The sequence below is a fragment of the Sneathiella sp. D3-11 genome (genome assembly GCF_055809395.1).
This window is the reverse complement of record NZ_CM147911.1, coordinates 1,959,260-2,189,945: the sequence shown is the minus strand read 5'-3', so window position 1 is coordinate 2,189,945 and position 230,686 is coordinate 1,959,260. Positions and strand designations below refer to the sequence as shown.

General features: G+C 51.4%; 211 protein-coding genes, 4 tRNA genes and 10 pseudogenes (2 of these 225 cut by a window edge). 126 read left to right on the top strand and 99 right to left on the bottom strand.

Annotated elements, in window-relative coordinates; translation table 11 throughout:
• Nucleotides 1-290, top strand: partial view of an alpha/beta hydrolase family protein gene (locus AC0L73_RS11185; RefSeq protein ID WP_473653773.1) — the final stretch only. It extends 1,021 nt beyond the left edge of the window; 290 of the gene's 1,311 nt are visible here — the last part of the coding sequence; its start codon lies beyond the left edge, outside the window; the stop codon is at nt 288-290.
• A gap of 82 nt (nt 291-372) precedes the next feature.
• Here the strand turns inward: AC0L73_RS11185 and AC0L73_RS11180 are convergent, their stop codons facing one another.
• Complete coding sequence (locus AC0L73_RS11180) at nt 373-579, bottom strand: cold-shock protein (protein ID WP_227948142.1); 207 nt, start codon at nt 577-579, stop codon at nt 373-375.
• Between the two features lie 373 nt (nt 580-952).
• Here AC0L73_RS11180 and AC0L73_RS11175 point away from each other — a divergent pair, with 373 nt between their 5' ends.
• Nucleotides 953-1,396 (top strand): hypothetical protein, encoded by a 444-nt coding sequence (locus tag AC0L73_RS11175; protein WP_473653772.1) that lies wholly within the window; start codon nt 953-955, stop codon nt 1,394-1,396.
• Here AC0L73_RS11175 and arfB read toward each other — a convergent pair.
• On the bottom strand, nt 1,393-1,812 hold the full coding sequence (arfB, locus tag AC0L73_RS11170; RefSeq protein ID WP_473653771.1) for an alternative ribosome rescue aminoacyl-tRNA hydrolase ArfB: 420 nt from the start codon (nt 1,810-1,812) through the stop codon (nt 1,393-1,395). The genes AC0L73_RS11175 and arfB overlap by 4 nt on opposite strands.
• A gap of 133 nt (nt 1,813-1,945) precedes the next feature.
• On the opposite strand from arfB, the gene AC0L73_RS11165 reads away from it, so the two are divergent.
• Nucleotides 1,946-2,749 (top strand): formate/nitrite transporter family protein, encoded by an 804-nt coding sequence (locus tag AC0L73_RS11165; RefSeq protein ID WP_473653770.1) that lies wholly within the window; start codon nt 1,946-1,948, stop codon nt 2,747-2,749.
• A gap of 12 nt (nt 2,750-2,761) precedes the next feature.
• Here AC0L73_RS11165 and AC0L73_RS11160 read toward each other — a convergent pair whose 3' ends face one another.
• The gene (locus tag AC0L73_RS11160; RefSeq protein WP_227948146.1) at nt 2,762-2,995 is read right to left on the bottom strand and encodes an HP1242/YdcH family protein; all 234 of its coding nucleotides are present in this window, start codon (nt 2,993-2,995) and stop codon (nt 2,762-2,764) included.
• A 226-nt stretch (nt 2,996-3,221) separates the two neighbouring features.
• Here AC0L73_RS11160 and AC0L73_RS11155 point away from each other — a divergent pair, with 226 nt between their 5' ends.
• Complete coding sequence (locus AC0L73_RS11155; protein ID WP_227948147.1) at nt 3,222-3,674, top strand: hypothetical protein; 453 nt, start codon at nt 3,222-3,224, stop codon at nt 3,672-3,674.
• Here AC0L73_RS11155 and AC0L73_RS11150 read toward each other — a convergent pair.
• Nucleotides 3,667-4,641 carry an NADPH:quinone oxidoreductase family protein gene (locus AC0L73_RS11150; protein WP_227948148.1) on the bottom strand — a complete coding sequence of 325 codons (975 nt, stop codon included), beginning with the start codon at nt 4,639-4,641 and terminating at the stop codon, nt 3,667-3,669. The genes AC0L73_RS11155 and AC0L73_RS11150 overlap by 8 nt on opposite strands.
• A 108-nt stretch (nt 4,642-4,749) precedes the next feature.
• On the opposite strand from AC0L73_RS11150, the gene AC0L73_RS11145 reads away from it, so the two are divergent.
• Complete coding sequence (locus tag AC0L73_RS11145; RefSeq protein ID WP_473653769.1) at nt 4,750-5,685, top strand: winged helix-turn-helix transcriptional regulator; 936 nt, start codon at nt 4,750-4,752, stop codon at nt 5,683-5,685.
• Here AC0L73_RS11145 and AC0L73_RS11140 read toward each other — a convergent pair.
• The 4 genes from AC0L73_RS11140 to AC0L73_RS11125 are packed head-to-tail and all read right to left on the bottom strand — an operon-like array spanning nt 5,648 to nt 8,164.
• Complete coding sequence (locus tag AC0L73_RS11140) at nt 5,648-6,382, bottom strand: AMP-binding enzyme (protein WP_473653768.1); 735 nt, start codon at nt 6,380-6,382, stop codon at nt 5,648-5,650. The genes AC0L73_RS11145 and AC0L73_RS11140 overlap by 38 nt on opposite strands.
• Entirely contained in the window at nt 6,379-6,780 is a 402-nt protein-coding gene (locus AC0L73_RS11135; protein WP_473655444.1) for an AMP-binding protein, read from the bottom strand. Before AC0L73_RS11135 ends, AC0L73_RS11140 begins: the two co-directional genes overlap by 4 nt.
• 56 nt (nt 6,781-6,836) lie before the next feature.
• Nucleotides 6,837-7,313: an AMP-binding protein gene (locus tag AC0L73_RS11130; RefSeq protein WP_473653767.1), complete on the bottom strand. Its 477-nt coding sequence runs from the start codon at nt 7,311-7,313 to the stop codon at nt 6,837-6,839.
• 56 nt (nt 7,314-7,369) lie between these two features.
• A complete protein-coding gene (locus tag AC0L73_RS11125) occupies nt 7,370-8,164 on the bottom strand; it encodes an enoyl-CoA hydratase/isomerase family protein (RefSeq protein ID WP_227948151.1) in 795 nt (264 codons plus the stop codon).
• Between the two features lie 120 nt (nt 8,165-8,284).
• On the opposite strand from AC0L73_RS11125, the gene AC0L73_RS11120 reads away from it, so the two are divergent.
• Nucleotides 8,285-8,710, top strand: a complete 426-nt coding sequence (locus AC0L73_RS11120) for a PaaI family thioesterase (protein WP_227948152.1) — start codon at nt 8,285-8,287, stop codon at nt 8,708-8,710.
• Between the two features lie 255 nt (nt 8,711-8,965).
• Nucleotides 8,966-9,844, top strand: coding sequence for an amidohydrolase family protein (locus AC0L73_RS11115; RefSeq protein ID WP_473653766.1), 879 nt, complete (start codon nt 8,966-8,968; stop codon nt 9,842-9,844).
• 95 nt (nt 9,845-9,939) lie between these two features.
• On the opposite strand, the gene AC0L73_RS11110 is transcribed toward AC0L73_RS11115, so the two are convergent.
• Nucleotides 9,940-10,014: transfer RNA gene (locus AC0L73_RS11110), tRNA-Gly, on the bottom strand.
• A gap of 158 nt (nt 10,015-10,172) precedes the next feature.
• Between AC0L73_RS11110 and AC0L73_RS11105 the strand changes: the two genes are divergently transcribed.
• The 5 genes from AC0L73_RS11105 (at nt 10,173) to AC0L73_RS11085 (ending at nt 12,996) form a co-directional block, all read left to right on the top strand.
• Nucleotides 10,173-10,673 carry a prolyl-tRNA synthetase associated domain-containing protein gene (locus AC0L73_RS11105; RefSeq protein ID WP_473653765.1) on the top strand — a complete coding sequence of 167 codons (501 nt, stop codon included), beginning with the start codon at nt 10,173-10,175 and terminating at the stop codon, nt 10,671-10,673.
• A 156-nt stretch (nt 10,674-10,829) separates the two neighbouring features.
• Nucleotides 10,830-11,735, top strand: coding sequence for a thioredoxin (gene trxA, locus AC0L73_RS11100; protein WP_473653764.1), 906 nt, complete (start codon nt 10,830-10,832; stop codon nt 11,733-11,735).
• Entirely contained in the window at nt 11,732-12,391 is a 660-nt protein-coding gene (locus AC0L73_RS11095) for an LON peptidase substrate-binding domain-containing protein (protein WP_473653763.1), read from the top strand. The genes trxA (AC0L73_RS11100) and AC0L73_RS11095 overlap by 4 nt, the downstream gene beginning before the upstream one ends.
• Before the next feature lie 21 nt (nt 12,392-12,412).
• A complete protein-coding gene (locus AC0L73_RS11090; RefSeq protein WP_473653762.1) occupies nt 12,413-12,613 on the top strand; it encodes a Trm112 family protein in 201 nt (66 codons plus the stop codon).
• Complete coding sequence (locus AC0L73_RS11085; protein WP_473653761.1) at nt 12,613-12,996, top strand: gamma-butyrobetaine hydroxylase family protein; 384 nt, start codon at nt 12,613-12,615, stop codon at nt 12,994-12,996. Before AC0L73_RS11090 ends, AC0L73_RS11085 begins: the two co-directional genes overlap by 1 nt.
• 7 nt (nt 12,997-13,003) lie before the next feature.
• Here the strand turns inward: AC0L73_RS11085 and AC0L73_RS11080 are convergent, their stop codons facing one another.
• Complete coding sequence (locus AC0L73_RS11080; protein ID WP_473653760.1) at nt 13,004-14,221, bottom strand: UbiH/UbiF/VisC/COQ6 family ubiquinone biosynthesis hydroxylase; 1,218 nt, start codon at nt 14,219-14,221, stop codon at nt 13,004-13,006.
• Nucleotides 14,222-14,312: 91 nt separating this feature from the next.
• Between AC0L73_RS11080 and AC0L73_RS11075 the strand changes: the two genes are divergently transcribed.
• The 12 genes from AC0L73_RS11075 (at nt 14,313) to AC0L73_RS11020 (ending at nt 27,059) form a co-directional block, all read left to right on the top strand.
• Nucleotides 14,313-15,659, top strand: a complete 1,347-nt coding sequence (locus AC0L73_RS11075; protein WP_473653759.1) for an amidase — start codon at nt 14,313-14,315, stop codon at nt 15,657-15,659.
• Nucleotides 15,660-15,862: 203 nt separating this feature from the next.
• Complete coding sequence (locus tag AC0L73_RS11070) at nt 15,863-16,201, top strand: P-II family nitrogen regulator (RefSeq protein ID WP_207041894.1); 339 nt, start codon at nt 15,863-15,865, stop codon at nt 16,199-16,201.
• 10 nt (nt 16,202-16,211) lie between these two features.
• Nucleotides 16,212-17,537: an ammonium transporter gene (locus AC0L73_RS11065; protein ID WP_473653758.1), complete on the top strand. Its 1,326-nt coding sequence runs from the start codon at nt 16,212-16,214 to the stop codon at nt 17,535-17,537.
• A gap of 213 nt (nt 17,538-17,750) precedes the next feature.
• The gene (locus tag AC0L73_RS11060) at nt 17,751-18,980 is read left to right on the top strand and encodes an ammonium transporter (RefSeq protein WP_473653757.1); all 1,230 of its coding nucleotides are present in this window, start codon (nt 17,751-17,753) and stop codon (nt 18,978-18,980) included.
• A 147-nt stretch (nt 18,981-19,127) separates the two neighbouring features.
• Nucleotides 19,128-20,024 carry an aminotransferase class I/II-fold pyridoxal phosphate-dependent enzyme gene (locus AC0L73_RS11055; RefSeq protein WP_473653756.1) on the top strand — a complete coding sequence of 299 codons (897 nt, stop codon included), beginning with the start codon at nt 19,128-19,130 and terminating at the stop codon, nt 20,022-20,024.
• On the top strand, nt 20,024-20,320 hold the full coding sequence (locus tag AC0L73_RS11050; RefSeq protein ID WP_473653755.1) for a hypothetical protein: 297 nt from the start codon (nt 20,024-20,026) through the stop codon (nt 20,318-20,320). Before AC0L73_RS11055 ends, AC0L73_RS11050 begins: the two co-directional genes overlap by 1 nt.
• A gap of 12 nt (nt 20,321-20,332) precedes the next feature.
• On the top strand, nt 20,333-22,705 hold the full coding sequence (locus tag AC0L73_RS11045; protein ID WP_415776491.1) for a DNA translocase FtsK: 2,373 nt from the start codon (nt 20,333-20,335) through the stop codon (nt 22,703-22,705).
• A 91-nt stretch (nt 22,706-22,796) separates the two neighbouring features.
• Nucleotides 22,797-23,414 carry a LolA family protein gene (locus tag AC0L73_RS11040; protein WP_227948169.1) on the top strand — a complete coding sequence of 206 codons (618 nt, stop codon included), beginning with the start codon at nt 22,797-22,799 and terminating at the stop codon, nt 23,412-23,414.
• A gap of 63 nt (nt 23,415-23,477) precedes the next feature.
• Nucleotides 23,478-24,020, top strand: a complete 543-nt coding sequence (locus AC0L73_RS11035; RefSeq protein WP_473653754.1) for a hypothetical protein — start codon at nt 23,478-23,480, stop codon at nt 24,018-24,020.
• 74 nt (nt 24,021-24,094) lie between these two features.
• Complete coding sequence (gene xth / locus AC0L73_RS11030; RefSeq protein ID WP_227948171.1) at nt 24,095-24,907, top strand: exodeoxyribonuclease III; 813 nt, start codon at nt 24,095-24,097, stop codon at nt 24,905-24,907.
• A gap of 53 nt (nt 24,908-24,960) precedes the next feature.
• Nucleotides 24,961-26,199 (top strand): adenylate/guanylate cyclase domain-containing protein, encoded by a 1,239-nt coding sequence (locus tag AC0L73_RS11025; protein ID WP_227948172.1) that lies wholly within the window; start codon nt 24,961-24,963, stop codon nt 26,197-26,199.
• Nucleotides 26,200-26,261: 62 nt separating this feature from the next.
• A complete protein-coding gene (locus tag AC0L73_RS11020) occupies nt 26,262-27,059 on the top strand; it encodes an SDR family NAD(P)-dependent oxidoreductase (protein ID WP_473653753.1) in 798 nt (265 codons plus the stop codon).
• Nucleotides 27,060-27,065: 6 nt separating this feature from the next.
• Here the strand turns inward: AC0L73_RS11020 and AC0L73_RS11015 are convergent, their stop codons facing one another.
• The 7 genes from AC0L73_RS11015 to AC0L73_RS10985 form a co-directional block, all read right to left on the bottom strand.
• Nucleotides 27,066-27,554 carry a class I SAM-dependent methyltransferase gene (locus tag AC0L73_RS11015; protein WP_227948174.1) on the bottom strand — a complete coding sequence of 163 codons (489 nt, stop codon included), beginning with the start codon at nt 27,552-27,554 and terminating at the stop codon, nt 27,066-27,068.
• Nucleotides 27,541-28,707, bottom strand: a complete 1,167-nt coding sequence (queG, locus tag AC0L73_RS11010; RefSeq protein ID WP_473653752.1) for a tRNA epoxyqueuosine(34) reductase QueG — start codon at nt 28,705-28,707, stop codon at nt 27,541-27,543. The genes AC0L73_RS11015 and queG overlap by 14 nt, the downstream gene beginning before the upstream one ends.
• Complete coding sequence (gene fzlA / locus AC0L73_RS11005) at nt 28,688-29,356, bottom strand: FtsZ-binding protein FzlA (RefSeq protein WP_473653751.1); 669 nt, start codon at nt 29,354-29,356, stop codon at nt 28,688-28,690. The genes queG and fzlA overlap by 20 nt, the downstream gene beginning before the upstream one ends.
• An 85-nt stretch (nt 29,357-29,441) precedes the next feature.
• Nucleotides 29,442-29,714, bottom strand: coding sequence for a hypothetical protein (locus tag AC0L73_RS11000; RefSeq protein WP_473653750.1), 273 nt, complete (start codon nt 29,712-29,714; stop codon nt 29,442-29,444).
• Between the two features lie 207 nt (nt 29,715-29,921).
• Nucleotides 29,922-34,484, bottom strand: a complete 4,563-nt coding sequence (gltB, locus tag AC0L73_RS10995; protein WP_473653749.1) for a glutamate synthase large subunit — start codon at nt 34,482-34,484, stop codon at nt 29,922-29,924.
• A 16-nt stretch (nt 34,485-34,500) separates the two neighbouring features.
• Entirely contained in the window at nt 34,501-35,943 is a 1,443-nt protein-coding gene (locus AC0L73_RS10990) for an NAD(P)-dependent oxidoreductase (protein WP_227948179.1), read from the bottom strand.
• 300 nt (nt 35,944-36,243) lie between these two features.
• Nucleotides 36,244-37,197 carry a complex I NDUFA9 subunit family protein gene (locus tag AC0L73_RS10985; RefSeq protein WP_473653748.1) on the bottom strand — a complete coding sequence of 318 codons (954 nt, stop codon included), beginning with the start codon at nt 37,195-37,197 and terminating at the stop codon, nt 36,244-36,246.
• 177 nt (nt 37,198-37,374) lie between these two features.
• On the opposite strand from AC0L73_RS10985, the gene AC0L73_RS10980 reads away from it, so the two are divergent.
• The 10 genes from AC0L73_RS10980 to ptsN all read left to right on the top strand — a co-directional run bounded on the left by AC0L73_RS10980 (nt 37,375) and on the right by ptsN (nt 44,166).
• A tRNA-Leu gene (locus tag AC0L73_RS10980) sits at nt 37,375-37,461 on the top strand.
• 68 nt (nt 37,462-37,529) lie between these two features.
• A complete protein-coding gene (locus tag AC0L73_RS10975) occupies nt 37,530-38,144 on the top strand; it encodes a ribonuclease D (protein ID WP_473653747.1) in 615 nt (204 codons plus the stop codon).
• A 116-nt stretch (nt 38,145-38,260) separates the two neighbouring features.
• Nucleotides 38,261-39,277, top strand: coding sequence for a KpsF/GutQ family sugar-phosphate isomerase (locus tag AC0L73_RS10970; RefSeq protein WP_473653746.1), 1,017 nt, complete (start codon nt 38,261-38,263; stop codon nt 39,275-39,277).
• A gap of 3 nt (nt 39,278-39,280) precedes the next feature.
• Complete coding sequence (lptC, locus tag AC0L73_RS10965; RefSeq protein WP_473653745.1) at nt 39,281-39,958, top strand: LPS export ABC transporter periplasmic protein LptC; 678 nt, start codon at nt 39,281-39,283, stop codon at nt 39,956-39,958.
• Between the two features lie 23 nt (nt 39,959-39,981).
• On the top strand, nt 39,982-40,539 hold the full coding sequence (gene lptA / locus AC0L73_RS10960; protein ID WP_227948184.1) for a lipopolysaccharide transport periplasmic protein LptA: 558 nt from the start codon (nt 39,982-39,984) through the stop codon (nt 40,537-40,539).
• A 14-nt stretch (nt 40,540-40,553) separates the two neighbouring features.
• Entirely contained in the window at nt 40,554-41,327 is a 774-nt protein-coding gene (gene lptB, locus AC0L73_RS10955) for an LPS export ABC transporter ATP-binding protein (protein WP_227948185.1), read from the top strand.
• A gap of 33 nt (nt 41,328-41,360) precedes the next feature.
• The gene (locus AC0L73_RS10950; RefSeq protein ID WP_473653744.1) at nt 41,361-41,714 is read left to right on the top strand and encodes a hypothetical protein; all 354 of its coding nucleotides are present in this window, start codon (nt 41,361-41,363) and stop codon (nt 41,712-41,714) included.
• Nucleotides 41,651-42,907: an RNA polymerase factor sigma-54 gene (gene rpoN / locus AC0L73_RS10945; RefSeq protein WP_473655443.1), complete on the top strand. Its 1,257-nt coding sequence runs from the start codon at nt 41,651-41,653 to the stop codon at nt 42,905-42,907. Before AC0L73_RS10950 ends, rpoN begins: the two co-directional genes overlap by 64 nt.
• Before the next feature lie 159 nt (nt 42,908-43,066).
• Nucleotides 43,067-43,660, top strand: coding sequence for a ribosome hibernation-promoting factor, HPF/YfiA family (gene hpf, locus AC0L73_RS10940; RefSeq protein ID WP_473653743.1), 594 nt, complete (start codon nt 43,067-43,069; stop codon nt 43,658-43,660).
• Nucleotides 43,661-43,701: 41 nt separating this feature from the next.
• Nucleotides 43,702-44,166, top strand: coding sequence for a PTS IIA-like nitrogen regulatory protein PtsN (gene ptsN, locus AC0L73_RS10935; RefSeq protein WP_227948188.1), 465 nt, complete (start codon nt 43,702-43,704; stop codon nt 44,164-44,166).
• A 30-nt stretch (nt 44,167-44,196) separates the two neighbouring features.
• On the opposite strand, the gene AC0L73_RS10930 is transcribed toward ptsN, so the two are convergent.
• Both AC0L73_RS10930 and AC0L73_RS10925 read right to left on the bottom strand, forming a co-directional pair.
• Nucleotides 44,197-44,415 (bottom strand): DUF1150 domain-containing protein, encoded by a 219-nt coding sequence (locus AC0L73_RS10930; RefSeq protein ID WP_227948189.1) that lies wholly within the window; start codon nt 44,413-44,415, stop codon nt 44,197-44,199.
• A 33-nt stretch (nt 44,416-44,448) separates the two neighbouring features.
• Nucleotides 44,449-44,907, bottom strand: a complete 459-nt coding sequence (locus AC0L73_RS10925) for an Hsp20 family protein (RefSeq protein ID WP_227948190.1) — start codon at nt 44,905-44,907, stop codon at nt 44,449-44,451.
• Nucleotides 44,908-45,099: 192 nt separating this feature from the next.
• Between AC0L73_RS10925 and AC0L73_RS10920 the strand changes: the two genes are divergently transcribed.
• On the top strand, nt 45,100-46,611 hold the full coding sequence (locus tag AC0L73_RS10920) for a 3-hydroxyacyl-CoA dehydrogenase (protein ID WP_227948191.1): 1,512 nt from the start codon (nt 45,100-45,102) through the stop codon (nt 46,609-46,611).
• A 15-nt stretch (nt 46,612-46,626) separates the two neighbouring features.
• Here AC0L73_RS10920 and AC0L73_RS10915 read toward each other — a convergent pair whose 3' ends face one another.
• The 4 genes from AC0L73_RS10915 to nthA form a co-directional block, all read right to left on the bottom strand.
• On the bottom strand, nt 46,627-46,890 hold the full coding sequence (locus AC0L73_RS10915; RefSeq protein ID WP_227948192.1) for a hypothetical protein: 264 nt from the start codon (nt 46,888-46,890) through the stop codon (nt 46,627-46,629).
• Between the two features lie 65 nt (nt 46,891-46,955).
• Complete coding sequence (locus AC0L73_RS10910) at nt 46,956-47,318, bottom strand: nitrile hydratase accessory protein (RefSeq protein ID WP_227948193.1); 363 nt, start codon at nt 47,316-47,318, stop codon at nt 46,956-46,958.
• A complete protein-coding gene (gene nthB / locus AC0L73_RS10905; RefSeq protein WP_227948194.1) occupies nt 47,308-47,976 on the bottom strand; it encodes a nitrile hydratase subunit beta in 669 nt (222 codons plus the stop codon). Before nthB ends, AC0L73_RS10910 begins: the two co-directional genes overlap by 11 nt.
• A 1-nt stretch (nt 47,977) precedes the next feature.
• Nucleotides 47,978-48,598: a nitrile hydratase subunit alpha gene (gene nthA, locus AC0L73_RS10900; protein WP_227948195.1), complete on the bottom strand. Its 621-nt coding sequence runs from the start codon at nt 48,596-48,598 to the stop codon at nt 47,978-47,980.
• Between the two features lie 171 nt (nt 48,599-48,769).
• Between nthA and AC0L73_RS10895 the strand changes: the two genes are divergently transcribed.
• The 3 genes from AC0L73_RS10895 to AC0L73_RS10885 all read left to right on the top strand — a co-directional run bounded on the left by AC0L73_RS10895 (nt 48,770) and on the right by AC0L73_RS10885 (nt 51,133).
• On the top strand, nt 48,770-49,348 hold the full coding sequence (locus tag AC0L73_RS10895; protein ID WP_473653742.1) for a carboxymuconolactone decarboxylase family protein: 579 nt from the start codon (nt 48,770-48,772) through the stop codon (nt 49,346-49,348).
• A gap of 100 nt (nt 49,349-49,448) precedes the next feature.
• On the top strand, nt 49,449-50,351 hold the full coding sequence (locus AC0L73_RS10890; protein ID WP_227948197.1) for an ABC transporter ATP-binding protein: 903 nt from the start codon (nt 49,449-49,451) through the stop codon (nt 50,349-50,351).
• A 5-nt stretch (nt 50,352-50,356) separates the two neighbouring features.
• Entirely contained in the window at nt 50,357-51,133 is a 777-nt protein-coding gene (locus AC0L73_RS10885) for an ABC transporter permease (RefSeq protein ID WP_227948198.1), read from the top strand.
• Nucleotides 51,134-51,148: 15 nt separating this feature from the next.
• On the opposite strand, the pseudogene AC0L73_RS10880 reads toward AC0L73_RS10885, so the two are convergent.
• A pseudogene (locus tag AC0L73_RS10880) lies at nt 51,149-53,417 on the bottom strand (NADP-dependent malic enzyme).
• Nucleotides 53,418-53,564: 147 nt separating this feature from the next.
• Here AC0L73_RS10880 and mutS point away from each other — a divergent pair.
• Together mutS and AC0L73_RS10870 are read left to right on the top strand one after the other, a co-directional pair.
• Nucleotides 53,565-56,181 (top strand): annotated as a pseudogene (gene mutS, locus AC0L73_RS10875) (DNA mismatch repair protein MutS).
• An 86-nt stretch (nt 56,182-56,267) separates the two neighbouring features.
• Nucleotides 56,268-57,038: an SDR family NAD(P)-dependent oxidoreductase gene (locus AC0L73_RS10870; protein ID WP_227948200.1), complete on the top strand. Its 771-nt coding sequence runs from the start codon at nt 56,268-56,270 to the stop codon at nt 57,036-57,038.
• A gap of 8 nt (nt 57,039-57,046) precedes the next feature.
• Here AC0L73_RS10870 and AC0L73_RS10865 read toward each other — a convergent pair whose 3' ends face one another.
• Both AC0L73_RS10865 and AC0L73_RS10860 read right to left on the bottom strand, forming a co-directional pair.
• Nucleotides 57,047-57,676, bottom strand: a complete 630-nt coding sequence (locus tag AC0L73_RS10865; RefSeq protein ID WP_227948201.1) for a LysE/ArgO family amino acid transporter — start codon at nt 57,674-57,676, stop codon at nt 57,047-57,049.
• A gap of 98 nt (nt 57,677-57,774) precedes the next feature.
• Complete coding sequence (locus tag AC0L73_RS10860) at nt 57,775-58,101, bottom strand: hypothetical protein (protein ID WP_473653741.1); 327 nt, start codon at nt 58,099-58,101, stop codon at nt 57,775-57,777.
• Nucleotides 58,102-58,253: 152 nt separating this feature from the next.
• On the opposite strand from AC0L73_RS10860, the gene AC0L73_RS10855 reads away from it, so the two are divergent.
• From AC0L73_RS10855 to AC0L73_RS10815, 9 genes and pseudogenes are all read left to right on the top strand, one after another.
• Entirely contained in the window at nt 58,254-61,046 is a 2,793-nt protein-coding gene (locus tag AC0L73_RS10855) for a [protein-PII] uridylyltransferase (RefSeq protein ID WP_227948203.1), read from the top strand.
• Nucleotides 61,047-61,082: 36 nt separating this feature from the next.
• Nucleotides 61,083-62,639 carry a murein biosynthesis integral membrane protein MurJ gene (gene murJ / locus AC0L73_RS10850; RefSeq protein WP_473653740.1) on the top strand — a complete coding sequence of 519 codons (1,557 nt, stop codon included), beginning with the start codon at nt 61,083-61,085 and terminating at the stop codon, nt 62,637-62,639.
• 137 nt (nt 62,640-62,776) lie between these two features.
• A pseudogene (gene trpS / locus AC0L73_RS10845) lies at nt 62,777-63,774 on the top strand (tryptophan--tRNA ligase).
• Nucleotides 63,775-63,861: 87 nt separating this feature from the next.
• On the top strand, nt 63,862-64,851 hold the full coding sequence (locus AC0L73_RS10840) for a DUF2333 family protein (protein WP_473653739.1): 990 nt from the start codon (nt 63,862-63,864) through the stop codon (nt 64,849-64,851).
• Between the two features lie 52 nt (nt 64,852-64,903).
• On the top strand, nt 64,904-65,389 hold the full coding sequence (locus AC0L73_RS10835) for a universal stress protein (RefSeq protein WP_473653738.1): 486 nt from the start codon (nt 64,904-64,906) through the stop codon (nt 65,387-65,389).
• 305 nt (nt 65,390-65,694) lie between these two features.
• The gene (locus AC0L73_RS10830; RefSeq protein ID WP_473653737.1) at nt 65,695-66,675 is read left to right on the top strand and encodes a glucosaminidase domain-containing protein; all 981 of its coding nucleotides are present in this window, start codon (nt 65,695-65,697) and stop codon (nt 66,673-66,675) included.
• Nucleotides 66,676-66,818: 143 nt separating this feature from the next.
• Entirely contained in the window at nt 66,819-67,589 is a 771-nt protein-coding gene (locus AC0L73_RS10825) for a glucose 1-dehydrogenase (RefSeq protein ID WP_227948209.1), read from the top strand.
• A 30-nt stretch (nt 67,590-67,619) separates the two neighbouring features.
• On the top strand, nt 67,620-68,153 hold the full coding sequence (locus tag AC0L73_RS10820; protein WP_473653736.1) for an Ldh family oxidoreductase: 534 nt from the start codon (nt 67,620-67,622) through the stop codon (nt 68,151-68,153).
• Entirely contained in the window at nt 68,080-68,664 is a 585-nt protein-coding gene (locus AC0L73_RS10815; RefSeq protein ID WP_473653735.1) for an Ldh family oxidoreductase, read from the top strand. Before AC0L73_RS10820 ends, AC0L73_RS10815 begins: the two co-directional genes overlap by 74 nt.
• A gap of 44 nt (nt 68,665-68,708) precedes the next feature.
• Here the strand turns inward: AC0L73_RS10815 and AC0L73_RS10810 are convergent, their stop codons facing one another.
• The 3 genes from AC0L73_RS10810 to ddpX are packed head-to-tail and all read right to left on the bottom strand — an operon-like array spanning nt 68,709 to nt 71,143.
• Complete coding sequence (locus AC0L73_RS10810; RefSeq protein ID WP_473653734.1) at nt 68,709-69,479, bottom strand: HpcH/HpaI aldolase family protein; 771 nt, start codon at nt 69,477-69,479, stop codon at nt 68,709-68,711.
• A gap of 24 nt (nt 69,480-69,503) precedes the next feature.
• A complete protein-coding gene (locus AC0L73_RS10805) occupies nt 69,504-70,544 on the bottom strand; it encodes a polysaccharide deacetylase family protein (RefSeq protein WP_227948212.1) in 1,041 nt (346 codons plus the stop codon).
• An 8-nt stretch (nt 70,545-70,552) separates the two neighbouring features.
• Nucleotides 70,553-71,143, bottom strand: coding sequence for a D-alanyl-D-alanine dipeptidase (gene ddpX, locus AC0L73_RS10800; RefSeq protein ID WP_227948213.1), 591 nt, complete (start codon nt 71,141-71,143; stop codon nt 70,553-70,555).
• A gap of 92 nt (nt 71,144-71,235) precedes the next feature.
• Between ddpX and tsaB the strand changes: the two genes are divergently transcribed.
• The 27 genes and pseudogenes from tsaB to AC0L73_RS10665 all read left to right on the top strand — a co-directional run bounded on the left by tsaB (nt 71,236) and on the right by AC0L73_RS10665 (nt 96,712).
• A complete protein-coding gene (tsaB, locus tag AC0L73_RS10795; RefSeq protein ID WP_227948214.1) occupies nt 71,236-71,940 on the top strand; it encodes a tRNA (adenosine(37)-N6)-threonylcarbamoyltransferase complex dimerization subunit type 1 TsaB in 705 nt (234 codons plus the stop codon).
• Nucleotides 71,941-71,952: 12 nt separating this feature from the next.
• Nucleotides 71,953-72,411 (top strand): ribosomal protein S18-alanine N-acetyltransferase, encoded by a 459-nt coding sequence (gene rimI / locus AC0L73_RS10790; protein ID WP_227948215.1) that lies wholly within the window; start codon nt 71,953-71,955, stop codon nt 72,409-72,411.
• A gap of 141 nt (nt 72,412-72,552) precedes the next feature.
• Complete coding sequence (locus tag AC0L73_RS10785; protein ID WP_227948216.1) at nt 72,553-72,969, top strand: Ros/MucR family transcriptional regulator; 417 nt, start codon at nt 72,553-72,555, stop codon at nt 72,967-72,969.
• A 92-nt stretch (nt 72,970-73,061) separates the two neighbouring features.
• Entirely contained in the window at nt 73,062-73,547 is a 486-nt protein-coding gene (locus AC0L73_RS10780) for a Fur family transcriptional regulator (protein WP_227948217.1), read from the top strand.
• A gap of 21 nt (nt 73,548-73,568) precedes the next feature.
• Nucleotides 73,569-74,351, top strand: coding sequence for a lysophospholipid acyltransferase family protein (locus AC0L73_RS10775; protein ID WP_473653733.1), 783 nt, complete (start codon nt 73,569-73,571; stop codon nt 74,349-74,351).
• 162 nt (nt 74,352-74,513) lie between these two features.
• Nucleotides 74,514-75,875: a tRNA (N6-isopentenyl adenosine(37)-C2)-methylthiotransferase MiaB gene (gene miaB, locus AC0L73_RS10770; protein ID WP_473653732.1), complete on the top strand. Its 1,362-nt coding sequence runs from the start codon at nt 74,514-74,516 to the stop codon at nt 75,873-75,875.
• A gap of 8 nt (nt 75,876-75,883) precedes the next feature.
• On the top strand, nt 75,884-76,924 hold the full coding sequence (locus AC0L73_RS10765) for a PhoH family protein (RefSeq protein ID WP_227948220.1): 1,041 nt from the start codon (nt 75,884-75,886) through the stop codon (nt 76,922-76,924).
• Nucleotides 76,925-76,931: 7 nt separating this feature from the next.
• Complete coding sequence (gene ybeY, locus AC0L73_RS10760) at nt 76,932-77,480, top strand: rRNA maturation RNase YbeY (RefSeq protein WP_473653731.1); 549 nt, start codon at nt 76,932-76,934, stop codon at nt 77,478-77,480.
• A 26-nt stretch (nt 77,481-77,506) separates the two neighbouring features.
• Nucleotides 77,507-78,427, top strand: a complete 921-nt coding sequence (locus AC0L73_RS10755) for a hemolysin family protein (protein WP_227948222.1) — start codon at nt 77,507-77,509, stop codon at nt 78,425-78,427.
• Nucleotides 78,424-80,004 carry an apolipoprotein N-acyltransferase gene (lnt, locus tag AC0L73_RS10750; RefSeq protein ID WP_227948223.1) on the top strand — a complete coding sequence of 527 codons (1,581 nt, stop codon included), beginning with the start codon at nt 78,424-78,426 and terminating at the stop codon, nt 80,002-80,004. The genes AC0L73_RS10755 and lnt overlap by 4 nt, the downstream gene beginning before the upstream one ends.
• Nucleotides 80,005-80,113: 109 nt before the next feature.
• On the top strand, nt 80,114-80,536 hold the full coding sequence (locus AC0L73_RS10745) for a helix-turn-helix domain-containing protein (RefSeq protein WP_227948224.1): 423 nt from the start codon (nt 80,114-80,116) through the stop codon (nt 80,534-80,536).
• Between the two features lie 130 nt (nt 80,537-80,666).
• The gene (metK, locus tag AC0L73_RS10740; protein WP_227948225.1) at nt 80,667-81,836 is read left to right on the top strand and encodes a methionine adenosyltransferase; all 1,170 of its coding nucleotides are present in this window, start codon (nt 80,667-80,669) and stop codon (nt 81,834-81,836) included.
• 10 nt (nt 81,837-81,846) lie between these two features.
• Nucleotides 81,847-82,542 (top strand): tRNA (guanine(46)-N(7))-methyltransferase TrmB, encoded by a 696-nt coding sequence (trmB, locus tag AC0L73_RS10735; protein ID WP_227948226.1) that lies wholly within the window; start codon nt 81,847-81,849, stop codon nt 82,540-82,542.
• Between the two features lie 109 nt (nt 82,543-82,651).
• Nucleotides 82,652-83,191, top strand: coding sequence for a ribosome maturation factor RimP (gene rimP / locus AC0L73_RS10730; RefSeq protein WP_227948227.1), 540 nt, complete (start codon nt 82,652-82,654; stop codon nt 83,189-83,191).
• Between the two features lie 34 nt (nt 83,192-83,225).
• Entirely contained in the window at nt 83,226-84,791 is a 1,566-nt protein-coding gene (gene nusA / locus AC0L73_RS10725) for a transcription termination factor NusA (RefSeq protein WP_227948228.1), read from the top strand.
• Nucleotides 84,745-85,407: an RNA-binding protein gene (locus AC0L73_RS10720; RefSeq protein WP_473653730.1), complete on the top strand. Its 663-nt coding sequence runs from the start codon at nt 84,745-84,747 to the stop codon at nt 85,405-85,407. Before nusA ends, AC0L73_RS10720 begins: the two co-directional genes overlap by 47 nt.
• A 2-nt stretch (nt 85,408-85,409) precedes the next feature.
• On the top strand, nt 85,410-88,094 hold the full coding sequence (gene infB / locus AC0L73_RS10715) for a translation initiation factor IF-2 (RefSeq protein WP_473653729.1): 2,685 nt from the start codon (nt 85,410-85,412) through the stop codon (nt 88,092-88,094).
• Nucleotides 88,095-88,137: 43 nt separating this feature from the next.
• Entirely contained in the window at nt 88,138-88,527 is a 390-nt protein-coding gene (rbfA, locus tag AC0L73_RS10710; RefSeq protein ID WP_227948230.1) for a 30S ribosome-binding factor RbfA, read from the top strand.
• Nucleotides 88,528-88,533: 6 nt separating this feature from the next.
• A pseudogene (gene truB, locus AC0L73_RS10705) lies at nt 88,534-89,012 on the top strand (tRNA pseudouridine(55) synthase TruB); the annotation flags it as partial.
• Nucleotides 89,013-89,045: 33 nt separating this feature from the next.
• A complete protein-coding gene (locus AC0L73_RS10700) occupies nt 89,046-89,429 on the top strand; it encodes a tRNA pseudouridine(55) synthase TruB (protein WP_473655442.1) in 384 nt (127 codons plus the stop codon).
• Between the two features lie 15 nt (nt 89,430-89,444).
• Entirely contained in the window at nt 89,445-89,714 is a 270-nt protein-coding gene (gene rpsO, locus AC0L73_RS10695) for a 30S ribosomal protein S15 (RefSeq protein ID WP_473653728.1), read from the top strand.
• Nucleotides 89,715-89,934: 220 nt separating this feature from the next.
• Nucleotides 89,935-92,037, top strand: coding sequence for a polyribonucleotide nucleotidyltransferase (gene pnp, locus AC0L73_RS10690; RefSeq protein ID WP_227948233.1), 2,103 nt, complete (start codon nt 89,935-89,937; stop codon nt 92,035-92,037).
• 148 nt (nt 92,038-92,185) lie between these two features.
• On the top strand, nt 92,186-93,586 hold the full coding sequence (locus AC0L73_RS10685) for an NAD(P)H-dependent flavin oxidoreductase (RefSeq protein ID WP_473653727.1): 1,401 nt from the start codon (nt 92,186-92,188) through the stop codon (nt 93,584-93,586).
• A 111-nt stretch (nt 93,587-93,697) separates the two neighbouring features.
• Nucleotides 93,698-94,117 carry an iron response transcriptional regulator IrrA gene (irrA, locus tag AC0L73_RS10680; protein ID WP_227948235.1) on the top strand — a complete coding sequence of 140 codons (420 nt, stop codon included), beginning with the start codon at nt 93,698-93,700 and terminating at the stop codon, nt 94,115-94,117.
• A gap of 141 nt (nt 94,118-94,258) precedes the next feature.
• Complete coding sequence (locus tag AC0L73_RS10675; protein WP_227948236.1) at nt 94,259-94,678, top strand: rubrerythrin family protein; 420 nt, start codon at nt 94,259-94,261, stop codon at nt 94,676-94,678.
• 82 nt (nt 94,679-94,760) lie between these two features.
• Complete coding sequence (locus tag AC0L73_RS10670; RefSeq protein WP_227948237.1) at nt 94,761-96,098, top strand: heterodisulfide reductase-related iron-sulfur binding cluster; 1,338 nt, start codon at nt 94,761-94,763, stop codon at nt 96,096-96,098.
• 14 nt (nt 96,099-96,112) lie between these two features.
• Nucleotides 96,113-96,712: a DUF3501 family protein gene (locus AC0L73_RS10665; RefSeq protein WP_227948238.1), complete on the top strand. Its 600-nt coding sequence runs from the start codon at nt 96,113-96,115 to the stop codon at nt 96,710-96,712.
• Nucleotides 96,713-96,718: 6 nt separating this feature from the next.
• Here the strand turns inward: AC0L73_RS10665 and AC0L73_RS10660 are convergent, their stop codons facing one another.
• Nucleotides 96,719-97,216, bottom strand: a complete 498-nt coding sequence (locus tag AC0L73_RS10660) for an SH3 domain-containing protein (RefSeq protein ID WP_227948239.1) — start codon at nt 97,214-97,216, stop codon at nt 96,719-96,721.
• A 181-nt stretch (nt 97,217-97,397) separates the two neighbouring features.
• On the opposite strand from AC0L73_RS10660, the gene AC0L73_RS10655 reads away from it, so the two are divergent.
• A complete protein-coding gene (locus tag AC0L73_RS10655) occupies nt 97,398-98,384 on the top strand; it encodes a 2-hydroxyacid dehydrogenase (RefSeq protein WP_227948240.1) in 987 nt (328 codons plus the stop codon).
• A 64-nt stretch (nt 98,385-98,448) separates the two neighbouring features.
• Complete coding sequence (locus AC0L73_RS10650) at nt 98,449-99,081, top strand: trimeric intracellular cation channel family protein (protein ID WP_227948241.1); 633 nt, start codon at nt 98,449-98,451, stop codon at nt 99,079-99,081.
• A gap of 62 nt (nt 99,082-99,143) precedes the next feature.
• Here AC0L73_RS10650 and AC0L73_RS10645 read toward each other — a convergent pair whose 3' ends face one another.
• The 4 genes from AC0L73_RS10645 to AC0L73_RS10630 form a co-directional block, all read right to left on the bottom strand.
• Nucleotides 99,144-99,755 carry a VPLPA-CTERM sorting domain-containing protein gene (locus tag AC0L73_RS10645; protein ID WP_227948242.1) on the bottom strand — a complete coding sequence of 204 codons (612 nt, stop codon included), beginning with the start codon at nt 99,753-99,755 and terminating at the stop codon, nt 99,144-99,146.
• Nucleotides 99,756-100,113: 358 nt separating this feature from the next.
• Nucleotides 100,114-100,743 (bottom strand): MarC family protein, encoded by a 630-nt coding sequence (locus AC0L73_RS10640; RefSeq protein WP_473653726.1) that lies wholly within the window; start codon nt 100,741-100,743, stop codon nt 100,114-100,116.
• Nucleotides 100,744-100,819: 76 nt separating this feature from the next.
• Nucleotides 100,820-103,681, bottom strand: coding sequence for a DNA polymerase I (polA, locus tag AC0L73_RS10635; RefSeq protein ID WP_473653725.1), 2,862 nt, complete (start codon nt 103,679-103,681; stop codon nt 100,820-100,822).
• Between the two features lie 37 nt (nt 103,682-103,718).
• The gene (locus tag AC0L73_RS10630) at nt 103,719-103,898 is read right to left on the bottom strand and encodes a zinc-finger domain-containing protein (RefSeq protein ID WP_227948245.1); all 180 of its coding nucleotides are present in this window, start codon (nt 103,896-103,898) and stop codon (nt 103,719-103,721) included.
• 247 nt (nt 103,899-104,145) lie between these two features.
• On the opposite strand from AC0L73_RS10630, the gene AC0L73_RS10625 reads away from it, so the two are divergent.
• The 5 genes and pseudogenes from AC0L73_RS10625 to AC0L73_RS10605 all read left to right on the top strand — a co-directional run bounded on the left by AC0L73_RS10625 (nt 104,146) and on the right by AC0L73_RS10605 (nt 107,805).
• Nucleotides 104,146-105,033, top strand: coding sequence for an AEC family transporter (locus AC0L73_RS10625; RefSeq protein WP_473653724.1), 888 nt, complete (start codon nt 104,146-104,148; stop codon nt 105,031-105,033).
• Between the two features lie 49 nt (nt 105,034-105,082).
• The gene (locus AC0L73_RS10620; RefSeq protein WP_473653723.1) at nt 105,083-106,030 is read left to right on the top strand and encodes an ABC transporter ATP-binding protein; all 948 of its coding nucleotides are present in this window, start codon (nt 105,083-105,085) and stop codon (nt 106,028-106,030) included.
• Nucleotides 106,031-106,156: 126 nt separating this feature from the next.
• Nucleotides 106,157-107,346 (top strand): annotated as a pseudogene (locus AC0L73_RS10615) (metal-dependent hydrolase family protein).
• A 107-nt stretch (nt 107,347-107,453) separates the two neighbouring features.
• Nucleotides 107,454-107,648 (top strand): hypothetical protein, encoded by a 195-nt coding sequence (locus tag AC0L73_RS10610; RefSeq protein WP_227948249.1) that lies wholly within the window; start codon nt 107,454-107,456, stop codon nt 107,646-107,648.
• An 80-nt stretch (nt 107,649-107,728) separates the two neighbouring features.
• Nucleotides 107,729-107,805, top strand: a tRNA-Arg gene (locus AC0L73_RS10605).
• 476 nt (nt 107,806-108,281) lie between these two features.
• Here AC0L73_RS10605 and AC0L73_RS10600 read toward each other — a convergent pair.
• The 9 genes from AC0L73_RS10600 to AC0L73_RS10560 all read right to left on the bottom strand — a co-directional run bounded on the left by AC0L73_RS10600 (nt 108,282) and on the right by AC0L73_RS10560 (nt 117,713).
• Nucleotides 108,282-109,235 carry a hypothetical protein gene (locus AC0L73_RS10600; RefSeq protein WP_473653722.1) on the bottom strand — a complete coding sequence of 318 codons (954 nt, stop codon included), beginning with the start codon at nt 109,233-109,235 and terminating at the stop codon, nt 108,282-108,284.
• A 111-nt stretch (nt 109,236-109,346) separates the two neighbouring features.
• A complete protein-coding gene (locus AC0L73_RS10595) occupies nt 109,347-109,772 on the bottom strand; it encodes a hypothetical protein (RefSeq protein WP_473653721.1) in 426 nt (141 codons plus the stop codon).
• Between the two features lie 651 nt (nt 109,773-110,423).
• Nucleotides 110,424-111,245, bottom strand: a complete 822-nt coding sequence (locus tag AC0L73_RS10590) for a DUF3800 domain-containing protein (protein WP_473653720.1) — start codon at nt 111,243-111,245, stop codon at nt 110,424-110,426.
• A complete protein-coding gene (locus AC0L73_RS10585) occupies nt 111,229-111,534 on the bottom strand; it encodes a hypothetical protein (RefSeq protein WP_473653719.1) in 306 nt (101 codons plus the stop codon). The genes AC0L73_RS10590 and AC0L73_RS10585 overlap by 17 nt, the downstream gene beginning before the upstream one ends.
• Nucleotides 111,495-114,482 (bottom strand): Eco57I restriction-modification methylase domain-containing protein, encoded by a 2,988-nt coding sequence (locus tag AC0L73_RS10580; RefSeq protein ID WP_473653718.1) that lies wholly within the window; start codon nt 114,480-114,482, stop codon nt 111,495-111,497. Before AC0L73_RS10580 ends, AC0L73_RS10585 begins: the two co-directional genes overlap by 40 nt.
• 85 nt (nt 114,483-114,567) lie before the next feature.
• Nucleotides 114,568-115,104 carry a hypothetical protein gene (locus tag AC0L73_RS10575; RefSeq protein ID WP_473653717.1) on the bottom strand — a complete coding sequence of 179 codons (537 nt, stop codon included), beginning with the start codon at nt 115,102-115,104 and terminating at the stop codon, nt 114,568-114,570.
• A gap of 178 nt (nt 115,105-115,282) precedes the next feature.
• Complete coding sequence (locus AC0L73_RS10570; RefSeq protein ID WP_473653716.1) at nt 115,283-115,456, bottom strand: helix-turn-helix transcriptional regulator; 174 nt, start codon at nt 115,454-115,456, stop codon at nt 115,283-115,285.
• Nucleotides 115,457-115,744: 288 nt separating this feature from the next.
• Nucleotides 115,745-116,341, bottom strand: coding sequence for a hypothetical protein (locus AC0L73_RS10565; protein ID WP_473653715.1), 597 nt, complete (start codon nt 116,339-116,341; stop codon nt 115,745-115,747).
• 13 nt (nt 116,342-116,354) lie between these two features.
• Complete coding sequence (locus tag AC0L73_RS10560) at nt 116,355-117,713, bottom strand: tyrosine-type recombinase/integrase (RefSeq protein WP_473653714.1); 1,359 nt, start codon at nt 117,711-117,713, stop codon at nt 116,355-116,357.
• A gap of 357 nt (nt 117,714-118,070) precedes the next feature.
• On the opposite strand from AC0L73_RS10560, the gene AC0L73_RS10555 reads away from it, so the two are divergent.
• The 12 genes and pseudogenes from AC0L73_RS10555 (at nt 118,071) to AC0L73_RS10500 (ending at nt 127,248) form a co-directional block, all read left to right on the top strand.
• On the top strand, nt 118,071-118,307 hold the full coding sequence (locus tag AC0L73_RS10555; protein WP_473653713.1) for a hypothetical protein: 237 nt from the start codon (nt 118,071-118,073) through the stop codon (nt 118,305-118,307).
• A gap of 95 nt (nt 118,308-118,402) precedes the next feature.
• A complete protein-coding gene (locus AC0L73_RS10550; protein ID WP_473653712.1) occupies nt 118,403-119,497 on the top strand; it encodes a hypothetical protein in 1,095 nt (364 codons plus the stop codon).
• A gap of 43 nt (nt 119,498-119,540) precedes the next feature.
• Complete coding sequence (locus tag AC0L73_RS10545; protein WP_227948265.1) at nt 119,541-119,855, top strand: hypothetical protein; 315 nt, start codon at nt 119,541-119,543, stop codon at nt 119,853-119,855.
• A 13-nt stretch (nt 119,856-119,868) separates the two neighbouring features.
• Nucleotides 119,869-120,441: a helix-turn-helix domain-containing protein gene (locus AC0L73_RS10540; RefSeq protein ID WP_227948266.1), complete on the top strand. Its 573-nt coding sequence runs from the start codon at nt 119,869-119,871 to the stop codon at nt 120,439-120,441.
• A 335-nt stretch (nt 120,442-120,776) separates the two neighbouring features.
• On the top strand, nt 120,777-121,850 hold the full coding sequence (locus AC0L73_RS10535; RefSeq protein WP_227948267.1) for a hypothetical protein: 1,074 nt from the start codon (nt 120,777-120,779) through the stop codon (nt 121,848-121,850).
• Between the two features lie 52 nt (nt 121,851-121,902).
• On the top strand, nt 121,903-122,856 hold the full coding sequence (locus AC0L73_RS10530) for a DUF4062 domain-containing protein (RefSeq protein WP_473653711.1): 954 nt from the start codon (nt 121,903-121,905) through the stop codon (nt 122,854-122,856).
• Between the two features lie 142 nt (nt 122,857-122,998).
• On the top strand, nt 122,999-123,526 hold the full coding sequence (locus AC0L73_RS10525; protein WP_473653710.1) for a hypothetical protein: 528 nt from the start codon (nt 122,999-123,001) through the stop codon (nt 123,524-123,526).
• 89 nt (nt 123,527-123,615) lie between these two features.
• A complete protein-coding gene (locus AC0L73_RS10520; RefSeq protein WP_473653709.1) occupies nt 123,616-124,140 on the top strand; it encodes a helix-turn-helix transcriptional regulator in 525 nt (174 codons plus the stop codon).
• Nucleotides 124,141-124,300: 160 nt separating this feature from the next.
• A pseudogene (locus tag AC0L73_RS10515) lies at nt 124,301-124,459 on the top strand (helix-turn-helix domain-containing protein); the annotation flags it as partial.
• A 23-nt stretch (nt 124,460-124,482) separates the two neighbouring features.
• A complete protein-coding gene (locus AC0L73_RS10510) occupies nt 124,483-125,127 on the top strand; it encodes a hypothetical protein (RefSeq protein WP_473655472.1) in 645 nt (214 codons plus the stop codon).
• A gap of 9 nt (nt 125,128-125,136) precedes the next feature.
• On the top strand, nt 125,137-125,505 hold the full coding sequence (locus AC0L73_RS10505; RefSeq protein ID WP_321576132.1) for a tyrosine-type recombinase/integrase: 369 nt from the start codon (nt 125,137-125,139) through the stop codon (nt 125,503-125,505).
• A 582-nt stretch (nt 125,506-126,087) separates the two neighbouring features.
• Nucleotides 126,088-127,248, top strand: coding sequence for a hypothetical protein (locus AC0L73_RS10500; RefSeq protein ID WP_473653708.1), 1,161 nt, complete (start codon nt 126,088-126,090; stop codon nt 127,246-127,248).
• Between the two features lie 70 nt (nt 127,249-127,318).
• On the opposite strand, the gene AC0L73_RS10495 is transcribed toward AC0L73_RS10500, so the two are convergent.
• Nucleotides 127,319-128,062 (bottom strand): YoaK family protein, encoded by a 744-nt coding sequence (locus AC0L73_RS10495; protein WP_473653707.1) that lies wholly within the window; start codon nt 128,060-128,062, stop codon nt 127,319-127,321.
• A 263-nt stretch (nt 128,063-128,325) separates the two neighbouring features.
• Here AC0L73_RS10495 and AC0L73_RS10490 point away from each other — a divergent pair.
• The 5 genes and pseudogenes from AC0L73_RS10490 (at nt 128,326) to purU (ending at nt 134,305) form a co-directional block, all read left to right on the top strand.
• Nucleotides 128,326-129,577 (top strand): annotated as a pseudogene (locus AC0L73_RS10490) (sarcosine oxidase subunit beta family protein).
• A 7-nt stretch (nt 129,578-129,584) separates the two neighbouring features.
• Nucleotides 129,585-129,872 (top strand): sarcosine oxidase subunit delta, encoded by a 288-nt coding sequence (locus AC0L73_RS10485; RefSeq protein WP_415776492.1) that lies wholly within the window; start codon nt 129,585-129,587, stop codon nt 129,870-129,872.
• Entirely contained in the window at nt 129,869-132,826 is a 2,958-nt protein-coding gene (locus AC0L73_RS10480; protein WP_227948277.1) for a sarcosine oxidase subunit alpha family protein, read from the top strand. The genes AC0L73_RS10485 and AC0L73_RS10480 overlap by 4 nt, the downstream gene beginning before the upstream one ends.
• Nucleotides 132,819-133,391: a sarcosine oxidase subunit gamma gene (locus AC0L73_RS10475; protein WP_473653706.1), complete on the top strand. Its 573-nt coding sequence runs from the start codon at nt 132,819-132,821 to the stop codon at nt 133,389-133,391. Before AC0L73_RS10480 ends, AC0L73_RS10475 begins: the two co-directional genes overlap by 8 nt.
• A 29-nt stretch (nt 133,392-133,420) precedes the next feature.
• Nucleotides 133,421-134,305: a formyltetrahydrofolate deformylase gene (gene purU / locus AC0L73_RS10470; protein WP_227948279.1), complete on the top strand. Its 885-nt coding sequence runs from the start codon at nt 133,421-133,423 to the stop codon at nt 134,303-134,305.
• 37 nt (nt 134,306-134,342) lie between these two features.
• Here purU and AC0L73_RS10465 read toward each other — a convergent pair whose 3' ends face one another.
• Both AC0L73_RS10465 and AC0L73_RS10460 read right to left on the bottom strand, forming a co-directional pair.
• A complete protein-coding gene (locus AC0L73_RS10465; RefSeq protein ID WP_473653705.1) occupies nt 134,343-134,738 on the bottom strand; it encodes a LysR substrate-binding domain-containing protein in 396 nt (131 codons plus the stop codon).
• Nucleotides 134,738-135,244 carry a LysR family transcriptional regulator gene (locus AC0L73_RS10460; protein WP_473653704.1) on the bottom strand — a complete coding sequence of 169 codons (507 nt, stop codon included), beginning with the start codon at nt 135,242-135,244 and terminating at the stop codon, nt 134,738-134,740. The genes AC0L73_RS10465 and AC0L73_RS10460 overlap by 1 nt, the downstream gene beginning before the upstream one ends.
• Nucleotides 135,245-135,387: 143 nt before the next feature.
• On the opposite strand from AC0L73_RS10460, the gene AC0L73_RS10455 reads away from it, so the two are divergent.
• The 5 genes from AC0L73_RS10455 to atzF are packed head-to-tail and all read left to right on the top strand — an operon-like array spanning nt 135,388 to nt 142,356.
• Nucleotides 135,388-137,001, top strand: a complete 1,614-nt coding sequence (locus AC0L73_RS10455) for an ABC transporter substrate-binding protein (RefSeq protein WP_227948281.1) — start codon at nt 135,388-135,390, stop codon at nt 136,999-137,001.
• A gap of 3 nt (nt 137,002-137,004) precedes the next feature.
• Nucleotides 137,005-138,030: an ABC transporter permease gene (locus tag AC0L73_RS10450; protein WP_473653703.1), complete on the top strand. Its 1,026-nt coding sequence runs from the start codon at nt 137,005-137,007 to the stop codon at nt 138,028-138,030.
• Entirely contained in the window at nt 138,027-138,914 is an 888-nt protein-coding gene (locus AC0L73_RS10445) for an ABC transporter permease (protein WP_473653702.1), read from the top strand. The genes AC0L73_RS10450 and AC0L73_RS10445 overlap by 4 nt, the downstream gene beginning before the upstream one ends.
• A gap of 2 nt (nt 138,915-138,916) precedes the next feature.
• A complete protein-coding gene (locus tag AC0L73_RS10440; RefSeq protein ID WP_473653701.1) occupies nt 138,917-140,548 on the top strand; it encodes a dipeptide ABC transporter ATP-binding protein in 1,632 nt (543 codons plus the stop codon).
• 17 nt (nt 140,549-140,565) lie between these two features.
• Nucleotides 140,566-142,356 (top strand): allophanate hydrolase, encoded by a 1,791-nt coding sequence (atzF, locus tag AC0L73_RS10435; RefSeq protein WP_473653700.1) that lies wholly within the window; start codon nt 140,566-140,568, stop codon nt 142,354-142,356.
• Between the two features lie 61 nt (nt 142,357-142,417).
• Here atzF and AC0L73_RS10430 read toward each other — a convergent pair.
• From AC0L73_RS10430 to hemC, 4 genes are all read right to left on the bottom strand, one after another.
• A tRNA-Thr gene (locus tag AC0L73_RS10430) sits at nt 142,418-142,493 on the bottom strand.
• An 82-nt stretch (nt 142,494-142,575) separates the two neighbouring features.
• Nucleotides 142,576-143,928 (bottom strand): heme biosynthesis HemY N-terminal domain-containing protein, encoded by a 1,353-nt coding sequence (locus AC0L73_RS10425; RefSeq protein ID WP_473653699.1) that lies wholly within the window; start codon nt 143,926-143,928, stop codon nt 142,576-142,578.
• 10 nt (nt 143,929-143,938) lie between these two features.
• The gene (locus AC0L73_RS10420; protein ID WP_473653698.1) at nt 143,939-146,020 is read right to left on the bottom strand and encodes a uroporphyrinogen-III synthase; all 2,082 of its coding nucleotides are present in this window, start codon (nt 146,018-146,020) and stop codon (nt 143,939-143,941) included.
• 11 nt (nt 146,021-146,031) lie between these two features.
• Entirely contained in the window at nt 146,032-146,973 is a 942-nt protein-coding gene (gene hemC / locus AC0L73_RS10415) for a hydroxymethylbilane synthase (protein ID WP_227948288.1), read from the bottom strand.
• A gap of 81 nt (nt 146,974-147,054) precedes the next feature.
• Between hemC and tsaD the strand changes: the two genes are divergently transcribed.
• From tsaD to AC0L73_RS10375, 8 genes and pseudogenes are all read left to right on the top strand, one after another.
• Entirely contained in the window at nt 147,055-148,110 is a 1,056-nt protein-coding gene (tsaD, locus tag AC0L73_RS10410; RefSeq protein ID WP_415776493.1) for a tRNA (adenosine(37)-N6)-threonylcarbamoyltransferase complex transferase subunit TsaD, read from the top strand.
• Between the two features lie 22 nt (nt 148,111-148,132).
• The gene (gene rpiA, locus AC0L73_RS10405) at nt 148,133-148,828 is read left to right on the top strand and encodes a ribose-5-phosphate isomerase RpiA (RefSeq protein WP_227948290.1); all 696 of its coding nucleotides are present in this window, start codon (nt 148,133-148,135) and stop codon (nt 148,826-148,828) included.
• Between the two features lie 108 nt (nt 148,829-148,936).
• Nucleotides 148,937-149,938 (top strand): NAD(P)H-dependent glycerol-3-phosphate dehydrogenase, encoded by a 1,002-nt coding sequence (locus AC0L73_RS10400; RefSeq protein ID WP_227948291.1) that lies wholly within the window; start codon nt 148,937-148,939, stop codon nt 149,936-149,938.
• 23 nt (nt 149,939-149,961) lie between these two features.
• Nucleotides 149,962-150,249, top strand: coding sequence for a YciI family protein (locus AC0L73_RS10395; protein WP_473653697.1), 288 nt, complete (start codon nt 149,962-149,964; stop codon nt 150,247-150,249).
• 85 nt (nt 150,250-150,334) lie between these two features.
• Complete coding sequence (locus AC0L73_RS10390; RefSeq protein ID WP_227948293.1) at nt 150,335-151,498, top strand: acyl-CoA dehydrogenase family protein; 1,164 nt, start codon at nt 150,335-150,337, stop codon at nt 151,496-151,498.
• Nucleotides 151,499-151,506: 8 nt separating this feature from the next.
• Nucleotides 151,507-151,921: pseudogene (locus AC0L73_RS10385) on the top strand (EVE domain-containing protein).
• Between the two features lie 83 nt (nt 151,922-152,004).
• Nucleotides 152,005-153,753, top strand: coding sequence for a tryptophan halogenase family protein (locus AC0L73_RS10380; protein WP_473653696.1), 1,749 nt, complete (start codon nt 152,005-152,007; stop codon nt 153,751-153,753).
• 82 nt (nt 153,754-153,835) lie between these two features.
• Nucleotides 153,836-154,750, top strand: coding sequence for a DMT family transporter (locus AC0L73_RS10375; RefSeq protein WP_227948296.1), 915 nt, complete (start codon nt 153,836-153,838; stop codon nt 154,748-154,750).
• 12 nt (nt 154,751-154,762) lie between these two features.
• Here the strand turns inward: AC0L73_RS10375 and AC0L73_RS10370 are convergent, their stop codons facing one another.
• A complete protein-coding gene (locus tag AC0L73_RS10370) occupies nt 154,763-154,921 on the bottom strand; it encodes a succinate dehydrogenase assembly factor 4 (RefSeq protein ID WP_227948297.1) in 159 nt (52 codons plus the stop codon).
• A 109-nt stretch (nt 154,922-155,030) separates the two neighbouring features.
• Between AC0L73_RS10370 and rsmB the strand changes: the two genes are divergently transcribed.
• From rsmB to AC0L73_RS10355, 3 genes are all read left to right on the top strand, one after another.
• Complete coding sequence (rsmB, locus tag AC0L73_RS10365; protein ID WP_473653695.1) at nt 155,031-156,317, top strand: 16S rRNA (cytosine(967)-C(5))-methyltransferase RsmB; 1,287 nt, start codon at nt 155,031-155,033, stop codon at nt 156,315-156,317.
• A 75-nt stretch (nt 156,318-156,392) separates the two neighbouring features.
• Entirely contained in the window at nt 156,393-157,058 is a 666-nt protein-coding gene (rpe, locus tag AC0L73_RS10360; RefSeq protein WP_227948299.1) for a ribulose-phosphate 3-epimerase, read from the top strand.
• Nucleotides 157,055-158,707 (top strand): heparinase II/III family protein, encoded by a 1,653-nt coding sequence (locus AC0L73_RS10355; protein ID WP_473653694.1) that lies wholly within the window; start codon nt 157,055-157,057, stop codon nt 158,705-158,707. The genes rpe and AC0L73_RS10355 overlap by 4 nt, the downstream gene beginning before the upstream one ends.
• A gap of 3 nt (nt 158,708-158,710) precedes the next feature.
• On the opposite strand, the gene AC0L73_RS10350 is transcribed toward AC0L73_RS10355, so the two are convergent.
• A complete protein-coding gene (locus AC0L73_RS10350; RefSeq protein ID WP_227948301.1) occupies nt 158,711-160,021 on the bottom strand; it encodes a nucleotide sugar dehydrogenase in 1,311 nt (436 codons plus the stop codon).
• A gap of 158 nt (nt 160,022-160,179) precedes the next feature.
• On the opposite strand from AC0L73_RS10350, the pseudogene purH reads away from it, so the two are divergent.
• A pseudogene (purH, locus tag AC0L73_RS10345) lies at nt 160,180-161,779 on the top strand (bifunctional phosphoribosylaminoimidazolecarboxamide formyltransferase/IMP cyclohydrolase).
• Between the two features lie 25 nt (nt 161,780-161,804).
• Nucleotides 161,805-162,119 (top strand): YbjQ family protein, encoded by a 315-nt coding sequence (locus tag AC0L73_RS10340; protein WP_227948303.1) that lies wholly within the window; start codon nt 161,805-161,807, stop codon nt 162,117-162,119.
• Between the two features lie 3 nt (nt 162,120-162,122).
• On the opposite strand, the gene AC0L73_RS10335 is transcribed toward AC0L73_RS10340, so the two are convergent.
• The 5 genes from AC0L73_RS10335 to AC0L73_RS10315 all read right to left on the bottom strand — a co-directional run bounded on the left by AC0L73_RS10335 (nt 162,123) and on the right by AC0L73_RS10315 (nt 171,366).
• Entirely contained in the window at nt 162,123-163,481 is a 1,359-nt protein-coding gene (locus AC0L73_RS10335) for an MFS transporter (RefSeq protein ID WP_473653693.1), read from the bottom strand.
• A gap of 65 nt (nt 163,482-163,546) precedes the next feature.
• Nucleotides 163,547-168,382: an NAD-glutamate dehydrogenase gene (locus AC0L73_RS10330; RefSeq protein WP_227948305.1), complete on the bottom strand. Its 4,836-nt coding sequence runs from the start codon at nt 168,380-168,382 to the stop codon at nt 163,547-163,549.
• A 397-nt stretch (nt 168,383-168,779) separates the two neighbouring features.
• Nucleotides 168,780-169,970 carry a hypothetical protein gene (locus tag AC0L73_RS10325; RefSeq protein WP_473653692.1) on the bottom strand — a complete coding sequence of 397 codons (1,191 nt, stop codon included), beginning with the start codon at nt 169,968-169,970 and terminating at the stop codon, nt 168,780-168,782.
• A 2-nt stretch (nt 169,971-169,972) separates the two neighbouring features.
• On the bottom strand, nt 169,973-170,770 hold the full coding sequence (locus AC0L73_RS10320; RefSeq protein WP_227948307.1) for a metallophosphoesterase family protein: 798 nt from the start codon (nt 170,768-170,770) through the stop codon (nt 169,973-169,975).
• Nucleotides 170,771-171,009: 239 nt separating this feature from the next.
• Nucleotides 171,010-171,366, bottom strand: coding sequence for a hypothetical protein (locus tag AC0L73_RS10315; RefSeq protein WP_227948308.1), 357 nt, complete (start codon nt 171,364-171,366; stop codon nt 171,010-171,012).
• Nucleotides 171,367-172,198: 832 nt separating this feature from the next.
• Between AC0L73_RS10315 and AC0L73_RS10310 the strand changes: the two genes are divergently transcribed.
• On the top strand, nt 172,199-174,910 hold the full coding sequence (locus AC0L73_RS10310) for a LamG-like jellyroll fold domain-containing protein (RefSeq protein ID WP_473653691.1): 2,712 nt from the start codon (nt 172,199-172,201) through the stop codon (nt 174,908-174,910).
• Between the two features lie 114 nt (nt 174,911-175,024).
• Here AC0L73_RS10310 and AC0L73_RS10305 read toward each other — a convergent pair whose 3' ends face one another.
• From AC0L73_RS10305 to AC0L73_RS10275, 7 genes are all read right to left on the bottom strand, one after another.
• A complete protein-coding gene (locus AC0L73_RS10305) occupies nt 175,025-175,645 on the bottom strand; it encodes a hypothetical protein (RefSeq protein WP_473653690.1) in 621 nt (206 codons plus the stop codon).
• 14 nt (nt 175,646-175,659) lie between these two features.
• Nucleotides 175,660-175,977 (bottom strand): glycosyltransferase family 2 protein, encoded by a 318-nt coding sequence (locus AC0L73_RS10300; protein ID WP_473653689.1) that lies wholly within the window; start codon nt 175,975-175,977, stop codon nt 175,660-175,662.
• 9 nt (nt 175,978-175,986) lie between these two features.
• Nucleotides 175,987-176,946 (bottom strand): glycosyltransferase family 2 protein, encoded by a 960-nt coding sequence (locus tag AC0L73_RS10295; protein WP_227948311.1) that lies wholly within the window; start codon nt 176,944-176,946, stop codon nt 175,987-175,989.
• 62 nt (nt 176,947-177,008) lie between these two features.
• Nucleotides 177,009-177,485: a glycosyltransferase family 4 protein gene (locus AC0L73_RS10290; RefSeq protein ID WP_473653688.1), complete on the bottom strand. Its 477-nt coding sequence runs from the start codon at nt 177,483-177,485 to the stop codon at nt 177,009-177,011.
• Entirely contained in the window at nt 177,422-178,177 is a 756-nt protein-coding gene (locus tag AC0L73_RS10285) for a glycosyltransferase family protein (protein ID WP_473653687.1), read from the bottom strand. The genes AC0L73_RS10290 and AC0L73_RS10285 overlap by 64 nt, the downstream gene beginning before the upstream one ends.
• Nucleotides 178,178-178,404: 227 nt before the next feature.
• The gene (locus tag AC0L73_RS10280) at nt 178,405-179,688 is read right to left on the bottom strand and encodes an HlyD family type I secretion periplasmic adaptor subunit (protein ID WP_227948313.1); all 1,284 of its coding nucleotides are present in this window, start codon (nt 179,686-179,688) and stop codon (nt 178,405-178,407) included.
• Entirely contained in the window at nt 179,685-181,754 is a 2,070-nt protein-coding gene (locus AC0L73_RS10275) for a type I secretion system permease/ATPase (RefSeq protein WP_227948314.1), read from the bottom strand. Before AC0L73_RS10275 ends, AC0L73_RS10280 begins: the two co-directional genes overlap by 4 nt.
• A 338-nt stretch (nt 181,755-182,092) precedes the next feature.
• On the opposite strand from AC0L73_RS10275, the gene AC0L73_RS10270 reads away from it, so the two are divergent.
• Both AC0L73_RS10270 and AC0L73_RS10265 read left to right on the top strand, forming a co-directional pair.
• Nucleotides 182,093-182,725: an XrtA/PEP-CTERM system exopolysaccharide export protein gene (locus AC0L73_RS10270; RefSeq protein ID WP_227948315.1), complete on the top strand. Its 633-nt coding sequence runs from the start codon at nt 182,093-182,095 to the stop codon at nt 182,723-182,725.
• Between the two features lie 62 nt (nt 182,726-182,787).
• Nucleotides 182,788-184,254, top strand: a complete 1,467-nt coding sequence (locus AC0L73_RS10265) for a TIGR03016 family PEP-CTERM system-associated outer membrane protein (protein ID WP_227948316.1) — start codon at nt 182,788-182,790, stop codon at nt 184,252-184,254.
• A 69-nt stretch (nt 184,255-184,323) separates the two neighbouring features.
• On the opposite strand, the gene AC0L73_RS10260 is transcribed toward AC0L73_RS10265, so the two are convergent.
• From AC0L73_RS10260 to AC0L73_RS10235, 6 genes are all read right to left on the bottom strand, one after another.
• The gene (locus AC0L73_RS10260) at nt 184,324-185,274 is read right to left on the bottom strand and encodes an ExeA family protein (protein WP_227948317.1); all 951 of its coding nucleotides are present in this window, start codon (nt 185,272-185,274) and stop codon (nt 184,324-184,326) included.
• A gap of 53 nt (nt 185,275-185,327) precedes the next feature.
• Nucleotides 185,328-186,230 carry a tetratricopeptide repeat protein gene (locus tag AC0L73_RS10255; RefSeq protein ID WP_473653686.1) on the bottom strand — a complete coding sequence of 301 codons (903 nt, stop codon included), beginning with the start codon at nt 186,228-186,230 and terminating at the stop codon, nt 185,328-185,330.
• The gene (locus AC0L73_RS10250; protein WP_473653685.1) at nt 186,145-187,764 is read right to left on the bottom strand and encodes a tetratricopeptide repeat protein; all 1,620 of its coding nucleotides are present in this window, start codon (nt 187,762-187,764) and stop codon (nt 186,145-186,147) included. Before AC0L73_RS10250 ends, AC0L73_RS10255 begins: the two co-directional genes overlap by 86 nt.
• A 227-nt stretch (nt 187,765-187,991) precedes the next feature.
• Nucleotides 187,992-188,507: a glycosyltransferase gene (locus AC0L73_RS10245; RefSeq protein WP_473653684.1), complete on the bottom strand. Its 516-nt coding sequence runs from the start codon at nt 188,505-188,507 to the stop codon at nt 187,992-187,994.
• Nucleotides 188,504-188,998, bottom strand: coding sequence for a glycosyltransferase family protein (locus tag AC0L73_RS10240; protein WP_227948320.1), 495 nt, complete (start codon nt 188,996-188,998; stop codon nt 188,504-188,506). The genes AC0L73_RS10245 and AC0L73_RS10240 overlap by 4 nt, the downstream gene beginning before the upstream one ends.
• Nucleotides 188,999-189,031: 33 nt before the next feature.
• Nucleotides 189,032-189,736: a polysaccharide deacetylase family protein gene (locus AC0L73_RS10235; RefSeq protein ID WP_473653683.1), complete on the bottom strand. Its 705-nt coding sequence runs from the start codon at nt 189,734-189,736 to the stop codon at nt 189,032-189,034.
• 249 nt (nt 189,737-189,985) lie between these two features.
• On the opposite strand from AC0L73_RS10235, the gene AC0L73_RS10230 reads away from it, so the two are divergent.
• Nucleotides 189,986-190,963 (top strand): glycosyltransferase family 2 protein, encoded by a 978-nt coding sequence (locus AC0L73_RS10230; RefSeq protein ID WP_227948322.1) that lies wholly within the window; start codon nt 189,986-189,988, stop codon nt 190,961-190,963.
• Between the two features lie 96 nt (nt 190,964-191,059).
• Nucleotides 191,060-192,937: a right-handed parallel beta-helix repeat-containing protein gene (locus tag AC0L73_RS10225; protein WP_227948323.1), complete on the top strand. Its 1,878-nt coding sequence runs from the start codon at nt 191,060-191,062 to the stop codon at nt 192,935-192,937.
• A 9-nt stretch (nt 192,938-192,946) separates the two neighbouring features.
• Here the strand turns inward: AC0L73_RS10225 and asnB are convergent, their stop codons facing one another.
• The 11 genes from asnB to AC0L73_RS10170 form a co-directional block, all read right to left on the bottom strand.
• The gene (asnB, locus tag AC0L73_RS10220) at nt 192,947-194,839 is read right to left on the bottom strand and encodes an asparagine synthase (glutamine-hydrolyzing) (protein ID WP_227948324.1); all 1,893 of its coding nucleotides are present in this window, start codon (nt 194,837-194,839) and stop codon (nt 192,947-192,949) included.
• Nucleotides 194,840-194,876: 37 nt separating this feature from the next.
• On the bottom strand, nt 194,877-195,785 hold the full coding sequence (locus AC0L73_RS10215) for a glycosyltransferase family 2 protein (protein WP_473653682.1): 909 nt from the start codon (nt 195,783-195,785) through the stop codon (nt 194,877-194,879).
• 92 nt (nt 195,786-195,877) lie between these two features.
• Nucleotides 195,878-197,245 (bottom strand): hypothetical protein, encoded by a 1,368-nt coding sequence (locus AC0L73_RS10210; protein WP_227948326.1) that lies wholly within the window; start codon nt 197,243-197,245, stop codon nt 195,878-195,880.
• Nucleotides 197,245-198,528, bottom strand: coding sequence for a Coenzyme F420 hydrogenase/dehydrogenase, beta subunit C-terminal domain (locus AC0L73_RS10205; protein ID WP_473653681.1), 1,284 nt, complete (start codon nt 198,526-198,528; stop codon nt 197,245-197,247). The genes AC0L73_RS10210 and AC0L73_RS10205 overlap by 1 nt, the downstream gene beginning before the upstream one ends.
• A gap of 3 nt (nt 198,529-198,531) precedes the next feature.
• Nucleotides 198,532-199,317 carry a CatB-related O-acetyltransferase gene (locus AC0L73_RS10200; RefSeq protein WP_227948328.1) on the bottom strand — a complete coding sequence of 262 codons (786 nt, stop codon included), beginning with the start codon at nt 199,315-199,317 and terminating at the stop codon, nt 198,532-198,534.
• Nucleotides 199,318-199,544: 227 nt separating this feature from the next.
• Nucleotides 199,545-200,792, bottom strand: coding sequence for an oligosaccharide flippase family protein (locus AC0L73_RS10195; protein WP_473653680.1), 1,248 nt, complete (start codon nt 200,790-200,792; stop codon nt 199,545-199,547).
• Between the two features lie 18 nt (nt 200,793-200,810).
• Nucleotides 200,811-202,133, bottom strand: a complete 1,323-nt coding sequence (locus AC0L73_RS10190; protein WP_473653679.1) for a polysaccharide pyruvyl transferase family protein — start codon at nt 202,131-202,133, stop codon at nt 200,811-200,813.
• A 36-nt stretch (nt 202,134-202,169) separates the two neighbouring features.
• Nucleotides 202,170-203,711 (bottom strand): VPLPA-CTERM-specific exosortase XrtD, encoded by a 1,542-nt coding sequence (gene xrtD / locus AC0L73_RS10185; RefSeq protein ID WP_473653678.1) that lies wholly within the window; start codon nt 203,709-203,711, stop codon nt 202,170-202,172.
• Between the two features lie 87 nt (nt 203,712-203,798).
• Entirely contained in the window at nt 203,799-204,614 is an 816-nt protein-coding gene (locus AC0L73_RS10180) for a CpsD/CapB family tyrosine-protein kinase (RefSeq protein WP_227948332.1), read from the bottom strand.
• 12 nt (nt 204,615-204,626) lie between these two features.
• Complete coding sequence (locus tag AC0L73_RS10175) at nt 204,627-206,267, bottom strand: GumC family protein (RefSeq protein ID WP_473653677.1); 1,641 nt, start codon at nt 206,265-206,267, stop codon at nt 204,627-204,629.
• A 314-nt stretch (nt 206,268-206,581) separates the two neighbouring features.
• The gene (locus AC0L73_RS10170; RefSeq protein ID WP_227948334.1) at nt 206,582-208,054 is read right to left on the bottom strand and encodes an undecaprenyl-phosphate glucose phosphotransferase; all 1,473 of its coding nucleotides are present in this window, start codon (nt 208,052-208,054) and stop codon (nt 206,582-206,584) included.
• Between the two features lie 179 nt (nt 208,055-208,233).
• On the opposite strand from AC0L73_RS10170, the gene AC0L73_RS10165 reads away from it, so the two are divergent.
• Nucleotides 208,234-208,620 carry a VanZ family protein gene (locus tag AC0L73_RS10165; RefSeq protein WP_227948335.1) on the top strand — a complete coding sequence of 129 codons (387 nt, stop codon included), beginning with the start codon at nt 208,234-208,236 and terminating at the stop codon, nt 208,618-208,620.
• Here AC0L73_RS10165 and AC0L73_RS10160 read toward each other — a convergent pair.
• Both AC0L73_RS10160 and AC0L73_RS10155 read right to left on the bottom strand, forming a co-directional pair.
• Nucleotides 208,617-209,162 carry a hypothetical protein gene (locus AC0L73_RS10160; protein WP_473653676.1) on the bottom strand — a complete coding sequence of 182 codons (546 nt, stop codon included), beginning with the start codon at nt 209,160-209,162 and terminating at the stop codon, nt 208,617-208,619. The two genes, AC0L73_RS10165 and AC0L73_RS10160, sit on opposite strands and share 4 nt — an antisense overlap.
• An 8-nt stretch (nt 209,163-209,170) precedes the next feature.
• The gene (locus tag AC0L73_RS10155) at nt 209,171-210,121 is read right to left on the bottom strand and encodes a tRNA dihydrouridine synthase (protein ID WP_473655441.1); all 951 of its coding nucleotides are present in this window, start codon (nt 210,119-210,121) and stop codon (nt 209,171-209,173) included.
• Between the two features lie 138 nt (nt 210,122-210,259).
• Here AC0L73_RS10155 and AC0L73_RS10150 point away from each other — a divergent pair, with 138 nt between their 5' ends.
• Nucleotides 210,260-211,753 (top strand): AMP nucleosidase, encoded by a 1,494-nt coding sequence (locus AC0L73_RS10150; RefSeq protein WP_227948338.1) that lies wholly within the window; start codon nt 210,260-210,262, stop codon nt 211,751-211,753.
• Between the two features lie 3 nt (nt 211,754-211,756).
• On the opposite strand, the gene AC0L73_RS10145 is transcribed toward AC0L73_RS10150, so the two are convergent.
• The 16 genes and pseudogenes from AC0L73_RS10145 to AC0L73_RS10070 all read right to left on the bottom strand — a co-directional run bounded on the left by AC0L73_RS10145 (nt 211,757) and on the right by AC0L73_RS10070 (nt 229,903).
• Nucleotides 211,757-212,644, bottom strand: a complete 888-nt coding sequence (locus AC0L73_RS10145; RefSeq protein ID WP_227948339.1) for an alpha/beta fold hydrolase — start codon at nt 212,642-212,644, stop codon at nt 211,757-211,759.
• A 70-nt stretch (nt 212,645-212,714) separates the two neighbouring features.
• On the bottom strand, nt 212,715-213,035 hold the full coding sequence (trxA, locus tag AC0L73_RS10140) for a thioredoxin TrxA (protein ID WP_227948340.1): 321 nt from the start codon (nt 213,033-213,035) through the stop codon (nt 212,715-212,717).
• Between the two features lie 105 nt (nt 213,036-213,140).
• A complete protein-coding gene (locus AC0L73_RS10135; RefSeq protein ID WP_473653675.1) occupies nt 213,141-213,872 on the bottom strand; it encodes a PD-(D/E)XK nuclease family protein in 732 nt (243 codons plus the stop codon).
• Nucleotides 213,869-216,528 (bottom strand): annotated as a pseudogene (addA, locus tag AC0L73_RS10130) (double-strand break repair helicase AddA). Before addA ends, AC0L73_RS10135 begins: the two are co-directional and overlap by 4 nt.
• Nucleotides 216,525-219,509 (bottom strand): double-strand break repair protein AddB, encoded by a 2,985-nt coding sequence (addB, locus tag AC0L73_RS10125; RefSeq protein WP_227948342.1) that lies wholly within the window; start codon nt 219,507-219,509, stop codon nt 216,525-216,527. The pseudogene addA and the gene addB overlap by 4 nt, the downstream one beginning before the upstream one ends.
• Nucleotides 219,506-220,237 carry a nucleotidyltransferase family protein gene (locus AC0L73_RS10120; RefSeq protein WP_473653674.1) on the bottom strand — a complete coding sequence of 244 codons (732 nt, stop codon included), beginning with the start codon at nt 220,235-220,237 and terminating at the stop codon, nt 219,506-219,508. The genes addB and AC0L73_RS10120 overlap by 4 nt, the downstream gene beginning before the upstream one ends.
• Nucleotides 220,234-221,196 carry an aminoglycoside phosphotransferase family protein gene (locus AC0L73_RS10115; protein ID WP_227948344.1) on the bottom strand — a complete coding sequence of 321 codons (963 nt, stop codon included), beginning with the start codon at nt 221,194-221,196 and terminating at the stop codon, nt 220,234-220,236. The genes AC0L73_RS10120 and AC0L73_RS10115 overlap by 4 nt, the downstream gene beginning before the upstream one ends.
• Nucleotides 221,189-221,680: a tRNA (adenosine(37)-N6)-threonylcarbamoyltransferase complex ATPase subunit type 1 TsaE gene (gene tsaE, locus AC0L73_RS10110; protein ID WP_227948345.1), complete on the bottom strand. Its 492-nt coding sequence runs from the start codon at nt 221,678-221,680 to the stop codon at nt 221,189-221,191. Before tsaE ends, AC0L73_RS10115 begins: the two co-directional genes overlap by 8 nt.
• A gap of 8 nt (nt 221,681-221,688) precedes the next feature.
• A complete protein-coding gene (locus AC0L73_RS10105) occupies nt 221,689-223,791 on the bottom strand; it encodes a sensor histidine kinase (protein WP_473653673.1) in 2,103 nt (700 codons plus the stop codon).
• 171 nt (nt 223,792-223,962) lie between these two features.
• Complete coding sequence (ahcY, locus tag AC0L73_RS10100) at nt 223,963-225,258, bottom strand: adenosylhomocysteinase (RefSeq protein WP_227948347.1); 1,296 nt, start codon at nt 225,256-225,258, stop codon at nt 223,963-223,965.
• A gap of 154 nt (nt 225,259-225,412) precedes the next feature.
• Nucleotides 225,413-225,676 (bottom strand): HPr family phosphocarrier protein, encoded by a 264-nt coding sequence (locus tag AC0L73_RS10095; protein WP_227948348.1) that lies wholly within the window; start codon nt 225,674-225,676, stop codon nt 225,413-225,415.
• A 42-nt stretch (nt 225,677-225,718) separates the two neighbouring features.
• Nucleotides 225,719-226,123: a PTS sugar transporter subunit IIA gene (locus AC0L73_RS10090; protein ID WP_207042374.1), complete on the bottom strand. Its 405-nt coding sequence runs from the start codon at nt 226,121-226,123 to the stop codon at nt 225,719-225,721.
• A 37-nt stretch (nt 226,124-226,160) separates the two neighbouring features.
• On the bottom strand, nt 226,161-227,054 hold the full coding sequence (gene rapZ / locus AC0L73_RS10085) for an RNase adapter RapZ (protein WP_227948349.1): 894 nt from the start codon (nt 227,052-227,054) through the stop codon (nt 226,161-226,163).
• 1 nt (nt 227,055) lies between these two features.
• Nucleotides 227,056-227,487, bottom strand: coding sequence for an HPr kinase/phosphorylase (locus tag AC0L73_RS10080; RefSeq protein WP_227948350.1), 432 nt, complete (start codon nt 227,485-227,487; stop codon nt 227,056-227,058).
• 25 nt (nt 227,488-227,512) lie between these two features.
• A complete protein-coding gene (locus tag AC0L73_RS10075; RefSeq protein WP_227948351.1) occupies nt 227,513-229,183 on the bottom strand; it encodes a stimulus-sensing domain-containing protein in 1,671 nt (556 codons plus the stop codon).
• A gap of 21 nt (nt 229,184-229,204) precedes the next feature.
• Entirely contained in the window at nt 229,205-229,903 is a 699-nt protein-coding gene (locus AC0L73_RS10070) for a response regulator transcription factor (RefSeq protein ID WP_227948863.1), read from the bottom strand.
• A 203-nt stretch (nt 229,904-230,106) separates the two neighbouring features.
• Between AC0L73_RS10070 and AC0L73_RS10065 the strand changes: the two genes are divergently transcribed.
• Nucleotides 230,107-230,686 carry the 5' portion of a HugZ family pyridoxamine 5'-phosphate oxidase gene (locus AC0L73_RS10065; protein ID WP_473653672.1) on the top strand. 143 nt of this gene lie beyond the right edge of the window, so only the first 580 of its 723 coding nucleotides appear in the window; it begins with the start codon at nt 230,107-230,109; its stop codon lies off the right edge, out of view.

Genomic DNA, 230,686 nt, shown 5'->3' with positions numbered 1-230,686 from the left:
ATCCGGTCGAAAATCTGGATTTTATTCCCTTTGATCATTATGCAGATGCTGTTTGGGATACGCTCCGCATGAATAATATTACGCAGCATTTTGTCACAGCCTATTTCGATTCTCACTTAAAAGGGGATGACGCGAAACAGAGTTATCTCGATATTATCGAGACGGCTAACGATGGCGTCTTCGCTATTGAAAAGGATGGCACGCCAAAGCCCGAGCATACTTACTGGAAAGGTTTCCAGAACCGAACGGCAAAAGGTCTGAAGCTGGAACATATACAAAAGGCGAAATAACGTTAGCTACGACTTGAAAGACGTTCAGACATAAAAAAGCCGCCGTCAGTATTAGCTGACGGCGGCTTTCAATTAACGCAAACTAGAGTAGAGTGATGTTTTCTGCAGAAGATTTGCCGTTCTTGCCAGCTTCGAGGTCATAAGAAACCTTCTGACCTTCGTTTAGGCTCTGAAGCCCGGCGCGTTCAACCGCCGAAATATGGACAAATGCATCATTTGAACCATCTTCAGGCTCAATAAAGCCAAAACCTTTTGTCGGGTTGAACCATTTTACAGTACCTGTAGCCATAGTATTATTCCTTTATAGCAACATGAAACGCGCGGCCCGCACCTTGCAGACCTACGGTTTTCGTAACGATCACATTGTCAGGGATAACTAAGGTAACCAGCGTACCGATTATTTAGGCAAGTCAAAACGAATGTAACACGTGATGCCTACATATAGATTATTATCAACAAGTCAATGATTTGTGAGATATATTAAGATGACGGCAGCAACTATTCCAACTTCTTGAAGAAAATCCATAAGAAGACATTGGGCCGATTGCCTCGAAGAGCGGCGAACGAATCAGAATGGAATGTGGACTTGAGCAACACCGTATTTCTTATTTGTAGAAGCGATAGAGGTTAGGGCATAAGATTTTCAAAAAAGGAGTTATGACTTGGAGACCGCTAGAGCCATAATCGGATCCGGAACAATTTCCAATTTTGAGTATATAACATACGAAATTGGATACGAACGTCTGCATCAAATACAGATTATCGGGAAAGTTGGAAGATGCGAACGAATCGGCTTATACAACGAACTTTTATCCTTAAATAAATCAAACTCTTTCTTTTGCATACTTGACAACAGAGGAAATTTTGAAAACATCCTGTCCTTTGATGACATTAAGTATCTGGATAGCATACTGATCGACGCCGGGATAAAATATTTCTATGGCGCCACTGTCACGAACGATACGGCATATCCATTAGTCGTTAAAATGGCGGAGGGGAATGCTGTGTTGAATAATCTGGACGGAGAAATAGTCGCCACAGACAGCATAAGTGAAGCAGAAGAATTTATTGCTGAAAAAATTGCAATGGTGGATTCCCATCGCTAGTCCAAGCCAACTTTCCCCCGAGTCCTTTTAAGCCCGGCGCGCCTCTGTTTCTTCTCAAGACGTCGCTGCTTGGACGCGTAAGTCGGTTTGGTCGGTCGCCGATATTTGGGAACGATAGCGGCCTCCTGTATCAAGCCAATAAGCCGTTCCAGAGCGGCCTTCCGATTGCGATCTTGGGACCGGTATTCACTAGCGCTGAGGACGAGAACCCCGTCTTTCGTCATCCGCTGCCCGGCCTGCTCCTTTAACCGCGCAAAAATGTACGGCGGAAGGTTTGGACTGTTTTTTGCATCGAAACGCAGCTGTACTGCGGTCTCGACCTTGTTGACATTCTGCCCGCCAGGGCCAGACGCCCGGATAAAGCTCTCGATGATTTCCGAGTCATCCAGCGTGATATTGTCATTAATCCTGATCATAATGCTTCGGTTAAACAGAAAAATGGTTATAAAGGCAAGACCTGCTGCATACCGCGCCTACCGAAGCCGCCATTGTATAACTGAATGTATTGCGTACAATTTCTATGAATTCCTTCAATCGGAGTCATAAATTATGCCAGCCAATCCCGTGGATCTGGGCATCGATGCTTTTAGCCCGAATGAAGTAGCGCAAAGAGTCCAAGCGAGCGGTATTGCAAAAGCCCGGCTTGGCTTTTTGCAAGTTCTAATGCTTGCCGTCTTAGCAGGCGCATTTATTGCGCTGGGCGGAGCGTTTTACACACTGACTGTAACTGGAAGCGAACTTGGTTTCGGCATAACCCGGTTTTTGGGCGGCATCGCCTTTTCACTTAGCCTCATTTTAGTCGTGATTGGCGGTGCCGAGCTTTTCACCGGCAACAATCTCATCGTCATGGCCTGGGCGAGCCGCGAAGTGACCCATCGTGAACTTCTCCGCAATTGGCTCATCGTCTATATCGGTAACTTTATCGGTGCTATCGGCACGGCGGTCATGATAAGCCTCTCAGGCGTGCTTTCGATGGGTGACGGAGCTGTCGCCGAAACAGCGATTAATATTGCAAATGCCAAGCTCTCCCTTTCCTGGCAGACAGCCTTCTTTCGGGCTATTCTATGCAATACGCTTGTTTGCCTCGCGGTCTGGATAAGCTCTGCCGCACATAGTGTCAGCGGAAAAATCCTAGCAATTATTTTTCCGATTTCTGCCTTCGTCGCACTCGGATTTGAACATTCCGTCGCCAATATGTACCTGATACCAGTTGCTTTTTTCGAGGGATCCGCAACCGTTACGATCGGTGGATTTTTAGCTAACCTGCTCGTCGTAACTATCGGGAATATCCTGGGCGGTAGTGCCCTCGTCGCATTGGTTTATTGGCTTATATACCTCCGAAAAAGCTCATAAGCATTCCCAAGCCTAACTCAGATATGCACTTATCTGATCTTTGAGCGCAAGGCGCTGGCGTCGAAGTTGCTTTTCAAACCCTTCATCCGCTGGCTCCACATTTGTCTCAATCCTGTGAATTTCCCGATTGATCGAATGATACTCTTCCGCAAGCTTTGCGAAATGGGCATCCGACTGCGTCAGTGAATGGATCTGGTCTTTTGATTCAGGAAACTCTTCGGCAAGTTCATGCGGGACATGTGACATAGTCATACTCTCCAAACGGATTTAAGGTTTTATTATACTTATAAGAACTAGGTCATTTAGGAACAGGCGCAAGATGTCGGCATTGATTTGACGCAATTAGGGTTTGGGTACCCGACCTAATTTACCGATTCCGTCACTCACGTAATAGTGAGACATCGTGTGCCCGACACGCGCCGGATTCTGTTATCACCAACGGAATAGTTCTTCAAATTGAGGGAGAGTAACGGTGATAAAAAACCCTGATACGCGCGACGCGGTTGCCCTGTTGATCTTGCGTCTTGGCCTTGCCTGGTTTCTTTTTGTCTGGGCCGTGAACAAGATTATCGAACCCGGTCAATATACGCGCATCTGGGGTTATTTTCATGGCGTAGATATCGGTGCCACCACGCCCTATGTTATGGGTGCAGCACAGATCGTGATATGTGTGATGGCCGCTATGGGGCTTTGGCGCGTCCTATCCTATGGCCTTCTATTCCTGATGCATCTCGTCACCGTGGTCGTGATTTTTCCAAGTCTGATCGCCCCGTTCGTTATTGAGGATGGCTTTCCTGTAAACCGCAACAACGCCATTGCTCTCGCGGCGCTTGCCGGTTTTGCATCACTTTGGCTGCTGCGACACCGGGATCACTTTTCACTTGATGTCTGGCTACAGCAACGCAAACGGGAAAATCTCAGCTAACCTGAATAAGGGTTTTGCCGATGGCCTGTTGATTTTCAAGGCGTGCCAGCGCCGTTTTTGCCTGCTTGAGCGGAAATGTCCGGTCGATGGCGGGCTTCACATGCCCTTGCACGCAGAGATCAAAAAGATCAGTCATCACTTTGTTTGAAATTTCCGGCTCATGCCAAGCCGTTGTTGACCAGTTCGCACCCATCACCGAATATGATTTGATCAGCGGCATATTCACCCCAAGCTCCGGGATGCGACCCGAGGCAAAACCAACGATGAGCATCCGCCCACCCCGCGCCATACGCCGCGAACAAATTCCGAAAAGATCGCCGCCGACAGGGTCATAGACAACATCAACCCCATTGTTATCGGTTAGTTCCTTCAGCCGCTCATTCAAATCTTCTTCGGTATAGTTGACCACTTCATCGGCCCCAGCAACCGTCGCCGAATGCATTTTTTCTTTGCTGGAACAAACGGCGATAACACGCGCCCCAAGCGCCTTACCAATTTGTACAGCATAATTACCTGTGCCACCGGCCGCGCCGAGAACAACCAGCGTTTCGCCTTCCTTCAATTGCCCGCAATATTTCAAACCATACATCGCCGTTCCACCAGCGAGCGGAATGGCCGCGCCGGTATCAAACGGTATGCTGTCGGGTAATTTAAAGCACATCTGCTCCCGAACGGAAGCAAACTGTCCAAGTGCGCCTTGCCCCATACCGACGATCCGATCACCGGCTTTTAGTCTTTGGCAACCCTCTCCCGTTTCGCGCACGATGCCGGAAAATTCAAGGCCCAGTACAAAGGGAAGCTCCGGTTGATCCTGATACAGACCTCTCGGTTGCAGGACATCGGGAAAATTCAGCGCCGCCGTATTGACTTCGACAATCAGTCCGCGTCGGCGCACAGTTGGTTTTGGAAATTCGCTTAATTTCAGGCCATCGAGGCCCGTTATCTCACTAACAACAATCGCTTTCATTTTTATTGTTCCGTCTTGTTGTTCTATTAAGGGAAGATACTCTTAAAAGTCTCATATTGCAAGTATAAAAGTCTCGTACTGAAAGCATATAAATGATATATAATCTATATGTTAAAGCATGAAATCCTTCCGGACAGCCGTTGTTCCGTTGAACGATCCTTCGAAATTCTGGGTGGCGCCTGGACCTTCTTGGTACTGAGGGAGGCCCTGTTTGAAAATGTCGCTCAATTCGATAGTTTCCAGATCAATCTCGGAATTGCCCGCGAATCCTTGAAACGTGTGCTCAACCGTCTCGTGCGCAATGGGGTGATGGATCATCGACCTCTTGTACCGGGTGGCTTGCGAAAAGGATATTTTCTGACGGAACAGGGACGGGACCTGTTGCCTGTCCTGGTGGCCGCGCTTAACTGGGGCGAAGCTTGGGCCAGTAATGGCCCCACACCCGAGCGCCTGATCCACAAAAACTGCGGATGCCCTCTTAAGCAGGCGGTTGTATGCTCTCATTGTCATACGACAGTTGACCCGCGGGACGTCAGCTTCACAAGCCGAATAAGAAACCGGAGTAAAGGCCGGGAAAAGTTTGCAAAAATGCGCTATGTGGAGCAGGAACTGCTGGAACGACAAAAGCCAAGCTCCATCGCGCGCACTATGGCGACAATCGGCGACCCTTGGAGTTTTTTGATCATTCGGGAATGTTTTTACGGCGTCCGGCGATTTGACGCCTTTCAACAACGGCTTTCGATTGCCAGCAATATCCTGACGGCTCGCTTGAAAAGAATGGTCACCGCAGGTGTTCTGCGGACCCAGCCGATCATCGATCAACCCCATCTTTCAGAATACCGTTTAACTGAGAAGGGGATGGCGCTATATACCCTCCCGCTTACCATCATCGCCTGGGGCGACAAATGGCTTGCCGGGGCGAATGGCCCTCCGCTGATACTGACGCATAAACGCTGCGACCATGTTTTCTCAGCAGAGCTGCGTTGCCTTAGTTGCGACATAACCGTCACCCTTGAAGATGTAGAGTATCAGGCGCTGACTTGACGCTTCCCGCCGCGACAATTCTTTCTGCCCATTTATAATCCGGCTTACCGTTAGCATGCCGCATTACTTCTTCGACGATAAAGAACGCCTTAGGTAATTTATAGCGGGCGATATGTTGCGCGCCCTCGCCGACCAATTCGTCATTAGTGACCATCATACCGGCATGAAAAGAGACAACGGCTGTGACTTCCCGTCCCCATCGTTCACTGTCCCGACCCACGACCAAAACATCCTTTACTGCAGCGTGATTTTTGATCGCCTCTTCCACTTCCTCGGTAAAGATTTTCTCACCGCCACTATTGATGACAAGGGAATCACGACCAAGTAGCCTGACGACATTTCCCGGAAGCAGTTCCGCCCTATCACCGGCGATTGCAAAACGTTCCCCATCCATCTCAAGGAAAGTTTTCTTCGTTGCAGCTTCATCATTGAGATAGCCAATGGGCACATAACTCTTTCGGGCCCACCAGCCCGTTCCCTCATGTCCAGGCTCAAGAAGCGCGGTTCGGCTATCGTTCAAGACAGCGTTTCCCGGTGACATCCGGAAAGTACCGGGCTGATTGTCATCAATATCCTCCACATGCTGGCCTTGATTTCCCCCTTCAGAGGAGCCCAGAAAATCGAGGATGCGGGTCTTGGGAAGCAGTTCAGTTAATGCACGCTTGGACTTGGCCGACAGATGAGCACCGCTGTTCAAAAAAAGCGCAGTGAGCCTAACTCATGCCCGCCCTTCTTTATTTCTTCGATCAACGGTAAAGCAAACGCATCACCGACAATCGAGATCATGACAACATTTTCACGATCAATTATGTTCAGGACATCCACAGGATCCAACAGGTCAACGCGATCCTGAATAACCACCGTGTTCCCGGCAAAAAGACCCATGATCGCGTTCCACTGTCCCGCCGCATGCATGAACGGTGGCGCTGGAAGGACCGGCATTGTCCCCTCTGATGCAATGGCGGCGACTTCGTCAAGGCTATTAATAATGCCTTTGTCGGAAAGTCGCCGCCCGCCCAGAACCGAGATCCAAATATCCCCCTGCCGCCAGAGCACGCCCTTCGGCCGACCGGTGGTGCCTCCGGTGTACAGGATATAAAGATCGTCCAGGCTGTAGGATAGATCCGGCGAGATTGGCGAAGCCGCCGCGATCAGACTTTCATAGTCAATCGCCTCCTTGATAAAACGAGGCCCCCGTCATCAATTTCAATGAAGCAAGTCAAGCTCGGCACTTGATCGCGTATGGCTGCGAGCTTTTTGCCGAAGCTCCGCTGATACACAATCACGCGCGCCTCAGCATTATTGAGAAGATAGACAAGCTCCTCCTCGACATATCGGTAATTTACATTAAACGGGGCGAGCCGCGCCTTGAACGCACCGAACATGGCTTCAAGATATTCATTGCCGTTATGGAGATAAACTGCGAGACGGTCTTGACCAGACTCCCAGTCCTGCAAATCTTTGCGTTCTTTATGACACCCGAACCCAAGCTCAAGAAATGCATTGGCAAGACGATTGGAGCGCCCCGCGAATTCCGCAAATGTCCATTGCTTGCCCCGACAAACAATTGCCGTTCTTTCGGGGACGGCGGCAGCGACGCAATCAAGGACCTGTGGTAAGTGAAACATAATGTTTATATGCTTTCGGGCCGCGATTGTCACTGCGGCCCGAAAATCAACCCCTTCTAGTCAGCCCAGAAATCCTTCGAAAGTTCCCGACGCTTCTTTCGGCTGTCCGCACTCTTGAAATCCTTGAGGCCCGATGATCCTCTTGCATAAGGCATAATCGGCACTTCGAAGGCTAACGCACCTTGAACCGGCAGATCCGCACTCTTGTTCAGGGCAAATTTGGTTCGGCGCACTGTAATGGGATGTTTCTGCAGCATGATATGTGTCAACTGCGCAACCTGATCATCCAGCTCTTCCGGCGCGACAACGCGATTGACGAGATCATAGCGCTCCGCTTTTTCCGCGGTAAACATCATACCAATAAGGTTCCATTCCTTTGCTTTACGGCGGCCGGCAAATTTTGGAATACGCGACAGACCACCCCAACCCGGCGTGATATCCCAGTCAATCTCGGGCATGCCCCAACGCGAACGGTCCGTCGCGACAACAAAATCGCAGACGAGCGTAAGCTCCAGTCCGCCGCCCGTGCAAACACCATCAACGGCGGCAATGGTGATCGGCGTCAGATCCTCAATCAGCTGTACCGTTTCCTGATAGAGACGAACCTGCCAATAGGATTCATCTCCCTTCCATTCGTTGAATTCCTTGATATCGTCACCAGCGCAGAAAGTATCCCCGGCACCGCGCAGGATCATGACCCGGCATTCCCGATCCGCGCGCACGGCAAGGATGGCGGCTTTCAGCTCTGCGGAAAGCTCCCGATCCAACGCGTTATGCACTTCCGGCCGGTTCAATGTTATGGTCGTCACTGTGTCCTGGCGGTCAAAGATCAGTTTTTTATAGTCGCTCATTATTGTTTTCCTTCCCGTTAGGTAATTCTTGTTTAGCGATACTACTTTCGTTATAAGATTTATAGAAAGTCTAATAACGAAAGTCAATGCACAAATTTGGCGAAAGAAAAAGGCGTAAAAATGGCGCAAAATAGCGAGATGAAACCACCGCCGGAAGGCTTCGTTCAAAGCCGCACCCGCGGCCCCTTCTCATCCCATAACGGACCGTTTTTCCATAAGGTAGACGGCGACAAGTTCTGGCATGGCCTCTATGTTACCGCGTTGCATTGCAACTCGCGCGGACGCCTGCATGGCGGCATGATGACGACCTTTGCCGACGGCCTCCTTGCGACCGCCGTGGCCCGCGCCAACAAAATCCCCGCCGTTACAATCAACCTGAACTGCGACATATGCTCAGGCGCCGATATAGGCGACTGGCTGGAAGGAACCGCACGTCAAACCGGCCTCAATGACGGCTTCGCTTTTGTTGAGGCCAGAGCCTGGGTCGACGAAAAAATTGTCTTCAGCGCAAGCGGGGTGTTTCGATTGCTAGAAAGGAAGGGTTGAGCGAAAAAGCAATTAGGTCACAAAAAAGCCCCGCATTCCTGCAGGGTCTTTTTTGACAATGGACGATTTAATGCCTTGGCGCTAATCTGCCAAAGTGGCGAAACTGTGGGCCGCAATGCCCAAATGGTGGAGTTGGCCGAATGTTTCCGGAGGACACTCGATCTAAGATATTCTGGTTGGCCTAGAGACATTGTCAGGCTTCATGACGATTGAACTGTGTTGCGCCGCATAGCAAAAAGCGAAGAGAGAGTGAAAATGCGGCGAATCGACACTCACCTGCACCTATGGGACACAACGCAGCTTGACTACCCTTTGTTTCAGAACGGTGCATTTCCCGAACTACCGGATACTTACCTGCTAGATGACGCGATTGCCGAGGCTGAGGGAACCGAAACCGATTTCATCGTTATCCAAGCCGAAGTCGATCATGCGAATGACCCGGTCGAAGAGACTGCATGGCTCCAGAGAACCGCTGACGAGCACCCGAACGGCGACCGGATCACGGGCTTTATTGCGTACGCGGATCTTTCTCAGCCAGACGTCAAGGCACTTCTTGAACGGCACGCCCAGAACCCGATTTTTCGCGGTATTCGGCAGGAGATTTGGTGGCAAAAACCCTCCCCGCGCCCGGATATCCTGGAGGAGGATCTGCTGGCAAACCCTGATTGGCGCCGGGGTTTCACCGCGCTGGCCGATGTCAACGCAAGCTTCGATCTGACCTGCTGGCACTCTCAACTCGGCGCATTTGCAGCGTTCCTATTTGAACATCCCACCATACCAGTCATCGTCGACCATTTGGGCTCACCTATTGCAAATGACGATGGCGCACAGGACGTATGGCTTAATGGTATCAACGCGCTTGCCGCCTTGCCCAATACATTCATGAAGATCTCCGGCTTGTCTCAAGCGGATCCACGCTGGAGCATCGATAGCATAAGGCCTTTGGTTGATCAGGTCTTAGAAGCCTTCGGTCCGGAACGATGTATGCTCGGCAGTAATTTTCCAATCGAGAAGCTAACGTCGACATATGAAATTGTTTGGGACACATATCGGGAAATTTTTTCTGAATTGACTTCTGAAGAAAAGGAAAACCTGCACTTTGCAACGGCAAAGAGAGCTTATCGACTGGGATAGGGTTAGTTCGTTAACCAGATTTAGGAGATTCTATATAGAAAAAGCAAATAGCCCACAAAAAAGCCCCGCATTCCTGCAGGGCCTTTTTTGAAAATTGGAGCGGGCGATGAGATTCGAACTCACGACCCTAACCTTGGCAAGGTTATGCTCTACCCCTGAGCTACGCCCGCTCGAGCGTGCAACATCCGTTGCGAGGCGGGATAATACGTAAATAGCCCCTGAATGCAAGCGCGTTTTGTCAAAAAATGCGGCTTTTGTAAATTCTTTATTTCCTCTGGCGGACGGAGCCGCTAATTTTCTCGCATCCAAACCGGAGAGAGGAGAGATAATGCCCGCAACACCCGAGGAATTATTCGAGACGCTAGATGCGCTGGGAATCACCTATGAAACCCACCACCATGCGCCGGTTTTCACGGTCGATGAAGCGCAGGCGCATACGGATCATATCCCCGGCGGGCATTGCAAGAACCTGTTCCTGAAAGACAAGACCGGAGATTTATACCTGATCGTCTGTCTTCAGGAGACGGCAATAGACTTAAAAGAATTTCGCAAATTGGTCGGAGCGAAAAACCTGAGTTTCGGAAAGCCGGAACTCCTGTGGGAAACACTCGGTGTGGAACCGGGCTCGGTGACGCCATTCTCCCTCATCAATGATACGAACCAATGCGTTTCAGTGATACTTGAAAAACGGATGATGGCGCATGATCTGCTCAACTATCATCCGCTTCGCAATACAATGACAACGCAAATAACCTCACCGGATTTGGAGAAATTCATCCTTGGATGCGGACATCAACTCCGCATTCTTGAGCTACCGAAACGCGGATAAGATTTCACAGGCATCTTGATTGTCTTTATCCATGGCCTAAATCATCCACAGGACTCTTAACAAAGCTAACGTATGGTGCTATCCCATGGACCGAGCAATGGCTGCTCTGATGGCTCGCTCTTCTTTGAAAACAAAAAACATTGGTAAACCGGACTTATGGAAACTCTGATTGGCGACGGTGCCGTTACAAGCGATGACTTGATCAAGGATGGCTCTACAGAGGGCTTTATGCAGGATGTGGTCGAGGCGAGCAAGGAGACCCTGATCCTTGTTGATCTCTGGGCACCTTGGTGTGGTCCCTGCAAACAGCTTGGCCCAATGATTGAAAAGGTAGTCACCGACGCGAAAGGCACCGTGAAGCTCGTCAAGATCGATATTGACCAGCACCCACAGATCGCCCAAAGCCTCCAGGTACAATCCATCCCGGCGGTATTCGCCTTTAAAGATGGTCAGCCTGTAGACGGCTTCATGGGTGCACTGCCGGAAAGCAAGATCAAGGAATTTGTCGAGAAGCACGCGGGTCCAATCGGGCCGTCCCCAATCGACGAAGCATACGGCTCCGGCACGGAAGCATTAGAGGCAGGGGACACGGAAGTCGCACTCACCGCCTTCGCAAAAATACTGGAACTGGACCCGGACCATATTGATGCAAAGGCGCAGCTTGCCCGGGTATATGTCAAGCTCGGGGAACTTGACGCCGCCAAGAGCCTGATGGCAACACTACCGGAAGGCGCCAAGCAAACCCCCGCCGTTACCGCCGCGCTCGCCGCTATCTCAATCGCTGAAAATGCCGCAGATGCCGGCGAACTGGAACCGCTCCGCCAAAAGGTTGAGGAGAACCCCGATGACCTTGCAGCCCGACTTGAATACGGAATTGCGCTCGCGGGCAGTGCCGACTATGAAGCCGGCGGGGCAGAGTTTCTGGAAATTATTCGCCGGGACCGGGACTGGAATGAGGCCGCAGGACGGCAGGAACTCCTCAAAATGCTGGAAGTGATGGGGCCGGCTGACCCGCTTACCAAAAGCCTTCGTCGGCAACTGTCATCGATCCTGTTCGCATGACGGACACGGGCGCAAATACAGGACTGGAAGAACTTCCGACTGCCCTGCCGATCTTTCCATTGACCGGCGCCCTTCTGTTGACGAATGGACATTTGCCGCTGAATATTTTCGAGCCGCGCTACCTTGCCATGGTGCAGGACGCCATGGCAACGCACCGCCTGATCGGCATGATCCAGCCGCGCGACCCAGAAACCAACGATATGACTCCGGAGACCTACCAAATTGGCTGCGCCGGTAAGATCTGCGAATATGGCGAACTACCGAATGGAATGCTACGCATTACGCTGGAAGGCATTTGCAGATTCGAAGTTATTGAAGAACTCAATGTGGCCACGCCCTACCGACAAGTTAAAGCGGCGTACCGCAAATTCATTCATGATATGGAACCGCTACAACAAAATTGCGTGGATCGCTTGGCCCTGCACGAAGCGTTGCATCATTTTCTGGAATTTGAAGAAGAGGCTAGCGACTGGCAAACTCTCGACCATCTGGACGACGATAGCCTGGTAAATTCACTTTCCATGATCTGCCCCTTTTCCCCTGTCGAAAAACAGGCTCTGCTTGAAGCTGTAGATATTTCAGCCAGATCAGATTTGTTGATCAGCCTGCTGCAAATGATGCTCCAACAGGTAGAAACACACCGCACCGTGCAATAACCTCTACTTAAAGAGACACCCATGTCCGACAACAAGACGTTAGCCGTTGATCCAAAACTTCTGGAGATCCTTGTCTGCCCCCTCACCAAGGGACCATTGATTTTTGATCGGGAGAATAATGAGCTAGTCAGTAAGAGTGCAAATCTCGCCTACCCGATACGAAACGGCATTCCCATCATGCTCGTGGATGAAGCACGCGAGATTGACGAGACGACGGACTAATGAGCGGTGAAATTTATGATGAGGCAGGTCGCCCGAAACCGACCGAAGTCCGCCTGAAAAAAGCTGAGAAAACGTTGGCTGTTTCGTTCGAGGATGGCCATTCATTCCAATTCCCGGCGGAGCTTTTACGCGTGGAAAGCCCCTCCGCGGAGGTTCAGGGCCACGGGGCAAGCCAAAAGCAGACAGTCGCCGGACGGCGACATGTCGGGATTATGGGCCTGGAACCGGTTGGCAACTACGCGGTGCGCATCAGTTTCGATGACTTGCATGATACGGGCCTGTTTTCCTGGGCCTATCTTTATGAACTCGGCCTCAATCAGGAAACTATCTGGGAGACATATCTCGACAATCTTGCGAAAGCCGGTCTCAGCCGCGACCCATAAGTCCGCCTCAAAGTGTCTCACCCCGCAACAGACGTGGCATTTTTCCGACCGTACCGCGTGCATGTTGCATAAAAAACCCTTTGAGCTTGGGCATCCGGTTTACCGCAGCAAGCCCCACATCACGGGCTATCCGGATCGGCACAACATCATTTGTAAAGAGGCGGTTTAATCCATCAGTAATTGCCAGCAGGACAACACTGTCGAACCGGCGCCAGCGCTGATAGTCCTCCAGTACCGTCGCTCCGCCGATATCCTGCCCAAGCCGAGCCGCATCAATTACCACCTCCGCCAGCGCCGCTACATCCCTGAGGCCGAGATTAAGTCCCTGCCCCGCAATCGGGTGCATACCATGCGCGGCATCCCCGATCAACGCGAGCCGGAGATCAGCATAACGTTCCGCCTGATGTAGATTGAGAGGGTAGCTCCAGCGCGGACCAACCACTTTAAGATCACCCAGATAATCGCCGAAGCGTCTAATCATCTCCCGGTGAAATTCAGCCTCTGGCAGCGCCATAATGACTTGCGCGCGCTCCGTTTGTTCCGTCCAGACAAGAGAGGACCGGTTCCCCGTCATTGGCAAAATTGCAAAGGGTCCGGGCTTCAAAAACCGCTCCTGCGCTACACCGTGATGCGGTTTCTCGTGCGCGATGGTGCAGACAATACCCATTTGATCATAGGACCAGCCAACGGATTTAATTCCGGCCTGTTTCCTGATCGGTGAATTGCGGCCATCCGCAGCAACGATAAGACGCGCGGTTACCGCCTCACCTGAAACAAGATGCGCCGTAACACCTGAACTATCTCGAACAATCTCGCTATATTCCGCAGGAGCCTTAATGGTAAGCGTGGGGATTTCCGCTGCCCGCGCATACAACGCTTGGCGAAGATGCCGGTTTTCCACCATATGGCCAAAGGGCTCATCACCAAGTTGGCGATGATCGTAATGAAGGAAGAATTTTGAGGGGCCGTCTGTAATCCGAATATCCAGCATCGGCTCTGCTGCTTTAACGTGATCCCAGATACCGCAAGCACGGAAAAGATTTCGCGATGCATGAGCAATTGCCGAAACTCGACCATCGAATTCCGCATCCACAAGATGTGTCGGCTCCTCTCTCTCCAGAACCAATACGTCCAGCCCAGCAGACGCGACAGCAATAGCGAATGGCAGCCCGTTCAGGCCACCACCCACCACTAGCACATCCACTTTATTTAATTTTCCCGTCATCATTTCCGCCATGTGAACAAATTCACCAGATTACTTGCCACTAATTGAGATATATGTCTAATTTGCTGTCATGGCAAAGCATTGGCACGAAATGACAGCCCTGGAACTTGGGCACCTTATAGGCGAAGGGACGATTGATCCAATCGAACTTGCGCAATATTTTCTCGAACGGATTAAAAAACTCGATCCGGAACATAAAATATATGTCCGCCTAACTGAAGAACGCGCTTTAAGCGAAGCAAAAGCCGCTGCAATCCGGGCGGCGATTGGAAGACGGCTCAGCCCGCTGGATGGTGTGCCGATTTCTTGGAAAGACCTGTTCGATACGGCAGGCGTCGAGACGGAAGCCGGTACGCGGCTTTATGAAGGGCGTATACCGGCGACGGACGCAGAATGCCTGACACGGGCAAGCCGCGCCGGGCTTGTCTGTCTTGGCAAAACGAATATGCCAGACATTGCCTTTTCTGGTATCGGCGTCAACCCGTGGACAGGAACCGGAGCTAATCCCTTTGATCGAGAAATTGATCGGGTTCCAGGCGGATCGTCGGCAGGTGCCGCTCTCTCCATTGCAGAAGGGCTGGCGCCGGCGGCTATCGGATCAGACACAGCTGGCTCCGTCCGGATCCCGGCGGCATGGTGCGGTGTCACTGGCCTCAAAACAACATATGGACAGATTTCGCTGGAAGGAGCCGTCCCGCTCTCCTATTCTCAGGACACCATCGGCCCTCTCACCAAGGACATAGCCGATGCGAATATTCTCTACAGCATTCTTTCCGGCAGGCCAGCCGCCGACCTTTCTGGCTCTTCATTAGAAGGTGTACGGATCCTACGCGCGACAAGCCAGTTCGATGAACTGTCCGATCCCGCCATTACGGAACAGGTGAAAAAGGGCCTCTCCCTTTTAGCAGCCGCCGGCGCAATCGTGACAGAAGGGCCGGTACCGGCATTCGATGACGTTGTCGCATTAACGGCCAAGCATGGCAGCCCGGCTGCCATAGAGGCCTGCATGATGTATGGCGATCAAATTCGCGCCAATCGCGGCTGCATGTATGAACCGATTGAAGAACGAATCCTGGCTGCGGACAAACTCACAGCGGTCGACGCCGCCGCACTCTACCACGGGCTGGAAACATTAACCGCGGATTATATTGATCAAACCGCTGGCTATGATCTGGTGGTCGGCCCTACACAGCCCGAGCATCCTCCCGCGATAGCGCCGCTCCTTCAAAGTGTCGATGCTTACTTAAGAGCGACCATGATGTCGATCAGCCTCACGCGTCTGGCAAATTTACTTCGGTTGTGCGCAACAACTCTCCCTTGCGGCCTTGAAAGCGGCTTTCCCGTCGGGTTGATGCTGATGGCGCCAGGTGATACCGAAGGAAAGCTGCTGCGTCTGTCCACCGCAGCGGAAGTTGCCCTCAGACCTCTAAATGCCTAAAAATTAGGCTTTTTATCCTATTTGATTAAATTTTGTGCATTTTTTTAGGCTATCGGCGCTCAATTTTTTGGCACCATATGCTTAATACATTGATAACACTATAAATTTCAAATCGAACCTCAGTTGGCACGGGTCTTGAAAAAAGAAGGCCGAAACCGGAGTTTTTTGCCCCGGTCAAACGACAAGTCAATGAGGTGACCATCATGAAGCTGGTAATGGCTGTAATAAAGCCCTTCAAACTGGACGAAGTGCGCGATGCCTTGACATCCATCGGTGTCGACGGGCTGACTGCAACAGAAGTCAAGGGGTATGGCCGACAAAAAGGGCATACAGAAATATACCGCGGCGCGGAGTATGCAATCTCTTTTCTCCCCAAAATTAAAATTGAGGTTGCCGTCAAAGAGGATCTTGCCGAACAGGTGGTCGAAGCAATTGCTGGCGCTGCGAAAACCGGACAGATCGGCGATGGCAAAATTTTTGTGTTCGATTTGATGAATGTCGTCCGTATTCGCACGGGCGAAACTGACGCAGACGCGCTCTAGGAGATTAATGATGCGTAATTTGAAATATATAAAAACTGCCGCCGCATCCTTTGCGGCATTCGCTCTTATTGGCGCGGCTCCCGCTTTTGCCGCAGTTGATAGCGAAACGGCCTATGTTCTCAACACATTCTCATTCCTTGTAAACGGCGCGCTCGTTATGTGGATGGCTGCTGGTTTTGCCATGCTCGAAAGCGGACTTGTTCGTTCCAAGAATACGGCGACCATTTGCCTTAAGAATATCGCCCTTTACTCGGTTGCCGGACTGACCTTCTATCTCGTCGGCTATAACCTCATGTATATGGATGTGACCGGCTATATTGGAAGCTTCAGCCCATTCTGGGCTCCAGATGATGCGGAAGCATTGTCCGGCACCTTCGCAGATGGCGGTTATTCCGCATCTTCCGATTGGTTCTTCCAGATGGTTTTTGTTGCAACGGCAGCTTCCATCGTATCAGGTACATTGGCTGAGCGGATCAAGCTCTGGTCATTCCTCGCCTTCGTCGTCCTGTTGACCGCTATTATCTATCCGATCCAGGGTTCTTGGGTATGGGGCGGCGGCTGGCTCGCAGAAATGGGCTTCTCCGACTATGCCGGCTCAACGCTTGTGCATTCCGTTGGTGGCTGGGCTGCTTTGACTGGTGCGATCATCCTTGGTGCCCGTAAAGGCAAATATTCTGCCGAAGGCAAAGTTCACCCGATCCCCGGGGCAAACCTGCCGCTTGCAACACTTGGTACTTTCGTCCTATGGCTTGGTTGGTTCGGCTTTAACGGCGGTTCCGTACTCGCGCTCGGATCTGCTGCCAGCGCCATCGAGATGGCAAATGTCTTTGCCAATACCAACATGGCGGCAGCCGGTGGTGTTCTCGCAGCCATGATCGTTACGCAGATCATGTACAAGAAAGTCGACCTAACGCTGGCCTTGAACGGCGCGATCGGCGGTCTTGTATCAATCACTGCTGAACCTGCTGATCCAACAATCGGAATGGCCATTATCATTGGCGCCATTGGTGGTGCAATTGTGGTCTTTGCGGTTCCACTGCTCGACAAGTTGAAAATCGACGATGTTGTCGGTGCCATCCCGGCCCATCTCTTCTGTGGTATCTGGGGTACGATTGCGGTTGTCATTTCCGATCCGGATGCGACACTCGTTACACAGCTGACCGGCATTGTCTCAATCGGTATCTTCGTACTTGTCCTTAGCAGCATCTTCTGGCTGATCCTGAAATATACGATGGGTATCCGGGCGAGCGAAGAGGACGAAGTCGAAGGCCTCGACAAGGCGGAACTTGGGCTTGAAGCTTATCCTGAATTTGGACAAGGCTCACAGTCCTTCTAAACGACACTGGGCGGCAATGCCGCCCAGTACTTACGCAAATGCCCAATTTTTAATCCTGAATATGGTTAAAATTTGGGCATTTTTAGTTTGTGGTTACTCAAGCTTTGCCCAAAAGCACCAAAAATGGGCAAAATCAAACTTGGCACGCTCCTTGATTAACAAAGACTAATCCGCGCCCCAACGCGGCAAAAGAATATGAGGGAGCTAAGTTGAATGTCTGAGGGAATTACAGGCACGGACGTCCTGTTCGTGCTAATAGGTGCTATTCTTGTTTTTGCCATGCATGCCGGTTTTGCTTTTTTAGAGGTTGGTACGGTCCGGCGAAAAAATCAGGTAAATGCCCTGGTCAAAATCATTACCGATTTCGGCATTTCAACAATCAGCTACTTCTTTGTCGGCTATGCAGTTGCCTATGGCGTTGATTTTCTGGTGGACGCCGCCGTTCTTTCCGGCGAGTCAGAAGCAGATGGATATGCCTTTTCCGGCAACGGATATGATCTGGTCAAATTTTTTTTCCTGCTGACATTTGCCGCTGCCATCCCGGCCATTATATCGGGCGGTATCGCTGAACGTGCGAAATTCTGGCCGCAGCTTATGGCCACCGCGGTCCTGACCGCCTTGATATACCCCTTCTTGGAGGGGATCATCTGGAATGGCAATTTTGGTATCCAAGGATATATCGAAGATATGTTCGGGATGGGTTTTCACGATTTCGCCGGATCGATTGTCGTTCATGCTGTTGGCGGATGGATCGCCCTTGGCGCCGTTTTGCTCCTTGGGGCCCGGCAAGGCCGCTATACAAAAGACGGTCGCGTAAATGGTATCCCGCCATCAAATATCCCGTTTCTCGCCCTTGGCTCCTGGATCCTGTGCATCGGGTGGTTTGGCTTTAACGTCGTGAGCGCGCAAACAGTTGGCGGGATTTCCGGCCTCGTTGCCATGAACTCCCTCATGGCCATGGTCGGCGGGATCGTCGCCGCGCTTTTCGCCGGACGCAATGACCCGGGATTTGTGCATAACGGTGCGCTTGCCGGCCTTGTCGCTGTCTGCGCCGGTTCGGATATCATGCATCCCATCGGGGCACTCCTGACAGGTGGGATCGCGGGTGGATTGTTCGTATTTGCCTTTACCTATTGTCAGAACAAGCTGAAAATTGATGACGTGCTGGGCGTTTGGCCGTTGCACGGACTCTGCGGGCTGTGGGGCGGCATCGTTGCCGGCATCTTCGGGCTGGAGGCACTTGGCGGTCTCGGCGGTGTCAGCTTTATGGCTCAACTTTTGGTCAGTCTTCTCGCGAGTAGTTACGCGCTGATCGCAGGCTTCCTCGTCTATGGTCTGCTAAAAAAGGTCAGCGGCATACGATTATCAGAAGAGGATGAATTTATCGGCGCTGATCTCAGCATCCATAAAATCGGTGCCTATCCGGAACAAGACTTGAGCTGATAGGCATCATGACGCCCGAAAGGCGTGGTATAAAAGCAAGAAGTCGCGAATTATACCTCCTTTCGGCGTGTTGCCGCTTGTATACCCGGGGTGATTTAACTAAGTTCGGAGGCCGTTTATCCCCTTCGACATCGGTATCCTGGGTATATGATTAACTCCGAACTATCCCATTTACGCGGATCTCCCTTCGATGCTCTGCGCTCGCTTCTTGATCCTCTGAATCCGGCTCAAGGTTTTGAGCCTACCCTTCTAACGATTGGCGAGCCGCAACATAAGCCGCCGCAGTTGATGATTGATGCGTTGCGCGCCAATGAACATCTTTACGGAAAATATCCCCCTGTTGGCGGTACCCCCGGCTTACGAAGCGCAATCACGGGATGGCTTACCCGCCGATACGCGCTAACTGATGGAATGATCGAGGCCGATCAGAATATTGCGCCGGTGAATGGAACCAAAGAAGCTCTCTATATGATCGCATCCGTGATTACGGAGCGAGCGGGCCATAATCAGCCAAAGCCAGTTATTCTCCTGCCGACGCCCTATTACCATGTCTATCATGCCGCCGCCGTCATGGCCGGGGCGGAACCTGTTTTTCTGCCCGCAGGACCGGACACTCATTTCTTTCCGGATCTGGACGCGCTCACACCGGAACTTCTCGATCGCGCAACCGCCTTTTATTTATGCAATCCTTCAAATCCACAAGGAACCGTTGCAAGCGCGGAATATCTGACGGCTGCCCTCGCCCTCGCTCGCAAGCATGATTTCATGCTGATCGTCGATGAATGCTATTCAGAGATTTATGATAAAACACCGCCGACTGGTATTCTTGAAATCTGCGCGAAGGCTGGCGGCGCACTTGACCATGTGCTTGCATTTCATTCTCTCTCAAAGCGCTCTAGCGCCGCAGGGCTGAGATCCGGCTTTTGCGTTGGCGAAAGCGATATTATCAAGACTTTTCTCAATTTACGGAATTTTGCTGGCGCAGCGTCCCCCTCCCCGTTTGTGCAGCGGCAGCGGCACTCTGGAATGACGATACTCATGTAGTGGAAAATCGTGCTCTGTACCGCCAGAAATTTGATATTGCTGAAAAAATATTCGGATCAAAGTTTGGCTTTTACCGTCCTGAAGGGGGATTTTTTCTCTGGTTGGATGTCGGCGACGGTGTCGAGGCCGCAATACGTCTCTGGACGAAGGCCGCAATCCGGGTCCTGCCAGGAAAGTTTTTGAGTGTTGCCGATTCAGATGGCATCAATCCCGGTGATCCATATATTCGAATTGCTCTGGTCTCGGCGCCAGAGGACAGTAAAGAGGCTTTAACTAGACTCGCCAATAGCTTATAGAATGTCCGTATGATGTTTAGATCAAAAGGTTCCAAATCGATTTCCCTATTGCCGAGTGGAAGTGTAGATTTTCTCCACCGTCGGCTCGTTGAACTGTGCGGACTGGCGTTATTGCTGCTGGCATTCATTTGCGTACTGGCACTTGTTTCCTATTCTCCGGATGATCCCAATTTCAATCACGCGACATCAAACCCAGCGAGTAATTTTCTCGGGCTTGGCGGCGCTCATCTTGCGGATTTATTGCTGCAAACCATCGGGTTTGGTTCCATTGCCCTGGTCCTCGGCCTTGTCGCTTGGTCATGGCGGGTGATGTCACATCGGGGATTGCGGTGGGGCTGGGTGCATCTTGCCGTGCTTCCCTTTGGCGTGTCATTCACTTCCGCTGCGCTTGCCGCACTTCCTGTTGCAGAAAGCTGGCCGCTGAACTCCGGCTATGGTGGCATCGTTGGCGAAGTTATTTTCAATTCGATCATCGTTGGCGGTCAACAGATCGGCCTTGATATTCATGCGGCAATCCTCGGCCCTATTTTGGCAATCATCGCAATTGCCCTCCTTTTAATATCCTTTGGCGTCTCGAAGCAGGAATGGCGTGTTATCGGCCTGTCGCTTAAAGCCGTCGTGCAAACGCTTCTGCTTGCGCCGGGATATCTTCGTGATTTCCGCTTCCGCCGCGAGATAGAAGACGAAGATGATAATGAGCCACTGGGTACAAGCGCTCCCGCCAAGAAGAAGAAAGTCCGGATTAAAAAAGAAAAGGCCCCTGTTGTCCGCAAGGCGGTAGAACCACAAATCGAACAACGAAAAACCGGAACCACTGTCGGCAAGCGCGTTGCGGCAGAAAAACAGCCCGCGCTCGATTTGGGTCCGGCCGGGGAATATCAGCTTCCGCCGCTTGATCTGCTTGCGCTTCCTGATGCGAAACTTGTCTCCAAACCAGTTAGCGAGGAGGCTCTTTCTAAGAATGCACGACTGTTGGAATCTGTGCTGGATGATTATGGAATTAAGGGGGATATCAGCCGGGTCCGTCCGGGACCGGTTGTCACGCTTTATGAGTTGGAACCGGCACCGGGCCTTAAAAGTTCCCGTGTAATCGGCCTCGCGGATGACATCGCCCGATCCATGAGCGCCATATCAACCCGTATTGCCGTCATTCCCGGTCGCAACGCCATCGGTATCGAGCTTCCCAATCAGCGCCGAGAAACCGTCTTCTTGCGCGAACTGCTCTCCGCTGCAGCCTATGAGAGTACGAATTCCAAACTGACCCTCGCCCTTGGCAAGGACATTGGTGGCGACTTGGTCGTCGCTGATCTGGCCCGAATGCCGCATCTTCTGATCGCCGGTACGACCGGTTCGGGTAAGTCTGTCGCCGTCAACACAATGATCCTGTCGCTGCTTTATCGACTGTCACCGAATGAGTGCCGTTTCATCATGATTGATCCAAAAATGCTGGAACTCTCGGTTTATGACGGCATTCCGCATTTGTTGGCGCCGGTGGTAACGGAACCTGGCAAAGCCGTTGTCGCACTTAAATGGGCGGTTAAGGAGATGGAGGACCGCTATCGCAAGATGGCCGAACTGGGTGTGCGAAACGTCGATGGTTATAACCAGCGCATCCGTGAAGCACAGAAAAAGGGTGAAGTGCTGAAGCGTACTGTGCAGACAGGCTTTGATGCCGCCAGCGGCGAACCTGTATTTGAGGAACGCGCGCTAGATACAGAGCCATTGCCGATGATCGTGATCATCGTCGATGAGATGGCGGACCTAATGATGGTGGCCGGCAAGGATATCGAGGTGGCAGTGCAACGCCTCGCCCAGATGGCCCGTGCTGCCGGACTTCATGTGGTTATGGCAACGCAGCGACCTTCGGTTGATGTCATCACTGGTACGATCAAGGCCAACTTCCCGACCCGTATCAGCTTTCAGGTAACGTCCAAGATCGACAGCCGGACCGTGCTGGGCGAACAGGGTGCTGAACAGCTCCTCGGACAGGGTGACATGCTTTATATGCCAGGTGCCGGTCGCGTACAGCGCGTCCACGGACCGTTCGTTTCCGATGAGGAAGTCGAGCAAGTCGTAAATTTCCTGAAAGCGCAAGGCGAACCGGATTATAAACAGGAAGTCACCGAAGAGAGCCAAGGTGAATTCGACGGAATGTCCGGCGGCGGCGGCGGTAATTCGGGCGATGAGCTCTATGATCGCGCCGTCGAACTGGTCTGTCGGGAGCGCAAGGCCTCCACCAGCTTCGTGCAACGTCATTTGCAAATCGGATATAACCGCGCCGCGCGCATCATCGATCAGATGGAGAAAGAGGGGGTGATCGGCTCCGCCAACCATGTCGGGAAACGCGAAGTGCTGGCCCGCGACATCGATGATCGCGAACGGTAAGTCGACGTCAATTTGCTGGCATTTTTCTGCACCTCTCCCATATCAGAAAGAGCAGTCCCAGCTAATAAGATTTAACCTGAAGTGAGACGTTATGCGTTTTATACGAAATACGGCCCAGATACTTTTTGCGGTACTTATCGCGACAGCGGTGTCCTCCCCTGCCCTTTCCGCACCGACGACAGAGGATCAGGCCCAGATTGCGCGCGTCGAAGCCTATCTAGATACTATTAAAACCATGCAGGCGGATTTCCTGCAGATTGACTCTGCTGGCGGTATCGCGGAAGGCGCGGTGTTTATGCGAAAGCCCGGCCGGATGCGCTTTGAATATAAGCCACCCGCGCAAATTCTCGTCGTTGCGGATGGCCTTTGGCTTGTTTTTCACGATAAAGAACTGAAAGAGACAACCCGTTTGCCGCTTTCCGCCACTCCGGTTAGCATTCTACTCGAAGAAGACGTCGAGTTGAGCGGCGATGTAACCGTGACAAAGGTAGAGCATGATGCCAATACCCTGCGCTTAACTATCGTCGATACGGATAACCCTGATGAGGGGAATATTGTCCTGATCTTCAGCGATAATCCGTTGCAGTTGCGTCAATGGTTGGTGACCGACGCCCAAGGTCAGGTTACGAGCATTAGTCTCGGTAAGGTCGAAAAAAACATCAAGCTAAAGCCAGAACTCTTCACCTTCTTCGATAGCGATTACGAATAAACATGAAGCGACATGTAAATCCATGGTACATAGTTCGGCATGCTGATTAACCGAGAGACCAACATGGATTATGACGACGATTTCGATGAAGACCTGCCCGATATCGAAGACTATCCGACCCTGATATCCGTTGTTCGCTTTAACAAGCTCATCCCGTCAATTCCATGGTTTGAAGATGTCGGTGAGCCTTTGCCTCAAGAGGCGCTGACAACGGCCCGCGATTATATGGACATGCTCGGCTTTCCAGATGCCTTTGTAGCCGAAGTGGAAAACTGGGAAGATGCGGCGTTCGCCGCGAGCAATCCGGAATTTAACAGCGACTGGTGGGAAGCTGAAGAACAGCTTCGCATGGGCCTGACAACCATGGCGCTCGAACTCATGAGTGAGGAAGATTTAAACCTCGCCCTCACTCAAGTCTCTGCAACGGCATCCGATATTGTTTCCAAGGCAGTGGACGCAATGGCGGAAGAGGCTGGCATCGAAGATCAGGAACTTATCCGCGCCGCGACTGGCTCCGCATTGCAAAGCTGCCACCATGGCCGCGCTTGTTCTTGCCGCAGGAGAGGAAGATGCGCACCCGTTTGCGCTAAAATACAAGCTGTTTGAACAGGGGCACTGGCCAATCGCCATTACAGGCAGTAGCTTTAATATATTCTGAGAAATTCCGAGAAAGATCCGTAATGAACGATTTGCGCCTTGTCACATGGAACGTCAATTCCGTACGCGCCCGCCTTGCCCATGTGGAAAAATTCGTGGCGGAACACCAACCCGATGTTCTCTGCCTTCAGGAAACCAAGGTGACCGATAACGAGTTTCCTCTCAAAGCCTTTGCAAAAATGGGGTTTGCGCATCATGCTATCGCTGGACAAAAAAGCTATAACGGCGTGGCGATCTTTTCCAAATTGCCATTTGTTCCCACTGATAGCAGACTCTGGTGCGGTAAGGATGACAAGCGGCACCTCGCCGTTACGTTAGAAAACGGTGTCGAGATACATAATTTCTATGTGCCGGCCGGCGGCGATGTCGCGGATGTAACGCAAAATGAAAAGTTTGCACATAAGCTGGATTTCATGACAGAAATGGCCAACTGTTTCACAGAGCGGCGGTCGGACAGCAACAAGCTGATTCTGGTTGGGGATCTTAACGTCGCCCCGTTTGAAACTGACGTCTGGAACCATAAGCAGCTTTTAAAAGTCGTCAGCCATACACCAATAGAGGTGGAGCATATGGCACGTATTTATCAGTCCCATGACTGGGTCGATGCGATGCGCCATTTCGTGCCGGAGCCAGAGCCACTTTATTCCTGGTGGAGCTATCGCGCCCGGGACTGGCGCGCGTCAAACCGGGGGCGCCGTCTGGATCATGTCTGGGTAACACCTGCTCTCAAATCGCATTTAAAAGCAATGGACATCACTCTGAATGCACGCGACTGGGAAAAGCCCTCGGATCATGCACCCGTCGTTGTCGATTTTGATTTTTCTAACCTGCAATAGATTACGCATCATCTGGACTTGTCAATGTTGCTGTTTGACAGGATAGTTATTTGATGAGCCAGAAAGAAAAAACCAAAGATATTCCTCGGTTGAGCATAGGCGAAGCAAGCAAAAGAGATACGGAACTCTCACACCAGCTTCTGGTACTCTGCGCCGTCATGATGGCGATACCCGCGTTTTTCTGGGGCGGCATCTATGCCTATTTCGGGGAGTACAGGGCCGCTGTCATCGCCTGGGCCTTTACCGTCATTTCCATTTGCACACTGGTTTTATTCCGAAAGGAAAGAGGCTTCCAGCTTCTCCGGGAAAGTCAGCTATTTCTCACCCTGATGCTGCCCTTTCTGGTAATGCTTGAACTCGGCGGATTTATCAATTCTTCAACTGTCATTGTCTGGTCGCTGATCAGCCCGATGGGCGCACTGGTATTCGCCAATCGTAAAATTGCCACATACTGGTTTGTTGCCTTTATCCTCTTGCTCCTGATTGGTGCCACCCACAATTTCTTAACCCCATCCTCCGAAAACGGTCTTCCGCCGGAGCTGGTTAATATTCTTTTCGTGATGAACTTAAGCGGCGTTTCGATCGTTGCTTTTGTGCTGCTTGTTTATTTTGTCAGCCAGAAAGAGAAAACTTTCTCGCTTCTGGCAGAAGAACGGCAGCGCAGCGAAAATCTGATCCGCAATATGCTGCCCGAAGCGATTGGCGAGCGCCTAAAAAAGGATCAACAACCAATTGCCGACAGGCTGGATAACATTACGATCCTGTTTGCAGATATCTCCGGCTTTACCAGCTATGCGATGAACCGTCCACCGGAGGAAGTAGTCACCCTGCTGGATACGATCTTTTCTCATTTCGACAACCTCCTCAGCAGGCGCGGCTTGGAAAAAATCAAAACCATCGGTGATGCTTATATGGTATGCGGTGGCATGGATGGAGATGCAGAAACTGGCGCCAAAGAAGCGGCGGAGTTTGCCCTGGAAACTATGGCCTATGTAAATGAACTATCCGGGCCGTCAACAGGATCTCTGGGATTAAGAACCGGAATTAATACAGGATCGGTCGTTGCCGGTGTCATCGGCCACAGCAAATATTCCTATGACATCTGGGGTGATGCCGTGAATATTGCCGCGCGTCTTCAACAAACGGCCCGGACGGGCGACATTCTCATTTCCGAAACGACGGCGAAATTATTAAATGGCGAATTCAGATTGAAACCGCAAGGAGAAGCTGAACTGAAAGGCCATACACCCGTCGTGACCTACACCTTATTGCCGAAATCTTCCGGCGGTTAGGGCTTGCCGAAGACGAAGGCTTACGGCAAAGTTAGGGAAAAATAATAAAAAGGGAGGGGAACATGCTGCAAGGATCACCAAACAATGGCCGCCTTGAGGGGAAAATCGCGCTGATCACAGGCGCGGCGTCTGGCATCGGCAAAGCGACCGCGGAACGGTTCGCTCGCGAAGGCGCAAAAGTTGCCCTTACCGATATCGACCCGGATAAAGGCGAGACGCTGGCGGAAGAATTAATAAAGTCAGGGCATGAAGCCTATTATCAGAATCTTGATGTAGTGAACCCGGAGGAATGGCGCACTGTTGTCGAGTCAGTCATCAACCGCTGGGATCGGCTTGATATTCTGGTCAATTCCGCCGGGATCGGACGGGCAAAAGGCCTTCTCGAGATGAGCTATGATTTCTGGCGCCAGACAATATCCATTAATCTGGATGGGACATTCCTCGGCACACAGGCCGCCGTTGACAGCATGAAGGATACGGGTGGTGGTGCCATCGTCAATATTTCTTCCGTTCTCGGCTTTGTCGGCATGTCCAATATTTCGGCCTATGCCGCAAGCAAGGGTGGCGTTCGGCTATTCACAAAGGCTGCTGCCATTGAATGCGCAAACAAGAGATATAATGTGCGCGTAAACTCAGTGCATCCGGGATATATCGAAACGCCAATGGTTATGCGTCGGTTCGATAAAATCGCAGAGGCCGAGCGAGAGGCTGAAGAAACTAGATTAAAGGAATCCCACCCTCTCGGGCGTCTCGGCAAACCAGAGGAGATTGCGTCAATGATCCTTTATCTTGCCTCCGACGAAGCGGCGTTTGTGACTGGCGCAGAGTTTGTTGCCGATGGCGGCTATCTCGCCCAATAGCACCAATTACATCTGGCGATATATGTGATAGCGGCCTTCGGCAACACCTTCAGGAAGCCGAAGGGATTGCCAGCTTGGCACCTCAAATGGCTGGTCACTGACAATTATCGCGCCCGTGACCAGCAGCTTTGGAAGACTTTCACCAAGCATTCTGGCAAGCGCGACACTGGCCGCCTTGTCGCCGGAACCAATATCGCAATGGGCAAGGACAGCCTTGTCCGTCATCTTCTCTAGCGCGGTCGGAACGGTTTCAAGAAAATTACCGACGATCATATGATCGGAATCCGGAATGCAATCAGGGTGCGCCTTTACATGACGGTCGAACACATAGATATCCCGCTCCGGCATCAGACTGCGGAGATGATCAAATGTTCGGCCGTTGCCCAGGCCGAGTTCTAACACACTTCCCGGTTTATCCTCGATAATGGCAGCGGCATGGTTCAGGCAATCACGCTGTGCACTAATGCGCCGGATAAAACTTTCAAGCCTGCTCATTCTCATTCCCTTTACTTAAAAACCATTCCGTTCGCACCGCGTCGTCCGTTTCCTGTCCTACCAGAATATCAAAATGCTGGCCATAAATCTCAGGTGTGGCCAGCTGCCCCAGAGCCCAAACTGCAGCAACCCGTATAATTGCCGATCTATCGCTCAAAAGCGGTGTTACTACTTCCAGAAAAGCCAAATGGCCGCTGTTTCCTATCGCAATCAGGACATTGCGCAAGAACCGGTTCCTCCCCAGTCTCTTAACGGGCGAACCCGAAAATAGAGCCCGAAATGCCGCGTCATCGAGTGTTGCGAGTTCTGCAAGCGATGGCGCAATGAGTTCCGGGCGAGCCCGGAGCTTCAGTTCACGTGCTGTTTTCGCATACTTGTTCCAGGGACAGACAGCCAGGCAATCATCGCAACCGTAGATCCGGTTACCGATTAACGGCCTCATATGCCGATCAATATGTGCCTTTGTCTCAATCGTGAGATAGGAGATGCAGCGCCTCGCATCAAGCTGATACGGCTCAGGAAAGGCATTCGTCGGGCAGATATCAAGACATTCCGTACATGAGCCGCAACTCCCCTCCGTCGCCAGGTCAGGCGTGATTTCATGCGTGGTGAAGATACATCCAAGGAACAGCCATGAGCCAAAATCCCTGCTTAAGAGATTGGTATGCTTTCCCTGCCAGCCAAGACCTGCTTTAGCCGCCAATGGTTTTTCCATCACCGGTGCCGTATCAACGAAGACTTTTACGTCTCCGCCATAATCCCGGACGATTCCGCGGGCGATGCGTTTGAGCTTCTTCTTGACGACATCATGATAATCCCGGCCTTGCGCATAGACGGAAATGACCCCGTGTTCGCTCTCTTCTGTATAGGCAAGCGGGTCAATCTCCGGGCCGTAATTGAGTCCAAGCATGATAACCGATTTAGCTTCCGGCCAAAGAGCCTGTGGATGATGACGGCGTGCAGCTTTCTCGACAATCCAGTCCATGTCGCCATGACGTCCGGCCGAGATAAACTCTTTCAGATGTTTTCCGGGGATATCTCCGATATCAGCAGACACAAACCCAATCGCGTCAAATCCTTCGGCACGCGCAGCCGTGCGAAGTGCTGCTTTGTCCACGGACACTGGAAAGGAACTAGAAATCGAGATCGGCATAATGTGAGGGCGCTGGCATTCCCGGCAGGTTATCCGCGAGGATCGCACGGAAACTCGGGCGCGATTTTGCCCGCGCATACCATATCTTGGCTGAGGGATGCTGCTCCCATGGGACATCGCCGAGATAATCCACACTAGAGAGCTGCGCCGTTGCCGCGATGTCAGCTAGGCTGAATTGATCGCCCGCCAGCCAAGACCGCCGCTCCACTAAATAGGAAATATATTCTAGATGGTAGTGAATATTATGATGGCCTGCGCGGATGGCGGCCGTATTTGGTGTTCCCGATTTCGTTAACCGCTTCATGATCTTTTCTTCGACGAGATTATCGGTCACCTCACTAAAGAATTTCCGATCAAACCAGCCAATAAGGCGCCTTGTTTCTGCGCGATCAAGTCGGTCTTCGGGTAGCAACCGGATATCTTCATAGGTTTCTTCTAGATACTCGCAAATTGCTTGGCTGTCGGCCAATGTGATCTCATTCTCATCGATTAGCACCGGAACTTCCCCTGCGGGGTTTCTGGCCAGCAAGCCCGGGCGCCGTTCCCAAGGCTTTTCGATTTTCAGCTCAAACCTTAGCTCTTTTTCGGCAAGGGCGAGACGCACCTTGCGGCAAGCAGGAGATATCCAGAAATGATAGAGTGTACGCATGGGGCGACATTACCCCATGCGGAAGGAATGTAGAATAGGCTGAATGGACGATTTTGCGAAAAATTTGTATTAATCGGCATGCTGGTTAGTTGACAGGATAAATCCTGAGATTTTCACTCTGTTTCAAGAGCCGCGCACATTCACGTCGAACGCGGTCAAACATTTCTGCAATACGAATTTTCCCAAGTCCGTCAAGACGCGTGACCTGTTTTAGGGCCATTTCCGGCGCCTCTTCCCCATAGATCAGAATGAAACGTCGTGCCGCCCATTTTACATATTCTGTGCTGATTATCGGATCCGCAAGTTTAGGCGGTAAAGTTCCCATATCATTCGTATCAAAGGCAGCTATATTTTCCATTCCTGTTTCTCCTGTGTGAACTTGCAACATTTTACTACCTGAAACAAAGCAAACACCGTGCCAGAACATCGCCGTTATCAACCGCCATCAATTAGCGTAAATCTATAATTACGGCGGCAATTTCGCCTCTTTGCAGGGAAAATTCTACCCATTAAAAAAGCCGAGATAGCAGTATCTCGGCTTTTCTATCACACGTAAATAACGCTTCTAGGCTCGCTGCTGAGCAACTTCATCAGAAATCGGATGCTCAAGCTTGTTCAGCATCTCCTTAGGGCAAACCTGGTAAAAGCGATCCCGCTCCCACCCCCAATCGGCAAGCAGCGCCTGAGCAAACTTGGAGTGAGTATTTTCGGCATGTTCCGCTATCATCTCTTTCAGAACTCCTTCCCAATAGCTGGACGCGAGTCGCTGATAGACAACGGATTCATCGTTAATATGAACAGGCAGGACATCCTCGACATCATAAACAAACGCCATACCGCCGGTCATACCGGCGCCGAAGTTATCACCGACAGCGCCCAGAATTGCCACCATGCCACCCGTCATATACTCGCAGCCATTAGTGCCGCATCCTTCAACGACTGAAGTAGCGCCAGAATTTCGAACCGCAAACCGCTCTCCTGCTTGACCGGCAGCATAAAGCTCGCCCGATGTTGCCCCATATAGAACCGTATTGCCGATGATGGCGTTCTCGTTCCACTTGAGAGGGCTGGATGTAACGGGCCGAACCACAATTGTCCCGCCAGATAACCCCTTACCGCAGTAATCATTGGCATCCCCGAGTACTTCCAGCTTCAGGCCCTGAACCGCGAAGGCACCAAGAGACTGACCAGCTGAGCCGCGCAAGCGCACCGTAATATGACCGGGCTCAAGGCCGGTCATTCCGAATTTTCGAACAATCCGGGACGACAGCTTGGTACCAATGGCCCGATGCGTATTGCGAATGCTGTAGGCAAGCTGCTTTTTCTCGCCGCCCTTGTTAAAGACACTCGCCGCGTCCATGATCATCTGCGCATCCAATGTTTCAGGAACAGGAACCGGTCCCTCATTGACGCAATATCTGGGGTTATTTCCTGCATCGGCTTCCGCCAATAACGGGTTCAGATCGAGATCATCAAGATGCGCCGAACCACGACTGACCTGAGAAAGCAGACCGCTCTGCCCGATAATCTCTTGCAGGGATCGATAGCCAAGCTGGGCCAGAATCTCCCGCACCTCTTCCGCGAGGAAACTGAAGAGATTGACGACCTTATCCGCATTCCCTTCATATTTTTTACGCAATTCCTCATCCTGCGTGCAGATACCGACTGGGCAGGTATTGGAATGACATTGCCGCACGAGAATACAGCCAAGCGCAACCAGCGCGCCTGTCCCAAGGCCATACTCTTCGCCCCCCATCATGGCGCTGATAACGATATCACGGCCGGTCTTCATCCCGCCATCGACCCGGAGCAACACCCCATGGCGAAGCTTATTCAGGGTCAACACCTGATTGACTTCGGGCAGGCCCATTTCCCAAGGGACACCCGCATATTTAAGTGATGTCTGCGGGCTCGCCCCGGTCCCGCCAGAGTTTCCGGAAATCATGATGACATCAGCTTTCGCCTTGGCGACGCCCGCAGCAACCGTTCCGATACCAGCTTCCGCCACCAGCTTGACGCAAACCCGCGCCTCAGGATTGATCTGTTTCAGGTCGTAAATAAGCTGCGCCAGATCCTCAATAGAATAGATATCATGATGTGGCGGCGGCGAAATCAGGGTCACTCCCGGCGTTGAGTTCCGCAGTTTCGCAATCATTTCCGACACCTTGAAGCCGGGAAGTTGCCCGCCTTCACCCGGCTTGGCGCCCTGTGCAATCTTAATCTCAATCTCTTCACAGTTATTGAGATATTCCGCCGTTACGCCGAACCGGCCCGAAGCAATCTGCTTGATTGCAGAGCTGGGGTTGTCACCATTGGGGCGCGGCTTAAACCGGCTCACATCTTCGCCTCCCTCGCCACTATCGGACTTGCCCCCAATCCGGTTCATGGCGATGGCCAAAGTCTCATGCGCCTCCTTACTGAGCGCGCCAAGGCTCATCGCGCCGGTTACGAACCGCTTGCGAATTTCCGTAATGCTTTCAACTTCGTCAATCGGGATCGGCTGACGCGGTGACTTGAAATCCAGCAAATCACGCAGGTTCACCGGCGCCATCTTGCTCATTCCCTCGCTATACTTCTTATAGAGAGAATAGCTGTCCTTTTCGACGGCCGATTGCAACAGATGGACCAATTCTCCATCGAAAGAATGCACCTCACCGGAAGCTCTGTAGCGGTACAATCCCCCAACAGGCAGGCTAATTACATCCTCGCGATAGGCTTTTTCATGCTGCTCAAGCACCTTATGCTGGATACCAGGAAGACCGATGCCAGAAATCCGCGAGGGCATGCCCGGGAAAAATTCTGCGACCAGCGCACGCGACAGACCAACGGCCTCGAAATTATAACCACCACGATAGGAACTGATCACCGAAATGCCCATTTTGGACATAACTTTCAACAAGCCCTGATCGACCGCCTCTTTCGCGCGCTGAAGGCAGGACTTGATATCAAGTCCCGGAAACAAACCTCGTTCATGGCGATCCATGATCGTTTCTTGCAACAGATAGGCGTTTACCGTTGTTGCGCCAACTCCAATGAGAACGGCGAAATACTGAACATCCAGACATTCGCCTGAACGAATATTAATTGAGGTAAAAGTACGCAGCCCTTCGCTCACCAAATGGGTGTGAACCCCTGCCGCCGCCAAAATTGACGGAATAGGCGCACGTGTCGGCCCCGTATTCATATCGCTCAAGATCAAATGGGCGCAGCCGCCACGTACCGCGTTTTCCGCCTCAGCACGGATATAGCGGAGCGCTTTGGTAAGGGCTTCCGGACCGTCCGTGACATCAAAGGTGCAGTCAATTTCCTGCGCGGTATCGCCCATATATTTTTGCATGGCGTCGAACTCACCATTCGTCAGAACCGGCGACTCAAGCGACAGGATTTCCGCCTGACTCTTGTCCTCATCCAGAATGTTATTCAGATTGCCCAGCCGGGTCTTCAAGGTCATAACACGGCGTTCGCGCAGGCTGTCAATCGGCGGGTTTGTCACCTGACTGAAACGCTGCCGGAAATAATGATGCAAGCCCCGGTAATGCTTGGAGAGGACAGCAAGCGGCGTGTCATCCCCCATAGAGCCGATAGCCTCTTTTCCATCTTCGGCCATGGGCTGTACGATCAATTCCAGATCTTCCAGTGACCAGCCGGAGCAAAGCTGCCGTTTACGGAGATCTTTACGGTCAAAATGATGTGGTTCGTCGGCGCCTTCAAGCCGGCTGCCAAGATCAACCGTATTTTCGATCCATTTTTCGAAGGGCTGGGCGTTAGCCATCTTGTCCTTCAATTCGCGATCAAAAAAGAACCGGCCTTTCTTCAAATCCACGCCGATCATTTCGCCCGGGCCAACCCGGCCCTTGCGCACGATTTTGGATTCATTGACAGGCACCATGCCCGTCTCCGACCCCACCAGCAATAGATTGTCGCCGGTAATTGTATAGCGAAGCGGGCGCAGGCCATTCCGATCCAATCCGGCGATGACCCAACGACCGTCAGTCGCACAGACGGCGGCAGGACCATCCCATGGTTCCATAACCGAATTACAATAGGCATAAAGGGCTTTATGCTTTGCTGGCATATTTTCCTTGTTACCCCAGCTTTCCGGGATCAGGAGTGTTTTCGCCATTGGCGCGCTACGTCCGGCGCGGACAAGCACTTCAAACACGGCATCAAGGGCCGAGCTGTCTGAACTACCCGCCTGTACAATGGGTTTTACGTCATCTGATTTATCGCCGAAGGTGTCAGACACCATCCGGATCTCATGGCTTTTCATCCAGTTGACATTGCCCCGTATGGTGTTGATTTCACCATTGTGGGCAAGCATCCGGAAAGGCTGCGCCAGGTTCCAGGTTGGGAAGGTGTTAGTCGAATAACGCTGATGATAGATCGCGAAGGTCGAAACGAACCGCTCGTCAAGCAGGTCAGGGTAAAAGCTCGACAACTGTTCGGCTAGAAACATTCCCTTATAGATAATCGACCGGCAGGACAGTGTGCAAATATAAAAGCCACTGATATGCGCCGCCAGTACTTTCTTTTCGATCCTGCGACGGATGATATAAAGGTCGCGTTCGAACTCGTCATCATCGACGCCACGCGTATTGGCGATCATGATCTGCTCGATCTCGGGGCGTGTCGCATTGGCCTTTTCACCAATAATGCTCGCGTCCACCGGCACCTGCCGCCAGCCATAGATATAATAGCCAAATGCAAGAATTTCACTCTCAACGATTGTCCGGCATGTCTCCTGCGCCTCGAAATTCGTTTTAGGCAGGAACACCATCCCAACAGCCAGCTTTCCGTCGATCGGCTCATGACCGGTCCGCATAATATGCTCTTTGAAGAAATCCTGCGGAATTTGAACGTGAATGCCACAGCCGTCGCCGGTCTTCCCATCGGCATCAACTGCCCCTCGGTGCCAGACAGCTTTCAGGGCATCGATCCCGGCCACAACGACAGCGCGCGAAGCCTTGCCATCAATCGCCGCGACGAGACCCACGCCGCAATTGTCTTTTTCCTCAGCCGGGTCGTAGAGTCCGTTAGCCTGTAAATGCGTTGCGTTTTCCGTCCAAGATTTAACGAATTCTTCGCCTGAGGAGAGATTGGCTTGTTGATTTTCAATTTGCTTTTTCATTTTTCATCCCACTCCGCTACGAAGCCAGCACTGTTTGTTCATTCATCTGTTTATGGGTCAGGAACCGATGGACAGACTGCGCGGCATCGCGCCCGTCACGAATAGCCCAGACCACCAGGGACGCCCCGCGGACAATATCACCTACGGCAAATACCCCTTCCAGATTGGTCATTCCCGTTTTGAAGTTGACCGAAACAGTGCCCCAGTTGGAAACTTCAAGACCCGGCTCGTCAAACAGTTGAGGAATATCCTCTGCATCAAAGCCAAGCGCCTTGATCGCCAGATCGCACGGAATGTCATATTCCGATCCCTCAATTTCGACCGGCACCTGTCGGCCAGTGGAATCGGCAATGCCCAAATGCATCTCGATTGCCTTGACACCGTTTACTTGCCCATCGCCAAGAAAGGCCTTCGGCGCGGAGAGCCAGACAAATTCAACACCCTCCTCTTCCGCGTTCAAAACCTCACGGAGTGAGCCCGGCATATTCTTGCGGTCCCGGCGATAAAGGCATTTAACAGATTTCGCTCCCTGCCGGATAGCTGTCCGGACGCAGTCCATCGCCGTATCACCACCGCCAATAACAACAACATTCTTACCCGAAGCATTCAGTGTTCCATCCTCAAAAGCCGGGACGTCATCGCCGAGGCCTTTCCGGTTCGACGCCGTCAGATATTCCAGCGCCGGCACAATTCCGCCAAGACCACTTCCTGGTACCGCTATGTCCCGAGATTTATAAACACCGGTCGCAATAACGATCGAGTCATGTTTCGCCCGAAGATCGGCAAGCGTTGCATCGCGACCTATTTCGAAATTCAGATGGAAGGTTACTCCGCTGTCGCTCAGCAACTTGGCTCGCTTCTCAACCACATCCTTTTCCAGCTTAAAGCTTGGGATACCATAGATCATGAGGCCGCCGACGCGATCATAACGATCATAGACATGAACCTGATAGCCTCTCTTGCGCAGTTCGTCCGCTGCTGCTAAGCCACCCGGACCTGCGCCGATAACACCAACGGACTGTTCGCGCTCGACACTTGGAACAGTCGGCTTGACCCAACCTTTTTCCCAGGCAGTGTCCGTAATATACTTTTCAACGGCTCCGATTGTGACCGATTCAAAGCCCTTCTCAATGACACAGGAACCTTCGCAAAGCCTGTCCTGCGGGCAGATGCGACCACAGATTTCCGGGAAATTGTTTGTGGACTGGCTAACTTCATACGCCTCTTCCAGGCGACCTGCCGCCGTCATCATCAACCAGTCCGGAATATTATTCTGGACGGGACAATGAACCTGACAATAGGGGATACCGCATTGCGAACAACGGCTTGACTGCTCCGTGGCCCGGTCACTATCAAACTCGTCATAAATTTCGTCGAAATCCTGGCGGCGCGTCTCTGCGGTGCGCTTGGATGGCATTTTCTTATCCAGAGAGACAAACTTTAGCATTTTTTCAGTCATCAGGCATTCCCATCCCGAACCTCAATATAAAGGCTCGGGTAAAAACAGTCACATTGATCAAATTACAAATTAAGACATAGCAGCGAGCGGGCGGGTCATTCTTGAATGTCCCCTCAAGAAGCGCGAAGCCGCGAAAATCTCTCAGTTATTGATTTGAATAACCTAATTGCTCGCAAAATACCAGCAAAAAAATCATTATATGTCAGCACTACTGACGTATAATTCGTTCATTTTTGCAGCTTACCGTTTTAGGGTCGCAATTTTTCCATAATTTCCCAAATACATAAGTCCGATACGGACCTATTGTGCGGCAATGGAATTCAGGCCGCCGCCCCGACGATAGCGTCGCAGATATTCCGGCACCACTGCATCAATCGTGTTTGGTTGAATCCCGATATCCTCAAGATTCGGGAAATTGCCACTCGCCACATTATCTTCCTGCAGCATCTTGACCTGATCCGAAGTCAATTGCGGCCGCCCTAGTGCAAGGGCCATAAAACCCGCCATAACTGACATAATGGCTGAGGGTACCGGCAACAGTACACATTTACGCCCCGTAAATTCGAGAACCTTCTCCATAAGTTCCTTGAAGCTATAAACATCCGGACCTGTCAGTTCCCAGATTTTTCCCTGCTGCGACGGCGTTTCAATGATCCTGACGATTGCATCCGCGAGATCCTCCACCCAGATCGGCTGCATCTTCGTCTTACCGCCATCCGCCAACGGAAAGACCGGTGCCAAAGACAAAATAGTTGCAAAGCGGTTAAAAAAATCGTCATCACAACCAAACACGACCGACGGACGGAGAATGGTCGCGCCCGGAAATTCCTTGGCTGCCAGTTCTTCCCCAACGGCCTTACTACGCGCATAGGCCGCCTCATGATCTTTTCGGGCGCCAAGCGCAGACATATGAATAAGCTGCGTCGCACCTGCCGCCTTTGCCGCAGCAGCAATGCGCTCTGCCGCATCGACGTGAAGTCGCCCAAAATTCTGCGCGCCCTTCTCATAAAGTACGCCAACAAGATTAATCACGATGTCCGCGCCCGCGACCGCCCGATCGACAGACCGCTGATCCCGGACATTCGTTTTGACTCCGGCGATCTGGCCAACGACGCCCTGCGTCATCAATTGGGACGCGCTTTCCGGGTCACGCACAGCGAGGCGGACTTGATACCCCTTTGCTGCCAGACGACCAACCAGATGCCGGCCGATAAAGCCGGACCCGCCGAAAATGGTAATCAAATGACCCGACATTCCCTAGTTCCTCTACTTACGGCGAGGTCTTGCACCCACCCGAAATACCTCAGTTAATGCCAATATCTACCCGTTTAGCTCTGCAACGCCAAGGGCAAACCGTAAATTTCTTCAATTCTTTTGACGAAGTTTGTTGACATACGGCCATGCGCTTTATATCAGAGGCGACGATAAGTTGCCCAGGTGGCGGAATTGGTAGACGCGCTAGCTTCAGGTGCTAGTTTCTGTATGGAAGTGGAAGTTCGAGTCTTCTCCTGGGCACCAATGCTTTAGCATATATTTACGGTTATGCCCCATCCTTCTCGCTGCACTAGCCGTTACCGGAGGATGAAATGGCAATTTTTCTACATCATGGCGACCTTCCTGACGATGTCGATCTCGGACCGTCCATTGCAGTGGACAGTGAGACAATGGGACTTCTCCCGCATCGTGACAGGCTTTGTCTTGTTCAGCTTTCGTCCGGCGATGGGAACGCACATCTCGTCAAGTTCAATGGGCAAAGCTATGATGCACCAAATCTCGTCCGGCAGCTTAGTGATCCGGAACGGCTCAAAATTTTCCATTTCGGCCGGTTCGATATTGCCGTGATGGAACATTATCTCAATGTGACCTGCGCGCCAGTTTACTGCACAAAAATCGCCTCCCGCCTGATCAGGACCTACACCGATCGGCATGGGCTGAAGAACCTCTGTCAGGAGGTTCTTGGCATTGATATCTCAAAGCAACAGCAATCTTCCGACTGGGGCGCGGATGAGCTTAGCGATGCGCAAATGGAATATGCCGCATCCGATGTTCTCTATCTGCATCAGCTGAAAGAACGCCTTGATGAAATGCTAATACGCGAAGGGCGAGCGGAGATTGCAGCGCAATGTTTCAAATTTTTGCCAACGCGTGCACAACTCGATCTTGCAGGATGGCCAGACACAGACATCTTCGCACATAGTTAGCGTATAGTGGCAAAGCGCTATTAACCTTGTTAAGAAGGCACAATTTTCTTATATATTGATGAAGTTCAGCGATGGCGCGTCGGCCCGATTTTTTTGGCGCCGGGAAACGCAAACAGATGACGGATCGGCTAATGGCAATTTCAAAGGGCGCGGCAACGATGGGAGTTGACGAAACGAACGACCTTGTTGCCGCCCGAAAAGTCCTGAGAACAGAGGCCGATGCGATTTTGCAGCTGCTGGAAGATCTCAACGATGAATTTATCAAAGCCTTAGATTTTATCTTTAAGGCACGTGGCCGGGTCATTGTCAGCGGCATGGGCAAAAGCGGGCATATCGGCAATAAGATTGCCGCGACACTTGCGTCCACGGGCACACCTGCGCAATTCGTTCATCCAGCAGAGGCAAGCCACGGCGATCTTGGCATGATCACCAAGGACGATGTCGTGATATGTCTGTCGAATTCCGGTGGCACGAAAGAGCTAAGCGATATCATTGCCTATACCCGGCGGTTCCATATCCCGCTTATCGCGATCGTTGGCAAGGCGGATAGTACACTTGGCCGACGCGCCGATGCGCTGTTGCTCCTGCCGGATGTTCCGGAGGCCTGCCCGATGGGTCTGGCGCCGACAACCTCGACAACGGCTGCCTTGGCGATGGGGGATGCGTTGGCAGTTGCTCTGCTTTCCCGCCGTGGTTTCGATGCAGAACAGTTCCGCGTCTTTCACCCGGGCGGGAAGCTTGGCGGCTCCCTGATCAAGGTTGCCGACCTGATGCATACCGGAGAGGCCATGCCACTTGTCGGTGAAAACACATTGATGAGCGAAGCGCTGATAGAAATATCAACGAAAAGCTTCGGCTGCGTTGGCATTCTAAATGCGAACGAAGCGCTTATCGGAATCATTACGGATGGTGACTTGCGGCGCCATATGGGCGCAGACCTTCTTGGCAAACCCGTTAGTGAAGTCATGACACGCGACCCGCAGACGATTACGTCCAGAGCGCTTGCAGGTGAAGCCCTCGCCCAGATGAATTCCACCGGCTTTAACGGCATTACTTGTCTTTTCGTGGTCGATGACGGCCAGACGATTGGCATCATCAGCGTACATGACTGCCTGCGCAGCGGGGTCATGTAAAACATGAAGCGCGTAGATGCCCTACCAACAAAAGATGAAATCTCCAACGAGACACTTGCCGGCACAGCGGACTTCGTTGGCACACCGGGTCTGGCTGAATTGAAGTTCAACGCCCGATACAGCCATTTTGTTTCCGTTATCAAATTCATACTGTTGGGACTGGCAATCCTTCTGGTCGGCCTGGCATTTATCCTCCCCAATCTTGATAAGCCCGAAGGCTTCAAGCTCGACTATGCGGATGTCACGGTATCCGATGACGGGCTGACGATGAAAAATCCGCAGTATGTCGCAAGTGATATTAACGAGCGGCAATATGTCGTGACGGCGGATACAGCGACGCAGAAGACAGCAACGGCCTCTCTTGTCTCACTTACGAATATTCAGGCAGATATCACACTTCCCAGTAAAGACTGGATTTCAATCTCTGCGCCTGCGGGTGAACTGGACACGGAAACCGGCGTGCTCGATCTCTATGGCGTGATTGACATTTTCAGCGACAGTGGCAACCAGTTCTCTGCCAATTCAGCTCAGGTCAACCTGAAGAAACGGACAATCACAAGCGACAATCGACTGAAAGGTCACGGGCCGCTCGGTGCCATTGAAGCGGATGGTATTGCCGCGAACCAGATTACTGGTAACATACGATTTGACGGTAATGTCAAAATGACTATCAATCCTTAATAAAGAATCTTGGACATCCCCAAATGCGCAGGCTGACAAAAAAAGTGAATATACTGACCCTTGCCATTGGCCTGCTTTTAATCGGCCTGCCACAAAGCACATTGGCGCAATCTGCACTCACGGGGGGTAGCATTGACACCAACCAGCCGATTGAGATCACGGCAGACTCGTTAGAAGTGCAGCAAGCCAACCAGCTTGCCATTTTTGAGGGGAATGTTCAGGTTGTTCAGGGCGAGATCAGGATGCGGGCCGCCAAGCTGATGGTGCATTATTCCGACAAAAACCAGTCAACAAATGGAGAGCCCGCCAACATTCGCCAGATCGACGCCTTAGGGGATGTTTTTCTCTCCAGCCCGCGCGAAACAGCGCAGGGCGACAAAGGCGTCTACGATGTTACAAATAAGCAAATTGATTTGCAGGGAAATGTGGTATTAACGCAGGGAAAGAATGTTCTGCGTGGCAACAAGCTGACCCTGGATCTGATCACCGGCAAAAGCCGCGTTGAAGGCGGCGGCGCGACAGATGGCAGCACAGGCCGTGTAAAAGGGATTTTTGTTCCTGAAAAGAAAGCCGGCGAGTAGAGTTAGAGACGGATATGACAACAGGAACAGAGGAATTGGATCGGGGCCCGCGACTGGTAGCAGAAAATTCCGGCCTGAGAGCGCAAAACATCGGGAAGTCTTTTAAAAAGAGACCGATCCTTCGTGGCGTTGACATAACCGTCAACCGCGGTGAGGCCGTTGGCCTTTTGGGTCCAAACGGTGCCGGCAAGACAACCAGCTTCTATATCATTTCAGGATTACTGCGCCCAGACTACGGGACGATTTATCTTGACGGCCGCGATGTTACGGACCTCCCCATGTATCGTCGCGCCCGACTTGGTATCGGTTATCTGCCGCAGGAAGCATCGATTTTCCGTGGCATGAATGTAGAGCAGAATATTCGATCCGTTCTTGAACTTATTGAGCCAGTCCGCGAAAAGCGCGAGAACCAGTTAGAGAGCCTGCTGGCAGAGTTTTCCATCTCACACCTTCGTCGCACGCCGTCGATTGCCCTGTCGGGTGGGGAGCGTCGCCGGGTTGAAATTGCACGCGCACTGGCGGGCCAGCCGAACTACATCATGCTGGACGAGCCCTTGGCGGGCATCGATCCAATCGCAGTCGGCGACATTCGCGATCTGGTTTCTCATCTCAAAGACAGGGGAATAGGTGTTCTGATTACGGAACATAACGTGCGTGAAACGCTTGATATCATTGACCGTGCATATATTCTTAACGAAGGACGTGTCATAAAGGAAGGAAATCCGTCGGAAATCGTATCCGATGAAGGAGTGAGACGCGTATATTTGGGGGATCGCTTCAATCTCTAGACAGCTTGAGATTGACGGGGATCAGGAGAGACAATGGCGCTAACGCCCAGACTTGATCTAAGGCAAAGCCAGCAACTTGTGATGACACCACAGTTGCAGCAAGCAATTAAGCTGTTGCAATTGTCCAATCTCGACCTTGCCGCCTATGTGGAGCAAGAACTGGAGAAAAACCCCCTCCTTGAACGCGATGAGACGCACCCCGATGAGGAAGAGTATCTTACTGCGGATAACGATAGAGACATCGAAAATGACAGGGATCCTACACCGCTTGAAGAAATAACCATTTCTGACGAAGCCCCCTTTCAGCCGCTGAAAATACCGCCATCGACACAGATTACGACAATATCTATACAAGTGACGCCGCTCTCGATGCCCCGTCGGATGTGATTGGCGCGGATGCCGCCAATACCGGCGTTCTGGCGGCAAGTTCAGGGGGAAGCAGTTCCTTTTCCGGAACTGACCTCAATCTTGAGAATACATTGAGTGAGGAACTGTCACTTCACGACCATCTCAGTCAGCAGCTAAATCTCCTGTCTCTGTCGCCAGCAGACAAACTGATTGCGTCATACTTAATCGATATGGTGAGTGATGCGGGATACCTTGTTGGCGATCTAGGCAACGCGGCAGAGAATCTAGGCTGCACGGCAGAAAGACTTCAATCAGTTTTAGAAACGTTGCGCAGCTTGGAGCCAACCGGCGTTTTCGCTACTGATCTTACGGAATGCCTTGCTTTACAGCTAAAGGAAAAAAACCGCTACGATCCGGCCATTGCAGCACTTCTTCAAAACCTGCCGATGCTGGCCGAGGGAAACCTCAAAGGTTTGCTGGAGGTTTGCGGCGTCGATCAGGAAGATCTCGCCGAAATGATTGCGGAAATCAAGGCCCTCGATCCAAAGCCCGGACTGCAATTCGGCGGTGAGGTGGCCCAGACTGTAGTGCCCGATGTTTTCGTTCACAGGCGGCCGGACGGTGGCTGGCAGATAGAGCTAAACAGCGAAACTCTGCCCAAGGTACTGGTTAACAATCGCTATTATTCGGTTATCAACAACAAATCGCGGCGTAAGGAAGAGAAGGAATATCTGTCCGAATGCCTGAACTCCGCCAACTGGCTGGTAAAGTCCCTCGACCAGCGGGCGCATACTATTCTAAAGGTTGCCACCGCGCTTGTCGAAGAGCAGGAAATGTTCTTCACTCAAGGCATTGAATTCCTCCGCCCGCTTAACCTTAAAACAATTGCCGAGGCGATCTCGATGCATGAGAGCACCGTCAGTCGCGTCACGTCCAATAAGTATCTGGCTACGTCCCGCGGGGTATTTGAGTTGAAATACTTCTTCACTTCCGCCATCAACTCGACATCCGGTGGCGATTCCCATTCAGCCGCGTCCGTCCGGCATAAATTAAAACAGCTTGTGAATGATGAAGCCCCAAATCGTATTCTTTCCGACGACAAAATCGTTGAATTGATGAAGCTTCAGGGGATAGATATTGCACGGCGGACCGTTGCAAAGTATCGTGATGCTATGAATATTCCGTCGTCCGTGGAAAGACGGAGAATGAAGAAGCAGTTGATTGCTTCATAAATGGGATGCAACAAAGGATGCCTCTGGCACGGCGTTTTTCCGTTTCAAATAGCGTGTGTTGACATTGCCACGCGCAAAAACTATGGTCCCGCCCTCAAATGGAATTTAGCGCTATTTTTGGCGGGTATTGGCCTCACTTCTTAAGATTGGATCATTGAGATGCATGTGATTGTAAAAGGTAAGCAGATTGATGTCGGCGATGCCCTTCGCGAGCATATCGAAGGGAGTCTGGAAAACGGCGTTTCCAAATATTTCGATAATGCTATCGACGCTCAAGTAACACTGAGCAAGAACAGCCATAACTTTCACACAGAATGTAATGTTCATATCGGTTCTGGCATTGACGTTGCGGCCTCGGCCGATCATACGGATGCCTATAGCAGTTTCGACGCTGCTTTAGAGCGCGTTGAGAAACAGCTCCGCCGGTATAAACGCCGACTTAAAAGCCATCACGGTAAAGAACGGTATCAGGCAAAAATGGCCTTTGCCGCCCAAAGCTATGTTCTGGCACCAGAGCCAGAAGAAGACCCATCCGAAACGGACGCCCATGACGATTGGCAACCCATGATCATTGCAGAAAGTAGCGCAAATATTCCCGACTGCTCGGTTGGCGAAGCCGTAATGCGGATGGATCTTGCAAATCTGCCCGCCATGATGTTTCAGAACTCCTCCACGCGGGAACTGAATGTGGTGTATCGGCGACCCGACGGCAATATCGGCTGGATCGACCCCAAAGTCGAAAAGTCCGCATAAATTTTATTTGCCGTCTTAATTCAGCAACCAGATCAGGTATCATGGAAATCAGTGATCTTATTCAGCCGCAGACTGTCTTTGCGGATCTGAAAGCAACCAGCAAAAAGCAGGCATTGCAGGAGTTGGCTCGCCGCGCCGCTGTTGTAACCGGCTGCGCCGAGCGGGACATTCTGGACGTTCTGATTGAACGCGAGCGTCTAGGCACCACAGGTATCGGCAAGGGCATTGCAATCCCTCACGGCAAACTTCCCGGAATTGACAAGGTGTATGGCATATTCGCGAAGCTGAGCACTAGCGTCGATTTCGATTCGATGGACAACCTGCCGGTCGATCTCATGTTTTTGCTGCTGGCTCCTGAATCATCCGGCGCCGATCATCTCAAGGCTCTCGCCCGCGTATCCCGCACGCTACGGGACAAGGGGCGATGTGAAAAACTGAGGGGCAGCCAGGATGCGGACGCTTTATACGCAATTCTGACCGAAGAAGGCGCACAGTCCGCCGCCTAATCCTATTGAGAGAAAATTTCGTTGCCGCGCCTAGTTAACCAGAAACGCCTCAAAATCATTCTGGCGAGCGACAACCATTGCGGCATCGGCTGATTTTTCTTCTCCGAGTTGCTGGCCATTGGCGGCGAAAATGCGAAACACAACGGCATCGTTTTCTCCAACGGCACGGATATAAGCCATATCCATAGATCCCAGCATACCAAAGGCAGCGGGACTTAGCTGGCGGAGAGTAGCTTCCTGATATTGCATTTATAATACTCCTTAACGCGACCCAATAAATTATTATTCAATAAATTCCGACGAATTGACGGGCTTCATTTCTTTTTTTGAACTTTTCTTTCTGATCTTGATTTGATGGCTTTCAGTTTTCGGCGTGGGCAACTGCAATTCAATATGTAGAAGGCCGTTTTCCATATCGGCGCCGGTAACTTTCAACCCTTCCGCAAGAACAAATTTACGCTGGAACTGGCGGGCCGCGATTCCACGGTGAAGAAACACACGCTCCGACTCGTCCTTCTGCTTACCATGAATGATAAGTTGGTTTTGTTCCAGTGTTATCTGAAGGTCGTCCTCGGTGAAACCGGCAACAGCAAGCGTGATGCGCAACTCTCTATCGCCCATCTGCTCAATATTATAGGGCGGATAACCTTCCTTCGAAGATTTCGACAACTGGTCGAGAATCTGGTCAAACCGGTCAAACCCGAGCATCAGCGGGTGATTAAATGATGATGCACGCGGCATACATATTCTCCTCCAAATGAGCGAGCCTGCTGCCGATCAGTTATTAACCGCAGCTTTGAATAGCCCAATAAGGCACTATCATTAAGTCATGTAAGGATTCCCTGCCCTAGCATCAAGGTAGGGTTTTACAAATTTCATGCGCACGGTATAAGTCGGTCATAACTTTCTACAAGAACAATAATGGAAAATAGAATGAGTATCGACCCGCAAAAGCAGGATTTAAAGATTGGTATCGTCGGCGCCGGCGCAATGGGCCGGGGCATCGCACAGGTATCCGCAACCGGCGGCATGCTGGTTTATATTTTCGACGCCGCTGAAGGTGCCGCGGCAACAGCGAAAGATTTTATCACTTCCATGATAAGTCGTTCCGTTGAAAAAGGCCGCATGGAGAAAAGTGAAGGCGACGCAGCGATTGGGCGCCTTCATGTTGCTGAGGGCATCGACGGACTTTCGGAGTGCGATCTGGTCGTCGAGGCCATTGTCGAGAATATCGACATCAAACAGAAGGTGTTCCAGCAACTCGAAAATATTGTCAGCCCAGACACCATTATCGCCTCCAACACATCAAGTATCCGAATTTCCTCCATAGCCTCGGCCTGCACCCATCGCGGTCGGATCGCGGGCCTGCATTTCTTCAACCCGGTCCCGCTGATGAAGCTGGTCGAGGTCATTAATGGCACAGACACAAGCGAAGATGTAACCAAGGCGCTTGAAGTCATCGGAAAGCGGATGGGCCGCGTTCCCGTCGTGGTCAAGGACGCACCCGGCTTCCTGGTTAATCTTGGTGGCCGTGCCTATACGACGGAAGCACTGAGGATCGTCTCTGAAGGCGTTGCAACACCGTTCCAGGTGGACGCCATCATGCGAGAAGCCTGCGGTTTCCGCATGGGCCCGTTCGAGCTTATTGACCTAACGGGGATTGACGTTAATTTTCCGGTCAGCCAGATTATTTACAACGGCTATTTTCAGGATAAGCGCCTGTCTACCTATCCTCTGCATGAAAGCATGATGGAGGCGGGTCGCCTTGGTAAAAAAACCAAGGCCGGTTTTTACGAATATACCGAGGACAGCACAATCATCCGCCCGGACGTAGAAGAGAAAATCTCCGCGAGCCCTGCGCGTCGTGTTGTGCTCGCGGAGCCTTCTGCCGCGCTGGATGGTTTGCTGCGGGATCTGGGCGTGAGTGTTCTTTCTGAGGACGATGGCACATCGCCTATTCTCGCTGATCCAATTGGAGAAGACTGCACGGCACTATGTGTCCGCCTCGGTCTTGATCCGAAACGTCTTGTCGCCATCGATACCCATACAGGCGTTTTCTCCCGCGCGACTGTTATGGCCGCCCCCGGTGCCAACGAAGAAATCGTTCAATCCGTTATGGCAATGTTGAGCGAGGTTTCCGGCGGCGTGACGCGTATCAAGGATAACCCGGGTTTCGTTGCCCAGCGTATCCGCGCGATGATCGCAAATCTTGGCTGTGAAATGGCCCAGATCGGCGTTGCCACTCCGGAAGATATCGATAAAGGCATGAAGCTGGGGCTCAATTACCCATTAGGTTCAGTTGAGCTTGCAGATAATATGGGTACCCGGAATTGCTTGACGATTATGGAAAAGCTGCAGGAAATTACCGGGGAAGATCGTTACCGACCAAGCCAATGGCTCCGCCGTCGCGCACTTCTGGACCTACCAATCCACACATTGGATTAACGCTGAAGCGCCCGTCTACTGGACGGGCGTTTCGTCTTCACGTTCCGACGCCATCTGCGCCATTTCCTGAAGAGCGCCTGCAGCATTGCCGCCGAGGCTGGTTTCTACCGCCTGCATCATAGTCGCAATCACGGCCGCCGTGAAATGTTCACGCTCAAGCCCGGCGGATACACAATCCTGCAAAGCTTTGTCGAGATGACCCGTGATTATCTCGGCAGCTTTATCCAGCTTGTCTTTAATTTCGGGATCAGGCGATGGCGGTGAAAAATTATCAGACACATGCTTTCCAGTTTTCTAGTTTCATTTGACCAGAGACATAAGACTTTGGAACACTATACGCAAATCTATTTCGATGATTTACGGATTTCAATTGGCTGACCATGCGGCGTATGTTCCGACGCTTCTCGCCACTCTGCCTTTCGCGCAGAAAGCTGTTCAGGCGTGAGTAATGCTTTTTGATCGACGATTTTTTCTAGTGCCGAAAGCCAGCATTGGTAATAGGCAGCATTCCCGACACCTTGCCCCGACACTGTATCCGCTGCGATTTCAGCACCGAATACTTCCGCCCATTCACTCCAGCTAAATTGGCCCCCTTCATTCAGTTTGACTGTCATGGCAAACGCCTGAGCTTGCCATGGCTCATCAAACACAGGTCCCTCTTCATCCTGCGGGATATTGATGGATTGCAGAACTGGATCAAGCGCCATCGCCAGTCGCCTCCAGATAATCATCCCACAGATCGATATAAACATAGTCGCCTTCGGTGCCATCCGGCCCCCAAAGTTCCGTAGAGGCAAACTTCACACTGTAGAGAGGTTGCGGATTGCTTTTGCCATGTGCGCTTGCATCCGGAAAGATATGCGGACCATAGTCGGCAAAGATCTCGCCAACATGCCCTCGTGCATACCGTGGTAGGCGCGTATGCCCAATTGGGTGGAAATTTTTTGCCCGCACTTTGTCCCCTACCTTGAAACGGCTCGGCTTTCCATCCTCAGTAATATAGGTTCCGCCTTTGTCCATAACTGTATCGACGTCCCGGCCTTTCAGGGCCGGACGTGGCGTCGTTACCGGCGCCGGCGGAATATCGCCTGAGAGCTCCTCTTCCGAAATCATGCCTTTTTCACTCAGTATTCGGATAAGGCCATCCAGCCAGATTTCATAGTAGCTACTGGCAAGATATGTCGCCGGATCCATGCGTTCCCGGGCATGGCGTGATTCATCAAGATTGCGAACGCCCACAGCAGAAATCGCATTGTTCATGGCAAACATCCGCTTTTCCCAGTCTGCATGGAAAACCGGTTCATTCTCCTCAAGTTCTATCGGACCCATGCCATGCATACCGCCCATATCATGAATACCATCCATATCAGACACCCTCCACCGTAGCCGGGCTATCCGCTTCGCGCGTGCCGATCATGCTGTCACGATTGACAAGCTCCGCAAGTGCCCCTTCATCTAAGCCTTCCGTGCCTTCAGGTCTTTTTGGGATAACAAGATAACGGGTTTCCGCCGTACTATCCCACACCCGCACCTCCTGACTCTGCGGAAGCTGGGTTCCAAACTCCTCCAGTACTTTTCGGGGTTCACGAACAACGCGCGCGCGATAGGGCGCGGATTTATACCAGACCGGCGGCAGGCCCAGTACTGGCCAAGGGTAGCAAGAGCATAATGTGCAGACTACGACATTGTGGATATTGTCCGTATTCTCGACCGCCACCAATTCTTCCCCTTGCGCACCTGTAAACCCAAACTCAGCGACTGCCGAAGTCGCATCTTTCAAAAGCCGCTCGCGATACGCCGCGTCCACCCAGGCTCGTGCGACGACTTTTGCGCCATTCCTAGGCCCCACCTTGTTTTCATATCTGTCAATCAAAGCATCGAGTGCCTCTGCCTCAACAAGCCCTTTTTCAATAAGCAGGGATTCAAGGCTCTTCACCCGAAGAACTGTCTCCGGTAGTGGATCGCCATGCTTGTGTTTAGCTGCCATTTCACCTCTCCCGACTGAATGAGTTTTCTTAAGACTTCGTTAAGGTTCTATCAGCGAATATAGGCTGCAATTTTATGGAGCACAAAAGCATTTGCGAAAAATATGCCGGATCCTTGCCGCGCGTCTTTGTGCTGTGCCGTCTGCCTGGTACGCATTTGCGAGGGAAACGAAATGACCTGGATCAGAACTATCCCGATGGAACATGCGGACGGTCCTCTTAAAAGCCTTTATGAGCGCATCAGAGGTGAGGACGGGGAACTCGATACTGTTATGGTCGCCCATTCCCTACGCCCGCATATGATGGAAGGGCATATGATCCTATCCCAACATGTACTGAACAACAGTGCCAACGCGCTCGCGAAATGGAAAATTGATGCGATCGGGGTCTATGTCAGCCTATTAAATGGTTGTGACTACTGCGCAGATTTTTACTTCAAGGGCCTCTCCGATCTTTTAGATGATGAAGATTATTCAAACAGATTCTGGACCGCATTTGAAGCAGACCAGCCGGATCATATTCTCGCCGGTCCGGATCTCGCAATGATGCTCTATGCCAATCTGTTAACGACACGACCAAACCAGATTTCCGTGAATATGATTGATGAACTTCGAAATTCGGGGCTCTCAGATGGCGAAATCCTCGAGATAAATCAGGCGGTTTCCTATTTCTCGTATGTCAACCGCACCGTACTTGGCCTTGGTGTGTATGAACAGAATGACCCGGACAACACCGAGCCGACTTACACCTAATTCCTCAGTAAACAACCAAAACTCAATATTGAAGACCAAAGTCTTGCGCTTTGAGGTCAAACTCCATACCCTCCCGCTCTGATAGCGCAAGAGGGACCCCATGGAGAGCACAGCCGTCATCACCGCAACTAATCTTGTCAAACGTTACGGCAAGCTTGAAGTGGTCAAGGGAATCGATTTTTCCGTACCGGCAGGACAGTGTTTCGGCCTGCTTGGACCCAACGGCGCGGGCAAGTCCACGACCATGCGTATGATCATGGGCCTATCTGAAGTTACCTCTGGGGAACTGAAAGTTTTCGGCGAGCCCGCCAGCCGAATGAGACGGGAGATAAAGGCGAAAATCGGCCTTGTACCGCAGGAAAGTAATCTCGACCCGGACATCACGGTTCAGGAAAATCTTGTCGCGTTTGGCCGATATTTTGCGCTTTCCAAATCTGCTATTGATCAGCGAACGGCTGAACTGCTCGATTTCATGCAACTCAATGACAAGAAATTTGCGCCGGTAAATGCTCTTTCCGGCGGGATGAAGCGGCGGCTAACGATTGCACGAGCCCTTATTGGCAGCCCTGAAATGGTGATCCTTGATGAGCCGACAACCGGGCTCGATCCGCAGGCCCGCGTGCTCATCTGGAAACAGCTGACGGAACTCAAAAAGGAGGGGCGCACCCTTTTGCTAACCACGCATTATATGGATGAAGCGCAGCGGCTTTGTGACCAGATTGTCGTTATTGATAACGGCACAATCCTAGATCAGGGCACGCCAAAGGAATTGATCGCACGCCATGTGAAAGGTTTTGTGTTCGAAGTGCAAAAACCCAACCTCGCCGCCTCTTCCGAAAATCGGTGGGATCAGGAGGACATTGGCGATTCCGTGCTCTATTTTGTCGATGACACTGCAGAATTTATTGCTGATCTGCCCGAAGAGGCGATCTATCTGCATCGACCCGCCAATCTTGAGGATGTTTTCCTACGCCTGACCGGGCGAAAACTGAGGGAGAATTGAGCCCGATGAAAATGCCGGAATCTGTTTATGTATTGGCGGTCTATGATCGCCAGTATCGAGTGTTCAGAAAGCTTCTGGGCTCTTCTCTCGTGTCGAACGTCGCCAACCCTATTCTGTTCCTGTTCGCCTTTGGATTTGGCATGGGATCCTTCATCGACACAATGTCGGGGATGAGTTACCTGACGTTCGTTGTCGCAGGTATGATCGGATATTCGGCTGCCTTCGCGGCAAGTTTCGAGACATCAATTGGCGCTTTCACTCGCTATTTCCTACAGAAAAACTGGGATGCTATTCTCTCGACTCCAGTTACATTAGCAGAATTAATGATGGGAGAAATCCTCTGGGCGTCGGTGAAGGCCCTATTCTCGGCCATTTGTGTCCTGGTTGTTGGCTGGCTATGGGGCGGCGTCCCGACTTCTTTTGAACCGCTCCTGACCCTGCCAATCGTGTTTCTGGGTTCAATCTGTTTTGCCTGTGCGGGACTGGTCGCGACCGCCTACGCCAAGGGATATGAATTCTTCGCCTATTTCTTCACTTTCTGGGTGACACCCATGTTCGTGTTCTGTGGCGTCTTCTTCGACATTGGCCGCTTCCCAGAATTCGTCCAGTATTTTGCCTGGTTTTTCCCCATGACGCATCTCGTAGCAGCCATCCGTCCACTCACCGCCGGCACGGAGTTGGATGTCGCCACCATCATGCTACATATCATCTACATCGTTGTGTTCAGCGCCGCAGCATTCTGGATTGCTCACAGAAAGCTACACCAGAGGCTATATGATTAAGACATAGGCTATTCGTTACTGACTAGCCTCATGCGCGGCAAGCGCCGCCATGTTGACCAGATCGGAAACGGTTGCACCGATGGGAACAATCTGTACCGGCTTTGACAACCCGACAAGCAACGGGCCAATCACTTTGCTCTCTCCCAACACCGGTAACAGTTTCGCTGCGATATTGGCGGAATGCAGGCCGGGCATAACCAGAACATTGGCCGGTCCGGACAAGCGGCAGAATGGATAGAAGCTCGCCATCAAGTCGGGGTCCAGCGCGACATCTGCGGAAATATCGCCCTCATATTCGAAATCAAGCTCTTCGCGATCCATCATCTCAACGGCGTCGCGAATGCTGTCGGCCGTGTAATGCTTCGGATTGCCAAAATTGGAATAGGACAGAAGCGCAACACGCGGCTCATGGCCTAAGCGTCTCGCTACCTCAGCTGTTTCCTTGGAAATGGCGACAAGCTCTTCCGCCGTTGGCAAGGTAGTAACAGTCGTGTCGGCCATGAAGACAGTACGATCACGACCAACAATAACGGAAACGCCAATCACAAGCTGATCCGGTTTTGGATCGATCACTTTCTGGATTTCCTTGAACGCGACAGAGAAGCGCCTTGGTAACACCCGTGAGAACCGCGTCGGCATCTCCCATGGCGACCATGCAGGCAGCAAAAATATTTCGATCCCGATTTACAAGGCGAGCACAATCCCGAAGCAAATAGCCTTTCCGCTGCAGCCGCTCATAGAGAAATTTATAATATTTCTCGCGATTCTCCATCTCCCGCGCATTATAAATCTCTATGTTTTCAGAGCCTTCAATGCCGATCTCGGCCATGATTTTACGAATTTCATCCTCGCGTCCGATCAGGACCGGAATGCCATATCCTGCTTTTTGGAATTCGACGGCGGCGCGGATAACCTTTTCTTCCTCACCTTCGGCGAAGACAACACGGCGCGGCGCGGCGCGCACTTCATCGAGGATAAGCTGCAAGGAGCCTGCCGTCGGATCGAGACGCGCCCGAAGCTCGTTACGATAGGCCAGTTCGTCGATGATGGGACGACGAGCAACGCCGCTATCCATGGCCGCTTTTGCGACCGCCGTCGGCACATGGCTGATAAGCCGCGGATCGAATGGCACGGGGATAATATAATCCGGGCCATAGATCGGCCGCTTACCTTTGTAGGCGGCGGCGACTTCATCGGGGACATCCTCCCGCGCGAGCTCGGCCAATGCCTCCGCAGCGGCGATCTTCATTTCCTCATTGATCGTTGTCGCCCGCACATCTAGTGCCCCGCGGAAGATATACGGAAATCCGAGAACATTGTTCACCTGATTCGGATAGTCAGAGCGTCCCGTCGCAACGATCGCATCTTTACGAACTTCAGCAATTTCCTCCGGGCGGATCTCTGGGTCCGGGTTGGCCATGGCGAAAATAATTGGCTTATCTGCCATAGTCCCGACCATTTCCTTGCTAACGGCATCTTTTACGGATAGTCCGAGGAATATATCCGCGCCCTCCATCGCCTCTTCCAGTGTGCGGGTTTCTGTTTCAACCGCATGGGCCGATTTCCACTGGTTCATCCCGTCTTCACGGCCCTGATAGATCACACCCTTGGTATCGCAAAGGATGGCGTTGTTATGCGGCAAACCCATCGCCTTGATCAGTTCAAGACAGGCGATTGCCGCAGCGCCCGCACCGTTGACCACGACTTTGCAGTTCTTGAGTGACCGCCCCGTCAAGTCCAGCGCATTAATAATCCCCGCCGCGCAGATAATTGCTGTGCCATGCTGGTCATCATGAAAGACAGGAATATCCATAAGCTCGCGCAGGCGTTGCTCGATAATAAAACACTCGGGCGCCTTGATATCTTCCAAATTGATACCGCCAAAACTAGGTCCCATCAGGCGAACGCAATTGACAATCTCATCAACGTTTTCGGTATCAAGCTCTAAATCAAAGCAGTCGATATCGGCAAAGCGCTTAAACAGGACTGCCTTTCCCTCCATCACAGGCTTGGACCCAAGTGCACCAAGGTTGCCAAGGCCAAGCACGGCAGTACCATTGGATATGACGGCAACGCGATTGCCCTTCGTCGTGTAGTCATACACTCGCTCCGGATCGTCCGCGATGGCAAGGCACGGTCCGGCGACACCCGGTGAATAAGCAAGAGAGAGATCCTGCTGGGTCGCAACGGCCTTGGTCGCGACAATTTCAAGTTTTCCGGGTTTGCCCTGCGCGTGATAGCGCAACGCCTCTTCATATTGGCTGAAATCCGGTTTATCGCTCATCGACCCGTGTCCTCACAAAACTTTTGTCATTTATTTCTAGGTTAAAAATTACGATTAAGCAGTTGGCAAAATGGCCTGCTATGGTAGTTTTCCTTCATGCCTACCTTAGTCAAAACCAAGTCGCAACCGAATAAATCAGTAACCCCCATGATGGAACAGTATCTCGCCATCAAGGAGGCGCATCCTGGCAGCTTGCTGTTTTATCGGATGGGTGATTTTTACGAGTTGTTTTTTGACGACGCCGAAATCGCCTCAAAAGCACTTGATATAGCGTTGACGAAACGAGGAAAGCACGAAGGCGATGACATTCCCATGTGTGGTGTTCCCGTTCATGCGGCGGATAACTATCTGCAAAAGCTGATCCGTAAAGGACATCGGGTCGCGGTTGCTGAACAAACGGAAAGTCCGGCGGAGGCGAAGAAGCGCGGCTATAAAGCCGTGGTTGCGCGAGAGGTTGTGCGACTGGTTACGCCGGGCACCATTACCGAAGACAGCCTTCTTGATGCCAGAAGCCATAATTTTCTGCTCGCGCTCGCACGGGCTGGAAAAGATTATGCCATGGCCTGGCTTGATATATCTACCGGTGAGTTTTTTACGGTTGGGACCGAACTGGATGATCTGCCTACCCAGATTGCACGCCTCCAGCCCGGTGAAATTCTGGTTTCGGATAAGTGGTTGGATGAAGAGAATTTTTCGGAGCTTATGAACGACTGGGGAAAAGCGCTGACTCCACTGCCGTCTGTCCGTTTTGATAGCCAAAATGGCGAAAAACGCCTCAAAGTGCTGTTCGATGTGGCAACCCTTGATGCTTTCGGTGCCTTCAATCGAGCAGAGCTGGCTGCAGCGGGCGCACTGGTTGACTATGTAGAGCTGACGCAGAAGGGTAAGTTCCCCCTGATCAAAGCACCGGTGAAGCTCGCCGCCTCAGATGTTATGTCCATCGATGCCGCAACCCGCCGCAATCTTGAGCTAACCCGCACAATGACTGGAGAGAAAAGCGGAAGTCTGCTCGCCACAATCGACCGGACGGTCACTGGCGGTGGAGGTCGTCGCCTCGCCGCAGATTTATCAAGCCCTCTTACTGATCCTGCAAAAATCACCGAACGGCTCGATATGGTGAGCTTCTTTACCAGCGACCATGGCCGGCGGGAGCGGCTTCGCGAGATCCTGCGGCGCTGCCCGGATACTGAGCGGGCGCTTTCTCGCCTGACACTGGGGCGGGGTGGGCCACGTGACCTCGCTGTAATTCGCGATGGCCTTGCGGAGACAGCGAATATTCGGGAATGTATGGCCACAAGCGGTCTTGATTCCCTGCCCGCTGGTCTGACAGAGGCAAGTGAACGGCTTGGATATCACGCGGAAATTGTTGAACTCTTGCGCGCGGCCCTCTCGCCGGATGTCCCTTTACTGGCGCGAGATGGCGGCTTTATCGCTCGCGGTTTTCGTGCCGATTTGGAGGAATTCCGCACGCTCCGCGATGAAAGCCGTCGGCATATTGCTAATCTGCAAGCGGCATACGCGAAGGAAGTTGATGTCCCCTCTCTCAAGATCAAGCATAACAATGTGCTTGGCTATTTTATCGAGATCACACCGCGATTCTGCCGACAAAATGACGGAACATTTCATCCACCGTCAGACCATGGCAAATGCAGTGCGCTATTCGACAGTTGAACTTGGCGAGCTGGAGGACAAAATCTCACGCGCGGCGGATCGGGCGCTGGCGATGGAAATTTCCTTATTCGATGAGCTGGTCGAAAAAGTGAAAAAGGCCGGACCGGCAATCCTCGCCGCGGCCGAAGCCATTGCCCGTATTGACGTCGCCGCAAGCAATGCAGAATTGGCGACAGAACAATCCTACTGTCGCCCTGTCGTGGATAATAGCCTTTGCTTTGATATCGCCGGAGGTCGACATTCGGTCGTCGAAGCCGCACTTAAAGCCAGCGCCGAAGCCGATTTTGTTGCCAACGACTGTTGCCTCAACGAAGCGCAGCGGCTCTGGCTTCTGACTGGCCCGAATATGGCCGGTAAGAGCACATTTTTACGGCAGAACGCACTGATTACAATATTGGCGCAGATGGGCGCTTTCGTGCCCGCAAATGCCGCCCATATTGGCATAGTTGATCGGCTTTTTAGCCGCGTTGGCGCCGCCGATGATCTCGCCCGTGGTCGTTCAACCTTTATGGTCGAAATGGTGGAGACTGCCTCAATCCTCAATCAGGCGGGCCCGCGCGCCCTTGTCATCCTTGATGAGATTGGTCGGGGAACCGCTACATATGACGGTCTGTCCATTGCATGGGCGACGGTTGAAAACCTGCATGACATCAATCAGTGCCGGGCTCTGTTCGCAACCCATTATCACGAATTAACGGCGCTCGCCGCCAAGCTTGATGCGCTTCAGAACCACAGCATGCGTGTACGGGAGTGGAAAGGTGATGTCATCTTCCTGCATGAAGTTGGAGACGGATCGGCAGATAGGTCCTATGGCATTCAGGTTGCGAAATTAGCTGGCCTTCCCAAAACCGTCATAAAGCGGGCGGAGGCCGTTCTGGCTGCGTTAGAAGAAAAGGATCAGGGCTCGGCGGCAACGCGGCTCGCCAACGACCTCCCGCTTTTTTCTACGGTGATTGCGGAAACGGCGGCGCAGGAAAAGACAAAAACGCCATCCAAGCTTGAAGAGCGCGTCAAGACCATCAATGTTGACGACCTTTCACCTCGCGAGGCGCTCAACCTGCTTTATGAACTCAAGAAACTGAGCCGTGACTGACCAACTAATTAATGACAACGCAGTCACAACTCATTAGGTTTCAACTCAGAATAAACCACTAAAAATAACAATAAGGGAGACATAATATGTTTGATCTGACCGGCAAAAATATTGTCATTACCGGCTCCAGCAAGGGCATCGGCAAGGCAATTGCCCATCAAATGGCACTGGCAGGGGCAAAGGTTACGATTTCAAGCCGGAAGGCAGAAGTTTGCGAAGAAGTGGCGAAGGAAATCAATGATAGCCTGCCAGAGGGAAGCAGCGGTCAGGCAATTGTCATCCCCTGCAACATCAATTCTAAGGAGTCACTGCAAAACCTTGTGGATGAAGCTCATAAACAGATGGGCGAAATCCATGTACTGGTTTGCAATGCAGCCCTCAACCCCTTCTTTGGCCCGTCCACAGACATCCCCGATGATGCGTTTGACAAAATTATGGCCGCCAATATCAAGTCAAACCACTGGCTCTGCAATATGGTTCTGCCTGAAATGAAGGCCCGCAAGGATGGCGCCATCATCATTGTCTCCTCAATTGGCGGCATTCGAGGTTCGGCTGTTCTGGGGGCCTACAGCATTTCCAAGGCAGCAGATATGCAGCTCGTCCGCAACCTTGCCGTTGAACATGGCGCAGACAATATTCGCATCAATGCGATCGCTCCAGGTTTGATCCAGACAAATTTTGCGCGGGCACTTTGGGAAGACCCGGAAATTCTGAAACGTGCAACATCACGTGCGCCGCTGCAACGGATCGGGCAGCCAGAAGAGATTGCTGGCGCCGCCATATTGATGGCCTCTGATGCCGGGACGTTCCTGACAGGCCAAACAATCGTGATTGATGGCGGCCAGACGATCACCTGATCCAGCCTTTAATCTATTGCGGCCAGCTGATCATAAATAAGGCTGGCCGCAATAAAAAACATCATCGTGGCGACAATCAACTCGAGGCAGCGGGCACCCGTCCGGTTCTGCATTACTGGCGCAAATAGTCGCGCGCCATATCCAATAGCGAAAAACCAGACGAAAGATGCAACGACCGCTCCGATCACAAAGTAAATCCGCGCATTTATTGCATATCCCGAGGCGATACTACCCAGCAAAATCACCGTATCCAGATAGACATGCGGATTTAAGAATCCAAACGCGAGCGTCAATAGAATTGCTTTTCGGGTTGAGGTAATAAACGGTATTTCATCAATTGCCTGAATGGGCTCCGGCCAGATTGCCCGCCGACAGGAAAGAAAACCGAATAGGATCAGGAAAAGCGCGCCGCCCCAGCTCGCCCATGGCACCAGCGCGGGAAAAGCCGCAATGAAAGAGCCAAGTCCCATCGCCCCTAACAGGATTAACGATGCGTCAATCAAGGATGATAACAGGCAGATGATGAATATCTGGTCGCGCCGTGCACCCTGACGCAGGACAAACAGGTTCTGCGCGCCGATGGCAATGATAAGTGCGGCACCCATTACCGCGCCATCTACTAAGGCCCAAAAATCCATAAGGTCAAGCCTTGAATACGTTGGATTTGCGCCGGTGATACGTCAACGCCGCGGTGATAAATTCCCGAAGCTCCGGAGTTGCAAGGGTACTATCAGACTCAAAAAAATAGCGCGCGTCCCGCTATAATGAAAAGTATCCGGATACCGATCTCTGAATTCATTAATAAGGCTGGTCTGACAATGCACGAATAGACCACACATATTCTTTTCCTTGGACGGCGCAAGCCGGATTGGCGTGCCCGCCTTGCCACTTGCATTATAGCTTGGCTCCCCCATTTCAACGTTTCACTCAATTTCATATCGCCGATTGTTTCGGCAGTCTCGAATATAAGCTGCCTTAGCGCCAAAAGTTTATTTCTTTGTTCTTTGGGATAGGATTTATATGCTGCGGCAACCGACAAATCGTCAATATCGAACTGTTTCATAACAGGGGACCTGTTGGTAAGATTCCGTACTTCAAAATATCAATGATCATATAATTCGGGCTTTTGGTCCCAATATTTGCTAAATAGCGTTTCAATAAAGTTTAAAAGGCAGCCAGTCATATAGCAAGGTCGGCAGGCCAATTGGATTGCAAATGGAAAAAATTCCAAATCAGAAAGAAATTATCGACCGTCGCGCATTAGTCCAGTCGATCGCCGAGACAGCTGATAAGTTCGATACGAGTAGCGTTGAATTCCGACAGGAAATTTTACGCCAGCTTAAGGTGCGCCTCGACCATGGCAGCGACGTTGTAAAACAGCGCTTCCAGCAATCCAATAAAGGCCGGGCAATGATGTATGCCCAGTGCTTCCTGGTCGATCAGCTAATTCGTGCTATTTTCGATGTTGCGGCCCAATATGTCTATCAATTGAGCAACCCGACTCCAGAAGAAAAGCTGTCGCTCGTTGCGGTTGGGGGATATGGCCGGGGGGAGCTGGCACCCTTCTCCGATGTCGATCTGCTCTTTCTCTTTCCCTACAAACAGACCTCCTGGTGTGAGCAGGTAATCGAGTTTGTGCTCTATATGCTTTGGGATCTCGGCCTGAAAGTCGGGCATTCCACCCGTACCGTTGATGAATGCGTCCGCCTCGCTAAAAAAGACACAACAATCCAGACCGCCCTGCTAGAGGCACGCTATGTCTGGGGCGATCAGGAAATGTTCACGGAGATGTATCGCAAATATATGAAGGAGGTTGTTTCCGGACACAGCCGCGAGTTTATCGAAGCAAAGCTGAAGGAAAGAAAAGAGCGTCATGATCGTTTTGGCAATTCCCGCTATGTCGTTGAACCCAACATCAAGGAGGGAAAAGGCGGTCTCCGTGATATGCAAACCCTGTTCTGGATCGCGAAATTTCTGCATGGGACGACGGATATATCAAAGCTTGTGAAACTCGGTGTTTTTACCGAGAAGGAGCGCCGCAGATTTACCAAGGCATCAAATTTCCTTCGTACCGTGCGGTGTCATCTTCACTATCTGACAGGGCGTCCGGAAGAACGGATCACCTTTGACGTTCAAACGGAACTCGCTAAACGGTTGCTCTATAAAGATCATGCCGGGTCCAGCGGCGTGGAACGGTTCATGAAGCATTACTTCCTCGTCGCGAAGGATGTTGGGGACCTGACGCGTATTTTCTGCGCCAATCTTGAGGCAGAGCAACAGAAGAAAAGCCGTCTGCCGATCCCTCGTTTCGGGCTTGCCAGACGGAAGTTAAAAGGCTACGTCGTCGAAAGCGGACGCATTGACGTGGCCCACGAAGATGATTTTAAAAAAGATCCGATACGGATGCTGGAACTGTTCCATCTGGCTCAGGAAAAGGGCCTGGATGTCCATCCAAATGCACTCCGTCTAATCCGACAGGATCTCAAGCTGATCAATCGCAGTGTTCGCAATGATGAGCGGGCAAACCAACTCTTCCTTGAGATGATGACCAGTCGCAAAGATCCGGAAACAACCCTCCGACGCCTGAACGAGGCCGGTGTCTTCGGCCGGTTTATTCCCGATTTCGGCCGTGTCGTTGCCCAAATGCAGCATGATATGTATCATGTCTATACCGTGGATGAGCACACCATTCGGGCAATCGGCATCATTTCGCAGATTGAAGATGGTGCCTTGCAAAGTGAACACCCTCTTTCTCACAATATTATGCCCAAGATCGTGTCACGAAATGTCCTCTACTGCGCCGTATTGATCCATGATATCGCGAAGGGACGCGGCGGAGATCACTCAATCCTCGGGGCCGAGGTAGCAGAAAAACTCTGTCCCCGGCTCGGGCTGTCGCCGTCAGAGACGGAAACGGTGGCATGGCTCGTGCGATATCATCTGGCGTTCAGCGCCTTTGCCTTCAAACGGGATATCTCAGACCCAAAAACTATTGAGGATTTTGTCAAAATCGTTCAAAGCCCTGAGCGGTTACGGCTTCTGCTGGTCCTGACAGTCGCGGATATCCGAGCGGTTGGGCCAAATGTCTGGAACGGCTGGAAAGGTCAGCTTCTGCGTGAACTTTACTACGCCTCGGAAAATGCCTTGACCGGCGGTCATATTTCAGAAGGCCGGGCGGAGCGGGCCAAGCATTACCAGGAAGAATTACGCGAACTTCTAAGGTCATGGCAAAAAGGCGATATTGATGCCCATATCCGGCGTTTCTATCAATCCTACTGGATCGGCACCAGCAGTGAAGACCGCGTCACCCATGCGGAGCTAATGCGAAAAGCGGACAAGGAGAAAGCGCTTTTCACCATCGAGTCAAAAAGCGACCCCTTCCGTTCAATAACGGAAGTTATTGTTTATACTGCCGATCATCCAGGTCTCTTTTCCCGGATCACTGGCGCCATGTCGATAAGCGGCGCGAATATCGTGGATGCGAAAATTCATACTACGACGGACGGTATGGCGCTCGATACATTTTTTATTCAGGATTCTGAAGGCAAGGTTTACGATCAACGGGGACGCATGAAAAAATTGCACCAGGCGATCGAGGACACGCTTCAGGGCTCCCGAAAACCTCACTTGGAAATAGTGGAGCTGCGGGAATCAAGCCTACCGAGCAGAACGGAAGTCTTTACCGTACAGCCCGCAATAATTCTGGATAACAAGGCATCGAACACCCATACCGTGATTGAGGTGCGGGGACGCGATCGACCCGGCTTGCTTGCCAAGCTGACCCGAACATTATTCACGCTTTCCCTGTCCATCTCGTCGGCTCATATTGCGACCTATGGTGAACGAGCGGTTGACGTTTTCTATGTAAAAGACAGTTTCGGCCTGAAAATTACCAACAAAGTCAAGCTTGCAAATATAGAGAAGAAACTGCTTCTTGCTCTTACCGAAGATATGAAACCAAAAAGAAAAGCAACCCGTACAAAAAAAGCAGCGAGTAGCGGAAGCTGATGGGCAGCTCTAGCGCGCCTGTGCTATAGGGGGTTCATGAGTTTGATTAAGTCCGTGGCCACAGTCGGTGGCTTTACCATGATCAGTCGCGTCCTCGGATTTTTACGCGATATTTTGATGGCGTCTGTGTTAGGTGCCGGGCCGGTGGCGGACGCTTTCTTTGTTGCCTTTCGCATTCCGAACATGTTTCGCCGCCTGGTGGCGGAAGGCGCGTTTTCTGCCGCCTTCATCCCTCTGTTTGCGCGCAAACTAGAAGCGGAGGGTAAAGACCCAGCACTCGAATTTGCGGGCCATGCGCTCAGCATTCTTGTCGGTTTTCTTCTTATCTTTTCAGCCCTTTTCATGATCTTCATGCCGGTTATGATGCTGATGCTGGCACCCGGCTTTGCCCCGGACGGATCACGGTTTGAGCTGGCCGTCGAATTTACCCGCGTCACATTTCCCTACCTGATTGCAATGGCCATCGTTGCTCTTCTGGGAGGCATATTAAATGCCTTTTATAAATTTGCGGCGATGGCCGCAGCGCCAATCCTGCTCAATATTATTCTTATTGCCTGCCTGCTGATTGGAATAGGCCGTACAGAAGCCGATGTCGGCATGCTGCTCGCTATCGGCGTTGCGATTGCTGGTGTGGCTCAGGTAATATTTCTTGCCATCGCGTGCAAACGGGCGGAGATCGGTATCAAACTCCGTTGGCCCGCCTTCAATTCCGACATCAAACGCCTCTTCCGCCTGATGCTTCCCGGTGCGCTTGGTGCCGGCGTGATGCAGATCAATATCCTGGTTGGAACGATTATTGCGTCCTTCCTGGCGACGGGATCTATTTCCTATCTGTACTACGCTGATCGGGTGTATCAACTTCCACTGGGCGTGATCGGTATTGCGGTCGGCACCGCACTGTTGCCGATGCTTTCGCGGCAACTTCGGTCAGGCGAAGAAAAAACAGCGATGAACAGCATGAACCGCGCGATGGAACTTTCCATGCTCCTCACCTTGCCAGCGGCAGCCGCGTTAATTGTTATCCCGGAGGAAATTACGTCCGTCCTGTTTCAGCATGGAGAATTTACCTTAGAAGCAAGCCGTGCAACAGCGGCGGCCCTGCTTGCCTTCGCAACCGGGCTTCCCGCCTATGTGCTTGTTAAAATTCTTGCACCGGGATTTTTTGCGCGGGAGGATACCACAACGCCGGTGGTTGTCGGCGTTCTCGCCATGATACTGAATGTAGTTTTGAGCCTCATACTGATCCGCTATCTGGAGCATGTGGGGATCGCACTCGCCACCTCTCTCTCCTCCTGGTTTAATGTAGTGTTACTATTCTTAATTCTGCGACGGCGCGGCCATTATGCCGCGGATTCACGTCTCCTCCGACGGTTCGCGGGTATGATTGTTGCTTCCGCTATCATGGCCGCCGGACTCTATTTCGCCCGTGAATATCTGGCCAATGCTTTTTCCGGTGACATGACAGAGAGAGTTGGCGCCCTCATCTCACTGGTGATTGGCGGCGGCGTATTATATGCCGTCAGCAGCCTTCTCACCGGCACTGCGCGCCTGCAAGAAATAAAATCCATGCTGAAACGCCGCCCGAACGCGTAAATCTGTTGACGATACCGAAGGCGCCTGCAATAAGGCCGAGATCAATTCCCGGGCAGCAGCCCATCCCGGTCCCGATGGCCTGATGATCAGTCCGTCAATTTTGGGGCCCGTGTCCAAAGCGTGAGGAGCTTTTAGTCATGTCTCGTATTTTCTCCGGCGTTCAGCCAAGCGGAAATCTTCATCTCGGTAACTATCTCGGCGCGATCCGCAATTTTGTGGGATTGCAGGAAGATTATGAATGTATTTACTGCGCTGTTGATATGCACGCCATCACGGTCTGGCAGGATCCGGCAGACTTACGCAGTAATACGCGGGAAGTGGCGGCGGCATACATTGCTGCCGGAGTGGATCCAAAGCGATCGATTATTTTCGCGCAAAGCACTGTCGCGGCCCACGCAGAACTTGCCTGGATATTCAATTGCGTTGCGCGCCTCGGCTGGTTAAATCGCATGACCCAGTTCAAGGAGAAGGCTGGTAAAAATCGCGAAAATGCGTCCGTCGGCCTTTATGCCTATCCCTCCCTGATGGCGGCAGATATCCTCGCCTACAAGGCAACTCATGTTCCGGTTGGCGAAGATCAGAAGCAGCATCTTGAACTGACCCGTGATATTGCGCAGAAGTTCAACAATGATTACGGGACCGAAACCTTTCCGCTCGTAGAACCTTTGATCTTTGGCGCGGCAACGCGGGTCATGTCCCTGCGGGACGGATCCAAGAAAATGTCAAAGTCTGATCCGAGTGATTATTCGCGCATCACCTTTACGGATGATCGCGACAGTATCGCAAAAAACTCCGCAAGGCGCGAACGGATGCCGATCCGCTACCTGAAATGGAAGAGGGTCTGAAAGGTCGGCCGGAGGCCGCCAATCTCGTTGGCATCTATGCGGCGCTTGCCGATCTTAGCAAGCAGGCGGTTCTCGATAAGTTCGCCGGAGCAGCGTTTTCTACCTTCAAGCCAGCGCTTACCGAACTGGCCGTTGAGAAATTCGGCCCCATCGGAGAAGAAATGAAAAGACTCATGGCGGATCCTGCGCATGTGGATACTATCCTTAAAGAAGGAGCGGAACGCGCTGCCGCCCTCGCCGCGCCGGTCATGGCAGAGGTCAAAGAAGTAGTCGGATTTATTCGCCCTTAAGGAAGGCAACTTGTAAGTCTGACCGAAACAACATACATCTTTGAATGAAGCCAGATGAACGGATCACTCGGTTACGGGACAAGATAGATGAGCGAAATCGGCAGTAGCGGTAAGGAGACGAAACGGATCGGTCGGCGGGCCGCGGCGGTTCGGGAAAGCGCGAAGCGGAGCTGGAAAGTGTTCGCGTTGCTTATTCTGCTTTTCTTGGTTCTTTATTATCCCGTCGGCATGATCATGATCAATAACATTGAGGACGACACCGATTTTGTGCCGACCGGTACCAATGTTGTTGCCGGGGGCAGCCATGCGGTGGATATGATGGCCGGTCTTATTGACAGGGAAATCAATGTCAATCGTTGGACAGCGAACGATCCTTTCTTCATGCCCTCTGCCGCCCTCGACAATATGCCGAATTACCAGCAGGGAATAATTTCCGCGCTTGCCCGGTTCGGGTTTGAATTGACTGATCAGATTGGCCGGACACGCGGCTCCAGCCAGACGGACCCCGACTTACAGGAAGCGGCAGGTTTGCTGCAATATTCAGGCACAAAATGGGCTTGGGATCCGTCCGTCTCTCTGCTGCCTACTGCGGCTTCTGAGGAGCAGTATGAAAAGGCCCGGACCTCTTTGATCAGCTATAACAAGCGGCTCGCTGAAGGCAAAGCCGTATTCGAGAAACGCGCCGATAATCTGTTGGCAACGCTTGACCGGATTGCCCTTGATATCGGATCGTCGACCGCCACAATCGACAAGCATATCGATGAAAATTCAGGCGATCTCATTGATTTTCAGGCGGATAATATTTTCTATGGCGTTAAAGGGCAGGCGTATGGCTACTACTTACTGCTAAAGGCGCTGTCGCAAGACTATGAGAGCCTGATCAAGGAGCGTGGACTTACCAACGCCTGGGCGCAAATGCTTGCAAGTCTTAAATCGGTAATTGACCTTGATCCATTTATTGTCGTCAATGCTACGCCGGATTCCCAGTTTCTACCTAATCATCTGACGGCTCAAGGCTTCTATGTCTTGCGCGCCCGGACACAGCTGCAAGAGATCAGCAACATTCTCTTGAAATAACTGTGCCGATAGTGGCAGGATAATTTTCCCGAAAACAACTGACGGAGTCTTTATGTCAGAGGAGACCCAGAGCGGCGTGCGCAACAAGTTTCTTGTCGTCGTCGACGAAACGCCGGAATGCAAATCGGCTATCCGCTTCGCCAGCCGTCGGGCATGGCACGTTGGCGGCGGCGTGATTCTGCTCTATGTCATTGAACCGCCTGAGTTCCAACACTGGATGGGGGTGGAGCAAGCAATGCGAGAAGAAGCCCGTGAGGGCGCCGAAGAGCTCTTGCAAAACCTCGCGGAGGAAATTCAGAAGGAAACGACCATCGTGCCGGAATTCGTCATCCGCGACGGACATAAAAAGGAAGAAGTCTTGGCACTGATTGAGGAAGACTCCGATATCCGCGTCCTTGTGCTTGCGGCGTCCCCAGATACTGTCGGGCCCGGCCCCTTGATCAAAAGCCTTGTTGGCGAAATGTCCGGTACATTTGCAATCCCGATTACCGTTGTACCAGGCAATCTGACAACTCGGCAGCTGGATGCGGTGACATGATCTCGGTATTCCTGTTTTCGCTTATACCAACTTCTTGATTCGCTATTTAGCCCATTTTAATTTGGCCCAAATTCGCGCTAAATAGATGGAAATTTTATAACCAGTTGAATCAATTACTAAAATTACACAAGATAAATCTTCTCTTGATATCGTAGATAGAGACTCACATATTCCATTTTCGGCTCAAAGTGCATTAAAATGCATTTTGAGCCTATATATTGTGTAAAAGAACGGCAGCACATCTACATATTGTATTCTCGGCAGTTGGCTCATTTCGATGGCTAGGACACTACGCAAATTTAATTATGCAGCTTTTTAGATCTGGTATTAAATCAAACAAGATCGTGACATTGGCAGGCGTAGTTCTGGCGACGGCGTATCTGGTGCCTGAGCTTATTGACAGTGCACATAATGTCAGCTTTTCTTCCTACGGCGAGAGCAGGGCATTGTTCGCAAAACGCACCCCCGCGAGCTCTCAAACGCGGGAGCAATCCGATCAATTCGACATGGCTTCTCTTGATACGGCTCTGAGTCAGGTAGACTACCAGTTGCAGGATATTCGCAACGGACAGCCTGTTCCGCGCTTTTACGTCGAGCAGGTTCCGGTTGATATTGCTGACGTTACAGATGTAGACCAGCGCAAAAAGGCGTTTATCAAGATCGTTTTACCCCTCATCCTGAGCACCAATGAGAAAATCTTGGATCGGCGGGAGCGCCTTTCAACCCTCCTTCAAGATAATACAGGGGTTGATAACCTCCGCGCCACCGACAGGAAATGGCTTGATGAAATGGCCATTCGTTACCGGGAAGAAACGACTGATCTTGAACAGCTTTTGCTAAAAGTCGATGAAGTCCCTGTACCACTGGCGCTTGCTCAGGCTGTGGAAGAATCCGGTTGGGGAACGTCGCGTTTCGCTCGCGAAGGAAACGCCCTTTTCGGACAGCGAGTCTGGTCTGCAGGTAAGGGAATTGTCCCGGACGATAGGGCCGATGATGAAACCCATGAAGTTAAGGCATTCAACTCTATCGCCGACTCGATTGCCGCCTATGTTCATAATCTGAATTCCCATGCGGCCTATGCCGAGTTCCGGGAAATTCGTGCCCGCCGTCATACAGGCCCGAAACTCACCTATGATACTGCCCCTCTCGTTGATACGCTGCATGTATATTCCGAGAAAGGGCAGGAATATGTGGATAATCTGCGATCATTGATTAAAGTAAACCAGTTCGACGATTTCGAAGATGCTAACCTTGCTCCCGAGCGATTGGCCGCGAACCGCCCGTAAATTCACCCTGACCTGTTCAATTTCTATTCCTGCGACTTTCCATCTCGCAAATTACGGTGCTATGTGGAAAGATAACAGCATAACAAATCTGAACAAGGACGCCGCTTCATCCAGAGCGCCATAAGAATAATAAAGGGGAGATCATGGGTAGATTAGCAAACAAGGTCGCGCTGATAACAGGGGCTGCAACCGGTATCGGACTTGCAACCACCCGAAGGTTTGTCGAGGAAGGGGCTTATGTCCTGATGACCGACAAAAACACAGAGGTAGGGGAAGCCGCTGTGAAGGAGTTTGGCGAAAATGCCCGTTTCATTGCTCAGGACGTCACAAAAGAAGAAGACTGGCAGCAGGTAATGGCGACGATCACCTCTGATACCAAGGGGCTCGATATTCTCGTAAACAATGCTGGTATTCTCTCCATCGGGGACCATCAAACAATTGAAGATACGGATCTGGCCCATTGGCAGGCTATCCAGAAGGTGAATGTCGAAGGTGTCTTCCTGGGTTGTCAGTCCGCGATCAAAGCCATGAAAGACCGAGGCGGCGCCATCGTCAATATTTCCTCTGTTGCGGCGATAATCGGCACACCTACACTCGCGGCCTATGGCGCCTCAAAAGCAGCTGTTCGGCAGCTCACCAAAACGGTCGCCATTCATTGCGCCAATAAGGAATATGGCATTCGCTGCAATTCCGTGCATCCCGACCCGGTCCGCACTAATATGGGCGATGAGCTGATGGAGATGTATGGCGGGAATATCGAAAAAGGCTGGGACGCTATTCCCGGGCGTGTTCCCCTAAAAGCTGCCGCAGAGCCCGTCGACATTGCAAATTGCATTCTGTTCCTTGCCTCCGACGAGGCACGCCACGTCACAGGGTCCGAACTTGTGGTCGATGGCGGAATGACAGCGATATAAATAAAAACCAATAGCGGGAGAAACCGATCTATGCGTATTGAGCATGACGTCTTGCAGGACTTCGTTGAGAAAATATTCAAGGCGGCAGGAAGTGAACCGATTGAGGCCGCGATCGTTGCCGATCACCTCGTCCTTGCCAACCTTTCCGGTCATGATAGCCATGGTGTCGGGATGATCCCCCGCTATATCGACAACATCAAGGCTGGCGCCCTCCATCCCAATGAGCATGTGGAGCAGATCAAGAAGGATGGTTCAATTCTGGTTTTTGACGGCAGAGCCGGATTTGGGCAGGTCATCGCCCGCGAAGCAATGGCGCAGGCCATCTCCGTCGCGAAGGAAACTGGCCTCGCGCTCTCTGCCCTGCGAAATGCCCACCATATCGGCCGTGTTGGAACCTATGGGGAACAATGCGCTGATGCGGGCCTTGTCTCAATTCATTTTGTCAATGTCACGGGGCATAGAGGCCTCGTCGCGCCACATCGTGGTGCGGATGCCCGCTACGGTACGAGATCCGATCTGTGTTTCCCTCCCCGATACCGCGGAAGAGCCGCGCATCATCCTTGATTTCGCAACGAGCAAGGTCGCACTAGGGAAAATTCGGGTCGCCCATAACAGTGGCAAAAAGTTGGAGGAAGGACTGCTTATCGATAAAGACGGTAACGCGACAACAGATCCGGGCGTTATGTTCTCTGACGAGGTTGGCTCTCTTCTCCCATTGGCAGAGCATAAGGGATATGGTCTGGCATTGATGTGTGAGTTATTGACCGGCGCGATCGGCGGCGGTGGCACGATCCAGCCGAAGAATGTCCGCGACACCCGCATTATTAATAATATGCTCTCCATCATCATAGATCCAACTCGTCTGACGGATACGGACTATATCGCGAGCGAGATGAAGGCGATGTGCGATTACGTGCGCGATTCTCCGCCGCGTGCAGGTTATGACAACGTGATCGTTCCGGGCGATCCGGAACGAGAGCAGCGGGAGCAACGCCGTGCCGAGGGCATCGACATTGACGAGGAAACCTGGCGTCAGATCACCGAAGCCGCCGCTAGCCATAACGTGACACTTTAACCGGATCCAACTGCCTGCAGAGGAATTACGTCGGACGGATGTCGCTATTTCTTGATATTTTTCAGGAGTTCGTCTGCAGCGCTTGAAACCAGCCCTGTATCCCCGGTGCAAAGAAGAAAATCAAACCCTTGCGAGAAAAGGTCGCTGGTTTGTGTCGCCCCCTTCGATATGCAACCGAGATAGGCTGGGCTCGCCTTAATGCGATCCCGCGCCTCCTCAAATAGAGCCTTGACTTCAGGGTCATCAAATTCGCCGAGCTTGTTGATGCTGCCGGATAGATCGTTGGGCCCAATAAACAGCATATCAACACCGTCGACAGCTGCGATTTCCTCAATATTTCCAACGGCTTCCTTGGTTTCAATCTGGCATATGATCATCAAGTCATTGTCGAGATTGTCTCGATATGATCGCGCCGTCCGGCCATATCCTCCCGCCCGTGCCGCGCCAAACCCTGCACTTCGTATACCCGTCGGGGGGTAGCGGCAGGCTGCAACGGCGGCCTTTGCTTCCTCTGCGGTGTTAACGGATGGCACCATAATTCCGTCCATTCCGCTATCCAGCGCACGTTTAATCAGAACAGTATCGTTCCAGGGAACCCGCATCAGAACAGTCACGTCACTGACGGATCGCACTGCCCGGTGCTGATCAATCGCAGTCTCTAAACTGCCTGAACCATGCTCATGATCAATCATAAGCGCATCGAAACCTGCCCCTGCTACAATCTCCGCCATGTCCGAGGAATTTGAGAATATCCAGCAGGCCGCGGCCTTTTCCCCCGCCTTCAGGTGCTCTTTTAGTTTGTTCGGGCGATACATCGGCATTCCCCTTTCTGATTGCTATTATTTCGGGATGTAGAATAGTGAGCCAAACCAGCGCCAGCGCCGGTCCGGACCAAGAAGAGTACAGTTTATGCGGCCGCGTCCCGGTTTGAAGGCCGAGGCGAGCCGTATCTCAATCCGTGCGTCGCCGATTTTCTCAATTGGCACTGCACCTCCGGTCTGATTAGATGAAAAACAGGAAAGACCATTGAGGTTGCCGTAATCTTCGGCAATGGTAAATCCAAAATTGGGCGGATTACGTTTCAGGACGTTATCAGACGGTGTCACGTCCGTGACCCGAAGCGGCAACGCATTCGCCGCCAAACGAAAGCGTCCAATGCCGCCATAATTCTCACTCATTGCAAAGCGCGGAAGTTCAAGACGGTCGTGACCGGAATAAGAAACACCCGATTGCTGACCGAACGCGGCCTTGAAGCCAAGTTTGCGAATAATTGTTTTTACGTCGTTGCCATATTCACCATAGGGATAGGCAAATATTGCGGGAACAAAGCCCAGTTCCGCTTCATACCGTTCACTTGCGAGGTTAATGTCAGCTTCAATTTCATCCTGACTCAGAAGCGGCAAATGAGTATGCGAATAGGTGTGATGACCGATATGGACGCCCGCATCGCGGAGTTCCCGGACCTGATCCCAGTTCATATAACCTGGAAGATTCTTGTCCACACCTTCGACAGCAACAAATATCGTAAACGGAAGTTTTGCTTCCCGCAGTATTGGCCAGGCAACATTATAGACCGAGGCATAGGCATCATCGATGGTCAGCGCAACGGTGCGATCGGGAAGGTCCTCACCTTTTTCAAGGCGGTCGACAATCTCGTTAAGCGGTAAAACGGTATACTCTCCATTTTGCAGTTCCAGAATATGTTCCTTGAACTGTTCAACGCGGATGTTGGTCGACGTATATTGATCTTCCCCGAAACGGTGATACATGATCACACTGGCCCAGTCAGCGGCTTGTGCAAGACTGCTCATGCCCAGAAAGGCGATGGCCATTAAGATGGCCCTTAAGGTGCGTGTTGTTGCTTTTTCTGTCTGTCTCATAACTCTCTCTAGCCCGCCTCTGAATGGCTGGCGCTGTCCATCATCCGGGTGCCGGCTGCCTTGTCTGAGAGGGTAGGGTATCGGCGGGGTCTAAACAATTGGTAATGCCACCATTCATTTCGATAAAAATCCCAGCCCGCAGCCGACATAATACCCAGCAATATGGCCCGGTTCCGCTGCGCCTCTGCTGAAATGTCGCGTGCGCCATGATAGGAGGTGGGCGTCATCGCATCAAACCCCGTTCCCATCTCAAGTTCCTGCCCGGCGCCGTCAATCAGGGTGAGATCAATTGCCGCCCCTCTCGAATGCGGAGAACCACTGCTCGGGGCGGAAAGAAAATTCGGGTTCGGTGTATGGTCCCAGAGCGCTTGTACCGCCTCTGTCGGGCGAAAACCGTCAAAGAGCTTAAAACGCAAGCCGATATCCGCCGCCAGATCCACCGCGCGGCGCAAATTCTCTCCCGCCTCTAAGTTCAGGAAACAGGCTCCTCTGCTATATATCGCCCTGCCGGTGAAATTATTCGTTGAAGCATAGCGCAGATCCAGATCAACATTGAAGTCTTCGGCGGTTATTTCAACTAAACTCTCATTTAAGGGCATCTTGAACCTGCTGGCTTGAAATCACGCGGCATTGAGCGTAACACTCTCGCCTCACGGTGACCCTACATGGCTAGATTACGGAAGGCAATATAATGAAGATACTGGCATTTGATACAGCCCTGAATGCCTGTTCTGTTGCCGTAGCCGACGGAAACAATATCCTTGCCCATGATCATGAGAACCGCCGGCGCGGACATGCGGAAGCCCTGCTACCGATGATAGAGGCCCAAATGAAGTCAGCAGCAATGATATATAAAGACCTTGATCTGATTGCTGTCACTGTCGGTCCCGGTACTTTTACAGGGCTGCGGATCGGCCTCGCCGCCGCGCGCGGAATAGCTGTTGCCGCGAAAAAGCCGGTTATCGGTATTACCACACTTGAAGCACTTGCCGCCGCTGTACCCGTTTTAGCAACAAAGGGCCGCGCGATAATCGCCACCGCCGATGCCCGACGCGGAGAAGTTTATATTCAGGCATTCAATCGTCTGCAAAAGGATGAGGAAATTTCTCCGATAGATGCGCCCGCCGCAATCAAGACAGAACAGGCGTTGGCATCTCTTGATATAGAGACCGCTGTGCTTGTTGGTTCGGGCGCGCGCCTTCTGGAAAACATGCCGGGATTTGATGCTGAAGCATACAAAATCCTGAACTTACCCGACGACCCGGACGCTGTTGATCTTGTCCGTCTTGCCGCCGTGCGCGGATTACCGGCCCCATATGCGCCGCCTCCTGCCCCGCTCTATCTTCGGGCACCGGACGCAAAGTTACCGGGCGGCAAAGACCCGGTAGCGAACTGATCGAGACGGGCCATGCAAAAAGACAGAATATCCAACAACTTCTTCACCGACGCATCTGCCGTACCCCTCGTAACGGCAATGCATGCCCGTTGCTTCATGGCAAGCTGGAGTGAAGTCGAGTTTACCTCCGCGCTTAGCATTCCGGGCACTCTACTGCAGATATTAAGTAGCGACCAAGAACCTGTGGGCCTTTCACTTTACCGGATTGTCTCGGATGAAGCGGAGATACTGACTCTTGGTACCTTACCGGAATTTCGCGGGAAGGGATTTGCCGCACAACTTCTTGCCGCAGGTATTGAGAAATTAAAAGACACGGGTGTTAGGTTTGTGTTTCTCGAAGTAGGTTCACAAAATTTCACAGCCATACGTCTTTATACTACGGGAAGATTTGAAGAAATCGGCCGTCGAAAAAATTATTACAACCGAAACGGGAATCCGGAAGATGCCATTATAATGAAAAGAATTATTTAACCCACTAATCGCAACAAACAGAAAATCGGAATAAATGTTAGCTTAAAATATTTTTTTCTTTATTCTATTTAATATTTCGTTCTTTCACTTATATTGATTATACACTTTAAGTCATCCGATATTGAGGGAGGGATACTATTAATGTCCGAAAAAATAGAAAAGCTGGAGCTTCTTGCTCTGACGACGGATATCGTTACCTCGCATTTGTCTCGCAATCCTGTCAGTACTGGAGAAATTTCTTCACTGATTAGTGATGTATATAAGACTCTTTCAACCATTGGTGAAGCAGCTGAAGAAGAAGACAAACCAGAGCCGGTTGTCGCCATCCGTAAATCCGTTAATCCGGATTACATCATTTGCCTGGAAGACGGTAAAAAGCTGAAAATGCTCAAACGGCACCTCAAAACGTCTTACGACATGACCCCGGATGAATATCGGGAGCGTTGGGGCCTACCGTCCGACTACCCAATGGTTGCCCCCAATTATGCCGAGCAGCGCCGTAATCTTGCGAAAAAAATTGGTCTTGGAACCCGCCGCAAGAAAGCAAAGAGCAAGTAATATCCACTTTCGCTGGCCCTAAAAAATAAATTGTATAAAATCAGGACTGCTGACAGCAAGTCAGTGGTCGTTGAATGTTAACAGAGGTTCATATGCCAACTCGTTTGGAACAAGTCTGCCTTGAAAAAGGCCTGCGCATGACGGAACAACGCCGCGTAATTGCGCGTGTTCTTTCGGAATCACAAGACCATCCTGATGTTGAGTTGGTTTATAAACGGGCCTCGGAGCTTGATGACACCATCAGCATATCCACTGTTTATCGCACGGTTCGTATGTTTGAGGAAAACGGGATTCTTGAGCGTCACGACTTCGGCGACGGTCGGGCTCGCTATGAGGAAGTCTCCGAAGATCATCATGATCATCTGATCAATGTACAAACAGGACAGGTGATTGAATTTACGAGTGAACAGATTGAAGAACTGCAGAAGAAAATTGCAAAGGAGCTTGGTTTCGAGTTGATAGATCATCGGCTCGAGCTTTACGGAAAGCCTCTGTTAAAATCGAAGATGACAAAGGTCTCGCCCGAAGAATCAGTCGTCAACATCAAGCAGACAATCCATAGCAAGAAATTCAATTAATGGTACCATGCATCCACGCATATGAGTAACATCCGCCCAATTCTTACTGTGCTGGCCGTTCTTCTATGGGCGGCGGTTCTGGTCCCCGCCCAGATAATGGTTCTGCTGTTCTTCAAACAATACCGATACCGTATTCCGCAAATTTTCCATGCGGGGATTTGCTGGCTGCTGCGAGTGAAGGTTGTAGTCTCAGGCAAGATTGAGCATGGAGACCCGACATTGTTCGTGCTCAACCACATCTCATGGCTCGATATTCCGGTGGTCGGGAAGGTTCTCCCGGGCAGCTTTGTCGCCAAGAAAGAGGTGGAAAAATATCCGCTTGTCGGGGCGATCTCCAAATTACAGCAGACAATCTTTATCGAACGTACTCGCCCTGCGATCAAGGGCCATAAGGGTGAAATGCAGGAACATCTTGAAAATGGTGACAACCTGTTCCTGTTCCCGGAAGGCACATCGTCAAACGGGATCATTATCCAGAATTTCAAAAGTGCGTATTTCGGCCTAGCGGAACGGGAGATTAACGGCGGCCATCTTCTCGTGCAGCCTGTCACCGTTGCCTACAGCCGGTTAAATGACATTCCGCTGACACGGGGCACGATGAGGATTGTTGCCTGGGTCGGGGATGAAGAACTGCTCAGCCATGTATGGGAGTTTCTTAAGCGGGGCACTATTACGGCGGAGCTGCGGTTTCATCCGCCGGTGACAATTGATGACTATGATTCTCGGAAAACAATGGCAAGTGATTGTCAATTGACCATCGCGAAAAGCCTTAGCCGTGCATTAACCGGAAGAGAAGAGCCTTAATGTTCCGTAATTTCAGGAAAAATGCGCATTTGGCGATTTTTCCCGTGAATTACAGGCCCCGCTTCTCTATTTGTCATATAATTGCTAATTTACCCATGATAAAGAACGGTTTTACAGATTGATGGATAAGACCTTCTGTACCGGTGAGGTTGACTAGGACGCGTGAATAAAAAACTTTATATCTCGACATATGGCTGCCAGATGAATGTCTATGATTCAGCCCGCATGGCAGACTTGATGGGCCCCCTTGGCTACTCCCTGACAGACAAACCCGCAGATGCGGATATGGCAATTCTCAATACCTGTCACATTCGCGAAAAGGCATCGGAGAAGACATTTTCCGAGCTGGGGCGCCTGCGCAATATGCGCGCCGATAAAAAATCCCGCGAGGAAGGCGACATGATTATCGCCGTTGCCGGATGCGTCGCGCAGGCCGAAGGAGCGGAGATCATGAAACGGGCGCCCTATGTGGATATGGTGTTCGGGCCACAGTCCTATCATCAGCTTCCGGAAATGGTGGCTCAGGCAACCCGTGGCGTCGGCCATATATTGGAGACGGAGTTTCCCGTTGAACCCAAATTTGATTACCTACCCGATGAGGCAATCGACAAGAACCTGAGCGCTTTTCTCACCGTTCAGGAAGGCTGCGATAAATTCTGCGCCTTTTGTGTCGTTCCCTATACACGTGGTGCCGAATTTTCTCGCCCGGTCGCCGCCATTCTTGACGAAGCAAAGCGCATGGTCGCCGGAGGAACTAGGGAAATTACCCTGCTCGGACAGAATGTAAACGCTTATCACGGTGACGGAGCAGATGGAAAACCGGCCAGTCTCGCGCGTCTGATTTATGAACTGGCGGAAATTGATGGGCTTGACCGATTGCGCTATACGACGTCGCACCCACTGGAGATGACCGAGGATCTCTGTCAGGCCCACCGGGATGTAGATATCCTGATGCCGTATCTTCACCTGCCTGTTCAGGCAGGATCTGATCGAATTCTCGCGGCTATGAACCGGCGCCATACGGCGGATGAATACCGGCGTATTATTGACAAGCTCCGACACTATAAGCCGGACCTCGCTCTGTCAGGCGACTTCATCGTCGGTTTTCCGGGTGAGACGGATCAAGAATTTGAAGATACCCTCCAGCTAGTGCGTGACGTCAAATACGCGCAGGCCTATAGTTTCAAATACAGCCCGCGCCCCGGAACTCCCGCAGCCGCACTGGATGGCGACATGATTGATGAGGCGGTAAAATCCGAACGACTTGCGCAGCTACAAACTCTTTTGAATGAACAACAGCTTGCCTATAACCAGACTTTTGTCGGCAAGGAAATTGATGTCCTGCTGGAGCGGGAAGGAAAACGTGAAGGGCAGCTAGTTGGCCGCAGCCCCTATATGCAGTCCGTCTTCATTCCCTCGCCCCCTCATCGAATAGGGCGCATTGCAACTGTCATTGTACAAGAGGGAAATGCAAACTCTCTACGTGGCGAATTGAAACCCGGTAGTGTCGCAGACGCGGCATAGGAACAAACGTGGCAAAAAATCAATCCAGCTCCAAAACCTCGAAATCCAATCCGGATAAGAACACCGCGACTATTCTTGAATTTGACGACAATCACCTACTCGCCCAACTCGTCGGAGAGCATGACCGCTATCTCGCACGGATCGAACAAGGGCTTGATGTTTCTGTTGTTTCTCGTGGCAATAAGATGGCCGTTTCTGGTAGCAACACGGCAAAGGCCGCAGCTAAAACCGTTCTGCAGGATCTTTATGAGCGCCTGAAAAAAGGGATGGATGTCACCGAAGGCGAGGTCGACGGCGCTATTCGCATGGCAAGCGATGCGCCAGCAGAAGACGGGAGCCGCGGATCTGTTTCCGGAGAGAATGGTTTGATCGTTACCAAACGTCGGCGGATCACGCCCCGCTCGACCAATCAGGGCGTTTATGTAAATTCCTTGCGCACCCATGAACTGGTTTTCGGCCTCGGGCCCGCCGGTACGGGTAAAACCTATCTTGCCGTTGCAAATGCTGTTGCCATGCTGATTGAGAATAAGGTCGATCGGCTTATTCTGGCCCGGCCGGCAGTGGAAGCTGGCGAAAAGCTCGGTTTCCTCCCCGGCGATATGCGCGACAAGATCGACCCCTATCTACGACCACTTTACGACGCGCTCTATGACATGCTGCCCGCGGAGGAAGTTGTCAAACGCCTTGAAAATGGGGAAATCGAGGTAGCCGCGCTCGCCTTTATGCGCGGTCGGACACTTTCCAATGCGGCAATTATCCTTGATGAAGCACAGAATACAACGCCGGTGCAGATGAAAATGCTACTCACCCGCATGGGCGAAAATTCCCGCATGGCAGTCACCGGAGACTTGAGCCAAGTTGACCTACCACTCGGGATGCGTTCTGGATTGCATGAAGCGGTTGATATTTTAAAGGGCGTTAAAGGGGTCGATTTCATTAATTTTGGTGAATCTGACGTTGTCCGACATCCGCTAGTCACCCGTATCGTTCGCGCCTATGGGGAACATGACCGGGAAAAGCAACTGGCATTGAAGGCCCGAAAATCATGATGCTCTGATGGATAATCTTCCCTTTACCATCGATCTTGCCATATCCATTAACGACTCCGCTTGGCAAGAAAATGTTGCGGATATCAACAGCCTGACGACAGAAGCCGTCCGAGCGACTCTTGGCGTTGTCAGCAAGGAGTTTAAACTCACACCCCTTACCGATGCCCCAAAGCCAGCGGTAGAGATCAGCCTTGTTTTCACAGATGACGCAGAAGTTCATACCTTGAATCGGAATCACCGTGATAAGAATAAACCAACAAATGTTCTTTCCTTTCCGGATGCCCCGCTTGACCAGTCAGAACTTGCAAGTGCCGCGCAGATGAAAGAGCCGCTATTGCTCGGTGATATTGTCATGGCGCGGGAAACATTGATCCGCGAAGCAACCGAGCAGAACAAAAGCGTCCGCGATCATTTGACACATTTGCTGGTACATGGCGTTTTACATCTTGCCGGTTTTGATCATATGGAAGAAAATGAAGCCGAGAAGATGGAAAATCTTGAAATCATGATCTTGCAAACTTTAAATATTGCCAACCCCTACGAGCTTTCAGATTAACCGCGACAGGAGACCCCTGACCGAAAATGACCGAAAATGTGTCGAGCGAGAGCCTTCCCGAAACGCCGGAAGATCCGACAATACCAAAATCCTCGAATGGTGTCCTACATATGCTAAAGCGGGTTCTCGGAATCGGGCAGCAATCGGATCGAAGCGTCCGCTCAACGCTTGAGGAATTGATCGAAGAGCATAACGATCCGGAACAATCCATTAACGCCACCGAGAAATTGATGCTGACCAATATCCTGAGTTTCAGTGAACTCAGCATAAGTGATGTGTTGGTCCCACGCGCCGACATAGAGGCGATCGATGCTAATTCGACACTGCATGAGGTGGTAGAGCGGTTCAAGGAAACAAGCCATTCGCGCATGCCCGTTTACAGCGAGACACTGGATAATGTGACCGGCATGTTCCACATCAAGGACCTGATCAACTTCTGGAGCAAGAAAGACGGGGGTGATTGGTTGAACTTCCGACGCGAAATTCTATTCGTGCCGCCATCAATGACTGTTCCTGACCTCCTGCTTAAAATGCGCGCGACACATATTCACATGGCGGCCGTCGTCGATGAATATGGTGGTATTGACGGGCTGGTTACGATCGAGGATCTGGTCGAGGAAATTGTCGGTGACATCGAGGACGAGCATGACGAGCAGGAAGGTCCACTGATCGTCGTCGGCGCGAATGGCATGCTTGAAGCCGATGCGCGGGCATCCATTGAGGAACTTGAAGCGCTCGTGGAAATGGACCTACTTCCCGAAGAGGAAGACGATGAAGTAGATACGGTTGGCGGCCTGGTCTTTCAGCTTGCCGGTCAGATTCCAGCGCGCGGGGAAATCATCTCCCATTCCGGCGGCTTGGATTTTGAAATCATCGATGCGGACCCCAGAAAAGTCAAAAAGGTTAGAATTCGGCGACGCGCACCGGATTCGGAACTTGCTGAATGACGGCCCTGAATACTTGGGTTTCAAACTTGTCCCAGATTAAGAAGTATCTTCTTGCCTTTATACTGGGTGCCCTTATTGCCGCGGCGTTGCCGCCACTTAATCTTGTCTTCTTGCTCCCGGTCAGCTTTACCGGCCTTCTCTGGATACTCAGTACTGCAACTACGCGGCGGCAGGCTTTCCTTGCGGGGTGGTGGTTTGGTTGGGGGCAGTTCATTGCCGGGCTATATTGGATCGGCGTCGCCTTCACAGTGGACGCAAAGACACATGCATTGTTGATGCCTTTGCCCGTTCTGGTGCTTCCCGCAATTCTTGCCATTTTCTCTGGCTGCGCCACGCTTGTAACCCATATGTCCGGGGCAAGATCGCTTGCGAGGGTTTTTATTCTCAGCGCAGCCTGGATCGCGTTTGAGTATGTCCGCGGGGTAATTTTCACCGGCTTCGCCTGGAACACGATTGGCTATAGCTGGAGCGGTATTCTCCCGGTTCTGCAAACAACTGCATTTATGGGGGTGTACGGCCTGACCCTGCTGACGGTTTTTCTGAGCTCCCTGCCCGCGCTTTTTGGAGAAGCCGAAACATCGCGAAGGACGGCTTCTCTTTCACTCGCTATCACCGCCGGGCTTTTTGCAATTTTCTACGGTATCGGTATAGCCCGCATCCCGGCCACAGCCGTGAAAACTTTCGAGAATGCAACTTTGCGCATCGTCCAGCCAAATATTCCACAAAAGGATAAATGGAAGCATAATCTTCTTCTGGAGCATTTGCGCAAGATTGTAGCGCTCAGCCTGACCGATGATGGAACCAGTCTACCCCGTTACTTTATCTGGCCAGAAACGGCGGTGCCGTATTATCTAACGACGACGAAGCCGTTACAAAAAGAACTGGCGCAAATTATCCCGCCGGGCGGCGCCATTGCAACCGGTGCCCCACGTCGTGACCCCGTTGTTCGACAATACTGGAACAGCCTGCAGGTTCTCGGCGAGACTGGCGAGATACTGGATATTTATGACAAGCAGCATCTGGTACCTTATGGTGAATACATGCCGCTCCGCTCACTTATGGCGGCGACTGGCCTTTCTGAAATCATTCCCGCACTCGATCAGATGTCTGATTTTGCCACGCCGGATAGTTCCGCAAAAAAAGTGATCAATATTCCCGGCCTACCGCCTGCGCGGGCTCTGATATGTTACGAAATTGTCTTCCCGTGGGAGGTAGATCCCGACACCCCCTTTTCCTGGATCCTCAATATTACTAATGATGGATGGTTTGGCACGACATCGGGCCCTTACCAGCATTTTGCCATGACCCGGACCCGCGCGGTTGAGCAGGGTGTCGCAGTAGTGCGAGCCGCAAATACGGGCATTTCGGCAATCATTGATCCGTATGGCCGTGTACCAGAAGAACTCGCCCTCAATGAAACAGGTTTTATTGACGGAGATTTGCCTCTACCGATACCGGAACGGACATTGTATGCGCACTACGGTGAGGCAATCCCGGTTGCACTGGTGATCGCCTTTACTGGAATTGGGATCGGTCTTCGCCGCCGACCTTCGAAAAACGCACGCTTGTCTTCTTGACTAGAAATTTCTTTGGCGATACTGATTAAAAACAACTTGAAGGTTTAGAAGTGCGAACTGTTAGCACGTATGGTTATTTTCAAACCGCCAGATAGTATGAGGGATATAGATGTCAAATCATCCGGTGGATGCGCATGTAGGTAGCCGACTCCGAATGCGTCGGACATTACTTGGTCTTAGCCAACAAAAGCTGGGAGAAAAGCTGGGCTTGACGTTCCAACAAATACAAAAATACGAACGCGGCGCCAATCGTATCGGCGCAAGCCGTCTGTTTGAGCTCAGTCGTATTCTTGATGTAAAGCCCGCCTTCTTTTTTGAGGAAATGCCGTCAGGAAGCACCCTACAAACCTCAGGCATACAGGAACCAACAGACGAGTTCGAACATGATTTTCTCGGAAAACGCGAGACTTTGGAACTTGTCCGTGCCTACTACAAAATTAATAATCTGGACGTTCGCAAACGGGTCTTTGATGTCGTCAAGGCATTGGCCGCTGATGAGGCAGATAAAGACACTTCTGTGTCGACGAATTAGACCGGAACGCAGATTTTCTTGACCGCAACTTCGATTTTGTTAGAGTGCGGCAGACTTTCAAATTGGGTGGTCGGCGCCGTTCCCTTTGGCTTCCATAAAGCGCCATTGACTAAAACAAAAGGATGTTCGCGTGCCTAGCAAAAATTTTCTTTTCACAAGTGAATCGGTATCGGAAGGGCACCCTGACAAGGTTTGTGACCGGATTTCGGACAGTATTGTCGATTTATATCTGTCACAGGACCCCTTTTCCCGCGTCGCCTGCGAAACACTGACGACAACAAACAAGATTGTGCTTGCCGGTGAGGTTCGCGGCCCAGCTGAAATCACGAAATCCCTTATTGAAGAAACTGCTCGCGCCGCCGTAAAGGACATCGGTTATGAACAGGATGGCTTTCATTGGAAGAATGCGTCCGTCGATGTGTATCTGCATGCTCAGTCAGTGGACATCGCTCAAGGTGTGGATGCCGCTGGCAATAAGGATGAAGGCGCCGGCGATCAGGGGATTATGTTCGGTTATGCGGTGAACGAGACAGATGTCCTGATGCCCGCGCCTATTTATTATTCCCACAATATTCTGAAAGCACTTGCGGATGCACGTCACAGCGGCACGGAAATAGGCTTGGGACCGGATTCAAAAAGTCAGGTCACTCTCGCCTATGAAGATGGAAAACCCGTCCGCGCAACGTCGGTTGTTGTCTCCACCCAACATGATGAAGGCCTCGACACGGATGCCGTGCGGGAAATTGTTCGCAAATACGTCGTCGACGTACTACCCGATGGCTGGATGTGTCCGGAAGATGAATTCTACGTCAACCCAACCGGAAAATTCGTCATCGGTGGCCCGGACGGGGACGCCGGTTTGACAGGCCGTAAGATCATTGTTGATACATATGGCGGTGCCGCGCCTCATGGCGGCGGTGCTTTTTCAGGTAAGGATCCAACAAAAGTCGACCGCTCCGCCGCCTATGCGTCTCGTTATCTCGCCAAAAACGTCGTAGCCGCTGGCCTTGCTGATCGCTGCTGCATCCAGGTATCTTACGCCATTGGCGTATCCAAGCCGCTGTCACTCTATGTTGATCTTTACGGAACAGGTCAGGTTGACGAAAATAAAGTCGCCAAGGCTCTGATGGAAGTTATGGATCTGACGCCGCGCGGCATTCGGGAGCATCTTGGCCTGAACAAACCGATCTATGCCCGGACTGCCGCCTATGGCCATTTTGGCAGAGCGCCCGAAGCAGATGGTGGCTTCTCTTGGGAAAAGACCGATCTGGTGGACAGTTTGAAATCTGCGCTTTCCTAACGCTGTGACAATGTCGGACATGCAGACGAAGGACGGCGCGCGCATCCTGTATGGCCGTCGCCGGGGAAAGCCTCTTCGCAAGGGGCAGCAACGTCTGATCGAATCATGGTTTCCAAAACTGGCTATTTCGCTTGAGCCATGCCAGATTGACCTCCCTTGCCTGTTCGACGATTCCTGCCGCGCCTTTTGGCTGGAGATTGGCTTTGGCAGTGGGGAACATCTGGCATGGCAGGCGAAGGAAAATCCCGATGTCGGCTTTATCGGTTGCGAACCGTATATCAATGGCGTCGCAACCCTTCTAGGCAAGCTGGAAGAAAATGACGCGAAGAATGTCCGGCTCCATAACGACGCGGCAGAACTGGTAATCGGAAAACTGCCCGATGCAAGCATTGATCGTGCGTTTATTCTTTTCCCTGACCCCTGGCCAAAAAGCGGGCATAAAAAACGGCGATTCGTCTCTAATGAAAACATTGAATCCCTCGCCCGGGTTATTAAACCCGGTGGGGAGCTTCGAATCGGTACTGATCATGAGGATTACGGCGCATGGATCCTTTGGCACATGCTGCGATCCGAAAAATTCACATGGATAGCTGAAAAACCTGAGGATTGGCGTGAGCGCGGGAGCGACTGGCCACCAACGCGCTATGAGATGAAGGCCGTCGAAAAAGGGCTGCGGCCCGTCTACTATCGATTCCACCGCCAATAGGCCAGTTCCTGCGGGGCCAACGCAAATAAAAAGCTTGGCTTTGCCAGCATCTCAGCTATTATAGGCGTATACATACTGTTCGCTCACCGTCAGGATGAGCATTTGAGCGGTGGGCCTCTGGTCCGCTGTTTTTTTATGTTTTGTCACAACTGCGAGAAGTACCCTGAACCCGATCGAGAAAATTGAAGATCTGATCACGCCGCCTTTAAATGATATGGGCTACGAAGTGGTGCGGGTACGCCTGACGGGAAGCGAAAGTAAAGTGCTTCAGATTATGGCGGAAAAACCAGACGGGACAATGACCATTGAGGGTTGCACGGAAGTCAGCCAGATGGTATCGGCGCTGTTAGATGTGGAAGATCCCATTTCGGGTGCCTATAATCTTGAAGTTTCCTCTCCTGGAATTGATCGGCCGCTGACGCGCCTCAAGGATTTTCAGCGCTGGTCCGGGTTTGAGGCAAAAGTGGAATTGGAGCAGGCTGTTGACGGCCAGCGCCGATATCGTGGGAAGCTGTTGGGCCTAGAGAATGATATGGTCATACTGCAGCTGGACGACTCCAGTCGACTGGAGCTGCCTTTTTCTGACGTGAGGAAGGCAAAATTGATTTTGACAGACGAACTGATCGCGGCGAGCACAAGTCGTGATTAAATCGTAAACATGTTTTTTGGACGGACATTTGGTCATGGAAAACGCAGCTAGTTTAAACCGCCTGGAATTATTGCAAGTCGCCGATGCGGTTGCCCGAGAAAAGGTTATCGATCGGGATATCGTTTTGGAAGCAATGGAAGAGGCTATCCAGAAAGCGGCGCGCGCTAAATACGGGCATGAAAATGACATTCGCGCCAATATTGATCGGGGAACAGGTGAAATTCGTCTTGCCCGCATCCGTGAAGTCGCCGAGGAAGTCGAGAATGAGGCGACGCAGATTTCTGTTGCCGACGCCCAGCCGGAAAAAGAAGGCGCCGTCGTTGGCGATCTGCTGGTCGACCCGCTGCCACCCATCGATTTTGGTCGCATCGCTGCCCAGACGGCAAAGCAGGTGATCGTTCAAAAGGTCCGTGAAGCGGAGCGTGAACGCCAGTATCATGAGTATAAGGATCGCGTCGGCGAGGTTGTCAACGGCATCGTCAAACGTGTTGAATATGGCAATGTAACGGTTGATCTAGGCAAAGCTGACGCCGTGGTCCGCCGCGATGAAATGTTGCCGCGAGAAACATTCCGTCAGGGCGACCGTATTCGTGCCTATATCTATGACGTGCGGCAAGAGCCTCGCGGACCGCAGATTTTTCTCTCCCGCAGTCATCCACAGTTTATGTCGAAACTGTTCGGTCAGGAAGTGCCTGAAATTTATGACGGCATTATCGAAGTGAAGGCCGTTGCCCGCGATCCGGGAAGCCGGGCGAAAATTGCCGTTCTTTCCAGCGACCCGAGCATTGACCCAGTTGGTGCCTGTGTAGGTATGCGCGGGTCTCGCGTGCAAGCAGTAGTCAACGAGTTGCAGGGCGAGAAGATTGATATCATTCAGTGGTCGCCCGATCAGGCAAGCTTCATTGTCAATGCATTGGCGCCTGCAGAAGTCGCCAAAGTCGTGCTTGATGAAGATGCAAACCGTATCGAGGTTGTTGTTCCTGATGACCAGCTCTCCCTCGCCATTGGTCGGCGCGGACAGAATGTCCGGCTTGCCTCACAACTGTCCGGCTGGGATATCGATATCCTGACGGAGGAAGAGGAAAGCAACCGACGTCAGGCTGAATTCACTGAGCGTACACAAAACTTCATGGCCGCCCTTGATGTGGACGAGACGATTGCCCAACTATTGGCCTCGGAAGGGTTTACCTCTGTTGAAGACGTCATGTATGTGGATGTCAACGAAATTGCCGAAATCGAAGGCTTCGATGAAGAAATCGCAGTTGAGTTGAGCAATCGTGCGCGAGAATATGTCGAGCAAACTAATTCCGAGCTGGAAGAAAAGCGGCAGGAAATGGGTGTCAGTGATGACATCGTGAATTTGCAGCTCCTGACCCCTGCCATGATTGTCGCTCTGGGTGAAGCTGGCGTTAAGGAACTTGACGATCTCGCGGATCTGTCTGGCGACGAACTTATCAGCCCGGAAGACGGAATTTTACGTGAATTCGGCCTGACGGCAGATGAAGCCAATCAGGTTGTAATGGCGGCACGCGCGCATTGGTTCGAAGATGAAGATGCCGCGACGGAAGAAGAAACAGAGGAAGAAAATTCAGCCGATTGAGGCAGCTGGCGGAGAAGTAGACTTGAGTGATCCGCAACGCCGGTGTATAGCCACTGGACAAATACAGGAAAAGGACGCACTACTTCGCTTTGCGGTCTCACCTGATGGTCAGTTGGTTCATGATATTGGCTTTAACTTGCCTGGACGCGGAATCTGGGTAAGCTGCGATGCGAAAGCAGTTGAGCTGGCAGTTAAGAAACGACTGTTTGGCAAAGCGGCGAAGCGAACAGTAACTGTGTCGGAAGACCTGGTAGCGATAATTGACCAGTCTTTGGCACAACGAAGTTTGTCCCTGATAGGGCTTGGGCGTAAAGGCGGTTTGGTGACAGTCGGCTTTGCCAAGGTTGAGAGGGCGCTGAAATCGGGGAAGGCAACCTTATTGATTGCCGCCGCCGATGGAGCCGAAGACGGACGGCAGAAGCTCAAGCGGATCGCTGGACCGCTGCCAGTGATAGAAATATTCAGCGGCGCCGAATTAAGTCAGGCGTTGGGTTTGGAAAATGCAATCCATGCCTGCCTGACAAATAGCGCCCTGACGAAAAAGATTTTGACGGCGGCCTCCCGGCTGAAAATGTTCAGGGGTCAACGCAACCTAAATACCGAAGTGTCGGAGTAAGAATGACTGAGACAAATGACAAGGATGGGCGTAAGTCGCTTAGCCTGAATAAACCGTTAGAAGCGAAAAAACCCGCTGGCGGCAATAGTCAGGTCCGTCAGAGCTTTACCCATGGGCGCTCCAAGACGGTACAGGTGGAAGTGCGCAAAAAGCGTAGCACTCTGGGTCTTGGCGGCCAGAAGCCAGCTACAGCTAGCCCTGCTGCACCGGCGGCAAAGAAGACTCTCCATGTCGCGAAGCCTGCGGCAAGCAAGAAAAAGCCAGCTGAAACGTCAAAATCCAGTGGCTCCAAAGATGGAACCGTCATTCTGACTAATGACGAGAAGGCAGCACGCGCAGCGGCGCTAGGTCTCGCTCGTGAGCAATCCTTGCGTGATGCCGCGGAGCAAAAAGCCCGCGAAGAAGCGCAAGCCGCAGAGGACGCACGCAAAGCAGCAGAAGAACCAAAAGCTGCCGATGACGCCACAAAAGAGGCAGAATCTCCAGCTGAGCCTGTAAAACAGAAACGCCGCTCTCCTGAAGAAAGACGCCGTGCAGAAGAGGAAGAGGCGCGCCGTCTGTCAGAAGAAGCAAACGCGACAAAGAATGCGCAAGTTGCCGTCCATCGTGAGAAGGTCAAGTCAACTGCGAAAGACGAAGAACTTCGGCGCGAGGCGAAAGCACCGCCGCCGCGCAATCAACGGACCGTTGAAGGTGACTCCACTCCAGGCAATGATCTCGCAGGTGGTCGCAAGAAAACAACGAAAAATATACGCGGTGCTGAAGAACGTCCCACACCTACTCGCAAACCGAATGAGCAGCGCCGTCGCTCGGGCCGCCTGACAATTGGGGAAGCGCTTGATGATCGTGGGCCGAAACAACGGTCCCTCGCCTCTATCCGGCGCGCCCGCAAAAAGCAGCAGCAAGATGCAGAGCCACCACAGAAAATTTTCCGTGAAGTTACCATCCCGGAAGTCATCTCCGTGCAGGAACTTGCCAACCGTATGACCGAACGTTCTGTCGATGTTATCAAGGCATTGATGAAACTTGGCATCATGGCGACGGCCAATCAGACCATCGATGCGGATACGGCGGAGCTGGTCGTTGAAGAACTCGGCCATAAAGCACGCCGAATTGCCGCGTCCGACGTGGAAATCGGCCTGGGCGGTGAAGAGGAGGACACTGCTGAAAGCCTCCAGCCACGTGCGCCAGTTGTTGCCGTCATGGGCCATGTCGATCATGGTAAAACCTCCCTTCTGGACGCCCTTCGCAAGTCAGACGTTGTCTCCGGCGAAGCGGGCGGTATTACACAGCACATTGGTGCGTATCAGGTAAAGCTCGCCTCCGGTGAGATCATCACCTTCCTCGATACACCATGCCATGAAGCTTTTACAGCAATGCGCATGCGTGGCGCGCAGGTCACTGATATCGTTATTCTGGTCGTTGCCGCAGATGACAGCGTAATGCCCCAGACAATTGAGGCGATCAAACATGCGAAGGCGGCGGAAGTTCCGATTATCGTCGCTATCAACAAATGCGACAAGCCGGCCGCAGACCCGAACAAAGTGCGGCAGGAACTGCTCCAGCATGAAATCTTCGTCGAAGATATGGGTGGTGACGTTCTGGACGTGGAAGTTTCCGCCAAAACGGGCGCCGGGCTTGATAAGCTGCAGGAAGCAATCCTCCTGCAGGCCGAAGTACTGGAACTTAAAGCCAACCCCAACCGGTCCGCACATGGTACGGTTGTCGAGGCAAAACTCGAGACGGGACGCGGCATGGTCGGTACCGTTCTTGTAAACCGGGGAACTCTCCATGTCGGTGACTACTTTGTGATGGGTCCGGCAATGGGCAAAGTTCGCGCTCTTCTTGATCATCGCGGTCAAAACGTTGAAGAAGCGGGACCGTCCGTTCCGGTCGAAGTTCTGGGTATTCAGGGTACGCCGACAGCGGGCGATGATTTCGTTGTGACAGAGTCGGAAAGTAAGGCGAAGGAAATTGCCACCTACCGTCAGCAACTGGACAAGGACAAGAAGGTTACAGCAAGCGCCCGTGGCACGATTGAGCAGATGTTCAGCGCCATTCAGGAAGGCACAGCGGATGAACTGCCGGTCGTGATCAAGGCGGACGTTCAAGGTTCGGCGGAAGCAATTACCACGGCCCTTGAAAACCTTGGCACCGATGAAGTTGCGGTAAAAGTCCTTCTCTCCGGCGTTGGTGGTATCACTGAATCCGATGTTGCCCTAGCGGCCGCGTCACGGGCAATTATTATCGCCTTTAACACCCGTGCCAACAAGCAGGCGAGAGATGAAGCTGAAAGTCAGGGCATCGATATTCAGTATTACTCAGTCATCTACAACGTGATCGACGATATGCGAGCGATGCTGTCCGGCATGCTGGCCCCGACCCTGCGGGAAAACTTCCTCGGCTATGCGGAAATTCGCGAAGTCTTCAATATTTCGAAGATCGGAAAAATCGGCGGCTGTATGGTTACCGAAGGCAACGTCAAGCGCGGCGCGAAGGTACGATTGCTGCGTGATGATGTAGTTATTCATGAAGGAACACTGTCAACTCTCAAGCGCTTCAAGGATGAAGTCAAAGAGGTGAAATCCGGCATGGAATGCGGTATGGCGTTCGAGAATTACCATGACCTGAAAGTCGGTGACTTCATCGAATGCTTTGAGGTCGAAGAGGTGGCACGGGAGCTTTAGGGCTCCCCTGCTCAACATCGCGTAGATTCGCGGGAGAAATCTCATGGCACATACAAAACGAGGCCCAAGGACTGCGAGCAAGCGGCAGTTACGTGTGGGCGAAGAGCTCCGCCATGTCATTGCCGATATTCTCTCACGGGACTTGATTCATGATCCGGATGTTGCGGGGTCGTCTGTCACGATCTCGGAAGTGAAACCGAGTCCTGACATGCGAAATGCTACCGTCTATGTCACCTCTCTTGGCGGTGTCAACGAGGAAGCAGTCATCGCCGGCCTTAATCGGACGTCAGGCGTCATTCAGGGAGAGATGGGAAAACATCTTACCATGAAGTTCACCCCACGGCTGGTTTTCAAGAAGGACGATTCCTTTGCCTACGGCAGCCATATAGACGATCTCATTCGCAAAAACCGGCTACCGGAAGATTCCAAATAGCATCCTATGGCACGAAAGCGGCGCGGTATCCCCATCCATGGATGGCTCAACATTGACAAGGATGCTGGCCTGAGCTCTGCGCAGGTGGTGGGCCGTGTCAAGCGGATCATGAATGCGGCAAAGGCGGGCCATGCGGGCACGCTCGACCCCTTTGCAACCGGAATTCTCCCCATCGCACTTGGCGAGGCGACGAAAACGGTCAGCTATATCACTGATGACAGCAAGGAATATCGTTTCACCGCCCGTTGGGGGGAAAAGCGCAATACGGATGATATTGAAGGGGAAATCGAGGCCACGTCCGATATCCGCCCAACCCGAGAGGATATTCTGAATATCCTGCCTTCTTTTACCGGCACGATCCGACAGTACCCCCTGCTTTTTCCGCCATTAAAATAAATGGCGAGCGAGCCTACAAACTGGCCCGTGCCGGACAAGACATTGATATGCCGGAACGCGAAGTCCGTATCGAAAGCTTAAGCCTGATCGAGATCGTTGACACCGAGCACGCCATCTTTGAGGTGACCTGCGGAAAAGGCACATATATCCGCTCTCTCGCTCGCGACATAGCGGTGAAGCTGGGAACTGTTGCCCATTTGTCAGCCCTTCGCCGTATCCGGGTCGGTCCTTTTTTAGAGATGGATGCGATTTCACTGGATAAGTTGGCAAAGCTGTGGCAGTGTCCCGCAGAATTTGAGGGCTTGCTCCCAATTACGACCGCGCTGGACGACATCCCGGCTCTGGCCGTAACGGAACCGCAGGCGATACGTTTGCGGCACGGTAATGACGTGGCGGCCCCAAATCAAGCAGACGGTTTTGTCTGTGCCATGGACGGAAACATCCCGATCGGTATCGCGAAAATCGAGGCTGACCGGATGTACCCTGTCCGGATTTTTAATTTATAAACCTAGGAGAACCCGATGTCGATCACTGCAGAACGTAAAGCAGAACTGATCACGGAATATGCGACAAAAGAAGGGGACACCGGCTCCCCTGAAGTACAGATTGCCATTTTGACTGAACGGATTGGCAACCTTACAGATCATTTCAAAGAACATAAAGGCGATGTGCATTCACGCCGCGGACTGTTAAAAATGGTCAGCCGCCGTCGTCGTCTGCTCGACTACCTACGGAAAGTCGAAGAAACACGTTACCATGAAACTATTAAGCGCCTTGGTATTCGTAAGTAAAGTTAAGATGCGTGGATCTGTCATACAGACCGCACTCCCAACAAACGCCGGTGTCTGCCTTGGGCTCGCCCATTGCACATCGGCGTTTGCCGCATTTAGGAAGGCTTGATCTTCATAAATGCAACGTTTGAAGTTAAGTAAAATAGAAATAAGGACTGAGGCATAGGGTCTCAGATTTGGCAGGACGGCATGGGGCTGTTCCTGCGTTGGAAGGAAAAAAATGTTTGAAGTACATCGCAAGGAAGTGATGTGGGGCGGACGTCCGCTCGTATTGGAAACAGGTAAAGTTGCCCGTCAGGCTGACGGTGCAGTTATGATCACATATGGTGGCACGCAGGTACTCTGTACGGCAGTTGCCCAAAGGACACGGAAGCCGGGACTGGATTTCTTCCCGCTCACTGTCAACTATCAGGAAAAAGCATTCGCCGCCGGTAAGATTCCGGGCGGCTTTTTCAAACGCGAAGGTCGTCCGAGTGAAAAAGAAACTCTCACCTCTCGCTTGATCGACCGGCCGCTGCGCCCGTCTTTCGTAACTGGTTTCAAGAATGAAACACAGGTTATTTGCACAGTTCTCGCGCATGACATGGAAAATGACCCGGATGTCGTTGCCCTCGTTGGCGCATCCGCTGCATTGACAATCTCCGGTATTCCATTCCTCGGTCCGGTTGGCGCTGCACGCGTTGGCTTTATTGACGGAGAGTATGTACTGAACCCGGTCGCCGCACAAATGGACGATACCAAGCTAGACCTTGTGATCGCTGGCACAGAAGAAGCCGTACTGATGATCGAATCAGAAGCGCACGAACTCAGCGAAGAAGAAATGCTGGGCGCAGTGATGTATGGCCATCGCGAAATGCAGACGGTTCTAGATGCAATTATCGAGCTTGCAGAAGCTTGTGCGAAAGAACCCTGGGATTTCACACCCGAGGAAACAGACAAGGATCTGGAAGCAAAAGTAACGGCCGCTGCTGAATCCGCGCTCGCCGATGCTTACAAAGAGCAGGTCAAGCAAACTCGGACAGATAAAGTGTCAGCTGCGAAGGAAGCTGCGATTGCCTCACTTGATGAAGATGAGCGTGAAGATGCTGGCGGTATCCTGAAAAAGATCGAGAAGAAAATTGTCCGTGGCAACATCATTGCAACGGGTAGCCGCATTGATGGACGGGATACCAAAACGGTTCGCCCGATTATCGCTGAAATCGGCTCCCTGCCGCGTAGTCATGGCTCTGCTCTTTTCACACGCGGAGAAACACAGGCTCTGGTCGTTGCCACCCTCGGCACCGGACAGGACGAGCAGATCGTGGATGCGCTTGCGGGCGAGTATCGCGAAAACTTCATGCTTCACTATAACTTCCCACCCTATTCGGTCGGTGAAGTCGGTCGTATCGGTTTTACCGGTCGCCGGGAAGTCGGGCATGGCAAGTTGGCATGGCGGGCAATCCATCCACTATTGCCTGCAAAAGACAAATTCCCATACACATTGCGAGTTGTCTCGGAAGTGACCGAATCTAACGGTTCTTCCTCTATGGCAACTGTATGCGGTACATCTCTTGCGTTGATGGATGCGGGCGTTCCGCTCGAACGCCCCGTGGCCGGTATTGCCATGGGCCTTATTCTGGAAGAAGACGGCCAATTTGCCGTTCTTTCTGATATTCTGGGTGATGAAGACCATCTCGGTGATATGGACTTCAAGGTTGCGGGTACCGATAAAGGGATTACCTCGCTCCAGATGGATATCAAGATTTCCGGCATTACAGAGGAAATCATGCGCATCGCGCTTGCACAGGCCACCGAAGGCCGACTGCATATCCTGAAAGAGATGGGCAAGGCAATCGACAGCGCCCGTGACGGCGTTCGTGATGGCGCCCCTCGTATTACTCAGCTGCAGGTCCATAAAGACAAAATCCGCGATATTATCGGAACAGGTGGCAAGGTTATTCGCGAAATCTGCGAAGTGACCGGCGCCAAAATCGATATCGAGGATGATGGCACCGTCAAGGTTGCCGCAACCACAACTGAAAGTGCGGATGCGGCCATCAACTGGATTAAATCCATCGTTGATGATCCTGAAGTTGGTGTGACCTACACAGGTAAAGTCGTGAAAGTCGTTGATTTCGGTGCTTTCGTGAATTTCTTCGGAAACCGCGATGGCCTCGTTCATATTTCCGAACTGGCGCCGCAGCGCGTCGGCAAGGTTACCGACGTTGTCAACGAAGGCGATGAAGTTCGCGTGAAAGTTCTAGAGATTGACGGTCGCGGCAAAGTACGGCTTTCCATGAAGGCCGTTCTGGCAGACGACGAAAAGGCTGCAGCGGAGGAATAAGGCTCCAACGCCAGCTATATTCGAGATCGAGGGCGGTGTGGACGTAGTTGTCCTGCCGCCCTCGTTTTTTATATGTCTCTTGATGCTTGGGCTACCATGCTCTAAGTGTTAAGTTAATGCTTAGGTATGTAGCCATAGGAATTATCTCGTGAAGCCGTTGAATTCGATTATGTTGTCAGGCAAGGAAGCCCTGCCCCTGATTGAGGGTGGCAAAGGCATTGCTGTATCTTCTGGGCAAAGCTCAGGCGCTTGGGTTGCCGCGGGCGGTGTTGCGACTTTCTCAGGCGTCAATGCCGACAGCTTCGACGATGAGGGAAATATTATTCCGCAAATTTACCATGGTCGTACACGGCGGGACCGTCATGACGAACTGGTTGCCTATGGCATTAAAGGCGGTATTGCCCATGCCCAGATAGCTCACGAGCTTGCAAGTGGAAACGGTCGCATTCACATGAATGTTCTTTGGGAAATGGGTGGCGCGGAACGTATCCTCCACGGCGTTCTTGAGGGAACCAAAGGCCTGATTCACGGAATAACCTGCGGCGCTGGCATGCCCTATCGCATTGCGCAGATCGCCGCCGACTATAAGGTTCACTACTATCCGATAATTTCCTCCGCGCGGGCCTTTCGTGCGTTGTGGAAGCGCGCGTATCACAAATTTTCCGAATGGCTTGGTGGCGTCGTATATGAAGACCCTTGGCTTGCGGGCGGACATAACGGCCTTAGCAATGTTGAAGATCCGCTGAAGCCTGAGGATCCCTACCCACGGGTCGCAGAATTACGCAAGCTCATGAATGAGATGGGCCTTAACAACGTACCGATCATCATGGCAGGAGGTGTTTGGCATATTGACGAATGGGAGCATTGGCTCGACAATCCGGAAATCGGCCCGATTGCGTTCCAGTTTGGCACCCGACCGCTTCTCACGGAAGAGAGCCCTATTTCCGATGCCTGGAAGAAAAAACTTGGCACACTGAAAAAGGGCGACGTCTTTCTCAATAAATTCAGCCCAACTGGTTTCTGGTCTTCTGCCGTGCGCAACGAATTCCTGGACGAGCTGAAAGCTCGCTCTGAACGGCAGGTTGCGTTTTCAAACGAACCTATCGGAGCGCATGATACGTCTTTCGGTATCGGCGCCCGCAAGCGAGAAGTTTACCTGACGGCAGAAGATAAAGGTCGGGCGGAAGGCTGGATCGCGGAAGGGTACACCGAGACCATGAAGACTCCGGACTCAACGCTCATTTTCGTATCGCCTGAGAAAATGGCGGAAATACGTAAAGACCAGATTGATTGTATGGGATGCCTCTCCCAATGCTCTTTCTCCAACTGGGCGGAAGGCGAAAAGGGCAACACAGGCCGGAAAGCTGATCCGAGAAGCTTCTGCATCCAGAAAACCCTGCAGGACGTGATCCATTCCGATGCAAATATTGAGAATAATCTTATGTTTGCCGGGCATGGCGCATATCGTTTCGCGACTGATCCATTCTATGCAGATGGCTTCATTCCGACCGTCAAGCAGCTGATCGAGCGAATAATGACAGGAAAATAGCCCGAAAAGTGGGAAACTTACTGTTGCAGATTTGAATTATTAAAATAAATCCTATATACTTATAATAATGTTCCTCACTGGAGAGGAGCTTAGACATATAGAGTGTAGCCAATGGTGCAATCTGAGTTAATGGATTTAGAGAAAAAACTGAGGGATGCTCAGTTACGGCCAACCAAGCAACGCTTGGTATTGGCACAGTTGTTATTCTCTGATGGCAATCGTCACATCACGGCGGAGCGCTTGCATAATGACGCCATGGGCGCAAATGTTGCGATATCACTCGCCACTATCTACAACAATTTACATCAATTTACCGCCGCTGGTCTCCTGAGGGAAGTTGTTGTGGATTCAAGCCGTTCTTATTTCGATACGAATGTAACGCCGCATCACCATTTCTTTCATGAACAATCCGGCACTTTGGAAGATATCGCGAAGAACGACCTTAAGGTCGACAATATCCCTCCGCTCCCCGATGGTACGGAAATCAGCAGTGTCGATGTAATTGTGCGCGTAAGTTCGACCCAAAAATAGTATCTTCCGCCCATTCCTAAGATTTATTGTTTAGAAGAATTCTAATTTATTGACAGTGGTTTTTCCGGGACCTATATTATTTGGGTAATCCTGTTCTGTCTTGAACAGACCTAATCCAAATTTTCATTCTAGGAGGACTTCATGTCTCTAGCGGGAAGCAAAACCGAACAAAATCTGAAAGATGCCTTTGCAGGTGAATCACAGGCGAACCGCCGTTACCTTTACTTCGCTCAGAAAGCGGATGTCGAAGGATACAACGATGTTGCAACGGTTTTCCGCTCAACGGCGGAAGGTGAAACCGGCCATGCACACGGCCACCTGGAATACCTTGAAGAAGTAGGCGATCCGGCAACCGGCCTGCCCATCGGCGGCACTTCCGATAACCTCAAAGCAGCTGTTGCTGGCGAAACTCACGAATATACTGATATGTATCCGGGCATGGCCAAAACCGCGCGCGAAGAAGGCCATGACGAGATTGCCGACTGGTTCGAAACCCTTGCAAAGGCAGAAAAAAGCCATGCGGGCCGTTTCCAGAAAGCACTCAACACACTGGACGACTAATCCGGCTTTCGGATTCAATTTCCGGGATAGCGAGTTTTAGATTCGCTATCCCTTCGCTCCCAGTTACATTCAGAGGAATATTATGCGCGAAGGAAGTTTGGACGCGCCGACACGGCACATTATTGACTGGAATAATCCAGAATTCTATGACGAGCAGAAACTGGACGACGAGTTGCGCCGTGTGTTTGACATTTGCCACGGCTGCCGACGTTGCTTTAATTTATGCGATTCCTTCCCTCGCCTGTTCGATCTTATCGACGCCTCTGAAACCGAAGAACTCGATTCTGTCTCCTCGGAGGATTTTAAACCGGTCGTCGATGCCTGTACGCTCTGTGACATGTGCTTTATGACCAAATGCCCATATGTACCACCGCATGAGTTCAATCTGGATTTTCCGCATTTGATGCTGCGTTATCGCGCTGTGGAAAAGAAAAACGGCAAAGATTCGTTTGTAAGCCGGGAGCTTTCCAAGACTGATCGCAACGGTAAACTCGCCGCCCCCGTTGCACCACTTGCAAACTGGGCTACAAAAACTTCCAATGGAATGACCCGCGGTATTATGGAAGCGACGCTCGGCATTGATAAGCATGCCGCTCTTCCCAAATACCAGTCCAAGACCCTTGAGGTCCGCGCCAAAGAAAACCCGCTGGAAATCAACAAAGATGCCCCGGCCTATGGTCGCAAGGCGGTCATCTATGCCACTTGCTTTGGTAATTACAACAATCCCGCCACCGGGGAAGCCACCCGTAAAGTGCTGGCCAAGAATGGTATTGAGACAGAAGTTGTCTATCCCGGATGTTGCGGCATGCCGCTGATGGAACAGGGGGACCTTAAGGGCGTCGTTGAAAATGCCAAAAAGGTTTCTGCAGACCTCGGTAGCTGGATTGACAAAGGCTACGATGTCATTGCGCTTGTCTCTTCCTGCGCGTTGATGCTGAAGTTCGAATGGCCATTGCTGGCACCAGACGATGCGTCCATAGCGAAACTCTCGAAGGCGACCTTTGATGTCGCGGAATATGTAATGGAATTCGCCAAGAAGGAAGGTATCGCAGACGGCATGCAACCCATTGGTGATAGCATGGCCATGCATCTCGCGTGCCACGCACGGGCCCAGAATATGGGCGCGAAGGGAGCGGAAGTGCTCCGCCTCATCCCCGATGCCAAAGTCGCGGTAATTGAGCGGTGTTCCGGCCACGGCGGCTCTTGGGGGATCATGAAAGGCAATTATGAGACCGCACTCAAGGTTGGCAAGCCGGCAGCGCGCACAGCTCTCAAATCCAATGCAAAATATATTGCATCCGAATGCCCGCTGGCGGCAGAGCATTTGTTGCAGGGAATTGAAAATCTCGGAACCGATGGAGCCGAAGAAAAAACGGCCTTACATCCGATTGAACTTTTGGCCAAAGCCTATGGTCTGTAAAAGGAATAATTGTTATGACTGCCGCTCAAAAACGTGAAATTACGCCGGAAGATATTCTGCCCCTCGCCGAATATCAGAAAATTCGGAAAGAACATAAACAGAAGCTCATCCCTATAAAAAAGAACCGCCGGGTAGAAATCGGCCCTTTTGCGACATTCTACTTTGAGAATTACGACACCATGTGGTCGCAAATTCAGGAAATGCTGTATATCGAACAAGGGGGCGATGAGCAGTTAAAAGACGAACTTGAAGCCTATAATCCGCTCATTCCAAACGGGTCGGAACTCGTGGCAACACTGATGATCGAAATCGATGATCCGGTTCGCCGTGACTTTATGCTGCGCCAGCTCGGACATATCGAGAGGACGATTTATCTCTCCATTGGCGGCGAGAAAATCTACGCCGTGCCGGAAGAGGAAGTGGAACGCACTACGGATGACGGCAAAGCCTCCTCCATCCATTTTCTCCATTTTCCCCTGACCGAAACGCAGAAGGCTGCGTTCAAAGACCCCGCAACGGAAATTCAGCTCGGTATCGAGCATGAAAACTATGGACATATTGCACTGATCAAGAGCGACACGCGCACTTCGTTGGCCGAAGACCTGAGCGCCTAAGTCGGACTAGCGAATTTTCTCGTTCTCATATACCCCATAGAACTGGTTGGCCATGAGCCAGCCAGTGAGGCCGGCAATCTCGATTTCGCACCAGCGCCCGTCGCATTCTTCCAACTTGCCAACTACTCCCGGCTCAGCAAGCAGGACGACGGGGCTGCTTTCGTCAGGATCTTCATAGACCGCCCGAACCTCACCCGTAATGATCAAGGTTCTGCGACTACTGATAAGATTACGGTGCACCCAGCCGATTGAACCATCGGTATCACGGATTTGCCGCCAAAGCTCATACTCCTCAACCACTTCAACCGGCCAGCCGCGGCGGACATAGACCCATTTGATAGGATAGCGGGTCCCCGGCCCGGCGCGGACATTAACCTTATCTGACGACAGGGAGACAAAACGCGGCAACGGCAAGCCGGTCTCCGATCCCGTTGGGCCCGCATTGGACAGGGGAGCGATCAGGATCAGGGTTAAAAAGCCAAGAATAGCAAGACTGCGTTTCAATATGCCAGTACCTTTGTATATTACAGGCGGACGTCATCTTATGCCGCGTGACAGGGCGTCCGGTCAAGGGTTCAAAAAAACTGGTGCCCCTAACCCAAGGTCGCAATTGTAACCGCCCACATGATCTGCTAGATAAAGTCTATTGGTCTTGCCAAAAATCCAGGAACAAGAGAGTCATCAAATGCCGCAGAAGAAACCCATCGTTGTTGTTACAAGAAGGCTTCCGGACGTTATCGAAACCCGTATGATGGAGCTGTTCGATACGCGGCTGAACCATGACGATACGCCGATGACCCAAAGCCAGTTGATCGAGGCGGTAAAGACGGCGGATGTTCTTGTGCCAACCGTGACAGATAAAATCGATCTTGGCGTACTCAGCCAGACGAACCCCAACCTCAAACTAATTGCGAGCTTCGGCACGGGTGTTGATCATATTGATCTGGCCACAGCTCGCCAACGTAACATTACTGTGACGAACACACCCGGTGTCCTGACCGAGGACACCGCCGATATGACCATGGCGCTGATCATGGCGGTACCGCGCCGCCTGACAGAGGGTGAACGTATGATGCGGTCCGGCAACTGGACAGGCTGGTCCCCGACCAGCATGCTCGGCCACCGGATCTGGGGCAAGCGCCTCGGCATCATTGGTATGGGCCGGATCGGCCAGGCAGTCGCCCGCCGCGCACGTGCCTTCGGTCTTTCCATCCATTACCATAACCGCAATCGACTGCCGGAATATGTCGAAAATGAGCTAGAGGCGACCTATTGGGAGAGCCTCGATCAGATGCTGGCGCGGATGGATATCGTGTCCGTCAATTGCCCGCATACGCCGGCAACGTTTCATCTGCTCAATGCTCGGCGCTTGGCACTCTTGCAGCCAAGCTGTTACGTGGTCAATACATCGCGTGGAGAAGTCGTTGATGAAAACGCCCTGACACGCCTACTCCGGAATGGCAAGGTCGCGGGTGCGGGCCTTGACGTGTTCGAACATGAACCCGCCGTCAATCCTCGCCTGATGGAACTTGATAATGTTATTCTTCTGCCGCATATGGGCTCAGCGACGATCGAAGGACGCATTGATATGGGCGAGAAGGTCCTGATCAATATCAAGACCTTTATCGACGGACACACCCCGCCCGACCGGGTTTTGCAGGCGATGTTGTAACAGCGGAACTCTTGCGCTTTCCATCAATCTGGCGGATCATTCGCCATTCACTGAGGGAGGCGTGATGTTTTTGGATTTCGTAACCATTCTTGATCTTATTGGTGTTGCTGTCTTCGCCGCGACAGGCGGACTTGTGGCCAGCCGTAAGGAAATGGACCTGATCGGTTTCGGCATGATGGCCACTTTTACCGGCATTGGCGGTGGTACCATGCGAGATGTCATTCTTGACCAGCCCGTTTTCTGGATCGAGGACCCCCGGTATTTGCTGGTATGTCTGGGCATGGCCACCCTGCTGTATTTTTTCGCCTCCCATGTTCAAAGACGCTACATCGTCCTGCTCTGGAGCGATGCCATCGGGCTGGCCGCATTTGCAGTTCTTGGTGCCGAAATTGCCAGAGGGAGCGATGTTGGCCCCCTCATTGCTGTTGTACTTGGTATAATTACGGCAACTTTCGGCGGACTCGTACGGGATCTTGTTGCGGGCGAAACACCTCTCCTCCTAAAGCAGGAAGTATATGCCACAGCGGCACTTATCAGTGCGGCTGTCTATGTCATTGCAATTGAATTGGGCGGTATAACGCCCCTTATCGCTGCTTGCGGTGCTATTGTGACAGGCTTTTCTGTGCGCGCCGGTGCCATCCTGTTTGGCTGGTCGCTCCCCCGCTATAAACAACGTGCAGGTCGGATCTATAAATAGAAAATAAAAAGCGGTGACCCAAAGGCCGCCGCTTCAAATAGGAGTATCTTTATTAAGGGGGTTTAAGCTACCAATGCTGCGGATTTACGACGCTTGCGCCATCCAAAAAACCCGAGGACAGCAAGACCTGCACCATAAAGTGGCAACGCAGCCGGGAGCGGTACTGCAGATACCGTCATATTTGCATATTCAAATGCGTTGCTTCCCGAGGTAAAGCGAACTTCGTCAAAAACGCCCGTTGCCATGATCGAGGCGACAATGAAGCCCAGACCATTGCTGACACTGCTAAGCTGTGCGTCATCGCCATGTAGGGCGTCTACCCAATTGCCCTGATAGTAAAATTCAAGGCCATTGTAACCATCAACGGATCCCCACATAAAATCGATCGCATAAAAACCCGTGTCAAACATATAGGACGCGTATGACCCTTTCTGTACCGAGGTGTAGGTACCAACGCCATCAAGTGCAGTTCCTTGCCAAGGCGAACGATATTGGTTGGCCACTGATGTGGTCAGGTTCTCATAAACCGTACCAACGGACGTTGTCGGGGATGGAACACCGGTATCCGCAGCAGGTAGATCTGTTGTCCAGGAAACGACGGCTGATTGTGCCGGAAGAGCAAAGAAGCCAGAAAGAGCCGCGACGGCCAAAAATGTCTTAAATAATTTAATCATAGTTTGGTACTCCTACTACTGTTCTTAAATCACGCTACTTACGAAAACCTTTAAATATTACGCCTAACCCTAAAAAAATATTCTTAACGAAGGCCATTTTCGTACGCGCCAGTTAATTGCAAAGCAAAAATCGCAAAATTAATCGCTCATAAATGACGATAACTTGCCTTATTGTCAACACAATTTACCCAATATTTGCGTAAAATCTAATGTAAAATACTGATGTTCCTTAGCAAATCACTCATGCAATTTCGCCACGGCATGTTCACCTTAACTATCTGATATGGTTAATTTTTTCAAATTCATGGTTAATATGCGGGCGATTCGATCTACTCTATAGCGAGCCAAGGAACAAGTGCTATCCCAAAAGCCCGCTATCACGAATGCCATTAAAAATAAACTGCACCGCCAGAGCGGCCAATAACACGCCAACCACACGCGAAATCACGTGAAGCCCAGTCACACCGAGAAGCTTATGCACCTGCGTTGCCAACAGCATCAACAGGAATGTCAGCAGCACCATGCCAAGAAGAACAGCAATCACCAGTGCCGTCTCGACTGTATCCCCTTTCGTCTCGGCGACGAGCAGGACCGCAGCGCCAATCGCGCCATGACCAGCGATTAAGGGCGTGGCCAGCGGAAAAACCGAGACATCCTTCTTGCCTTGCGCCTCGACCTTTTCTTCATCTGTGGCGGTGGTACTGCCAGAGTCACGTGCAAACACCATATCAATCGCGATCAGCAATAGCAAAATACCACCGGAGGCCTGTAGCGCGGGCAAGGTGATACCAAAACTCGTCAAAACCGCTTTTCCAAAAAGCGCAAAGAAGAGAAGTATCCCGCCGCCAATCAGCGAACCTTTCAGCGCCATCTGCCGCCGTTCTTTTGGGGTTGCTCCAACCGTAAGCGCCGCGAACAAAGCTGCCACATCCAGCGGCCCGATTGTCGCGAAAAAAGTTGTAAAGGCAACCAGCGCGGTTTCCAGCATTGAATTCCTTACCATCAAGGTGGAACTGATATGACCCTAACTTGCTCCGGCATATGTCGCAAGGGATGCGTTCCGATTAGTGGGCTTCGCCCCAATTGTCCCCGATCCCGGCATCGACAATCAACGGAACGGAAAGCTCAACCGCTGGCTGGGCGGCGCTCTCCATCACCGATTTGACAATCTCGGATGTTTTCTCTACTTCACCCTCCGGCATTTCGAAGATTAGCTCGTCATGCACCTGAAGCAGCATACGTGCAGAGAGCTTTTCGGTCGCCAAGACATCCGGCAATCGAACCATCGCCCGCTTGATAATATCGGCGGCGGAACCTTGAATAGGAGCATTGATAGCTGCCCGTTCGGAAAAACTCCGCCGAGCCCCGTTTTTATCGTTAATCCCCGGAAGATAAACCCTGCGGCCAAAGAGCGTTTCCACGTAACCATTATCGTGACAGAAACTCTTTGTGTTGCTCATATAGTCCTTGATGCCCGGATACTGGACAAAATACTGGTCGATATAGCCTTGAGCCTCGGTTCTGGAGACACCGAGCTGGCGCGCCAGCCCAAAGGCGCTAATCCCATAAATAATACCGAAATTGATCGCCTTCGCAGAACGGCGCATCATTGGGTCCATGCCCTCAATCGACACACCGAAAACCTGCGATGCCGTTTTCGCATGAATGTCGAGGCCTTCTGCGAATGCCTCTTTCAGGGATTGGATATCGGCGATATGGGCAAGCAGACGCAGCTCAATTTGCGAATAGTCTGCGCTGATCAGTTTATTCCCCTCTTCCGCAATAAATGCCTGACGCAGCTTGCGCCCCTCTTCTGTGCGGATAGGAATGTTCTGGACATTGGGCTCACTGGAAGCCAGCCGCCCGGTGGATGCCGCGGCGAGCGAGAATGAGGTGTGAATGCGTCCCGTCTTGGGATTTATCTGTCCTTGAAGCGCATCCGTATAGGTACTTTTCAGCTTGGAAAGCTGGCGCCAATCGAGAACTTTCTGCGCGAGTTCCACGCCATCCGCAGCCAGCCCCTCCAACACATTAACATCCGTAGTATAGGCACCGGTCTTGCCTTTCTTGCCGCCAGACAGCCCCATTTTATCAAACAGGATTTGCCCAAGCTGCTTCGGCGATCCGACGTTAAATTCTTCGCCCGCGAGATCGTGAATTTCCGCAACCAGCCCGTCCATCCGTGCCCCGAAATCAGCGGAAAGGTTACTTAAGAGCTTGGCGTCCACCTTGACGCCCTCCTGCTCCATCTTTGCGATGACGGGCACTAAGGGTCGCTCAATCGTTTCATAAAGAGTGACGGCTTTCACTTTCACAAGTTGCCGTTTCAGGAGTTGATACAGGCGGAGCGTAATGTCCGCATCTTCCGCCGCATACTCCGTCGCCTTGTCGATGGGCACCTCGGCAAAGGTAATCTGGGATTTGCCGGTTCCGGCCACTTCCTTAAATGGAATCGGGGTTATGCCAAAATGAAGCTTCGACAGTTCATCCATGCCGTGCCCATGCAAACCCGCCTCCTGACAATAGGAGAGAAGCATCGTATCGTCGATCGGCGTGACCTGCACCCCTTCCTGCGAGAGGATGACTTGGTCGTACTTGATATTCTGGCCAATCTTCATCACGCCCGGATCTTCGAGGAGCGGTTTCAGCGCCGCTAGAACCTCCGCTTTCGGAAGCTGAGGCGGGACATCGTCCGCCCCTTTTTCCGCCGCGCCATCAAAATCAAACCCGCCCTGCGACTTGGGATTTACATGCCCAACCGGAATGTAACAGGCATTCCCCGGATGAATAGAAAGGGAAATGCCGACAAGTGACGCCTGCATGGCATTCAAACTGGTGGTTTCCGTATCAACCGCAACATGTCCAATGCGATACGCCTCCTTTATCCAGGCCCGAAGCGCGTCCATTTCAAGGATAGTAGTATATGTGACATTTTCAACTTTCGGCGCGCCGCTCTCTGCCTCGACCGGATCATCCTCAGGCAATGCCGCCGCGTCCTCGCGAAACCCTTTCCCGAAAAACTCCATCACCCGACTGGTGAGTTGCTTGAATTCATTTTCTTTGAGAAAGGCAATCAGGTCTTCGGCGGTTGGCATCTGCACGGTTAGGTCCATGACATCGATATCAAGCTCGACATCATTTTTGAGCGTCACCAGATCGCGGCTGACCCTTGCCATTTCGGCATTCTCGATAAGTTTTTCACGGCGCCCCTTCTGCGGAATTTCCGCTGCCCGCTCAAGCAGGGTATCTAGGTCGCCAAACTCATTGATCAGCAGCGCGGCCGTCTTGATACCAATGCCAGGGACACCCGGAACATTGTCGACGCTGTCCCCTGCCAATGACTGAACATCGATCACCCGCTCCGGTCCGACGCCAAATTTTTCCTGCACGCCCTCTTCGCCAATCATCTTGTTTTTCATTGGATCGAGCATGGTCACGTCACCACCGACGAGTTGCATCAAATCCTTATCAGAGGAGACAATCACGCATTCCATGCCGTTCGCGCGAGCCTGAGCTGCATAAGTCGCGATGATATCATCAGCCTCGAAGCCTTCCTTCTCGATCGCCGGGACATTGAACGCGCGTGTTGCCTCTCGCACTAACGGAAATTGTGGAATCAGATCTTCCGGAGGGGCATCCCGGTTGGCCTTATATTCTGGATAAATTTCAGACCGGAAAGTCTTACGGCTGGTATCGAAAATAACCGCAAGATGGCTCACCCGACCGTCTGCCTGGGTATCCTGAATAAGCTTGAACAGCATATTGGAAAAGCCGAGAACTGCGCCCGTAGGCGTCCCGTCCGAGCGGGTCATAGGTTGCCGCCCTCGAATCATCGCGAAATATGCACGGAAGATGTAGCCCGATCCGTCGACCAGATAAATCCTGTGTTTTTGATTTGGATCGCCCGTGACGTCCGGTTCGGTCATGCCGCATTCCCGTCTTTTACTTCGAAATTCGCAAAAATCAGTGGCCGCCGCTGACCTTCGCGCCCGCCTTCAAAACATATACTCGGCTGCAGTAAGGGCATTCAACCTGCCCCTTGTCCCCCATATTGAGATAGACGCGCGGATGGCCGAGGGAGCCCTTCCCGCCATCACAGGCAACTTTCGGGCTGTCAACTTCAATTGTCTCAATAGCTTGCATAAAGCCGTCTCACTTCTTCTGCTGATAAACGCTGATCGCCAGAGGCTTCATCGAATTCTCGATCTGCTGGCACTGCATGGATGATATCGATTGGGCACAGGGACGCAACCGGGAAATGATGCAATTTACTATTTGTGCGGTGTTATCATAGTCCTGCCGAAAGAAAAATTTGCCTTGCACTGTCAACATGACTAATTTCGGGCTCCGTCAGCGCGCAGGCAGATATATCCATAGACAGGGGGAGCTCGTGGAGGCGCTATTCATTCATGTTACCAATGTTCTTCTCCCAGTGCTGCTATGTGTGGCGGTCGGATACGGGCTTGCGCTATTCAAAACTAATTTCGACACCAAGACCATCGGCAGCATTGTGGGCAATGTTGGCTATCCGACGCTTATCCTATCGCACCTCACCGCCAAGCATATCTCTTTCGGCGCTTTTCTTGGTGTCATGGCAGCGGCAGCAGTCATGATACTCTGCTTCGCTATTATTGCTTTTGCCTTCCTGAAAATCATCCGCAAGCCTGTCCGGGCCTTTCTCTCGCCAATGATATTGAACAACGCTGGTAATATCGGCCTACCGATCAGCCTGCTGGCGTTTGGAAACGAAGGCATGGCAGTCGGCCTTGCTGTTGTAGCGGTCGTTATCGCCGGCATCTTCACCATCGGCATGTGGATCCCTATCGGAAAAGTCTCGTTCCTCGATCTCATTCGACAGCCAGCTGTCTATAGCGTTGTTCTCGCGCTCATCCTGATGGGCACGGGCACCAGCTTGCCCGCACCGATCGCTTCTTGCTTCAGCATTCTCGGCGGACTCGCAATCCCGCTTATGCTGCTCACCCTTGGCTTTACTTTGGCAACGTTGCGGTTGGACGGAATTATTACCGGGGCCTATCTTGCGCTCTTCCATATTGCCATAGCAGCCACCGTCGCCTATATGATCACTTGGTTGTTCGGGTTTACCGGGACCACCCGCGGCGTTTTTATATTGATGTGCCTGATGCCAGCGTCCGTCGCGACATATCTTTGGGTAGAGCGTTACCAAAGTGAATATGCATCCGATGTAGCCAGCTATATCATGATTTCGACATTGCTGACGATTGCTGTAGTTCCGCTCGCATTGACCTTGTGGATATGATGTCGCGATTGTCCAGTTCATTAATAAACTAAGAATTGAAAATAATAGTATGACCGACATAACGTCCACCACACCGGCTTTAAGGGTCCGGGACCTTACAAAAATATACAGAATTAAGGGTCCTGCACCAGATAAGACAGCGTTAAAAAGCATCAATCTGGAGGTAAAGCATGGTTCCTTCTTTGGGTTACTGGGGCCTAATGGCGCGGGCAAATCAACCCTGATCAATATCATTGCCGGACTTGTCAATAAAACAAGCGGAGAGGTTCAGATTTGCGGCTTCGATACAGTAAAAGACATGCGTGCAGCACGAAGTGCCGTTGGCGTTGTTCCACAGGAACTCAATCTCGACGCGTTTTTCACACCGCGTGAGGTGATGGAGTTTCAGGCCGGGCTTTACGGCGTTCCCAAATCAGAGCGGCGTACTGATGAAATCCTCGCCGCCATGGGCTTGAGCGACAAGGCCGATGTTTATGCGCGCACCCTATCGGGCGGCATGCGACGGCGGCTGCTCGTCGCCAAGGCCATGGTGCATCGCCCTGAAGTTCTGATCCTCGATGAACCGACGGCCGGCGTGGATATCGAACTCCGTCAGCAACTCTGGAACTATGTAAAGAAGCTCAATGAGGAGGGAACGACAATTATCCTCACCACTCATTATCTAGAAGAAGCGGAAGAGCTCTGCGACACAATCGCGATCATAAATCACGGTGAAGTTGTTGCTTGTGAGCCGACCGAAGCCTTGCTTGGAAAGATCGACATTAAAAATGTCTGCTTACTTCTTGGTCATGATATCACGGAAGTGCCGGAGCACTTAAAGCAATTCAACGCGACACTTTCTCATGGCCGGCGGATCAATATTTCATATCGTCCGAGCGAGACGAAAATGGCAAAAATTCTCACAGCTGCCGCAGATGACGGCCTCGACATCGTCGACCTCACAACGGAGGAGCCTGACCTTGAAGACGCTTTCCTTCAGATGACGTCCTCAGGTTAGCGCGCCTCAATCGCAACGGCTGGCAACTACTGAATGAGGTAGATTGCATGCTCGATTTTTTATTGGATATGTAACCGTCAATCATGCGATATTGATGGAAACCAAACAAATTAACGGGCAATAGACATGACAGAAATTCTCTATATCGGCGGCGACGTTTTCGACGGCGCAGGCAAGCTTCTCAAAAACCATGCCGTGCTTACAGACGGCGATACGATCAAGGAAGTCGCGCCCTCAGAAAAATTTGCGGACTATAAGGGAGACCGTGTCGATACCAGCGGCGGCACCTTGATGCCCGGGATCGCCGATTGCCATGTCCACCTCGTCTATAAGGGAGAGGCCGATCCTCGCGGCAGCATAGAGGGCGTCAATCCCGGCGAAATAACACTCCGGGTTCTCGAGAATGCACAACTTTCGCTCAAATCCGGCATCACAGCTGTGCGCGATTGCGGCGGACGCGACTATCTGGAATTCCCGGTTCGCGATGCCTGCAACAGCGGACGGTTTTTTGGCCCGAATATTATGGCTTCTGGCAAGATGATCTGTATGACCGGTGGACATGGTAACAAGAATGGCCGTGTCGCAGATGGCTGTGACGAGGTGGTGAAAGCCGTACGGGAGCAGATCCACGCGGGTAGTGATCTGGTAAAAATCATGGCCACCGGCGGTGTCATGACGCCGGGTGTCAACCCGGAAGATGCGCATTATTCCGCAGATGAAATGCGCGTTGGTGTCGCCGAAGCTGCCCGTTTTCACAAGACTTCCGCGAGCCACGCCCAGGAGCAGAAGGAATTATGAATGCGGTGAACGCTGGCATCACTTCCATTGAACATGGTATCTTCATGGACCAAGAATGCCTCGATGCGATGATGGAGCGAGGAACCTATCTCGTCCCGACACTCGCGGCAGTTCAAAATATTCTCAATAACGCAGATCAGGGCATCGCGGATTATGTTGTTGAAAAATCCAGACGCGTGTTCGAGAAGCACAAAGAAAGCTTCAAAATGTTCTACAAAGCTGGCGGCAAGATCGCAATGGGGACTGATGCCGGCACGCCCTTCAACCTGCATGGCGAGAACGCAATGGAAATGGCCTATATGGTCGATTGCGGTATGACACCAATCGACGCATTGAACAGCGCAACCTCGGTCGCTCATAGCCTGATGGAACTCGATAACCGGGGACAAATCAAAACCGGCTTCAAGGCTGACCTGCTCATTGTGAACGGCAATCCGGCAAAAGACATCCTGATGGCGGCTGCGAAGAAAAACCACCGCATGGTCGTTAAGAACGGCCGAAAAGTTGACTTCCCATAACCGATTGGCCCGGCAATGCTGAATTTATCCGAGAATTGATTGGCATCAAATCCAAACCGAACTACATTATGTATAAGGCTACGTTAATGTTGGGAAAGGAGAGATTCATGTCAATGCAAGCAGATATTGAACGTCTTCAAAAGCAAAGCCTGCGTCGACGCCATAGGCTCCAAGGGGAAGCGACCCTCCGGAGAAATTTAACGGATCCCCATGACGCCGATTTGACGGCAACGGTAACAGCCAACCGCCGGAAAGCTGCGAATAAGGACAAGATTGACCGACTGAGGCGCAATAACAGCTGACAGGCGCGGTTATCTTAGAACAGCGCCCTAAAACCATTGCAAGAGCGGATCGCTTGGGCTATAGCAAGGTTCTCATCTCAGCACCCGTAGCTCAGCTGGATAGAGCGCTGCCCTCCGAAGGCAGAGGTCACACGTTCGAATCGTGTCGGGTGCGCCAATCTTTTCAATAAGTTAGAACGCTTGTCGACATTATGAATATATCGCCAGCAATCAAATAGCAATCAATGGGGATGAACTTCGAATAGATTGGCTTTTATCTAGTTCGATGTATTTCATTTGAACAGATATTCTGCGAACTAACGGTTTCCTTAGTATGCCGCAAATGTTATTTCTTTATAAAAAACAATAGTGTAAGCATGGAAATATGTTAAAATAGACTCACAAGTATCTGTTTATGTTTTCCTGAATTGTTGATATTTATATCAATTGCCAGACGAAATCGTATAGTTTGGGCCAAGGAATTAATAGTTTTTGAACCAAATTTCTTGAAAATAGGCCTTGAAGAGCAATGTTCGTAGTGTTTATATTCACTACAAAGTGGAAAGGAGTTCGATATGCTATTCAACAATACTACTATGGTTCTCCATCCCGGCGGCGGCGGCGGCGGCGGCGGATGAACGGCTAATTTTTATTTTACTCTCTAGAAAATCTGAAGTTGAATTGTTTTCCGTCTAGTGTCTCATTGGTATTTTTATACTGCCAACAGTTCTGACCATTGTCAGTCGCGGAAAATGTAAGATGTGATTGGTTAATGGCTACACCTTGGTTTTGGCATTTTATTTGCCCAAGACTACTAGTGAAGTAGATGCAAAAATTTGCATCTGTTGTTGAATCAGCGTCAGACGTTTTAAACTCCCAATTAAAGTCTGCGACCTTTCTTTTAATAAGCTTCGCCATAAATTTTGGCCAACTGTAACTGATCTCAATGTTTCGTGTTTCTCCGGGATTTATCTCTGGTAAAAAGAATATGGCAAACCGCTTGCGCTTTAATTCATTTTCCAAAACGAGTACGGCAATATCTTTGTCTTTATCATTGCAAGAACAACTAATTTTTAGGTCTTTGATAGATTGAAGTGGGGCAGATTCTTCATCTGCCGAAATCCAAAAACTCCAAAAATGGGCGGTTTGAGTTGAAGTTGATATAAGCAGCTTCTGCTCGATACGCGTATCACCATTTTTCTCTACGTAACAAAAGTATTCTAACTTATCAAAGTTTACTCTTGGCTTAGGCTTACCATCATAAAGTTGGCTTACAATCTTTTTACTGTTATATGCAAAAAAACTAAGGTCATCTTCTGACTTTTGGAGCTTGAAGAACAATCGGGCGAAGCCGCCTGTAAGCCCCACAATTATTGCTCCAACCCCCAGAATAAATAAAAATAGAGCTAAAAAAACCGCAATATATGAAAAAACATACTCGCCAGCCTCAAGCGCAATGCCTTTTTCAGACACTTTTTCAACTAAGAGAACAGGGTAGGGAACTAAAAAATTTGCAATGGTCCCAATTGTTAAAACTAGCGCTAGGAGACCTCCAATTCCTCCAATTAGAATTTTCCAATAGCGGATAAAAAAATTAGCTTTTTCCATCTCCCCCCTTGGCCGCATGTAAAACGCGCAATCTATCATATACAATACTCTACATCTTATAGGGTTTTTGTATACTACCTTTAACCCTCACGCCGCCAAAGCGAACTTAGGTCAAACCCCAAATCCAAACCGATGCGCTGCCATCGCGTTGCAACGCTGCTCATATCTCAAACCCTTCTCCCTCAGTTTCTCGTAAGTTTTCCGGTGCATACCTTTAGGCTTGTCAGGGAACCAATCATCAATGCAGGTACTCCCGCCAAGCCGATGCCGGATAGCTTGCGCCTGTGATAGATAGCGAAACATCGGGCTTTCCTGCTGGCTTTCATATCCGAGCCTGTAAGCCGTCCTACTGGCGAAAAGGTCACCGCCTGGGGGAGAATGTAGCTTTGCCACCCTGGAGCCATTTGCCGGGCAAATAAACCACCATCGCAGCCCGCCGTAATGGGGGCGGGTGGCTGTCAAACGAACCTTGTAATCCATCGGCTTGCCATCGCTGGTATAGTGCAACCGCATCCAGGCAGCATTCTGGTCAAACATGTTTGCCTCATAGCCAATGCTCGCCCTTTTTTCGCCCGTTCTCTCACTTCGCCAGGTGAGGGAACCTGAAACCTGTCTGCCTGGAACGATTGCTTTTTCCCGGATCAATTTAAAAAGGTTTAAGGTTAAACCATCTTCCACAACTGTCTTTTTGTTCCACCTATACCAGGATCCGGAACCAATACCGCCCATAACCGCCCCAATTATTTTTGTCGAAATCAATAGGGAATTATACCATAAACGGGAGATTTCTGCATAAATTTACGTGCAAAATCGGGCGTTTTCCACGACGCAAGAGTATCTATTTTAGTCTACTTTAGACAACGTCGGGCGGAGGTCTCTTTCAATCACAAAGCATCGTTACCAAATAATCGTTATGTGGTTCATGAACTACTTCATCATTCTGCCGGTTGTAGCGATTGTCGCCATTATGGAGTGGTCGTCATGCACTCTGTTTTACATCTTGTAAGCTTTGGACCATTTGTTTAGGTCTACTAAAATCCTACATCAGTAGTATAACTACCTCTAATATTTTCTATTTCTTATTGACGGACCGGTCATTATGATATAGGTTCCTCCCTAGGCTTAGCCTACGAGATCGCCTTTTGCGGTCGAAAAAAAAGTTCCTGTGGAAACATTTGGAGCTTTTTTTTATGGCTTTTGATTAACATTTTCAAAACAACTATATTTTGTCGCTAATGCCCCCCAATCCGCTTGATCTATAACGCATTCAATAAGCTTTCCTTCGTCAAACAGCCTTTTGTACGGACGGTTGCTTTTATGGTATCCGCCCATACACATTGGCCAAAGGTAAAGGTCTGCAAATTGCACCATAGGTGACGTTTTTTTCTTGACCTTAAAATCATACAAAGTTTCTTGGAACTCAACAGAAGTCAACGGCTGGTATTTCTCCGACGTACCTGACGCGAATGGCGAACCATTTTGTTTGAGTGAATCAAGATAGCTTTTCAACGCATTGTCTTCTAGCCGATTACAACGTTCAGGAAAAATTGACAATCTGGCACTCTTAGATCGTGCATATTTAATGGCCCGTTCTACAACAATCGTAAATGCTGTTTTACAAAGCATCCAAGGTTCTTGGTTATATTGTTCCAGATAGCGCGCGTTATAGCCCCCACGATCAATGACACAGGCAATCCCAAGGACCGGAGCATTTTTCATAAGCATGAAAAGGTCTTCGTAGAACTCTTCTTGCTCTGCCTTTGATAGGCCTCGTAGCCATAAAAAACCATTATTTTGCGATCTGATTTCGGAAGAATGTAAAGGGGCCTCAATTTTCCATTTTTCAAGAAAAGCCCGATGTTGCTGTCTCGCTTCGGGCTCTCGTTCATCATCGATCAAGATGCCTCCCAAAGCAAACCAATCATAACCATGCTCAGGTTTTCTACCGGGGTTTCTTGTTGGATGGCGAGTGCCTGAATCGTCCAAATACAGACTATAGGTCTTGACCAAAAATTTTCCCCTCAATGTTTTCTTCGATCAAATTGATCTCCTCTGCTGTCAAATCAAACAATCCGTAAACTAGAGCATCAATTTTATCTTGGTTACATTGTATTGCAGCACTTATTCTCTGAATTTCTCGCTTTTCTTCAGCTATCCAATCCTCCCAATCTGATCGCTCAAGAAGTGGGATATCCGCTTTGAATACTTTTTTGATTTCCTTTTGAAAGTCCGTAAAATTATCAAACTCCCACCAACTTTTCAGCTTTTTGGAAATCTTATTTTTTCCCCATCGTGGCACAGGTCAGGGATCCGCCGAATTATAGATTGTTGCCTATTGTAGCGCTCCTTCGCCGCCTTTTGACAAGAAACAGCTAAAGTAGAGATTTCAGCTTTTGTCTTCTCCGATGCGTCGGGAATTGGTAGTGCCTCCATGTACTGTATTCTAAGTTCATAGAATCCTCCACGTACCGCTGGACACATTGCTGTAATCAAAAACCACGCTGTAGAGCTGTTCAAATAACCTAACAAAAAAAAGTCAGCCGTTGGGATAATGTAACTTTTATCGTTGGAATAAGAATTATTTCTATCAATCTGAAAAAGTCGCTCAGAACAAAAATGCGGATAAACTAGTTTAGTTCGTTCAAATTTTTGGAAATAATCAACCGTGTCTTGTATTTCGTACCATTTATATGTTCCTGGTTTTCTTCCTTTCCATATTTCTCCTAATGAGGAAGGAATCCAATTACTAGGTCGAGGTATCAACACCTCTTTAAACCTTTCCAGATGCATTTTTATTGCCGGATACCTATTAATATCAACGCCTCGACGCGTAAAAATTAAATATAGCTCGCGACTTTCCGCTCTCCATCGCTTCAAGTCTTTACCTTCCAAAAATGGCTTTATAAGTTTTTCAGAAGCAATATCTTGCGCAATCAACCGATCTCTCGTTTCTCGATTGATAATAAAGGCTTCGTTTCTGCCAGTAAGAACGCCTCGATACGGGGAACTGTATACTTCCTTGAGTGTCTTTCCTACATTCTTAACTTTTTGACGAAGGCGAATGAGAACTTCCGTTTCCAATTCCCATCCATCTTGCTCTAATTCCGATTGATTAATAGAGGCTTTAGATACTTCGAACGCACGATCAAAACTGCCGTCAGGCAGCTGCCGTAAATTCCAAAAATCTATCCTATGGTCAGGTGAAGGCTCTTCCGCCGTCATTACCAAAATTGCAGGGTACGTAGTCACTCCTTCAAACACCTGTGTATCACCGAAATTTACTATGATTTCCAGGTTTGAATTTGCCGCCAAATAACTACGCAACTGGTTTCCTGACGATGTTTTAAAGAAAGTGGCACTTGAAATGTAACCAAGCTTACCCCCTTTTTTTAGTAACGTAAGCCCTCGCTCAAAGAAGTAACAATAAAGATCTGAAACTCCATGATAGACTTCAAACCTCCGCTCTAAATAGGGTTTCATTGAGGAGATCAATTCTTGACGTACATACGGAGGATTGCCGAGTACAACGTCAAACCCACCGTCTTTAAAAACTTGAGGAAAAGCATCCTTCCAACTAAAACCATGATCCAGATAAGCAAAACTGGAGTCTTCAATCAGGCTGTCGCCAACCCGGATATGACTATCCAGACTATCTAGAACTTTGCCGCGACGCGCTGTTTTGAGCCAAAGAGATAACTTAGTAATTTCAACACTTTCTGCGTTTACATCAACTCCAAAAAGGTTTTTAGATAAAATTTCACTGTCGGGATCAAACAGGTCTGGTTGAGCGCCAGATAAATCTGCTACCTTGGCATTCACTCGATGATATTCGTCTTTCAAATAATCAAACGCTGTAACAAGAAAAACACCGGAGCCACAGGCCGGGTCAACAATCCGAACGTTACCAAGTCTTGTTTGGTAATCTGACCAGGCTTTTAACTCAGAATTCTTTCCTCGCCATTTTAGCTCTCCATAAGGCTTCCCAAAACTAGCCTTATTAACGTGTTTTTTTAGACAGGTTTGAAATAGCTCTTCGAGATATGCCCGAAGTGTTTTGTCAACAATGAACCTCGCAATATAGTCAGGGGTATAGACGACACCATCGCGCTTACGTTTACCAGTTGTTCCGGTTCTCTTCTTCTCCTCAACTATTTCGCCACGCGCTATCGCCTGCAGTCGTTCTAGGTCAGTTATAGATTGTTCGAATATATGACCCAGAATTGTAACACTTACTTCCGAAGCAAAATCATATTCTCCGAGCCGCTTAAATCCTTCACAGACTTCATCAGTCAAGCTCAGTTTTTCGATAACTGGGTATTTCTTAAATAAGCCCCCGTTGTAACGAGGAATATCTAGCTCCCCACTGCCTTTATCAATCGCTTTGAAAAGTCCCTTAAAGTTTTCCCATACCGGTTGCGGACTATATGGGTTTCGATGTTCAAATGCGTTTCTAAGGCTATTTTTGGGTAGAAGACCTGTATCTTCTGCAAATGCTATAAATAAGACGCGATCAAGAATCGTTTGTGCGTAAGAAATTTGAGTTTCATCATCCTCGCCAGTCACCGACAGATGAATATGGTCAATCAACCTATCTCTGATTTCTTTATAATCCGCGTAGAGCTTGTTCGTTATATCTTTATTTTCTAAAACGCTCGCGGCCAGGTGGCGTTCTGTGCGACCACAAAGTAAGTTTTCCGCGCCAAGCAAAAGCTGAAACCTTGCGTATTCATTTGGGTCTATCAGGCGTGAGAGGAAGAATTGCTCGTAATCTTGATTTCCAGAACCGAATGAATAGAGGCGTATTTCTACATAATTCGACACTAGGACCCAACGACATCCTGGCACGCCTATGGCATATTCCCACGCTTGTTGGACAGGGCTTTTATGCCTTCCTGACATAATTGCGTCCAGATCCTTTGTTTTTGCCCCCTTCAGTTCAAACGGGGCAAGTATTTTCGAACTGTCTTTTGAGAACGTGCCAAGGGCAAGGTCAACGCCCCCTCGACCAATAGTTTCTTCACTAGCAACCGACCATTCACCATTTCCAGGGAACGGTTTGTATCCCAACACTTCTTCAACGATTTGGTTTTTAAAGGTGCTATGTAAGGCAAGCTCTTTTTGACTTTCAATGGATTTATCACGAATGCTTTTTGCCCAGCTCTCCAATATCAATAGATGCTTTTCAGGTACTGGAGCTGAGTGCTCGCCTAGCTGTTTTTTTATATACTTCTTATTAAACAGAGGCATTTTGACATTACCCGTAATTGAAACAATAGATTCTCAATGCCACGCATTGCTAAATAGGGCAAGAGGAACAACAAACGGTTCAATTCTAAATTTTCTCTCTTCCCATGACACCAATCCTTTTCCCATAAATAACCCCTTGTGATTTCGCGTTGATATTTAACAATCCCGCGACTTCCGGGCGGATACCCTTCAAAAGATAATTCTCAAGATTGCCGCAACTCTGCTCATAGCTTTGAAACCATGTCCGGAATTTACAGGAGCGGATGGCGCGGGGCGGAGGCTTCGGTTGATTGAAGGCTTTCAGGACCAGCACCCGAAACGCTCGCCAGTCACTCATCAGGGACAAGTTACGATGGATCAGGATATGAGCATGAACGCCGTTACTGTCGCTATTCTCCAGCACCCAGGCAACGCACCAGGGGCAGTCTCGCCGTTCAAGCAGCTTTCTAAGCTTCTGCAGCGAATTTCGAAGGTAGTTTGAACATTCCATCGGAGGAATGCCTAATTGCTCTAGGTTGACAGTCGTTAGTGTATTGACCGGTTTCCCCAGCTTTTTACTTTCCCTCGCTGCTTTCAGAAAGCGGCTGGCTTCCGGGTAATGGATGTAGTGGGATACCTTCATTTCAAAGCTTTTATCCTAATCACAACTATATAAAGTGAAAGCCTCGTTGGCCTATTGATAACCAATTGAATTTCCTATATTTTTGGCAATCGATAAAATAGGAATTGACCTAATTTGTGACGGTCTATGGCGGAAACAGCCGGAAAGATAAAGAGTGGTTTCCAAATAGCCTCAACCATCAAACGGTTTTGTTTTCTTCACACCAGCGATTGAGCTCCGCAACGCTATAGAGCACCCGCCTGCCCAGCCGGAGAAAGACCGGACCGGTCTTGTTCTGGCGATGGCGCTCTAATGTTCTGACTGAGATTCCGAGTCTTCTGGCGGCTTCATAAGTTGATATTAGCCGCGACACTTCCAAGGATCAAAACGATGTTGAATACTCTGAGGTTGAGCGATGCTTTTTGCTATCAAGCCATGCATCGAGATCGTCGACATCGTAGACAACGACCCGGCCAATTTTAGCATAGGTCGGACCGTCGCCGATTAGTCTCAATTTTTCGAAAGTGGATTTGGTAGAACCGCAATATGATGCGGCATCACGGGTTCTTAGACGACGGGAGTACGATACTGTTTTCTGCAAATGCTGTTCCTTTAGTTGTTCACGAAAGCCTCTATGGCTTACGGCAAACTATGGAACATTCTACTCGTGTTGCGCTAATGATTTCTCTCGCAACACCTGATACCATATGGGATGAAAGTCTTCGACATTGGTTAGTTTTCTTATACGGCGATATTCTTCACCGTATTCTTCGCCTTCGGGTTCACGGGAAAAGGTCGTATTTTCCTGCCAACGCAAGATCGTACTGGGATTTACGTCAAGACGCCTAGCGGCTTCGCGAATACCAATTCTAGGGCTACGCTCTAAAAGCTTTGAGTAAGCTTGCTTGGCTTCAGGCTTACCCCGTTTTGGCGTTAGATGGCTACAGCCCATTAGAAAGTATATTGCTTCACAAAGTTCATATGGAGGAACTATTCGAAGCTGGTGACAGTCTTCTAACACGTTAAACGTCCAAGCCTTAATTATCGACATTGGAGCGACAAGGCCGTGTCTTTCAATGGCATGCGCTCCGCTATTCTTCACTTCCTGATACCGATTAATTTCACTTAAGAGAAACTGCCCATATAGCTTTGCACCTATATAATGACGCCTATCGTTCCCACCCTGACCCGTTGTTAAATCCCATAGTCCAAAAAAGATCCGATCATATATCTCTAAATAAGGATTGTTCGTTTCCATAACCATTCCCGTTTTAACGACTATTCATGTCAACAACCTTTGGCGTTACTTTCTGATTTGCATTCATTGCATCCGCAAGCCGTCCTGCTGTTCGATCTGCCGCCGCTTTTATCGGATCGCTTGCAATATGTGCATACCGCCCTGTGGTTTTAGGATCCGAGTGCCCTAGCAGTTTTCCCAGTACCTGCAACCCTATACCGCTTCCTGCTCCAGCGCTGGCAAAAGTATGCCGTAAATCGTGGAGACGAACATCGTGCAGTTCGGCACGTTCCCGAATTCTGATCCAGGCTTTCGGTAATCCGACATAATGTCCTTCCCCTCGCAACGCCGGAAAAACGTAGGGAGATTTTTCGCCTCGCGACAGTCCCGCCAATAACTGCAGTGCGGGGGCTCCAAGCATAATAGTTTTTTGCCCTGTCTTGGAGTCATCGAGACGCAAGCACCCGAATTCGAAATCAACTTCATGCCATTTCAACGATAGAATTTCTGTCTTGCGGCAGCCCGTCAGGATCAGCATCCGAATGGCCGCAATCGCCATTTCATTTTCGCCTTCCTTCGCCAACATACTTATCCGGTCGCGAAGTGCCGCTCTTTCCGTTTCCAGCTTAGTGCTGCTTAACGTGCGCTCTAAATTGACGCGTTCCTTTTCCGCTTCATCAGCAGTCCGAAGAATTTCCCCAAGGCGAGCTAATTCATGTGAATTGAGAAAGCGTTCATTTTTTCGATCAGGAAATCTTTTCACACCGCGCGCCGGGTTTACACTCAGAACACCTTCCGCAACCGCAAAGGAGAGGATGCCGCCTAGCAAACCAACCGTTCGGGTCGCCGTTCCTTTCCCTCCAACCACACGGGCCCGCCCGTGGGGTCCAGTCCGTTCATCGGCAACGGTTTTCCCCTTGGCGATATCCGCCATGAAACGCTTAATGTCATTTACGGTAAGATCCTTGACCCGTTGTCTGCCCAACAATGGCTTGATATGGCGTTCTATCCGCCCCTTATCTGTCGCAATTGTTGATGGTTTTTTGGTCGCACAGCCTTCTTCAAGATATCGCTCGCAAAGCTCGGATACTGTCATCGCCGCTTTGTCCGTCATTTTGACTTGCTGTGGATCTTGGCCGTCGGCGATGTCTCCCAACACACGTTTTGCCTCATCTCGTGCTTTCTCCGGTGTCCAGGGAGATCCATGCTTTCCGATCGTCAGCCGCCGCGTAGGTACACCGCGCCCACTCATACGATATTGCACGATGTAGATACGATTTCCCGAACGGGTAACTTTAAGACCAAACCCTTTCAGCTCCGTATCCCACATAAACCAGTCGCGCTCTTTTGGGCGCGCTGCATCGACGTTCCGCTTGATGATTTTTGCCTGCATTTCCAATCTCTCGAAATTTACGATCCAGCAATCATATAGCAATCACCAGCAATCACAATACAGGAAACGAACGGAAAGATACGGAAACTAATTCATTGAAATATAATAGTTATGGAGATATTAGAATGTATAGAGAAACATATACCACCGCCCTCCGAAGGCAGAGGTTACACGTTCGAATCGTGTCGGGTGCGCCAATCTTTACAATGACTTAGCGAGATTTCAAAGACCTGAAAAATGGTCTCTGTCCGCGTTATGTCCGCGCAACCTCCAAAAAGCCTCTCTTTTTCGACGTAAAATTGCTACGGCAATCCTAGCCGTAACCGGCCATTTGCACGCCCTGATCGGGGGTGCCGTATGAGCAGGTATTCCCCGATCAAAGCCGCCATCTGGCTCGCCGCATCATGCGAGTTGCGGCAATTCCTGAACCAGCAAGGCCTCACCCGCGAAGCCGACGCCATTGAAAAGCTGACAGATCAGGTTTTCGCATTCTGCCTTGACCATTTCGATGAAGAGTTTGCCGAAGCTCTCGAGCTTGTAAATGACACGCTTGAGGGAAATTCAAACTCAGCGGGCGAGGAAATCGTCCACTGATGGCGCTCTCTCCTCCGCATACTGGGCCTGCGTTCCTCTCGCGCACTGACGTCCGGGTCAAGGGGCTGCACGGTCCTGAGCCCCGCTCAGGAGTGGTGCGGCAGCCCCTTGATGCGGCGGCGACACCCGATGCTCCCCCGCAGGGGTGCAGACACAACGTGCCTGCACCCTTGCCCAGCGGCGAGCGTGGGGAGCGCGAGGGGGCACCCCCTCGCAGCAATCTCACAGCCTCCCTCTGCCTTACGGCATCTCGCGAGCTATATGACGGAGAATCGGGCGAGATTAAGCTTTCCGGCACAGCTCTCCCAGAGACTACCGGGGTGCTGTCCTCAGCCGATCTATGGGAGAAAACCATTGGTAAAGCCGTGGACCGCGACAAGTTTATCGAAGCCAAAAGCAGAGAACGGATCCTAAAGAAACAATCCCATGACATTGCGGCTCGTTTGGAGGCGGAGGGCATCAACGCCTATCAGGAAGAAAACGGCACCACCATCATAGGCCTCTGCACCGGACAAGCGGAGAAAGCCAACAATTTCCGTAATTCCAACCTGATCCCCGTCATGCAGGCCAAGAACATCCACGATATGTTCAAGCATGTCCGCTATTACATGGACGGTGCGAATAAAAAGCACCTCCGTATGCTGGTCATAAGTAACGGTTGGGTGCCCTTGTCAGAATACCGGGAAGCCCATAAAGCCTTCACCCGGAAAATATCAAAACTAAACAGCGATCCGCTGCTCAAAGAGCGCGGTCTTTCATTCGTCTATTACAACGTCGAAAACACCATAAAGCGGGTTGACGGGGCTCCACACCTTAATATGCATTCACACGTCCTGATGCGCTCTGGCAAGCGGCTGGGGCCAAATAAATGGATGGAAACCATGGACTACATCAAATCGCGATTTGAAAAAGGCTACGCCCATGATGAACGTATCCAGAACCCCGCAGAATGTGTGAAATATGTTTTCAAACCATCGGAATTTGATCAGCTTGCGGGACCCGAACTCAAAGAACTATTCGAGCAAACGCACAGGCTCAAATTTTTCCACCCTCTTGGACCAATACGAGAGTTCCGAAAGCAGCTCCAGGAAGACGGCCTGAAGCTCGTCAAAGCGCCAGACGCGCGCGGTAGATGGCTCTGGAACATCATGCCTAAGGCTAAAAGCCAAAGCCGCTCAGGAACGCAATGACAGCGGCGATACGCGCGATATCGTGGTAGGCATTACCAATCCAATGCCGAAATTTACGGATCGATACGAGCCTTGTCTGATAGTTCGTAACTTCTCCGGCAATTTCGAAGACTTGCTGAAGAAACGACAGTTGGAAGAAACGCAATTGCAGGCGCTTCGCCTTTGGCGGGCGAATGCTTCTATGAAGCACACAACAACGACAAGTGTCCGGACACTTGTCGTCGGAAAAAACAATTCCGGAAATAATTTGACGGACGGCACCCCCTACCCGGATTACCTCGTCCCAGACTATCCCGGGGACCTCCCCGAGACACCCGGGGAACCTTCCCCATCCCAATATTTTCAAATACTTAACTGAAAGGATCAGAAAAATGACTTCTGAAATCATAATCAATGCAATCAAAGAAAACGATACCCCTGCCGATCGGCTGAAGGCCGCAAGAAATACCAAGAACCTGACGCGGAAACAATTGGCAGAGCTCACCGGCATCCCTGTCAAAACGATTGAGAAATACGAATACGGCGGAATGGAGCCCAATATTTCCCGACTTCACTCCCTATGTGAAATATTGGGAATTACACCTGAGGCCGTTATTGGGATTGAAATGGAAACATCTGGCCCGCATGAAACGCCAGAGGAAATTTCAGCCAGTGGCATCCACACTTCGAAATTTATGGAAGACTGTCTTCTGCATCTTCGAGAACTCGATATGCTCAGACAAGGTCGCTTCCGTGCCTATCCCGTCAAAGCCCGTGCACATTTTGAAGCATTGCAAAATGCCCTCCGGCTTTTGGACGGCGAAGAGTTAGGAGAGATTGCAGAACTTCGAGGAATAGTTATCGATGAAGAGCAAATCGATGAAGTAGAGGAAGCGGCACGCCGAATTTTGGATACTGCGGTGTTTGGTATCGATATTTTCTCAATCGAACTTAAAGCACTTTAAAGAATAGCCGATGAGCATGATCTTAGTCCATCGGGCCGTCTATTCTGGCAAGACTGGCAAGATCACAACGAGATTGCGAAAGAAATCAGGGCAGCTTTTTATGAGAGGGTTTTCGCGGGTGAAGAGTATCCGGATTTTGAGGACAACGAGCAATTCCCATCATCGACATAAGAGCTAGTAAGATTCTTGGGGAATTTACTCTTCCTTCGATACGTTACGTAGAAAAGGAAGTATACACTTCGGATATGAATAACTGTTTGAGTTGTTCAACGAATTATATTTCTATAACCTACAAATAGCTAATTCAAATTATGCCAACGCGTATAGGGGGAATAATGCTTTTTTCTGAAGATAAGGCAATTTTTGCTATTCAAGGCCTCATGCGTAAATTTGATAGCCATAAAACTAGTGACGAGGTGATAAAGCTTGAAAGAAATTTTATCTCGACAGTGCTCTTACAAATACTCGACGAACCAGCAGAGTGGGATGAGAACTGCGCCTTCAATCTAGGGGTGATTGGAGGTCGATTTTTCACGCTGATCGACGAATTTGACACGTCAAACCGACTTCATTTCGATAAACTTTTTGTTTGGGCATATCGTTTCTTACTAGAGTTTGAAATGTCACCAATTGAAGAAAAAGCAACCCCAATTCCGATCACTAAAGTAAAGGATGAAGTTGAATCAAATTTTAATTTATTTGACCAAAATACCCGACACAGTTTGCGTTATGCATCGACCTTAATGCCCGCCGATATAATTAAGAAGATGCTCAAAAGTGAGGGCATTCAAAACTTCAAAACATTTTCTGAAAACATGGAAACCGCTAAAAATCTAATTTCAGATTGGAAGAAAGAGCTTTCAAATCAAAAAAGTCAGGTTGATGCGCTTGCTGACATACTTAAGCATCAAAAATCTGAGTTTAACTTTGTAGGACTTAACCAAGGTTTTGAAGATTTAAAGAAGAGAATTTCAGTCCGCCAATGGTGGCAATTTTCCGGTTTAATATTCATGGCCGTGTTGATTATTGCTCCACTCGTTGCAGAAATTGTGACCGTAATATATCGACTATATAATGATCTTAGTATTGACAATAATTATCTATATATTTTGCCGCCGTTGATAGCGATTGAGGTTCTCTTCATTTATTTTTTTAGAATTATCTTGCATAGCCACAAAGGTTCGAAAACGCAAAAGATGCAGATAGAGCTTCGGCAAGCTCTATGTCAGTTCATTGAAAGTTATGCGGAAAGCTCCAAGCATTTAATTGAGAAAAACTCTGGAGCTCTTGAAAAATTTGAAAGCCTTATTTTTAGCGGAATAACAGCTGACCCAGAGAAACTCCCTACCACATACGACGGAATTGAACAGTTAGCCTACCTAGTTAGATCGATAAAAGGGTCTCAATGATTCAATTTGGAACGCTATGTTGTTTTACTAGCAGTTGGAGAAATGCTCAACAATGACGTTAGATAAGCGATATCAGGTTTTTATCTCCTCTACCTTCCGCGATTTAATTGACGAGCGCCAGGCCGTCTTGAAGGCTGTTCTAGAGCTTGATCACATGCCTGCCGGAATGGAACTATTTCCGGCCTCCGACGAAACCGCATGGGACTTAATAAAAGACGTAATCGATGCATCGGACTATTACCTCCTGATCATTGGGGGGCGGTATGGTTCCCTCGATAGTGAAGGGATAGGATACACTGAGAAAGAGTATGATTACGCCGTAAAGTCAAAAAAAGCCGTAATTCCTTTCCTCATAAAAGATCCAGATAAATTACCAAGAGGGAACACTGAAACTGACGAGCAAGCATGGGAGAAGTTAGTTAATTTTAGAAAGAAGGTCGAAGATGCTCATACATGCGTATATTGGACCTCTGTCCATGACCTGAAATCTTCCGTTATTGTCGGGCTTACCTCGGTTGTTAAAAAGAGGCCCGCTGTCGGCTGGATACGCGCCGATAAAGTTCCCTCAGAAGCAACTATTTCCGAAATTCTCTCACTTCGAAATCGTGTAGCAGAGCTTGAAGTCGAATTGCAGGGTTCACGCTCTGGACCTCCCGCAGGGGCTGAATACCTTGCTCAAGGGGATGATAAAGCAAAGTTTGAAGCTACAGTTCGCCCCTATGATGATTTCCTTGGCGTCGAATATCGGGTGACAATCGAGCCAACATGGAACGAAGTCTTTTCCTTAGTATCTGGCAGCTTAATCAGTGAAGTACGGGAAACCCGTTTGCGCCGTTCAATACAAGAAATTATTGGAGCTTTAGCCTATCAAGAAGCAGAAAAAACTGAGAAGTTAAAGGGGCAATCTTTCCGCCACGGCAAAATAAGCGAACATGACGTAGATACAATTATCATCCAATTGCGAGCATTAGGCTTGATTCAAGAGAGCGCCAAAAAAGGAGCGTAACCGATACAGCCACATATTGGATACTTACGCCTTACGGTGACAATTTGATGGTTAAAATGAGAGCCATCCGTAAATCCGACAAGTGAGCTAATCGAGCCATTCTTTGCGTAGCATTAGTTCGTAATGAGAGGACCAAGTTCCATTGCTTGATAACCTATTTAAAATCACCTTCAATAAGCTTGATAGGCAATCTTTTTATGCCCTTGCCGACTATCTGGAAGTGCAGGCGTCCATACTTCGACGGCGTGCCGAAGACAAGGAAGCTGAAGCTAATGGGCGGAGAGATCGGATAAGAGAGATTAATAAAGCCGGACGGGATGCTTTAGAATATTTCTTTATGGGCGTTGATAAAGAACTGGCTATCCAAATGGCAGCGTCCGAAAATGACGTTCCGTCTATCAACGTTGCAGCAAATATGAAGCGTCAGCTACAAGCGGAACAGGCGGCAATTCGCAAAAAACAATCAGAAGAAGTAATCAGGCTTCGAGGGAAGAATGTTACGGTAAGAAAAATCGCTAAAGCCCTTGGTATATCACCATCTCGCGTTTCACAGATATACCGCGAAAAAGCCGACGCTGCTAAATCCCTCAAATCTAAAGGTAACACGACAAAAGAAATCGCAGATACCTTAGACCTTTCCATTCCATGTGTTTCAGAAATTTTGCGCTAAGAATAGCCTCACTGGGCATTAAGACTTTCAGATAAATATACTCCCTAAAGCATTATCGACGATTTTTCCTACCATAAGGGGAAAAATGATTGGCATCAAAATATGCATTTTGGTATATATTTTTTTGTACTATTTTCACACTAAAGAGAATTATGAACAGTCCAACAAGCCAGAGACCTGCCGCAAGCCCGTACGCGCCTTTGGGTCAAATCATAGAACAGAAGCGCAAAGATAAAGGCATGACACGTGCCGCCTTGGCAAAATTTGCCGGGATTAGCCCAAACTCAATGGTGAAATACGAAAAAGCCGGCGAAGCGGATGGAAAATATCCATCCATGGTGAATATGGCAAAAATTGCTGAAATTTTGGAGTTTGATCCAAGAAAAATTTTCGAGTGTATCGCCAACACAGAAGCTATCCGAAGAAATCCCGACTTCAGTTTCATGTACACTTTCAAAGACCTAGAAAATGAATGGACCGGCGAACATAACGCTATGGAACTTCAAGGCATTGGCTATGAAATGGAAAAAGTCTTTGAGGCGCTAACAGAATTAAGAAAAGAAATTGCTCAATTGAAAGGCAATAAAAACGAAAAAGAGCCCGGCAAGGTTTGACGGCCGCCGAGCTCTTTTGATCATAAAAACGATGAAACTTAACCGTAAGATGGAAGCTAAATTTTGAGATCGTTTTCTGATATTCATCCTAATCATCTCACGCAATCTCTTCAACAGGAGATTTCAAATTCGCCTTACGAACTGAATAGGGTGAAGCGTGATGACTGGTAATCTCCCCCGGCTACTCACCGCTGAAATGTTTGCCAAGGAATTAGGCATTCCCGCTCGATCCGTCCGGACGCTCAGAGAGCAAAATAAAATTTCCGCCATTATGGTTTCTGGAACGTGGATGTATCCACGTGAAACAATTGATGAATTCATTGAACAGAATGTGAGGAAGTCATGCCAAGGCCAAACAGAGGCGCATATCTCAAATACCTCAAAAAGCGAGGAAAATATTATATCTGCTGGTCCGAAAAGGGTCGGACGCGGGAACGAAGCACGGGGACAACGAATTATCAAGAAGCTGAAGAACAGCTCGCAGAATTCATTAAATCCAAGCAGCAACGTTTCGGACCTCTCCCTCCGGAGAAATATATGATTTTGGATGCTCTGGAAAATTATACGGATGAGCATGCGGTGAACACAGCGGCACCGGAACGTATCGGTTTTGCAATTTCTCCACTATTAAGATTTTGGGGAGCTAATGTTGTTGGGGATATTTCTCGTCCAACTTGCTTAGCGTATTCAGCTAGCCGTAACCGCTCTGACAGCACGATTAGGCGAGAACTAGGCGTTTTGAGAGCTGCTATCAAGCACGATCATAAAATGGGCCGGTTAACCCGCGTTCCACATGTATGGCTTCCAAAAAAGCCCGAAGGTAAAAGTGTTTGGTTGACACGCAGTGAAGCCGCTTCACTTCTATGGGCCGCCAAATCAGAACCTAGAGTCCGGTTGTACCTGCCGCTTTTTATTCTGCTTGGCCTTTATACCGGAGCCCGCAAAGAGGCAATATTGTCGCTCCGCTGGCCACAGGTAAGCTTCTAAAATCAGCGTATCGATTTCAATCCGCCCGGACGTAATCGAACAAATAAACAACGCCCAATCATTCCAATACCACGGCGGCTCATGTATTTCCTGAAACAGGCCAAGGGTAGGAGCTACGAAACCGGTTTCGTGATCCATAACAATGGGGAACGGATAAAGGATATTAAAAAGTCATTCGCAACTGCTGTTCGAAAAGCTGGTTTATCAGACGTTACGCCGCACACCTTGCGGCACACTTCCGGAACGTGGATGGCGCAAAGGGGTGTGCCCTTGTTCGACATTGCGGGATGGCTAGGCCATAGCCATGAACGTACCTCGGAGCTCTATAGTCACCATCATTCCGATTATCTTGAAAAGGCAAGAAAGGCTTTCGATTAATGTCCGTGCATTGTCCGCGTTACACCCGTCAAAGTGCGCCAAATATAGCCACTATCGGCTTCACGCGTCTGCAGAAAACCTATGCTCGCCGCATCAGTAACAAAACTCCGAAGGCAGAGGTCACACGTTCAGATCGTGTCGGGTGCGCCAATGATGGAGTGCAAGCACTGTTAGGATTCTAACGAAGCGAGCAAGGGCAAGGATCTCACTAAATATAATAGGAAATTACGCCCTTTAAGGGCACCTGCTGAGAAAGCTGTTAGCACATAACAGTAATGCCAAAACTGCCCTTGGCTTTTGTAGGCCAGATCTCCGCCTTTCTCTTCAATCGTTCCTTACGAACCAAAGCTATTAATCAAATAGATCGCGAAGCGCAGGAAATCTCCGACCAGTGATGAGAAAGTTACTTTGGGTGGCTAGCGTAAAGCTATTCATTAATGCACCTGTCCGTCTTCTTTTTATTCAGCACAAGCGTTAAACGAGTTTCCATCACAACCTGTTGCAGAGCAAATTACCTTTCACTTCGGATCGCCCTTGACAGGTCCTTTCTTTTGATATTGTTATGTTATAACATTACTGAAAATGGAGGCGCCGACGAATGAAACTGAAAACCATACTTCCATCCCTGACTTTTTCCTGCTTCCCGCTGTCACAATGGCAGAAGACCATAGTCACGATCACGGTCAAGACCATGGGACGAGCGGGTTTTACGGCCATCTGCATGTCAAAATCCTTTATGACCATGTCTATAAAGCGGGAGAGGCGGACGAGGAAATAGACGAGGCCTATACCCACTCACATCTTGAAATGGGATACGGGTTCGGCAATGGTTTTTCGGTAAATACGAATGTTGAACTGGAGGGCGAGCCTGCAGGCCATGATCATGGCGGTGGTGGCGCAACGCTGGATGGCAGTAACCGGTACTTTGAGGATGAACCTCTGTTCATTCGTGCGCTTACGGTGAATTATGACGAGGACAATTTCGGAGCTTATGCAGGTAAGTTCGATCCTGTTATCAGCTTCGATCAACATGTTATGCCGGGCATGTATGGGTATCAGATTATTGATGAATATACCGTACGGGAAAAGATCGGCGTTGGCGGCTATGCCAAGCTGAACGCCGGTGATTTCGGCACCCACCGGCTCGATGTGAGCACCTTCTTCGCAGATACGACTTTTCTCAGCAATTCCATACTATATGAACGCGGCGTCACCCACAAAAGCGATGGCGGCGTTTCCAATACGGATAATTTCTCATCCGTCGCGGTTTCTCTGGGCGGCTCTAACTTCTACTCCCTGAAAAGCAATCTCCCGGAGGGACTTTCCTATCGCCTCGGCTACGCTCATCAAGCCGCCGGAGAAGGAGACGAGACGAGCGAGGATCGCTACACATTCTCGGGCCAATATGAGCATATCTTCACGTCTGATTTGAGAGGTCGGATTCTGGGTGAAATCGTGCATATCAATCACCTAAGCGGCGAGGAACCACACGATCGGACCTATAACACCATCGGCGCGGAACTGAGTTACCAGCAATGGGTCTTGGGATCGACATATACCTATATCAACAATAAAAATCCGGATGACGCAGATGAGGCACAGAACGGTGAAGTCTTTCAAGCCTCATTGGGATACCTCTTTGAAAATGGCATAACAGTTGGTGCAGGCTATAAATATCAAGAGGAAGAAGGAGAGAAAAACTACCGGATAGGCGCAATGGTTGGTTATTCCTTGGAATTCTAGTTTTCCGGAATTACACGGCGCAAAGGCGTTCTCCAAAGTTAAGTTTCTTTGCTCTATCCGAAGGCAGAGATCATGTGTTTGAATCGTATCGGATGCGCCATTGATGGATTGCGAGCGCTATTAATATTGTGATAGGGCAGGCAAGCGCAAGAAATCCGCCAACATTATAGGAAACTGCGCCTGCGAGAGCGCCTGCAGAGAAAGCTGTTAGCACATAACAATAATGCCGTAACTGCCTTCTGGTTTTGTAGGCAGCATCCTCGTCCCTGTCCACACTCGCGCGTTCGGGACCGAATATATCGATCACACTGATTGCGAAGCGCGCGAAATTACCGGTCATTACGGTCGTTGGAACATGCTGGTGGAAAACCTTTGCCATCACAGCATTCTGAAGCGTCATAGCAAAAACGGCAATGAGCGCAACAAGGATCGTTTCAGGCGTGTCCGCGCCGAGCAGCGGTGAGAAAAACATTCCCGATATCATAAAGGCCCCCAGCAAAACAGCCTCTACCGCCAGCACCGCTGCACGTATATATTTCCAATCCTTCAATTTTTGCAGAAGAATAAGCCACAAGAATAGTCCCACGACAAATGTGAGCACCACCAAAGCCTTCATTATCCAAACTCCGTCCGGATGAATGACTTCCGATGCCAGAATAATCAGAGTGCCTGTTATAAAGGCGGTAAAGGTTCTGAAAAGCGCGAGGTAACATATCACATCGACAAAGGCCGCAATGAAGGACAGCAGGATCGGGATGTAATGCTCTTTCGAGTAGAGCCCGGTTTTTTCAGATTTACTCTTTTCAACCATCATTCTGGATTAAAGCCCTACTATAAATTGTGAAATACACTTGTTACGAAGTTGATGGTCTCATGACTAAGGGTATTCAGTGAAGAGTATATCTGTCAACGACGCAGGAAACTTGCAAGGCGTTTTTCCCCAAAGAATTGTATTCCCTGTTTCATGCCAGTAATCATGCCGCGCATGTCTTTTTTGACGTCAATCATGACCCTATCAGAACAATCGGATTTACGGCATTATGCGATTGTTCAAGCATTCATAAAAAGGAGCCAACTTTGCGCTATTCCGCTCTTAGAGTGTTATTGGAAGGGTTGAGGAGGAACACCGGGTGGAAACCCGTGTGGCGGGATCCCGCTCCACAGCCCGAGTACGATTACGTCATCGTCGGTGGCGGCGGTCATGGTCTAGCGACGGCACACTATCTTGCGAAGGTCTATAAGAAGGCGTGGATCGCCGTGCTGGAAAAAGGCTGGATCGGGGGTGGCAATGTCGGCCGAAATACAACAATTATCCGGTCCAACTATTTGCTCGATGGCAACGAGCCTTTATACGAATTCGCGCTGAAACTCTGGGAGGGACTGGAGCAGGACCTTAACTATAACGCCATGGTCAGTCAGCGTGGCATACTCAACCTCTGCCACAGCGATGCTCAGCGCGATGCCTTTCGGCGACGCGGGAATGCGATGATCCTGAATGATGCAGATGCGGAACTGCTGGATCAGGAACAGGTGCGCGACATGGTCCCCTTTCTTGATTTCGAAAATGCGCGATTCCCCATCAAAGGCGGACTTTTGCAGCGACGCGGAGGTACCGTGCGCCATGACGCCGTCGCCTGGGGCTACGCCCGCTCCGCCGATAGTCATGGGGTGGACATCATTCAGAATTGCGAAGTGACCGGATTCAAGATCGAGAAGGGAACAATTAAAGGTGTGGAAACCAACAGGGGATATATCGGCGCGAATAAGGTCGGCGTTTCGGTCGCGGGCAGTTCTTCCCGTGTAATGGCGATGGCGGGCCTGCGCCTTCCGATCGGAGAGTCATGTTTTGCAGGCCTTCGTTTCCGAAGGGCTGAAACCAATAATTCCAGGCGTTATTACCTTCGGCGCAGGACATTTCTATATCAGCCAGTCGGACAAGGGTGGGCTTGTCTTCGGCGGCGATATTGACGGCTATAACAGCTATGCCCAGCGCGGAAATCTACCTGTTGTCGAAGATGTGCTCGAAGGCGGCATGGCCCTGATGCCGATGATTGGGCGCGCTCGGCTCTTGCGGATGTGGGGCGGACTGATGGATATGTCGATGGATGGTTCTCCCTTCATTGACAAAACCCCGATCGAGGGCCTCTATTTCAATGGCGGCTGGTGTTATGGTGGGTTCAAGGCAACCCCAGCCTCGGGCTATGTGTTCGCGCATTTACTGGCGACCGATACGCCGCATGAAACGGCGACCCAGCTCCGGCTGGACCGGTTCCTGACCGGTGCCATGATTGATGAAAAGGGCGCGGGCGCCCAGCCGAACCTGCATTGAGGCGCGCATGATTATCAACCATCCCTTACTCGGCCCGCGCGATGCACAGGAATTTGTCTATCTTGGTGACGCCAGCCTGATCGATCGCCCGGATGCAATGGCGGAAACAGCACTCAATGACTTTCATGATTATCTCTATCTTCGGGATAATCCAGCGGGCAGCCATCAAGAACTCTGGTTCCATGAACAAGGGGATCGATCATGGCTGGTGGTGACGCGCGATACGGCATCCCATGAAATTACTCATGTCGAGCTGGCGGTCGACTATGCTAAGCGGCGGGGGCGGGACAGATGAGCCAGAAAAACCGTCTCGACGGTGGCCAGATCGACCGGAATCACCGCCTCTCCTTCTCCTTCGATGGGAAGAATTATTCCGGCTATGCTGGCGATACCCTTGCGTCTGCGCTTCTTGCGAATGATGTTCGGCTGATGGGCCGGAGTTTCAAGTATCATCGCCCGCGCGGTGTTTTCTCCGCTGGATCAGAGGAACCGAATGCCCTTGTCGAACTTCGAAGCGGCGCTCGGCGTGAGCCAAACACCCGCGCCACTGTTGCAGAACTTTACGATGGGTTGGAGGCGCAAAGCCAGAACCGCTTTCCATCCCTTCGCTTTGATGTCATGGCGATAAATGACAGGCTCTCTTCTTTCTTGTCAGCAGGTTTTTACTACAAAACCTTCATGTGGCCTGCCGCTTTCTGGGAAAAAATATACGAACCCTTTATCCGCCGCGCTGCCGGCCTTGGCCATCTCTCAGGGGAGGAGGATCCAGACGATTATGACAAGGGCTTCCTGCACTGCGACCTACTTGTAATTGGCGCAGGCCCGAGCGGGCTTGTCGCGGCGCAGACTGCCGGCCGAGCGGGAGCCGAGGTTATTCTGGCCGAGGAAGATTTCACATTTGGTGGCCGCTTACTCGCTGACACCGGGCTTCTCACAGATCAGCATGCAAATGACTGGATTGCGGAGGTTGTCGGGGAGTTGTCAAACCTGCCAAATGTTCGTCTAATGACGCGGACAACCGTTTTTGGCCAATATGATCATGGTATCTTTGGCGCAGTCGAGCGAGTAACAGATCATCTTCCGGAACCACCATCTCAGAAGCCTCGCCAAATACTCTGGCGGATTTATGCAAAGCGAACACTACTCACTGCCGGAGCGACGGAACGGCCCATCACCTTTGACAATAACGACAGACCGGGCGTGATGCTGGCGGGCGCCATGCGCGCCTACGCCAACCGATGGGCAGTAGCGCCGGCAAAAGAAGTTGCTATTTTTACCAACAATGATGACGGTCACCGCACCGCACGTGATCTGAATGCGAAAGGGGTTAAGATCGCCGCGCTAGTCGATAGCCGTGCCGATGCCCCTACTTCGCCGGAATTTGAAGTCCTTTCTGGAGCGAAAATTATCGACAGCCGCGGTCGACTGGGCCTCAAATCCGTAAAAGTCCGACTTCAGGACGGATCGGTGAAGGATTTAACCTGCGGCGCGCTCGGTATCGCGGGGGGATGGAATCCCAATGTCCACCTGACCTGTCATAAACGAGGGCGCCCGGTCTGGAATGATCACATCTCCGCGTTTGTGCCCGTGCCGGATAGCGATCCCCTACTCCGCGTTGCCGGAGCCGCGGCGGGGCTTTTCTCGACTCATGAGGCTCTTCAATCCGGCGCAGATAAAACAATCGAAGCGCTAAAGGATTTGGATATCTCAGCCCATCTACCGGATCTGCCTCAAGCGGAGGGTGCACCCGTCAATATCGCCCCCTTCTGGTATGTAAAGGGTGGAAAGGGCCGCGCCTGGCTGGATTTGCAGAATGATGTCACAGTTAAGGACATCAAACTCGCCCATCAGGAAGGGTTCAAGTCTGTCGAGCATGTCAAGCGTTATACCACCCTTGGAATGGCGACAGATCAGGGAAAGACTGCTAACCTCGGCGCGCTTGCCATCCTTGCTGATCTTGAAGGGAAAACCATCCCCGATGTTGGCACTACCATCTTTCGCCCGCCTTATACGCCGGTCTCCATAGGAGCATTCGCCGGACGGTCCCGGGGTAAAAACTTTCGCCCCTACCGCCTCACGCCCAGTCACAAATGGGCCGAGGAGCAGGGTGCTATCTTCGTTGAGGCGGGCAACTGGCTGCGGGCGCAATGGTTTCCGATAGAAGGGGAAACCCATTGGCGGCAATCCGTCGACCGGGAGGTGCTGGCGGTGCGAAAATCCGTCGGCATCTGCGATGTGACGACGTTGGGCAAGATCGACGTGCAGGGGGCGGATGCGGCAAAATTCCTCAACCATGTATATTGCAATGGTTTCGCCAAGCTGCCCGTTGGCAAGACACGTTATGGCCTGATGTTGCGCGAGGACGGCATGGCCATGGATGACGGGACCGCAGCGCGGCTCGCAGAGGATCATTTTGTTGTCACGACGACAACCGCTAATGCAGTTTCCGTCTTCCGTCATATGGAATTTTGCCGCCAATGCCTCTGGCCGGGGCTCGACGTCCAGCTGATCTCGACAACCGAGGCCTGGGCGCAATTTGCCGTTGCCGGACCGAATTCCCGCCAGCTCCTTCAGAAAATAGTCGACCCGGAGCATGACATTTCGAACGAGGCCTTTACCTATATGGCCTGCGGGGAGATCACTATATGCAGCGGTTTGCGCGCAAGGCTATTCCGGATTTCCTTCTCCGGCGAGCTTGCCTATGAGATTGCCGTGCCGGCGCGCTATGGAGACGCGCTCATCCGCCGGCTGATGGACGTGGGCGAGGAGTTTGATATTGTCCCCTATGGCACAGAAGCTCTTGGTGTGTTGCGGATCGAGAAGGGGCATGCCGCGGGGAATGAGCTGAACGGCCAGAGCACCGCCGCCATGCTCGGCTTGGGGCGCATGGTTTCGCAAAAGAAAGACAGCATTGGTCGGGTTCTCGCAGGACGCCCGCATCTTATGCGGGAGGATGATTATCGGCTGGTCGGGCTGAGACCAGTATACGCCGAAGATACAATCCTATCCGGCGCGCATCTCATGAGCGTCGGAGATCCCGCCAATGCGAAGAATGATCAAGGTTGGGTCACCTCTGCCGCCTATTCGCCGCATATCGGCTCTTCCATTGCTCTCGCCTTTCTTAAAAAAGGGGAGAACCGCCATGGCGAGGTGCTCCGGATCGTGAGTCCGCTCGACAACATGGATATTCAGATAACCGTCACTATTCCTCATTTCATCGACCCGGAAGGAGTGCGACTCCGTGTCTGAAAATTTGCTTGCTCCATTGACTGCGCTTGGAAAAACCGTCCCTGTGATTAAGAAAATCGGCGGGATTACCATCAGCGAAAACCCCGATCTTGCCATCGTTTCTCTGTCTGCCCGTATGGGTACGGAGCAGGACTTACAAAACCTTCTCAAGCCATTACTGGGAGCCGGCCTGCCGGGTCATGGCCAAGCCCAATTCGCTGAAGATATAACGGCCATATGGGTGGGGGTGCATCAGTGGTTCCTGATGGCATCGCTGTCAGACCATCCTGATTATGCCGACGAGATAAATAATTTCGTCACCGACGCCGCAAGCGTCACAGAGCAGTCCGATGGCTGGGCCGTTTTCGACATTACAGGCGATAACCTTGTTCCGCTTCTGGAACGGATTTGCAACCTAAATAGCAAAGCAATGTCGTCGGGCGATGCCACGCGATGCCTAATCGAGCATTTGGGCTGCTTGATTATTTGCCGTGAATCAGTTAGGAATTTCACAATTCTTGGACCACGTTCCTCAGCGGCTTCACTTCATCATACCTTCGTCACAGCGGCGCATAGTGTTGCCTGACGACCGATCTCTCAGGAAAGTAAATACCCATGCAATCATTTGCGCTCACCGTAAAATGCAAATCTACGCGCGGAATTGTTGCTGCTATTTCCGAATTTCTCGCCGCAAACGGCTGCAATATCACGGACAGCGCCCAATTCGATGATCAGGAAACCGGTAACTTTTTCATGCGGATCAGCTTCCAGAGCGAAGAGGGAAAGGGCTTGGCTGAACTGACTGGTGAATTTGCAGAGATTGGCGAACGCCTGAGTATGGAATTTAGCTTCCATGATGAATCGGAGAAGATGAAAGTCGTAATCATGGTGTCCCGTTTCGGGCACTGCCTCAACGATCTATTATATCGCTGGCGGATCGGCGCGCTACCGATCGAGATTGTCGCGGTCATTTCCAATCATTTCGAGTATCAAAAAGTCGTCGTTAATCACGATATCCCCTTCCATCATATCAAGGTGACGAAGGAGAATAAGAAAGAAGCCGAAGCTCGGCAAATGGCAATAGTCGAGGAAACGGGCGCCGAGCTTATTGTCCTTGCTCGTTACATGCAGGTTCTGTCCGATGAGATGTGCAAGAAGATGTCCGGTCGGATCATAAATATCCACCATTCCTTCCTGCCAAGCTTCAAGGGCGCCAACCCCTATAAGCAGGCGTTCGAGCGAGGGGTCAAACTGATCGGGGCAACGTCCCATTATGTGACAGCTGATCTCGACGAAGGTCCAATTATCGAACAGGACACTGTTCGTGTCAGCCATGCGCAAAGTCCGGCAGATTACGTCAGCCTTGGTCGCGATGTGGAAAGCCAAGTCCTCTCCCGAGCCATTCATGCGCATATTCATCGGCGAGTTTTTATAAACGGCAGCAAGACGGTCGTCTTTCCAGCAAGCCCGGGAAGCTATGCATCCGAGAGGATGGGATAAGACAGCTCACTTCTGCGCCAAGACATTAGGCCATCAGTCAGACATCATAGCGTTCTTCAAGAATTGCTGCGATTCGCAGAGCAAATCGAGCAGAAGCAACCGGGAGTGTACGCCCTTTTAACTGGCCCAGGAAAAGATTACCGACAGGAATATCCTTACTTGAAATTTCTTTCGTAACATAAGGCCGTGCAGGATCGTCTTTCAAGCCGATCGGAATCTGAAAACCAATACATTTTTCCCGCAACACATAATGTCGCATAAACTCGAAGGAATCCGTTTCAACAATTGGCGCGGTTGTTCTGGAAAGGCGGTGTGCCGATGCCTCTATCAAATGTCGAATTGCGATATGAGTTGTGGGCAAGACATGTGGGTAGTCTAAACAATCTCGCAATCGGATCTCATCCGCTCTCGCTAAGGGGTGGTCCGGCGACATTAAAACGGTAACCGGCTGGGAATCGCACAAATCACCTCAAAGTCCACAAGGTGAACAGGCTCGAACACCAAAGCCAAATCACTGGCGAATGTGCTTAGCTCCTCTTCCGCTTGTGCTCTATCCCTTACATTTACTGAAAAACTGACCCGAGGATGTTCAGTGCGATACCTCGCTATTTCAGCGGGCAGGAAATACGGAAGAAGTGCTTGTGAGCAAGCAATTGAAATATGTCCCCGGCGCTCCCCTGAAAGATCGGCCACCTGATTCTGGACTCTAGTCAAATCCGAAATTTGACTCCGAATATGCTGTAACACCAGCTCACCGGCCGGATTCAAGCGGACGCCACGGGGGAGTCGCTCGAATATTTGCGAACCAAATTCTGACTCAAACCGCTGTATCCGCCGATTCAGGGCGGACGCCGTAATATTCATATCTTCAGCCGCTTTCCGAATAGAACCTGCTCGGCTCACGGCTTCGATCAAATGAAACGTCTGTAAGTGCTTCACAATCGCCCCTCATTTTTAACCGGTGCAAAAAATGCACCGCTTTTGTGAATTTATAGCATTGGAAATACCACGAAGAAAGAGGCACGGTTTAATCCAATACGCAAGAATCCCCATTCGAGTTTTATGCGCTGAAAGGAATTACGATGACTCTATCAACGTCCAGAAGGAATTTTCTTAAAATGTCAGGTGGGGCGCTGGGTGTGGCCAGCTTACCTTTCCTGAAGGTATTGCCCGCACAGGCGGCCAGTGGCGATGTCATTGTCGCTGTGACAGGCCAAACAATAAATAGTCTTGATCTGCACCGCAAAGGAACTAACAGAGCCAGCTATCAGGTCGCCGTTAATTGCTATGACCGCTTGGTATCCTTTGGAACGAAAGAAGCCCCTGGCGGTGGACTTTCTTACGATTACACTAAAATCGAACCAGAACTGGCGGAGAGCTGGAGTGTCTCTGACGACGGATTAAAGCTCACCTTCAAGATTAAGCCGGACGCAACATTCTGGGACGGAACAAAAGTAACCGCAGCGGATGTCAAATGGTCCTTTGACCGGGCTGTTTCTGTTGGCGGATTTCCGAGTGTACAAATGAAGGCCGGCGGTCTGGTCAAGCCAGAGCAGTTTGAGGCAATTGATGATGAAACCTTCGTCATTACATTAGAAAAAGCCTCGAAACTCACTTTGCCGGACTTAGCTGTGCCTGTGCCTATTGTAATTAACTCAAAGGTCGCGAAAGCTCATGCAACGGAGAAAGATCCCTGGGCTACCGAGTATCTTCACAAAACAGCCGCCGGATCTGGTGCCTTTAAGGTTCTGAAGTGGAACCCCGGAGAACAGCTTGTATACGAACGCAATGACAATTGGGTAGGCGGGCCACTTCCTGCGATTAAACGCGTCATTGTCAGGGAAGTACCTAACCCTTCCACGCGTCGTGCTCTGATCGAAAAAGGGGACGTCCAGCTATCATTCAACATTCCAAATAAAGATGCAAAGGAGTTAGCGGAAAAACTAGACGTCTATTCAACGCCGATAGAAAACTGCATGCATTGTGTTGGTCTGAATAATACATTCGAGCCGTTCCAGGACTCCAATGTTCGAAAAGCGGTCGCTTACTCCATTCCATATGAAGAAATCTTCCAGACAGCCGCTTATGGTAGAGGGGCCCGCTTATGGGGAGGTCCGGACACGATCGACTCAATCGAGTGGCCGCGCAAATCTCCATATTTTACGGATTTGGATAAAGCGAAAGAACTTATGGCCCAATCCGGTTTTGCCGACGGGTTTTCCGTTCCGTTCTCCATCAGCCTTGGGCTGGCGGACTGGATGGAGCCAACAGCATTGCTAATTCAGGAAAACTTGGAAAAGATTGGTATTTCAACAGAAATTGAGAAGATACCTGGCGCCAACTGGAGAACCGCCGCGTTGGTTGAGAAGAAGCTCCCGCTTCATCTCGAAAACTTCGGTGGATGGCTTAATACACCCGATTACTATTTCTTCTGGGCGTATAAAAAAGGACATCTATTCAATTCCTCAAACTACATGAACCCGGAAATTGAAAGCCTTGTCGACACCACTCTGCATATGCCGATGGATGACCCACAATACGCACCAAAAATTATGCGTATGTTCGAGATTGCCTTCGAGGACCTTCCGCGTATTCCGCTTTGGCAGCCCGCGCTCAATGTCGCAGCTAATGGTGCCAAGGATTACGAATTCTGGTTCCATCGCCAACTGGATATTCGTCCGTTGAAAGGGGCTTGATTTATGTCTCCTCGTTTGCGCGCCATTCTCCTTCGGCTCGTTCAGGCTATTCCCGTTGTCATTGGAGTGGTTGTCATCAGCTTTGTGTTGACGCGCGCACTTCCCGGGGATCCTGCAGTCTATTTCGCAGGAGCGGCCGCAGACGAGGAGTCAATTGCCCAAATCAGAACATCAATGGGTCTGGATAAACCCCTGCCTATTCAGTTCCTACAATATGTCGCAGATTTGTTGCAGGGTGACTTCGGTCAATCCGTATACAGTGGACAGCCGGTCGCAGAAGACCTGGCGAACCGGCTTCCAGCTTCATTGGAACTTACCCTGACCGCGTTGATCCTCTCTTGCGCCATCGCCATTCCAATCGGCGTACTTGCCGCCAAGAACCCTGGATCATTTGTCGATCAATTGTGCCGAATATTGGTAACCGCCGGTGTATCCCTGCCCACATTTTTTACAGGGATACTACTCATCTATGTTTTCTATTACCTCCTTGGATTGGCCCCGTCTCCTCTTGGGCGGTTGGATTTCTTATATATCGAACCAGACAACGTGACGGGATTCTATTTAATTGACGCGTTGATTGCCGGGGACTGGGAAACCTGGTTTGCCTCCCTCAAGCAACTTATCCTTCCCGCAATCACACTGGCTCTTTTCACTCTGGCACCAATTGCACGAATGACACGTGCCGCCATGCTGAGTGCCCTGTCATCAGATTTCATTCGGACAGCAAGAGCCGCCGGTTTAGGTGACCACAAAGTTACATACGGATATGCCTTCCGGAATGCGCTTCTTCCGATCATTACCACGTTAGGGATGGTCTTCTCATTCTCCCTCGGTGCGAATGTATTGGTAGAAAAAGTCTTTGCATGGCCCGGCATTGGATCTTACGCCGTTGAGGCTCTCGTCGTTTCGGATTACGCCGCCGTTCAAGGATTTGTTCTTGCCATGGCGCTCCTTTTTGTAACTCTCAATCTCGTGATCGATTTGACATACAGCGTTATCGATCCCCGTATAGGATTCGACACGAAATGACAGTATTCAGCGAAAATACGGATCCAGGAGCTGATAATACTTCAAACAGCATTACCCATATCCTTTATATAATGAAGGAAAACCCTGTTACGCTGATCGCCTTTGCCCTGTTCGGCTTCTATGTTCTTTCCGCTCTCTTCGGACAGCAACTGGTTCCCTATGATCCGCTTGCATCAGATTCAGAAAATGTCCTGCAACCACCCAGCTTACAGCATTGGTTTGGAACCGACCCGCTAGGCAGGGATGTCTTTAGCCGGGTAATTTCCGCGACAAGGCTGGATCTTCTTATCGCTGTCTCGGCCGTTGCCATTTCATTTGTTGTTGGATCTTTCCTTGGTAGCGTTGCTGGTTACTGGGGCGGTAAATTAGACATTATCCTGAGTCGCACACTCGATACCATTATGGCCTTCCCCATCTTTGTGCTGGCCATGGGGATTGTTGCCGCACTCGGAAATACTGTCGAAAATATCGTGTATGCGACCGCCATCATTAATGTCCCTTTCTATGCCCGGCTGGTGCGGGCAGAAGTTAACATCCGGCGCAATGCAGGCTTTGTCCAATCAGCAAAACTCTCCGGAAATTCAGATATTCGAATATTGGCACTTCATATTTTCCCCAACACGCTCCCGCCCATGATGGTCCAGATTTCACTTAATCTGGGATGGGCTATCCTGAATGCTGCCGGGCTGAGCTTTATTGGGTTGGGCGTGCGACCCCCGACCCCCGAATGGGGCATCATGGTCGCCGAAGGCGCTAATTTCATCGTTTCTGGGGAATGGTGGCTTGCCGTTTTTCCAGGTCTTTGGCTCATGCTGGCAGTCTTCACCTTTAATCTACTCGGCGATGGCCTGCGCGATATGGTTGATCCGCGGCAAAGGACCTGATCATGCTGTCAATCAAAGATCTAAATGTATCTTTCAATACCCGGCGGGGCAGAGTCGATGCTGTCTGCGGTGTCTCTTTGGAAGTTGCAAAAGGACAGATCCTGGGGATTGTCGGTGAATCCGGTTCGGGTAAATCAGTTACGTCATATGCCCTGATGCGTATTCTCGACAGAGGCGGGATCATCCGTCAGGGCGAGATTATCTATAGCGGCATTGATTTACGCAATGCCTCCGAGCAACAAATGACGGAAATCCGCGGCCGAGAAATATCGATGATATTTCAAAACCCTAGGGCGGCGCTAAACCCCATAAGAAAGATCGGACACCAATTAGAAGATGTCCTACGCCAACATGCCCAAGCCACGCGATACACTGCAAAAGAAAAAGCAATTGAAGCGCTTGAGGCCGTAAAAATCAGAGATGCGGCGGAACGCTACGATGCCTACCCCTTTGAGCTTTCCGGCGGCATGTGTCAACGTGTCGTTATAGCCATTGCGCTCGCCTGCAACCCTCGCCTTTTGATAGCCGATGAACCGACGACCGGGCTGGATATCACCACTCAAAAAGCGGTGATGGACCTGGTTCTGGAATTAATCCGCGATCGTGAAATGAGCGCGATCCTGATCACTCATGATCTGGGCTTGGCTACAGAATATTGCGACCAAATCTCTGTTATGAAAAACGGGGAAGTTGTTGAAAAAGGGACCCCTCAAAAAATATTTTCGTCGCCAGAGCATCCCTATACCCAAAAGCTCGTGAAGGCGACACCCTCGAAAGGCAGCTCTATTCGAGATTTGTTACCGGACGGTGGGAATTTACCTTTAGCACCGCGTCAAATCAGTGAATTTCCTTTACTTGAGGTTCAGGATCTCAAAAAAACCTATAAAGGTAAATCAGGACCGATCGACGCAGTTAAAGGGGTCTCCTTCAAAATTTTTGAAGGCCAAACCGTTGGTCTAGTCGGAGAATCCGGCTGCGGAAAATCGACGACCTCATCCATGCTGGTGCGACTTCTGGATAGCAGTTCGGGCAGGATATTATTTAATGGCGACGATCTGACCGAAATTTCTGCCAAAGCTTTCGCGAAGGACCCACGACGCACCGATATCCAGATGGTCTTTCAGGACGCCACCGATAGTCTTAACCCCCGATTTACCGCACGCCAATCCATAGCAGACCCTCTCAAGCAATTAGTGAAGCTGCGAGGCTCGGCTTTAAATAGTCGAATTGAGGAACTCGCTGACCTTGTTGGTCTGCCCATCCATCTCCTCGACCGCTTTCCTCACCAACTCTCCGGAGGGCAGAAAGCGCGTGTGGGCATCGCAAAAGCGATTTCAGTCAATCCGAAATTCCTAATCCTCGATGAACCAACAGCCGCCCTCGATGTCTCCATTCAGGCTATCGTTCTCAATCTCCTCGCAGATTTGAGAGCAAAGCTTGGAATGAGTTTCCTGTTTGTCAGTCATGACCTGCAGGTGGTTCGGCTCTTGAGTGACTATGTCATTGTCATGCGGGATGGTGAAATTGTTGAACAGGGTCCTACTGAAATTGTCATGGGCCAGCCCTCTTCGGATTATACCCGCACTCTTTTATCCACAGTACCAAAGCCGCCCAGCGGTTTGACAGCAGCCTAATTCCCACAGGTATTTTCATGAATAGTATTCCCTTTACAATTTCGGCACTACACGACTCCTATCGAAAGGGCATGAAGGCCACGGAAATCGTTGAGCAGGCATTTTCGCGCATTCAGGCGGTCAATGATCCGGGTATCTTTATCCATATACTGGATAGAGAAGAAGTGCTGGCGGCGGCCCGCGAGCTTGGGGAATTTGATGATAGCAGACCCTTATGGGGAATTCCTTACGTTATTAAGGACAACATTGATGCCGGAGGAAAACCAACGACTGCGGCCTGCCCCGCCTACAGCTACGTTGCCAAAGAGGATGCATTCGTCGTCAAATGCTTAAAAGAAGCTGGCGCTCTATTATTGGGAAAAGTGAATTTAGATCAATTTGCAACCGGCCTCGTTGGAGTCCGGTCGCCCTATAGCCCGCCTAAAAATGCGATCGATCCAGAAATTGTACCGGGCGGATCGTCTTCAGGATCCGCAGTTTCTGTCGCTCATGGTTTCGCCTGTTTCTCCCTTGGAACAGACACAGCTGGCTCCGGTCGTGTACCGGCCGCTCTTAACAATATTGTCGGATTGAAACCAACACTTGGCGCTTTGTCTGCGTCGGGCGTAGTTCCTGCCTGCCGGACACTGGATACCATTTCCGTGTTCGCACTAACCGTCGGTGATGCCTACAAAGTCTTTGAAGTCGCTTGTAAATTTGATGCTGCGGATAGCTATTCCCGAAAAATTACAGCTAAACCTTTGTCTGCTATTCCGCCCCGGTTCAAGGTGGGAATCCCTGATTCAAAATCTATCAAATTTTTCGGAGACAAAGTACAGGAGGTCTCTTTTCGCAAGGGGCTTGAGGAACTTACGAAACTAGGTGCAGAAATTATCGAAATTGATTTCACTCCTTTTTATAATGTGGCGCAAATGTTGTATGAAGGGGCTTGGGTCGCTGAACGCTACACAACTATCGAAGAGTTGTTGAGTTCGAACCCTGACGCCATTCACCCTGTCACACGCGATATCATTTCCGTTGCGGAGAAGTTCTCATCAGCAGACGTTTTCCGCGGCATGTACAAGCTGGAACACCTAAAACGATTAGCGGAGCCAATACTGGCGACCTTGGACTATTTATGCGTTCCGACCATCCCGACATTTTATAAAGTGGAAGACTTGGAGAAAGATCCTGTAACACCGAACTCAAATTTTGGGACTTATACCAACTTTGTCAATTTATTGGATATGTGCGCCCTTTCCTTCCCGACCGGCCCTAGAAGTGACGGTCGACCGGGCAGCCTGACCCTTCTTGCGCCGGCAGGACAAGACGCGGAAATTGCAGTGATCGGCCAGGAAATTCAATCTCGGACGCAACCCAAATTGGGAGCAACAGATTGGATCATTCCGTCCTCAACAAAACAATCTGCTGCTTCTCTCAGCGGCAATGAAATTGAGATTGTCGTTTGCGGCGCGCATATGTCTGGCTTACCGCTAAACAAAGAGCTTACCTCGCGCGGCGGACGCTTCATCCGAACAGCATCGACAACAAATGACTACCAGTTTTTTGCCTTGGCTGGAGGCCCGCCGGATCGCCCAGGATTGGTTCGAACTGACCCCGGAAAGGGTTTTGAAATAGATCTTGAGGTCTGGGCTCTGCCAAAAGAGAATATGGGGCTTTTCATGGAAAACATCCCATTTCCACTTGCAATTGGGACGATATCCTTAAGCGATGGGAGCAGAGTAAAAGGCTTTGTCTGTGAAGCCGCAGGCACCCACGACGCGACAGACATCAGCAGCCTGAAAACCTGGCGCCGATACGTAGCCTGATTTTTCCTGACGGCATTGTCTGCTTTACTCAATCAAAGCAAATGTATGTTTTTCAGGGAAATGGTGCCGCTGGCCTGACTCGAACAGGCGACCTACGCATTACGAATGCGGTGCTCTACCAACTGAGCTACAGCGGCACATCGTGAATTTCGGCAACATATAGTCTGTCCCGAAAAGAAGAGCAAGCGTTTCGTGCGGCTATCCCAGATTGCCCCGCGATTAGCTGCTCGCGCTGATTTCGCGGACAATCTCCGCCTCAATCATGTCGGGACTATGGGCCCCGCGATCTGCCGTTCGCCAAGTGAAACTATCAAAACTGTCACAGGCCGGGCAATGCGCCTGCCATTTCTCTTCCTGCCGACCACAGGAATCGCAAATCCACAGCGGATCCTGCGGGGCGACGGAACTTTTGACTATCCATTCGCGGGCCGCAAAAGCATCAGCATTGGCCTTTTCCTCTAGCTCCGCCAGCATTCGCAAGATACCAGCTGAGGGGTTGGCCCCGCCCGCTTTCATCAGATGCTCCCGCGCCGGTCCCCAATCGCGCGAAGCAAGCGCTGCCTTGGCCAGCATCAAATGGGTCTCAACATGCTCCGGATTATGTGGCGCCACGGTTTCTTTCGCCCGGCGGAACCAGTCGGCTGGTTGTTCGCCGGAGACCGTATTACGGATCGCCTCCGCCAGATCTCGGTGCGGTGCATGGTTCCAGGCTTCCCCGATCAGCTTGTGTAGCTTACGGCTTGATCCCTGCTCCGCCGTTAGCTTCACATCAAGCGCCGCGGCGGGCACGAAGGTCGGATCGAGATCGTGAGCCTGCTGTGCAAGAGAGAGGGCGTCCGCTTGGCGCTTCTCCTTTGTTGCGATAAGAGCCTGCTCATAGGTAATAACAGCTTTGGCACGCCGGACTATATCGCCCTTTGCCTTCTTCCCGCGGGCAAGTCGCGTGAGGGCGCTCTCTGCGCCTTCCCAGTCCCGGAGTTTCAGGGCAAGTTCATAAAGTTCTTTTAACACCCAAGCCGTGCCGGGTCGCAACTCATCCGCCCGTTTGGCGAGGTCACGTGCTTTTTCAAGGTCGCCTTCCTTAATTGCCCGGTTAATCAGACCTCGCAACCCGAGAAATTCCGTATCCTCACGCGCCATCATGCGATCATAATAGATGCTGGCCGCGCGATTATCGTCATTGAGCTCAGCAGCCTGCGCCGCGAGCAATAATGTCATTGGCTCTCCGGAGAGGTGTTTTTCCGCTGCGATTGCCTGACGGCGTGCCTCATCCGCATCCCCGGCGGCGATAGCCACCATGCCGCTGGAAATCGCCTCAAGCCCTTTATCGCGACGACGTGCCGAGAAAATTTCACCAATCCGTCCGGGGCCATGCTTGATCCATATCCAGAATCGGTAAGCCAGCGCCACCAGCACCGCAAAGACAAGCGCTATTGCGCCCACGACTACCACCGACGTCTCAACCACATAGCCGCCCCACGTCAGGCGGACATCTCCGGGATAATCGGAGAGCCAGACAGCCGCCATCGCGATGATAACGATCAGGGCGAAGACGAAGATTGTGCGTATCATGTCGACCCCTTTAGTTAGATGAAGGCTTGGAAATTGCTGTCGCAGTGGCATCCTGCAGCAGTCCGGCGATGGATTGCTCCACCGTCAAGCGCGTTTTGGCTTTTTCGAGCCAAGGCGCCGCGACGTCAGCCGCCGCCCCAGAGAGCTTCTCCAGTTCCGCGACGGCTTTATCGAGGTCACTGTCAGCCAGATCCTGTTCGGCCCGGGCAACCACCGAGTCCACATCGTTACCCTCTACATCATCCACGCGTCGGAACTTGATAGCAGATGCAATCCGGTGCAGCGCTTCGCCATACCATGTCTCCTCCGAGGGAAGCCGCGCCGCCTGGCTGATATCTGACGCAATGACAGTAAAGTCCCTCTGTAAGGTTGCCAGGGTCGGTGCGCCAACCGAAGCAATCGGCTCCAGCTTTTCGACCAATCCCTTGAACTTGTCATTGGCAACGGCAGAGACCTGTTTCAAACCATTTTCAAACGGCTCGCTTCCCCGGGTTTCACGTTGAAGCTGTCCGATAGCAAGAAGCATCAAGGTGCGTTGATTTTCCGCTTCCTCTGCCGACTTGCTAGCAATTTCCGTTTTGAGCGTGCCTTCAAGAGAGGATAGCTGCTCTGCTTGAGACTTAACTGTAGCCCGATCCGTCGCAATCGTCTTTTCAAGGCCGGTTATCTGCGTCTTAATATCCAATAGAGCCGTTTTTAGATCGACGATCTGATTCTGTATTTCCGGGCTTGGGTCTGCGACAACCGGGTCAGCTGTCTCAAGCTTTCCGAGAGTTTCCTTTTGCTGCGTCAATTCTTCCAGAGCGGCGGAAAGTTTGTTCTGTTGTTCCGCAAGCTCACTGGAAAGCTCACTGAGTTCCTGCTTTAGCGATCCAGAAAGTTCATCAAGTTTGCCGTCACCGGCATCAGTCGTTTTACTTACGACTGGTACTTCTGTCTCCAATTTAGCAACCCGTTCCGACAGAGCGGTATAGTCCGATTTCAGATTATCCCTGACCGCCTCAATCGCTGCGGTGACGTCAGACGCATCAGCGCCTGTCGTCTTTCCGAACTGACCTGAGATAATCGCCGCTGTCTCCGCTGGCAGATAAGGTTCAACCTTTGGATAAAGAAGCGGCCAAACGGCAAGGCCAAGGCAGAACACAACCAACAATGCCATCAGGACAAGCCCCGCGCGGGACTTCGGTGCCGCTGCCTCCGATTTTACAGGCGGCTCCGCCCTAGCGGTTTCTGTATCAGTCTTTTGCGCGTCTGCAGTCTTTTTTCTATCCGTGCCGGCAGAAGGGACAGCGCTTTTGCCTATATCCTCGGTCTTGCCAGAATTTTTATCGGACATGTTTTGCTCCCTTGGCATATCGGAGTTATCTTCCTGTTTCCTAGCTTGGCTGACAGCCGTCAGCAAGGCAAGCAGGTTTTCCTGATCGGGCGTCTTCGCAATATGAACGCCCGCAAATGACAATGTTTCAAGTTTCGCGGCCACTGCTTCACTTAAACAATAGACGGTTATCTTTTCCATATGTGCCGTCAGCCCCGCCGCCGTCACCAGCCCGACAAATATAGCGGCCGTGCGGGGCGAATAGAACAACACCGCCTGAATAGCGCCGTTTTTTATATCTTTCACGATCTTCGCATCAAGAGACGTTACCGGCAGCGCTTCATAAAGGACAACGCGTTCGCACTGAAATCCCTTATCAACAAGCATTCCGGAAAGATCACCGGCCACTTCCGTTCCGGCCACATGGATAAGCCGGCCATGTTCCGGCTGGCATTCGGCGGCGACTTTCTCGGCAAGCGAATTGACGTCCCCACCAGCGGCAGCGACATCGGTAAAGCCTTCATGGTGTAAAGCATCGGCCGTTGCCGCACCAACGGCAAAAACCTTTATCTTTCTATCCTTTAAGGCCGGGCCGAGTGCCCGCGCACCATTCGCACTTGTTACCAGTAGCCCCTGCGCACCGGTGATATCCACCTTTCGGGCTGAGAAGGTCTCAATGTGCATCATGGGAGCAAGGCGCGTTTCGTGCCCCATCTTTTTCAGGATACGAGCAAGTCGACTGCCGTCCGGCTCAGGTCTGGTAATCAGTATTTTCATTATGACTTAGTCTACAGTCCAAAAGACAAATTGGCACCCCTTGCCTGCGCCTTTAGATTCGCGCCGATGCTTTCACCCAGTTCCATCGCTTCGGCGAGGGTACCACGCCCGCTCGCGTCAAGGCGGATAGAGCCATCCTCCGCAAGCAGGCTCGCCCGGAAATAAAGGCTGTTCCCCTCAACAAGTTCCGCATAGCCCGCGATGGGCGTCCGGCAGGAACCGTCGAGCACAGCAAGCATCGCGCGCTCACAGGTAACGCGCGCGAGACTGACCGAATCATTGATCGGTCCAAGCAGAGACGCAATCTCTTCATCCGCCTCCCGCCGTTCAATCCCGATTGCCCCTTGTGCCACAGCCGGCAACATATCATCAACGTTAATTAATTCCGTGATCACACTCTCATTCCCGAGTCGCTTGAGCCCTGCGAGCGCGAGCAGAGTCGCATCGGCCTGCCCTTCCGCGAGTTTGCGCAGGCGTGTTTGAACACTGCCGCGAAAAATGCCAACGCGAAGATCGGGCCGCCGGTTCAGGACCTGTGCCTGACGGCGAAGGCTGGCCGTACCGACGAGCGAGCCCGGCGGCAAGTCAGCAAGGCTCTTTCCGCTCGCAGAAATAAAGGCATCGCGCGCATCTTCGCGCGGCAGGATACAGTCAATTATCAGGCTCGGTGGTAGCGACGTTTCCATATCCTTCATGGAATGTACGGCAAAATCTATCCTGTCCGCGAGCAGCGCCTCCTCTATCTCCTTAACGAACAAACCCTTGCCGCCTGCCTCACTGAGCGCACGATCCTGGATCTGGTCCCCTGTCGTCTTAATCACCACAATCTCCAACTGCTCCGGGTCGAGGGCGTCTTTATGCGCCTCCAGAAGCCGGGTGCGGGTCTCCTCGGCTTGCGCGATCGCGAGCGGGCTTCCCCGGGTGCCTATCCTGTATTTTTTGACAAAGGTCATGTTGCGGGATATTCCGTCAGATGTTAGAGCCATATGCAATTTGCACCGCTTTGTAATAGATAACAAATGCCAAACCAACAAATAATCGTCCTCGGGCTGGAAAGCAGCTGCGATGAAACGGCTGCTGCGGTCGTGACGGCGGAGAAGGAAATTCTCTCGAATGTCGTCCTGTCGCAAAATGACGCCCATGCGCCTTTTGGCGGCGTAGTGCCGGAAATCGCGGCCCGCGCCCATGTGACCGAGATGGACCGGCTGGTCGATCAGGCGATGACGGAGGCCGGAGTTTCCTATGACGATTTGTCCGCCGTTGCGGCGACAGCGGGGCCGGGACTGATCGGCGGCGTCCTTGTCGGGCTGATGACGGCGAAAGCCATTGCTTCTGTCGCGGGCGTGCCGCTGATCGGCGTCAACCATCTGGAGGGGCATGCCCTTACGGCACGGCTGACGGACGATGTGGCGTTTCCCTACCTTCTGTTGCTGGTCTCCGGTGGGCATTCACAAGTGTTGGTGGTCGAAGGGGTAGGAAAATATCGGCGTCTTGGGACCACGATTGACGATGCCGTGGGTGAGGCCTTTGATAAAACCGCGAAGATGCTAGAGCTTGGCTTTCCGGGTGGGCCGGCCGTTGAGAAAACCGCGGCAACCGGCAACCCGGACCGATTCAACTTCCCTCGCCCAATGAAGGGGCGGGAGGGTTGCAATTTCTCCTTTTCCGGCCTTAAGACGGCCGTACGGCAGGCGCGTGAGAAGATGGGCGAAAAAGTCAGCGAAACAGACATTGCCGATCTCGCCGCCAGCTTTCAGAAGGCCGCAGTGGAAAGCCTGATGGACCGGGTGGCCAAGGCCCTTGATCTTTTTATCGAGGAATATGGTGGAGGCGGCACACTAGTCGTTGCCGGGGGCGTCGCCGCCAATCAATATTTGAAAGGCGCGTTGGAGACACTCGCAAGAGAAAAGAGCGTTGCGCTTAAAGTACCCCCGCCGAAACTCTGCACCGATAATGGCGCAATGATCGCCTGGGCGGGAATTGAACGTCTCAAATGCGGATTTTCGGATGGGCTGGACCTTGCTGCGCGGGCACGCTGGCCGCTTGACCCCAACGCCGAGCCGGCCCCCTTCGCCGGATACAAAGCTTGACCATAGAATTGGAATGATGACGATGACAGAAGACGAACAAAAACAGGCAGCAGCAGAAAAAGCTGTTGAGTATATTGAGGACGGCATGGTCGTTGGCCTCGGAACAGGATCCTGCGCAGCGAAGATGGTTGACCTGTTGGGAAAACGGGTCGCCCACGGACTCTACGTCACAGGCGTTCCAACGTCGGAGGCAACAGCACAGCAGGCCCGCAACCTTGGCATTCCCGTCGTTGGTCTTGATGAAGTAGGTGTCATTGACCTCACCATTGATGGCACTGATGAGGTAGACCCGGCAGGCCGCCTGATCAAAGGTGGTGGTGGCGCGCATTTACGCGAGAAAATTGTCGCGTCTCTGTCAGACAGGATGATTGTGATTGCCGAAGCGAAAAAGAAGGTCGCCCAGCTTGGCACCTTCAAGCTGCCGGTTGAGGTTATCCAATTTGCTGCACCTGCGTTGAAACCCCGGCTCGAGGCGCTCGGTTCAACGCCAACACTCCGCCTCGCAAAAGACGGTACGCCCTTCACCACCGACGAAGGCAACTATATTTACGATTGCGATTTCGGGAAAATTGCCGAGCCAGAGGAGCTAGCTCTGACACTTAGTACAATGCCCGGTGTTGTAGAGCATGGTCTCTTTATTGGCTTTGCCGATCTTGTCCTGATTGGAACGGATGCGGGCGTAGAGGTGATTGAGATCGAGACGAAAAAAGCCGGATGAAAAAGATGGCCTCTGGCCGTATCGCGTTATTCTGCACTTCTTGTCAGGCGCCGATCATGCTAATCAGTCCTTAACTTGATGGCTGACAGAGCAGGATATGCTGGGCGGATGACTAAGGTAAGTGTAATTGGTGCGGGAGCTTGGGGTACGGCGTTGGCGATTGTCGCGGGAAAAGGCGGCAACGAAGTGCTGCTCTGGACACGGCACGCGGACCATGCGGATGCGCTTAACCGGGATAAGACCAACCGGAAATATCTTCCGAATGTCCCGCTTCCCCCGGGCATAGTAGCAACGAATGACCTCGCCAAGGCCGGGGACGCGGATATCGTTCTGTTGGTCGTTCCCGCCCAAAAAACCAGAGAAACCCTGGCTCGACTAAAGCCCTCGCTCGCTCCGGATACTGCTCTCGTCATGTGCGCCAAAGGGATCGAGCAGGACAGCGGCCGCCTGATGAGTGAAGTGGTCAGTGAGATAACACCCAATAGTCCGCTGGCCATCCTCTCTGGACCCAACTTCGCGAAAGAAATAGCTGTCGGATTGCCGGCGGCGGCCACCCTCGCAATCAGTGATAAGGAAATCGGCGAAAACCTCGTCAAAGCTATCGGCCTTCCAACCTTTCGGCCTTATTTGACGGACGATGTCATCGGCGCGCAGATCGGTGGCGCCGTCAAAAATGTACTGGCCATTGCCTGCGGTGTTGTCTCCGGCGGCAAGCTCGGCGAGAATGCCCGCGCCGCCCTGATTACACGCGGAGTGGCGGAAATTCTGAGGCTTGGCGAAAAACTGGGCGCGCGAGCCGAAACGCTGATGGGACTCTCCGGACTCGGCGATCTGGTACTGACTTGTAGTTCTCCCGCCTCGCGGAATTTTTCCCTCGGCGCTGCGCTTGGCCAAGGTGACATCCTCGGCGAGATATTGCAGCAACGCACTGCTGTAACCGAAGGGGTTTACACCGCGTCAGCAATCTGCCGTCTGGCCGAAAAATACAATATCGAAATGCCAATCTGCTTCGCCGTCGATGAAATTTTAAATGGAGGCGTCGCCGTCTCCAGCGCTGTCGAGGAACTACTGGCCCGACCGTTCAGGGATGAACGGCTTGCAGGCTTCTAAAGATCGTAAAAGGAGAACTGAGAATGCTGTTTATTGCCCATTGTACCGACAAGGCCGATCATTTGCAGGTCCGCCTCGACACCCGTCCGGCACATCTGGACTTTCTGAAGGCAAAAGGAAACGCACTTAAACTTGCGGGACCGACCCTAGATGCCGATGGGGAAGCCCCAACCGGCAGCCTATTGATTTTTGAAGATACAGATTTGGCGGCCGCAAAAGCGTGGGCAGCAAAGGACCCTTATGCCGCAGCAGGCCTCTTTGAAAGCGTCATCGTAAAGCCCTGGAAACATGCAATCGGCGGCGGGCTTTAACCTCGCTGGCGATGATTGCGTTTCGTGTAATATTATGATGTAGTGACCACCATAAATAATAATAAAAACCCAAAAAGGTGGTCACATGCAATTCTCACAAGAGCATATCGCGCTTAAAGATACCGTTAACCGGATTATTGACGAGCATATCAACCCTCATGTCGATCAGTGGGAAGAAGAAGGCATTTTCCCGGCCCATGACGTGATGAAGCTTCTGGCAGAGGCAGGTCTTCTCGGCATCGGCAAGCCGGTGCAATACGGTGGGCTGGATCTCGACTTTTCTTATGAAATGGTCTTTGCAGAAGCGCTTGGCAGTATTCGGGCGAACGGTGTTTCCACGTCAATCGGTGTTCAGACCACCATGTGTACCCCTGCCCTCACCAACTATGGTAGCGAGGAACTCAAGCAGGAGTTTCTTGTGCCGACAATCGCCGGGGAAATGATCGGCTGTATCGGCGTGAGCGAGGAAGCGGCCGGATCGGATGTTGCCAATACCCGCACCTATGCAAAGCGCGATGGTGATGACTATGTGATCAATGGCTCAAAAATGTGGATCACCAACGGGGTGCAGGGTGACTGGATTTGCTTGCTTGTGAACACTTCCGAGGAAGACGGGCCGCACCGGAATAAATCGCTGATCATTGTGCCGCTTAAAACCAAAGGCGTTACTGTCGCCCGCAAGCTCGACAAAATGGCACTGCGATGTTCAGACACGGCACAGCTATTCTTTGATGATGTCCGTGTACCGGTCCGGAACCGGATAGGCGAAGAAAATATGGGCTTTACCTATCAGATGCGACAGTTCCAGGAGGAAAGATTGTATGTGGCAGCCCGCGCGCTGCGTGGCTGCGAGATGGCGATCGAAGATACGATTGAATATACAAGCCAACGCAAAGTGTTTGGCGAAACTCTTCTCGACAAGCAAGTTGTCTATCATAAGATGGCCGAGTTGCAGACACTGGTCGAATCCGCTCGATCGCTGCTATACCGTTCTATCGAAGAATATATCAATGGCAATGATGTGACCAAGCTCGCGTCAATGACTAAATATCTTGTCGGCACGCTCTGCAATAAAGTTCCGAGCGAATGCTTGCAATATTGGGGTGGACAGGGCTTTATGTCCGAGAACTGGATTTCCCGTGGGTATCGCGATCTTCGACTTTCTTCGGTCGGTGGCGGCGCGAATGAGATCATGCTCGAAATCGTCGCCAAGCAGATGGGCATCTTCCCGGGCAAACGCAAAAAATAGGAGCCTTGATGAAATACTGGCTGATAAAATCGGAACCGGGGACCTGGTCCATGGCAAGATCAACTCGACGCAGGAGAAGAGGGTACCTTCTGGGATGGCGTGCGGAATTATCAGGCGTCGAACAACATGAAAGAAATGAAAATCGGCGACCTTTGTTTCTTTTACCATTCCGTCAAGGAGAAACAAATCGTTGGTATCGTCGAGGTGATTAAAGAATACTACCCCGATCATACCGATGAAAAGGGGCGCTTCGGCATGGTGGACGTCAAGGCCGTCAAATCTGTCCCAAATCCGGTAACGCTCGCGGATATCAAGGCCGAACCACGCCTTGAAAATCTCGCGCTTGTTCGCCAAAGTCGTCTGTCCGTTGTGCCAGTGGACGGACCATCCTGGCACCTGATTTGCAAGATGGGCGGCCTATAACTGCCGTTTCCTTGTGGTGCGCTTGACGGAGCTATGGTCAACCCATAGTATTTCTGTATAGAATTTGCGCGAGGGGAGCTGGCATGGACAACCAGATCAACGAAGTAACGATTGTTGGCGGGGGTACTGCGGGATGGCTTACCGCCGCCTTCTTGGTTCGCTTTATGAACCTGCGTGATGAGGAAAGCCCCACTAAAATTACCCTGATAGAGTCGCCTAATGTCCCCACCGTCGGCGTCGGTGAGGCAACTGTTCCAACGATGGCGGCTCTCCTGAAAAGTCTTGGGATTTCGGAAAAGGAGTTTTTTATCCGATGTAATGCCTCTTTCAAAATGGGAGTCCGTTTTACGAATTGGAGCCATGATGAAAAGGGACAGTCAACGTCCTTTATTCATCCATTCGAAGCCATCCGCACCCAACTTGGCGGACAAAACCCGGCTTATCATTTTCATAAATATGGCGGTCCCCCCGGCCGTGAAGGTATCGATGATTGCATGTCGTTCAGCGGCACAGCGATCAAAAAGAAACTTGGCCCCAAATTTCTGAACCATGGGGATTACGAAACACAGCTGAATTACGCCTACCATCTCGATGCTGGCAAATTTGCCGGATTTTTGCGTGAGATCTCCATTGAACGCGGGGTCAATCATGTACTCGATGATGTTGAGGAAGTAGAACAGGACGAGCGCGGATATATTTCCGCCTTGAAATTACAACGGCAAGGACGGCGGCCGGTCGATCTGGTTATTGATTGCACGGGGTTCAAGGGCGTAATCATCAATCAGGTAATGAAAGTTCCTTTCCACGATTATAGCAAGTACCTCTTGAACAACCGCGCCATGGCTGTTCAAATCCCTCATAAGGATGTTAGCCAGATTGAGCCCTGCACCAATTCAACTGCGTTAGGCGCGGGTTGGGTTTGGCGCGTTCCGCTCTATAATCGAATTGGAACCGGCTACGTTTTTTCCAGCCATTTCCGCACAGATGACGAGGCACGAGAAGAATTCCTCCAACATCTCGGCGAGGACGGAAAGGATGCCGAACCCCGAATTATCCCTGTTCGCATCGGCCGGATGGAGCGAGCATGGGAGAAAAACTGTATTGCAATAGGCCTGTCTGCTGGATTTATCGAACCACTGGAATCGACGGCAATCTATATGATCGAGAACTTTGTGAAGCTTCTCTTGGTCAACTTCCCGGATAAGAGCTTCGCCCCAATCCTTGCTCAGCGATTCAATGAAAAAACCGAGAAAATGATGCAATCCATTCGGGATTTCATCATCTTGCATTATTGCATGAATAACCGAGAGGATAGTGAATACTGGCGTGTTGCACGCGAGGAGATGGTCATCCCGGACAGCGTTAAAGACATGCTCGATGAATATCGTCATGCGTTGCCGGTTAATACAGATTTTGATGGCACCTATCTGTTCAATTATTTCAATTATAATGTCATTCTTTTCGCGAAGGGGTATCTGAAGGATGTCCGATATCCAGCGGAACGCTTTATCGCCCGCAAGGATTGGGAACAGCGCATGGCCGAGTTCATTCGATATGAGCAGAACCAGCTAAATGGACTACCAAATCACTATGAGTTGCTTCGTAAAATACGAGGGGAAGACGAAATCGTAGCGCCGCAAGGCGGCGTGTCCTTCGGTGGGTTTAATGGACCGATGTTCGGCGCGCAGGCAGGTGGCATTCAAGTTCCGCAACCGACAGTGCAAATTGGTGGCGGACAGATAAAACCAAGTATTAAGTTTGCCCTGAAAAAAGATAGTGACCAAACAAAAGAGCCAGAGAAGGAAGACCTTTCCGGATCTAACATCCTCTAGACGAACGCCCTTAAAAGTGGTTGGCGATAGCAACCATATCGCGTAAGGTCATTTCCACCCTTGGTACCCACCGAAAGTCATCATGCCCCCAACTGAGTCAACGGCGAACCAAGCCTCGAACATGCGCGCCTATTTGCTGCTGACCCTAACAACCACTTGCTGGGGGATGAATGCGATTTTGGGCCGCCTTGCTGTTGGAGAGATATCTCCGATGGCTCTGGTCTGCCTGCGCTGGATGCTGGTAGTGATTATTCTTTCTATCTTTGCCCGTCGGCATCTTCAACGCGACTGGGCCGTTCTCAAAAAGCATATTGGCTACATGATGGCAATGGGCGCTATTGGTTTCACCGGATTTAATATGTTGTTCTATCTCGCGGCCCATTCGACAACGGCAGTGAACATTGGCATTCTACAGGGATCTATTCCGGTTTTTGTGCTGATCGGAGCGTTTCTGGTTCTACGGACCAAAGTGTCGCTCATGCAATCGATCGGCGTGGTTGTAACCATCCTTGGTGTCGGTATCGTTGCCTCTGGCGGCTCTATTGCTCGGCTTGCTACTTTCGAGGTTAATATCGGGGATGCCCTCATGCTCCTCGCCTGCATTCTTTATTCTGGCTACACTGTGGCACTACGATACCGGCCGGAGATATCGCCGCTGTCTTTTCTTTCTATGATGGCCCTTGCGGCGTTTATAACGTCCCTTCCCTTCGTTTACATCGAAATCGAATTGGAACATTTCCTACCGCCGACTACTAAGGGTTGGCTCATTGTCGCCGCCGCGTCTGTATTTCCTTCCATCGTTGCCCAGATTTCCTTTATTGTCGGCGTGAGTATACTCGGGCCCGGGCGGGCGGGAATTTTCGTCAATCTGGTACCCATATTTGCATCGATTTTCGCCGTTACCTTCCTCGATGAACCGTTTGAGTTCTTTCAAGGCGCCGCGCTTGGGCTTGTATTATTTGGCATCTGGCTATCAGAAAAAGGAAAGCCCGCGTGACGGGCTCAGTTTTTAAAAATCGCTGACAATGCCTTTGCGTTCCCAATCACCGTAACGTGTCGGCTCTAGCCCAGATGGGCCGCCGATTTCGCCCTTCGCTTGCTTCTGCTTGATGGCTGGGTCTTTCTTGTTTTTTCTCTCGGTGTCGCTCTGGGTCTTTTTTTCGGTCATCTGTGTCTAAAGCCCGACTGTTAATTGGCGGAAAGAGTGTTCTGTAGGGTCTTTCAGTATTTCTGAACCATCTATAGACCGCAAGACAAATTTCCGCTAGAAGCCGCAGATGACAACATCACCTGCTAATTCACGGGCCGCCGCGGTCCGGCTTCTCACGCGTGTACTTCAAAAACGCCAACCGCTGGAAGAAGCGCTTGATCCAGTGCTACAAGGATTTCCGCCGCGCGATCGGGCCCTGGCGCGAGCCATCACTTCGACTGCGCTTCGCCATCTTGGGGTGATCGACGCCCTGATTGATAAAATGCTGGACCGACCCCTTCCGGAAAAAGCGCTGGATGTTCGTCATATCTTGCGGATTGGGATTACGCAGATCCTGTATTTGAACATTCCATCCCATGCCGCAGTTCATGACACCGTCGCACTAGTACCGGATCGCAGCAAGCATAAAGGTCTCGTCAATGCACTCCTCCGGCGGATTGACCGACAGGGAGAAAAGCTTCTCTCAAAAATCGATATTCCTCGCAAAAATACGCCCCTATGGCTTTGGGATGCTTGGACTGTCCATTATGGGGAAGAGACCGCGCGGCGAATTGCAGAAGCGCATCTGACGGAAGCCGCGCTCGATATTTCGGTCAAATCAGACCCAAAAAAATGGGCAGAAGCCCTCGACGCTGAAATCCTGCCGACAGGCTCTCTCCGCCGGGCGACAACAGCTACGCTTGTCGATCTTCCCGGATTTGAGGAGGGCGCCTGGTGGGTACAGGACGCCGCCGCGGCAATCCCCGCCGCACTTCTGGGGAATGTCGCTGGGAAGCAGATCATTGATCTCTGCGCCGCGCCCGGGGGCAAGACCGCGCAGTTTGCAGCGGCAGGCGCGGAAGTCATCGCCCTCGACCGCTCCAAGAACAGGCTGAAGCGACTCGAACAAAATCTGGAGCGGTTGAATCTTCCGGTAACAGTTAAAGTCGGCGATGCCGAAAGCTTTACACCGGATCAACAACCCGACGGTATTCTGTTGGATGCACCCTGCACCAGCACCGGAACACTCCGTCGTCATCCTGATGTCGCTTATCTGAAATCCCAGGCGGATGTTGACAAGCTCAGCGAACTACAGACCCGGCTTCTCGATCATGCCTGCGCAATACTCAAACCCGGCGGCGTGCTGGTATATAGTGTCTGCTCCTTACAGTCGGAAGAAGGCGAAGCCCAGATTAAGGCTCTTCTCAGCCGGAACCCGGCTATTCAGCGGGAGCCGGTCCAGGCAGAGGAAGTCGGCGGTGTATCCGATCTGATTAATTCCGATGGAGATATTCGCACTTTGCCGTACCATATGGGCGGCATGGATGGATTTTACGCAGCACGCCTTCGGAAAATATCTACGCCCTCCGCTTGAGCCGCCTATTCTGTCATGGTAAAGACAAGCTTAACTGGCGCCACTGCAGAAAATATTTTGGTTGAAGGACCCCTTATGCGTAAACCGGTCAGAATATCCCCTTCCATCCTTGCGGCTGATTTTGCAAAACTTGGCGAGGAAGTCAGTAATGTCGCGAAAGCCGGCGCTGATTTTATCCATGTCGATGTCATGGATGGCCATTTCGTCCCAAATATCAGTTTTGGACCCGCGGTGACCAAATCCGTGCGTGGCTACACGGATATCCCGTTTGATTGCCATCTGATGATTACCCCGGTCGATCCCTTTATCACTGAATTTGTTGACGCGGGCGCGAATATTATTACCCTGCATCAGGAAGCTGGCCCACATCTGCATCGCAGCCTGCAGCTCATTAAATCCCATGGCGTCAAGGCTGGGGTTTCTCTGAACCCGTCGACACCGGCGGCAACGCTGGAACATGTGATGGATGAGGTTGACCTTATTCTGGTGATGAGCGTCAATCCCGGGTTTGGCGGGCAGAAATTTATCCCCTCCCAGCTTGATAAAATCCGCACTCTACGTGAGATGATCGACGCCTCCGGGCGGGATATCGATCTGGAGGTCGACGGCGGAATTAATGCCGAGACAGCCCCACTGGTGATTGAGGCGGGCGCGGATCTTCTGGTCGCGGGAAGTGCGGTCTTCAAGGGCGGTCCCGAACAATATGCTGCCAATATAAACGCGGTGCTGGGCCGGACATGAGCAAAGCCGCGTTAACGCCTGCGAAAGGAGGCTTACCATCGCGGCGACTGATTTCCGATGTGATATACGCAAGCGGAGCGTATCAAGCACTTTTAAAAAGTCGGGTGCCAAAGCGCCTTGTCCATACACCCGTTGAAATTTTCCCGGGTAATGGGGAACGGGCGGACAGCATCTATCAAGGGCATTTCGAATTTGCCGGCTTCAGTCTGGAGCAAGATGATCAGGTGCCTTGGGAAGCAGAGAGCATGCCCCTCGCCTGGCACAAGGAATTACACCAATTTGGTTGGATTCGGGATTTCTACGCCAACGGGACAGAAGCGGCACGACGCCATTCGCGCGCGCTAATCCTTTCCTGGATCGAAAAATTTGACGGCTATCGTCCTTATGTTTGGGACGAGGATGTGCTGGCCCATCGGCTTATCTCCTGGTTTTGTTACAGCAGCATCCTTCTCGAGGAAGAGAAAAGTGAATTCAATTTCAAATTCCTCCGGTCCTTGCGCCGCCAATATATCCATTTAGGCCGCATTACCAAAAATAAACCGGAGGGCGAAGACAGGGTAGCAAGCTGGCAAGCTTTGCTATATGGCGCGCTTTCCTTCCCGGATATGGGTAAAAGCAGCGGGAAATACCTCGCCTCCCTGGAAGCGGAACTAAGCCGCGTCGTCCTGGCTGACGGTTGCCATATCTCCCGAAATCCGGAACGCCATCTGATCCTGATCGGTGATCTTATTGGCATTCGTAATACGCTAATGGCCGCGAACGAGATGGTGCCCGTTGCAATCAATAACGCGATCGACAGATTGGCCCCGGCGATCCGTTTTTTCCAACATGGCGACGGTCGTCTGGCGCTCTTTAACGGGGGCCTCAAACTGCCGGAAGGCTATTGCGATAATATTCTCTCCCTCTCCGATGCAACAGGACGTGCGCCGCAGCGCTTTCCGCAAGGCGGGTTCGAACGGATTAAGGCGGGCCGTGCCTTGTTGATACTGGAAAGCGGAGAAGGCGGACGTCGCGCAGGCGAGCAATCCCATGCCGGGCTCATGAGTTTTGAATTCAGCTATGGACGGGAACGGTTGATCGTGAATTGCGGGGCTGTTCGTGATCCGGAATCAGCTTGGGGCAATGCGCTCGCGGCGACTGCGGCGCATTCAACACTTGGCTTTGATAATATCAATGCCGTTTTCCCGGCCCGCCACGCGTCCGGGGAAGAACATAAACTTGCCGTCCGCAATGAGGATGAGGGAAATATTTGGCTTGATCTGGAAAGCAACGGCTATCTCGATACGGTTGGCGTTCTTCATCGCCGGCGGCTATATCTGGACGCCAGCGGCATGGCACTCCGTGGGGAGGACCAGATCATCCCGGAAAGAATGCCGCCCTCCGGCCGATCCCATTTCAGCCTGCGCTTTCACCTGCATCCGGAATTGAGCATATCAAGGAGTGCAAGCGGGAAGAATATCTTGATCCGCACGCCAAGCGGCACGGGATGGAAGTTCCTGACGGCCGCGCCGCGGTTATCGCTAGAAGAAAGCGTCTATTGCAGCGAACCCGGGGAACGCCGTCATAATCAGCAGATCGTGATTTCAGGCCAGCTTATCGATCAAGAGCCAATCCTGATCAAATGGGCGATGACCCGTCTTTCAGACTAAAAATTAAAGCTGCCAGCGCTTTATTTGCGGTGAAAATTCAGTATCGCGCCAAATTCCCTTTACATCGGCGACCAATCCATCCCCGCCCATCATCTCTTCCAGCGCCGCTGGCGACAGATCACGGTAAACGGAATGGGCAACAGCCCCCACTATAGCGTTATAGCCGCTCAAATCAGAAAGGCTTTCGATAAGATCGATGCCGAGGAACTGCTGCGCCTCATCCTTATCAGCGAGTGGATCATGCACATCAACTTCATGCCCATGATCGCGCAGCACCTGAATGATATCGACAACCTTGGTGTTGCGAAGGTCCGGGACATTTTCCTTAAAGGTCACACCGAGGACGAGGATCTTGCTTTTACCGTTAAGATTTTCATGGATGCTGTCGGCGATGAACTTGCCCATATTCTCGTTAATCCGGCGACCGGTCAGGATAAGATCGGCAAAATGGCCAACCTCGTTGGCCCGATGCGCGAGGTAAAAGGGATCTACGCCGATGCAATGTCCACCAACAAGACCCGGTGTAAAATTAAGGAAATTCCATTTCGTGCCCGCCGTTTCGAGAACGTCATAGGCAGAAATGCCAAGTTTCTGGAAAATCATCGTCGCTTCATTGACGAAGGCAATATTGATATCGCGCTGCGCATTCTCGATCACCTTCGCCGCTTCGGCGGTTTTGATGTTACGCGCGCGATAGGTGCCGCCTGTCGTCGCGGAGCCATAAATATCAGCGAGAATATCAGTCACTTCTTCGGTCTGACCGGAGACAACCTTGATAATTTTATCGACTGTATGGACCTTGTCGCCGGGGTTAATCCGCTCCGGTGAATAACCAAGGTAAAAATCCTCTCCAGATTTCAGGCCGGAGGTTTCCTCCAATATCGGGCCGCAGACATCTTCCGTCACACCCGGATAGACCGTGCTTTCTATGACAACGATTGCGCCTTTTTTTAGAACTGGTCCAACCGCGGTGCAAGCACCTTTCAGCGGGCTCAGATCAGGCTTGTCGTTGTCATCCACGGGTGTCGGTACAGTTACAATATGTACATCGGCATCGCGCGTGTCGTTAATATCCGTCGTGAAGCGGACACTGCTGGCCCGCAAGGCAGGTGTATCGATTTCCATCGTCCGGTCATGGCCATGGCGAAGTTCTTCAACCCGATCTTTATTGACGTCAAAGCCAACTACGTCAAAGCTCTTCGCCAGCGCCACGGCAAGCGGTAACCCGACATAGCCTAGGCCTACAATCGAAAGTTTTGTCTTGCCGCTTACCTTGTCGCCGCCCTTCAGGGCCGCCGGTGCTGAATTCGCCATAGGATATACTGTCCTGTAAAAAAAATGGGTCCGTTGTTTGGTAACGTCGAGATAGTAGTTTGTCCAAGTTTTTTTCGTTAAAAGGTTCCGCAAATTCGTGTTGCGTGCTATAGGGCGCATACTCCCGCAACACCTGTTTTAGAGGATGTATTTCATCGATGTCCCGCACCGATCTGCAACCTGTTTCCCGTGCCCTTATTTCCGTTTCCGATAAATCCGGTCTGGTCGATCTCGGAAAGGCGCTGGCGGCACTTAATGTTGAAATTCTTTCTACTGGCGGCAGCGCCAAAATGTTGATGGACGCCGGCGTTAAAGTGACCGAAGTCGCTGATCATACCGGCTTTCCGGAAATGATGGACGGCCGGGTTAAAACACTGCATCCAACAATCCATGGCGGAATTCTCGCGCTGCGCGATAACCCAGACCATATAAAAGCGATGACGGATCATGAGATCGGCGGCATTGATCTGGTCGTCGTCAATCTCTATCCGTTTGAAGAAACAGTTGCCAAGGGCGCAGATTTCCATACCTGCATCGAGAATATCGATATCGGTGGCCCCGCCATGATCCGATCTGCTGCCAAGAATTACGGCTTCGTCAACGTCGTCGTCGATGCGAGTGACTATCAAGCTGTCATTGATGAACTTACGGAGACCAGCGGAAAAACAAGCATCGAGCTTCGCAAAAAACTCGCCGCGAAAGCCTATGCCCGCACCGGTGCCTATGACGCAGCAATCTCCAACTGGTACGCTGCGCAACTTGGCGAGACTTATCCCGACCGTCTGGTCCTTGCTGGATCGCGCCAACAAATTTTGCGCTATGGGGAAAATCCGCATCAATCTGCTGCTTTTTATGCCAATGATGAAAAGCGCACCGGTGTCACGACAGCAACGCAGGTACAAGGGAAGGAACTTTCCTACAATAACTTCAACGATACCGACGCTGCGTTCGAACTGGTCGCGGAATTCGATCCGAAGGTAAGCGGTCCGGCCTGTGCCATTATCAAACATGCTAACCCATGCGGGGTTGCGACGGCACAAACTCTCGCGGAAGCTTATAAAACCGCGTTCGCCTGCGATACGACGTCGGCCTTCGGCGGGATTATCGCGCTTAACCAGACTTTGGACGCGGCAACCGCCGAAGAGATCGTCAAAATTTTCACCGAGGTGATCATTGCGCCCGATGCAGATGAAGCCGCGAAGGAAATTATCGCAGCGAAGAAGAACCTCCGCCTGTTGCTGACTGGCGGCTTGCCCGATCCAAGTATTCCGGGGCGGCTCGTGAAGTCGCTGGCAAGCGGCTATCTCATTCAGGATCGCGACAATGCGCTGACTGCCTTGCCTGAGTTGAAGGTTGTCACCAAGCGCGCGCCAAGCGATCAGGAAATGAAGGACCTCAGATTCGCCTTCACCGTCGCCAAACATGTGAAGTCGAATGCCATTGTCTATGTTCGGGATGGCGCCACGGTCGGTGTCGGTGCCGGGCAGATGAGCCGGGTCGATCTCGTCGAAAATCGCCGCCAGTAAATCATTGGAGGCCGCGCAGAATGCGGGTGAGACAATCGCTTGGGCAGAAGGCTCTGTCGTTGCTTCCGATGCGTTCTTCCCATTCGCGGACGGCTTGCTCGCGGCGGCGGAGGCGGGGGCGACAGCGGTGATCCAGCCGGGCGGCTCCATGCGCGACGATGAAGTGATTGCCGCCGCAGATGAGGCCGGGCTTGCCATGGTCTTTACCGGCATGCGACATTTCCGCCATTAAGTTTTCTGGTTAAAGGAGCACGGCAATGATTATTACCACAACCGGATCCGTTGAGGGACACACAATCGCCTCCTACCTGGGTGTTGTTGGTGGCGAGGCCGTCATGGGCTCCAATTTTATCCGCGATTTCTTCGCGCGGGTGTCCGATACGCTCGGCGGACGGTCCGGTGCCTATCAGAAGGAAATCCGCAATGCCCGCGCCCATGCGCTTTCAGATATGAAAGAGGAGGCCGCCGAAATCGGCGCCGATGCCATTGTCGGGATCAGTCTCGACGTCGAGGTGATCGGCGACAGTATGTTGATGGTCACGGTGTCTGGCACCGCTGTCAAACTGGCCTAGTCTCTATTCATGCTCCGGCTCACGCACGAAACTCATCAATGCCGCGCCGATCATCAGAAGTGAAAAAATCACAATCATCGCCGGGCGCTGCTGCCCGGTTAGAGAAGTAACAATCCCGATCAAAAGTGGGGCGACAAATGCCGTTGCCTTACCGGAAAGCGCGAAGAGACCAAAAAACTCCCCTGCCTTTTCTAGTGGAGCCATGCGCGCAATGAGAGTCCGGCTCGCGGCCTGGGCAGGTCCGAAGAAAAAGCCCATGATGAAGGCAAAGACCATGAAGACCATCTCGGCCGGGCTGGCGAATAAGGCGCCCCCCTCTACCGGCATGGCAGCGGGCAGCCCGAACAGAACCTGACCATCGCTGATTGATAATACCCCGACAGATGCAAAGGCGAGTCCAAGAACGGAAATAACAATTGTCGGTTTCGAGCCGAGCCTATCATCTAACGCCCCACCGATAAAACACCCGGCAATTGCAAAGAAATTGATCAGTATTCCGAAGATACCTAGTTCGGTCGTACCCCATTTAAAGAGACCCGCGGCATAAATCCCGGAAAACCCGATAAGGGCAAGGATGCCATCGTTATAGAACATCCGGGCAATCAGAAAGTAGACAACATTGCGGAAGTTCTTCAATGACCGAAGTGTTGTCATCAGGGCGTTCAGACCCTGCCGCACAGCCTCCCGCTTTGGTAAGTCGCTCGCTGGTCGATCCGGTGTGAACAATAGCATCGGAATAATAAATACCATTAGCCATATAGCGGCCATCGGCCCGGTGATCCGATCAGGTTCATGCAGGGCTTTGCTGAGGCCGAAGAGCGGTACTTCCGGCAACGAAAAACCGAGCAGTACAATAAAGAGGGCGATCAGCCCCCCGATATAGCCAAGGCCCCAACCAAAGCCGCTTAAACGGCCCATACGCTGTGGCGGCACAAGTGTCGGAAGCATCGAATTGTTAAAGACAATGCTGAACTCCACCCCGATCGTACCGACGACAATGCCTGCCAATATCCAGAATATGCCACTTTGCATGCCCGGTACGGCCCACCAGAGTGAGAACGCTCCAATTGCGCAGAGGATGGAGAAGATTAAGATCCAAGGCTTTCGCGCACCGCCCGCATCGGCGATGGAACCAAACACAGGGCTTAAAATCGCAATCAGTATCCCGGCAATCGCCTGGGTATAGCCCCAGTATGCCTGCCCTTCCGCAGGACTGGACGCCACGAATGACGTGAAATAGGGCGCGAAAATGAAGGTGGTGACGACGGTAAAGAAGGGCTGGTTCGCCCAGTCAAACAACGCCCAGGAAAACTTCCCGAGCTTGCCTGCCTCCTTTGGCGCCCCCTCACTGATAAAGCTCATGCCGTCTCCCTTACCTTCAACCCCGTAGACGACGTCACGCTACGACAATGAACCAGATTAGACAATCATGTAATCATCGCGCGAAATTGCTGATTGGCAAAAACAAGCTTTGAGATATCCAGCGCACCAGCTGATCTCAGCTCCTTAATCATTTCCGCAGATCGCTTGATTCTTGTCTGGTTATTACCGCGCCAGAAATCGAAAGCTTCCCGTCCCTTATGGCCGTTGGCGCCGCCAAAAACCGAAGTGGTAATTGCCCGTTGCTGACCGTAAAGATCGTCGATGATTGCCGTGATAGCGAGCCGGTCCCAATTATTATCCGGCTCGATCGTTTCGGCAGCGCTGCGCAACCAGTCAAGATTGAGCTCCGCACCAACGGCAAAATAAACTTCCCCAACCTCCGTGATCGGTCGGCCGGAAGTCTTGCCCGCCTGGATAACATCGAGAGAGGAACGAAGCGGCCCCAGCGCCGCGATCCGACGCGCAAGTGGTTCCGGCACCCCGTCCGCGACCAACTGGTTCGCGCGGGAGACAAAGCGGTTTTTACCTTCCTCACTCAACAGGCCGTCGAGACCCTTTTCGAGCTTGCGCATATCGGTCGCCAGCCCCTTAACCTCATCGGCAATATTATCCTCTTGAGAAAGATGACGCAGGCACCAAAGTGTGGCGCGGCGTGCCAGTTTCTGGATGACATCAATCATTCGACCTTGAATGTCCGTACTGACTTTGTTGTCGAGCGCCTCAATCCCGGACCAGAGTTTTTCAAGATCGAACACCGCACAGACGATGGCAAATGCCCGCGCAACATCTTCCGCCTTGCAGCCTTGCTCTTCGCGCATCTGCAAAACGAAAGTCGGGCCGCCCCGGTTAACCAGCTGATTAACGATAATCGTCGTGATAATTTCCCGGCGCAAGCGGTGACTTGCCACATACGGGGCATATTTCTCGCGAAGTTGTGGCGGGAAATACTGAGCCAACCACGTATCATAATAAGGATCATCCGGCAGCTTTGTCTCAAGGATATCCTCATAAAGCGTCATCTTCGCATAGGCGAGAAGTACCGACATTTCCGGCCGTGGAAAGCCGATATTGGCTGCTTGGCGATGCGCAATCTCCTCATCATCCGGCAGGTTTTCTACTGCCCGATCAAGCCGACCCTTCTTTTCAAGATCGCGCATGAAAAGAACATCATCGGTGAAGTTATCAACGCTCTGCCTCTCCGCCGTTGTCAGCGCCTGTGTTTGAAGGTAGTTGTCCATCAGGACATGATCACCGACATCTTCCGTCATATCCACAAGCAGGCGATCCCGCTGCTTTTCCGTCATTTCACCGTCATCAAGAACGGCGCGAAGCAGGATCTTGATATTTACTTCATGGTCAGAGCAATCAACCCCTGCGGAGTTATCGATGGCATCCGTGTTCAAGCGCCCACCATTGAGCGCATATTCGATCCGACCGAGCTGCGTCACCCCGAGGTTGCCACCCTCTCCGATAACTTTTGCGCGCACTTCCTTACCATTGACGCGAATGGAATCATTTGCGCGATCCCCCACATCGCCATTGCTCTGATGTGTGGATTTTATATATGTACCGATCCCACCAAACCAAAGCAGATCCACCTTCATCTTCAAAATGGCAACCATCAACTCATTTGGCGTTATTGTATCTGCCTTAATGTCGAGAAGTTTCTTGATTTCGGGCGTCAGGGAGACGGATTTGGCCTTGCGGTCAAAGATACCGCCGCCTGTTGAGATCAACTTGGGATTATAGTCTTCCCATGAAGAGCGAGGCAGGGCGAACATGCGCTCGCGCTCCTTAAAGCTTTTCGCGGTGTCCGGTGTTGGGTCAATAAAGATGTTCCGATGATCGAAGGCGGCGACAAGCCGAATTTTTTTCGACAGCAGCATCCCGTTGCCAAAAACATCGCCGGACATGTCGCCAATACCCGCCACGTCAAATTCCTGAGACTGGGTATCAACACCCATTTCCCGGAAATGGCGCTTCACCGATTCCCATGCACCGCGCGCGGTAATGCCCATTTTCTTATGGTCATACCCCGCCGCACCACCGGAAGCGAAGCCATCCCCGAGCCAGAAGCCATAGGAAATGGCCACTTCATTCGCGATGTCCGAGAAGGTTGCCGTTCCCTTGTCCGCCGCAACGACGAGGTAGGGGTCATCGCCATCATGTCGGATGACATTTTCCGGTGGCACCACGTCACTACCGACATAGTTATCCGTAATATCCAACAGACCGGAGATGAAAATCTTGTAGCAGTTGATGCCTTCCGCGAGATATTCCTCCCGCGTACCAGTTGTCGGAAGGTTCTTAGGATAAAACCCGCCCTTGGAGCCGACCGGAACGATAACCGTGTTTTTTACCATTTGGGCTTTCATCAGGCCGAGAACCTCTGTCCTGAAATCCTCCCGCCGGTCCGACCAGCGCAATCCCCCGCGGGCAACCTTGCCACCGCGCAGATGCACGCCCTCAACCCTTGGACTGTACACGAATATCTCAACGAATGGCCGCGGAAGGGGAAGCTCGTCCAGCTTCTGACTATCCAGCTTGAACGAATAATAAGGTTTTCCCTGTTCGTCCTGACAGCCCTGAAAAACATTCGTTCGCAGGGTGTTGACGATCAGATTAACGAAACGGCGCAGAATTCTGTCTTCATCAAGGCTGGTAACCTCATCCAGCAGGAGCCATATCTTCTCCACGATGCGAGCAACATTTTCGTCCCTTACGCCGTCCTTTGCAGGATCGCAACGGGCGTGAAACAACTCGATTAGTCGACGGGACGTTTCTGGATTGCCCGACAATGTGTTCATCATATAGGTCTGACTGAATGTGATACCGGCCTGACGCAGATATTTCGCATAGGCACGCAGCACGACAACACTCGACCAATCAAGCCCGGCGCGCATCACCAAACGGTTGAACCCGTCATTCTCCATACTGCCAGTCCAGACGCGACGGAAAGTCTCTTCGAATTTTGCTTTCAAATCATGCAGGTCCAGCGCATAGCCGCCGGGTTCGATCAACTCAAAATCATGGATCCACACTTTGCCGTCAAGTTCATCCGAGGCCACAAGATACGGGTTTTCAGAGAGTACCTTGAGTCCCATATTCTCCAGCATCGGCAGGCAATCGGACAGCGTCAGTGGTGTCTCTCGGCTATAGACCTTGAAGCGGACCTTGTTTTCCGGATCCTCTACCCAGCGATAGAGATTAAGGCCAAGTTCCTTGGATTTTAAAACCGCGTCAATTTTCTCAATATCATAGAGAGCCAGATCCGCATTGAAGCGTTCCTTATAACCGGCAGGAAAAGCATTGCCATAGCGTGAGCGGAGGCGAAGACCCTTTTCTTCACCCCATTTTTCCAACAAAACATCCATAAGATCATCGGCCCAATCGCGAGAGGCCTCGATCAGGCGACGTTCCAGTTCCTCTTCTTCGACGACGGGCTTATGCTTGCTTTTAAGAGAAATGATATAGTGAATTCGCGCAAGCACGTCATCGCCAACAAGAGCGTAATGAGATGACAGCGAACCATTATGCTCTTCGGCCAACAGTTCACCGAATTTTCGGCGCAGGTCCGTATTGAACTTTTCCCGTGGAATATAAACGATGACCGAGACAAATCTCTCGAACCGGTCCCGCCGCAGCAGCACGCCAATACGCGGCCTTTCCTGCAGCGACATGATCCGCGTTGCGTTTTCACACAGGTCGTCAACTGAAATCTGGAAGAGCTCATCACGCGGATAGCTCTCCAGAATATGGGTGAAGGCCTTCTCATCATGGCTGTTTTTCTGGAAACCCGCCAGATCCAGTGTCTGGTTTACCTTGCGCCGCAAATAGGGGATATCCCGGGGTATCCGGTTATAGGCGGCAGAGGTGAACAGTCCTGTAAAGCGCTGCTCCCCGATAACCTCTCCCTTGTCATTGAATTTTTTCACGCCCACATAATCAAGATGGACGGCGCGATGAACAGTGGATCGGACGTTGGCCTTGGTGACAATGATCAATTCACGGCGGCGAAGGAAATCCTTTACCTCCGGTGACATCTCTGTCCCGCCGGTCATGATCCGCCGCGTCGGATCGCGCAAAACACCAAGACCCGAACCGTCGACCAGTTTCCATTTGTCGGACCGGCCTTTGCCGTCAGAGGCAAATTCAAACTCCCGATACCCCAGGAATGTAAAATGGTCGTCCGACATCCATTGTAACAGGGCCAGCGCCTCATCGATTTCTTCTTTATCCAACGGTGGCGGGTTCTTTTTCAGGTTCTTGCTAATAGCATCGACCTTGGCGAGAACCGGTTTCCAATCGGCAACCGAAATGCGGACATCATCCAGGGTTTCCTGAAGACTTTTCTCAATTTCCTTTAGCACTTTCGGATCAGACTGCTCGTCAATCTCGAAATGCATGATGCTTTCACGGATGGCTTTTTTCTTATCCTTCGGTTCACCTGCATAAGTCTGAACACGATTCCCATCGGCATCACGTTCTGTATAAACTACCGGATGGATAACCTGATGAACGGTGAGACCACGCCGGTTTAGCGCCGCCGTCACACTGTCGACAAGGAAAGGCATGTCATCATTGACAATTTCAATGACCGAATGGGTTGTCTTCCATCCATGTTCCTCAAGATCGGGAGTAAAAACTCGAAGCTTTGTTTTTCCCGGAGTTCTTTGCGAAGCAAATTTATACAGAGAAATGGCCGAGCCATAGAGATGCTCCGGCGCGATCCCGATAAGGTCTTCCGGCGCCGGGCGCTCATAGAAAAGACGCACAAAGTTTATTGCATCGGCCGCTGTTTTCTTGTCTAGCCGGCCTTCAACTATTCCGAGAATTTTATCAACATGCTCTAACTTGAGATCTTGCGCCTTTGCGACCATTTTCTGAATCCCACTTCTTCAGATTTTGCAGTAATATTTACCAAGATTGACAATATATGCTTAAATTATCGATTAAGAGTTAATTTGCAACGAATTATAGTAAATAAAATTTCGTCATTTTTTCAATGTGTTATTTGAATGCTGCTATGAAATTTGCATATTTGGACCGATGATTGGCGGATTATTGGAGCAATGACCCGCTCAAGAGGTTTTCATATGCGGGGTAACACGCAAGGCATAGCCCGTCAGTAAGTATCCGCCCTTACATTAGAGAATTATCTTGTAAAAATAACGAACGTTTGCCTAATAATTTCACGGCCAAATTGCACCAGATATGCCCCCATGCCACCTGCCGGTCGGTTTTGATTTTAGGTCTGGGGAAAGTCCGATCAACTAGCTACTCACAGCCCGGCTCATCCTTTGCTATTTTATAAAGATGAGTTGCATAGGGGCCAAAATTATCCCGGAAAGATCTTGTGTCAGGAGAGAGTTCACGCGCCTCATCAAGCACTTCAATTCGATCAGTATTGAGGCCCTCCGGAAGACTGAACGACACTTCAGCAGGAAATTTACTGAGCGAGCCTGCAAAAATGTAGAGATGACAGTCATCCTGTTTCACCAGCGCAGAGACATGATTATAGGCATTTGAAACTGGCTTAACCGAGACGGCGTCCAGTAGATTTTCGCTTTTCAAAACACCTGCCAGACTTTGCAGGCGTTGATTGATCGCCGTAATGGCATCCCGCAAGGCTAAATTATCCAGAAGAGACGCCTCGACAAATGTCGGAACAAACTCATGTACGAAATAAATGATCCCCTTCGCCCCGTGAATAATGCTGAGCCAGACGAGGCTTCGAACCTGGTCTCCTGTGAGCGTTATCTCAGGATTTGAAACCCGGCTCGCCTCGATAACACTCCAGACAGGCTTTCTACCTCCCGACCAGCCAATCAGCCGATCGACGCCGCGGGCGACATAATCCAGACGTCCGCGGATCGCGGCATCCCGGTGCGAAACGGGGTAAATATCAAATGAAAGAATATCCGCCGCCCTTACATAGTCTTCATAGTCCTCCGGATGGTTGGTCCGTGTGCCGCGTCCATGCCATTGATCCCAAGCAACCCCCTGCCCAAGGTTTAGAAGAATTGGTCTTTTCGGATCGCGCGCCTTCATTTCCTGATAATGCTGCAACAGGAAGTCGGGAGGAACCGGCGGACCAAGTCCGCCTCCGGTACGGGCCTGCGCATTGTCTGGCTCATCCGGCATCATCCATCCGGCAATAATGTCGCGGTACTTTTCCTGCAGCGCGAGGTCATTCTGAGGCGTAAAAACGGGCATGTTCGCCGCCTGTAATTGCATCAGCTGCCGTTTTGTCGGACCATCCCAAAGACCGGCGTAGAAATTTATCCCAATAGTTTTATAGCGTGCCGCATTTATCGGATCCTGTAGCCAGACCCCCACGGGAAATACGTCAGGCTGATCCAGGAACCGGGCGGGCGAGAAGTCTTCTTGTTGCGCAAGGACTGAATGAAATGGAATGACAGCAAGGGAGGAAAGAAGAGCCGGTAACAATAAAAGACGAAACCGCACCCTCATAGGATTTCCTTGGATTCCCCTTCGAGAACAAGACAGGTCAGTATATTTGAATAAAAGGCCCCCGTATCGATTCCAATACGGTTTTCCTTGAACTCCGGCTCCGGAATGATGCTGTGCCCATGCACGATAACCTTGTCGAAAAGTCCCGTATGCTCCAAAAATTCGTCGCGGATCCACAGAAGATCATGCTCTTTCTGATCATCGAGGGCTCGATCGGGCTCAATTCCGGCATGAACAAAAAGGTAATCGCCCATCATGTAGCTCGCTTCAAGTGAGCTTATGAATTGCAAATGGGAATCAGGAAGGTTCTTTTTAAGCTTTTTTCCTGCCTCCCTGATCTTTTCTTCCGTCATTGCAGCAAGAGGCAGGTCAATGCCATAACTTCTAAGCGTTGCATCGCCCCCGTAATGGAGCCAGCGCTTGCCCCTCATCGGTCCTTGCAGAAAGGACGTCATCGCTGACTCATGATTTCCTTTCAGCGTAATAACATTCATATCTGATTTTTTAAGCTCAATCAGCATATCGAGAACGCCGGAGCTATCGGGTCCACGATCCACATAGTCTCCGAGAAAAATAAGATGTGCCGCCATCTCTTTTCGCTGCGCCTGGTCTGCGGCGATCCGCTCCAGCAAGGAGGAGAGAAGATCCTTACGACCGTGAATATCGCCAATCACGTAGGCGCGATGGCCGTCGGGCATCTTTGCCGCTCCAACTGAAACAAGCGACGACGGCTCGGTTTCGCACTCTTCCACCGATCGTCTGGAGATAAACTTGTTAAGCCTGGCTAAAGGCATTCAATTCCTCTTTCAGTTTTGCAGCGTCGAGAAATAAATTTCCCATCAATTTCCACCCCCCAAGGCTAGCGCCATCGACTAAGGAATTCCACTTACAAGAACGTGAACAGCCAAAAAAAGTGGCGGTCTTTCGACCACCACTCTATATAGGTACTTATATGGTACTTTTGAAGCGCTGCCCGTGAAAGCCTTGCTTCATGTTAAAAATTTGCTTTTTAAAATTCCGTCTGTATTTAAACTCACTGTTCCCAGTTCGAAATTGCCGCCTTACGGCGGCGGCCAAGCCAGAAAATTGCGCCCAACGCTCCGCCAAACAATAGTAGGGCTGGCGACAGGGGAACCAAATTCAAAAGCCCGTCACTTGCCGCATTCTCAACTATGCTACTTGTCGTCTGATCCTGAACAAGAGCGAAAGCCGCAGCCTGATGCGTGGAAGCCGCCGCCCCCGACTCGATAGGTCGGTTGACACTGGTGACGCCCGCAACAACCGTGTCGGCTGCATTTCCGTCAAGCGCAAGAGGCGCGCCGACGGCAACAGATACATATGCGAACAGCAGGGTCAGCATTGTCACTGTAATTTTACGAAAAACCACCATTTCACTCCCGGTTACGGTGCCGGTTCAATCTTCACCGGCAATTAGGATTACTTCCAATTGCCTACATGAATATGATGGCGCGCAAGATCGTGCATCCCTCATATGGGGTATGGTTCTAAATAAATTTCAGCCAACACAAGAAATATGCCTTGCCGTAAAATTATAATGACAAAAAATTTGTCACATTTTCCCGCATAACGCGGCAATGCGCCCTAGAATAAGACCCGTTTGATCCAATAGTGGTCGCCCCTATTTCGTTGGTTGAAACGTAAATAAAAATATGTTTGACGCCCTACAATATATTCAAAAAAAAATATCAAGACGGAGGACAATAATTGGCCAAACTAAAAGGCAAGTTTGACTCATATTATTTGTAAAAATACTGTCTCAAAAATGAAGATATCTTATTATTAACAAAAAATTTACCTATAACTACATTTTATTAAATAAAAAAATCGTTTTCTAAGAAAAAATACCAATATTAATAAAAGGTTTATAAACAAATTGCCACAAAATTCCCCCTCAAGTGCCATAATGTGGCCTTATTCATAGAGATACTGGCATCATCGTAGATTTTTTGAATGAATTCGACTTTGCAAGTTTGATGATACTTTCAAGAAGAAGAAAATTTTAAATATTTATGAACTTTTTGTTAATATTGAGCAAAATGCTCGAGTAAAGATTAAGAAATTAATTTCATGTTAATAAATATACTGTCTATTGGACGCACTGTAAAAATGGCTGAAGTATTAAAGAGTTATAGTAAAAGTGCTGCTGATTTTCAGATTTAATTAATTCCGGACTATTCTGGTAAAGAGCGAGCAAAAATAAAATGGCAAACACGACAATTACAGTCTCTAATAGCGCGCAACTCAGTGCAGCACTTAGTAGCGCCACCGGTGGCGAAACTATTGTTTTGAACAGCGGCTACTATGGCGACTTAAATATATACAATGCGAACTTCAGTTCAGAAGTGACGATCACTTCCGCCAACCCCGATAATATGGCGGTTTTCGAGACGATCACTTTTAATAATTCTTCAAACCTTACGCTTGATGCGATTGAGGTGGATTTCAACCCCACGGTCAATACATACTCGCATGAAAGCGGCGTACTGATTTCAAATTCGTCAGATATCACGATCCGCAACTCTCACGTAGAGGGCGACGTCGCCACACAGGACGGTGTCGGCAGCGTTGCTGGATATCCTGTTGGCCGTGGTATCACAGCCGAATATTCCCAGAATATAACTTTTGAGAACAACGACATCTCATACTTCCAGAAGGGCATTATCCTTATCGAAGCTGAGAATATCGATATCCTCAACAACTCGATCGAGAACCTTCGCCTTTCCCATATTGCTGGCGCAGATGTTCATGATGTAAATATTGATGGTAACTATCTTGGTGCCGTAACGCCTTACAACTATGGCGGCACAGGCGACCATGGCGACTACATCCATTTCTGGATTAACACCGGGCAGTCGCAGAACAGCAGCGACATCTCCATCACCAACAACTTCTTCGCAGAGGCCGAAGGTGACCGGATGATGGGCGTCTATCTTGAAGATCACTGGGGTGAGAGCGCCTCTTTCGAAGATGTCGTTATTGACAACAACGTTTTCCACCTTGCCGACCATCAGTCCATACTGGTCGAAGGCGCCCAGGGTATCGACATTACCAACAACACCATGTTGCAGAGTAGCGGCGAGCCAAATGATGCGCCGGGCGTTGTCTTGTCATTGGGTGTTTCCGGTGCAGTAATCACGGACAATATCTTCTCTGCCCCGATCGCCGAACTTACCAGCGATATTCAGATTGTCTCGGAATCGAACAACATCATTGTTCAGAACACTAACCCGAACGGCAGCAACTATGTCGGCGATCTTTTCGTCAACGCGCTGTCCTATAACCCAAGTCTTGCCGACTTGCAGGAAGCATATAACCTGAACACAGGCGCAGACCTGACTGAAGCCGGTACTGGCGCGTCTAGCGGTGGAAATAACAATACGCCGGAAGAGCCTGTTGACGAAACTCCGGATGAGCCTGTTGACGAGACTCCCGATGAGCCCGTTGATGAGACTCCGGAAGAGCCAGTTGATGAAACCCCGGAAGAACCTAGCACCCCAGTTCCGCCAACGGATGATAATACGGAACCGACAACACCTGTTGAAACGTCTGTACTCATCAACGCGGCAATGAACGGTTCTGCTGCGAATGCGGCCGACGCGAATAGCAACGATGACACGGTTTCAAACAGTGTCTCCTTCGAACAGGTTGGAAACCGGGCTGCGGCGAAACTGAATGATGGAGTTATTATCTATGACGCCAACGACAAGTTTATCAATAACGAAGCCTACACCCTGACCTTCGATTTCAAGAAGGAAGCCGGCGCGGAAGATGCATCGGGATATGCGATCTATTATTCCTCCAGCTTCGTTGTGAAAATCAATGCCGACTCGATTATGGCAGCAGTTGTAACGTCAAACGGCACGAGCTGGGTCACCATCGATGATGTCGACGTCAACAACACAGACTGGCATCAGATGACTTTGACCTTCTCCGGAGAGGCTGGCGAAGCAGTTTTCTACGTCGATGGCGAAGAAGTCGCGATGGTCTCCGGGCTTGAAGGTGCGACCCAGACTGGGAGTGCCTGGCATGACTTCTATGTCGGTGGCGAATTCGGCGATTCATTCGACGGCCTAGTCGACAATGTAATGTTTGCCCAAGGCGCCATCACGGCGGATCAGGCGACAGAAGCATACGAGGCGATGCTGGACGGCACCGAAACGCCGGAAGAGCCCGTTGATGAAACTCCGGAAGAGCCCGTTGATGAGACGCCGGACGAGCCCGTTGACGAAACTCCGGAAGAGCCGGAAGAACCCGAAGAACCTGTCGACGATGGCACCGGTAACACGGATATTCCTTCTCTGGATGACGAGCTTGAAATTGCTGCTCTTGATGAGTCTGCCGCCAATATTGGTGACGGAATAATTAATCTTGGAATGGACGATGAATATTTCGGGATGGATGATTTCACGGCAAGCATCACTTTCTCATTGGATGGACTTGATGACGGCCGCCAGAGACTGCTTTGGAACCATACCAACTATGGCGTTCAGATCGAAGACGACGACCTTGTTGTCTATTTCTCTGAGGATGGCGGTCAGTTAAAGGTCTATACCTTTGCGAATGCCATTACGGATACGGACTGGCATGACGTTCAGTTAGTGCTTGATGATGACGCGGACACCTTCTCGATATTCCTGGATGGTCAAGCCCTGCAGGTCGATAACGCCGTTACTGGCAGCGTCGCAGATGCCTCATGGTGGAATGTAACCGTCGGCGGGACCGAGTTCCAGAACACGGATGAGTTCCAGGGCAAGATTGCCGACTACTCGATTATCGACGAGGCTCTTTATATCGATGAAAGTCAGTCAGTTTACGAACGGACAGCCTATATTGACTCTCACGATGACCTAAACGGGTCAAGCCTCGACGTCATTGGCGTTGCCTTGACGGAAGATTCACTAGACTTTGCCTAAGGCTTTAGCAAAATAGGCCAAGACACAAGAAACGGCCCGGCGAACATCAAATTTGAAGGTTCGCCGGGCCGTTTTTCTTTGAGCCACTGCTATTTAATAATGCTACCGCGCCAGTCACCCTGCTTTTGTGATTGCTTCCGAAAGGAAATACCCAGCGCAATAAAAATCAGCAGAACAATGGTTTTCAGGCTGGGACAATCCAAGAATTCCCGCATGAGGATTTTTATCGCACTGGCCGCGCCGTCCAGACCACGCTAGAATCTTAGCGCAATATCTGATTGATCCATGCTGATTATCGACCAGCAACTTTCGACCTGCGGCAGATGCCGATGCTGCCGCAGGTGTTTTCAGGACAGCCTTCAGGCTATCCACCCTGCTCTCCCACAATGCCAGCTGATCCTGTGACATGCTGTTTGCCCTGAGACGCCATATGCCGCAGGGATTCTCGATGGTGATGAGATCGAATTGAAGAAACAATTCAAGAAGATAATTGAAATCCACGGTCAGCTTGATTGTTGGGTCAAAGACGAGACCATCTTTCAGAATCTGCTCAATTGCCCGACGCCTGACCAAGCCGAAATTAATCAACGGCGACGTGGAATCATACAAATATGCAGGTAATATTTCTTCGGGTTTGTAGAAATGGATATCCGGTATCGTAGGAATGCTGCGGTCTTTAATCCTAGCAAACTGGTTGTCATGGGCACTGTGAAAAGCTCCAAAACAAAGCTCCACATCCGGTCTGTCGCTTAAAATGCGGACGGCCGTCTCGATAAACTGGGGGAAAAAATATCATCCGCGTCAAGAAACGCAATCAGGCTTCCCGTTGATGCCTGATACCCCGTATTGCGAGCGCCGCCGACACCTTTATTGAACTCATGACGAATATATTTTACCCGTTCTATCCGGTCTCCAAGCGCGGCGACAACATCCTCAGGTCCGCAGTCATCAACAACAATGATTTCGTCCGGGACGCGCGTCTGATTTAATACGGAATCGACCGTCTCTGCAATGGTGGCGGAGGAGTTATATGCCGGGATGATGACGGATACTGTTTCTGAAGTCATTCACTAGCTCTAATATTTCATGCCGCCATATTCAATCTTCTTTTTTTGCAGCCCGAAGAAAACGAGAAACAAAAGAACCAATGTCTTGATCTGCGGCGATCGTTTGAACTCATTGAACAAATGTTCTGTTGCTTGTTTTCGCGCCCCGCTATTGGCGAGAACCCTCGCATACAGCCGGGCCGCCGATCCTCTCATTTTCTTTAATAGACTTATATGAAAGGCGGATAGCGAAAGTTCATCAGATATATCAATCAATGAATCAAGCGCAATTGCGCGGGAGGACCAAATTTTTGCCTGATCGCGCGAAATACTATTGGGACGCAGGAAATAAACGCCCATCGGATTTTGGATATAAAGAGCATCAAATTTGGCAAGAACACGGACGAACATCTGAAAATCTTCATTGCTCACAAGAGACGTTGAAAACAGGTCACTGTTTCGGCTTATCTGGTCAAGGGCGGATTTTCGAAAAATACTGAAGGATGGAATGAAAGCACCGGTGTGATCCAGATAAAAGGTCAGTCCCTCTCCCTTGGAAAGTGATTTTATTTCCGGTTCTTGTTCCTTATGTTCATATAAGATTGGTTCAGCATTGCCATCAAAACACTTATAGAAACTGCCAAAAGCCGCCGCTGCACTCGGGTTCTCTTCCAGCGCCCTCACTGTCACTTTCATGTACTCAGGGCAAAGGATATCGTCTGCATCCAGGAAATAGACAAATTCTCCTGTGGCCTCGGCAAAACCGGTGTTTCGGGCATGGTGAACGCCCTTATTTGTATCATGTCGGATAACCCGAACATCTGGATAGCGGTTCCCAAGGATCTCGCTGACCGGTGTCGTGCTATGATCATCGACAACAATAATCTCGTCCGGAGGGAGTTGTTGGTTGATCAGGGAATCGAGCGTAACGCATATAGTCGCGTCACTATTGTACGCCGGCATAATGACGGAAATTCGGTTATTCGACATACACTAATTGTCCAATACACTAGTTCTCGAAACAGCAAGTTCAGTGATCCCCAACATGCCAGTCAACCCGTTGACGCCTTCTTTTCTGGTGGGGTTTTTTGTAAATTCTCGAGCAAAACGCCAAAATCGTCTCGCCATTTGTCCCAATTTAGCTCATTGACATATTTATCGTGGGCATAAGTCGCCATTTCGTGCAGCTTTTCTTTATCCCGCCAAAGTGTCAGGATACTTTCCGCATACACCTTACCATCTGCCGAAAGTGGCAGCAAAAGGCCCGACTTCCCATCATCAACGACAGAGGGTATTCCACCAGTGGCCGGCGCAATTACCGGCGTTGCAAAGGCTGCCGCCTCAGCAAATACAAGCCCATAGGCTTCTGCCTGAGTTGGCAGCACAAAAAGAGAAGCTTCCGAAAAAAGCTTGTTATACAGCTCGAACTGTCGCGGATCACTCTTCTGAATAGATGCATAAACAGTCACGCCCTTAGGTGGAGCGCCCAAGAATGGGTCACATCCAACAATATAAAGATGCGCATCCACGCCGGTTTTAAGGATATGTTCAAAGGCGGACAGAACAATGTCTCCCCCTTGCGGCCCCAGTCCTTCCCCATAAACAGGATGTTACATCTGTTGTTGAATTTAGTGGCGAGATATTCCTTGGTCACCGTCGGTAACGCGCCAACATTTGCACCCAAACGGATAAGCTTCAGCTTGTCCAGATTAGTACTATAGTCCTTTTGCGCGGAATCGAGTGCCCATTGGGAGGGGAAAATAGAGTAAGAGGAATTCTCAATTACTTTGTGCTCTATTTCGTTGGCTTCCCGCCAAAGCCAGCGAGGCACCTGGCTCATCTCCGGGTAATAGTCAGTCATAACCGCGAATGTTGCATCAGAAATATGCAAGATTGGTGCGCGAGATTTTACATTCGCTAGTTCGGGCGATGCTGCAATTCCGACAACAACGTCCGGCTCCAAATGTTCAAGCTTCTTCTGGATTTCCCTACCTGCTGCCCGGCTGTAGGCATTTGTAACCGATAAGTCCAAGCTTGATCCGAACTTCTTGAATACATAACGGAGAACTCTTGTCAGTGCCAGAATCCATGCCATCTTGGTCGCCCGGACCACGGTTACATCGTCAGAAATTTTCTGAATTTCACGCGTGATGAAAAACGGAGTTCCCGACCAAGCAGAAACATTCGTCGGATCATGACGGGAAACTATGGCGATTTTCATTACTGACGCTTTCAAATCAAGATCTAGTGAAACTTAGCCTAGAGCTCTTCTCTTTAAAAAGAGTAAAATCCAGCTCTTTCTATTTCGCTACTCGCCCAAATTGCCGAGCAAATGTTACGCAAAGAACACGGCCTTACGTCAGAAATTTGCGAGATCCATGACGACAACTATGTGGGAAAGCCTGTTTTCACACAACCGGAGAAAATATTTTCTCTTGTCGCCTTCGATCAATCTTCACGCAACGCGCGGTTAAAACTGAGGATAATCGGATTGACGAAATAGTCCAAGGCGGTTCGCTCTCCGGTCAAAATCATGACATCCGCCTGCATGCCAGGGCGAAGCTGAGTGACCATAATTTCCGCATTCTCCAAATTCTCAATCTGGACGCGGGCCAGATAATAATAGCTGCCGGTGCGCTCATCCTCAATACTATCAGCGGACACGCTGAGCACCTTGCCCTCAGCAGGCAATGAAAACCGCTGGCTAAAAGCGGGGAAACGTATCTGGGCGGGAGCGCCGATATAAACAGAGTCAATATCTTTGGTATTGACCTGCGCCTCCACGATAAGTTGTACATTGTCCGGGACGATATCAAGGATCGTCTCACCTGGCTTGATGACGCCACCAGTCGTATGAACCTGAAGATTGACGACATAACCATCTGTCGGCGCCCGGATTTCCGTTCTGTCGAACACATCTTCGGAAGCGCGGGTCTGTTCTTCCAAATCAAAAATCTGCGCTTGCACATCCCGAAGTTCTGAAACAACTTCGTCAATCATCGCATTGGAAAGCTCGTTTATCTGGAGTTCAACTTCGCCAATGGCCTGCCGGGTTTGTGCAATTCTTGAGATATTCTGGCTGCGGTTCCCGCTGAGCTCTGCAAGGTTACGTTGCAACGCGCGAAGTCGGGGCCGTTTTGCAAGGCTCTTTTTAACAAGGCTTTCGACGTCCTTGATCTCCTCACGGATAAGGGAAATCTGTCGGTCGGACGAAGTGACCTGCCCTTCCAGGCCCTTGATTTCCTCTTCCAGCTGAGAGGCTTTTTGTTTCAGGATCGTGATTTGCCCTTCACGCGATGTCCGGCGGGAATCAAAAATATTCCGCTGCCCTTCCATCGCCTCCTTAATATTGGGCTCGTCTTTTCGTTCAAGCAGCCATTTGGGGAAAGTGATAGAGTCAAGATTGTCCCGTTCTGCAATCAGGCGGGCTTTTTGCGCCAATGCAATAGCGCGACGGCTGCGGATAATTTCTACCGATGCTTTCGACTGCACTTCATCGAGAACAATCAACACATCACCTTCGCTTACAAAGTCACCGTCCTTGATCTTGATTTCTGACACGATGCCGCCTTCAAGATGTTGGACAGATTTCCGGTTGCCTTCAACGCTGACAACTCCCTGGGCTATAGCCGCGCTCCCGAGGGGGGCGAAAGCTGCCCAGCCGACAAATGCGCCAAAGAACAGAAAAATAATCACCAAGCCAAACAAAACTGGCCCGCGCACATTCATCATCGTTTGATTTCCTCAATATATTTCAAGGCACCTGCCTGATCGCCTTTGACGAACAAGGAGTATATTTTTGAAATATCTGCATCAGTTAGGGGTTGCGCTGTCAGAGATTGAATCTTGGCCTTGATTTTATCGCTCGGGCCCATGGTCAGCACAGCAGCCCGTGCTTTCGGCTTTGCCGCACTTCCATTTAGATGGGTACCATTGGTTTTGTGCAGCGTCGGTGCCTTCATCGGTTCGCGATAGGGCGCCCTATATTTCTTTGACACTTTGATGTCCGATGTGGGGGTATAATCCCCCGTTCTTGTCGTTGGTGCGGCAGGCCGCGCCTCTTTTGATTGGTTTTTCTTGACCTGTACTGCCTGATTACCAGGCCCCGGCAATGCTCTTTGGACGCCTTGCAGCTTCATCATCACATCATCACGCGGCCCAAATTCCTGCATGATTCCGTCTTTCAAGACAAGGATCTTGTCGACATGTTTCAAGATATTCGGGCGATGCGCAATAACAACAATCGTCATGCCCTCGGCACGGAGGTTATCCATCGCCCGCATTAGCGCCGACTCTCCAACACTGTCTAGATTGGCATTCGGTTCATCCAGAACGAGAAGGCTGGGATTTCCGTAAAGGGCGCGAGCAAGTGCAATGCGCTGCCGCTGACCGCCGGAAAGTGCCGCACCACTCTCACCGATTTCCGTCTCATAGCCCTTGTCCATCCGCAAGACCATGTCATGAATTCCGGCTTTTTTCGCAGACGCAATAACAAGTGCCGGGTCCCCATCATTCATCCGTGCGATATTTTCGCGAATGGTACCGGAGAAAAGCTCGATATCCTGTGGTAGGTAGCCGATATATTGGCCGCGGTCATCCGCGCTCCATTCCGCCACATCCATTTCATCAAGTCGGGCGTGGCCAAAGCGTGGCTTCAAATTGCCGACTAGCAACCGTACAAGCGTCGTTTTACCTGCTGCCGTCGGTCCGATGATGCCAAGAATTTCACCGGGCTCAATCCGGAAGTTGATATTACGGAGGATCGGCTCCTTGGTATTTGGATGGGTATAGCTCAAGCCCTCCACCGCGACCACACCTTGCGGTCGGGGAAGTGGCATCAGATCCGTACCGGGCGGCGAGCTTTGTTCCAGCTGCGTTTTCAGCCGACTATAAGCTGCGCGTGCACCCAGGAATCCTTTCCAGGAACCAATTGCTTGTTCAACCGGGGCTAGCGCGCGTCCCATAATAATGGAGCCGGCGATCATTGCACCCGGGCTCATCTCAGCCTGAATTACCAGCCAGGCGCCCGCCCCCGTCACCCCGATCTGCAACATCACCCGGACGAATTTGGAGGCCGCAGAGATAACGCCGCCCCGATCGCTTGCCTGCGCCTGCAGCGCAAGAGAATCTGCATGGCGGGTATTCCAGCGATTGATAAGCTGGGGCATCATGCCCATCGCCTCAATCACATCTGCATTACGCGAGGCGGTCTCCGCCTGCTTCATCGCCACCATCTGGTGACCATTAGATTCAGCAAGCAGCTTGCGCGTCGCCCGTTCATTGACAATTCCCAGAATGAGTAGAATGATCGCACCGATGAGGGAAATCCATCCAAGGACCGGATGCAGCAGGAACATAACGCCAAGGAAAATTGGAGCAAAAGGTGCATCCAGAATCGGGAAAATACCGGGACCCGTCAGGAATGACCGGAAATTGCCAAGATCACGAAGAGCCTGAACACTGGCTTCCCGACCTGTGGTCAATGTTGACATAATGCTTGCGGTGAGCGCCGCGCCACCGATCTGACTATCCAGCCAACGACTCATTCGCACAAGAATGAATGTCCGGACCCCCTCCAGCAGCGCCATGGTTAACAAAGCAAGGCCCGCAATCAGCATCAATAGGACGAGTGTATCAGTATTGCGGCTGGTAATAACGCGATCAAACACCTGCATCATGAACAGCGGTGCCGTTAACATCAGTAGATTAATGGCGAGGCCAAAAACTGCCAGGATTATGAAGACCCGGGAACATTTATCCAAAGTTTCCTTTAGAAGCGGGTTATTCTGTATGCTCACGCGTCCCTCTATAAGTCTTAACCAGCCTTAAGCTGGATCATATTGAATGACAGCGTCTTTGCCAATGCTCGATGAACCTGCATCGTACATAAAAATGCTGAAATAAGGATTAAAATATCTACTAATAAAACGTCCAAACTCAGGGTAATGTGATATCACCGCAGCGAGGAGCGTACAAACTAATGTTGCATTATGGCCATTTTTAGGGAAATACTGGAAAAAAATATGGCGTTACCCTTAGAATTAGCGGAAATGCTGTGTTACAAGGCGTTATTGTAGATTTAAACCAACTCTGATAATCATATCAGAAGCTTTTTGACTAAGGGGGAGGCACTTACGTGTTTACACTTCTAAAGATAAAGTCCGTTGCCACTCGGACAATCTTGATTTCACTGGCACTGTTTGTTTCGGCCTGTGCGGCGCAAAATCAGGCGGCCTCGGATGCACCGGCTTCCTTGGGCACCGCGCCCCAGTATGTTATCGGACCACAGGATGAACTGGACGTTTTTGTCTGGCAGAATCCGGATCTATCCGTCACTGTTCCGGTTCGTCCCGACGGTCGTATCTCTACACCGCTGGTTGACGACATGGTGGCAGCGTCCAAAACTTCTCAGGAGTTGGCACGTGACATCGAAAAATCTCTCTCCAAATATGTGAAAGATCCGCTCGTAACCGTGACTGTCCGTTCCTTCAACGGCCCGTATGATCAGCAAATTCGTATTGTTGGACAGGCTTCCGAGCCCAAGGCCATTCCTTACCGCAACGACATGACAGTCCTTGATGCCATCATTGCGGTTGGCGGTATGACTGAGTTTGCCGCTGGTAACCGTGCTGTTATCGTTCGTAACGAAGATGGTACAAAGAAATCCTATAGTGTTCGCCTTGATGACCTGATTGTTGATGGTGATGTATCGGCGAACGTACCGCTGCTGCCCGGCGATATTCTCATCATCCCGCAAAGCTGGTTCTAGGATTGGCGGCAATTTAGATTGCCGTTTGTTGAGGGTGGAATAAAATAGAAGGTAGTCGCATTGTGCTAAATGCAAACCAGCTCGTTTTCGGAAAAAAATCACGCGTATCGCTGGCGATCGGATGTATCGTCGCCAGCGGAATGCTGATTCCGTCCGGAAACGCCCGGGCCGCAGAATGGATGTTCAGTCCCTATATCGGCTTGGGTGAAACATACACGGATAATGCTTTCGGCACCTCTTCAGACAGAAAAGATGATTTTATAACAAACCTGAATGCCGGATTCACGATTGAAGGTGTCGGTCGCCGCATGCAGCTTACCGCCTCCTATGATCTTGGTTACGATATGTACGCGGAATATTCAGATTTGAATGGGTTCACACATAACCTATTAGGATCTGCAAAAACAGAACTGTTGGAAGAACATCTGTTTCTTGATACGGAAATCGCCATAACGCAGGAGCGTTTTTCCAGTGACGGGGATACATCCTTTTCTGACCGGACAACATCCGGCGACAGTACGCGCGTCCTAAACACACGGATAAGCCCTTATTATCAGCATGACTTTGGCGGCTATGCGACAGGTATCGCACGCTATACCCACAGCATGGTCACTTTCACTGACACGAATTCCGACATTGCTTCGACGGAACCGTCTGATTCACAAACCAACAGGATTGATCTCAGCCTGCTGAGCGGGCGTGCTTTCTCCCGGACGAAGTGGGCAGCGGAAGCCTTTGCTCTCGACAACCAGGTCAACGACGGAGACGATTTCAAGCGTGCCACGTTCAAGGGCTCGGGCCAAATGCCGATCAATCGGTATGTTGCCCTGCTCGCATCGGCGGGTTGGGATGAGTTCGACGGCGAAAATATTGACAACAATCAAATCAGCGGTGCCTTTTACAGTGGTGGCGTACGCCTCACTCCGGGTCCAAGAACTGATTTGAGCGTTCAGGTCGGCCATCGTTTTGGCGGCGGCATGGTGGATGCAGATCTGACCTACCTGATCTCCAGCGAAGCAAGCCTTATTGCCGGATATCATGTGGACGTCGCTGGCTCTGGCGGAGATGCTTTTGCCAACACCGCAGTTCTGGACACGAATGGCAGTCTTTCCAACCCGAATTATTTCCCAGGCGGCTACACAGACGCCATTACCAAGTCCAAAATAGCAACGGTAGGACTGACCGGGGAAAAGGGACGCAATATATACTCTGCAACCGCCAGCTATATCACTCGCGATTTCTTGAGCGACGGCACGGATGAAGAAGTCATTTCCTTTGATGGTAGTTACTCAAGGCAGTTATCTCGCCGTCTCGAATGGTCTTTACTCGGCGGATATGCTGAAATCCTAGACTCGCAGGTTACTGGCGGCAAGGAAACAGCTTATTACGGGCAGACTGGCGTTAATTATCAGTTCTCGGCCACCCTGATAGGATCGCTTTCCTACGGCTATTACAATCGGGATGCAGAAACCGATATTGACGATCTTCGGGAAAATACGGTTTCCATTTCTGTTCGGAAAGAATTTTAAGGCTTACACGCCGTCTGAAGCGAATGTGCGGTTAGACCGTCGATATGCTTCAGGCGGCGTTTGTTTGACTTAGCCGTGCGAACGGAGCTTCTTGGCGATCAACTTTGCAAGCTCCTTGTCATGAATGACAAGCGCCGGTTGCTCTTTTTCCATTTCCTCTTTTGACTGAACCGGCAACCGGCGTGTATCTTCGGCCCCTTTCGGGGCGCCGACATCAAAAATACCATGAGTCTGCTTGTCGCGGATCACTTCATCGACGATGCCCCCGTCAATTTCTGGCGCCATGCGCGCGAACCCATATACCAGGCATGTATCGGCGAGGATATTAATTATCCGCGGAATACCACGACTTGCCTCGAACAGTTTTTCACAGGCATCCATAGTAAATAATGGCAAATCGCGTCCCGCAGTAGAAAGACGGTGCTTGATATAGGCATCGATATCCTCTGCGGTCAGCGGCGCAAGATGAAAATCTGACGCGATACGCTGCGCGAACTGGGTCAGTTCCGGCGCCTGCAACAACCCCTTCAACTGCGGCTGACCTACCAGGATCAACTGCAGGAGCTGGTCATTATCGGCATTGATATTGGAAAGAAGACGCAATTGTTCCAAAAGCTTAGGGCCCAGGTTTTGTGCCTCATCAACGATCAGAATTGTTCGGCGTCCCTCCGCATATTCGCGAATCAAAAACTGTTGTAGTTCATCATGCAGCCCAACGTGGGACTTGCCTTCATACGCTTGACCAAAGGCCATCAGAACCCATTGCAGCAAATCTCCATCCTGAATATTTGATACCAGGCCAACAGTGAAATCTTCATCCAGCCGATCAAGAAGATGGCGGATAAGTGTTGTTTTACCACACCCGATTTCACCAGTAACAACCGTAAACCCCGCCCGGTTCATCACCCCATATTCAAGCATGGAATAGGCGAGGGAATGGCTATGCCCCCAATAGAGATAGTTTGGGTCGGGCAGGATAGAAAAAGGTTTCTGATCCAGTCCATAAAATTCTCTATACATCTATATTTGCTTTCACCAGTCGTACCGGATTAATAAAAAAACATTGCTTCAAATTAGTTCGTTTTGGGAATTGCGCGCAACTCCGAGAGAGTCTTTTCCGCATCCTTAATCTGTGAAAACGGTTGCGTCTTGCCCAGCGTTACCGCTTGGTCAAGCTCCCTGATCGCATTATTGCGATTCCCTTCCGCCTTGTAGGCCATTCCGAGATGATAGCGGAGAATTGCTACATTCGGTTCTTTATCAACAGCGCTTCGGAGCAGCGGGGTGGCCATATTATATTCGCCCCGCCGATAATGAACCCAGCCCAGAGTATCCTGAAAATAGGGAACTTTCGAGTTCCGAAAGCGTTTCGCCAAGGTATAGGCCCACTGCAATTCATCTTCATTCTCTGCATGCTCCGCGACCAGGCTGGCGAGGTTGTTAACCACAATCTCCGAGTTCGGCTTCGCTTCAAGAAGCATCTCATATACCTCGATCGCGGCGGAATAGTCGCCTTCGGATTCATAAAGACCCGCCTGGATCATATTAAGCATAAACCCATCCGGTGTCACCTTCAGCCCTTCACCCAGAACCGCCTCTGCATCTTTTTTATTCCCGGTCGTCAGAAAATGTTTTACGAGAATGACGTAACCCGACTCTTCTTGCGGATCACCGGCAATGGCATCCCGGATCAGTTTTATCGCCTCCTGCGGCTCGTTCTTGCTAAACTTGATTTCGGCCAAAAGCTTACTTGCAAGATAGTTACTTTGGCTGCTGGCGAGAACATTGGTGAGGAAAGCTTCCGCCTTGTCGACATCACCATCCCGAAGATATGCCTGAACCAGTAACTGCATGGCCTGTCCCGCTTCGGGTGTTACTTCGTAAGCCTTCTCAAAAGCATTCCGGCTCTCTTCCAGGTTTTGCATGCCCGCCAGTGCTGCGCCGCTTATCTGATATCCTGCCAGAATCCGTTTCATTTAGCGTTTGCAACCGCGCCGCCAACTCTTCCGCCGCGATCCAGTCTTGCTTACGAAGCTTGACCTCGGCCAGCAGTTTCAAGGCGTTTATTTCGTTCGGGTTTTTCAATACTAGCTTTTCTAGAAGTCTTTCTGCTCGCCGCAATTCTCCATGGCGAATAAAAAACTGGGCATAGACCATGCCGACTCGGGGCGACTCATTACTGAACCGGTACGCCGCGGCAAAGCGGTCTTCTGCAAGTTCCAGGCTGCCATTAATTTCATGAGCTTTGGCGAGCAGCAAGGCCGCCCGCGCGGACCGAGGTTGCTGCCATATTGAAGAGCGAAGGTTCGAAATCGCCAAGTCTATTTCGCCCTCATCAATTAACAGCGCGCCGATAAGGATCAGCGCGTCGGTATTAGTCGGATCCATATCCAGGACGGTACGGGTCAGACTTTCCGCTTCTTCCAAGTCCCCGCGGGTGAAATGAAGCTGTGCCAGCTTGTTTCTGGCAACGATCTCATCTTCAACAGTTCGGGCGCGGTCGATGATGGACCCTAGAATGACCATCGCCCGTTCGTCATCGTCCCCGGCTTCTGCCAGTGCTGCTAGTGCAAAACGGTAATCGACAACATCCGGATACTTCTCAATCAACTGCTCTAGCTCGAGAGCGGCGGCTTCATCCCCCTTTGCTGACTTAGCAAACCGAACCACATCCAGGCTGGCATCGACATCTTCCGGATTCTCTGCTGCAATCTGACGGATTTCTTTTTCCGCCTCTTCCTGTCGATCGATTTTTAGATAGAAACGGACAAGGCTCTTACGAAAAGCCGTGTTCTCCGGATTGTTGGCAATCAGCTGCGAGAACACGTCAATAATTTCTTCTGACCGGCCAAGGTTTTCCAGCGCGCGAATCTTTACGACCTGCAGCTGGGCATTATTTGTATTGTGTACAAGGCCATCATCAAGAATTTTAACAGCAGCGGCGGGCTCACCCACGGAAAGTTTTTCCGCTGAAAGAATAAGGATTGAATCAATATTAGACGGATCTAGTTCGAGGGACTTCTCTGCCGCCGCGATGGCGCCCGTCTTATCGCCCAAACGAAACATGACAGCTGATTTCAGGGCAAGTGCATCGGGGTTATTCGGCGCAAGCTCCATAACGAGATCGCTGGTTTCCAGCGCTTCCTCCAACTTTCCCGACAACAGCATAATCTTGCCGTAGCGCACCTGCGCCTTAAGATGTTTTGGGTCAATCTCAATTGCCTTGAGAATATCGCCCGTATACTTCCGCCAGTTCCCGTCGTTTTCCTCGACGAGAGCGAGGCCGTACCAACCATCCGCAAAATTTTCCTTGAGTTGCAGGGCATTGCGAAACTCGATGCCCGCCTTAGCATAATTGCCCTGCTCTACAAATGCCATTCCAGCTGAATAGTGGGCTAGAGCCTTTTCCTCCGGTGTATCACAGGCGGCAAGGGTTAAAAGGATGATCGCCAACGCGACAACGCTTGTCAGCCGTGACTTAAAACACGCAATTTTACTTCCAAGCGCCATTTTCTAACCTTTTGTCCCTTTTTCTCATATAAGCCGAAGCTTCACTATTACACATATATGCAACCATTTGTGGCTTCAAACACTCAATTTCATTGCACAGCTGCAAAATATATCAGACGGCGGGAAACATAATGCCCTCCGACCGGATAACGTGGATCGCCATAGATATCCAGTTTATCCTCGATATCTCAAAATATGCTTAATGATCCGTTCAGAATTGCAGGCGCTCACATATTTTCCGGCGCCTGTCCGTCATATATAAAATTGCGCAGTGCCTGAAGGAGGTCTGGTTCCGCAAACTCACTGGCCGCCTCATCAATTTTAGAAGGAGGATTGGCGAGAAGATCATCAAGAACTGAGCCGAGTTCAGTCTCGTCATTTGCGACGTAAATTCCACTTCGTCGGGCGAACTGTTCCGCCGTTGCAATCTGGTGATCGTTGCGGGTTTCTTTAAACGCGCCTCTGCGCGGCATGATCAATAGCGGCTTCTTCATCGTCAGGGCAGTAATGATCGTACCCATGCCTGCATGAGCGACAATCAGATCCGCCTCTTCAAACCGGCTTTTGAAGCTGTCAGGATCGAGAAAACTCTGCCAGGCAAAATTTCGGGGCTTGTATCCCTCCTCACCCAACTCTGCCACTTGCGCAAACATATCCTTATATCCAGATTCCAGCGCCCAGCTATCAAGCCCCTTGATCAGGCGGTCAAAGCGCAGTTCATGTCCGACAGTTACGAATATCATACAACTGACCCCTTAAATTCCGGACCTTTTTTGCCATCTCGATCACCGGCTAGATGCTCCCACTGCGTGAGCCAGAGGTCGGCGCAGCCCCCTGCTTTCTGACCGGACAGGGATAACGCCCCCGCATTGGCGATGCTGTCCACCCAGATTGTGCGTGCGCCCATTAGTTTGCCAATTTTAAAGGCGAAGAAGCCCGCGGCAGCTCCCGTAGACACAATAACATCGGGTCGTTCACGGATCAGGATCATCAAAATTCCTGCCAATTGTCGTAAAAGCCTGAACTTCTGCCATCGGTTGGCATCCACCACGCGGTAAAAGCGGGGCGTTGATTGTCCGCGGCGTTCTGCATCTGCGATCAGATCCTCCCGATAACCTTCCTTCGTGGTTACGTAAACGGCATCACAATCGTCCCAGGCCGCGCGTAGCCGCTGCAGCTGAACCCAGTGGCCACCGGCCGAGGAAATCGCCAGTATTTTCGGTTTGTCAGACATGGATACTCAATCTCTTTACTACTAAAATCTATGTCAGGCGTTCTGTTGAAGCTGGCCAAATGTCCGGACGGAAAAATTCTCCGCCTTCGCCATTTCAAGCAGCTGCCTCGTCGCCTCCAGTACGAATTTATTTCGGTCTTCGTTATTCTTGCGTTCGAAATCATGCAGAAGGACAACGCCGCCACCGGCATTCTTTACAGTTTCGACCAGCTTTTCAGGCGGAATTGTTTCCGGGCAGGTATCGGTTGAATCAATCGTCCACCAAGCCATCCGGCGACCCTTCAGCAAAGTCTGAAGGAGTGTCGCAAGTGTGATTTTCCCATTCGGCGGGCGGAAGTAGGTAACATTGACATCGTTCCGGTTTAGGCAATCTACGCCTGCCTCTATGTCATTTGCGACTTTCCAGGGAAGATCTTTCCACGCATTCAGATGTGCGTAGGAATGGCTGCCGATTTCATGCCCGTTCGCGGCAATTTTCAGTACCACCTCCGAATTACTATCTGCCTGCACGCCAAGGACGAAGAAGGTAGCAGGCGCATTATATTCGGCCAGCAGATCAAGAAGCTCTGGCGTGAAATGGGCGCTTGGTCCATCATCATAGGTCAGCACTACTGTATTGGAGGCCCTGCATCGCGCTTCCAAATTTCTGACATTGGCGCGCCTGTATAAATAGGGAAGCACAATCCAGAATCCCAAAGCGGCAAGTATCACCAGACCAAGCGTAATTACTGCAAGCATTCTCGAATCCTGATAAGTTCGTCACGTTCTCTGACATTAAGCTTCAATATAGGTAACAGAATCTCGATATTTAGTTAATTTGTTTAAAACTGCATTGCTGTAATTGTTTTTAACAAAGCGAAAATCATTTTTTGCAACAGGATTTTAATTAAATTCGGCGATAGTTTTCCCTGCCCAAAGGCGATTAGCGGAAGGCCATCCCGAAATTCCGTTATAATATGTACTTTATAAGTCTAGGATCTGGAGTTTATGAGCCTTTCATCGCAGCAAAATGCAGAGCTGGCAAAAACGCCCGCCGTTTCCATTATCGTCATCAGTTACAATACGCGCGAGATGACGCTAAAAGCCCTTGAAACGACTTTTGCGGAAACCCGGGAAACACCTTTCGAGATTATTGTCATCGACAATGCGTCAACGGATGGGTCGGCCGAGGCACTCACAGAACAATATGCGGACAAAGCGAAAGTTATGTGCCTGGATGAGAATCTTGGTTTTGCTGCCGCTAACAACCTCGCCGCAAAGGATGCGACGGGCGAGTTTCTATTGCTGCTCAACCCGGATACGGAAGTACTTGATGGCGCGATCGACAAATTAATGGCCTTCGCGGAAACCTATCCCGATGCGGGCATCTGGGGCGGGCGCACCCTGTTCGCAGACAGAACGCTCAACCCGACATCCTGCTGGACCAACATGAGCCTTTGGAGCCTGACAAGCCAGGCACTTGGCTTTTCTTCGATGTTTCGTAATTCCAGTTTTTTTAATCCGGAAGGCATGGGCAGCTGGGACCGGGAAGGGATCCGGCAGGTTGACGTGGTCACCGGTTGCTTTTTTCTTATCCGGCGGGACTTCTGGAACAGCCTAGGCGGGTTCGATAAAGCCTTTTTTATGTATGCAGAAGAAGCGGACCTCTGTGCACGCGCGGCAAAAGCCGGAGCGAAACCCATGGTCACATCAGAAGCCACAATCATTCACCACGGCGGCGCATCGGAAACGGTCCAATCAGACAAGCTTGTGCGGCTGATAAAGGCAAAAATGACGCTTATATATAAGCACTTTCCCGCAGCAACGCGGGGACTGGCCATGTGGCTGATGAAACTTTGGCCACTATCGCGTTATCTCGCGCATCTCATCCTTGCCAAGATCGGGCGCCAAAGTTCAAAGGAATCGGTTAAAGTCTGGAAGAGTGTATGGGACCGACGGGATATTTGGACGGATGTGACCGACTAGATCCGCCGCCTTTTTAACCAACCAGATTTATAAGAAATTGTGCATTCCCTGCACTATAGTAATATCAATCAAAATAACTAAAAGGGCGACAGGGACGTGACTTCTCGACATCTGATATTTTCATTCATGGCAATGGCTTGCGTTTGGACGACCCCCGCCATTGCACAGGATCTGTTCGTCGATTTCGAAAAAGGCAAGGACAGTAACAGTGGTATTACGAAGTCAGCGCCATGGCAGCATGCACCCGGTGATGCGAACGCGGCTTCGAATGCGGGTAGTTATAAACTACGCCCCGGCGACGTCGTCAATTTCAAAGGCGGCGTTGAGTATCTGGGAAGCATCGCAATTCCGGCCGGCGGTTCAGACTCTCAACCCATCACCTATAAGGGTAACGGATGGGGAGAGGGTCGCGCAATCTTAAGCGGCGCCAAGGAGTTGAAAGCGACCTTCACACCCTGCGCCTCCGCCAGCGACTGCCACAACAACCCCAATTGGGAAAAACTGTTCAAATCCAGCTTGGAAGAAGATGTCAATCCCTTCACACCCATGTTCCTCTCTGACCGGCGAGTATGGATTGCGCGTGAACCTAATCAGCCGGACCCATTCTGGTTTGACGATTATGAGCATTACAATGTAGTCGGCGGGGATGTTAATCGCTCTGTCATGGGCGCGGACTATCTCACCCTCGATAACGGTCTCGATAACACGGACGAAAAGAATTGGCAGAACGCGCGGATTGCGGTCTGGATGAAACCCAATCTTGTCTTGCTGACGGAAGTTACCGGAATTGATACGGCATCAAACACGATAAAGTTCAATCCACCCGGCAATGATCCTTACACCGATCGCGAATCATACTATGCCCTGTTCAATCGCCCATCTGACGTCGACCAACCGGGGGAGTATTTTATCGATAATGAAGCGCGCCGGATCGTGATCTGGCCGGAAAACCCGGAGACGATGGAGAACAGCCGCCTCTATATCAACGAATTAGCCGCCGGCTTTAATATCAACGGGAGCAGCAATCTCGTGATAGAAGGGTTTCACATCCGCCACTATTTCGGCGATCATGACGGCTGGGCCAGCGGAACTGCAATTATCAATTCGGATCATCCGGTCCGCAATGTTGTCATTCGCGACAACTATATCGACCATCTCCGCTCTGTTGAGGGAATTGGCGCGATCCAGCTTCACAAGGCACAGGATGTGGTTGTCAGCAACAATACGGTCACCAACAGTCAGAAAAGCTCGGGCATCCGGTTCGGTTTTTCAAAAGACATCATCATTCGCGACAATGTGATTCACAAGATAGGCCGGACGGGAATTCGCCTGATCGAGACAGAAAACATTCAGGTAACCGGCAATACTCTTTCGGACATTCTCGGTGTCCATGGCAACGGCATGTCCGTTTACCTGAAGAACAAGGCGATCCTTGTTGCCGAAAATATGTTCGATAATGTGCCCTTTGCCTTCACCTATCACGGTACAGGGAATATCGAGGAAGCCAACAGCATGTGGCTTCTGAGCAATATTTTCCTGGGGCGCGTTCGCAGCTGGGGCAGCCAGTTCGGATCGATGCATTTTCTACATAATATGATACTGGCGGAAGTGGAGCCCGGCAAATCTATCCAGATTCCCGGCCATGAACCCTCTACCGTCTTCAAAAATAACATTATTGATGGCTTGATCGTCTCACCGGCGCCGGAGGATTGGGTTTTCTCCCATAATATCTATTCCGGGCTGAGCTGGTTGCAATCGTCGAAATATGGCTGGACCCTGGAGCCCGGCGGCGATATCGACGAGGGAATTACGGATGAAATCTGGGGTTTCTTTTCAGAGAAGCAAGCGAACGTCGCGCGCGGACAGGGCGATAATATTTACAAACTGTTGCCCGTGGCCCGGTTTAAGGCCTATGATTTCAGCCACTGGAAAGAGGCGCGCGCCATTGGTCCCCGCGCCATCCCTAGTCCATAAGGCCCGAAACTAAGCGTCCATCATCTGCTCGGCCCAAAGCTCCGCCGTGAGGAGCTGATATATACGGGCAGAATTATCAAGGCGACCTGACTTATGGTCCTTGATCAACTGCTGCACATAGTCGGCGTCGAACCAGCCACGGGACTTCAGCCGTGCCGGGCTTAGGGTGTCCTGTAACAATTCAGACAACTCACCGGAGATCCAACTTCGGATCGGGACAGCGAAGTTTGATTTGGGCCGGTAGATAATTTCCTGCGGCAGATATTTTTCGGCGACTTTTTTCAACAGGTATTTCGATGTGCCGTTCTTGTATTTCATATGCCCAGGCAGGTTCATGCTACTGGCGACAAACTCACGGTCAATAAAGGGCACCCGCACTTCAACCGACTCAGACATGGAGGACCGATCCGTATAGGTGAGGTTTAGTCCGCACATGAAGAGCTTGATATCTGTTTGGCAGAGCTTGTTATAGGGGTCATCCTGATAGGCAGATTCCATGACGCTGTCATGATATTCGGCAAGGGCGCCAAGCTCACTTTCCGCGACATCGGGCATCAGTTGCGACAGAGATTGCTGGTCATACTGCGCGTAGCTTCTGAGGTAGGCCTCATTAGAGGGAAGCTCCGCGAAGGAGAGGAATTTCTTCGCCCAGCGCCCCAAACGAAAGCCCCGACCACCAATCTGAACCGGTAATGCATTGGTCACGGCGCGGACAGGTCCGCGCACAATTTCGGGCAATTTCCGGTATTTCTCCGCCATCAGCCAGGCTTTTTGCCGGCGATATCCAAAATGCATCTCATCCGCGCCCATGCCGGAGAGTAACACCTTAATCCCCATATCTTTCGCTGATTTACAGATCAGCTTGGTATTGAGTGCGGCGGGGTCGCCTATCGGTTCATCCAGGCTGTAAATGACTTTCGGCAGCAATGACATTAGATCGGGGTTGACGACAATCGACTCGTGATCGAACCCTTCTTTCTCGGCGAGCATTTCCGCATATTTCTGGTCATCGGCCATTTGCTCGACACGTTTGTCCGCTTCCGACATGCCAATTGTGAAGGTTTTGAGTTTCCCGAGTTTGCGCCGCGCGATTGTACTGACCAATGACGAATCGAGCCCGCCACTCAAGAAGCTTCCGACTTCAACATCGGACACCAGATGCCGGTCGATGGAACTTTCGAAGCTTTTTGTTAGTTCCTCCACCGCGTCCCGCTCATCAATCGGACCCGCATGATAGTCAGGCAGCTCCCAATAAGTGCTTTCCTTGATATTCCCGTCTGTATCGACAACCAGATATTGCCCCGGCTGCACCTTGTGAACACCTTCGAAAATACAGAAGTGATCCGGCAACCAAAGGAGCTGCATACTAGAGGCAAGGGCCGCAAAGTTTACCTGAAACGACTCGTCAATGATTTTTGCAATGGTTTTAAGTTCGGACGAGAAGCAGAAATTCTTACCCTTCTTAAAGAAAAACATTGGCTTGATACCAAAATGATCACGGGCGAGAAAAAGCTCCTTCTTCTCGCGGTCATAAATCGCAAAAGCAAACATGCCGATGAAATCTTCAAGACATTTCGGTCCCTTCAGGCGGAACAGTTCCAACACCACCTCAGTATCTGACCCGGTTTTGAATTCGACCCCATGTTCCGTCTCAAGTGTCTTTTTGATCTCTTTATAGTTATAGATCTCGCCATTATAGACCATGACATACTGATGTTTCTGCATCGGCTGATCCGATCGCGCGTCGACATCAATGATCGACAAGCGCTGATGGGCGAGCGAGATATTCCCCTCCGACCAGACGTCCTGCGAATCCGGTCCGCGATGCTGCTGGATCACAGACGCGGCGTTCGCATGTTCAACATGGTTCGGGAAATTCAAAAATCCGGCTAAACCGCACATGGCTATAATCCTAAATTCAGCATTTCGCTGAGTAAATTTACGTGTTGGTCCAATATTTATTGGGGTCTATGTGATCAAGTCCACTGAAATAAAACCCCACCATAATCTTCGCGCGAAAAAACCGACACCAGAACAATATCAAAATCGATTTCAGCTTGTCTGCAAAATATGGAAGCTTCCTGTCCTTCAGCGCCCGGATGCTGTGCGGAACGGCGGAAACAGCCGTCGCCACGCAAAGGGCCGGCCATTTAAGCGCGAAGCCCGGTTCTTTCTTCCACATGTTAAACGTCATCGCCGATTGTCGTTTCCATTTCGCCCGCAACTCATCAAGCGTGGCACGGGCGGGATGTTTGGCAATACAATCCCCGCCGAAATGAAACTTCGCGCCAATGGCGTAGGCGCGTTGGCACCAGTCCGTATCCTCGGCAACATCGGCATAAAAAGTACCGACTTCCTCGAATAGCGCACGACTCGTCCACATATTGCCGGTCGCGGCATCGCCCTTCTTGGTATAGCCTTCCTGATCCATGGAGTAGGTAATCTCGAACGCCTCAACACTATTGGGCCGGTCATGCTCCGGATAGATGATGATTTCTCCGGCCATGACGCTGCGTTCGCCTTCGTCCCGCATATGGTTGAGGCCATTTTTCACAAAGTCCGGATCCAGCAGGCAATCACAATCAGTAAAGGCTAGGAATTTTCCCTTGGCAATCGCCGCGCCAGCATTTCGGGCGGGTCCAGCACCGCGAGCTGTTTCAACCACGAGGGAGACAGTCAGGTTATAGGCGTCCAGCCCTACGACCGCTTCTTTCGAGTTGTTATCACACACAATAACCTCGAACCTGCTCTTGTCATAGGTCTGCGCTTCCAGCGTCGCCAGACATTCTGCCAGGCCAGCCGGATCATTATAATGCGGTATAACGATGCTTAGCTCGAGTTCTTCCATTGCGATCTAAATCCCCTTCAAAGCAAACTTAAATCATCTCGAGTTAATTTTTATTAAAAAGCGCGCCAGTTATGGGTCTGATTTTCATTCAGTTATAACGGCTTAGGCATATCGGAAGATTGTTGCGCAGTTTGGATGGTCCCTTGCGGCATTTCAGGTGGCGCAGCCGCCGGCCGGCCGGTCCGCGCCGGAACCTCATTCCAGGCAACACCGGCACTAACCAGCATGCCTAGCAGAATATTTGTCAGGATCAATGGCTGTTCGAACAGGCCGACCGACATACTGGACACATCCAGCGCGATGAGGGCGGAAATCAGGAAGAAAATCAGTTTCCGGCGATACGGGTCCTTCGACGTCTTTCTGGTTTTCGCGCCATAGCGCACCGCATTGACATGCGAGAACACATACATCAGGAAGGCCGGAATACCGCCATTGACCGCCACAATCACGAAATGATTGACCAAGTCGATATGACGCCGCCCGTCGAGCAGGCCACCCCAGTAATTAATGTCTATCCCGCTGGAACCAAAAATCCAATAGTCGCGCCACTGTTCCACCGCGACCTCCAGCAGGCGAGTACGGTACCACGCCGTTGTGGAGTTAAGCGCAAGATAGTCGATGAGATTGTAAAAATGCCGGTTCGACGCAAGCTCCAAAAATATGGCAAAAGCCAGCATCACATAGAGTGTCGGCTTAATCAGGCTCGGGCGGAGAATATACAAATTGCAGAATATCAGCGTGACAATGGCAAGCCAAGGGCCGCTAGACATGGAGGCCAACCCACCAACCGCCGCAAAAAGGGCGGTAAAGGTGCTCATTTTTCGAACCCGCGGATTGGCGCGTATTGCCCAAGCGATCCCGGCGATTAGCATCATCGCCATGCCATAATAAATATGAACGGAGGTACTTACCTTCGCACGCATCATACCAAGACGGAATTCCGGCTCTTTCGCAATCCAGACCCAGGTCCGGTAAGAATCCAGACCAACGTAGGGTGATGTAGTCGTATAGGATTCCTGCCAGCCCATTACGCACATGAAGGCGGCGATCCCAAAGAGCGGCAGCGCAAGGCCGCCCGCATCCTGAATAGAGCGAATGCCGAGCCGGGCGACAAAATACATCAGGACGGTATCAAATCCGTAGCCAATCATCTCGATCGTTTTGTCAGATTCCGCCCCGGCCATCATTGTTGCAAGAACCGTCCATGCCCAGAGGAAAAAGACCAAATAATCGACCGAGCAGACATTTATTTTTGCGTTTCGGCCCTGAATAATGAACCGGACCAGCAGCGCGAGGGCAATCAACCGAGGGGCAGACATATCCGCCGGACCAATTGGCACACGGAGATATTCCGGCCATATCATCATGGAAATGATAAGAACGCCAATCGCCGCGCCCGGTCGCACCGAAAGTGCAAGCAGGCCCAGAGCGACTGCAACAAAGGCGGTTACACCGACCATTATCCCTTATCCTTTGCTGGAGGAGTCCAGCTTTCCACATCAATCCGCTTGTTCAGGCGTTTTCTGAATATCCTGAGGACTGTCCCAGTAATCGATTGTCTCTTTTCGTTCAGGCTTAAATCACTCCACCAGAAGCGTGCCATCTTGAACCCAATATATTTGGGAACCGCGGCGCCGAAAAGACGTAACATAAGCAATCTTGCCCAAACACTTCCTCTTGACCCAAGCAAATTCGGCTGAGATCGCGGAAAAAGCGACAGATCGTGGTTTTCGAGCGTGATATAACCCGCCGCTGCCGCATCTAGAATATATTGCCGTCCTTTTTCAGTTCGCGCAACGATCAGGGATTTACCGGGCTCCCCCTCCTCGATCGGTCGGTACCATGGGTCGCCCACGGCAATATCCGCAAACTCACCCGTATGATCGGGACAGATGTAACATCGCCATTGCCGGTATTTCTGCAAGAACCCCCAGGATTCTGCGTATGTCATCTCGACAGTTTTTTCAGCGCCTGCGTCATCTTCATAAAAGACTTTCCACATGCCAGGCCAGCCATTGCCGCGAAAACGCAGGCTTTTGACCTTTGTCGGATCTGGGATGCCTTCTCTCTTCAACAGTTCCAACGTTCCTTTGGTCGATGGCGTTCCGGCGCAGAAAAAAGCGATTGTTATGCCGATTTTTTTATCAAGCTCAAGGTCCAGTTTGCGGGCTTTCTGAACAGCAGCAACATCACAAGGTTTGCCGATGAATACAGATGGCGCCTCTTCCTTTACTACAAGGTCCAGTCCGTCGCATGGACTCGCCGGGGCATAGCGTGATCCGGTAGAGGCCGCTAACTCAGTTCGACTGTGGCTCAAGGTTGTCTCGTTCAGGTAAGGGACATCCGACCTTGCCTTCGTATGCAGCGCGCCAGAAAATCCTTTTTGCTCAATCCCGAAAACGGCGAGGGTCGTTGCCGCCCCACCACTGGAGCCGCCTTTTCGAATCCCGTCATCCGCAGAAAAACCTTCCCAAACATCAAGGACCGGACCCCATCCATCCAAGAGTTCCTTCTCAATGCCCGACGCATTCTTATTGAAGTCATGTGTCAGATTGGCTCCGGGGCAGGATTGAAGCGCCTTTCCCGTTTCAGGCGCCGCATCTTCGCGCACGAAAGGCCGACGTCCAAGTTCCAGCGCATCGCCCATCTGGAACCTTTCCGGCTCCACAAAGGCGCAAACGCCGCAACCCGTGCAGAGTTGACGGCTGGTAACGTCAGTAATGTTACAGATACTCTTACTCACTACTCAAACCCCTGCGTTTCCGCTTTCCGCCTTTTGCAACACCACTTCCGGTGCCGCATTCTTATCCACGCCATCCATATTCTGGATAAACTGAGATATCCCCTGCTCCGTCACAGGATCGAAGAGGAGATCATTGGCCTTCATAAGGTCGGGAAGGCTGAGGTTCCACCATTCAGATTTTTTTACCAGCTCGGCCACCTCGGGCGTAAAACGGCGGCGGAACTCCTTCGCCGGATTACCGGCAACAATTGAAAAATCATCAACGTCTTTCGTTACCACTGAATTGGCACCGATAATCGCCCCATCGCCGATCCGCTTACAGCCCGGCAGAATAGTCGTGCGACTACCAATCCAAACGTCATTCCCAATGGTGAGAGGGTTGTCCTGATCGAGCGGGATCGTGTCCTGATCCACAATATTGAGATGGCGATTATAAAAGAACGGATGCTGTGTAAGGGTTTCTGCCGGATGATTGCGCCGGAAAACCATCAACTCACTCCCGAAAGAGCAATAAGCACCGATCACCGAACCGGAAGGGAAAACACCCGGATCAAGACACGGACCATAGCTGTAACGCCCAACCTTAACACCGTAATACTGTTTCATGATTTTTCGGCGCGTCTGGGAATAGAATAAATTACCTTCAAAGCGGTCACAGAGGAAGAAACAAATCCGACGTAAAACGCGAGACTTATAGGCACGCAGGATCAGATTTGACCACGGGCTGAGGGACTGGTCGTGTTGAAGTTCCGCCCATCTGATCTTTTCGGCTGAAAATCTGTCCTTCATGTATCCCAATCCATCTTGATAAACAGTCTCATCTTCCTAAACCTGTGCTTCGGTCTGTGTTTGACCGGATTGCTTGAGCCATCTCACAAGATCCAGTGCAGAAAGCATAAACAGGCCCATCGCGACCAGTGTCAGCAAAATCGATCCTCCAATTTCGAAAATCGGGTCCAGACCCGTTGCAAAATTGGCCGATAGAAAAATGGCCAAGACGACAAGTGAAATTGAAACTACGATAGATTTGTAAAGCAAAGATAAATCAATGCCAAATTTTCGCGTGAGCAAGAACAGGAAGAATATAACTGCCAAGGTTTCCCCGATAATACCGCCGATGACAATACCAAGAACCCCCAACCCTGCCATACCGCAACGAGAGCGAAAATCAGCGCAAAACTCCGCACGATATTCGCATAGAGGGGAAGTTTCGTTTTCCCGCAGGAAATGGCAATAATGGTGGGGCCCGCTTTTGCCATACGAATACCCTGCATCAGGGCAAGCCAGGCAATGATCTCGACGCCGCCGACATAGTCGTTTCCGAACAATAGAAGTAAAAATGCCGGGCCTGCAAGCGCCAGCCCAACGCTGATGACGATACCAATCAACAGACAGGCCTGCGTGGTGGCGACAGCGCCCAGTCGCAGCTTTTCTGGATCATCCTGCACCTTGGAGAGCATCGGCATGAAAAACGACTGTGCCGCATTGGCGAAAACCATCGAGGGAAATAAGGTGAGAGTGAAGGCCGCGCTGAACCAGCCGAGATCTTCCATGCTGTAGGCAATACCAACGATACCACGGTCCGCCTGAAAAATACCGAACAACAGGAGCCCATTCAGCATTAACGGCCAGCCGAATGAAAAAATCCTGTTAAGATACTTCCGGTTGAGCTTGGCGGAATATCGCCGCTTTGCAACAAGGAAGGAAAGAACCACAGTGAAGACTGCCTGCACCGTGATGATCCACAACATCACCCGGTAGTCCTTGAAATACAGGGCGAGCGGAGCGGCCAGCGCAACCGCAATAATCTGCGGCACACTCTCTACAAGAACCGACGGACCAAAACTCATTTGACGCTGGAAGCGCGAGGCGTCCATATGCACAAAACCTGTAATTAACGGCAATACGGCCAACCATTGAAACGCCCAGATAAGCTCAGGCAGGTCAAAAAGATGAGCAATCGGGCTTGCTACCGCATACATGATTATGGCCAGCACAACCCCGCGCAGAATATTAAACGCCTGCACCGTTCCCTGGAGTTTTGGCTCGTTCCCGTCAGCCGCCTGAACAATCAGCCGGTCAACACCTAGGCCCGTGGACATTTGCACCAGTGCCATGGTAATGCCAAAGGTCGCTGCGATACCGAAATCTTCCACACTAATCAGCCGCGCGATGATGATATTGCGCGCGAAAGTGCTCAAAGCGCCGACGGCTCCTCCGAATGAGAGAAACAGTCCGCTTCTTAGATGGCCCTTAAGTATCACTTCCCGCGGCCTTTCAAGTTAATTGTTCTTGCTAGCGACAATATCCAGAATGTAATTGGAAATGATCGACATCTGTTCATCAACACGCCGCTTTACTTCGGGAAGTGAATTTTCCAGAGATGCGTGGAGGTCGCCACGCCGCAAAAGCGAGCCTTTCAAGCTCTCTATCACATCCTGGGTATTCAACGTTCGAGGATCAAAAACCTCATCGCCCTGACCGCATGTTTCAAATACGCCTTTAGTCTTGTCACTATAAGCAATGGAGGTGGTAGGAACACCCCGTGAAAGCGCCGCGATTGTCGAATGCATTCGGGTTCCGCAGAACCAGTCCATATTCGAGATCAGCCATTTCACCTGATTCTGATCGAGCGTATCAGGCGAGACAAATACCCTGTCTTTAAATTTGTCCCCAACCCTCATCGCCACTTTTTCGCAGGCTGCATAGTCGGATTCAATATATTGGCGGTCACTCATGACATGAGGGATAAGAACAAGGTTCGCATCAGTTTCCGCAAGCAGCCAATCGCAAAACTCATGAATAATCTCGTTATAATTCGCCTTAAATCCATATTGGGACACGGCTGCATTGGGGTCGTTATATATAAGGCCGCTTACATTCAAACCGACAAGCGGTTTTTCTGGCCGTTTTTCCTGAATCACCTGACGAAGGGGTGGATCAATCATTTCCTCGGCGCTTCGGATCCCTAATGCGAAAGCGAAATCCACGCCGCTTCTATGACGCGCAGGATCAAACTGTTCGCCTAGCATATTTTTAAGTATCTCATAGCTGTTCGGATCGCGCGCCCAAGCCATATCCGCACCCTTGACCGCTTTAATGGCAATCCGGTTGAACTTCGGATCATAGTAAGGGCCGTAGGTTTGCGGCAATAGTATAAGCGGAACGTGCCTTTTCAGGGAAATCAGCTTTGGGCGAACAACGCTCATAAAACGCTTCTCGCCATAGATGTCACTAAAACTGTCGCCACCGGAGATATCAAGGACCACGTCAAAATTGTCGATATCCCGAACGACGGAATTCATCATCCCGCCCAATACGCCCAAATGCGAGAGCGCAGAAATTGCGACAATATTTTCCGGCAGGTAGTAGCGATGCCCGGCGCGAATACCGATATGCTCTACCTCAAACTTATGACCATCGGAAAAATGATGGATCTCGGAACGCTTGCCGAGTTTATTATCAAAGACGGCAAAGTGGGCATTGGGCACCCGTTCCGTTATTCCTTCGACGGTCGACGCGAAAAGAGCGGAGACACCCATATTCGACGTATCCGGCGCCGCCCCGAATAACCCGATTTTTATTCCAGATTTACTATCGGACATTACTTTATACTTACCAATTTTTGTTCACATAACCATCTAGTCCGGTACATATACCGGAAGAACCTTAAACAACTCTTTTGAAAAGGCCGTTAATTCTGCATCCGCCTGTGCCTCCGTCATATTTGCCTTTATCGGCATCGATAACCGGATGAGCGAACCGTCCGTCCGGGCAGAGGAAAGCCCGCCCAACAACAGATTGAACTTCGCCTTATATTCATTCGCGATATACTTACCACGCTGCTTGAACCAGTAATATACCAGCAGCCTGTCCTCGCCATGAGTAACAAGCACCCGGTTGACCGGCACCTCATTCGCGCCATTTTTCAGCGTGATTTCCGACAGATTCTCTATTTTCCAACCGCCGGAGGGAATGCAAACGCGCGGCGAATGCGGTGTGCTTCCGGCAGATTGCCGATCATAGTACCCTATAAACAGGGTTATCGGCAGCACTTCGCCCCCACGGTAATGACCGAGGAAATAATCGCTCATATTGAGGATGGTCTGCTCCACCTTGGGGAGCACGTCTTCCTCGGCCATCATATCATTGATCCTGAGCGGAAAGCTGTTAAACATTTTTCGGTCCGGGATTTCCGGCTCTATTCCCCGGATCATGACGATTGCAGGAGCAAAAGCAGCACAGAGCAGCAACGCACCGACAATCGGCCCGACGCGCACTGATTTTTCCGTTTGTTCCGCCGCAGGAACAGATGCCTTCAGGACACCGCCGCCAAGCGTTGCTTTTTCGTGCTTGTTGAGCGTCAGATAGCAGATTACCATCATAACGGCGAAGGAGAACAGGAAGAAAACCCAGCCTTCAAAGAGATGGAAAAACCCGTCCGAGACTGCCGTATCTGTCCATTCCGCAAAGGCCCCGGTCAGGAATATCCGGATGCTGTTCATAACAATGGAAACAATGCCCGCAATGACTACAAACAGGGCCCGCTTCCAAAGCGGTATGTCGAACAGCATTGCCAGAAGGACACCCAGCCCAATCATCGGATAAAGATATCGCAAGCCTGCACACGCCTCTACAACCGCCAGTTTGATGGTACCCATATCAATGATATTTCCATCCTGATAGACGGAGATACCGGCAAGTCGCAAAAGAGCAACGCTCATATCCGTAGAAAGAAGCTGCAATCCATATGTCAGGTTGGCATTCAGAAAGGCGGGCGGTGGCACCACAAAGGGTAGCAGGATAAGTGACGGCAGCACATAACGGCCATAGGTTACGCCGCCAAACACAACGAAAAGCCCGAGAATCGTCAGAAACAGGCTGAGATGGCGGACATTCTCAATCCCCGCCTTAACCGCCAGAGCATATACCGCCATCGAGATCAGGCAGAAAACAAGCCCAATCCAGTTCCCGCGCGTGTCATGTGAAGAGAGAAGGTCTCGCCGCGCCCAAAGAAGATAAAGCGCAACTGCCAACATCAGGGGGCCGTGACTGAATTCTTCAACATTCATCCAGTCATCCCACAGCAGCAGGCCGTCGGGTATATAGATCAGGAAAACCAAGCACAGAAGAACTGGCAACAACAGTCGTGTTCGGTCAATCCGTTGTAGGGCCAGTTCCATTCATCCTCTCGCTATTCTTCCTTTACTCAATTATCGCGATAGAAATACGACAGGCTACATTGCCGCTGCCGTGGCCATAACTGAGCTCTAGTAATAGTAAGTTTTAGCGATTTCCTCTGATTTATTCAGAACGACGCCCAAGAGGTTACTCGATTGAAGCTGACGACGGCAATCCTTGACTTCGCTGGGCTTAGTTTCCCCGCTGGCCACTACCATTAACACGCAATCAACCTGCGGAATAAAGGCAATGGCATCGTCCGTCGCGTTAAGCGGCGGCAAATCAAAAATACAGATACGCTTCTCATAGCGATCCCGAAGGTCCGCCACCATGGATTTTACCTTGCGTGATGTCAGAATTTCAGTTGAATTCTTAACCGGCCGGCGGTTTGGCAGAACCACAAACCGGGGAATGCCCGGGTTCACCAAGGCATCATTAAACTCGATCTTGCCATCGAGATAATCGGCAAAGCTATTCTCTTTTGGCAACCCCAGATAGGCAGCCACTTGCGGCCGGCGCAAATCAAAATCGACAAGAAGTGCAGTATAGTCCGTTTGCTTGGCAATACTGAGAGCCAGATTGATCGAGACAACCGTTTTACCGCATGCCTGCGTTGGCGACGTTATGGCGAGCGTCCGCCAGTTATTCGCCTCCATCTTCGCCAGAACCTGCGTCCTCAAAATATCAAAGCTGATTGAGTTGGGATCTTCGCTGTCCAAGGTAATGATTCTGTTTTCTTCCAGATGTGCCATATTGAGATCGACAACACGTGTCTGGTTGTAAACGATCGGGCCTTCGACAATCTCCGCGTTGCGTGTCGCCCTCTTCGTGGCGCCTGTACGCTCCGAAAGACCGCCCACCTGCTTTTCTTTGGCCTTGGCAATGGCTTCCTTAATACGTTCCACGTCAGTCCCCTCTTAAAATGCGACCAATAGTCTATCGATAGCCACCCAGGCCGAGTAAAATAGATCGTCCAACGGCTGGTAAAAATAATGTACCGCCGCGAGTAACAGGGCAACCAGAGCAACCGGGATAAGAAGATACATAAAAATCTTCATCCGGTTCTGCACATTCTCTTTACGTGTGTGAATATACGGTATGGATACGATAGGCGGATGCTTAAGCACCGCTTCCAGCTCAGATGCGCTGTGGATTCTCCGGTCGATCAATTCGATCAGGAAGACGCAAGCGACTCCGACAACAAGCGCGAGAAACCCACCAATACCCAAAATCTTCTTTCTGTCCGGGGAAACCGGCTCTGTCGGTACGACTGGCGGTTCGAGCAGAACAAAACGTTCCGCCTTCTTTTCTTCTTCAAGATTCTGTGAGAGTTGCGCTTGTGCCTGCTTCGATTCGAGAGAGTTCAACTTATCCAGCAAATCTGTATAAGTCCGATCCAGAACGGTCAAGCCGCGTTCAACCTGCGGAATTTCGAGGATGATCCCTTCAAGCTCCTTCATCTTTGTAGTGGCTGCCGAGATTTGACGACGCGTTTCCGCAATTTTATCATCTGTCGCCGCGATGCGAATCTGAAGTTTTTCAACGACAGGATTATACACACTGCTCGCTACTGATTGGTCCTGGGCCGTCGCTGCACGCGCAGCGGCTGCTTCCTGCTCAACTTGCTGTTCCAGGGCCGCGATACGCTTTTTCAGTGCCATAATATCTGGATGTGAATCCGTCAGCCGTGTGGAAGCATCCAACAGGCTGTCTTTCAAGGTAGAGAGGTTTTGCGCTAGCTCAGACTGTTCGCCGCCACTAGCAGTAAGGCCCGACCGGGCAGAAGTAAGTTCAATTTCCAGATAGCGTTTGTCTTCTTGAAGTGCGCGCAAATCACGGCGCAGATCGCGAATTTGATCTTCCGATCTATCCAGCATGCTCTGACGCAGGCCGAGGTGCTCTGGCAGAGCGTCCTTATATTTCTGTTTATAGGCGACAATTTCACTTTCAACCTGGGTCAATTGACGGCGAACTTTATCAGCCTCATCGGTGAGAAAAGCCGTTGCTTCAGTTGCCCGCTCGGTCCGCGTGCGCACATTTTCACTCAGGAACAATGTGACCAGTTCATTGGCTACATCGGTCGCAATCTGCGGATTTTCATGGCTAAACCCGACATAGAAAGCGATCGTCGTCTCCCTCCGCCTGTTTCCGGAAAAAGATGAGGTGATCACATCAATCGCAATGTTATCCTGCATCTTGAAGACAAGCTCGGATACCGTCAGAAATTTTCTGTCATCTCCATAGACGTTGAATTTGTCGATAATTTTCAGCAGATTCTCCCGGGTCATCACCCGTTGTTCAATCATCCGGATACGTTGGTCTGGATCGGTACTAACGGTCGATTCAATAAGATCGGGTGAGATTTGCTGCGTTTCGACAAGAATAGTGCCGTAGGAGCTATAATGCGGCGGCAAAATCAGGATCACCGCGACGGCGCCGGCCAAAACCAGAACGAACGGAATCAGAAAGAACAGAAACCGCCTCTTGGCAGCAGAAACGATCCGCTCAAAATTGATCGGCGAAGCTTCTTCTTCGGGGAGTGTAAAATCTTGGCTCATTCTATTGCTCGGAATTTTTTCAATTCAATCGTTCAAATTAATTTCTGGTCGACGTCTTGTAAGTCGCCCTTATGGTTAAAATTTTACAACCATTCGAGCCGATCAACAAATGCCACATGCCTTTTTAGGCTCAAAGAGTTAAGGAATGGTTGGTAACTGATATAAATTGGCAACATTGCGCTAAATCTTAACGTTTTTCGCAGCAAAAAATATGCCCGGACAAAACTCCCGCCTGAGAAACTATACGGGAAACAACCAACAGTTCATGCCCTCTTTCTCAGCGTCAAAGGGGCAAATGTCAAGGATTGATACGGTCAATAGGCGTTTTTATTAACGAAACCGACAAAGACCGTCATGACCAATATTTGAAGATCAAAGAACAACGACCAGTTCTCGACATAATATGTATCGTAATTCACCCTGGCTTCCATTTTCTCCAGCGTATCCGTCTCCCCGCGATATCCCTTTACCTGCGCCCAGCCGGTAATCCCCGGCTTCACCTTATGGCGGGCGAAATAGCCTTCGATCAGTTCAGAATATTCCTCGTTGTGATCTACGGCATGGGGGCGCGGACCAACAAGCGACATCGTTCCGTTGACGACATTGAAAAGCTGCGGCAACTCATCCAAGCTGGTCCGGCGGATAAATTTTCCAACCCGGGTTATGCGCGGATCATCTTTTGAGGCCTGGACAGTCTTTTTGCCTACCGCGCCATCATGATACATGGAGCGGAATTTATAGATCTCGAATACCTTGTTGTTATAGCCATAGCGTTTTTGCTTAAACAACACCGGCCCCTTGCTCTCCAGCTTGATCGCGATAACAACTGCCAGCAAGAGTGGGGAAAACAGAAGGAGTGCCAATGAACCCAGAATACGATCTTCCAGTGCCTTCACGACAATCTTGAATCCGGAAAGCGGCGAATCCACCACTTCAATCATTGGCAAGCCGCCAAAATGGTTAGGGGATGGCCGATGCGGAAAACGAAAGCCGACAAGATCAGACACCAAATGGACATGAGCCGGAAGTTCACGCAGCCGACGGACAATTTCCATCTGACGCTCATCCGCGTTCCACGGTAGTGCGACAATGATATCGTCAACACGGTTTTCGCGGACGAATTTTATCAGTGCCTCAATATTCCCGAGGAGGGAATGTCCGGCAACCGTAGGGCCGACGCGGCCAATGCGATCGTCGAAGATACCGACAACCTTATTAACCGTTGGCTTTTCATTTTCGAGCTGGCGCAATAGCTGTTCTGTCTGCTTTCCGCCGCCAAGAACAACGACTTTACGTGTGCAAACTCCCCGATTGGCCAGATAATTGATGATAATAAAAGCGATCAGCCGATACGACAGAATGACAACGAAGGAAGTTAAGGCGAAACTATACATCCAGATCCGCGAATATTCCTCAGATACCTTGAGTGAGAAAGCCACCGCCAGCAGCAGCATGAAGGTTGTGAGGCAAACAATGGCAAGGTTCGGCAGGTTGGTAAGCGGCGCAAGCAGTGTCGAAAAGGAGTAGATCCGCGCATAATGTCCAAGGAAGAAAAAGATGATTATCGCCAGGATAACCGCATACAGATAGTATTCATGGGCAAACAAACTGCCGCCAATCACGAAATAATGGCTGAGAAATCCGGCCAAAAATAGCCACAAAAGATCAAGTACGGAGAAAATCGGGGACAAGACGCCCGAAGATAGAGGGTATCCGCCACTATATGCAGAGTCATGCTCGGTAGCAATTTTTTTGCTGTTCAGACCGTTATCCGGAATCTTATTCAACGAAATTTCTCCGACAACAGGCGCCCGTAAATCCTGCTTCAAAACCGATGGTAAAAGTTGGTTGGTAAAGCTAGTCTCGACTGCGCCCGCTGAAAATATTACAAATCATACATCGCTTGGTAGTAATTTACATGGCTTATCGTTAATTTTTCATAAATCAAAGGTCCGCAATATTACCGATGACCACAACGAATATTCATAATCAAAACAGTTATCGAATTGCCTTGTTCCTTTGGGGAGCGGGCCTGCTGACCCTGGTAATTCTCTCCCTTTTGCCGCCCGGCAATGAACCATCCTTTTCAAATCTCGTAAATGACAAGATACGGCACTTCACTGCTTATGCGCTCCTCGCACTGGCTGCTTGCTATGCGGGACGCGGCTGGCGACAACGACTGATACTCAGTACTTGCACCTTTATCGTAAGCGTTCTTGTTGAGTTTCTGCAACCCCTTACAGGCCGTGACTTCGAACTTTTGGACATTGTTGCAAATTTATCCGGTGTCCTTGCCGGTATTGCCTTTGTGGCATTGATTTTTCGCTATCGCCGCCGCTGCGTAAACCTCTAACTTTGCCTCAGGCTGCGGTCCCATAGCATGAAATGTACTCCATATTGATCTTCGCGCAGTTCAAGATGTGCCGCGTCGAGATTCCAGCGCCATGTACCAGTTGTCTTCACCTTGCGGCCCGGGCCGTATTTTTCATTAAGTGCTTTTGGAATACCAAGCTGCTGATAAGTCGCACCAGGGAGGGAAGCATCGATTTTCCACACACGGTGTCCGGCTTCCGGCGGTGTATAGCTAACACGGTAACGAATACGGTCTCCATTGCTGCCATGAGACGCAACGCACACCAGCACGAGAACCGGTCCTGTCGGACCGTCATAGCGGCTTTCTGCTGCGCATTCCGCGTGTTCAATGCCGCCCTTAATATCCTTATCGCCAAGTTGGAAGCCGGTATCCTGAAGCAGCGCCTCATGAAGCGACGGAATGGGCGGCGGCGGTATGACACAGCTGGTAATCAACAACATCGCCGCCATAACAACGGCAAAACCCCGTATCCCGCGCGCGCAGATGCGGCGCTCCGCATCCTTCATATCCCCCTCAAGCATTTTTTCCTTCACGCAGCGTCCAGCGCGCGTTCCTTCGTTGCAATGACTTCCGCCAGAATATCCTGCGGATCCTCAAGCCGGCGAATGCGCGTAAACAGCACCCCGGCCTCCCCATAGCTGCGCGCCAGCAGCTTTATCCATTGTTTTAGCCGTCCCGCCTGCCGCGGTGGATTGGCCATCCCCTCGATAAGATCGTGATATTCAGCAAGTATGCCCAGGATTTGTGACCAGTTAAAGGCATTCCCCATAACAGAAGAACTGCACGAAGCCGCAATCTCACGTCCAAGGCTCGGGCGGGCAATCACACCGCGACCGATCATCACATCAGCGCAGCCGCTTGCCTCCCGGCAGAGAGCATAGTCCTCCGGCGTCCAAACTTCCCCATTGGCGACAACAGGAATATCAAGCCGCTCTGCAATCGGGCGCAGATATTCCCAATGAGCGGGCGGGCGGTATCCTTCCATCTTCGTGCGCGCATGAATAGTTAGCTTGCAAGCACCGGCCTCCGCGATGGCAACAGCATTCTCCATAGCGAGGGTTTTTTCAGAAAAGCCAAGGCGCATCTTGGCGCTGACCGGTATGTTTTCCGGCACTGCGCGGCGCACGGCAGAGACAATCTCATGAAGCCGTTCCGGCCATTGCAGAAGCGTCGCCCCGGCATCATGGCGGTTCACGGTTTTGGCGGGACAGCCAAAATTGATATCAACTCCCGGTGCGCCAAGCTCGGCTGCAAAGGCCGCGTTCTCCGCCATGACATGAGCTTCCCCGCCCATTATCTGTACATGAACCGGAACCCCCGCCACGGTTTTACCGCCCTGCTTCAACTCTGGGCAGAGCGTATAAAAGACGGAAGCGGGATAAAGATGCTGGCTCACGCGCACAAATTCCGACACGCACAGATCGAACCCGCCGATCCGCGTTAGTATATCGCGCATATAGACATCAACGACCCCTTCCATCGGGGCCAGCGTTACCGTAGCCAAAGTCCGTTATCCTCTATTTTCCTCGTCATATTTTAATGGTAAAATAACAACGAAGACAAAGATATAAATTAAGGAACTGTCATAGGGGCCGTTCATCGCAAAAGGAAGAGTTATATGAGTGAATTACTGATGGGCGCGGGTTCGTCGCATGGGAACATAACAGAGCTTCAGGAATTCACCGACGAAAATGCAGCTTTTGAGCGGATCACCGCGCTATATGAAGAAAACATCACTAAGGTGAAAACCCGCTTCAGCGCGTTTGAGGCCGGGGATAAATCCAGTCCCGCAGACCCCGCCTATTATCCCTATCTCGGCCTGAGTGTTGAATCCTCCGATATCAATCGCAGCGGCAAACGCTCATATGGCAAGATTGACGCGGCGGGTACCTTTGGCACAACGATAACACAGCCAGAGCTTTTCGAAAGTTATTACAAGGAGCAGATCCGGCTCATCCTGAAAAATCATCAGCGACCGGTCTACGTCGGCCTCAGTGACCGGCCTATGCCGCTTCCTTTTGTGATCGAGGCGGCGTCGTCTAATGTCTCGGCCAATGACATGCCTGCGCTGCAGTCGATTTTCACTATGCCTGACCTCGCCAATATTAATGACAGTATCGCCAACGGAACCTATGTCCCCTTGGACGGGCAGCCCCGCCCCCTCGCACTATTCACAGCAGAGCGAGTGGATTATTCGCTTGCGCGGCTTGCCCATTATACCGGTACGATACCGGAGCATTTTCAACGATTTGTGCTGTTCACCAACTACCAGCGTTATGTCGATGAGTTCGTCGAATATGGCAAGAAACAGATCCTTGAAGGGGAGGAATACCGTGCCTTTGTGGAGCCGGGTAATGTCGTGACGCCAAACCCAAATCTGACGGATGCCTCTCCGACAGGCACCGCGCCAAACCATCTGCCGCAGATGCCCGCCTATCATCTGCTGGGGGAGAAGCATATGGGGATCACGCTGGTCAATATCGGTGTCGGGCCGTCCAATGCAAAAACGATTACCGATCATATTGCAGTGCTTCGACCACATTGCTGGCTAATGGTAGGGCATTGCGGTGGCCTGCGCCATACGCAGCGGCTTGGCGATTTCGTGCTCGCCCATGCCTATGTGCGCGAAGATCACGTGCTGGATGAGGATATACACCCCTCCGTTCCGCTGCCCGCCATCGCCGAGATTCAGGTCGCGCTAACCGAAGCGGTCGCACGCGCCGCTGATGTTACTACCGGTGCCGCGGATATCAAAGAGCATTTCAGGACTGGGACCGTCTACACCACCGACGACCGGGATTGGGAGCTGCGGCACAAGGAACTTGCCATCCGCTTCAATCAGACACGTGCCATCGCGGTAGACATGGAAAGCGCAACAATCGCCGCCAACGGTTTCCGCTTCCGTGTGCCCTACGGGACGCTCCTCTGCGTGTCGGACAAGCCGATCCATGGAGAGATCAAGCTGCCAGGCATGGCCAACAAATTCTACGAAGGGCGCACATCGAAGCATCTGCATATCGGCATCGATACCCTGCAACAGCTTCGACGGCAGGGCGTGGAAAGTCTCCATTCACGCAAACTGCGCAGCTTTGATGAACCCGCTTTCCGTTAGGGACTAACGGTTAGCGGTCAGGTGCGGGATGAGAAGCCCGGCCAAATGTTTACAGAGCGCGGGCGACAGGTCATGCCCCATGCCATCGACCAGCTCCAGCTTCGCACCCGGGATCAACCGCGCCGTATCTTCCCCGGCAGCGTAAGGGATGAGCGGATCGTCTTTTCCATGAATAACCAAGGTTGGCGCCGTGACGCCAGGGAGTTCCGACACCCGCGGGTTAGAGGCCAAGACCGCCGCATATTGCCGCAAATACCCGGCAGGAGCATAGCTGCGTGTGACACAGGCGCGGATATGCCTCTTTAACTCTTCTCGATCCCAACGATAACCCGGACTGCCAATCACATCATTGACCTCAAGCCCGAACGCCACCACATCCTCCACACTCTGGCTTGCCGGGGCAGACATCAGAACGGAGGTCGCCGCCGGTGTGGACGGTGGCAGGTGGCGGTTTCCGCTCGATGACATGATGGAGGTGAGAGAGCGAAGTCTTTCAGGGTAAAAAATTGCCATCAACTGCGCGATCATACCCCCCATCGACATGCCAACAATATGTGCATTGTCAATCCCGAGGCCGTCCATCATTCCGGCAAGATCGGCCGCCATATCGCTCAGATGATAAGGAACCGTGGGCGCGTTCCCTGCCTGGAGCTGCTGCATGATACCCGCCATATCGGGCAGGCCCTTTTCATCAAGTTTCTGGGAGAGGCCTATATCCCGGTTATCAAAACGGATGACCTGGAAGTTTTCTGCAGCAATCGCCTTGCAAAAGGCGTTCGGCCAGTCAATCAGCTGAAACCCAAGCCCGGCAATCAAAATTACCGTCGGATCGGATGGCACCCCAAAGGTTTCATATTCTAGAGAGAGATTATTACTGATCAGCTTGGCCATCCGGCTTTCCTTCTATTTCAAGAAAAAAGCGGGCCCGAAAGCCCGCCTTTTTTAGTTCTGATTTTTCCAATCAGCCTGCTGACTTGATCCAGTCTTCAATGGCGCTTTTTGGAGAGGCGCCGACTTTCGTCGCGGCGATCTGGCCGTCCTTGAACAGCATCAGAGTCGGAATACCGCGCACACCATATTTTGTCGGTGTATTCGGGTTTTCATCGATATTGACTTTGGCAATCTTCAAATCGCCGCCCATTTCCTGGGAGATTTCGTCAAGGGCCGGGGCAATCTGTTTACAAGGACCGCACCATTCGGCCCAGAAATCGACCAACACCAGGCCGGAACTATCTAGGACATCTTCTTTAAAAGAAGCGTCGGTGACTTTCGTAGTGGTCATAGTATCCTCATTTCAGGCAAAAAATTAAAAGCTCTCCGGCACCCCGGCGGAAACTTCTTGTCTCTATAATTACGTATCGCCTATTGCAACGTCAAGTAACCTTGATCACAAAAGCGCATCCGGCAGTTCCATGAGGTGCGGTCCCTCCGTCCAGAGAAGCGCACATTTCACCGCTTTTCCGGGATACATCCCGCTAAGTGCGCGGCGATAGAGGGACATCTGCCTTATATATAAGGCAGGAACCGCGCTGATTTCCTGAGGTGACGGGCGATTTGTCTTGTAATCGATGACAAGAATTTCCTCATCGCCGATCAACAGCCGGTCAATCTGCCCAGAGAGAACCCGCCCCTCGATTACGCCGCTGATGGGGACTTCCGCCTGACTACCCGGTCCAAATATTGCGGAAAAATCAGGATCATTGATCACAGCGAGGGTTTCTTGCAGGATTTCCGCCTGACGATCCTCATCCAATCCGTGGATCGGGCGTGAAAGCCAGGCTTTCGCCGCCCGCTCCCGCGCGGCCAGATCAATTGACGGCAAAGTTTCCAGTAGCCTATGCACAAGAAGACCCCGATGGAACCGCCGACCGTCATCCAGCCCGAGCGGGGAAGACGCCATCGTCTCATCCTCATCGCGCGACGGTACGAGCGGTCGGGGTGGGCTTGGTTCGTCTGGCGCAGGTCGCGAAATCCATTCTGGGAGTGGCGCCAGTGGAATCGGTACCACCTCAGTCGTTTCCGCTCTTTCCGTTACTGTCCCGCTCGACCAGCGGCGCGCCACCTCGCCCCAAGGCAGTTTTACTTCTTCAACCCCTTCGCCGAAAGCCGGATCGATCAACTCATACCAGCAATCGGCGGGTCTTTTTTCTTACCTTCCCAACCGCAGATATAGAGACGATCCTCGGCCCGGGTGAGCGCAACATAGAGGAGCCGCTTTTTCTCTTCGAGCTGCCGCTCTTTCGAAAGTTCCCGCATGCGCGCGGTCAACGCATCGTCATTGTCCGTCTTCACCGGCCAAAGCGGAAAAGGCGCCTCCTCCTCCGTCCAGAAGATTGCGGGCTGTGCGCGTGTGCCTTGGCAAGTATCGGGTAGAAAGACAATCGGTGCCTGCAATCCCTTTGATCCATGCACAGTCAGCACACGCACCTCATTGCGGCCCTGCTCCATATCGCGTTTAACCTCTGACGCGCCCGCGTCGATCCAATGCAGAAAGCTCTGTAGGGAACTCGCCTCCGTCCGTTGGAAATTAAGCGCGAGGGAGAGAAACTCCTCAATCGGGTCTGCTGCCTCCTGACCGAGACGGCCAAGCAGTTTCTTTCGTCCGCCAAGGCGGCCGAGAATATCGGCGAAGAATTCATAAACGGGCACAAAATCCGCGCGTGCCAGCAACTCACTGAGGAATGTCCGTGCCTGATCAAACAAGGGCAAGCCCGTTTTGTTATCGCGAAGAGCGCGCCACAGACTGCCTTTGCGGCCATAGGCAAGCTCGAAAAGCTGGTTGTCATCACAACCCACGAAGGGGCTTTTCAGGATCACAGCGAGATTGAGGTCATCTTCGGGAAGCAGCACAAAACGCGCGAGCGCCAGCAGGTCCATCACCGCAAGCTGTTCTGTCAGCACCATCCGGTCAGTACCCGCAACAGGAATTTCCGCCGTTTTAAGCGCCCGCACCACATGTCCAAAGAAGACATTCCGGCTCTGAACGAGGATCATTATATCCTTAGGCGCGATTGCGCGTCCGGTCGCGCTCAATATTTCTCCGGTGTCGAGCCAGGCTTTAATCTGCAAAGCAATATTCTTGGCAAGTTCCGCCGCAGGATTCTGGTCGAGGTTCTGCGCCATCGGCATTTCCCAGGGATCGGCCGCATCGATTTCCGGTGGCTTTACTGTTGGCCAGATTTCCACAAGCCCCGCCGCGCCTGCACGGCGAACCAGATGCTTGACCATATCGCCCGACGCGGTCAGTCCTTTGCGTGCTTCTTCCGCCTCAAATACCCGATCCACTAGATCGAGAACACTCTCCGTTGAGCGGAAGGAAAGATCGAGCGGGACATTCCGCCAGTCTTTCTTCGCCGCGCGAGCACGTTCTTCGAACTGGCGGCGCATCACATCAAATGTAGCGGGGTCCGCCCCCTGAAACGAATAAATCGACTGTTTTTCATCGCCCACAACGAAGAGCGTTCGTTCGGTGGGGACCGCGCCATCGCCGGAGAAAAACTCCTCCGCCAGCGCGGCGATGACCTGCCATTGCGCCGCACTCGTATCCTGCGCCTCATCGACGAGGATATGCTCTATGCCGCCGTCCAGCTTATACATAACCCAGGGCGCGACGCCGTCACCGGTCAGTAAATCGCGGGTTTTTAAAATGAGGTCATCATAATCGAGCCGCCCACGATGGGTTTTTTCCGCTTCATATCGGTCAATCAGCGCGAGGCCCAGCCGGATCAGGGCAGATGTTGAGGTCAGAACCCGCGCCTTCCGGACCGTCTCCAGCACCTTTTGAAGCCGCTCTGCCTCTTCGAGCATGACATCAAGGATTTCGGGCATGGCGTCAACGACAGCTTTGGTCGCAAGCTTAGAAAAGATTTTCCCATCATTCGTAAAAAATGCAGAGACGTATTCGTCAAAAAGCGCAGTACGTCGATCAGGCTGGAGGAGCCATGGCGCCATCTTTTCTGCTTTCTTAACATCTGAAACAGTGCCCATCAGCAGGCGGTCCACCGCGCGTCGAAGCGCAGGACCGTCAAAGGTTGTCTCCCGGCAAGCGCGGGCGATGATATGCTCTTCCGTCAACTCCGGATCGATACCGATCCTGCCCGCCAGCGCCCTGATCACCCCGTTGGGCCCGCCATACTCCGCGCGCAGGCGCAGTAGTTGACTGCGCTTACCCCCGAGATCTTTTAGAAGCTTGGAAAACCCCTCTTCATTGACCTTTTCACTCAACAGCCGCAAAGCCGCACCGAGAGCGGCATTTTCTGGTTGCTGGCATTCGAGCAATGTCTCATCGCGGGCAATCTGCATGATTTCCCCGGCGCTTCGCTCATCCATCACTTCGAAATTGGGTGACAACCGCGCCTCCAGCGGAAACCGACCAAGGACGGATTCGCAGAAAGAATGGATGGTCTGTATTTTCAAACCGCCCGGCGCATCCAACACGCTTGCAAACAGTCGCCGTGCCCAGATTGCCTCGCCGTCTGTTGCAGGCCGGCCCATTAGATCATAGAGGCTTTCGGCAAGGCGGGCATCGTCCATCACCGACCAACTGCCGAGCGTGGCATTCAGCCGGTTTGCCATTTCCGCCGCCGCTGCCTTGGTGAAGGTAATACAGAGTATTTTTTCGGGGGCGTACCCGCCAGCATCAGCCGCAAGCTCCGCTCCACCAACACCCGTGTCTTGCCCGACCCGGCGGATGCAGAAACCCAAACCGACTTATCCGGATCGGCCGCCTGTTTCTGCCGCGCTATGCCACTGTCAACAAGGTCAGTTAAGCTCATTCCGCATCCTCCCCGCTCGACCATTCCTTGACCCGGGCGAGATGCTCATAGTCATTGAAGCGATAAGGCAGGTCCGGGCGCGGACAACTTAAATATGGCGTCGCCTGCCGGTCGAACTGCGCGATAAGGCGCAGCAGCCCTTCATAAGCCTCTTCCGCCAGCGTTTCCGGCGGTGGCGTTTTCTTGCCCCCCGCGGTACGGAATTCACCCGCCGGATCACCACCGCTTAACCGGACATAGGCAAGCTCCTCGACCGGAGCGGGGGTAATCTTTGTGAAACCACCCCTGGCCAGCATCGCCGCCTCCAGCGCGAGCTGCGGCGCAACGCCGGTCTCCACTTCGGTGATCGAAGGCGGCGCACCCGTTTTATAGTCAAGAATGGAGAGCGTGCCCTCTGCCTCCAATATATCAATCCGGTCAGCGGTCCCGCTCAAAACGAATTTCGCATGGGGCGCGGGGATATCTATCTGCCCCTTAACCTCTGTTTCCAACGTTCGAAACTTCTTGCGTCGTGCCGTCTCGAAATCAACAAACCAGTCGGCAACCCGCTCGAACCGTGGCCACCAGAACGCCCAGACGGCTGGATAGGACAGCACATCACCGAAAGCCGCCCGACCAAAATCCAGAAGCTTTTCACGGGCATCAGGGGGAAGCTGCACCGGGTAATAGTTGATAAACTCCTCCAGCGCGGCATGAATAAACGTGCCCTTATCGGCCGCTGACGGATCAGTTGAAATGTCATCGAGTGGAGAAAGCTTCAGGATCTGTTCAGCGAAGATGGAGTAAGGGTCCTTGATCCATTTCTCGATCCGTGTCACCGAGAGACGGCGCGGACGCGCATCAACCGGCGGTGTGGGACGGGGCGCGAGAACCGGTTGTACTTCCATAGGTTGGTCGAGCTGTTGTTGCCAATCAAAAACTGATCGTGCGCCGTCTGTATCCAGCGTCAGATCAAACTTCTTCAGAAAAGTTTCCAGCCGAAGCAGCCAGCGGGAGGGAACTGTCGGCGTGCCATCGATTTTCGCCGCGCGCGTCATTACCACTTCGGCGGCACCAAAGGCCTGCTGAAAGTCATGAGCAGAAAGTCCAATCTTCTGTTCCGGCAGGGGGAGGCCGAATTTTTCCCGCATCGGCCGACTCATCCAGGGATCATTTCCGGCGTCAGGGGGCCAGCTTCCCTCATTCAGCCCGCCCAGAATTACCAGATCGGCGCGCCCAAGCCGCCCTTCTATCGGACCCCAAATCTGCAGGCGCGGGTGCAGGCCATATTGCGGGCGGACCATGCGCCCGCGCATCAAGTTGTCGAGAAGCTCGGGCCAACTTGTCGGATCAAACGCATCGATCACATCAGCGGCACGCATGAGTTCCGACAGAAAAGACGCCGCGGCATCCCCGAAATTACCGCGCCAGAGCGCTGAGCTTTCCGTCTCCGCCGGGGTTGAGAGATTTTCCGCGAATTTAATAAAGAACTTCAGGAACTCTGCAAAATCAACTTCGCCATATCTGATCATTTCCTCAAGCGGAGCAGCAAGATTTGTCAGATCCTGAAACCAGTGTTTGACACTTTCCTCTGCCTCGCTCATGGAAAGCGCTCTTGCGATACCCTCAAAACCGGAGGCCGGACGCGGTCCGCGCAACGTAGCCAGTTCCAATGCGCGGACATGGCGGCGAAATATTTCCGGCGCGATGCCCCCGGACGCGAGCGGATGCTTGAGCGCAGCGAGCAACGCGACCGGTTCCGCCTCGCTTTCGATCAGTCGGGCAAGCAGGCGCAGAAAGACGCCGGGCGGCGATTGATCGAGGCTGATACCCGCGCTGTCGTCCACATCAATGTTCCAGCGGCGCAATTCCGCCCCCACCCGTCGGGAAAGATCGCGATCCGGGGTGATTAAGACGGCCGTTTTGCCATCCGTTTCCAGCGCTTCGCGCATCAGAAGGGCAATGGATTGTGCCTCTCCTTGAGCGTCCAGACAGTCGAGCTGCCGGATACCATCAAGAGCGGTCTCTTCGGGAGTCGCTGCCTGCTGCCATTGATCACTGGTCGCGGCGGGTCGCAGCGCTTCTGCGAGCAATGCCGAGCGCGCCGAGGGGGAGGAGAGGAATTCCGCATCGATGAGATCTTCAACCTCCTCCCGCGAGATACCAAACTTATCCAAAAGCAGGGAGAGGCCGTGCTGCGGATGGGTCGGATCACGGCGCAAAACCTGCCAACTTTCCGCATCCAGATGGCGATCCAGCCCGGGCAGGATAACAGTTCCATTTGGCAGCTCGGCCACGGTTTTGAGCAAAAGCGCCGTCGCCGGTATGGAACCGGTGGAGCCCACTGCATAAACCGGCGCTGTAGGCGGGTTTTCCTGCCAATGTTCAACCTGCGCCCGGAGCAGCAAGTCCCGCCGCAGTGCCGGATCGATTGCGCCTTCCGCGGCAAGGATCGCGGGCCAGTTCAGGCTGAGGATTTCAAGGAATTCAAGCGTGACCTGCCAATGGGTGGCATATTCAGCCGGGACCAGTTTCTTAAGATCCGCAAGATCCAACCCTTCCGTTTGTACCTGATCAAGAAAACGGGCGAGCGCTGAGGCAAGGCCCGCCGCCTCCGCGATCCCGCCTGCATGATCGCCACGCGCTTGGATCAGACGACTCAAGAGCAGCTGACGCCGTAAAGGGTCAATCGCAGGAGGCAGGGACAGCAGCTTTTCACCTGCCCCGCCGATGCCGATATCGCTTTCAAGCAGCAACTCATCTTCTTCCACGTCACCGATGGGGCGCATGCGCGGAAGCATTAGGGGTTTGCCCGCCGTCTCCCGCAGGAACGCGCTTTGCAATGCGCGCGCCGCGCGCCGCGTGGTCGTCAGAATAGTAATTTCACTAAGGGATTGACCATTGGCGCCGTGACGCCGCAATAATTCTCTCGCCAGAACATCTACAAAGGAATATTCCGGCGGAATATTGAGAACCTGCGGAGATTTCCTAATCTCCGTCATCGTAGCGCTTCGATCTTTTCACCCGCCTCGATAACAGCATCGGGCGTACCCACATGCAACCAGTGGCCTTCATGCAGGAGACCATAAAGCCGTCCGTTCGCAAGTGCCTTGTCATAAAGTAGGTTAAGGGAAAAGGCCCCGTCGGGCGTATCGTCGAAAAGCACCGGGTTCAAAATCTGAACTCCTGTAAAGAGATAGGGCGCGCCTTCCCCTTGCGTGCGGCGGGTCAGCCGACCATCCGAACCCAGATGAAAATCGCCTTTTCCCGCATATCCGACGGCCGTTTCCACCGGATGCAACAACAATAATGCATCCATTTTTTCACTGTCCCACAAATCATGCATTTTAAGCAGCGAGCTCGCGCCCGAATCTAGAACAATAACATCGGAATTTAGAACGAAGAACGGGCTGGCCCCCAGAAGCGGCAATGCTTTTTTGACCCCGCCGCCCGTCTCAAGCAGCACGGCCGTTTCATCGGAGACAGCGATTTCCAAATCGGTAACCGCGCCAACATATTCGGATATCTGTCCGGCCAGATGATGCTTGTTCACCACAACGGAGCGAATGCCGGCGCAGCGCAAAAGGTCAAAGCAATAATCGATCAGTGCCTGCCCTGCGACCTTTACCAGCGGTTTCGGCGTAACATCTGTAATCGGGCGAAGGCGGGTGCCGAGCCCGGCCGCCAGAATCATCACGCGCATATCCGGAAGATTGGGTAAATCCGTCACGATTTCCCCTCGCCGATAGTCAATTGGAGCCAGTTGCGAAGCGCCGCGAGGCCCGGATGCGCTAAATTCCCAGCAAGGTGCTGCTGCATCCGGGGGATCATATCAAGATATCGCGTTTTCCCCTCCACCTTCGCAAGGCGGCAGAAAATGCCCATAATCCGAAGCGCCCGATGCGCGCCCAAAATGGCGTAGGATTCAAGAAATGCCGCCTCCTCCACGCCGGTTTCATCGAGATAGTGATAAATCATCTCCGCGGCCAATGTCTCATCCACATCCCGCCGGGCATCCTGCAAAAGGGAGACAAGGTCATAGGCCGCAGGTCCTTTCAGCGCATCCTGAAAATCAAGAAGCCCCAGAGCTTTGAGCCCCTTCCGGTCTTTTAAATACAACAGGTTTTCTGAGTGAAAATCCCGGAGTAACATCACATTCGGCCCCATGCGCATTCTGGGGAGCATATTTTCCCAAATTTCTCGGTAAAATTCGCGCGGTTCATCGGAGAGCGGTCCGTCAAGTTTTTCAGGCACATAAAAATCAAGAAACATCTCATTCTGCGCCCGCAGGTAATCATCGGAAAACACCGGTAGAAACTCGGGCGGAGGAGTTTTCGCGAGATCAACCAGAAAATCGACGGCAAGACAGTAAAGCGGCTTCTCCGCCTCACCCGCTTCAAAAAGCCGTGCGAACAGATCATCCCCCAGATCCTCCAGAAGCAAAAATCCCTCAGCGGTATCCTCCGCCTGAATTTCAGGCGCGCTGTATCCGCGCCCGATCAGCGTTTTAGAAATTTCGGTGAAGCGGGTAACGTCCTCGGGCGGCGGTGCATCCATCAAGATCAGAGACTTTTCGCCCACCTCAATCCGTTCATAACGGCGGGAAGACGCATCCCCGGCAAGCGGATGACGCGGCGCGTCCTCAACGCCATTGCGTTTCAAAAAGGCGTAAAGCGCCGTCTCACGCATTATGCGCCTCCGCCAGTTTTGTGAGGCGACGGCGCCAGTCATCCCCGCCATAAAAGCCAAAAATCCGCGCTTCTTCGTCGGCTCCTTCCTCAGCTTTTATCTCGATCAGCAGATGATCTTCAGGCAGATACTTGCCGAGCCGGTCTGGCCATTCGATTAGGGAAACGCCTGTATCAAATGCCTCGTCAATATCCAGCTCAAATGCCTCTTCCGGGCTTTCAAGGCGATAAAGGTCATAGTGATAGAGACAGAAATCATCGAAATCATAGGTCAGTAGAAGATTATATGTCGGACTCGGTACGTCGATGTCTTCCTCCGCAAGATGCCGCACCAACGCCCGGGCAAAAGCTGTCTTTCCTGAACCCAGCGTACCGCCAAGGGCAATAATATCGCCGGGCTTCAACAGACTGGCGATCTCGCCCGCGAGGGTTGCCGTTCCGGCGAGAGAATTAACGCGCCTATCGAAAAGGAATGATTGTGTCATGGCGCCCGTCAGGAATTTTCGACCATCTGCGTCGGCACGGCGGCCACAGTCGCAGGGAGGTAGCAGGAAACAGTCGTGCCGATATTTTCCTTGGAAGTGAGCGCAACATACCCGCCATGCAGCTCGACAAAACTTTTCACCAAAGAGAGGCCGAGACCGGCGCCCGCATTCTGCTTCGTGGTATCGCCCTTCGAGAACCGCTCAAAAATACGCTCAATCTGATCCTCGGCGATCCCTTTTCCATTGTCACGAACTGTCATGACATACCCGTCATTCGTTCTATGTGCGCCAAGGACAATCTCGCCCATTGATGGGGTGAACTTGATGGCATTGCTGAACAGGTTAAAAATCACTTGTTTGATGCGCCGTTCATCCACATCGACAAAACCGAGATCCTCTTCGATCTCAGTCTTGATCACCAAGTGCCGTTTCTTTGCGCGATCCTGTACCATGGGAACAACTGTCCGAAGCATTGCCGCAAAATCAACAGGCGCCTTTTCAAGTTCCATCTTGCCCGCCTGAATGTTCGCCATGTCGAGAATGTCGTTAACGAGCAACAACAAATGGTCGGAACTTTCAAGAATACCCTGTCCGTATTCCACCTGCTTCTCATTGAGCGGACCAAAGAATTCCTTCACCAGTATTTCGGCAAATCCGATGATGGTATTGAGCGGGGTGCGCAATTCATGGCTAACGCTTGCCACGAACTCAGATTTCATCCTGTCCGCCGCTTCCAATGCCTCATTACGCTCCTGCAGCGCCCGCTGCGCGCGGAGTTCATGTGTCACATCAACATAGGTGAAAAGGACATTTCCATCCGGCAGAGGCACGCGGTTAAAGTCTATGATGGTGCCATTCGCCCGCTCAATGCGTCCGCTGGCGGCATCACGGCGAGTCACATTGGCAATATATTTTTCCCTCAGATCGTCCGGCCATTTCTGATCTGATCTTTCCATATGGTAGTCAATGATCTGTGAGATATGGCAATCTTCCTGCAAATCCTCGTCTTCAACATCCCAAATTGCGCAGTAAGCGGCGTTATAGAGTTTCAAACGCGCATCTGATCCAAATACAGCCACCCCTTCATAAAGATTGTCAAGCGTCGCGCGCTGAACCGCGATCTGGGTATTGCGCGCCCGCTCTAACACGACCTTGTCGGTCACATCCTCAAACAGGAACAAAAGTCCCCCGAACGGATGTGGCGTGATAATGTTGCGCAATACTGTTTCGTCAGGAAGCTGGACCAGTTCCTCACGCATCTCGATCACATTGGTAAAGAGCGCCCGGCGCTTATCCTTGTAGGATGCGAAATCCGCTTGTTCAGGCAACCGGCGCAATTCCCGCTGTTTATCCAGTACCTCGCTGATGGTTGGCTTGCCATAGAGAAAATCATCGCTTATGCGCCAAAGCTTGGCATAGGTCTGGTTGAAAAATTCGAGCCGTTGATCCGGGCCGTAAATGGCGATGGCGCTAGCCACGTTTTCCAAAACGTCGGCATGGCCCTCGATATGACGTTTAAGTTCCTCGGAAAGTTCTGTCTCTCCGGTGGTATCCATTGCAAAACCCGCCAATTGGTTATCATATTCCAGCGGCGTTTCGACAATCTTGAAACTGAGCCGATCTCCCTCGACTATATAACGGCGGGTCTCGCTCTGTGTCATGCCGGTGACCCGCGCCTTTGTCGCCAGCTTGCGAGCCTGATCCGGATCGCGGCTTGAAGCCAGTTCCGGCACGGCCGTTTCCTCGCCATCGTCAATGCCGGCAATGTCCGAATATTTCCGGTTGCGCCAAATGATCTTGGAGTTCTGGTCGCGACGCCAGATCGGGATAGGTGCCGCATTCAACAGTTCAATAAAGTCATCGCGTTCCTGCCGCGCCGTCGCGAGAGAGGATTTCAGCGATATAATCTCCGACTGCGCCCGCTCCTGCTCCAATGTCAGGGAATCGATTGTCTCTTCATAGCCTTGTTGCTTTTCACTTTCCTGATCGATTTGACCAAGAAGGGCCAGGGCCTTTTTGCGCATGACAAAAAACGCCATCAGCAAGCCGATAACGGCGAGCGTCAACAACCAGACAAGCGTCAACTGTGTTGAGGTAAAATCTTCTATCATCCTTGCCGGTTCAAAGCTTTTGCCTATTTATCTCACCATGATGGTGTCGTTTCTCATGGTGCCACCCCCTACGCTCGGCGACATCTTCCAGAGAATAGAAAAAAATGGCCGGAGGGATAGTCCCGCCAGCCATTTCTCTTTAATCAGGCAATATGTCATCTGCCAAGGTAATTAATACCGATAGTGATCGGGCTTGTACGGACCGGCCTGCGGCACAGCGATATAGTCCGCCTGCTCTTTGCTTAGTTCAGTCAGTTTTACCCCGAGCTTATCGAGATGCAGTCTTGCAACTTTTTCATCCAGATGCTTGGGCAGTACATAAACTTCATTCTTATATGTATCGTGGCGTTCCCACAATTCGATCTGCGCCAACACCTGATTGGTGAAGGATGCGCTCATCACAAAGCTGGGATGACCGGTGGCGCAACCGAGATTGACCAGGCGGCCTTCGGCCAACACGATCAGACGCTTGCCATCCGGGAATTCAACCTCATCGACCTGCGGCTTCACATTGTGCCAAGCGTAGTTACGCAACGCACCTATCTGAATTTCACTGTCAAAATGGCCGATGTTACAGACAATCGCGCGGTCCTTCATGTCCCGCATGTGATCGAGGGTAATAACATCGATATTGCCGGTGGTGGTGACAAAAATATCGCCAAATTTTGCCGCTTCATCAAGGGTAACGACTTCATAGCCTTCCATTGCCGCCTGCAGCGCGCAGATCGGATCGATTTCCGTAACCAGAACGCGGGCGCCCTGACTGCGAAGAGAGGCAGAAGAGCCCTTGCCAACGTCGCCATATCCACAGACGACGGCAACCTTGCCCGCCACCATAACGTCGGTTGCCCGCTTGATACCATCAACGAGGCTTTCGCGGCAGCCATAAAGATTGTCGAATTTCGATTTCGTCACCGAGTCATTGACGTTAATCGCCGGAACTTTCAACGTTCCGACTTTCGCCATTTCATAAAGACGGTGAACGCCGGTTGTGGTTTCCTCTGACAGACCCAGAACGTCTTTCATCAGTTCCGGATAATCATCATGCATAACCTGCGTAAGATCGCCGCCATCATCAAGGATGAGGTTCGGATGCCAGCCGTCGGGTCCTTCGATCGTCTGGACAATGCACCAGAGCGCCTCTTCCTCGGTTTCGCCCTTCCAGGCAAAGACAGGAATTCCCGCCGCCGCCATTGCGGCAGCTGCCTGATCCTGTGTCGAGAAGATATTACAGGAAGACCAGCGAACTTCCGCGCCCAGCGCCGTCAGTGTTTCAATCAGGACAGCTGTCTGGATTGTCATATGCAGGCAACCGGCAATACGCGCGCCTTTGAGTGGCTTCTTGTCACCAAATTCTTCGCGCAGCGCCATCAGGCCCGGCATTTCCGTTTCCGCAATGTTTATTTCCTTGCGGCCCCAGTCGGCCAGCGACAAATCCGCGACCTTGAAATCTTCAAATTTCGTCATGTCCTGCTCTTTCGCATAAAATTCTACAATATGGCATACCCGCAGATGGACGGGAGCCGACCTCGATTGCCGTCTGTATAGCAATCCCGTCGCACCAAATCAACACATATAAAGAAATATTTATATCGTTATAACGACAATTCTTGTCGGTTTTTCACTCCTCGCCGAACTTGTCTGTAACGAGTTCCGTCAGAGCCTCCATCGCAGCGTCGGCTTCAGGGCCAGTGACTTCTACAGAAATTGTTGTGCCATTTGAAGCCGCCAGCATCATCAGACCCATGATCGAGCTGCCGGAGACTTCGTTCTCTCCTTTTACGACATTGATATCGGCATCAAATTTTTCCGCGCATTTCACGAATTTCGCCGCTGCGCGCGCATGCAAACCGCGGGCATTACCGATCATCAGGTCGCGCTTCATCCTCGCGCGTCTTTCGTAACAGCATCCAGGAATTCAATCATATCAGGATTTGTCGGCCAGCAAGTGAGAGGCAACATTGATATATTTCCGACCAGATTCCTGTGCGGCGGCGACCGCATTGGCCATATTGTCTTCCCCACGCACACTCGCCAGCTTGATCAGCATCGGCAGGTTGATGCCGGCAATAACCTCGACATTCGCCTTTTCCATGACTGAAATGGCAAGATTGGACGGCGTCCCACCGAACATATCCGTCAGGATAATCACCCCGGCACCGCTTTCTACTTCGGCCACGGCGGCAAGAATATCCTGACGCCGTTGTTCCATATCATCATCCGGCCCAATCGATATGGCGCGCACTTGGGTTTGTGGACCCACGACATGTTCCGTCGCATTGACGAATTCCTCCGCCAAGCGTCCGTGGGTCACCAATACCATTCCGATCATATTGCTCTCATCCCTTTTTGAAATGGCACGTCTTGTCCTATCTGCTTGTTATCCCGGCACTCGCCAGATCGCGATGCACCAAATTAGCAAAATAACCGGAATTTACCATCAGGTCATGAATTTTTTCCGCCACACAAACAGAGCGGTGACGCCCGCCTGTGCAGCCGAATGCGATGGTGAGGTAAGATTTCCCCTCCTCGATATAGCGCGGCATTAACAGAAGAAGGAGCTTTGCCACCTGATCCATAAAATCTGCATAGGCCGGGTCGTCCGCGATGAAGTCCGCAACTTCCTGATCCTGGCCCGTCATCGGCCGCATATGGTTATCATAAAAAGGGTTCTGCAGGAAGCGAACGTCGAACATCAGGTCCGCTTCACGCGGGATACCATTGACGTAGGAAAAGGACATCACTGTTATCGACAGGCGCGAGGCGCGCTGCAAACTGAAATGACCTGTCAGGATGCGTTTAAGTTCAGGCTGAGACAGGCTTGTGCTATCGATCCTGAGATCCGCCGCGCTTTTAAGCCCGCCCAGCCGGTCTTTTTCCTGCCGAATCCCGTCGCCCACAGGCCGGTCCTTGGCCAGTGGATGGCGGCGACGAGTCTCGGTGAAGCGCCGTTGCAGCACCGCCTCGTCACAATCCATGAATAAAAGCCGGACTGGGTCATGTCCCTTTGCCCGCAGAGCAGCGATCACTTCCAGCACTAGATCCGTTGAGAATCCGCGGGTCCGAAAATCGATACCGATTGCGAGATTGGCGCCCACCCCGTCGCCTGCCTCATCCACCATCGCCGTCAGAAGGGAGAGCGGAATATTGTCCGCAACTTCCCACCCCATATCCTCAAACTGACGTAGCGCCGTGCTCTTGCCCGCGCCGGACAGGCCGGAGACGATAACTACCTGATTTCGAGGTCGATCCTCCGGATCCATCTTATTCATACCCTGTGAGCAATGGATTTTGACGGAGCGCGAGACGAACAATCGCAGGCGCCGACGCCATAAATGGGTCCAGCGCCCGTCGCGGAATCTCTATTCCGTCAAAAACGGTGACGTCAGCTGCTGGTGCCCGTTCAATCTGATTATAGGGCATCAGATCAAAGACAAGCGCAAGCGGAATATCGCAGACCACAGGCAGGGGCAACAACCCCAACCCCCGCACTTCTATCTTGCCACCAATTTCCGGAGGTGCTTTCAAATAAATCGCGCCATTTCGAATATGAATCTCAGTATAGTCATCGGATATAAGAGTGCCCCCGCCATCAACAAGGCGAAGAGCAAGATCGGATTTACCGGACCCGGACTTACCCCGCAACAGGACGCCCTTCCCCTCAATCTCAACAGAACTGGCGTGACAGCTGATCATGGCTTCGACCCTATGCCAGATTTTCCTATTTTGGCAACTTTATTAGGAACATAGCGCCCAGTATATTGCCGGCCTCATCCGTACGGTTCTGCGCGGTGATCGTCCCGCCATGGGCGTCGACAACCAATCTGGAAATACTCAGGCCAAGGCCGGAATGACGGCCAAACCCTTCCGCTTTCGGCCGCTCCGTATAAAAGCGGCTGAAAATTGCGTCGAGCTTGTTCTCCGGTATGCCCGGGCCTTCATCTTCGACGCTGAGGATAACAAATTTCTCGTCCTCCTTCAGGCGGACCAATACCTGGCCATCTTCCGGTGAGAAAGAAACCGCATTATCAATCAGGTTCCGAAGCACTTGACCCAGCCGGCCCGGCAAGCCCGTAACCTTGACGGCATCCTTTGTGCGCTTGAAGTCAAAGGATATGGCTGTAAACATTTGCGTCGTACGATAGCCATCAAGAACCCCTTCGACCAGTTTGATCAGGTCGACGGGCTCACCTTCCGCGCGAGAAAGTTCCGCATCCAGCCGACTGGCGGCTGAAATGTCAGTGATCAAGCGATCGAGCCTTTTTACATCACTGGCGATAACGGCGCGAAGTTTTTCGCGGATTTTCTCGTCTTTCACCCGCTCGAACGCTTGCACCGCCGTGCCCAGGGAGGTGAGCGGATTTTTCAGCTCATGAGATACATCGGCGGCGAAGGCCTCAATCGCGTCGAGCCGGTCATACAGCGCCGTAGTCATCGACCGCAAGGAAACGGAGAGATCGCCGATCTCGTCTTTTCTTTCCGAGAAGTCGGGGATGACCATACGTCGGCCAATCCCGCGGCGCACCTTGTCCGCCGCTTCCGCCAGCATATGTATCGGCGCCGCAATCGTGCGCGCAAGGAAGAGAGAGAGGAGCAGCGTGATCACCAATGTCACGGCAAAGACAATCAACGTCGTGACCTGCGCCGAGCGAACAGATTCATCGATACTGTTGCCGCTTTCCGTGAGCAACAACCCGCCCAGAATATGCTTGAACCCCTGCACCGGAACGGACACGGAGAGGACAAGCTCCCCATTATATGTCTGGCGGGTCATGCGCCCGTTGTCGCCATTGATGGCGGTGCCTATTTCCTGAAAATCCGCCCCGCTCGGGATCGGGTTGGTTGGGAAGAGCGGATAGTCGTATTTCGCGGGGAACAGCTTTTCCCAGCCATCATAGAGTTCCTCAAAAAAAAGGCGGACAGGGCTTTTTACTTCTGGCGGAGGCAATTCCTCAGACACAATATTGCGTCCGGCGGAGATCAGGCGGCGACTGTCGGCAATCAACACCCCTTCCCGGTCAAACAGTAGTCCCGGTGTATTAGTCACAATAGAAAGACGCCGGAGAACGCGCTTTATCGGGAGAGAATCAAGCGTCAGATACTGGACCTGCCCGTCAAGAGAGACTTCCTGCAGCGCCGCCTCGCCGAGGGCGCCGGCGATCATCCGGCCATTCGTGGTCAGCGCCTGGAACCGTGCCTCGATCAGGCCATCACGGAACTGGTCAAGATACAGAACACCGCCTGCCAGAAAAACAACGGAGAAAAGATTGATCGCCATGATCCGGCGACCAAGGGAGGAAAAGGGGCCGCGCCTTACCTTTTTCTCCCGTTTCTCCGGTTTTTTCTCGTCAAGAACTGAGTCTCCGCCATGGAGCTTGGGATCCACATTCATTCCGTCTGAACCGTTCCGGTACTATTTTTCCTTGAACCGATATCCGACGCCATAGAGGGTTTCAATGGCGGAAAAGTCGGGGTCCGTTGCCTTGATCTTCTTGCGCAGCCGCTTGATATGACTGTCAATTGTACGATCATCCACATATATATTGTCATCATAGGCCGCATCCATCAGCTGATCGCGGCTTTTGACATGACCCGGGCGCAGCGCCAGCGCATGCAGAAGCATAAATTCAGTCACGGTGAGGGTCACTTCCCGGCCATCCCAGAAACAAGCATGGCGGATGCTGTCGAGTTTCAGCTTGCCCCGCATCATGATATCTTCTTCGCCTTCGCTCTCATTTTCCTTCACGGAGCCATGGCGCCTGAGGACGGTGCGGATACGCTCCACCAGCAGGCGTTGCGAAAAGGGTTTGCGGACATAATCATCGGCGCCCATCTTGAGGCCGAGGAATTCGTCTATCTCGTCATCCTTGGAGGTCAGGAATATCACCGGCAGGCTGCTGGTGCGGCGCAACCGGTTCAAAAGTTCCATACCGTCCATACGCGGCATCTTGATATCCAGGACCGCAAGATCGGGCGGGCTGTCGGCAAAGCCTTTCAGCGCCTCCTCCCCGTCTGAATATTTATCCACCTCAAATCCTTCACTTTCCAGCAGGATCGAAACGGTGGTCAAGATATTTTGATCGTCATCGACCAAGGCTACTTTCGTGGCCATGTCAGTCTCCAGATTCATGTCATCACCTTATTGTATGATCTGTCGCATCTAATTGCCATCTACATTTAGTCAAAATAAGGCAACAGAATGTCCAATCTGAATTTACCGCCCGAAAGATCACCAAAAGCGCCGAAATTTGAGTTTTTAAGAAGGATTCTCAATTTTTCTTTTACTTTTTTGCGAATTTTTCGCAAAACAAGCTCATGTCAGATTCATCCCCTACCAATACGCGCACAAAGACAGTTCGTCGTCTCCTTCGCCGGGCGTCTACCGCTTCCCTCGCGACCTCAATGGCGTCTGATGATCAACCTTATGCCTCTCTGGTCCTCATGGCGACCGATCCGACAGGACAACCGCTTCTCCTGCTTTCTGATCTTGCGGTACATAGCAAAAATATTGCCAAGAACCCGCACATATCTCTGCTGATTACGGAAGAGGCGGGTAATCGTGATCCACTTACCTTGTCCCGCGCCTCGATGGAGGGTGTTCTTGACATCATTGAGGACGACGGACTGAAGGCCCGCTATCTCCGCCGCTTCCCCTCTGCACACGATTTCGCTGACTTCCCGGATTTCAAGCTTTACCGAATGAAAGTCTCCCGCGCCCATCTGGTCGCCGGGTTCGGCGATATTCACTGGCTCGACGGCGAGAAATTCCTGATCGATCCGGGCTTTCTCGCGTCTGACGACGCCGAAGCAGATATCATCGACCATATGAACACGGATCATTCAGACGCTGTGCAGGAGCTGGTGGCCGCCACAAAAGGCACTGCCGCCGAAGGCT

Excerpts from the sequence above, each read along its gene's own strand:
- AC0L73_RS10780 (WP_227948217.1), top strand. The coding sequence starts at position 73,062 with ATGCCAACTCGTTTGGAACAAGTCTGCCTTGAAAAAGGCCTGCGCATG.
- AC0L73_RS11160 (WP_227948146.1), bottom strand. The coding sequence starts at position 2,995 with ATGTCACATGTCCCGCATGAACTTGCCGAAGAGTTTCCTGAATCAAAA.
- AC0L73_RS10390 (WP_227948293.1), top strand. The coding sequence starts at position 150,335 with ATGCAATTCTCACAAGAGCATATCGCGCTTAAAGATACCGTTAACCGG.
- AC0L73_RS10920 (WP_227948191.1), top strand. The coding sequence starts at position 45,100 with ATGAGTATCGACCCGCAAAAGCAGGATTTAAAGATTGGTATCGTCGGC.
- AC0L73_RS11115 (WP_473653766.1), top strand. The coding sequence starts at position 8,966 with ATGCGGCGAATCGACACTCACCTGCACCTATGGGACACAACGCAGCTT.
- AC0L73_RS10975 (WP_473653747.1), top strand. The coding sequence starts at position 37,530 with ATGGCAATTTTTCTACATCATGGCGACCTTCCTGACGATGTCGATCTC.
- AC0L73_RS10480 (WP_227948277.1), top strand. The coding sequence starts at position 129,869 with ATGAGCCAGAAAAACCGTCTCGACGGTGGCCAGATCGACCGGAATCAC.
- AC0L73_RS10575 (WP_473653717.1), bottom strand. The coding sequence starts at position 115,104 with ATGAAGGTATCCCACTACATCCATTACCCGGAAGCCAGCCGCTTTCTG.
- trmB (WP_227948226.1), top strand. The coding sequence starts at position 81,847 with ATGTCGGACATGCAGACGAAGGACGGCGCGCGCATCCTGTATGGCCGT.
- AC0L73_RS11120 (WP_227948152.1), top strand. The coding sequence starts at position 8,285 with ATGGCGCAAAATAGCGAGATGAAACCACCGCCGGAAGGCTTCGTTCAA.
- AC0L73_RS10835 (WP_473653738.1), top strand. The coding sequence starts at position 64,904 with ATGTCAGAGGAGACCCAGAGCGGCGTGCGCAACAAGTTTCTTGTCGTC.
- AC0L73_RS10565 (WP_473653715.1), bottom strand. The coding sequence starts at position 116,341 with ATGGAAACGAACAATCCTTATTTAGAGATATATGATCGGATCTTTTTT.
- AC0L73_RS10600 (WP_473653722.1), bottom strand. The coding sequence starts at position 109,235 with ATGGAAAAAGCTAATTTTTTTATCCGCTATTGGAAAATTCTAATTGGA.
- AC0L73_RS11165 (WP_473653770.1), top strand. The coding sequence starts at position 1,946 with ATGCCAGCCAATCCCGTGGATCTGGGCATCGATGCTTTTAGCCCGAAT.
- ddpX (WP_227948213.1), bottom strand. The coding sequence starts at position 71,143 with ATGCCCTTAAATGAGAGTTTAGTTGAAATAACCGCCGAAGACTTCAAT.
- AC0L73_RS10245 (WP_473653684.1), bottom strand. The coding sequence starts at position 188,507 with ATGATATTCGTAACTGTCGGACATGAACTGCGCTTTGACCGCCTGATC.
- AC0L73_RS11090 (WP_473653762.1), top strand. The coding sequence starts at position 12,413 with ATGTCCGACAACAAGACGTTAGCCGTTGATCCAAAACTTCTGGAGATC.
- AC0L73_RS10200 (WP_227948328.1), bottom strand. The coding sequence starts at position 199,317 with ATGAAGGACAGATTTTCAGCCGAAAAGATCAGATGGGCGGAACTTCAA.
- AC0L73_RS11035 (WP_473653754.1), top strand. The coding sequence starts at position 23,478 with ATGGATTATGACGACGATTTCGATGAAGACCTGCCCGATATCGAAGAC.
- AC0L73_RS11085 (WP_473653761.1), top strand. The coding sequence starts at position 12,613 with ATGAGCGGTGAAATTTATGATGAGGCAGGTCGCCCGAAACCGACCGAA.
- AC0L73_RS10580 (WP_473653718.1), bottom strand. The coding sequence starts at position 114,482 with ATGCCTCTGTTTAATAAGAAGTATATAAAAAAACAGCTAGGCGAGCAC.
- AC0L73_RS11015 (WP_227948174.1), bottom strand. The coding sequence starts at position 27,554 with ATGAGCAGGCTTGAAAGTTTTATCCGGCGCATTAGTGCACAGCGTGAT.
- AC0L73_RS10380 (WP_473653696.1), top strand. The coding sequence starts at position 152,005 with ATGGACAACCAGATCAACGAAGTAACGATTGTTGGCGGGGGTACTGCG.
- pnp (WP_227948233.1), top strand. The coding sequence starts at position 89,935 with ATGTTTGAAGTACATCGCAAGGAAGTGATGTGGGGCGGACGTCCGCTC.
- AC0L73_RS11075 (WP_473653759.1), top strand. The coding sequence starts at position 14,313 with ATGACAGCCCTGGAACTTGGGCACCTTATAGGCGAAGGGACGATTGAT.
- xth (WP_227948171.1), top strand. The coding sequence starts at position 24,095 with ATGAACGATTTGCGCCTTGTCACATGGAACGTCAATTCCGTACGCGCC.
- purU (WP_227948279.1), top strand. The coding sequence starts at position 133,421 with ATGCAATCATTTGCGCTCACCGTAAAATGCAAATCTACGCGCGGAATT.
- AC0L73_RS10970 (WP_473653746.1), top strand. The coding sequence starts at position 38,261 with ATGACGGATCGGCTAATGGCAATTTCAAAGGGCGCGGCAACGATGGGA.
- AC0L73_RS10160 (WP_473653676.1), bottom strand. The coding sequence starts at position 209,162 with ATGCTTGAGGGGGATATGAAGGATGCGGAGCGCCGCATCTGCGCGCGC.
- AC0L73_RS10485 (WP_415776492.1), top strand. The coding sequence starts at position 129,585 with ATGATTATCAACCATCCCTTACTCGGCCCGCGCGATGCACAGGAATTT.
- AC0L73_RS10560 (WP_473653714.1), bottom strand. The coding sequence starts at position 117,713 with ATGCAGGCAAAAATCATCAAGCGGAACGTCGATGCAGCGCGCCCAAAA.
- ptsN (WP_227948188.1), top strand. The coding sequence starts at position 43,702 with ATGGAAATCAGTGATCTTATTCAGCCGCAGACTGTCTTTGCGGATCTG.
- AC0L73_RS10080 (WP_227948350.1), bottom strand. The coding sequence starts at position 227,487 with ATGATCAGCTGTCACGCCAGTTCTGTTGAGATTGAGGGGAAGGGCGTC.
- AC0L73_RS10825 (WP_227948209.1), top strand. The coding sequence starts at position 66,819 with ATGGGTAGATTAGCAAACAAGGTCGCGCTGATAACAGGGGCTGCAACC.
- AC0L73_RS10640 (WP_473653726.1), bottom strand. The coding sequence starts at position 100,743 with ATGCTGGAAACCGCGCTGGTTGCCTTTACAACTTTTTTCGCGACAATC.
- AC0L73_RS11025 (WP_227948172.1), top strand. The coding sequence starts at position 24,961 with ATGAGCCAGAAAGAAAAAACCAAAGATATTCCTCGGTTGAGCATAGGC.
- atzF (WP_473653700.1), top strand. The coding sequence starts at position 140,566 with ATGAATAGTATTCCCTTTACAATTTCGGCACTACACGACTCCTATCGA.
- rpe (WP_227948299.1), top strand. The coding sequence starts at position 156,393 with ATGCGTAAACCGGTCAGAATATCCCCTTCCATCCTTGCGGCTGATTTT.
- AC0L73_RS10285 (WP_473653687.1), bottom strand. The coding sequence starts at position 178,177 with ATGAAAATCGCCATAGTTTCCCGTCATGATCCGACGAATGTTTCTGCT.
- AC0L73_RS11045 (WP_415776491.1), top strand. The coding sequence starts at position 20,333 with ATGTTTAGATCAAAAGGTTCCAAATCGATTTCCCTATTGCCGAGTGGA.
- AC0L73_RS11000 (WP_473653750.1), bottom strand. The coding sequence starts at position 29,714 with ATGGAAAATATAGCTGCCTTTGATACGAATGATATGGGAACTTTACCG.
- AC0L73_RS10355 (WP_473653694.1), top strand. The coding sequence starts at position 157,055 with ATGAGCAAAGCCGCGTTAACGCCTGCGAAAGGAGGCTTACCATCGCGG.
- AC0L73_RS10650 (WP_227948241.1), top strand. The coding sequence starts at position 98,449 with ATGTTTTTGGATTTCGTAACCATTCTTGATCTTATTGGTGTTGCTGTC.
- trxA (WP_227948340.1), bottom strand. The coding sequence starts at position 213,035 with ATGACCACTACGAAAGTCACCGACGCTTCTTTTAAAGAAGATGTCCTA.
- rimI (WP_227948215.1), top strand. The coding sequence starts at position 71,953 with ATGCAAAAAGACAGAATATCCAACAACTTCTTCACCGACGCATCTGCC.
- arfB (WP_473653771.1), bottom strand. The coding sequence starts at position 1,812 with ATGATCAGGATTAATGACAATATCACGCTGGATGACTCGGAAATCATC.
- AC0L73_RS11105 (WP_473653765.1), top strand. The coding sequence starts at position 10,173 with ATGCCCGCAACACCCGAGGAATTATTCGAGACGCTAGATGCGCTGGGA.
- AC0L73_RS11095 (WP_473653763.1), top strand. The coding sequence starts at position 11,732 with ATGACGGACACGGGCGCAAATACAGGACTGGAAGAACTTCCGACTGCC.
- rbfA (WP_227948230.1), top strand. The coding sequence starts at position 88,138 with ATGGCACATACAAAACGAGGCCCAAGGACTGCGAGCAAGCGGCAGTTA.
- AC0L73_RS10755 (WP_227948222.1), top strand. The coding sequence starts at position 77,507 with ATGACCGAAAATGTGTCGAGCGAGAGCCTTCCCGAAACGCCGGAAGAT.
- AC0L73_RS10190 (WP_473653679.1), bottom strand. The coding sequence starts at position 202,133 with ATGTCCGATAGTAAATCTGGAATAAAAATCGGGTTATTCGGGGCGGCG.
- xrtD (WP_473653678.1), bottom strand. The coding sequence starts at position 203,711 with ATGGAACTGGCCCTACAACGGATTGACCGAACACGACTGTTGTTGCCA.
- AC0L73_RS10255 (WP_473653686.1), bottom strand. The coding sequence starts at position 186,230 with ATGAAACGGATTCTGGCAGGATATCAGATAAGCGGCGCAGCACTGGCG.
- AC0L73_RS10215 (WP_473653682.1), bottom strand. The coding sequence starts at position 195,785 with ATGGAAGAACTCGAGCTAAGCATCGTTATACCGCATTATAATGATCCG.
- hpf (WP_473653743.1), top strand. The coding sequence starts at position 43,067 with ATGCATGTGATTGTAAAAGGTAAGCAGATTGATGTCGGCGATGCCCTT.
- AC0L73_RS10440 (WP_473653701.1), top strand. The coding sequence starts at position 138,917 with ATGCTGTCAATCAAAGATCTAAATGTATCTTTCAATACCCGGCGGGGC.
- queG (WP_473653752.1), bottom strand. The coding sequence starts at position 28,707 with ATGCCGATCTCGATTTCTAGTTCCTTTCCAGTGTCCGTGGACAAAGCA.
- AC0L73_RS10495 (WP_473653707.1), bottom strand. The coding sequence starts at position 128,062 with ATGATGGTTGAAAAGAGTAAATCTGAAAAAACCGGGCTCTACTCGAAA.
- AC0L73_RS10280 (WP_227948313.1), bottom strand. The coding sequence starts at position 179,688 with ATGATGAATGTGCGCGGGCCAGTTTTGTTTGGCTTGGTGATTATTTTT.
- polA (WP_473653725.1), bottom strand. The coding sequence starts at position 103,681 with ATGACCGAACCGGACGTCACGGGCGATCCAAATCAAAAACACAGGATT.
- AC0L73_RS10865 (WP_227948201.1), bottom strand. The coding sequence starts at position 57,676 with ATGGATTTTTGGGCCTTAGTAGATGGCGCGGTAATGGGTGCCGCACTT.
- AC0L73_RS10075 (WP_227948351.1), bottom strand. The coding sequence starts at position 229,183 with ATGAATGTGGATCCCAAGCTCCATGGCGGAGACTCAGTTCTTGACGAG.
- nusA (WP_227948228.1), top strand. The coding sequence starts at position 83,226 with ATGGAAAACGCAGCTAGTTTAAACCGCCTGGAATTATTGCAAGTCGCC.
- AC0L73_RS11080 (WP_473653760.1), bottom strand. The coding sequence starts at position 14,221 with ATGACGGGAAAATTAAATAAAGTGGATGTGCTAGTGGTGGGTGGTGGC.
- AC0L73_RS10895 (WP_473653742.1), top strand. The coding sequence starts at position 48,770 with ATGACCTGGATCAGAACTATCCCGATGGAACATGCGGACGGTCCTCTT.
- AC0L73_RS10805 (WP_227948212.1), bottom strand. The coding sequence starts at position 70,544 with ATGAGACAGACAGAAAAAGCAACAACACGCACCTTAAGGGCCATCTTA.
- AC0L73_RS10665 (WP_227948238.1), top strand. The coding sequence starts at position 96,113 with ATGACTGCCGCTCAAAAACGTGAAATTACGCCGGAAGATATTCTGCCC.
- AC0L73_RS11055 (WP_473653756.1), top strand. The coding sequence starts at position 19,128 with ATGATTAACTCCGAACTATCCCATTTACGCGGATCTCCCTTCGATGCT.
- AC0L73_RS10375 (WP_227948296.1), top strand. The coding sequence starts at position 153,836 with ATGCCCCCAACTGAGTCAACGGCGAACCAAGCCTCGAACATGCGCGCC.
- asnB (WP_227948324.1), bottom strand. The coding sequence starts at position 194,839 with ATGTGCGGTTTAGCCGGATTTTTGAATTTCCCGAACCATGTTGAACAT.
- AC0L73_RS10210 (WP_227948326.1), bottom strand. The coding sequence starts at position 197,245 with ATGGTCGGTGTAACCGCCTTTGTTGCAGTCGCTCTGGGCCTGCTTGCA.
- AC0L73_RS10455 (WP_227948281.1), top strand. The coding sequence starts at position 135,388 with ATGACTCTATCAACGTCCAGAAGGAATTTTCTTAAAATGTCAGGTGGG.
- AC0L73_RS10310 (WP_473653691.1), top strand. The coding sequence starts at position 172,199 with ATGGCAAACACGACAATTACAGTCTCTAATAGCGCGCAACTCAGTGCA.
- AC0L73_RS10235 (WP_473653683.1), bottom strand. The coding sequence starts at position 189,736 with ATGCTTGCAGTAATTACGCTTGGTCTGGTGATACTTGCCGCTTTGGGA.
- AC0L73_RS10400 (WP_227948291.1), top strand. The coding sequence starts at position 148,937 with ATGACTAAGGTAAGTGTAATTGGTGCGGGAGCTTGGGGTACGGCGTTG.
- rpiA (WP_227948290.1), top strand. The coding sequence starts at position 148,133 with ATGACAGAAGACGAACAAAAACAGGCAGCAGCAGAAAAAGCTGTTGAG.
- AC0L73_RS10510 (WP_473655472.1), top strand. The coding sequence starts at position 124,483 with ATGCCAAGGCCAAACAGAGGCGCATATCTCAAATACCTCAAAAAGCGA.
- lptB (WP_227948185.1), top strand. The coding sequence starts at position 40,554 with ATGACAACAGGAACAGAGGAATTGGATCGGGGCCCGCGACTGGTAGCA.
- AC0L73_RS11180 (WP_227948142.1), bottom strand. The coding sequence starts at position 579 with ATGGCTACAGGTACTGTAAAATGGTTCAACCCGACAAAAGGTTTTGGC.
- tsaE (WP_227948345.1), bottom strand. The coding sequence starts at position 221,680 with ATGACACAATCATTCCTTTTCGATAGGCGCGTTAATTCTCTCGCCGGA.
- AC0L73_RS10720 (WP_473653730.1), top strand. The coding sequence starts at position 84,745 with ATGCCGCGACGGAAGAAGAAACAGAGGAAGAAAATTCAGCCGATTGAG.
- AC0L73_RS10745 (WP_227948224.1), top strand. The coding sequence starts at position 80,114 with ATGTCAAATCATCCGGTGGATGCGCATGTAGGTAGCCGACTCCGAATG.
- AC0L73_RS10320 (WP_227948307.1), bottom strand. The coding sequence starts at position 170,770 with ATGCCTTTAGCCAGGCTTAACAAGTTTATCTCCAGACGATCGGTGGAA.
- rsmB (WP_473653695.1), top strand. The coding sequence starts at position 155,031 with ATGACAACATCACCTGCTAATTCACGGGCCGCCGCGGTCCGGCTTCTC.
- AC0L73_RS10870 (WP_227948200.1), top strand. The coding sequence starts at position 56,268 with ATGTTTGATCTGACCGGCAAAAATATTGTCATTACCGGCTCCAGCAAG.
- lnt (WP_227948223.1), top strand. The coding sequence starts at position 78,424 with ATGACGGCCCTGAATACTTGGGTTTCAAACTTGTCCCAGATTAAGAAG.
- AC0L73_RS10330 (WP_227948305.1), bottom strand. The coding sequence starts at position 168,382 with ATGGTCGCAAAGGCGCAAGATCTCAAGTTAGAGCATGTTGATAAAATT.
- AC0L73_RS10260 (WP_227948317.1), bottom strand. The coding sequence starts at position 185,274 with ATGTATAGAGAATTTTATGGACTGGATCAGAAACCTTTTTCTATCCTG.
- AC0L73_RS11150 (WP_227948148.1), bottom strand. The coding sequence starts at position 4,641 with ATGAAAGCGATTGTTGTTAGTGAGATAACGGGCCTCGATGGCCTGAAA.
- ahcY (WP_227948347.1), bottom strand. The coding sequence starts at position 225,258 with ATGACGAAATTTGAAGATTTCAAGGTCGCGGATTTGTCGCTGGCCGAC.
- AC0L73_RS11125 (WP_227948151.1), bottom strand. The coding sequence starts at position 8,164 with ATGAGCGACTATAAAAAACTGATCTTTGACCGCCAGGACACAGTGACG.
- nthB (WP_227948194.1), bottom strand. The coding sequence starts at position 47,976 with ATGGATGGTATTCATGATATGGGCGGTATGCATGGCATGGGTCCGATA.
- AC0L73_RS10950 (WP_473653744.1), top strand. The coding sequence starts at position 41,361 with ATGGCGCTAACGCCCAGACTTGATCTAAGGCAAAGCCAGCAACTTGTG.
- AC0L73_RS10620 (WP_473653723.1), top strand. The coding sequence starts at position 105,083 with ATGACCGACATAACGTCCACCACACCGGCTTTAAGGGTCCGGGACCTT.
- tsaB (WP_227948214.1), top strand. The coding sequence starts at position 71,236 with ATGAAGATACTGGCATTTGATACAGCCCTGAATGCCTGTTCTGTTGCC.
- AC0L73_RS10610 (WP_227948249.1), top strand. The coding sequence starts at position 107,454 with ATGTCAATGCAAGCAGATATTGAACGTCTTCAAAAGCAAAGCCTGCGT.
- addB (WP_227948342.1), bottom strand. The coding sequence starts at position 219,509 with ATGACGGAGATTAGGAAATCTCCGCAGGTTCTCAATATTCCGCCGGAA.
- AC0L73_RS10420 (WP_473653698.1), bottom strand. The coding sequence starts at position 146,020 with ATGAAAATACTGATTACCAGACCTGAGCCGGACGGCAGTCGACTTGCT.
- AC0L73_RS10250 (WP_473653685.1), bottom strand. The coding sequence starts at position 187,764 with ATGGCGCTTGGAAGTAAAATTGCGTGTTTTAAGTCACGGCTGACAAGC.
- AC0L73_RS10540 (WP_227948266.1), top strand. The coding sequence starts at position 119,869 with ATGACTTCTGAAATCATAATCAATGCAATCAAAGAAAACGATACCCCT.
- AC0L73_RS10910 (WP_227948193.1), bottom strand. The coding sequence starts at position 47,318 with ATGGCGCTTGATCCAGTTCTGCAATCCATCAATATCCCGCAGGATGAA.
- rapZ (WP_227948349.1), bottom strand. The coding sequence starts at position 227,054 with ATGGATCCGGAGGATCGACCTCGAAATCAGGTAGTTATCGTCTCCGGC.
- murJ (WP_473653740.1), top strand. The coding sequence starts at position 61,083 with ATGAGTTTGATTAAGTCCGTGGCCACAGTCGGTGGCTTTACCATGATC.
- AC0L73_RS10300 (WP_473653689.1), bottom strand. The coding sequence starts at position 175,977 with ATGACTTCAGAAACAGTATCCGTCATCATCCCGGCATATAACTCCTCC.
- AC0L73_RS10595 (WP_473653721.1), bottom strand. The coding sequence starts at position 109,772 with ATGTTTGACCAGAATGCTGCCTGGATGCGGTTGCACTATACCAGCGAT.
- AC0L73_RS11065 (WP_473653758.1), top strand. The coding sequence starts at position 16,212 with ATGCGTAATTTGAAATATATAAAAACTGCCGCCGCATCCTTTGCGGCA.
- AC0L73_RS10335 (WP_473653693.1), bottom strand. The coding sequence starts at position 163,481 with ATGAGCTTTATCAGTGAGGGGGCGCCAAAGGAGGCAGGCAAGCTCGGG.
- AC0L73_RS10070 (WP_227948863.1), bottom strand. The coding sequence starts at position 229,903 with ATGGCCACGAAAGTAGCCTTGGTCGATGACGATCAAAATATCTTGACC.
- AC0L73_RS10450 (WP_473653703.1), top strand. The coding sequence starts at position 137,005 with ATGTCTCCTCGTTTGCGCGCCATTCTCCTTCGGCTCGTTCAGGCTATT.
- AC0L73_RS10445 (WP_473653702.1), top strand. The coding sequence starts at position 138,027 with ATGACAGTATTCAGCGAAAATACGGATCCAGGAGCTGATAATACTTCA.
- AC0L73_RS10810 (WP_473653734.1), bottom strand. The coding sequence starts at position 69,479 with ATGTATCGCCCGAACAAACTAAAAGAGCACCTGAAGGCGGGGGAAAAG.
- fzlA (WP_473653751.1), bottom strand. The coding sequence starts at position 29,356 with ATGCGTACACTCTATCATTTCTGGATATCTCCTGCTTGCCGCAAGGTG.
- AC0L73_RS10155 (WP_473655441.1), bottom strand. The coding sequence starts at position 210,121 with ATGGAAGGGGTCGTTGATGTCTATATGCGCGATATACTAACGCGGATC.
- AC0L73_RS10840 (WP_473653739.1), top strand. The coding sequence starts at position 63,862 with ATGAGCGAAATCGGCAGTAGCGGTAAGGAGACGAAACGGATCGGTCGG.
- AC0L73_RS10150 (WP_227948338.1), top strand. The coding sequence starts at position 210,260 with ATGAGTGAATTACTGATGGGCGCGGGTTCGTCGCATGGGAACATAACA.
- AC0L73_RS10145 (WP_227948339.1), bottom strand. The coding sequence starts at position 212,644 with ATGGCCAAGCTGATCAGTAATAATCTCTCTCTAGAATATGAAACCTTT.
- AC0L73_RS10885 (WP_227948198.1), top strand. The coding sequence starts at position 50,357 with ATGAAAATGCCGGAATCTGTTTATGTATTGGCGGTCTATGATCGCCAG.
- AC0L73_RS10340 (WP_227948303.1), top strand. The coding sequence starts at position 161,805 with ATGATTATTACCACAACCGGATCCGTTGAGGGACACACAATCGCCTCC.
- AC0L73_RS10240 (WP_227948320.1), bottom strand. The coding sequence starts at position 188,998 with ATGTCTGACAAACCGAAAATACTGGCGATTTCCTCGGCCGGTGGCCAC.
- gltB (WP_473653749.1), bottom strand. The coding sequence starts at position 34,484 with ATGAAAAAGCAAATTGAAAATCAACAAGCCAATCTCTCCTCAGGCGAA.
- AC0L73_RS10230 (WP_227948322.1), top strand. The coding sequence starts at position 189,986 with ATGAGCCTTTCATCGCAGCAAAATGCAGAGCTGGCAAAAACGCCCGCC.
- AC0L73_RS10555 (WP_473653713.1), top strand. The coding sequence starts at position 118,071 with ATGAGCAGGTATTCCCCGATCAAAGCCGCCATCTGGCTCGCCGCATCA.
- lptA (WP_227948184.1), top strand. The coding sequence starts at position 39,982 with ATGCGCAGGCTGACAAAAAAAGTGAATATACTGACCCTTGCCATTGGC.
- AC0L73_RS10425 (WP_473653699.1), bottom strand. The coding sequence starts at position 143,928 with ATGATACGCACAATCTTCGTCTTCGCCCTGATCGTTATCATCGCGATG.
- trxA (WP_473653764.1), top strand. The coding sequence starts at position 10,830 with ATGGAAACTCTGATTGGCGACGGTGCCGTTACAAGCGATGACTTGATC.
- AC0L73_RS10175 (WP_473653677.1), bottom strand. The coding sequence starts at position 206,267 with ATGAGCCAAGATTTTACACTCCCCGAAGAAGAAGCTTCGCCGATCAAT.
- AC0L73_RS11020 (WP_473653753.1), top strand. The coding sequence starts at position 26,262 with ATGCTGCAAGGATCACCAAACAATGGCCGCCTTGAGGGGAAAATCGCG.
- AC0L73_RS10465 (WP_473653705.1), bottom strand. The coding sequence starts at position 134,738 with ATGTCGCCGGACCACCCCTTAGCGAGAGCGGATGAGATCCGATTGCGA.
- AC0L73_RS10530 (WP_473653711.1), top strand. The coding sequence starts at position 121,903 with ATGACGTTAGATAAGCGATATCAGGTTTTTATCTCCTCTACCTTCCGC.
- rpsO (WP_473653728.1), top strand. The coding sequence starts at position 89,445 with ATGTCGATCACTGCAGAACGTAAAGCAGAACTGATCACGGAATATGCG.
- AC0L73_RS10985 (WP_473653748.1), bottom strand. The coding sequence starts at position 37,197 with ATGTCGGGTCATTTGATTACCATTTTCGGCGGGTCCGGCTTTATCGGC.
- AC0L73_RS10670 (WP_227948237.1), top strand. The coding sequence starts at position 94,761 with ATGCGCGAAGGAAGTTTGGACGCGCCGACACGGCACATTATTGACTGG.
- AC0L73_RS11040 (WP_227948169.1), top strand. The coding sequence starts at position 22,797 with ATGCGTTTTATACGAAATACGGCCCAGATACTTTTTGCGGTACTTATC.
- AC0L73_RS10860 (WP_473653741.1), bottom strand. The coding sequence starts at position 58,101 with ATGAAACAGTTCGATATTGACGATTTGTCGGTTGCCGCAGCATATAAA.
- AC0L73_RS10645 (WP_227948242.1), bottom strand. The coding sequence starts at position 99,755 with ATGATTAAATTATTTAAGACATTTTTGGCCGTCGCGGCTCTTTCTGGC.
- AC0L73_RS10820 (WP_473653736.1), top strand. The coding sequence starts at position 67,620 with ATGCGTATTGAGCATGACGTCTTGCAGGACTTCGTTGAGAAAATATTC.
- AC0L73_RS11060 (WP_473653757.1), top strand. The coding sequence starts at position 17,751 with ATGTCTGAGGGAATTACAGGCACGGACGTCCTGTTCGTGCTAATAGGT.
- AC0L73_RS10095 (WP_227948348.1), bottom strand. The coding sequence starts at position 225,676 with ATGAAGCGCGACCTGATGATCGGTAATGCCCGCGGTTTGCATGCGCGC.
- AC0L73_RS10630 (WP_227948245.1), bottom strand. The coding sequence starts at position 103,898 with ATGCAAGCTATTGAGACAATTGAAGTTGACAGCCCGAAAGTTGCCTGT.
- AC0L73_RS10165 (WP_227948335.1), top strand. The coding sequence starts at position 208,234 with ATGACCACAACGAATATTCATAATCAAAACAGTTATCGAATTGCCTTG.
- AC0L73_RS10115 (WP_227948344.1), bottom strand. The coding sequence starts at position 221,196 with ATGCGTGAGACGGCGCTTTACGCCTTTTTGAAACGCAATGGCGTTGAG.
- AC0L73_RS10925 (WP_227948190.1), bottom strand. The coding sequence starts at position 44,907 with ATGCCGCGTGCATCATCATTTAATCACCCGCTGATGCTCGGGTTTGAC.
- AC0L73_RS10370 (WP_227948297.1), bottom strand. The coding sequence starts at position 154,921 with ATGACCGAAAAAAAGACCCAGAGCGACACCGAGAGAAAAAACAAGAAA.
- AC0L73_RS10890 (WP_227948197.1), top strand. The coding sequence starts at position 49,449 with ATGGAGAGCACAGCCGTCATCACCGCAACTAATCTTGTCAAACGTTAC.
- AC0L73_RS10990 (WP_227948179.1), bottom strand. The coding sequence starts at position 35,943 with ATGACTGAAAAAATGCTAAAGTTTGTCTCTCTGGATAAGAAAATGCCA.
- AC0L73_RS10655 (WP_227948240.1), top strand. The coding sequence starts at position 97,398 with ATGCCGCAGAAGAAACCCATCGTTGTTGTTACAAGAAGGCTTCCGGAC.
- AC0L73_RS11145 (WP_473653769.1), top strand. The coding sequence starts at position 4,750 with ATGTTAAAGCATGAAATCCTTCCGGACAGCCGTTGTTCCGTTGAACGA.
- AC0L73_RS10295 (WP_227948311.1), bottom strand. The coding sequence starts at position 176,946 with ATGTCGAATAACCGAATTTCCGTCATTATGCCGGCGTACAATAGTGAC.
- nthA (WP_227948195.1), bottom strand. The coding sequence starts at position 48,598 with ATGGCAGCTAAACACAAGCATGGCGATCCACTACCGGAGACAGTTCTT.
- ybeY (WP_473653731.1), top strand. The coding sequence starts at position 76,932 with ATGGATAATCTTCCCTTTACCATCGATCTTGCCATATCCATTAACGAC.
- AC0L73_RS10785 (WP_227948216.1), top strand. The coding sequence starts at position 72,553 with ATGTCCGAAAAAATAGAAAAGCTGGAGCTTCTTGCTCTGACGACGGAT.
- AC0L73_RS10090 (WP_207042374.1), bottom strand. The coding sequence starts at position 226,123 with ATGATCGGAATGGTATTGGTGACCCACGGACGCTTGGCGGAGGAATTC.
- AC0L73_RS11130 (WP_473653767.1), bottom strand. The coding sequence starts at position 7,313 with ATGTTTCACTTACCACAGGTCCTTGATTGCGTCGCTGCCGCCGTCCCC.
- AC0L73_RS10535 (WP_227948267.1), top strand. The coding sequence starts at position 120,777 with ATGCTTTTTTCTGAAGATAAGGCAATTTTTGCTATTCAAGGCCTCATG.
- AC0L73_RS10350 (WP_227948301.1), bottom strand. The coding sequence starts at position 160,021 with ATGGCGAATTCAGCACCGGCGGCCCTGAAGGGCGGCGACAAGGTAAGC.
- infB (WP_473653729.1), top strand. The coding sequence starts at position 85,410 with ATGACTGAGACAAATGACAAGGATGGGCGTAAGTCGCTTAGCCTGAAT.
- AC0L73_RS10545 (WP_227948265.1), top strand. The coding sequence starts at position 119,541 with ATGCCGAAATTTACGGATCGATACGAGCCTTGTCTGATAGTTCGTAAC.
- AC0L73_RS10500 (WP_473653708.1), top strand. The coding sequence starts at position 126,088 with ATGGAGGCGCCGACGAATGAAACTGAAAACCATACTTCCATCCCTGAC.
- lptC (WP_473653745.1), top strand. The coding sequence starts at position 39,281 with ATGAAGCGCGTAGATGCCCTACCAACAAAAGATGAAATCTCCAACGAG.
- AC0L73_RS10675 (WP_227948236.1), top strand. The coding sequence starts at position 94,259 with ATGTCTCTAGCGGGAAGCAAAACCGAACAAAATCTGAAAGATGCCTTT.
- AC0L73_RS10830 (WP_473653737.1), top strand. The coding sequence starts at position 65,695 with ATGCAGCTTTTTAGATCTGGTATTAAATCAAACAAGATCGTGACATTG.
- AC0L73_RS10775 (WP_473653733.1), top strand. The coding sequence starts at position 73,569 with ATGAGTAACATCCGCCCAATTCTTACTGTGCTGGCCGTTCTTCTATGG.
- AC0L73_RS10930 (WP_227948189.1), bottom strand. The coding sequence starts at position 44,415 with ATGCAATATCAGGAAGCTACTCTCCGCCAGCTAAGTCCCGCTGCCTTT.
- AC0L73_RS10105 (WP_473653673.1), bottom strand. The coding sequence starts at position 223,791 with ATGATAGAAGATTTTACCTCAACACAGTTGACGCTTGTCTGGTTGTTG.
- AC0L73_RS10395 (WP_473653697.1), top strand. The coding sequence starts at position 149,962 with ATGCTGTTTATTGCCCATTGTACCGACAAGGCCGATCATTTGCAGGTC.
- hemC (WP_227948288.1), bottom strand. The coding sequence starts at position 146,973 with ATGACCTTTGTCAAAAAATACAGGATAGGCACCCGGGGAAGCCCGCTC.
- AC0L73_RS10855 (WP_227948203.1), top strand. The coding sequence starts at position 58,254 with ATGGAAAAAATTCCAAATCAGAAAGAAATTATCGACCGTCGCGCATTA.
- AC0L73_RS11070 (WP_207041894.1), top strand. The coding sequence starts at position 15,863 with ATGAAGCTGGTAATGGCTGTAATAAAGCCCTTCAAACTGGACGAAGTG.
- irrA (WP_227948235.1), top strand. The coding sequence starts at position 93,698 with ATGGTGCAATCTGAGTTAATGGATTTAGAGAAAAAACTGAGGGATGCT.
- AC0L73_RS10815 (WP_473653735.1), top strand. The coding sequence starts at position 68,080 with ATGCCCGCTACGGTACGAGATCCGATCTGTGTTTCCCTCCCCGATACC.
- AC0L73_RS10315 (WP_227948308.1), bottom strand. The coding sequence starts at position 171,366 with ATGGTGGTTTTTCGTAAAATTACAGTGACAATGCTGACCCTGCTGTTC.